Source organism: Klebsiella sp. GB_Kp056 (assembly GCF_040064755.1).
GTDB lineage: Bacteria > Pseudomonadota > Gammaproteobacteria > Enterobacterales > Enterobacteriaceae > Klebsiella > Klebsiella quasipneumoniae.
In genome coordinates, this window is the sequence record NZ_JBEAJA010000053.1 from 165,284 (window position 1) to 342,620 (window position 177,337).

The 177,337-nt window shown below is 56.7% G+C and carries 170 protein-coding genes, 6 pseudogenes and 1 other annotated feature (1 of these 177 only partly in view); of the genes and pseudogenes, 111 read left to right on the forward strand and 65 right to left on the reverse strand.

What is annotated here, in order from left to right:
- The 3 genes in view from ABLV52_RS14450 to ABLV52_RS14460 are tightly spaced (at most 54 nt apart) and all read right to left on the reverse strand, a layout consistent with a single transcriptional unit that may run on beyond the window.
- Positions 1-287, reverse strand: the 5' portion of a protein-coding gene (locus tag ABLV52_RS14450) for a septation protein A (RefSeq protein WP_004203842.1). Its footprint begins 253 nt before the window's first position; the window shows 287 of its 540 coding nt (coding positions 1-287); it begins with the start codon at positions 285-287; its stop codon lies beyond the left edge, outside the window.
- A 54-nt stretch (positions 288-341) separates the two neighbouring features.
- The gene (locus ABLV52_RS14455) at positions 342-1,085 is read right to left on the reverse strand and encodes a YciC family protein (RefSeq protein WP_023289311.1); all 744 of its coding nucleotides are present in this window, start codon (positions 1,083-1,085) and stop codon (positions 342-344) included.
- A gap of 25 nt (positions 1,086-1,110) precedes the next feature.
- A complete protein-coding gene (locus ABLV52_RS14460) occupies positions 1,111-1,524 on the reverse strand; it encodes a YkgJ family cysteine cluster protein (protein WP_023289312.1) in 414 nt (137 codons plus the stop codon).
- Between the two features lie 269 nt (positions 1,525-1,793).
- Here ABLV52_RS14460 and ompW point away from each other — a divergent pair, with 269 nt between their 5' ends.
- Positions 1,794-2,432, forward strand: coding sequence for an outer membrane protein OmpW (gene ompW, locus ABLV52_RS14465; protein ID WP_023289313.1), 639 nt, complete (start codon positions 1,794-1,796; stop codon positions 2,430-2,432).
- 78 nt (positions 2,433-2,510) lie between these two features.
- Here the strand turns inward: ompW and ybiX are convergent, their stop codons facing one another.
- The 3 genes and pseudogenes from ybiX to ABLV52_RS14480 form a co-directional block, all read right to left on the reverse strand.
- On the reverse strand, positions 2,511-3,188 hold the full coding sequence (gene ybiX, locus ABLV52_RS14470; RefSeq protein WP_348890539.1) for a PKHD-type hydroxylase YbiX: 678 nt from the start codon (positions 3,186-3,188) through the stop codon (positions 2,511-2,513).
- Positions 3,189-3,236: 48 nt separating this feature from the next.
- Positions 3,237-5,522 (reverse strand): catecholate siderophore receptor Fiu, encoded by a 2,286-nt coding sequence (locus tag ABLV52_RS14475; RefSeq protein WP_348890540.1) that lies wholly within the window; start codon positions 5,520-5,522, stop codon positions 3,237-3,239.
- A 323-nt stretch (positions 5,523-5,845) separates the two neighbouring features.
- Positions 5,846-6,169 (reverse strand): annotated as a pseudogene (locus tag ABLV52_RS14480) (short-chain dehydrogenase); the annotation flags it as partial.
- Between the two features lie 178 nt (positions 6,170-6,347).
- Here ABLV52_RS14480 and ABLV52_RS14485 point away from each other — a divergent pair.
- A pseudogene (locus ABLV52_RS14485) lies at positions 6,348-6,612 on the forward strand (helix-turn-helix domain-containing protein); the annotation flags it as partial.
- Between the two features lie 47 nt (positions 6,613-6,659).
- On the opposite strand, the gene ABLV52_RS14490 reads toward ABLV52_RS14485, so the two are convergent.
- Positions 6,660-7,568 (reverse strand): LysR family transcriptional regulator, encoded by a 909-nt coding sequence (locus tag ABLV52_RS14490; RefSeq protein ID WP_348890541.1) that lies wholly within the window; start codon positions 7,566-7,568, stop codon positions 6,660-6,662.
- Between the two features lie 127 nt (positions 7,569-7,695).
- Between ABLV52_RS14490 and ABLV52_RS14495 the strand changes: the two genes are divergently transcribed.
- The 3 genes from ABLV52_RS14495 to ABLV52_RS14505 are packed head-to-tail and all read left to right on the forward strand — an operon-like array spanning position 7,696 to position 11,371.
- Positions 7,696-9,006 (forward strand): MFS transporter, encoded by a 1,311-nt coding sequence (locus ABLV52_RS14495; RefSeq protein ID WP_004203856.1) that lies wholly within the window; start codon positions 7,696-7,698, stop codon positions 9,004-9,006.
- A gap of 14 nt (positions 9,007-9,020) precedes the next feature.
- Positions 9,021-10,109 carry a tartrate dehydrogenase gene (locus ABLV52_RS14500; protein WP_004203857.1) on the forward strand — a complete coding sequence of 363 codons (1,089 nt, stop codon included), beginning with the start codon at positions 9,021-9,023 and terminating at the stop codon, positions 10,107-10,109.
- A gap of 2 nt (positions 10,110-10,111) precedes the next feature.
- Positions 10,112-11,371 carry a glycerate kinase gene (locus tag ABLV52_RS14505; protein ID WP_080819743.1) on the forward strand — a complete coding sequence of 420 codons (1,260 nt, stop codon included), beginning with the start codon at positions 10,112-10,114 and terminating at the stop codon, positions 11,369-11,371.
- Positions 11,372-11,587: 216 nt separating this feature from the next.
- Here the strand turns inward: ABLV52_RS14505 and trpA are convergent, their stop codons facing one another.
- Genes trpA through ABLV52_RS14530 form a run of 5 tightly spaced genes read right to left on the reverse strand, consistent with a single transcriptional unit; the run spans position 11,588 to position 18,119 of the window.
- Positions 11,588-12,397, reverse strand: coding sequence for a tryptophan synthase subunit alpha (trpA, locus tag ABLV52_RS14510; protein WP_023289322.1), 810 nt, complete (start codon positions 12,395-12,397; stop codon positions 11,588-11,590).
- Positions 12,397-13,590, reverse strand: coding sequence for a tryptophan synthase subunit beta (gene trpB, locus ABLV52_RS14515; RefSeq protein ID WP_032452535.1), 1,194 nt, complete (start codon positions 13,588-13,590; stop codon positions 12,397-12,399). The genes trpA and trpB overlap by 1 nt, the downstream gene beginning before the upstream one ends.
- Before the next feature lie 9 nt (positions 13,591-13,599).
- Positions 13,600-14,958 (reverse strand): bifunctional indole-3-glycerol-phosphate synthase TrpC/phosphoribosylanthranilate isomerase TrpF, encoded by a 1,359-nt coding sequence (gene trpCF, locus ABLV52_RS14520; RefSeq protein ID WP_023289324.1) that lies wholly within the window; start codon positions 14,956-14,958, stop codon positions 13,600-13,602.
- A 3-nt stretch (positions 14,959-14,961) separates the two neighbouring features.
- A complete protein-coding gene (gene trpD, locus ABLV52_RS14525) occupies positions 14,962-16,557 on the reverse strand; it encodes a bifunctional anthranilate synthase glutamate amidotransferase component TrpG/anthranilate phosphoribosyltransferase TrpD (protein ID WP_348890542.1) in 1,596 nt (531 codons plus the stop codon).
- Positions 16,557-18,119: an anthranilate synthase component 1 gene (locus ABLV52_RS14530; protein ID WP_023289326.1), complete on the reverse strand. Its 1,563-nt coding sequence runs from the start codon at positions 18,117-18,119 to the stop codon at positions 16,557-16,559. The genes trpD and ABLV52_RS14530 overlap by 1 nt, the downstream gene beginning before the upstream one ends.
- Before the next feature lie 33 nt (positions 18,120-18,152).
- Positions 18,153-18,248, reverse strand: a sequence feature (Trp leader region).
- 159 nt (positions 18,249-18,407) lie between these two features.
- Between ABLV52_RS14530 and rnm the strand changes: the two genes are divergently transcribed.
- From rnm to rluB, 4 genes are all read left to right on the forward strand, one after another.
- Positions 18,408-19,271: an RNase AM gene (gene rnm, locus ABLV52_RS14535; RefSeq protein WP_348890543.1), complete on the forward strand. Its 864-nt coding sequence runs from the start codon at positions 18,408-18,410 to the stop codon at positions 19,269-19,271.
- Positions 19,272-19,287: 16 nt separating this feature from the next.
- Positions 19,288-19,908, forward strand: a complete 621-nt coding sequence (locus ABLV52_RS14540; protein ID WP_023289328.1) for an L-threonylcarbamoyladenylate synthase — start codon at positions 19,288-19,290, stop codon at positions 19,906-19,908.
- 81 nt (positions 19,909-19,989) lie between these two features.
- On the forward strand, positions 19,990-20,652 hold the full coding sequence (locus tag ABLV52_RS14545) for a response regulator (RefSeq protein ID WP_023289329.1): 663 nt from the start codon (positions 19,990-19,992) through the stop codon (positions 20,650-20,652).
- A 380-nt stretch (positions 20,653-21,032) separates the two neighbouring features.
- Positions 21,033-21,935: a 23S rRNA pseudouridine(2605) synthase RluB gene (gene rluB, locus ABLV52_RS14550; protein ID WP_023289330.1), complete on the forward strand. Its 903-nt coding sequence runs from the start codon at positions 21,033-21,035 to the stop codon at positions 21,933-21,935.
- Positions 21,936-21,995: 60 nt separating this feature from the next.
- Here rluB and cobO read toward each other — a convergent pair whose 3' ends face one another.
- Together cobO and ABLV52_RS14560 are read right to left on the reverse strand one after the other, a co-directional pair.
- Positions 21,996-22,586: a cob(I)yrinic acid a,c-diamide adenosyltransferase gene (cobO, locus tag ABLV52_RS14555; RefSeq protein WP_023289331.1), complete on the reverse strand. Its 591-nt coding sequence runs from the start codon at positions 22,584-22,586 to the stop codon at positions 21,996-21,998.
- The gene (locus tag ABLV52_RS14560; protein WP_032452539.1) at positions 22,583-23,344 is read right to left on the reverse strand and encodes a YciK family oxidoreductase; all 762 of its coding nucleotides are present in this window, start codon (positions 23,342-23,344) and stop codon (positions 22,583-22,585) included. Before ABLV52_RS14560 ends, cobO begins: the two co-directional genes overlap by 4 nt.
- Positions 23,345-23,599: 255 nt before the next feature.
- Between ABLV52_RS14560 and sohB the strand changes: the two genes are divergently transcribed.
- Entirely contained in the window at positions 23,600-24,646 is a 1,047-nt protein-coding gene (gene sohB / locus ABLV52_RS14565; protein ID WP_032429135.1) for a protease SohB, read from the forward strand.
- A 62-nt stretch (positions 24,647-24,708) separates the two neighbouring features.
- On the opposite strand, the gene ABLV52_RS14570 is transcribed toward sohB, so the two are convergent.
- Positions 24,709-24,960, reverse strand: coding sequence for a YciN family protein (locus tag ABLV52_RS14570; RefSeq protein ID WP_002901761.1), 252 nt, complete (start codon positions 24,958-24,960; stop codon positions 24,709-24,711).
- Between the two features lie 406 nt (positions 24,961-25,366).
- On the opposite strand from ABLV52_RS14570, the gene topA reads away from it, so the two are divergent.
- From topA to acnA, 4 genes are all read left to right on the forward strand, one after another.
- Positions 25,367-27,964, forward strand: a complete 2,598-nt coding sequence (gene topA / locus ABLV52_RS14575; protein WP_023289334.1) for a type I DNA topoisomerase — start codon at positions 25,367-25,369, stop codon at positions 27,962-27,964.
- 343 nt (positions 27,965-28,307) lie between these two features.
- The gene (gene cysB / locus ABLV52_RS14580) at positions 28,308-29,282 is read left to right on the forward strand and encodes an HTH-type transcriptional regulator CysB (RefSeq protein WP_004203875.1); all 975 of its coding nucleotides are present in this window, start codon (positions 28,308-28,310) and stop codon (positions 29,280-29,282) included.
- Positions 29,283-29,527: 245 nt separating this feature from the next.
- Positions 29,528-29,695, forward strand: coding sequence for a YmiA family putative membrane protein (locus ABLV52_RS14585; protein WP_002901776.1), 168 nt, complete (start codon positions 29,528-29,530; stop codon positions 29,693-29,695).
- 389 nt (positions 29,696-30,084) lie between these two features.
- Positions 30,085-32,757 (forward strand): aconitate hydratase AcnA, encoded by a 2,673-nt coding sequence (gene acnA / locus ABLV52_RS14590; protein WP_023289335.1) that lies wholly within the window; start codon positions 30,085-30,087, stop codon positions 32,755-32,757.
- Between the two features lie 47 nt (positions 32,758-32,804).
- On the opposite strand, the gene ribA is transcribed toward acnA, so the two are convergent.
- Positions 32,805-33,407 carry a GTP cyclohydrolase II gene (ribA, locus tag ABLV52_RS14595; protein ID WP_023289336.1) on the reverse strand — a complete coding sequence of 201 codons (603 nt, stop codon included), beginning with the start codon at positions 33,405-33,407 and terminating at the stop codon, positions 32,805-32,807.
- 163 nt (positions 33,408-33,570) lie between these two features.
- Here ribA and pgpB point away from each other — a divergent pair, with 163 nt between their 5' ends.
- From pgpB to yciH, 5 genes are all read left to right on the forward strand, one after another.
- Positions 33,571-34,338: a phosphatidylglycerophosphatase B gene (gene pgpB / locus ABLV52_RS14600; RefSeq protein ID WP_023289337.1), complete on the forward strand. Its 768-nt coding sequence runs from the start codon at positions 33,571-33,573 to the stop codon at positions 34,336-34,338.
- Between the two features lie 135 nt (positions 34,339-34,473).
- Entirely contained in the window at positions 34,474-34,782 is a 309-nt protein-coding gene (locus tag ABLV52_RS14605) for a LapA family protein (RefSeq protein WP_023289338.1), read from the forward strand.
- A gap of 6 nt (positions 34,783-34,788) precedes the next feature.
- Positions 34,789-35,958, forward strand: coding sequence for a lipopolysaccharide assembly protein LapB (lapB, locus tag ABLV52_RS14610; RefSeq protein ID WP_004203879.1), 1,170 nt, complete (start codon positions 34,789-34,791; stop codon positions 35,956-35,958).
- Positions 35,959-36,149: 191 nt separating this feature from the next.
- Positions 36,150-36,887 carry an orotidine-5'-phosphate decarboxylase gene (gene pyrF, locus ABLV52_RS14615; RefSeq protein WP_023289339.1) on the forward strand — a complete coding sequence of 246 codons (738 nt, stop codon included), beginning with the start codon at positions 36,150-36,152 and terminating at the stop codon, positions 36,885-36,887.
- Positions 36,887-37,213, forward strand: a complete 327-nt coding sequence (gene yciH / locus ABLV52_RS14620; protein WP_002901782.1) for a stress response translation initiation inhibitor YciH — start codon at positions 36,887-36,889, stop codon at positions 37,211-37,213. The genes pyrF and yciH overlap by 1 nt, the downstream gene beginning before the upstream one ends.
- A gap of 129 nt (positions 37,214-37,342) precedes the next feature.
- Here the strand turns inward: yciH and osmB are convergent, their stop codons facing one another.
- The 7 genes from osmB to ABLV52_RS14655 form a co-directional block, all read right to left on the reverse strand.
- Positions 37,343-37,561 carry an osmotically-inducible lipoprotein OsmB gene (osmB, locus tag ABLV52_RS14625; RefSeq protein WP_002901783.1) on the reverse strand — a complete coding sequence of 73 codons (219 nt, stop codon included), beginning with the start codon at positions 37,559-37,561 and terminating at the stop codon, positions 37,343-37,345.
- Positions 37,562-37,832: 271 nt separating this feature from the next.
- Entirely contained in the window at positions 37,833-38,582 is a 750-nt protein-coding gene (locus tag ABLV52_RS14630; RefSeq protein WP_023289340.1) for a DNA-binding transcriptional regulator YciT, read from the reverse strand.
- Between the two features lie 73 nt (positions 38,583-38,655).
- Positions 38,656-38,835 (reverse strand): hypothetical protein, encoded by a 180-nt coding sequence (locus ABLV52_RS14635; protein WP_004203883.1) that lies wholly within the window; start codon positions 38,833-38,835, stop codon positions 38,656-38,658.
- 158 nt (positions 38,836-38,993) lie between these two features.
- The gene (locus tag ABLV52_RS14640) at positions 38,994-40,928 is read right to left on the reverse strand and encodes an exoribonuclease II (RefSeq protein ID WP_064154887.1); all 1,935 of its coding nucleotides are present in this window, start codon (positions 40,926-40,928) and stop codon (positions 38,994-38,996) included.
- An 81-nt stretch (positions 40,929-41,009) separates the two neighbouring features.
- The gene (locus ABLV52_RS14645) at positions 41,010-42,167 is read right to left on the reverse strand and encodes a CMD domain-containing protein (RefSeq protein ID WP_348890545.1); all 1,158 of its coding nucleotides are present in this window, start codon (positions 42,165-42,167) and stop codon (positions 41,010-41,012) included.
- 188 nt (positions 42,168-42,355) lie between these two features.
- Complete coding sequence (gene fabI / locus ABLV52_RS14650) at positions 42,356-43,144, reverse strand: enoyl-ACP reductase FabI (RefSeq protein ID WP_023289343.1); 789 nt, start codon at positions 43,142-43,144, stop codon at positions 42,356-42,358.
- 199 nt (positions 43,145-43,343) lie between these two features.
- Positions 43,344-43,886 (reverse strand): HutD family protein, encoded by a 543-nt coding sequence (locus tag ABLV52_RS14655; protein WP_348890547.1) that lies wholly within the window; start codon positions 43,884-43,886, stop codon positions 43,344-43,346.
- Between the two features lie 209 nt (positions 43,887-44,095).
- Here ABLV52_RS14655 and ABLV52_RS14660 point away from each other — a divergent pair, with 209 nt between their 5' ends.
- From ABLV52_RS14660 to hutH, 5 genes are read left to right on the forward strand one after another with little or no spacing between them, the layout of a single operon-like run.
- On the forward strand, positions 44,096-44,941 hold the full coding sequence (locus ABLV52_RS14660; protein ID WP_023289345.1) for a transporter substrate-binding domain-containing protein: 846 nt from the start codon (positions 44,096-44,098) through the stop codon (positions 44,939-44,941).
- Positions 44,942-44,952: 11 nt separating this feature from the next.
- Entirely contained in the window at positions 44,953-45,672 is a 720-nt protein-coding gene (locus ABLV52_RS14665; protein WP_023289346.1) for an ABC transporter permease subunit, read from the forward strand.
- 9 nt (positions 45,673-45,681) lie between these two features.
- Entirely contained in the window at positions 45,682-46,413 is a 732-nt protein-coding gene (locus ABLV52_RS14670) for an ABC transporter permease subunit (protein ID WP_023289347.1), read from the forward strand.
- Position 46,414: 1 nt separating this feature from the next.
- Positions 46,415-47,209 (forward strand): ATP-binding cassette domain-containing protein, encoded by a 795-nt coding sequence (locus ABLV52_RS14675; RefSeq protein ID WP_348890548.1) that lies wholly within the window; start codon positions 46,415-46,417, stop codon positions 47,207-47,209.
- Positions 47,206-48,705 carry a histidine ammonia-lyase gene (gene hutH / locus ABLV52_RS14680; protein ID WP_072420353.1) on the forward strand — a complete coding sequence of 500 codons (1,500 nt, stop codon included), beginning with the start codon at positions 47,206-47,208 and terminating at the stop codon, positions 48,703-48,705. The genes ABLV52_RS14675 and hutH overlap by 4 nt, the downstream gene beginning before the upstream one ends.
- A 29-nt stretch (positions 48,706-48,734) precedes the next feature.
- On the opposite strand, the gene sapF is transcribed toward hutH, so the two are convergent.
- Genes sapF through sapC form a run of 3 tightly spaced genes read right to left on the reverse strand, consistent with a single transcriptional unit; the run spans position 48,735 to position 51,428 of the window.
- Positions 48,735-49,544, reverse strand: a complete 810-nt coding sequence (sapF, locus tag ABLV52_RS14685; RefSeq protein WP_004203898.1) for a putrescine export ABC transporter ATP-binding protein SapF — start codon at positions 49,542-49,544, stop codon at positions 48,735-48,737.
- Position 49,545: 1 nt separating this feature from the next.
- A complete protein-coding gene (gene sapD / locus ABLV52_RS14690) occupies positions 49,546-50,538 on the reverse strand; it encodes a putrescine export ABC transporter ATP-binding protein SapD (protein ID WP_023289349.1) in 993 nt (330 codons plus the stop codon).
- On the reverse strand, positions 50,538-51,428 hold the full coding sequence (gene sapC, locus ABLV52_RS14695; RefSeq protein ID WP_004151901.1) for a putrescine export ABC transporter permease SapC: 891 nt from the start codon (positions 51,426-51,428) through the stop codon (positions 50,538-50,540). Before sapC ends, sapD begins: the two co-directional genes overlap by 1 nt.
- 146 nt (positions 51,429-51,574) lie before the next feature.
- Between sapC and ABLV52_RS14700 the strand changes: the two genes are divergently transcribed.
- On the forward strand, positions 51,575-52,792 hold the full coding sequence (locus tag ABLV52_RS14700; RefSeq protein WP_232647396.1) for a site-specific integrase: 1,218 nt from the start codon (positions 51,575-51,577) through the stop codon (positions 52,790-52,792).
- Positions 52,793-53,012: 220 nt separating this feature from the next.
- Here ABLV52_RS14700 and ABLV52_RS14705 read toward each other — a convergent pair whose 3' ends face one another.
- From ABLV52_RS14705 to ABLV52_RS14745, 9 genes and pseudogenes are all read right to left on the reverse strand, one after another.
- On the reverse strand, positions 53,013-53,252 hold the full coding sequence (locus ABLV52_RS14705) for a DUF4060 family protein (protein ID WP_004892750.1): 240 nt from the start codon (positions 53,250-53,252) through the stop codon (positions 53,013-53,015).
- A gap of 7 nt (positions 53,253-53,259) precedes the next feature.
- A complete protein-coding gene (locus tag ABLV52_RS14710) occupies positions 53,260-53,568 on the reverse strand; it encodes a hypothetical protein (RefSeq protein WP_124990284.1) in 309 nt (102 codons plus the stop codon).
- 146 nt (positions 53,569-53,714) lie between these two features.
- Positions 53,715-54,176, reverse strand: a pseudogene (locus ABLV52_RS14715) (DUF550 domain-containing protein); the annotation flags it as partial.
- Complete coding sequence (locus tag ABLV52_RS14720; protein ID WP_080876426.1) at positions 54,169-54,507, reverse strand: hypothetical protein; 339 nt, start codon at positions 54,505-54,507, stop codon at positions 54,169-54,171. The gene ABLV52_RS14720 and the pseudogene ABLV52_RS14715, both read right to left, overlap by 8 nt.
- Before the next feature lie 34 nt (positions 54,508-54,541).
- Positions 54,542-55,630, reverse strand: coding sequence for a RecT family recombinase (locus ABLV52_RS14725; protein WP_124990288.1), 1,089 nt, complete (start codon positions 55,628-55,630; stop codon positions 54,542-54,544).
- Between the two features lie 12 nt (positions 55,631-55,642).
- Positions 55,643-58,741 carry a RecE family exodeoxyribonuclease gene (locus ABLV52_RS14730; RefSeq protein WP_232647386.1) on the reverse strand — a complete coding sequence of 1,033 codons (3,099 nt, stop codon included), beginning with the start codon at positions 58,739-58,741 and terminating at the stop codon, positions 55,643-55,645.
- 137 nt (positions 58,742-58,878) lie between these two features.
- The gene (locus tag ABLV52_RS14735; protein WP_016946289.1) at positions 58,879-59,034 is read right to left on the reverse strand and encodes a YdaE family protein; all 156 of its coding nucleotides are present in this window, start codon (positions 59,032-59,034) and stop codon (positions 58,879-58,881) included.
- 8 nt (positions 59,035-59,042) lie between these two features.
- Entirely contained in the window at positions 59,043-59,234 is a 192-nt protein-coding gene (locus tag ABLV52_RS14740; protein WP_004179600.1) for a YebW family protein, read from the reverse strand.
- Between the two features lie 392 nt (positions 59,235-59,626).
- Positions 59,627-60,040 (reverse strand): helix-turn-helix domain-containing protein, encoded by a 414-nt coding sequence (locus ABLV52_RS14745; RefSeq protein WP_043875424.1) that lies wholly within the window; start codon positions 60,038-60,040, stop codon positions 59,627-59,629.
- A 111-nt stretch (positions 60,041-60,151) separates the two neighbouring features.
- Between ABLV52_RS14745 and ABLV52_RS14750 the strand changes: the two genes are divergently transcribed.
- The 18 genes from ABLV52_RS14750 (at position 60,152) to ABLV52_RS14835 (ending at position 69,773) form a co-directional block, all read left to right on the forward strand.
- Complete coding sequence (locus ABLV52_RS14750; RefSeq protein WP_023341332.1) at positions 60,152-60,382, forward strand: helix-turn-helix domain-containing protein; 231 nt, start codon at positions 60,152-60,154, stop codon at positions 60,380-60,382.
- A gap of 2 nt (positions 60,383-60,384) precedes the next feature.
- A complete protein-coding gene (locus ABLV52_RS14755) occupies positions 60,385-60,921 on the forward strand; it encodes a toxin YdaT domain-containing protein (protein WP_124990553.1) in 537 nt (178 codons plus the stop codon).
- Positions 60,922-61,265: 344 nt separating this feature from the next.
- Complete coding sequence (locus ABLV52_RS14760; protein ID WP_069376062.1) at positions 61,266-62,183, forward strand: replication protein; 918 nt, start codon at positions 61,266-61,268, stop codon at positions 62,181-62,183.
- Positions 62,180-62,923, forward strand: coding sequence for a replication protein P (locus ABLV52_RS14765; RefSeq protein ID WP_124990551.1), 744 nt, complete (start codon positions 62,180-62,182; stop codon positions 62,921-62,923). Before ABLV52_RS14760 ends, ABLV52_RS14765 begins: the two co-directional genes overlap by 4 nt.
- Positions 62,916-63,251: a DUF977 family protein gene (locus tag ABLV52_RS14770; RefSeq protein WP_050888111.1), complete on the forward strand. Its 336-nt coding sequence runs from the start codon at positions 62,916-62,918 to the stop codon at positions 63,249-63,251. The genes ABLV52_RS14765 and ABLV52_RS14770 overlap by 8 nt, the downstream gene beginning before the upstream one ends.
- Positions 63,244-64,029 (forward strand): ParB/RepB/Spo0J family partition protein, encoded by a 786-nt coding sequence (locus ABLV52_RS14775; RefSeq protein ID WP_047670661.1) that lies wholly within the window; start codon positions 63,244-63,246, stop codon positions 64,027-64,029. Before ABLV52_RS14770 ends, ABLV52_RS14775 begins: the two co-directional genes overlap by 8 nt.
- On the forward strand, positions 64,026-64,229 hold the full coding sequence (locus ABLV52_RS14780) for a hypothetical protein (protein ID WP_020804603.1): 204 nt from the start codon (positions 64,026-64,028) through the stop codon (positions 64,227-64,229). Before ABLV52_RS14775 ends, ABLV52_RS14780 begins: the two co-directional genes overlap by 4 nt.
- Positions 64,222-64,476, forward strand: a complete 255-nt coding sequence (locus ABLV52_RS14785; RefSeq protein ID WP_020804604.1) for a hypothetical protein — start codon at positions 64,222-64,224, stop codon at positions 64,474-64,476. Before ABLV52_RS14780 ends, ABLV52_RS14785 begins: the two co-directional genes overlap by 8 nt.
- On the forward strand, positions 64,473-64,694 hold the full coding sequence (locus ABLV52_RS14790; protein WP_023286281.1) for a hypothetical protein: 222 nt from the start codon (positions 64,473-64,475) through the stop codon (positions 64,692-64,694). The genes ABLV52_RS14785 and ABLV52_RS14790 overlap by 4 nt, the downstream gene beginning before the upstream one ends.
- A gap of 3 nt (positions 64,695-64,697) precedes the next feature.
- Positions 64,698-65,432 carry a DUF551 domain-containing protein gene (locus ABLV52_RS14795; RefSeq protein ID WP_232647382.1) on the forward strand — a complete coding sequence of 245 codons (735 nt, stop codon included), beginning with the start codon at positions 64,698-64,700 and terminating at the stop codon, positions 65,430-65,432.
- Positions 65,429-65,563, forward strand: coding sequence for a hypothetical protein (locus ABLV52_RS14800; protein WP_264757138.1), 135 nt, complete (start codon positions 65,429-65,431; stop codon positions 65,561-65,563). Before ABLV52_RS14795 ends, ABLV52_RS14800 begins: the two co-directional genes overlap by 4 nt.
- Before the next feature lie 313 nt (positions 65,564-65,876).
- Positions 65,877-66,395: a hypothetical protein gene (locus tag ABLV52_RS14805; protein ID WP_080783026.1), complete on the forward strand. Its 519-nt coding sequence runs from the start codon at positions 65,877-65,879 to the stop codon at positions 66,393-66,395.
- Between the two features lie 475 nt (positions 66,396-66,870).
- Positions 66,871-67,104: a DinI family protein gene (locus tag ABLV52_RS14810; RefSeq protein WP_004184503.1), complete on the forward strand. Its 234-nt coding sequence runs from the start codon at positions 66,871-66,873 to the stop codon at positions 67,102-67,104.
- A gap of 410 nt (positions 67,105-67,514) precedes the next feature.
- Positions 67,515-68,114 (forward strand): DUF1367 family protein, encoded by a 600-nt coding sequence (locus ABLV52_RS14815; RefSeq protein WP_124990296.1) that lies wholly within the window; start codon positions 67,515-67,517, stop codon positions 68,112-68,114.
- Positions 68,114-68,320 (forward strand): hypothetical protein, encoded by a 207-nt coding sequence (locus ABLV52_RS14820; RefSeq protein ID WP_071788276.1) that lies wholly within the window; start codon positions 68,114-68,116, stop codon positions 68,318-68,320. Before ABLV52_RS14815 ends, ABLV52_RS14820 begins: the two co-directional genes overlap by 1 nt.
- Positions 68,321-68,322: 2 nt before the next feature.
- Positions 68,323-68,619, forward strand: coding sequence for a DUF1364 domain-containing protein (locus ABLV52_RS14825; RefSeq protein ID WP_032413758.1), 297 nt, complete (start codon positions 68,323-68,325; stop codon positions 68,617-68,619).
- Complete coding sequence (locus ABLV52_RS14830) at positions 68,616-69,398, forward strand: antitermination protein (protein WP_117049317.1); 783 nt, start codon at positions 68,616-68,618, stop codon at positions 69,396-69,398. Before ABLV52_RS14825 ends, ABLV52_RS14830 begins: the two co-directional genes overlap by 4 nt.
- A 237-nt stretch (positions 69,399-69,635) precedes the next feature.
- Positions 69,636-69,773, forward strand: coding sequence for a hypothetical protein (locus ABLV52_RS14835; RefSeq protein WP_158610688.1), 138 nt, complete (start codon positions 69,636-69,638; stop codon positions 69,771-69,773).
- Positions 69,774-70,770: 997 nt separating this feature from the next.
- Here ABLV52_RS14835 and ABLV52_RS14840 read toward each other — a convergent pair.
- Entirely contained in the window at positions 70,771-70,992 is a 222-nt protein-coding gene (locus tag ABLV52_RS14840; RefSeq protein ID WP_306305618.1) for a YnfU family zinc-binding protein, read from the reverse strand.
- A gap of 150 nt (positions 70,993-71,142) precedes the next feature.
- On the opposite strand from ABLV52_RS14840, the gene ABLV52_RS14845 reads away from it, so the two are divergent.
- The 30 genes from ABLV52_RS14845 (at position 71,143) to ABLV52_RS14990 (ending at position 97,068) form a co-directional block, all read left to right on the forward strand.
- Complete coding sequence (locus ABLV52_RS14845; protein WP_024176410.1) at positions 71,143-71,442, forward strand: phage holin family protein; 300 nt, start codon at positions 71,143-71,145, stop codon at positions 71,440-71,442.
- A complete protein-coding gene (locus tag ABLV52_RS14850; protein WP_071003307.1) occupies positions 71,439-71,978 on the forward strand; it encodes a putative peptidoglycan-binding domain-containing protein in 540 nt (179 codons plus the stop codon). Before ABLV52_RS14845 ends, ABLV52_RS14850 begins: the two co-directional genes overlap by 4 nt.
- Complete coding sequence (locus ABLV52_RS14855) at positions 71,975-72,322, forward strand: hypothetical protein (protein ID WP_023279089.1); 348 nt, start codon at positions 71,975-71,977, stop codon at positions 72,320-72,322. The genes ABLV52_RS14850 and ABLV52_RS14855 overlap by 4 nt, the downstream gene beginning before the upstream one ends.
- Positions 72,319-72,594 (forward strand): hypothetical protein, encoded by a 276-nt coding sequence (locus ABLV52_RS14860; protein ID WP_023279088.1) that lies wholly within the window; start codon positions 72,319-72,321, stop codon positions 72,592-72,594. Before ABLV52_RS14855 ends, ABLV52_RS14860 begins: the two co-directional genes overlap by 4 nt.
- Positions 72,545-72,739 carry a hypothetical protein gene (locus ABLV52_RS14865; RefSeq protein WP_124990430.1) on the forward strand — a complete coding sequence of 65 codons (195 nt, stop codon included), beginning with the start codon at positions 72,545-72,547 and terminating at the stop codon, positions 72,737-72,739. Before ABLV52_RS14860 ends, ABLV52_RS14865 begins: the two co-directional genes overlap by 50 nt.
- Positions 72,740-73,550: 811 nt before the next feature.
- A complete protein-coding gene (locus ABLV52_RS14870; RefSeq protein ID WP_004146211.1) occupies positions 73,551-73,787 on the forward strand; it encodes a DUF2560 family protein in 237 nt (78 codons plus the stop codon).
- A gap of 250 nt (positions 73,788-74,037) precedes the next feature.
- Positions 74,038-75,042: a terminase small subunit gene (locus ABLV52_RS14875; protein ID WP_124990298.1), complete on the forward strand. Its 1,005-nt coding sequence runs from the start codon at positions 74,038-74,040 to the stop codon at positions 75,040-75,042.
- Positions 75,020-76,324 carry a terminase family protein gene (locus ABLV52_RS14880; protein WP_115196833.1) on the forward strand — a complete coding sequence of 435 codons (1,305 nt, stop codon included), beginning with the start codon at positions 75,020-75,022 and terminating at the stop codon, positions 76,322-76,324. Before ABLV52_RS14875 ends, ABLV52_RS14880 begins: the two co-directional genes overlap by 23 nt.
- Positions 76,325-76,328: 4 nt before the next feature.
- On the forward strand, positions 76,329-77,753 hold the full coding sequence (locus ABLV52_RS14885) for a DUF4055 domain-containing protein (protein ID WP_124990299.1): 1,425 nt from the start codon (positions 76,329-76,331) through the stop codon (positions 77,751-77,753).
- Positions 77,737-78,849, forward strand: a complete 1,113-nt coding sequence (locus tag ABLV52_RS14890) for a phage minor head protein (protein WP_004146205.1) — start codon at positions 77,737-77,739, stop codon at positions 78,847-78,849. Before ABLV52_RS14885 ends, ABLV52_RS14890 begins: the two co-directional genes overlap by 17 nt.
- 104 nt (positions 78,850-78,953) lie before the next feature.
- Entirely contained in the window at positions 78,954-79,718 is a 765-nt protein-coding gene (locus ABLV52_RS14895; protein WP_012967904.1) for a DUF6651 domain-containing protein, read from the forward strand.
- Positions 79,719-79,805: 87 nt separating this feature from the next.
- The gene (locus ABLV52_RS14900) at positions 79,806-80,942 is read left to right on the forward strand and encodes a P22 phage major capsid protein family protein (RefSeq protein WP_023279082.1); all 1,137 of its coding nucleotides are present in this window, start codon (positions 79,806-79,808) and stop codon (positions 80,940-80,942) included.
- A 39-nt stretch (positions 80,943-80,981) separates the two neighbouring features.
- Positions 80,982-81,194 carry a hypothetical protein gene (locus ABLV52_RS14905; protein WP_023279081.1) on the forward strand — a complete coding sequence of 71 codons (213 nt, stop codon included), beginning with the start codon at positions 80,982-80,984 and terminating at the stop codon, positions 81,192-81,194.
- 3 nt (positions 81,195-81,197) lie between these two features.
- Positions 81,198-81,608 carry a hypothetical protein gene (locus ABLV52_RS14910; protein ID WP_004146200.1) on the forward strand — a complete coding sequence of 137 codons (411 nt, stop codon included), beginning with the start codon at positions 81,198-81,200 and terminating at the stop codon, positions 81,606-81,608.
- Between the two features lies 1 nt (position 81,609).
- The gene (locus tag ABLV52_RS14915) at positions 81,610-81,906 is read left to right on the forward strand and encodes a hypothetical protein (protein ID WP_023279080.1); all 297 of its coding nucleotides are present in this window, start codon (positions 81,610-81,612) and stop codon (positions 81,904-81,906) included.
- Positions 81,878-82,261: a hypothetical protein gene (locus ABLV52_RS14920; RefSeq protein ID WP_023279079.1), complete on the forward strand. Its 384-nt coding sequence runs from the start codon at positions 81,878-81,880 to the stop codon at positions 82,259-82,261. Before ABLV52_RS14915 ends, ABLV52_RS14920 begins: the two co-directional genes overlap by 29 nt.
- A 1-nt stretch (position 82,262) precedes the next feature.
- A complete protein-coding gene (locus tag ABLV52_RS14925; protein WP_012967909.1) occupies positions 82,263-82,814 on the forward strand; it encodes a hypothetical protein in 552 nt (183 codons plus the stop codon).
- On the forward strand, positions 82,811-83,203 hold the full coding sequence (locus ABLV52_RS14930; RefSeq protein WP_023279078.1) for a phage tail terminator-like protein: 393 nt from the start codon (positions 82,811-82,813) through the stop codon (positions 83,201-83,203). Before ABLV52_RS14925 ends, ABLV52_RS14930 begins: the two co-directional genes overlap by 4 nt.
- A 23-nt stretch (positions 83,204-83,226) precedes the next feature.
- Positions 83,227-84,399, forward strand: a complete 1,173-nt coding sequence (locus ABLV52_RS14935) for a phage tail tube protein (RefSeq protein WP_232647379.1) — start codon at positions 83,227-83,229, stop codon at positions 84,397-84,399.
- 52 nt (positions 84,400-84,451) lie between these two features.
- Entirely contained in the window at positions 84,452-84,934 is a 483-nt protein-coding gene (locus ABLV52_RS14940; RefSeq protein WP_100157601.1) for a hypothetical protein, read from the forward strand.
- Between the two features lie 167 nt (positions 84,935-85,101).
- Positions 85,102-85,278: a hypothetical protein gene (locus tag ABLV52_RS14945; protein ID WP_114264685.1), complete on the forward strand. Its 177-nt coding sequence runs from the start codon at positions 85,102-85,104 to the stop codon at positions 85,276-85,278.
- Between the two features lie 76 nt (positions 85,279-85,354).
- Positions 85,355-85,711: a hypothetical protein gene (locus tag ABLV52_RS14950; RefSeq protein ID WP_004217333.1), complete on the forward strand. Its 357-nt coding sequence runs from the start codon at positions 85,355-85,357 to the stop codon at positions 85,709-85,711.
- A gap of 47 nt (positions 85,712-85,758) precedes the next feature.
- The gene (locus ABLV52_RS14955) at positions 85,759-86,190 is read left to right on the forward strand and encodes a zinc ribbon domain-containing protein (protein WP_227542082.1); all 432 of its coding nucleotides are present in this window, start codon (positions 85,759-85,761) and stop codon (positions 86,188-86,190) included.
- A 73-nt stretch (positions 86,191-86,263) separates the two neighbouring features.
- Positions 86,264-88,921 (forward strand): phage tail length tape measure family protein, encoded by a 2,658-nt coding sequence (locus ABLV52_RS14960; RefSeq protein ID WP_232647376.1) that lies wholly within the window; start codon positions 86,264-86,266, stop codon positions 88,919-88,921.
- A complete protein-coding gene (locus ABLV52_RS14965) occupies positions 88,921-89,394 on the forward strand; it encodes a hypothetical protein (protein ID WP_048968368.1) in 474 nt (157 codons plus the stop codon). The genes ABLV52_RS14960 and ABLV52_RS14965 overlap by 1 nt, the downstream gene beginning before the upstream one ends.
- Positions 89,381-89,863: a DUF1833 family protein gene (locus tag ABLV52_RS14970; RefSeq protein WP_124990309.1), complete on the forward strand. Its 483-nt coding sequence runs from the start codon at positions 89,381-89,383 to the stop codon at positions 89,861-89,863. The genes ABLV52_RS14965 and ABLV52_RS14970 overlap by 14 nt, the downstream gene beginning before the upstream one ends.
- 9 nt (positions 89,864-89,872) lie before the next feature.
- Positions 89,873-90,253 carry a hypothetical protein gene (locus ABLV52_RS14975; protein ID WP_023322461.1) on the forward strand — a complete coding sequence of 127 codons (381 nt, stop codon included), beginning with the start codon at positions 89,873-89,875 and terminating at the stop codon, positions 90,251-90,253.
- Entirely contained in the window at positions 90,250-93,318 is a 3,069-nt protein-coding gene (locus ABLV52_RS14980; RefSeq protein ID WP_117132362.1) for a host specificity factor TipJ family phage tail protein, read from the forward strand. Before ABLV52_RS14975 ends, ABLV52_RS14980 begins: the two co-directional genes overlap by 4 nt.
- Before the next feature lie 76 nt (positions 93,319-93,394).
- The gene (locus ABLV52_RS14985; RefSeq protein ID WP_348890550.1) at positions 93,395-95,683 is read left to right on the forward strand and encodes a right-handed parallel beta-helix repeat-containing protein; all 2,289 of its coding nucleotides are present in this window, start codon (positions 93,395-93,397) and stop codon (positions 95,681-95,683) included.
- Positions 95,684-95,685: 2 nt separating this feature from the next.
- Complete coding sequence (locus ABLV52_RS14990; RefSeq protein WP_102095291.1) at positions 95,686-97,068, forward strand: hypothetical protein; 1,383 nt, start codon at positions 95,686-95,688, stop codon at positions 97,066-97,068.
- A 62-nt stretch (positions 97,069-97,130) separates the two neighbouring features.
- Here the strand turns inward: ABLV52_RS14990 and ABLV52_RS14995 are convergent, their stop codons facing one another.
- Genes ABLV52_RS14995 through ABLV52_RS15005 form a run of 3 tightly spaced genes read right to left on the reverse strand, consistent with a single transcriptional unit; the run spans position 97,131 to position 100,656 of the window.
- Positions 97,131-98,429, reverse strand: coding sequence for a BNR-4 repeat-containing protein (locus ABLV52_RS14995; RefSeq protein ID WP_124990315.1), 1,299 nt, complete (start codon positions 98,427-98,429; stop codon positions 97,131-97,133).
- Positions 98,422-99,096, reverse strand: a complete 675-nt coding sequence (locus tag ABLV52_RS15000) for a hypothetical protein (protein ID WP_032412789.1) — start codon at positions 99,094-99,096, stop codon at positions 98,422-98,424. Before ABLV52_RS15000 ends, ABLV52_RS14995 begins: the two co-directional genes overlap by 8 nt.
- Before the next feature lie 12 nt (positions 99,097-99,108).
- The gene (locus ABLV52_RS15005) at positions 99,109-100,656 is read right to left on the reverse strand and encodes a hypothetical protein (RefSeq protein WP_124990313.1); all 1,548 of its coding nucleotides are present in this window, start codon (positions 100,654-100,656) and stop codon (positions 99,109-99,111) included.
- A gap of 90 nt (positions 100,657-100,746) precedes the next feature.
- Between ABLV52_RS15005 and ABLV52_RS15010 the strand changes: the two genes are divergently transcribed.
- Positions 100,747-101,319, forward strand: coding sequence for a recombinase family protein (locus tag ABLV52_RS15010; protein ID WP_050887852.1), 573 nt, complete (start codon positions 100,747-100,749; stop codon positions 101,317-101,319).
- Between the two features lie 431 nt (positions 101,320-101,750).
- Here the strand turns inward: ABLV52_RS15010 and lpxP are convergent, their stop codons facing one another.
- Positions 101,751-102,659, reverse strand: coding sequence for a kdo(2)-lipid IV(A) palmitoleoyltransferase (lpxP, locus tag ABLV52_RS15015; RefSeq protein WP_023279062.1), 909 nt, complete (start codon positions 102,657-102,659; stop codon positions 101,751-101,753).
- 200 nt (positions 102,660-102,859) lie between these two features.
- A complete protein-coding gene (locus tag ABLV52_RS15020; RefSeq protein ID WP_181941403.1) occupies positions 102,860-103,132 on the reverse strand; it encodes a hypothetical protein in 273 nt (90 codons plus the stop codon).
- A gap of 409 nt (positions 103,133-103,541) precedes the next feature.
- Between ABLV52_RS15020 and ABLV52_RS15025 the strand changes: the two genes are divergently transcribed.
- Positions 103,542-103,775, forward strand: coding sequence for a hypothetical protein (locus ABLV52_RS15025; protein WP_004132711.1), 234 nt, complete (start codon positions 103,542-103,544; stop codon positions 103,773-103,775).
- Positions 103,776-103,794: 19 nt separating this feature from the next.
- Here ABLV52_RS15025 and ABLV52_RS15030 read toward each other — a convergent pair whose 3' ends face one another.
- From ABLV52_RS15030 to cspF, 3 genes are all read right to left on the reverse strand, one after another.
- Entirely contained in the window at positions 103,795-112,377 is an 8,583-nt protein-coding gene (locus tag ABLV52_RS15030) for a glucoamylase family protein (protein WP_117074808.1), read from the reverse strand.
- 156 nt (positions 112,378-112,533) lie between these two features.
- The gene (locus ABLV52_RS15035) at positions 112,534-112,704 is read right to left on the reverse strand and encodes a YnfU family zinc-binding protein (RefSeq protein ID WP_306305617.1); all 171 of its coding nucleotides are present in this window, start codon (positions 112,702-112,704) and stop codon (positions 112,534-112,536) included.
- Between the two features lie 75 nt (positions 112,705-112,779).
- Positions 112,780-112,992 carry a cold shock-like protein CspF gene (gene cspF, locus ABLV52_RS15040; protein ID WP_071787615.1) on the reverse strand — a complete coding sequence of 71 codons (213 nt, stop codon included), beginning with the start codon at positions 112,990-112,992 and terminating at the stop codon, positions 112,780-112,782.
- A 280-nt stretch (positions 112,993-113,272) separates the two neighbouring features.
- On the opposite strand from cspF, the gene ABLV52_RS15045 reads away from it, so the two are divergent.
- Positions 113,273-113,491: a cold shock domain-containing protein gene (locus ABLV52_RS15045; protein ID WP_023279058.1), complete on the forward strand. Its 219-nt coding sequence runs from the start codon at positions 113,273-113,275 to the stop codon at positions 113,489-113,491.
- A 362-nt stretch (positions 113,492-113,853) separates the two neighbouring features.
- On the forward strand, positions 113,854-114,081 hold the full coding sequence (locus tag ABLV52_RS15050) for a hypothetical protein (RefSeq protein WP_071787616.1): 228 nt from the start codon (positions 113,854-113,856) through the stop codon (positions 114,079-114,081).
- A gap of 486 nt (positions 114,082-114,567) precedes the next feature.
- Here the strand turns inward: ABLV52_RS15050 and ABLV52_RS15055 are convergent.
- The 4 genes and pseudogenes from ABLV52_RS15055 to ABLV52_RS15070 form a co-directional block, all read right to left on the reverse strand.
- Positions 114,568-115,147 (reverse strand): annotated as a pseudogene (locus ABLV52_RS15055) (SOS response-associated peptidase family protein); the annotation flags it as partial.
- 229 nt (positions 115,148-115,376) lie between these two features.
- On the reverse strand, positions 115,377-116,342 hold the full coding sequence (gene sapB / locus ABLV52_RS15060) for a putrescine export ABC transporter permease SapB (protein WP_017900865.1): 966 nt from the start codon (positions 116,340-116,342) through the stop codon (positions 115,377-115,379).
- Positions 116,339-117,982, reverse strand: a complete 1,644-nt coding sequence (sapA, locus tag ABLV52_RS15065) for an ABC transporter substrate-binding protein SapA (protein WP_032455881.1) — start codon at positions 117,980-117,982, stop codon at positions 116,339-116,341. Before sapA ends, sapB begins: the two co-directional genes overlap by 4 nt.
- 333 nt (positions 117,983-118,315) lie before the next feature.
- Positions 118,316-119,224, reverse strand: coding sequence for an SDR family oxidoreductase (locus ABLV52_RS15070; RefSeq protein WP_162923962.1), 909 nt, complete (start codon positions 119,222-119,224; stop codon positions 118,316-118,318).
- 107 nt (positions 119,225-119,331) lie between these two features.
- On the opposite strand from ABLV52_RS15070, the gene ABLV52_RS15075 reads away from it, so the two are divergent.
- Positions 119,332-120,174, forward strand: a complete 843-nt coding sequence (locus ABLV52_RS15075) for a helix-turn-helix transcriptional regulator (protein ID WP_060591009.1) — start codon at positions 119,332-119,334, stop codon at positions 120,172-120,174.
- Here ABLV52_RS15075 and ABLV52_RS15080 read toward each other — a convergent pair.
- Positions 120,141-122,462: a helix-turn-helix domain-containing protein gene (locus tag ABLV52_RS15080; protein ID WP_348890551.1), complete on the reverse strand. Its 2,322-nt coding sequence runs from the start codon at positions 122,460-122,462 to the stop codon at positions 120,141-120,143. The genes ABLV52_RS15075 and ABLV52_RS15080 overlap by 34 nt on opposite strands.
- Positions 122,463-122,633: 171 nt before the next feature.
- Between ABLV52_RS15080 and ABLV52_RS15085 the strand changes: the two genes are divergently transcribed.
- Positions 122,634-123,803, forward strand: a complete 1,170-nt coding sequence (locus ABLV52_RS15085) for a M20 aminoacylase family protein (RefSeq protein ID WP_117145773.1) — start codon at positions 122,634-122,636, stop codon at positions 123,801-123,803.
- A 25-nt stretch (positions 123,804-123,828) separates the two neighbouring features.
- Positions 123,829-125,220, forward strand: a complete 1,392-nt coding sequence (locus ABLV52_RS15090; protein ID WP_023289355.1) for an MFS transporter — start codon at positions 123,829-123,831, stop codon at positions 125,218-125,220.
- Here the strand turns inward: ABLV52_RS15090 and pspF are convergent.
- Positions 125,211-126,200, reverse strand: a complete 990-nt coding sequence (pspF, locus tag ABLV52_RS15095; RefSeq protein ID WP_348890552.1) for a phage shock protein operon transcriptional activator — start codon at positions 126,198-126,200, stop codon at positions 125,211-125,213. The two genes, ABLV52_RS15090 and pspF, sit on opposite strands and share 10 nt — an antisense overlap.
- 152 nt (positions 126,201-126,352) lie before the next feature.
- On the opposite strand from pspF, the gene pspA reads away from it, so the two are divergent.
- The 6 genes from pspA (at position 126,353) to ABLV52_RS15125 (ending at position 130,465) form a co-directional block, all read left to right on the forward strand.
- Positions 126,353-127,021, forward strand: a complete 669-nt coding sequence (pspA, locus tag ABLV52_RS15100; protein WP_004203910.1) for a phage shock protein PspA — start codon at positions 126,353-126,355, stop codon at positions 127,019-127,021.
- Positions 127,022-127,076: 55 nt separating this feature from the next.
- Positions 127,077-127,301 carry an envelope stress response membrane protein PspB gene (pspB, locus tag ABLV52_RS15105; RefSeq protein WP_023289357.1) on the forward strand — a complete coding sequence of 75 codons (225 nt, stop codon included), beginning with the start codon at positions 127,077-127,079 and terminating at the stop codon, positions 127,299-127,301.
- Entirely contained in the window at positions 127,301-127,660 is a 360-nt protein-coding gene (gene pspC / locus ABLV52_RS15110; protein WP_004203911.1) for an envelope stress response membrane protein PspC, read from the forward strand. The genes pspB and pspC overlap by 1 nt, the downstream gene beginning before the upstream one ends.
- A gap of 28 nt (positions 127,661-127,688) precedes the next feature.
- Complete coding sequence (pspD, locus tag ABLV52_RS15115) at positions 127,689-127,907, forward strand: phage shock protein PspD (protein WP_002901915.1); 219 nt, start codon at positions 127,689-127,691, stop codon at positions 127,905-127,907.
- A gap of 102 nt (positions 127,908-128,009) precedes the next feature.
- Complete coding sequence (locus tag ABLV52_RS15120) at positions 128,010-129,407, forward strand: YcjX family protein (RefSeq protein ID WP_032452561.1); 1,398 nt, start codon at positions 128,010-128,012, stop codon at positions 129,405-129,407.
- Positions 129,404-130,465: a YcjF family protein gene (locus ABLV52_RS15125; protein ID WP_348890553.1), complete on the forward strand. Its 1,062-nt coding sequence runs from the start codon at positions 129,404-129,406 to the stop codon at positions 130,463-130,465. The genes ABLV52_RS15120 and ABLV52_RS15125 overlap by 4 nt, the downstream gene beginning before the upstream one ends.
- Before the next feature lie 99 nt (positions 130,466-130,564).
- On the opposite strand, the gene ABLV52_RS15130 is transcribed toward ABLV52_RS15125, so the two are convergent.
- Positions 130,565-131,434, reverse strand: coding sequence for a LysR substrate-binding domain-containing protein (locus ABLV52_RS15130; RefSeq protein ID WP_223825673.1), 870 nt, complete (start codon positions 131,432-131,434; stop codon positions 130,565-130,567).
- Positions 131,435-131,577: 143 nt separating this feature from the next.
- Between ABLV52_RS15130 and ABLV52_RS15135 the strand changes: the two genes are divergently transcribed.
- The 3 genes from ABLV52_RS15135 (at position 131,578) to ABLV52_RS15145 (ending at position 135,759) form a co-directional block, all read left to right on the forward strand.
- Positions 131,578-132,891 carry a 6-phospho-beta-glucosidase gene (locus tag ABLV52_RS15135; RefSeq protein WP_017900788.1) on the forward strand — a complete coding sequence of 438 codons (1,314 nt, stop codon included), beginning with the start codon at positions 131,578-131,580 and terminating at the stop codon, positions 132,889-132,891.
- Positions 132,892-133,063: 172 nt separating this feature from the next.
- Positions 133,064-134,605: a transcriptional regulator TyrR gene (tyrR, locus tag ABLV52_RS15140; RefSeq protein WP_023289362.1), complete on the forward strand. Its 1,542-nt coding sequence runs from the start codon at positions 133,064-133,066 to the stop codon at positions 134,603-134,605.
- Between the two features lie 101 nt (positions 134,606-134,706).
- Complete coding sequence (locus tag ABLV52_RS15145) at positions 134,707-135,759, forward strand: AbrB family transcriptional regulator (protein ID WP_023289363.1); 1,053 nt, start codon at positions 134,707-134,709, stop codon at positions 135,757-135,759.
- 70 nt (positions 135,760-135,829) lie between these two features.
- On the opposite strand, the gene tpx is transcribed toward ABLV52_RS15145, so the two are convergent.
- Positions 135,830-136,336 carry a thiol peroxidase gene (tpx, locus tag ABLV52_RS15150; protein WP_008805229.1) on the reverse strand — a complete coding sequence of 169 codons (507 nt, stop codon included), beginning with the start codon at positions 136,334-136,336 and terminating at the stop codon, positions 135,830-135,832.
- 102 nt (positions 136,337-136,438) lie between these two features.
- On the opposite strand from tpx, the gene ycjG reads away from it, so the two are divergent.
- On the forward strand, positions 136,439-137,404 hold the full coding sequence (gene ycjG, locus ABLV52_RS15155; protein ID WP_348890554.1) for an L-Ala-D/L-Glu epimerase: 966 nt from the start codon (positions 136,439-136,441) through the stop codon (positions 137,402-137,404).
- Here ycjG and mpaA read toward each other — a convergent pair.
- The gene (gene mpaA / locus ABLV52_RS15160) at positions 137,401-138,108 is read right to left on the reverse strand and encodes a murein tripeptide amidase MpaA (RefSeq protein ID WP_032452569.1); all 708 of its coding nucleotides are present in this window, start codon (positions 138,106-138,108) and stop codon (positions 137,401-137,403) included. The two genes, ycjG and mpaA, sit on opposite strands and share 4 nt — an antisense overlap.
- A gap of 72 nt (positions 138,109-138,180) precedes the next feature.
- Between mpaA and ABLV52_RS15165 the strand changes: the two are divergent.
- Together ABLV52_RS15165 and ABLV52_RS15170 are read left to right on the forward strand one after the other, a co-directional pair.
- A pseudogene (locus ABLV52_RS15165) lies at positions 138,181-138,273 on the forward strand (hypothetical protein); the annotation flags it as partial.
- 21 nt (positions 138,274-138,294) lie between these two features.
- Positions 138,295-139,911, forward strand: coding sequence for a peptide ABC transporter substrate-binding protein (locus ABLV52_RS15170; protein ID WP_048335009.1), 1,617 nt, complete (start codon positions 138,295-138,297; stop codon positions 139,909-139,911).
- Positions 139,912-140,078: 167 nt separating this feature from the next.
- Here ABLV52_RS15170 and ABLV52_RS15175 read toward each other — a convergent pair whose 3' ends face one another.
- Both ABLV52_RS15175 and ABLV52_RS15180 read right to left on the reverse strand, forming a co-directional pair.
- The gene (locus ABLV52_RS15175; protein WP_348890555.1) at positions 140,079-140,465 is read right to left on the reverse strand and encodes a VOC family protein; all 387 of its coding nucleotides are present in this window, start codon (positions 140,463-140,465) and stop codon (positions 140,079-140,081) included.
- A 322-nt stretch (positions 140,466-140,787) separates the two neighbouring features.
- On the reverse strand, positions 140,788-141,672 hold the full coding sequence (locus ABLV52_RS15180; protein ID WP_023289368.1) for a LysR family transcriptional regulator: 885 nt from the start codon (positions 141,670-141,672) through the stop codon (positions 140,788-140,790).
- 171 nt (positions 141,673-141,843) lie between these two features.
- Between ABLV52_RS15180 and ABLV52_RS15185 the strand changes: the two genes are divergently transcribed.
- The 3 genes from ABLV52_RS15185 to ABLV52_RS15195 all read left to right on the forward strand — a co-directional run bounded on the left by ABLV52_RS15185 (position 141,844) and on the right by ABLV52_RS15195 (position 145,202).
- Positions 141,844-142,980 (forward strand): alpha/beta hydrolase, encoded by a 1,137-nt coding sequence (locus tag ABLV52_RS15185; protein WP_348890556.1) that lies wholly within the window; start codon positions 141,844-141,846, stop codon positions 142,978-142,980.
- Between the two features lie 72 nt (positions 142,981-143,052).
- A complete protein-coding gene (locus ABLV52_RS15190) occupies positions 143,053-144,255 on the forward strand; it encodes an MFS transporter (protein WP_348890557.1) in 1,203 nt (400 codons plus the stop codon).
- A 77-nt stretch (positions 144,256-144,332) separates the two neighbouring features.
- Positions 144,333-145,202 (forward strand): aldo/keto reductase, encoded by an 870-nt coding sequence (locus tag ABLV52_RS15195; protein ID WP_023289371.1) that lies wholly within the window; start codon positions 144,333-144,335, stop codon positions 145,200-145,202.
- Between the two features lie 24 nt (positions 145,203-145,226).
- Here the strand turns inward: ABLV52_RS15195 and ABLV52_RS15200 are convergent, their stop codons facing one another.
- The 7 genes from ABLV52_RS15200 to ABLV52_RS15230 are packed head-to-tail and all read right to left on the reverse strand — an operon-like array spanning position 145,227 to position 156,607.
- Positions 145,227-147,425, reverse strand: a complete 2,199-nt coding sequence (locus ABLV52_RS15200) for a glycoside hydrolase family 2 TIM barrel-domain containing protein (RefSeq protein ID WP_348890558.1) — start codon at positions 147,423-147,425, stop codon at positions 145,227-145,229.
- Positions 147,415-150,105 carry a response regulator gene (locus tag ABLV52_RS15205; RefSeq protein ID WP_348890559.1) on the reverse strand — a complete coding sequence of 897 codons (2,691 nt, stop codon included), beginning with the start codon at positions 150,103-150,105 and terminating at the stop codon, positions 147,415-147,417. The genes ABLV52_RS15200 and ABLV52_RS15205 overlap by 11 nt, the downstream gene beginning before the upstream one ends.
- A 2-nt stretch (positions 150,106-150,107) precedes the next feature.
- Positions 150,108-150,542 (reverse strand): hypothetical protein, encoded by a 435-nt coding sequence (locus ABLV52_RS15210; RefSeq protein WP_023289374.1) that lies wholly within the window; start codon positions 150,540-150,542, stop codon positions 150,108-150,110.
- Positions 150,539-151,933, reverse strand: a complete 1,395-nt coding sequence (locus ABLV52_RS15215) for a DUF3131 domain-containing protein (protein ID WP_348890560.1) — start codon at positions 151,931-151,933, stop codon at positions 150,539-150,541. The genes ABLV52_RS15210 and ABLV52_RS15215 overlap by 4 nt, the downstream gene beginning before the upstream one ends.
- Positions 151,918-153,465 carry a DUF3131 domain-containing protein gene (locus ABLV52_RS15220; protein ID WP_348890561.1) on the reverse strand — a complete coding sequence of 516 codons (1,548 nt, stop codon included), beginning with the start codon at positions 153,463-153,465 and terminating at the stop codon, positions 151,918-151,920. The genes ABLV52_RS15215 and ABLV52_RS15220 overlap by 16 nt, the downstream gene beginning before the upstream one ends.
- Positions 153,462-154,793 (reverse strand): DUF3131 domain-containing protein, encoded by a 1,332-nt coding sequence (locus tag ABLV52_RS15225; RefSeq protein WP_264980431.1) that lies wholly within the window; start codon positions 154,791-154,793, stop codon positions 153,462-153,464. The genes ABLV52_RS15220 and ABLV52_RS15225 overlap by 4 nt, the downstream gene beginning before the upstream one ends.
- Positions 154,790-156,607, reverse strand: a complete 1,818-nt coding sequence (locus ABLV52_RS15230; RefSeq protein WP_348890562.1) for a glycosyltransferase — start codon at positions 156,605-156,607, stop codon at positions 154,790-154,792. Before ABLV52_RS15230 ends, ABLV52_RS15225 begins: the two co-directional genes overlap by 4 nt.
- 276 nt (positions 156,608-156,883) lie before the next feature.
- On the opposite strand from ABLV52_RS15230, the gene opgC reads away from it, so the two are divergent.
- From opgC to ABLV52_RS15255, 5 genes are read left to right on the forward strand one after another with little or no spacing between them, the layout of a single operon-like run.
- Entirely contained in the window at positions 156,884-158,101 is a 1,218-nt protein-coding gene (gene opgC / locus ABLV52_RS15235) for an OpgC domain-containing protein (RefSeq protein WP_348890563.1), read from the forward strand.
- Between the two features lie 10 nt (positions 158,102-158,111).
- On the forward strand, positions 158,112-159,011 hold the full coding sequence (locus ABLV52_RS15240) for a hypothetical protein (protein ID WP_044522506.1): 900 nt from the start codon (positions 158,112-158,114) through the stop codon (positions 159,009-159,011).
- An 8-nt stretch (positions 159,012-159,019) separates the two neighbouring features.
- Positions 159,020-160,234: a SpoIIE family protein phosphatase gene (locus ABLV52_RS15245; RefSeq protein WP_060590975.1), complete on the forward strand. Its 1,215-nt coding sequence runs from the start codon at positions 159,020-159,022 to the stop codon at positions 160,232-160,234.
- Positions 160,224-160,562 carry an STAS domain-containing protein gene (locus ABLV52_RS15250; protein WP_023289382.1) on the forward strand — a complete coding sequence of 113 codons (339 nt, stop codon included), beginning with the start codon at positions 160,224-160,226 and terminating at the stop codon, positions 160,560-160,562. The genes ABLV52_RS15245 and ABLV52_RS15250 overlap by 11 nt, the downstream gene beginning before the upstream one ends.
- Before the next feature lie 19 nt (positions 160,563-160,581).
- Complete coding sequence (locus ABLV52_RS15255; protein ID WP_348890573.1) at positions 160,582-161,049, forward strand: ATP-binding protein; 468 nt, start codon at positions 160,582-160,584, stop codon at positions 161,047-161,049.
- A gap of 45 nt (positions 161,050-161,094) precedes the next feature.
- Here ABLV52_RS15255 and ABLV52_RS15260 read toward each other — a convergent pair whose 3' ends face one another.
- Together ABLV52_RS15260 and ABLV52_RS15265 are read right to left on the reverse strand one after the other, a co-directional pair.
- Positions 161,095-161,283, reverse strand: coding sequence for a hypothetical protein (locus ABLV52_RS15260; protein WP_023289384.1), 189 nt, complete (start codon positions 161,281-161,283; stop codon positions 161,095-161,097).
- A gap of 302 nt (positions 161,284-161,585) precedes the next feature.
- A complete protein-coding gene (locus ABLV52_RS15265; RefSeq protein ID WP_348890564.1) occupies positions 161,586-162,500 on the reverse strand; it encodes a LysR family transcriptional regulator in 915 nt (304 codons plus the stop codon).
- A gap of 108 nt (positions 162,501-162,608) precedes the next feature.
- Here ABLV52_RS15265 and ABLV52_RS15270 point away from each other — a divergent pair, with 108 nt between their 5' ends.
- The gene (locus tag ABLV52_RS15270) at positions 162,609-163,370 is read left to right on the forward strand and encodes an SDR family oxidoreductase (RefSeq protein ID WP_032452582.1); all 762 of its coding nucleotides are present in this window, start codon (positions 162,609-162,611) and stop codon (positions 163,368-163,370) included.
- A gap of 142 nt (positions 163,371-163,512) precedes the next feature.
- On the opposite strand, the gene ABLV52_RS15275 is transcribed toward ABLV52_RS15270, so the two are convergent.
- Entirely contained in the window at positions 163,513-164,079 is a 567-nt protein-coding gene (locus tag ABLV52_RS15275) for a DJ-1/PfpI family protein (RefSeq protein ID WP_348890565.1), read from the reverse strand.
- A 600-nt stretch (positions 164,080-164,679) separates the two neighbouring features.
- On the opposite strand from ABLV52_RS15275, the gene tssB reads away from it, so the two are divergent.
- The 10 genes and pseudogenes from tssB to tli1 all read left to right on the forward strand — a co-directional run.
- Positions 164,680-165,171 carry a type VI secretion system contractile sheath small subunit gene (gene tssB / locus ABLV52_RS15280; protein ID WP_023289388.1) on the forward strand — a complete coding sequence of 164 codons (492 nt, stop codon included), beginning with the start codon at positions 164,680-164,682 and terminating at the stop codon, positions 165,169-165,171.
- Between the two features lie 42 nt (positions 165,172-165,213).
- On the forward strand, positions 165,214-166,758 hold the full coding sequence (tssC, locus tag ABLV52_RS15285; protein WP_023289389.1) for a type VI secretion system contractile sheath large subunit: 1,545 nt from the start codon (positions 165,214-165,216) through the stop codon (positions 166,756-166,758).
- Positions 166,759-166,767: 9 nt separating this feature from the next.
- Positions 166,768-168,111, forward strand: coding sequence for a type VI secretion system baseplate subunit TssK (tssK, locus tag ABLV52_RS15290; RefSeq protein ID WP_176221038.1), 1,344 nt, complete (start codon positions 166,768-166,770; stop codon positions 168,109-168,111).
- Positions 168,108-168,797 (forward strand): type VI secretion system protein TssL, short form, encoded by a 690-nt coding sequence (gene tssL, locus ABLV52_RS15295; RefSeq protein WP_023289391.1) that lies wholly within the window; start codon positions 168,108-168,110, stop codon positions 168,795-168,797. Before tssK ends, tssL begins: the two co-directional genes overlap by 4 nt.
- Positions 168,794-170,500: an OmpA family protein gene (locus ABLV52_RS15300; protein WP_348890566.1), complete on the forward strand. Its 1,707-nt coding sequence runs from the start codon at positions 168,794-168,796 to the stop codon at positions 170,498-170,500. The genes tssL and ABLV52_RS15300 overlap by 4 nt, the downstream gene beginning before the upstream one ends.
- 4 nt (positions 170,501-170,504) lie before the next feature.
- Positions 170,505-170,996, forward strand: coding sequence for a type VI secretion system effector Hcp (hcp, locus tag ABLV52_RS15305; protein WP_023289393.1), 492 nt, complete (start codon positions 170,505-170,507; stop codon positions 170,994-170,996).
- A 265-nt stretch (positions 170,997-171,261) separates the two neighbouring features.
- On the forward strand, positions 171,262-173,916 hold the full coding sequence (tssH, locus tag ABLV52_RS15310; RefSeq protein WP_348890567.1) for a type VI secretion system ATPase TssH: 2,655 nt from the start codon (positions 171,262-171,264) through the stop codon (positions 173,914-173,916).
- 1 nt (position 173,917) lies between these two features.
- A complete protein-coding gene (gene vgrG, locus ABLV52_RS15315) occupies positions 173,918-176,287 on the forward strand; it encodes a type VI secretion system tip protein VgrG (RefSeq protein ID WP_348890574.1) in 2,370 nt (789 codons plus the stop codon).
- Positions 176,287-177,066, forward strand: coding sequence for a DUF4123 domain-containing protein (locus ABLV52_RS15320; protein ID WP_048297363.1), 780 nt, complete (start codon positions 176,287-176,289; stop codon positions 177,064-177,066). The genes vgrG and ABLV52_RS15320 overlap by 1 nt, the downstream gene beginning before the upstream one ends.
- Positions 177,067-177,129: 63 nt before the next feature.
- Positions 177,130-177,337: pseudogene (gene tli1 / locus ABLV52_RS15325) on the forward strand (T6SS immunity phospholipase A1-binding lipoprotein Tli1-KP); the annotation flags it as partial.

The window sequence follows — 177,337 nt, forward strand, 5'->3', positions numbered from 1 at the left end:
ATTACCCACTGGCTGAACAGCAGCGCGCCGGCGAACAGCGCATAGATCACCGTCACCTTCCATTTAATAAACTCATCATTGTGGAAGAAGAGCGTTAATCCGCCGAAGACGGCCACCAGCACGAAGGTGATCAGCGCCATTTTTTCGATTTTACGGTAGCGCACCCAGCTGTAGATCAGCACGATGGCGGTCGCCACAATCAGCGCCGTGGTAGCGGCGTAGATATCGTAAAGCTTGTAGAAGGCGAAGAAGACCACCAGCGGTAAAAAATCCAGAAACTGCTTCATACATCGATCCCGTCTGTCAGGACGGACCGGGAAATTCCCCGGTCCAGGTTAAAATTAGCTACGGATAAGCATATACACGCGGAATAAATAGATCAGCAACAGGGCGGAAATCAGGTTGCTGATGGTGTTGATGACCACCGCGCCGACGTTCGGCGTCAGCACGGCAAAGCTGGAAGCGAACAGCAGCAGCAGGGTTTTCGCCACCAGCCAGCCGATAATGGCCGGCGCCACCAGCCGCAAATTGGCCCAGGCCAGACGCATGCTGCTGCGCATGGCGCTGAGGATGCCCATTTTGTCCTGCACCAGCATGATCGGCGCAAAGGCCAGCACAATGGCCAACAGGACGCCGGGCACCAGCACTAACATCATCCCCATCTGCACCAGGAAGGTGGTGAAGAGGATCAACAGCAGCAGCTTCGGCAGCACCGGCGCCGAGGCGCCGATAGCGCGCAGAGCGCTGACGCGATGACCGGCAGAGACCAGCTGGATGAGCAGCAGGACGCCGCCGGCGAGGATCGCATTGCCCACCAGACCCGAGAAGGTCGATGCCGCCGAGGCGCGCAGCAGAACCTGCTGCTGCTCCGGCGTCATATTCTGCACCAGTTCGAACAGGCCTGCGCTACCGGCGAGGTTGTCGCCTTCGCTGAGTATCGACAGCTGCTCGTCGCTGGGTGAAAAGGCATGGCCAAGTACTACCGTAATGAACGCGCACAACAGCGCAATCAGCAAAATGGTAATGAACTGATTACGAAAAAAATTCCCGGTGTCACGGTAGACGGACTTCGCCGTGATAGACATGCATTCTCCTTGAGTGTCGCAGGTGTTAACTAGCCGGCGATTGTACCGCAAATCGTTCCGTCGTAGCACTCTCTGCGCCGGTCAGGGCAGGTATATCTTTGTAAAGAGGCCGCAATGGCGGCAGGCCATAGCGCGCTCGCGCCCGGTTGCAGGCGTCGTTTTCCTCGCCATCTTCCCCGGACATGGCGAATTCGCGACATGGCGAGGGACGGTTTTCATAGATAGTGCAGTGGACGGCGTCGCCGATTTCGCCCGATAGCGCCGCGCAGCGGCCCTGGCGTTGGTTGGTGCCGCTCATGCAGCGCAGGAAAGGGGTTAGCGGCTCGGTCAGCGCGGAGGGCACCAGGCCGCCCGCATCGTCGGCTTCCGCCCAGTAGAAAGAGACACGAAAATACGCACAACAGGCACCGCACGTCATGCACGGGTTGATTTCACTCATAATTACACCTGAAAAAAACGCATCAACACAGATTGTCGGCAGTTAACTTATCCAGCCGCCTCAGCGGCGGCAAGAGGGGCAGAAATAATTTTTTTCGCGAAAAGTGAAAATTGATGTGTGAAGGATTCAGCGTATTGCGATCGGTATCAAAAATTAATCTGGATCAATAAATGTTAAATCTAAGGTTTTAGTGTGATCTAAAACAGATCAAACGTAACTCGTTATAGGTATATTTGGCCGCGCTGAAAAACCATAATGAGGAAGTGGACATGAAGAAGTTAGCAGCGGCGGCATTAATTCTAAGCACTCTTTCCACCGGCAGCGTCTGGGCGCATGAAGCGGGTGAATTTTTCATTCGCGCCGGGACCGCCACCGTCCGACCGACGGAGGGCTCTGACAATGTGTTAGGCAGCCTGGGCGGTTTCAACGTCAGTAACAACACTCAGTTGGGTTTAACCTTTACCTATATGGCGACCGATAACATCGGCGTGGAACTGCTGGCGGCAACGCCGTTCCGCCATAAGGTTGGTACCGGGCCCACCGGCACCATCGCCACCGTCCATCAGTTGCCACCCACCCTGATGGCGCAGTGGTACTTTGGCGATGCGCAAAGCAAGGTGCGCCCTTACGTGGGGGCGGGGATTAACTACACCACCTTCTTTAATGAAGACTTTAACGATAACGGCAAGGCGGCCGGGCTTTCCGATCTGAGCCTGAAGGACTCCTGGGGCGCGGCGGGGCAGGTCGGCCTCGATTACCTGATTAACCGTGACTGGCTGCTGAATATGTCGGTGTGGTACATGGATATCGACACCGATGTGAAATTCAAAGCCGGCGGCGTGGACCAGAAAGTCAGCACCCGCCTGGATCCGTGGGTGTTTATGTTCTCCGCAGGCTATCGGTTCTAACGCCTGCTGCAAACTGGCCAGCGGACGGCCAGTTTGTTGCCTCCTCACTCCTCCCTGCGATACCCCTTCGCCTGCGGATCACACTTCCGTCCACTGGCGCAGCAGGTTGTGATACATATTGAGCAGGGAGAGCACCTCTTCTCCGTCGCCAAAGCGCGTTTTGAGCGACTGGATCGTGCGGTCCAGGTCGTAGAGCATCGCGCGCTGCTTATCGTCGCGGACCATCGACTGGATCCACAGGAAAGAGGCCTGGCGTACGCCGCGGGTGACCGGGGTGACGCAGTGCAGGCTGCTGGCGGGATAGAGCACCAGATGCCCGGCCGGGAGCTTCACCCAATGCTGGCCATAGGTGTCTTCAATGACCAGTTCGCCCCCCTCATAGCTTTCCGGTTCGCAGAGAAACAGCGTCGCCGATAAATCGGTCCGCATCCAGCCCGCTTCGCCGTTCTGACGCACCGCGCCATCGACATGAAAGCCGTAGGTCTCCCCCGGCCCGTAGCGATTAAACAACGGTGCGGAAATCGTCCGCGGCAGCGCGGCGGAAAAAAACTGCGGATGGCCGCGCAGCGCGTCGAGTACGGCGCCCTGCAGACGGGCGTACAGCGGCGTGCGGGTATCGATCTGCTGGTTTTGTTTGACGGTCGCCCCCTGGCTGCCGACGGTAACCCGCCCGTCAACCCATTCGGCCTGCGCCAGCAGGCGGGCATATTCAGCCACCTGGTCCGCCGTTAGCACGTCAGGAATGTGATACATCATTGCGGTGTCCTCTCAAAAAGGTGGGGCGCGATGGCCCCACGTACAGACTCAGAAATGGACGTTCGCCGTCAGCATAAAGGTACGGGGTTCGCCCGGATGATAGCGATAGCCGCTCTTGTTGATGGAAGCCACGTAATCGGTATCAAACAGGTTGTACATATTGAGCTGCAGATCGAGGTTGCTGTTGACCCGATAGCCCAGTTTGGCGTCGGCGACCCAGTAGCCCTCGGTGTGATCCGGGGTACCGACCGCGCCATCGCTGCCCCGGCGCAGGCTTCCGACATAGCGCACGCCGCCGCCGACGGACAAATCGCTGGTGGCCTGATACTGCGTCCACAGCGTAAAGGCATGTTTTGGGGTGTAGGCCAGCGCGGAAGAGCCATCCTGCGCCACATTCTGCCCCTCCGTCACCTTGGCATGCTGCTGGGTGTAGCCGGCGATGATCGTCCAGTCCGGGGTCAGGTTCCCGGTCGCGGAGAGCTCATACCCCTCCACGCGCTTTTTGCCGTATTGCGACCAGGTTCCGTCATCGTTAGCGGCCACTTCGTTTTCAATATCGGTACGGAATAACGCCGCGCTGAGCAGCAGGCGTTTGTCCAGGATCTGCCACTTGGTGCCCAGTTCGCTGGATTTCGCCTTCTGCGGTTTAAAGTCGGTCCGGTTGGCGCTGTTGCCGCTGCCGCTGGCGGCCAGCGCGAAGCTGCTGCCTCCCGGCGGTTGCTGCGAGATGGCATAGTTGACGTAGATATTGCCCTGCTCGGTTAAGCGATACAGCGCCCCGGCCTTCCAGTTAACCAGGTTACCGGATTTGGCGGTATCGACTGTGGTGACCGGGCTGCCGGTCGACTGTCCTGGCGGGCAGGCGACAGCCCCGCGTCCGCTGCCGCCGCAGGCGGTGGCGCTGTCATATTTGGTATGATAATTGTCGAGACGTAGCCCGCCGTTGACCTCAATCCGTTCGGTCAGCGTCAGCGTATCGAAGGCATAAATCCCGAAGGTATCAGTCTGGCCGTTGGCATTCGCTCCGTTTCTGTCCAGCCCGCCAATCGACAGGTTGCTCACCGGATGGTAGAGATTCACCGCCGGGGCGGTCAGGGCGTTGACGCCATAGTTGGTCTGGTTTTCCCGGGTAAACTCCACGCCGGCGCTGACGTCATGGCCTATCGAGCCGGTATTGAAGGTCGAGGTGATATTGGTCTGGTTGGTCAGAATGCGGTTGCTGACATCTTTGGTATTAACCAGCCGTGACCAGCTCCAGGTGTTGACGTCATTGATGTCGGGGGCGGTGATATTGCTCGCGCCGCCCATCACCGCAGTCAGGAGATACTCCTGCTTCACCCGCGACCAGCGGGTGGTATTGCGCACGGTGGTATTGTCCGTCAGATCGTGTTCGAAGCGCAGGGTGCCGCTGTCGGTGGTGGATTTATCGTAATCGGAGTCGGTGCCATAGAAATTGCTGGTATTGACCTTACCGGCGGAATTGAGCGCGGCATACTTCGGCGAAGGCGCCGAATAGCCCGGCAGGCCGACGGTGGGGATCCCGCCATCCGGGGTGTTGTTCTGCCGGACGTGGAGATAGTTCAGATACAGACGGGTGGGCGTATCGAGGCCAAAGGCCAGCGACGGAGCGATGCCGTAGCGCTCGTTCTCAATTTTATCCCGGCCGGCGTCGTGGGTTTTTTCGCCCATCAGGTTGAGGCGAAACGCGGCGTTGTCGCCGAAGGCCTGGTTAAGATCAAGGGTACCCCGGCGCGACCAGGCGCTGCCGATGCTGGCCGAACCGTCGATCCCGGAGTCAAGACGCGGCTGTTTGCTGATCATATTGATCGAGCCGGAGGGGGCGCTGCGGCCATAGTCCGTGCCGGCGGGCCCTTTGATGACTTCCACCTGCTGGGTATTGAAGGTATCCCGCGTCACGCTGCCGATATCGCGAATGCCGTCCACATAAATACTGTTGGAGGTGTCCACGCCGCGCATAAAGATGGCGTCCCCGGTGGTTGAGCTGCCATTCTCCCCGGCGTAAAACGCCCCGACGCCAGGGACGTTCTTGAGGGCGTCAGTCAGGTTGGTGACGCCCTGATCTTTAATGACCTGTTCGGGGATCACGGTGATGGTGCGAGTGGTATCCACCAGCGGTTTATTAAACTTGGGATCGGCGGAGGCCCCGGGAGAATAAAGCGAAGGCGGGGCGGCTTCCACCACCAGCGTCTCTTCATTATTTTTGACTGATTTTTCCGCTGCCATGCCGGTTGCCGGCGCGGCCCCCAGACACAGACCCGTAAACAATGCCAATGAGTTGAAACTGCCAAACGGCAGAGAAGCGTTTTTTTCCATGATAAATGCAGGCTTATTTTTTGTTATTCGCACATATCACGCCGCGCAAAAGCGACGTTATTCGTCGTCTGGCTTGCGCTGACCCGGCGTGACTCTATAAATGATAAAAAGAATAGTTATCATTCGCCTTAATATTTACACAGAAAAGTTGACGTTTAAACTGATTTCTTCACCACCGTTTACAAATTTCATAAATTTTGAACAAAAAAGGCGGGTTAGCTCGGCAAAGGCGGCGGGACAAAGCGGTACATGGCGTGGTGACCTGGGATCAATGACGCCGGGCGGACGCCGGAGGACGCCCGGAGGCAGGCGTCCCGGCGGGCTTACCAGGGCACCGTGCGGCCCTGGTAAGCCAGATACTTCAGTCCCGGGCGCCGCTGCTTGTCGAGCAGGACGTTCACCAGGCGTGGGATGGTCTCTTCGATGGTCAGGGGGATGTCGGCCCCGCCGAGCTCGGTGCGGATCCATCCCGGAGCCATCACTACCAGCGGGTGGGAGGCCGAGGTGGGGCGAGCGGCGAAGCTGCGCATGAACATATTCAGCGCGGCTTTACTTCCGCGGTAGAGCTCCCGCTGGCCGCCGAGATTGTTCGTCAGACTGCCCTGGCCGGAGGACATCACGCCCAGCAGCCCCTGCGGCTTGACCGCCGGCTGCGGCAGCTGATGCGTGAGGTGTGTTGTGAGTAAAAAAAAAGCCCGCACAAGTGCGGGCAAAAATACTGGAAGCAATGTGAGCAATGTCGTACTGAATACCTGAGTTATTTACTCAACTATTCAGTAATGAGAAAGATAATATTTCTCATTTAAGATATCAACCCCATCTTTTGTGCGGGAGCGATTTTTATCCAAGGGTAAAGACCGTGTGCTGCTGGATATCATCAGCGTGATGAACCAGCCGGTGCGCGATGAGCAGATCCTCCAGGCGGCCGGCATCCAGCTGGAACAGATGCTGTTTCCTCTGCTGATGGCGGTAGGGCGTCATGGCCCGGTGGGGGGGTGAGCTGGCGGATCATTTAGGGCGCGATAACACCACCGTCAGTCGCCAGGTGAAGAAACTGGAAGCCCAGGGGCTCGCCTGTAAGCAACCGAACTAAATTCTCGCGTGTTGCCGCCCCGGCGCAACAATCATCTTTTTCCGTCACAAATCACGGATCAGCTCGTCGATGTTGTCGGAAAGTATCTCCAGTAGGGATCGCAAATAGATAGTGTTATTTCCCTGATGCCACATCGCGCTGAGGGGAAGGCCTTCGATATGTTTTTTGGGCGCGAGCTTAAGGTATTTCACGCCGTCCGCATTCATATCTTTATATGACGCAGGCACCAGAGCAATGCCCAGTCCAGCGGCAACAAAACTCAGGATAGTCTGCTTCTCTTCGGCATACTGCGCGATGACAGGCATGCTGCCACCCTCCTTGAAAATATTCATTGTCAGGTCATGGCTGTGACGCCGGGTGCCTCTTTCCGGCACGATAACCGGCTCGTGTCGGAAGTCATCGATACTGACTTCGTCATAACTGACCAGGCGGTGGTTAGCGGGCACGGCGAGCACGCAGGTTTCATTGGCGATAAAACGTGTTGTCAGCGTGGCATCAATATGTTCCGGCGGACGTACAAAGACCACATCCAGCCATCCTGAAATGAGTCGGGGGATAAGTTTGTGAGATTTATCTTCCGTAAGATGAATGTCTGCCTCCGGAAAACGCCTGACGAAAAGATTAAGCAGTTCAGGAAGTAATCCTTTGGCTGCGCTATCGATAGCTCCGATCCGCAACGTCCTTTTCTGCAACAGGCTATTTTTACGGAATCGCTGCCGTAGCGCATCGAAATCAGCAATGACCGTTTTGGCCTCATTTAAAAAGGCGGCACCTTCAGGCGTTAGCGACACATTGCGGGTCGATCGATTCAGTAGTCTTATCCCCAAATCATCTTCCAGCAGTTTGATGAAGCGACTCAGTGACGCAGGCATCATTTCAAGTTTACGGGCAGCACGGCCGAAGTGAAGCTCATCACCCAATACCACAAAGCAACGTAGCTGATTTATATCCATTTTTTCACCAAAACCTGATTATGCAAATTATTTATATAAAGCCATGCCGATGATAAAGCGGTTCAAAACTTCATACTGGGTTTATTACAAAACGATAACAACCCTACATCACTATGGAGCATCCGTCATGAAAAACGACCTCGAAAAGAAGGTGATGCGCAAGGTTACCCTGCGCATTATTCCTTTCATCATGCTGCTGTACTTCATTGCCTTCCTCGACCGTGTCAACATTGGCTTTGCCGCCCTGACCATGAATCAGGATCTGGGTTTTTCACCCACCGTTTTTGGGCTGGGCGCCGGCATCTTCTTCCTGGGGTACTTTCTGTTTGAGGTGCCGTCAAACTTAATTCTCCATAAAGTAGGCGCCCGCATCTGGATTGCCCGCGTCATGATCACCTGGGGCCTGGTCTCTGGCTGCATGGCTTTTGTGCAGGGTACGACGAGCTTCTACATTCTGCGTTTTCTACTCGGTGTAGCGGAAGCCGGTTTCTTCCCGGGAATTATCCTTTATCTCAGTTATTGGTTCCCGGCAGCCAGACGCGCGCAGGTTACCGCCATCTTTATGGCCGCAGCCCCGCTCTCTACAGCATTGGGATCGCCTGTTTCTGCCGCCCTGCTGGAGATGCATGGCTTTCTCGGCTACGCCGGCTGGCAGTGGATGTTTGTGCTGGAAGCCTTGCCAGCGCTGATACTCGGCGTTGTGGTTCTGTTCTTTCTTACCGATCGTCCGGCCAAAGCCAAATGGCTGACTGACGAAGAGCGTGCATGGCTGGAAAACACCATGCAGGCCGAGGAGCTGGCCCGGGCGGCAAAACAGAACCACAGCAGCGCATGGAAAGGACTGGCGGATAAGCGGGTACTGGCTCTGGCGCTGGTCTATTTCGGTACTTCTGCCGGCTTGTACACACTTGGCATCTGGTCCCCGCAAATCATCCGCAGCTTCGGTGCTACCTCACTGGAGATTGGCTTCCTCAACGCCTTCCCGGCGGTCATCGGCGTCATCGCCATGATCCTGTGGGCGCGGCATTCTGACCGCACCAGAGAGCGCAGCTGGCATGTGATTGGTGCCTGCCTGCTGGCAGCAGCCGGTCTGATTTACGCCGGTAACGTCAGCACACTGTTTACCGTGATTGTTGCCTTAACCCTGGTCACCGCAGGCATCAGCGCCTCGAAACCGCCCCTTTGGAGTATGCCTACCGTGTTCCTCAGCGGCCCGGCTGCGGCCGCGGGTATTGCCACGATTAACTCCATCGGCAATCTGGGCGGCTTTGTCGGCCCGATGATGATTGGCGTGATCCGCGAGCAGACCGGTAGCTACACCTGGGGCCTGTACTTTGTCGCCGGACTGCTGGCTATTTCGGCCCTCATTGTCCTGATCCTTTCTGCCAGGGCGGGTAAACCGCAAACGGCAGAACTCACTCATCCTCATACTCATTAACCGGAGAATTTACTATGCGTAACTATAAAATTGCCGCCATACCTGCCGACGGTATTGGTCCTGAAGTCATCTCGGCAGGTGTTGAAGTGCTGCATGCACTGACACGCCACGATCCGCAGCTGAAGTTTGATGTGGAGACCTTTGACTGGGGGTCGGACTATTACAAAAAACATGGCGTGATGATGCCGGAAGAAGGGCTGAACACACTAAAAAAATTTGATGCCATTTACTTCGGCGCGGTGGGCGCACCGGATGTCCCTGACCACATCACACTCTGGGGTCTGCGCCTGCCAATTTGCCAGGGGTTTGACCAGTACGCCAACGTGCGTCCAACCAAAATCCTGCCGGGTGTCACCTCACCGCTGCGCAACCGCGGGCCCGGCGATCTTGACTGGGTGATTGTGCGCGAAAACTCCGAAGGTGAGTATTCCGGTAACGGCGGCCGTGCACACCGTGGCTTACCGGAAGAAGTCGGCACCGAGGTGGCCATCTTCACCCGCGTCGGGGTTACTCGCATTATGCGCTATGCCTTCAGACTGGCGCAGTCTCGTCCACGTAAACTGCTGACCGTGGTGACTAAATCCAACGCCCAGCGCCACGGAATGGTGATGTGGGATGAGATTGCCGCCGAGGTGGCGCAGGAATTCCCGGATGTGCAGTGGGACAAGATGCTGGTCGATGCGATGACGCACCGCATGACGCTGCATCCCCAGACCCTGGATACCATCGTTGCCACCAATTTGCATGCCGATATCCTTTCCGATCTGGCCGGCGCGCTGGCGGGCAGTCTGGGCGTAGCGCCGACCGCCAATATCGATCCGGAACGCCGCTTCCCTTCCATGTTCGAACCTATCCATGGTTCAGCTTTTGATATCACCGGCAAAGGCATTGCTAACCCGATAGCAACCTTCTGGACTGCGGTACAGATGCTTGAACATCTGGGAGAGCGTAACGCCGCGGCGATGATTATGGAAAGTATCGAATATGTTTGTGAGAAAGGCATTCTGACGCCAGATGTCGGTGGAACGGCCAGTACCGCGGACGTCACCCGCGCTGTAGTGGAATTTATTGAAGCCAGAGCAAATATCGCCGAGACCGTATAACCATGATAAATGAACAGCCTGCAGAGATCCTGCAGGATATTTTTCAGCATGCTGTCGACAGCGCCCGAGCCGGGCCTGCGATCCTGTCTAACCTGCCGGAAAAACCGCGTGGCCGCTGCGTGGTAATCGGTGCCGGTAAAGCCTCGGCGGCAATGGCAGCGGCTGTGGATGCAGCCTGGCCGGATGTGGATGTGTCTGGCGTGGTGGTGACGCGTTACGGTTACGCGGTGCCTGCTGGTCGCATCCGCATTATCGAGGCTGCTCATCCGGTATCGGATTCGATGAGCGAAGTTGCCGCAATGCTGATTGTGGAAGCGCTGCGCGGATTGACCTCTGATGACCTGGTGCTGGCGCTCATTTCCGGTGGCGGTTCGGCGTTGATGGCGCTGCCCGCACCAGGATTAATATTGAAAGATAAGCAGGCCATTACCCGCGCGCTACTGCACAGCGGTGCCAATATCAAAGAGATGAATCTGGTACGTCGTCATCTCTCCGCGGTGAAAGGCGGCAAGCTGGCAAGAATGGCGCAACCGGCCCGTATTGTGTCACTGATTATCAGCGATGTGCCGGGGGATAACCCGGCAGATGTGGCATCAGGTCCTACTGTCGCCGATGACAGCACGCCGCTTGATGCGCTTCGGGTACTTCAGCGCTACGGTATTCAGACCCCGGAACCTGTTCATAAACTGCTAAGCCAGCCGGCAGGCCCGGTTGAAAGCGCAGTGAACAGCGAAGTAAAACTCATTGCCACGCCGCAGCTGGCTTTGCAGGCTGCCGCGCTGGCTGCGTGCAGACACGGACTGACGCCGCTTATTCTCGGCGATGCGTTAGAAGGCGAAAGTCGTGAAGTGGCCATTGTTATGGCCGGGATTGCGAAATCCGTGAAGCAATATGGTCATCCGGTTTCCGGTCCGGCAGTGCTATTGTCGGGGGGCGAAACCACCGTGACGGTAAGTCAGGGTCAGCACGGGAAAGGGGGGCGTAATACTGAATTTGCGCTCAGTCTGGCCTGTGCGTTGCAGGGAGAAAGCGGTATATGGGCAATCGCTGGCGACAGTGATGGTATCGACGGAACGGAAGATGCAGCAGGTGCGCTGGTATTCCCGGACACGCTAACACGCGGCAAAATGGGTGGTCTAAATGCGGCTAGTTATCTTGATGCACACGATAGCTATAGCTATTTTCATGCGCTCGATGACCTGGTAATGACCGGCCCAACGTTAACCAACGTCAATGATATACGGGCAATATTGATTGCCTGACCTATCGCTCTCCTGTACCAGGGAGAGCGATATTTTTACTTTCAACATGGTGCAAATCTTCGGTATCCGCCCGCCATCAATTTCCACGTTAAAGCGCATCGCCTGGCGTCAAGGTGTCGATCATCGTTCAGTCTGATGTGCAGGCGTGCAAGATGACGTGGAGGGGGAGAGAACGCGAGGAAATCGCCGCCCGGCGCAAGGCCAGGCGGCTGACGGTCAGGCGGTTTTGGTCGCCGCCTTCAGGCTCTGGACGAAGGCTTTCAGCTCGTCGAGCATGGCCTGCGGCTCATCAAGATGGCGTTCGATGATTTTGACGATGGCGGAACCGGAGATCGCCCCGGCGGCGCCGGCGTCAATGGCGGCGCTCACCTGCTCCGGCGCGGAGATGCCAAAGCCCTGCAGCGGCGGCGCGGCGTGATATTCCGCCAGCTTCTCCACCAGATGGTGCAGCGGCAGCGCAGCGCGATTTTCCGCACCCGTCACCCCGGCGCGCGACAGCAGATAGGTGTAGCCGCGGCCATATGAGGCAATCTGGCGCAGTAAATCGTCATCCGCATTGGGCGGGCAGATGAAAATCGGCGCGATGTTATGGCGCATCGCCGCCTGGCGGAACGGGGCGGACTCTTCCACCGGCACGTCGGCGACCAGCACCGAGTCGACGCCGACGCGGGCGCACTGGGCATAGAACTCATCGATACCCGGGCTGAAGACGAGGTTGGCGTACATCAGCAGGCCGATTGGGATCGTCGGATGCTTCTGGCGGATCGCCGCCAGCATCTCAAAGCACTGCGCCGGGGTCACCCCCGCGGCGAAGGCGCGCAGGGCCGCGCCCTGGATGGTCGGGCCGTCCGCCAGCGGGTCGGAGAAGGGGATCCCCAGCTCAAGGGCATCGGCGCCGCCTTCGATCAACGCATCGATAATTTTCAGCGACTGCTCCGGTCCCGGATCGCCAAGGGTCACAAAGGGGACGAAGGCGCCTTCCTGGCGGTTTTTTAGTTGGGCAAACAGCGTCTCATAGCGTTCCATCAGATTTCCCCTCGCGCTTTCAGGATGTCGTGTACGGTGAAAATGTCTTTATCGCCGCGGCCGGAGAGGTTAACCACCAGCAGCTGCTCTTTTTCCGGGTTTTCGCGCATCATCTTCAGCGCGTGGGCCAGGGCGTGCGAGGACTCCAGCGCCGGGATGATCCCTTCGTGGCGGGAGAGCGCTTTGAACGCGTCCAGCGCTTCGTCGTCGGTGATCGACACATAGTCGGCGCGCCCGGTGCTGTTCAGAAACGCGTGCTGCGGCCCAACGGACGGGAAGTCCAGCCCGGCGGAAATGGAGTAAGATTCCTCGATCTGGCCGTCGGCGGTTTGCATCATCGGCGACTTCATGCCGAAGTAGATCCCAACGCGACCATGCTTCAGCGGCGCGCCGTGCTCCCCGCTTTCGATACCGTGCCCGGCAGGCTCTACGCCGATCAGGCCGACGTGGGTTTCCTCGATAAAATCAGCGAACATGCCGATGGCGTTTGACCCGCCGCCGACGCAGGCGATCACCGCGTCCGGCAGGCGTCCCTCTTTTTCGAGGATCTGCGCTTTGGTCTCTTCGCCAATCATGCGCTGGAATTCACGCACGATGGTTGGGAACGGGTGCGGACCGGCGGCGGTGCCCAGCATATAGTGCGCCTTCTCGTAGCTGCCGGACCAGTCGCGCAGCGCCTCGTTACAGGCATCTTTCAGCGTGGCGGAACCGCTGTGCACCGGGATCACTTCGGCGCCCATCAGGCGCATACGGAAGACGTTCGGCGACTGGCGCTCGACGTCCTTAGCGCCCATGTAGATACGGCATTTCAGGCCGAGCAGGGCGCTGGCCAGCGCTGAGGCGACGCCGTGCTGGCCGGCGCCGGTCTCGGCGATAATTTCGGTTTTGCCCATCCGTTTGGCCAGCAGAGCCTGGCCCAGTACCTGGTTGGTTTTGTGCGCGCCGCCGTGCAGCAGATCTTCGCGTTTCAGGTACAGGGTGGTGCGGGTCCCTTCGGTCAGGTTCCGGCATTTGGTCAGGGCCGTCGGACGACCGGCGTAGTTTTTCAGCAGGTCGGTGAATTCCGCCTGAAAGGCCGGGTCCTTCTGCGCGCTGACAAAGGCTTCTTCCAGCTGGCGCAGGGCGGGCATCAGGATCTGCGGCACATACATGCCGCCGAATTCGCCGAAGTAGGGGTTCAGTAAAGTGCTCATTATTGCTCCTTAATATGCGCGCAGCGTCTGGAAAACGGAGGCCAGCTTGCTGGCGTCTTTAATCCCGGGTTGCGACTCTACGCCTGAATTGAAATCGAGTCCGGCACAGCCGCTTTTGGCCGCTTCCACACAGTTATCGGCGCCGAGGCCGCCGGCCAACATAACGTTGCGCAGATCCTGGCCCTGCAGCAGGCTCCAGTCAAAACGCTGGCCGCTGCCGCCCTGGCCGTTGTCGAGCAGATACTTATCGACATGGCGGAGTGTACGGGCCGGCAAGGTTTCGCCAACGCTCAACGCCTTCCAGATGCGGACGTTATCCGCGAGGGCGTCGCGCAGCGCGTCGATATAGGCCTGGTCTTCATCACCGTGCAGCTGCACGGCGGCCAGCCCCAGGGCCTGGGCGCGGGCGACCACCTCGTCCAGCGGCGCATTGCGGAAGACGCCGACGTACTGCAGCGGCGCGGCGGCGATCACCGCTTTGGCCTGGGCATCATTTACCGCCCGCGGCGAGGTCGGGACGAAGATCAGGCCGCCGTAAATGGCGCCGGACTCCCAGGCCACCTGGGCATCCTGTGGGCGCGTCAGGCCGCACACTTTGTTCTCGCCGAGCAGCACGCGTTTGACCGCCGCTTCCAGATCCGCCTGCTCCATCAGGGCGGAGCCGATCAGGAAGCCGTTGGCGAAGTGGCTCAGCTCACGCACTTCGGCATAGGTATGGATGCCGGATTCGCTGATCACCGTGACATCCGGGCCGAGACGCGCCGCCAGCTGACGGGTGCGGTTAAGGTCAATCGACATATCGCGCAGGTCGCGGTTGTTAATGCCCACCACCTTCGCCTTCAGAGCGATGGCGCGCTCCAGCTCCTCTTCGTTGCTGACTTCGGTCAGCACGCCCATATTCAGGCTGTGAGCCACCGCGGAGAGCTGACGATACTGTTCATCGTCGAGCACCGAGAGCATCAGCAGGCAGGCGTCGGCCTGATAGTAGCGCGCCAGGTAGATCTGGTAAGGGTCGATGGTGAAGTCCTTACACAGGATCGGCTGCGGCGCGACCTTGCTGACGATCGGCAGAAAATCGAAGCTGCCCTGGAAATATTTCTCATCACACAGCACCGAGATCGCCGAGGCGTAGTGTTTGTAGATGCTGGCGATCGCCGCCGGATCGAAATCTTCGCGAATCAACCCCTTCGACGGCGAGGCCTTTTTGCACTCGAGAATAAACGCGGTGCGGGTGCCGGCCAGCGCGTCATAGAAATTGCGCTGCGTCGGGACGACCTCATTCTGAAAACTGGCTAACGGTTGTTGTTGTTTGCGGGCTTCCACCCAAATCGCTTTGTCGGCAACGATTTTTGCTAAAACGGTCTGCATTCTTTACCCTCTTGCCGCTAAGGCGGTCACTCTGTCATAGGCCGCGCCGCTGTGCAGCACATCCAGTACCTGCTGAGCGTTAGCTTTCAGATCTTCATGCCCGTGTAAACGCATCAACATGGCGACGTTGGCGGCGACGGCGGCTTCGTGAGCGGCTTCACCTTTACCTTGTAGCAAGCGCGTCAGAATGTCACGGTTTTCTTCCGGCGTACCGCCCGCCAGCTGCGCCTGATGGTAAGGCGTCAGGCCGAAGTCGTCGGCGTTCAGCTGATAGCTTTTGATTTCTCCGGCATGCAGCTCGGCGACCACCGTGGGCGCATGCAGCGAGACTTCATCCATCCCGCCGCTGTGCACCACGGCCGCGCGCTGATAACCGAGTACGCGCAGGGTTTCCGCAATCGGCAACACCAGCTCCGGGCTGTAGACGCCAATCAGCGCCAGCGGCGGATGCGCCGGGTTGATCAGCGGTCCCAGCACATTAAACAGGGTACGGGTCTTCAACTGCTGACGGACCGGCATCGCGTGGCGGAAACCGGTGTGATACTTGGGCGCGAACAGGAAGCAGACGCCCAGCTCATCGAGCGCCGCGCGGGATTTATCGGCGTTCATATCGAGATTAATGCCGAAGGCCGCCAGCAGGTCGGAAGAGCCTGATTTACTGGAGACGCTGCGGTTGCCGTGCTTCGCCACTTTCAATCCACAGGCGGCGGCGACAAACGCGCTGGCGGTGGAGATATTAATGCTGTTACTGCCGTCGCCACCGGTGCCGACGATGTCGGCAAACAGATAGTCCGGGCGCGGGAACGGCGCGGCGTTTTCCAGTAGCGCGGTGGCGGCGCCGGCAATTTCCTGCGGCTGCTCGCCGCGCACTTTCATGCTGACCAGCGCGGCGGCCAGCTGTTCAGGCTTCACTTCGCCGCGCACCACGGCGGAGAACAGCTGGTGGCTCTCCTGCTGACTCAGGGTTTCCGCCTGGTACAGTTTCTCCAGGATCGGCTGGAGGGTGTTGGTATGCTCCAGCTTCTGCAGCGCCCAGGCCAGAGTCTGCTCCAGCAGTCGCGCGCCCTGGGTGGTGAGGATCGATTCCGGGTGGAACTGGAAGCCGCACACCCGGTCCGCATCGTGACGCACCGCCATCACCATGCCGTTGAAATTGGCGTTAATCGTCAGCCCGGCGGGAATATTGCTGCCGACCAGCGAGTGGTAGCGCGCCACCGGCAGCGGGTTAGCCAGACCGGCAAACATCGCCTGGCCGTCGTGCTCAATGCTGGAGGCTTTGCCATGGAGGATCTCGCCCGCCTGGCCGACATAGCCGCCGTAGGCTTCGACAATGGCCTGGTGGCCGAGGCAGATGCCGATGATCGGCAGCTTGCCCCGCATGCGGGTCAGCAATTCCGGCATGCAGCCGGCTTCGCTTGGCGTACCCGGGCCAGGGGAGAGCATCAGCACCGGGTTGTCCATGGTGCCCAGACGCTCAATCAGCGCCTGCGCCGGAACGGAGTTACGGTAAATCACCACGTTATGGCCGTTGGCGCGCAGCTGGTCTGCCAGGTTATAGGTGAAAGAATCGATATTATCGAGCAGCAGAATGTCAGCCATCAGAAAATCTCCTTCGCGTGATGGGCCTGGGCAATGGCGCGCAGCACCGCGCGGGCTTTATTTCGGGTCTCATCCGCTTCCGACTGGGGAACCGAGTCGAGCACAATGCCGGCTCCGGCCTGGACGGTAGCGATACCCTCCTGCACGTAGGCGGAACGGATGACGATGCAGGTGTCGAGGTCGCCGTGGGCGGTGAAATAGCCCACCGCGCCGCCGTAGCTGCCGCGTCGTTTACCTTCGGCGGCGGCAATCAGCTGCATGGCGCGAACCTTCGGCGCGCCGCTGAGAGTGCCCATGTTCATGCAGGCGCGGTAGGCGTGCAGCACATCAAGATCCTGACGCAGTTCACCCACCACCCGGGAGACCAGATGCATGACAAAGGAGTAACGGTCAACCTTGGTTAAATCGGCGACATAGCGGCTGCCCGGGGTGCAGATGCGGGCCAGATCGTTGCGCGCCAGGTCCACCAGCATCAGGTGCTCGGAAAGCTCTTTGTGATCGGTGCGCATTTCCAGTTCGATACGGCTGTCGAGATCGCGATCCAGCGAACCGTCGGCGCGGCGGCCGCGCGGCCGGGTGCCGGCGATGGGGTAGATCTCAATCTGACGGCTGACGGCATCGTATTTCAGCGAGCTCTCCGGCGAGGCGCCGAACAGGGTGAAATCGTTGTCCTGCATAAAGAACATATACGGGCTGGGGTTACTCTTCTTCAGCACATCATAGGCGGCCAGCGGCGACGGGCAGGGCAGCGAGAAGCGGCGGGAAGGGACCACCTGGAAGATTTCCCCGGCGCGGATCGCGCGCTGCATTTTCCGCACCACCGCGCCGTACTCTTCATCGCTCTGGTCAACGTCGCAGCGCATTTCGGCCACGGTGGTGACCGGCAGCGGCAGCGGCGGCTCGTTCAGCTGCTGGCGCAGCTGGCTCAGGCGCTGCTCCAGGCGCTGTTTTTCACTCTCCAGCGGCGTGAACAGGCTCGCCTGAATGCGGGTATGCTTGGTCTGATGGTCGATGACCAGCAGGGTCTCCGCCAGATAGAAACAGTAGTCCGGGCAGGCGGTGTCGCTCTGCAGCGGCGGCAGATCTTCAAAGCCGGCCACCAGGTCATAGGCGAACAGGCCGCCGAAGAACATCGCTTCACGCTCGTTGGCCGGGACGGTCACCAGCTCCTGCAGGAGACGGAAGGCGTCAAACACTGACAGCGAGCAGAGGCGGGCGTCTTCATCGAGCAGGGAGCTGACCGCCGGGAAGGTCAGGATGCGGCCGTTGGGCTGGCGCTGATTGGCGATCCCGGAGGGCAGCGCGCCGTCCAGCAGCTCCAGCAGCGCGGCGCCGTTGGCGGAGAGGGCCTGAATGGTGACAGTGTCACCGAGGGCAGTGATGCGCAGCGCGCTGTCGACCAGCAGCAGGCTTTTTAAGTCATCTTTGCTGTCGATGTCAGCCGATTCCAGCAGCAGGGTGGCCGGACGGGCGCCGCACAGTTGGTGGAATAACGCCGTCGGGTTCTCCCGGTAGATGGCGTCGCTGGTGAGAAGCTCGAGTGCCGGTTTGGATGTTTGCATTATTGTTCTCGCCTGTTCGTATTATTTTTGTCCAATAAAAAGCCCGCTCATTGGCGGGCCGGGTATCTGTATGCTGAATGCAAAACGCGATCACGCCGCCCGTTATCAGGAGGTGCGCCACCAGCTGTGCAGAGTGATAAAGTGCATTTTCATCGTGATACCCCTTCATGTGAACTTGCGTACTAGTTAACTAGTTCGATGGAATAAAGTCAACCCTTGTTTGCAGATTTTCTCTGCCTGTCGGTATGATAATGCGCTTATTTACGTTGATGTCCAGCAGGAGTCCTTTTGAGCGACAGCCAATACGCAGTGATTTACGATCTGCACAGCCATACCACCGCCTCTGACGGGCGGCTGACTCCGCAGGAACTGGTCCATCGCGCCCATGAGATGCGCGTTGGCACGCTGGCGATCACCGACCATGACAGCGTGGCGGCTATCCCGGCGGCCCGGGAAGAGATTGCCCGCGCCGGATTACCCTTGACCCTGGTGAACGGCGTCGAGATTTCCACCCTCTGGGAGAATCACGAGATTCATATTGTGGGTCTCAATATTGATATTGCGCACCCGGCGATGACCGCCCTGCTGGAGGAGCAGAAAGCGCGGCGCCAGCAGCGCGGCCAGATGATTGCCGAGCGTCTGGAGAAGGCGCGCATCCCCGACGCCTGGGAAGGGGCGCTGCGGCTGGCGGACGGTGGCGCCGTCACCCGCGGCCATTTTGCCCGTTTTCTGGTGGAGGCCGGCCACGCGAAGAACATGGCGGAGGTCTTCAAAAAATACCTTGCCCGCGGGAAAACCGGTTACGTGCCGCCGCAGTGGTGTACAATAAAACAAGCAATTGATGTCATTCATCATTCTGGCGGCAAGGCGGTGATAGCCCATCCCGGACGTTACGATCTTTCCGCCAAGTGGCTGAAGCGGCTGTTGGCCCACTTTAGCGAGCAGGGCGGTGATGCCATGGAAGTGGCCCAGTGCCAGCAGGCGCCCCACGAACGCGCTCAACTGGCCGCCCTGGCCGTGCAGTTTGGTCTTCTGGCGTCGCAGGGATCCGATTTCCATCAACCCTGCGCGTGGATCGAGCTTGGCCGTAAGCTCTGGCTCCCTGCCGGCGTCGAAGGCGTCTGGCACAGCTGGGAAGCGGCCGCCGAATAAAAATTGAGAGGGAAGTATGAGCCAGTTTTTTTATATCCATCCGGATAACCCGCAGGCGCGGTTGATTAACCAGGCGGTGGAGATTGTGCGTAAGGGCGGGGTGATCGTTTATCCTACTGACTCCGGCTACGCGCTGGGCTGCAAAATTGAAGACAAGGGCGCGATGGAGCGGATCTGCCGCATCCGTCAGCTGCCGGACGGCCACAACTTCACCCTGATGTGCCGCGACCTGTCCGAACTGTCAACCTACGCCTTTGTGGACAACGTGGCGTTTCGCCTGATGAAAAACAATACGCCGGGCAACTACACTTTTATCCTCAAAGGAACGAAAGAGGTGCCGCGCCGGCTGCTGCAGGAGAAGCGTAAAACCATTGGTATGCGCGTCCCGTCCAATCCCATCGCTCAGGCGTTGCTTGAGACCTTAGGCGAACCGATGCTCTCCACCTCGCTGATGCTGCCCGGCAGCGACTTTACCGAATCCGACCCGGAAGAGATCAAAGATCGTCTGGAGAAAGTCGTGGACCTCATTATCCACGGCGGCTTCCTTGGACAGCAGCCGACCACGGTTATCGATCTCACTGAAGACGCTCCGGTGGTGCTGCGCGAAGGCGTCGGCGACGTGAGGCCGTTTCTGTAATCTGACGAAAAGTGGGCTGAAGCAACGCTCGAAGGTCAGGAGCCTGTCTGGCTCCTGAAAGTCTCATGGGAGAACCTGGTTATGCTTCATGAGCTGATATCGTTAATCAATGTTGTTATTTGGCCCGCTATTGTTCTGTTTTTTCTATGTCGATTTGGAACTGCAATCAACCGGTTTCTTGAAAACCTCAGCCGCCTTTCCATTAAAGGTCCCGGCTTTGAAGTCGAGACCTTCAATAAAGGGGCTGAGTCTAGTGCCAATCTTGCCGCTGCATTGGCCAGCAAAGGTACCATTGCTAAAGGCGAGGGTAATGTAGAGCAAAGCGTTCTGGATGACGTCAACGTAGTGACTCAGGCTGTAACGCCGAGAGTATTGCGAAGAGCGGGTGATGCCGTCATCTTGTGGGTTGATGACAGACCCAATGGTAATCGCTTTGAACGTCAGTCCATGGAAGCTCTGGGCATAAGGTTTGTTAATGTAGTATCTACCGACGAGGCTCTCGAAAGACTAAAAAATCAGTCGTTTGATGTGATTATTTCCGATATGAAGAGGCCTGGGGATGATCGTGCGGGATATACTCTCCTGGATGAGCTAAGAAGAAAGGGCAAAGACATTCCATACATTATCTATGCGAGCTCCAATGCTGCTCAGCATAAGGAACAAGCAAAACAGCATGGCGCTTTAGACGCGACCAATAATCCACCGGAATTATTTCGCCTGGTCATGGGGGCGTTAAAAAAATAATTATCCATCAAATCCAGAGGATGGCTTCTGCATTCCACCCCTTGCTCAATCCACGCTGGAGGCGGGTTATCTGTAAATTTCCTTTCCCGGATTGATAATCAATGACCCACCAGGTCTTTTCAGGTTCAGGCTGCTCGCAAATCTAAGCGTCCGCGCAAAATCTGTTCCATACTCAAGGCGCAATGCGGCGAACAGAAGCTTTCCCGACGAAGTTAGTGTAGTATGTTCGGCCACGATTACGGGCTCGCGGTGAATGTTTTGCGCATGCCAGCGAGACTTTACGTAAAAAGTATATACGTAACAATGAGTTGTTGATAAAGGCCTCATTGTTTCATAAAGCATACCAGACGCCTGGGAAGGCGACACCTTAAGGAAGCTCAATGAGCGAGAAACTGCAAAAAGTGCTGGCCCGCGCCGGCCACGGCTCCCGCCGTGAAATTGAAGCGAAAATCGAAGCTGGCCGCGTCAGCGTCGATGGCAAAATCGCCACCCTCGGCGACCGTGTGGAAATCGTCCCCGGTTTAAAAATTCGTATCGATGGCCATCTGATCTCGGTGAAAGAGTCCGCCGAGCAGATCTGCCGCGTGCTGGCTTACTACAAGCCGGAAGGCGAACTGTGCACCCGTAACGATCCGGAAGGGCGCCCGACGGTGTTCGATCGTCTGCCTAAACTGCGCGGCGCACGCTGGATTGCCGTTGGTCGTCTGGACGTCAACACCTGCGGCCTGCTGCTGTTCACCACCGACGGCGAACTGGCAAACCGTCTGATGCACCCGAGCCGTGAAGTCGAGCGTGAGTACGCCGTTCGCGTTTTCGGCCAGGTGGATGAAGATAAGCTGCGTCAACTGTCTCGCGGCGTGCAGCTAGAGGATGGTCCGGCGGCGTTTAAAACCATTAAATTCACCGGCGGTGAAGGGATTAACCAGTGGTACAACGTCACCCTGACCGAAGGGCGTAACCGCGAAGTGCGTCGCCTGTGGGAAGCGGTCGGCGTGCAGGTCAGTCGCCTGATCCGCGTGCGCTATGGCGATATTTTGCTGCCGAAAGGCCTGCCGCGCGGCGGCTATACCGAGCTGGACCTGGCGCAGACCAACTACCTGCGCGAGCTGGTGGAACTCACTCCGGAAACCAGCTCTAAGGTCGCCGTTGAAAAAGATCGTCGCCGGTTGAAAGCCAATCAGATCCGCCGGGCGGTGAAGCGCCACAGCCAGAGCAGCGCTAACCCGCGCCAGGGTAATAACAGCAACCGCCGTTCCAGTACCCGCAATAAGACCAACGGTTAATGTTGCGCGTTCCGGTGGTTTTGCGCCGGAACGCGGACTTCCTTCCGCCGTATCCGGCCCTCAGTAGTCAATCCCCATCTGTGCTTTAATGCCGGCATCAAAGGCATGTTTCACCGGGCGCAGCTCGCTGACGGTATCCGCCAGTTCAATAATATCGCGATGACAGCCGCGGCCGGTGATGATCACCGACTGGTGGGCAGGACGCTCACGTAGGGCGCTCAGCACCGCCTCCAGCGGCAGGTAATCGTAGGCCACCATGTAGGTCAGTTCGTCCAGCAGCACCAGATCGAGCTGGTCGTCGGCAAGCATACGGCGGGCATGCTCCCAGACCGCCAGACAGGCGGCGGTATCGCTGTCGCGGTCCTGGGTGTTCCAGGTAAAGCCTGTCGCCATTACCTGGAATTCGACGCCGTGTGGCTCCAGCAGATTACGCTCGCCGTTAGGCCAGGTCCCCTTGATAAACTGGATCACGCCGACTTTTTTGCCGTGGCCGACGGCGCGGGTCGCGGTGCCAAAGGCGGCGGTGGTTTTGCCTTTGCCGTTGCCGGTAAAGACCATCACAATGCCGCGTTCGTCCTGGGCCGCCGCCACCCGGGCGTCAACTTTATCTTTCAGCCGCTGCTGGCGTTCGCGGTAGCGTTCATCACTCATTGGGCAATTCCTGGTTTACGCCCCGGTTGGGCGTCGAAGGTCATTCCCGTCTTGCGACGACTGTCGTCGCCCATCAGCCACAGATAGACGGGCATAATGTCAGCGGGGGTTTTCAGTTTCAGCGGATCTTCCGTCGGGAACGCGCTGGCGCGCATGCCGGTGCGGGTGCCGCCAGGGTTGATGCAGTTTACGCGCAGGTGGCGGCTTTGGTACTCGTCGGCCAGCACCTGCATCATCCCCTCGGTAGCGAATTTGGAGACGGCATAGGCGCCCCAGTTGGCGCGACCCTGACGACCGACGCTGGATGAGGTAAAGACCAGCGAACCTGATTCAGAACGGAGTAATAAAGGAAGAAGCGCCTGGGTCAGCATAAAGGTGCCATTGACGTTCACCTGCATCACCTGCTGCCAGACCTCCGGTTTCTGCTCATCCATCGGGCAGATATCGCCGAGCAGGCCAGCATTGTGCAGCACGCCGTCAAGGCGGGGATAGTGCATGCTGATCTGCTGCGCCAGCTGCTGACACGCCTGCGGCGTGCAGGTTAGCAGGTCGAGAGTAAACCAGCGGGGGGAAATACCGCCCTCGCGTTCAATCTCCTGGGCGACGGCGCGCAGTTTTTCGTCGTTGCGGCCAAGCAGAATCACGCTGGCGCTGTAGCGGGCGTAGGTCAGGGCCGCTTCACGGCCAATTCCGTCGCTGGCCCCGGTGACCAGAATGATGCGATCTTTCAGCAAGTGGCGTTGCGGTTGATAATGCACGGCGACTCCTTTGGCGATCGGCTCTCGATCGCGCTTCATCTTTGGTATCTCACTTTTGCGCTGTTATGCCTGAAAGCGCCCGCCATTGCAATCGGCGAAGCGGAAAGTATTCACAAAATTAATATCTTGCAACGATTTCAGCCTCGCTGAAAAAAAACGGAATCCGCTGCGCAGAGGACACAAAGCACAAAGACTTCTCGCCAAGGGCTGATGTACACTGTGCAGCAACGTCAGTGCTTTACACAAGGTGAAAACGTGGAATTACTTGCTCAATATGGCTTATTTTTAGCCAAGATCGCGACCGTTGTCGTCGCTATCGCGGTGATTGCCGCTATTATCGTCAACCTGGCCCAGCGCAAGAAGCAGCGCGGCGAGCTGCGGGTGACGAATCTTAGCGAGCATTATAAAGAGATGAAGGAGTCGCTGGCGGTGGCCCTGCTGGATGGCCCGCAGCAGAAGCAGTGGCATAAGTCGCAGAAGAAAAAGCAAAAGCAAGAGGCAAAGGCGGCGAAAGCGCGGGCGAAGCTGGGTAACGTGGAGCCGGAAGGCAAGCCGCGCGCCTGGGTGCTGGATTTCAAAGGTAGTATGGATGCCCATGAGGTCACCAGCCTGCGCGAAGAGATCACCGCGGTGCTGGCCGCGGCGAAAGCGCGCGATCAGGTGGTGATTCGTCTGGAAAGCCCCGGCGGGGTGGTGCACGGCTACGGGCTGGCTGCCTCTCAGCTGCAGCGCTTGCGTGACAAACAGATCCCGCTGACGGTGGCGGTCGATAAAGTGGCGGCCAGCGGCGGCTATATGATGGCCTGCGTGGCGAACAAAATTGTCTCGGCGCCGTTTGCGATCCTCGGCTCTATTGGCGTGGTGGCGCAGATCCCAAACCTGCACCGTTTCCTGAAGAACAAAGATATTGATATCGAACTGCACACCGCCGGACAGTACAAACGAACGCTCACTATGCTGGGTGAAAACACTGAAGAAGGACGGCGCAAGTTCCGCGAGGATCTCAATGAGACGCACCATTTGTTCAAGGATTTCGTCCATCGGATGCGCCCGGGCCTTGATATTGAGCAGGTGGCCACTGGCGAGCACTGGTACGGGGTACAGGCGCTGGAAAAAGGGCTGGTGGATGCGGTTGAAACCAGCGATGAGCTGCTGCTGGGATTAATGGAAAGCCACGAGGTGATCGGGGTGCGTTATCAACAGCGTAAGAAAATGCTCGATCGCTTCACCGGTAGCGCGGCGGAGAGTGCCGATCGACTGCTGCTGCGCTGGTGGCAGCGCGGACAGAAGCCGCTGATGTAGATGATAAAACGCGAGGCTCTGCCTCGCGTTCTCGTTTAGAGCGGTCTTAATTTACTCCGGTCTTAATCGACAAGGTGATATTTGTCCGACAGCTCATGGGCGAGGTACTTAAACATATTAAATACCGCTGTACTCTTTGGCGTCGGCAGACCCTGCTCATCAAGATAAAACTCACCGCTAAACACCAGGACATTGTTGCGCTGAACGACGTCGGTGGCTTCGATACCGGCTAACGTATCCTCATGTTCGCGAATAAGTTTGTTGGCTTTTTCGAGCAGCGTCTGGCGATCGATTGGTTGGGTTGTACCTTGCATAACGGACTCCTCTTTTTCTCCGGGCGTAGTTTACGCCGCACGGCGGCGCGGGGCAAATTTTCCATGGACAAAACAGGGGTAATCGTAACCAGTGGAGAAACAGCCGTTTACTGGCGTGATTCGCTTTTGCATGCTAATAAAGTTGCGTAACGAATTTTATCAGGTACAGTGTGACGCTTTCGGCGATCTGGCAACAGATTTGCTTGACATTCGGCCAAAAATTCTTCGTGCTATGTCACCTGACGAAAAAAGGTCAGCAAACTCAAGCGCCTGGTTTTACGGAGTTGAAACAGGTGTTCTGGGTTGATATTCACCGACGGTGCCGCAACATATGAGGCAGTCGCCAGTGGAGGGTGTATGAATGTGCGATGTATTCCTGGATGAATCAAATTAGGTAAAGGTGAATATGGGTAAAGCTCTCGTTATCGTTGAGTCCCCGGCAAAAGCCAAAACGATCAATAAGTATCTGGGTAATGACTACGTGGTGAAATCCAGCGTCGGTCATATCCGCGATTTGCCGACCAGTGGATCAGCTTCCAAAAAGAGCACCGACTCTACCGCCACCAAAGGGGCTAAAAAGCCTAAAAAGGACGAACGTGGTGCTCTGGTTAACCGCATGGGCGTGGACCCATGGCATGACTGGAATGCGCATTATGAAGTACTTCCGGGTAAAGAAAAGGTAGTTTCCGAACTCAAACAGTTGGCGGAAAAAGCTGACCACATCTATCTCGCAACCGACCTTGACCGCGAAGGGGAAGCCATTGCCTGGCACCTGCGGGAAGTCATCGGCGGCGATGAGCAGCGTTACAGCCGCGTGGTGTTCAATGAGATCACCAAAAACGCCATTCGTCAGGCTTTCGAAAAGCCGGGCGAGCTGAATATCGATCGGGTTAACGCCCAGCAGGCGCGTCGCTTTATGGACCGCGTGGTGGGTTATATGGTTTCGCCGCTGCTGTGGAAAAAAATCGCCCGTGGTCTTTCTGCCGGGCGCGTGCAGTCCGTCGCGGTCCGCCTGGTGGTGGAGCGTGAGCGTGAAATCAAAGCGTTCGTCCCGGAAGAGTACTGGGAAGTTGATGCCAGTACCACCACGCCGGGCGGCGACGCGCTGCCGCTGCAGGTGACCCATAAGGATGATAAGCCATTCCGTCCGGTCAGCCGTGATGAGACGATGGCGGCGGTATCGCTGCTGGAAAAAGCCAGCTACAGCGTACTGGAGCGGGAAGACAAGCCGACCAGCAGTAAGCCGGGCGCACCGTTCATCACCTCCACCCTGCAGCAGGCGGCCAGCACCCGTCTCGGCTTCGGTGTGAAAAAGACCATGATGATGGCTCAACGTCTCTATGAGGCGGGGCACATCACCTATATGCGTACCGACTCCACCAACCTGAGTCAGGACGCGCTGAACATGGTTCGCGGTTATATCAGCGATAAGTTTGGTAAAAAATATTTGCCGGAAAGCGCGAATCAGTACGCCAGCAAAGAAAATTCACAAGAAGCGCACGAAGCGATTCGTCCGTCTGATGTGAACGTGCTGGCGGAAACGCTGAAAGATATGGAAGCGGATGCGCAGAAACTGTATCAGCTGATCTGGCGCCAGTTTGTCGCCTGTCAGATGACGCCGGCGCAGTACGACTCCACGACGCTGACCGTGGCGGCGGGCGATTTCAAACTGAAAGCGCGCGGTCGTACCTTACGCTTCGACGGCTGGACCAAAGTGATGCCGGCCCTGCGCAAGGGCGATGAAGACCGGACCCTGCCGCTGGTCAAACAGGGCGACCAGCTGAGCCTGGTCGAGCTGACGCCTGCGCAGCACTTTACCAAGCCGCCGGCGCGCTTCAGCGAAGCCTCGCTGGTTAAAGAGCTGGAAAAACGCGGCATCGGCCGTCCGTCGACCTATGCCTCGATTATCTCCACCATTCAGGATCGTGGTTACGTGCGAGTGGAAAACCGTCGTTTCTACGCGGAGAAAATGGGCGAGATCGTCACCGACCGACTGGAAGAGAACTTCCGCGATCTAATGAACTACGACTTCACCGCGCAGATGGAAGATCGTCTCGATCAGGTGGCTAACCACCAGGCCGAGTGGAAAGAGGTGCTGAACCACTTCTTCGGCGATTTTACCACCCAGCTGGAGACGGCGGAGAAAGATCCGGAAGAGGGCGGCATGCAGCCGAACCCGATGGTGCTTACCAGCATCGACTGCCCGACCTGCGGCCGTAAAATGGGTATCCGTACCGCCAGCACCGGCGTTTTCCTCGGTTGTTCGGGCTATGCCCTGTCGCCGAAAGAGCGCTGCAAAACCACCATTAACCTGGTGCCGGAAAACGAAGTCCTCAACGTGCTGGAAGGCGATGACGCCGAAACTAACGCGCTGCGCGCCAAACGCCGCTGCCAGAAGTGCGGTACGGCGATGGACAGCTACCTTATCGATCCCAAGCGTAAACTGCACGTCTGCGGTAACAACCCGACCTGCGATGGCTATGAGATTGAAGAGGGCGAGTTCCGCATCAAGGGCTATGACGGTCCGGTAGTGGAGTGCGAGAAGTGCGGCTCCGAGATGCACCTGAAGATGGGGCGTTTTGGGAAGTACATGGCTTGTACCAACGACGAGTGTAAGAATACGCGTAAGATCCTGCGCAATGGGGAAGTGGCGCCGCCGAAGGAAGATCCGGTGCCGCTGCCGGAGCTGCCGTGCGAGAAGTCTGACGCCTATTTCGTACTGCGTGACGGGGCCGCGGGCGTCTTCCTGGCGGCCAACACCTTCCCGAAATCACGGGAAACGCGCGCGCCGCTGGTGGAAGAGCTGTACCGCTTCCGCGATCGTCTGCCGGAAAAACTGCGTTATCTCGCCGATGCGCCGCAGCAGGATCCGGAAGGCAATAAGACGCTGGTGCGCTTTAGCCGTAAAACGAAGCAACAGTACGTAGCGTCCGAAAAAGAGGGCAAAGCGACCGGCTGGTCTGCCTTCTTTATCGACGGTAAATGGACGGAAGCTAAAAAGTAACTGACCATTATCAGGCAGGAAAAGGGCGCTTTTCCTGCTCTGGCGGCCGGCAGGGGCCATTGATGCCTCTGCCGTGTCGTTTTCCTTTCTCTCCGCGCTTTTCACCCTCTTATAACCACCTATATTATTTTTCGTTACCGTCTATACAGTGTTGATATAAATGATATAGTGGTTATAGTTAATGCCTTTTTTATTATTAAAACGTCTTATACATCATCGCTTTCAGGATGCGTTGCGGCGCCACTATGGTCAACTGCCGGGAGGCCTGGCCTTCACCGGCGACAAGTTGCCTGAACGTAAAGTGTATTAAGCGGCTTCATTTTACGCGCAAACGGATATCAGCATGAAACTACAACAGCTTCGCTACATCGTTGAGGTGGTTAACCATAACCTGAATGTTTCATCCACCGCCGAAGGGCTTTATACCTCTCAGCCAGGCATCAGTAAGCAGGTGCGTATGCTGGAAGACGAGCTGGGCATCCAAATCTTTGCCCGCAGCGGCAAGCATTTGACTCAGGTGACGCCTGCCGGGCAGGAGATCATCCGTATTGCCCGCGAGGTGTTGTCGAAAGTCGATGCCATCAAATCTGTCGCCGGGGAGCATACCTGGCCGGACAAAGGGTCGCTGTACGTGGCGACCACCCATACCCAGGCGCGCTATGCGTTGCCCGGGGTGATCAAGGGCTTTATTGAACGCTATCCGCGGGTGTCGCTCCATATGCATCAGGGTTCGCCAACCCAGATCGCCGAAGCCGTGTCGAAAGGCAACGCCGACTTCGCCATTGCTACCGAAGCGCTGCATCTGTATGACGACCTGGTGATGCTGCCATGCTATCACTGGAACCGGTCGATCGTGGTGACGCCGGAGCATCCTCTGGCCTCCAGGGGCTCGGTATCAATAGAAGAGCTGGCGCAGTACCCGCTGGTGACCTATACCTTTGGCTTCACCGGCCGCTCCGAACTGGACACCGCGTTTAACCGTGCGGGCCTGACGCCGCGCATTGTCTTTACCGCTACCGATGCCGACGTCATTAAAACCTATGTTCGCCTGGGGTTGGGGGTTGGGGTGATTGCCAGCATGGCGGTAGATCCGGTCTCCGATCCGGACCTGGTGAAGCTGGATGCCAACGGTATTTTCAGCCACAGCACCACTAAAATAGGCTTCCGCCGTAGCACCTTCTTACGAAGCTACATGTATGATTTTATTCAACGTTTTGCACCCCATCTGACCCGGGATGTCGTGGATACCGCAGTGGCGCTACGGTCGAATGAAGATATTGAAGCGATGTTCAAAGATATAAAACTTCCGGAAAAATAACCCCGTTAAAAATAATGGCATTCCGTGTAAGGAGTGCCATTAACTATCATGGCCCTTATTTAACAACTTAAACCTCGAACCAATCACAAAATTAAGAATTTCTGATAACACGTTTTTCATAATGCCCGCCGCGATCAAATAACCGGTCAAATATATTCCATCAGGCCTAAATTCACTGGATTAATCGTTTATCCATAATTAAGATTTATCTGTACCTGATGATTTGAGCAATTGGTGGTGACAATATGATAAGTAATATCGATTACATGAAACTGGCGATGTCATACGAAAATGACAAAACCGAAATCGATCCCGTTCTGCGTAGTCGCGTATGGGGCGTAGTGTTGGTAGGGCTGGCGATGTTCTGGAGCATCATCGCGCTCACCATCTGCAACATCTGGATTGTCAGCTAAAGCTGTAGGTCATCGTTGTAGATACATGTCATTTTTATGACAGTGAAAGGAAACTGTAATATAAAATCAGTGACCGGCAATACAGGGAGAATATATTTTGCCGCGGGATTCATCCAACCTGAAATCAATCACAAGAGCTAATCGGCCAGCAGGTAATGATTAGCTCTTTTTTTGTCCTCGTGTACTAATACAATATCGCTTAAAAGACCTCTCTGCACTATTTTGGTGCTATTTCCTCTGCGCGTAGATAATTCCCTTTTAACCCCTCTCCGTCACATCAGATTTAGCAATTTGGGTTGTTATCAAAGTGTTATGCCCAGCATGTGTTATCTTTAATGGAGACCCTGAGGAGAATCGGGGTATGCCATCCCTGAGATAAAGGAGGAGCTATGTCGTCAACCCTACGAGAAGCCAGTAAGGATACGCTGCAGGTTAACGCGAAAACCTGGCATTACTACAGTCTGCCGCTGGCGGAGAAGCAGCTGGGCGATCTCAGTCGACTGCCCAAGTCGCTGAAGGTGCTGATGGAGAACCTGTTGCGCTGGCAGGACGGTGACTCGGTGACTGAAGAAGATATTCGCGCCCTTGCCGGTTGGCTGCAGCAGGCCCATGCCGACAGGGAGATTGCTTATCGTCCGGCCCGCGTCCTGATGCAGGACTTTACCGGCGTACCGGCGGTGGTGGATCTGGCCGCCATGCGCGAGGCGGTGAAACGCCTGGGCGGCGATACCGCGAAGGTGAACCCGCTGTCGCCGGTCGACCTGGTAATCGACCACTCGGTGACGGTCGACCGCTTCGGCGATGACGAAGCCTTTGAAGACAACGTCCGCCTGGAAATGGAACGTAACCACGAACGCTACGCTTTTCTGCGCTGGGGGCAGCAGGCCTTCAGCCGCTTCAGCGTGGTGCCGCCGGGCACCGGGATTTGCCACCAGGTCAACCTGGAATATCTCGGACGGGCGGTGTGGAGCGAAGAGGTGAATGGGAAGTGGATGGCGTGGCCGGATACCCTGGTGGGTACCGACTCCCATACCACCATGATTAACGGGCTCGGCGTGCTGGGCTGGGGCGTGGGCGGGATTGAAGCGGAAGCCGCCATGCTTGGCCAGCCGGTGTCGATGCTGATCCCCGATGTGGTAGGCTTTAAGCTCAGCGGCAAATTGCGCGAAGGCATTACCGCTACTGACCTGGTCCTGACGGTCACCCAGATGCTGCGCCAGCACGGCGTTGTCGGAAAATTTGTTGAGTTCTACGGTGACGGTCTGGATACCTTACCCCTGGCCGACCGCGCCACCATCGCCAATATGGCGCCAGAGTATGGCGCCACCTGCGGTTTCTTCCCGATCGATGACGTGACGCTCAGCTATATGCGCCTCAGCGGACGTAGCGAAGAACAGGTGGCGCTGGTGGAAGCCTATGCCAAAGCGCAGGGCATGTGGCGCCAGCCGGGCGATGAGCCGGTCTTTACCAGTACCCTGGCGCTGGATATGGGCAGCGTTGAAGCAAGCCTCGCCGGGCCGAAGCGGCCGCAGGATCGCGTGGCGCTCGGCGATGTGCCGAAAGCCTTTGCCGCCAGCGGCGAGCTGGAGGTTAACCACCTTCAGCGTCAGCGCCAGCCGGTGGCGTATACGCTGAACGGGCATCACTATTCGCTGCCGGATGGCGCTGTGGCCATTGCGGCGATCACGTCCTGTACCAACACCTCCAACCCCAGCGTGCTGATGGCCGCCGGCCTGCTGGCGAAAAAAGCCGTCGAACGCGGACTGCAGCCGCAGCCGTGGGTGAAAGCTTCTCTGGCCCCGGGCTCGAAAGTGGTGTCGGATTATCTGGCCCATGCCGGCCTGACGCCTTACCTCGACCAGCTCGGCTTCAATCTGGTGGGGTATGGCTGTACCACCTGTATCGGTAACTCCGGCCCGCTGCCGGAACCTATTGAAGAAGCAATCAAAAAAGGCGACCTCACCGTCGGGGCGGTGCTCTCCGGTAACCGTAACTTCGAAGGGCGTATCCACCCGCTGGTGAAAACCAACTGGCTGGCCTCGCCGCCGCTGGTGGTCGCTTACGCGCTGGCCGGGAACATGAACATCGATCTTACCCGCGAGCCGCTGGGGCAGGGCAGCGACGGCGAGCCGGTCTATCTGAGAGATATCTGGCCGAGCGGGGAGGAGATTGCCCGCGCGGTGGAACAGGTCTCCACGGAGATGTTCCGCAAAGAGTACGCGGAAGTGTTTTCCGGGACAGAGGAGTGGAAGGCGATCAAGGTGGAGGCGTCAGATACCTACGACTGGCAGGAAGATTCGACCTATATTCGCCTGTCGCCGTTCTTTGACGAGATGGGCATTGAGCCGCTGCCGGTGGAGGATATTCACGGCGCGCGGATCCTCGCCATGCTGGGCGATTCAGTGACCACTGACCACATTTCGCCGGCGGGAAGCATCAAAGCCGATAGTCCGGCAGGCCGCTATCTGCAGGAGCATGGGGTTGCCCGGCGCGACTTTAACTCCTACGGCTCCCGTCGCGGTAACCATGAGGTGATGATGCGCGGCACCTTCGCCAATATCCGCATCCGCAACGAAATGGTGCCGGGGGTGGAAGGGGGCATGACCCGCCATCTGCCGGACCGCGAACCGGTGGCGATCTACGATGCAGCGATGCTGTATAAAGCTGAGGGCATACCGCTGGCGGTGATTGCTGGTAAGGAGTATGGCTCAGGTTCCAGTCGCGACTGGGCGGCGAAGGGGCCGCGCCTGCTGGGGATCCGGGTGGTGATCGCCGAGTCCTTCGAACGTATCCACCGCTCCAACCTGATCGGGATGGGTATTCTGCCGCTGGAGTTCCCGCAGGGCGTCACCCGTAAAACGCTACAGTTGACCGGCGAAGAGCGGATTGATGTCAGTAACCTGCAGTCGCTGCAGCCCGGCGCCACGGTGCCAGTGACCCTCACCCGCGCTGACGGCTCGCAGGAGGTGATCGCCTGCCGGTGTCGTATCGACACGGCGACCGAACTCACCTACTACCGCAACGACGGCATTTTGCACTACGTCATTCGCAATATGCTGTAAAACGAAGGGCCAGCATCGCTGGCCCTCTCTTTACGCTGCCGCCGGTATTATTCCGCCGGCTTGCTGTTCAGCAGATGGCCCATCTTGGCGGCTTTGGTGTCCAGATAGTGGGCGTTTTTCGGGTTGCGCCCGACGATCAGCGGAACGCGCTCCACAATGTTAATCCCGGCTTCGCTGAGGATTTCCACTTTTTTCGGGTTGTTGGTTAATAACCGCACTTGCTCAACGTTGAGCAGCTTGAACATATCGGCGCACAGGGTGAAGTCGCGTTCATCGGCGGCGAAGCCAAGCTGATGGTTCGCTTCGACAGTGTCATAACCCTGATCCTGCAGCGCGTAGGCGCGAATCTTATTCAATAAACCAATGTTGCGACCTTCCTGACGATGATAGAGCAGGATCCCCCGGCCTTCTTCGGCGATATGCGACAGGGCCGCCTCCAGCTGAAAGCCGCAATCACAGCGCAGGCTAAACAAGGCATCGCCCGTCAGACATTCTGAATGGACGCGGGCGAGCACCGGCGACTGCCCTGAAATATCGCCGTATACCAGCGCGACATGATCCTGTCCGGTTGCCAGTTCTTCAAAACCCACCATCAGGAAATCGCCCCAGGGGGTTGGCAGTTTGGCTTCTGCCACACGTTTAAGCTGCATGTGATTCTCCAGATTCTGTCAGCACCTGAATGTGCTTTCTGTTTACCGCTATTTTGCCACAACGCCGGGACGTTCTCCTAATCACGAACGGTTAGCCGCGCGGAAAGCGCACAAACGATCTACTTTCCGCTATGATGTTCATCTACAAGGAGAAGGAGAGAAAATGCTGTTGATTGCCCGACGAACCGCTCTCGCGGCGGCGCTGCTGCTGGTCATGCCCCTCACGGTCTGGCTGTCTGGTTGGCTGTGGCAGCCAGGACTGCCGGTGGTATGGCTGAAAAGCCTCTGGTGGGTGACGGAAACGGTGACCCAGCCGTGGGGAATTATCACCCATGTTGTGCTGTGCGCCTGGTTTCTCTGGTGCCTGCGCTTTCGCCTGCGCGCGGCGCTGATCCTGTTCCTCATTCTTGCCGCCGCCATCCTGGTGGGACAGGGGACCAAATCCTGGGTCAAGGCGCGGGTTCAGGAGCCGAGACCGTTTGTCATCTGGCTGGAAAACGCCAGGCAGGTGCCGGTGACGCAATTCTACGCGTTAAAGCGCAAAGAACGCGCTAAACTGGTGCATGAGCAGCTGGCGCAGGCGCAGGACATCCCGCCGTTTTTACGCAAACACTGGCAGAAAGAGACCGGGTTTGCATTCCCGTCAGGCCATACGATGTTCGCCGCCAGCTGGGCGCTGCTCGCTGCCGGGCTGCTGTGGCCGCGTCGGCGCTGGGGCACGATCGCGGTACTGCTGGCGTGGGCGACGGCGGTGATGGGGAGTCGCCTGGCGCTCGGTATGCACTGGCCGCTGGATCTCATCGTCGCTACGCTGATCTCCTGGCTGCTGGTCACGGTGGCCTGCTGGCTGACGCAGCGTCTTTGCGGGCCGCTCTCGCCGCCGGGGGAAGAGGCGCAGGATATTAAAAAACGGATGCCTGAAGCGGAATAATGTTGATTTTAGCGGCATCCGACCGCATATCCTGTCGAGTTGCCGTGCTTTTTCGTTCCACCGCTGCGGCGAAAATGATACTTTATAGGGCTGAAAGCGGGCTTTTTACGCGCAACCCACAGAACGGGAAGTCATGTGAAATATTTACTCATTTTCTTACTGGTGTTAGCAATCTTCGTCATTTCAGTGACGCTGGGGGCGCAGAATGACCAACAGGTCACTTTCAACTATTTGCTCGCTCAGGGTGAATTCCGCATTTCGACGCTGCTGGCGGTGCTGTTCGCTGCGGGCTTTGCCATCGGCTGGCTGATCTGCGGCCTGTTCTGGCTGCGGGTGCGCGTCTCGCTGGCGCGCGCGGAGCGGAAAATTAAGCGCCTTGAGCACCAGATTGCTCCTGTCAGCCCGGCGGCTGTCGAGGCAGGCGTGCCTGCGGTGAAGGAATAACCTCTTATGCTGGAGTTGTTGTTTCTGCTTTTACCCGTTGCCGCCGCCTACGGCTGGTACATGGGGCGCAGAAGTGCACAACAGTCCAAACAGGACGACGCGAGCCGCCTGTCACGGGATTACGTGGCGGGGGTAAACTTTCTGCTTAGCAACCAGCAGGATAAAGCCGTCGATCTGTTCCTTGATATGCTGAAAGAGGATACCGGCACCGTTGAGGCCCACCTGACCCTCGGCAACCTGTTCCGCTCGCGCGGCGAGGTCGACCGCGCGATCCGTATTCACCAGAGTCTGATGGAAAGCGCGTCGCTCACCTACGACCAGCGCCTGCTGGCGGTGCAACAGCTGGGGCGCGACTATATGGCCGCCGGGCTGTATGACCGCGCGGAAGATATGTTCAAACAGCTGGTGGATGAGACCGATTTTCGCCTCGGCGCGCTGCAGCAGCTGCTGCAGATCTACCAGGCGACCAGCGACTGGCAGTCGGCTATCGAGGTGGCTGAACGGCTGGTGAAGCTGGGGAAAGAGAAGCATCGTGGCGAAATCGCCAACTTTTGGTGCGAACTGGCCCTGCAGCAGATGGCGGCCAACGATCTGGATAAGGCGATGGCGCTGTTGAAGAAAGGCGCCGCCGCGGACCGCAACAGCGCCCGGGTTTCGATCATGATGGGCCGGGTGTGGATGGAGAAGGGCGACTACGCCAAAGCGGTGGAGAGCCTCGAGCGGGTTATCGATCAGGATAAAGAGCTGGTGGGTGAGACGCTGGAGATGCTGCAGACCTGCTACCAGCAGCTCGGCAAAGCCGATGAATGGGAAGTTTTCCTGCGCCGCTGTGTGGAGGAGAACGCCGGGGCGACCGCCGAACTGATGCTGGCGCAGATCCTTGAGCAGCGGGAAGGGGTCGAAGCGGCGCAAAACTACGTGACCCGGCAGCTTGAGCGCCACCCGACCATGCGCGTATTCCATAAGCTGATGGACTACCATCTCAACGAAGCGGAAGAAGGGCGGGCGAAAGAAAGCCTTGGGGTGCTGCGAAACATGGTCGGCGAACAGGTGCGCAGCAAACCGCGCTACCGTTGTCAGAAATGCGGCTTTACCGCTCATACTCTCTACTGGCATTGTCCGTCCTGCCGCTCCTGGGCGACCATCAAACCTATTCGCGGCCTCGACGGCCAGTAAGGACAAAAAAAAGAGGCGCTTTAGTTACAACATACTTATCATTTCTTCCCCGTCACCGCCTGCAGCCCCGGCATCGCCATCGGCCGCGCAGGGCAAAACAGCAGCCTGTTATTTTGTTAGCTTCACAGGTAGAATGCTGCCCGTTTACCTTTTTTGCGCCCTCTGGCGCCCATCAACACTAAGGTCTGGTCATGACGTCAACAGCTATCCCATCTTCCCGCGCTGTCACTTCCTCTCCCGTTGTGGTTGCGCTCGACTATGATAATCGCGATAAAGCGCTGGCATTTGTCGACCGCATCGACCCGCGCGACTGCCGCCTGAAGGTGGGCAAAGAGATGTTCACCCTGCTGGGACCGCAGTTTGTCCGCGATCTGCATCAGCGTGGGTTTGAGGTGTTCCTGGACCTTAAGTTTCACGATATTCCCAACACTACCGCCCGCGCGGTGGCGGCCGCTGCCGAGCTTGGCGTATGGATGGTGAATGTCCATGCCTCCGGCGGCGCGCGGATGATGACCGCGGCGCGCGAAGCGCTGCTGCCCTTTGGTCAAGACGCGCCGCTGCTCATCGCCGTCACCGTCCTCACCAGCATGGAGTCCAGCGACCTGCAGGATCTGGGCATTACCTTATCCCCGGCTGACTACGCGGCGAAGCTGGCGGCGCTGACCCAACGCTGCGGCCTCGACGGGGTGGTGTGTTCAGCTCAGGAGGCGGTACGCTTTAAGCAAGAGCTGGGGCAGGCGTTCAAGCTGGTCACCCCGGGTATCCGTCCGCAGGGCAGCGACGCTGGCGATCAGCGGCGGATCATGACTCCCGAGCAGGCTCAGGCGGCAGGGGTGGACTATATGGTTATTGGCCGCCCGGTTACCCAGTCGACCGATCCAGCCGCGACGCTGCGGGCGATCAACGATTCTCTGCGCAAGGGGGCATAATGAGCGATTCCAACAGCCGTCTGGTCTACTCCACCGAAACCGGGCGTATCGACGAGGCGAAACCGGCGCCGGTGCGCCCGAAAGGCGACGGTATTGTGCGGATCCAGCGCCAGACCAGCGGCCGCAAGGGCAAAGGCGTCTGTCTGATTAGCGGAATTGATGCCGACGATGCGGCGCTCACTGCGCTGGCGGCAGAGCTGAAGAAGAAATGCGGCTGCGGCGGCGCGGTGAAAGATGGCGTGATCGAGATCCAGGGCGACAAACGGGATTTACTGAAGTCGCTGCTCGAGGCGAAAGGGATGAAGGTGAAGTTAGCCGGCGGCTAATTGTTATTTCAACCCTAATTAATGGCCTGGTGAAATAACAAGGCCGCGGTGAATGCCGCGGCCTTGAATGTTTTAACGTGCGTAAGTCAATTCGTGTGAATTATTCTTTTATTTCGTCAGATAAATATATTATTTGCCGACCTGGTGACCAATAATACCACCGACTGCTGCGCCACCCAGGGTACCGAGTGCGCTACCGTCAGTTAACACCGCACCGCCGATGGCGCCGGCACCTGCGCCGATAGCAGTGTTACGATCGCGTTTAGACATGTTAGAGCAAGCGCTCAGAGACATTGCTACAGTGACAGCCAGAACAACAGCAGCCATTTTTTTGCTCGTTGAAGTCATCATTTTTTTCTCCTGAATAATCTATTCATGGATTACAGCGCTCCTGTAAGCATAGCCTGATAAAGCAGCTTTAGGGCAACTCCATGAAGTTAGGGTGCGCAGGTATCACGAAAATCACGCAGGTGATAGTCACTTCCTGTTATATCGCTAATAATAATTTTACTTTTTTTAAAATTTAGCGTCAGGTAAAAAGTCTTAATTACCGGCTCGGAATACTCTCAGAGCGTTAACGCGCCCGTCCGACGCTTGGCTGGGACGGGGCGGAGACACATCAGACGTAGGGTACAATATCCACAGTCAGGCCGCTGCGCAGCAACTGCTCACGGCAGTCGTTCGGCAGACGATCGTCGGTGATAACACGATTGAAGCGGCCGGCTGGCCCAAGCGGATAGGGGTGCACCGCGCTGAATTTTGAGCTATCGCTGAGGATAATCGCTTCGCAGTGCTTCTCCAGAACGGCGTTAACCACGTCCGCACGCATCATATCGCGACCGGTAAAGCCGGTTTCCGCCTGCCAGCCATCGATCCCGATAAAGGCTTTACTGAAATGCACCTGCTGGATGAACTGGCGGGTCAGTGGGCCAACCATACTTTCACTGCGTTTCTGGTAAATCCCGCCCAGCAGGATTACCTCTCCCGGCGTCTCTTTCAGCAGATGGGCGATATAGCTGCTGACGGTGATGATGGTGATATCGCCGCGTTCGGCCAGGGTGCGCGCCAGCAGGGCGTTGCTGCTGCCGTTTTCGATAAATACCGTTTCGCCGGCATTCACCAGCGCCGCGGCGCGGCTGGCCAGTTCACGCTTAATGGCGAAATGGGTCATCATGCGGGTTTCGACATCTTCACTGTCCAGTGGGACGGCGTAGCCATGGGTACGGCGCAGATAGCTCTGCTTCTCCAACAGGTTCAGATCCTGACGGATGGTGACCTCTGAAACTCCGGTCATCTTCGCCAGATCGGCGACGCTCATGCGGCCTTTATCGATGACCACTTGCAAAATACTTTGTTGTCGGGCGTTCATAGCAACATCACTGTTAGGGGGCTATACGGCGAGCAACCGGTCAGCATCGCCGGTTGCGGCATGTGGGCGATAATCAGATTTCCCAGGGCGCTTTGGGTGGTTTGTTTTGCTCGGCGTCGTCTGCCGCCAGCGCCAGCAGCTCCGCTTTGAGGATCTCCAGATTATGGATCGCAGAGTGGTAATCACCGGCAACCAGAATATCCAGCACGGTATCGATACGTTGGGCGAGCAGGTGGGCATTCACATCTGACATGGCATTATCCTGGTAACAAAAACGAATGAAATCAATGATGCTAAAAATGGGTGAAAAAGAGAAGCGAAAAAAACGCACAACCTTAATCGGTGCGACGGAAATGGCGGGACAGGGAGGAAAGAAGGAGCGGTTCCCGGAGGAACCGCTGTGATGAGACGTCAGGCAGCCGGACGAGCAATGATGCTACGAGTTTCCATGCGGACTTCAGCGATAGTGACATCGATAACATCGGTCACTTTGTAGACCACTTCTCCCTTAATCTGCACGGTGCCGTTTTCCTGGCTGCAGACCAGTTCGTCGCGCACGGCGTGAAGGAACGGGGCCGGAATAAAGGCGACCGCGCCATTGTCCACCAGACGCACGCGCATCCCGCCGCGGCTGATGTCGATGATCTCCGCCGCAAAGCGGGTATCCGTGCCGGCTTTATCGTTGAGGAAACGGGCATACAGCCAGTCGGCGACATCGCGTTCGGCCATGCGGTTGAGACGACGGCGCTCCGCCATCTGCACGGTGGCTTCATCCTGCGGGCGCGCAATGGTTTCGCCTTTGATGATGGCCTTAAGCAGACGGTGGTTGATCATGTCGCCATACTTACGGATCGGCGAGGTCCAGGTGGCGTAGGCCTCAAGACCGAGACCAAAGTGCGGGCCCGGCTCGGTGCTGATTTCAGCAAACGACTGGAAACGACGTATGCGGCTGTCGAGGAAACCGGTCGGCTGGGCGTCCAGTTCGCGGCGCAGCTTGCAGAAACCTTCCAGGGTGAGCACTTCCGTCGGATCAACGTGTACGTTGTGGGTCTTCAGCAGGGCAGCCAGCTGTTCGGTATTCGCCGGGTCGAAGCCGGTGTGGACGTTATAAACGCCGAAGCCGAGCTTGTCGCGCAGAACGCGGGCGGCACAGATGTTGGCGGCGATCATCGACTCTTCGACAATACGGTTGGCAATACGACGCGGTTCCGCGACGATGTCCAGCACTTCGCCTTTTTCGCCGAGGACGAAACGGTAATCCGGGCGGTCTTTAAACACCAGCGCGTGGGTCTGACGCCATTCGCTGCGACGCTGACACACGTCCTTCAGCAGCGTAATTTGCTGCGCGATCGCCTCGCTGCCCGGCTGCCAGCTGCCGCGGCCTTCCAGCCAGTCAGAGACGTCGTCATAGGCCAGCTTGGCTTTCGATTCGATGGTGGCGGCAAAGAACTCGATGTTGTCTTCAATGGTGCCATCGGCCGCCAGGGTCATCCGGCAGGCCAGCACCGGGCGCACTTCATCGGCACGCAGGGAACACAGGTCGTCTGACAGTTCGCGCGGCAGCATCGGGATGTTGAAGCCCGGCAGATAGTTGGTAAAGGCGCGTACTTTTGCGGCGTTGTCCAGCTTGCTGCCTTCGGCAATCCATGCGGTCGGGTCAGCGATCGCCACCGTCAGCAACAGTTTGCCGTCGGCGCCAGATTCGACATACAGCGCATCGTCCATATCTTCGGTGCTGGCGCTGTCAATGGTGACGAAGTCGAGGGCGGTCAAATCGCGGCGTGTCAGCCCTTCGTCAAGCATCTCGGTGGCGACGCCGTCCGGTGCCTCTTTTTCCAGATTATGGCGCGCCAGCGTCACCCACCACGGGACGAAGTGGTCGTCGCTGAAGGTGATGAACTGGGTCAGCTCCGCGTAAAATCCGCGGTCGCCTTTTAACGGATGACGGCGCATTTCAGCGACGGCCCAGTCACCCTGTTTGAAATCATGCTCAACGCCACGGGCGGCGCGGCAGGGAATGGCGTCTTTCAGCAGCGGATGGTCAGGAACGATAGCGAGGCGATCGTCTTTCTTCTGGACTTTACCGACGAAACGGGTCAGGAAAGGCTCAACCAGCGACTCCGGCTCGGCGCTTTCGCGTTCTTTTTCAGAATGGATCACCGCAACGATACGGTCGCCATGCATCACTTTTTTCATCTGCGGCGGCGGAATGAAGTAGCTCTTCTGAGCGTCCACTTCGAGGAAGCCAAAGCCCTTTTCCGTGCCCTTAACGACCCCTTCCGCGCGCGGCGTTTGGGAATGCAGTTGCTGTTTAAGCTGCGCTAGCAGCGGGTTATCCTGAAACATAATTAGGTATTTTCGTGGCTAAAAGAGCGGCTGACATTTTTACGCGATTATGCCTGTCGCAGCAAGCGCTGTTTCAGCAATTTACGTCTGCTGACGCACATTGCCGAGGGCGATTTTCAGACGATTCATCCAGCCGCACAGCCCGCTCCAGGTTAACAGATCGATCGCCTCTTCCGCTGAGAGTCCATATTCGCCGAGGGGTGTTAACTGGGCGGCGCTAAACCGGTCCGGGGAGCGGGTTAACAACTGTACCGCGGTAACGAGCGCGCGCGACTGAGGATCCTGCCCAAGCCAGCGATGGAGAGCCTGATCGCCCTCCCGTAAATGGCTGGCGAACGCTTCTTCACCGTGCCAGTGGGGGAGCCAGGCGTCAAAACAGGTGGCGCTGCCATTGGTGCGCGCGGTGAGTAAGGCGACCTGCGGGCCAAAGGTATCGTTGCCGCTGAGCTGGCGTAACAGCGTCTCCAGCGGCGCCATCAACTGCGGGTCGCAGGCCAGCAGCGGAGCCAGCGGGCCCAGGCCGGGCAGCGACTGCCAGCTGGCGATGCGCCGCTGGCGCTCGTCATCGGCATACTGCAGATCGGGATCTTCTATGTCGGTTTGCCACTCTCCCGGCGGGATGGCGAACAGGCCGGCGGGCGCCTCCTCTTGCTGCGGCATGCCGGGGATCCAGCGCACCGGGAAGCCCTGCGCCGCCTGCAGCACGGCAATCGCCCGAGCCTGGAAGCCGACGAAACCGATAATCTGGTTGATCAGGATAATATCCCGGCTGGTCAGGCCCACTTCGTCCAGCTGGCTGCGGGAAAGGGCGTTAATGACGGAGGGTGAACCGGCGAGCTGACGAGCGTATTGGGTGATCTGCGCCAGACGACGGTTGCTCTCGCGCGAAGAGTCGGGCCCCGGCAGGGGCGCCAGGCGGGCGGCATAGTGGTTACACAGTCGCTGGACGCCGTAGACCTGGGCGACGGTCAGCGCAGTGCTCAGGCGATCGTAGGCGGTAAAGGTTTGCAGGCGGCTTACCGCCACCTGGTCGGGAAACAGCCGCTCGGCGAGCTGGCGCGCGGGGCGTAGCCAGCCTGTGTGGGCGTGTAGCCAGGCGTCCGGCAGCGTCAGGTCCAGCAAAAAGCGGTCTTCAACATGGGCGGCTTCAGGGACGAGCGGCAGGACATCCACCGGGCAGATTGTTGACTGGGTTTCGTGATACCAGTGGTTTTTGCCATTCACGCGGCGTGGCTCCATGGGCTTTCCTTGTTCGGTATGTGGCGAACCGCCGTTCCGCGGATCGTTTATGCAGAACTATCCTGGCGTAACCCGGAAGCAGGAGAAAATATTGATACGTGCTATCAAATAGCCGATTGGAATAACAAGGAGAGCGCAAGGCCTGGGAAGGGAAAACCCTCCTCACCGGGGCGAGGAGGGGAAGGAACTTATTTCAGTTCCAGCTCGTTCATAGCGGCGATACTGAACCCGCCATCAACGTGAACGACTTCACCGGAGATACCCGCAGACAGGTTGGAGCACAGGAAGGCTGCGCTGTTACCCACGTCTTCAATGGTGACGGTGCGACGGATCGGGGTGACCGCTTCGCAGTGCGCCAGCATTTTACGGAAATCTTTGATACCGGACGCGGCCAGGGTACGGATCGGACCGGCGGAGATAGCGTTGACGCGAACGCCTTCCGGACCCATCGCGTTCGCCATATAGCGCACGTTCGCTTCCAGAGAGGCTTTCGCCAGACCCATCACGTTGTAGTTCGGGATCGCGCGCTCGGCGCCCAGGTAGGAGAGCGTCAGCAGAGCAGAATCCGGGTTCAGCATCGTGCGGCAGGCTTTAGCCATCGCCACGAAGCTGTAGGCACTGATGTCGTGCGCGATTTTGAAACCTTCGCGGGTGACCGCGTTGACGTAGTCGCCGTCTAACTGGTCAGCCGGGGCATAACCGATAGAGTGGACGAAACCATCGAATTTTGGCCAGACTTTTTCCAGCTCGGTGAACAGCGCGGTGATGCTCTCATCTTCAGCAACGTCGCACGGCAGCACAATGTCAGAACCCAGCGCGGCAGCAAACTCTTCAACACGACCTTTCAGTTTTTCATTCTGATAGGTGAATGCCAGTTCCGCGCCTTCGCGGTGCATTGCCTGCGCAATACCGTAGGCGATGGACAGTTTGCTGGCGACGCCAGTGATCAAAATGCGCTTACCGGAAAGAAAACCCATAGCTTTAATCCTTATCGTTATTGCTTATTTTTACTTTAACAATCATAGCGTTAACATTGTCATTTCAAAATAACTCAAATTTAGCCGGGAATTATATCCCACTGACGACCCCTTGTGTCACGATATTTTTCAGCCGGCCCGCGCCGCGCGGGGTAAAAGCCGATCGCGATGGCTCAAGTATACCATTTTTCTCTGCTGACTATTTGAGCGCAATCGCCGCCAGCAGCAGACGCCCATCGGCGCTGAGAGGCCGCAACTCCCCCGGAGCGTCGCCGTGCCAGCAGAGCCCGCTGCCGACGGCGCAGCGCCGTCCGGCCAGATCCCATTCACCCTGCAGCACATAAGCAACCCCGTCAGTGGCCGGTCGCTGCCTGTCGCTCACCACTTCAACCTGCGCGAGGGCTCGCCCGCGCTGGGTCATGACATTGAAGTCCAGTCCAGGCTCAACGATCCCGACGCTGGACAGCGCCCATTCGCCGGGAAACGCCCACGGCTGCCAGCGCGCCAGCGGATGGTCGATCTCCTCCCCGCGCAGCCGTAGCGGTTGCCCCGCCAGCAGGACGATCGTTCGGTCGACGCCGGGAAAAGGGGAGAATGGGCCATCGGCCTGCAGGGTGGCAATGCTCGCGCGCCAGAGAAAAGGCGCATCTACGGAAGGAACGGCGAGAATTTCCCGGGTGGAGCCAGCGCCGTTCTTCCATGGCGTGACGGGCAAGGTAGCGTAATCAAAATAGGTGATCATAGTTTGCTCGGCGGAAGTCGGAAGTGGATAGTATTTGTTACACGCTTGTCTCAATGTTCTTACAAATTATTTACAACAGGGCTCACAAATCCATCATTGAGCGCGTGTGCGGGTTTGTCAATGCTTGTATATACATGAGCAGTCATCTGCGAATTATCTTATCGCCTTGACCAGAGCCATCATGACAAAACGCGATCGGGAGAATGAAAATGCAACAGCGTATTACTTTCCGCCAGGCCTGCCTGGTCACCCTGTTTTCGGGGCTACTGCTGTCTGGTGGCTCAACATACGCTAAAGAGTGGAAATCGATCACCATCGCTACGGAAGGCGGCTATGAACCCTGGAATCTGACGCTTCCCGGCGGGAAACTCAGCGGTTTCGAGCCCGAGCTTATGGCGAATTTATGCCAGCGGATGCAGATCGAATGCAAACTGGTGGTGCAGAACTGGGATGGCATGATTGCCGGACTTAACGCCGGAAAATATGACGTGATCATGGATGCTATCGTCGTCACCCCAGAGCGCTCGAAGGTCGTGGCGTTTACCCAGGCATACGCAGCCACGCCGGCCTCTTTCATTGCGGTAAAAGGGTCGCTGCTACCGCCTTCGCCAGCGGTCAAGCTTCATGATAATGAGAAAGAGATTCAGGCGGCGATTGCGCCGCTGCGCGCGGCGTTGAAAGGGAAAACCATCGGCATCGCGTCCGGCACCGTGTACACGCCGTTTATTGATAAGTATTTCAAGGATATCGCTGACGTCCGGGAATATAACAACTCAGCGGATGCGATCCTCGACCTGCAGGCTGAGCGCATCGACGCGGTGTTTGATGATATTACCTTTGCCAACACCACCCTGTCGCGCCCGGAGAATAGCAATCTGGCATTGAGCGGTCCGCTGATGAGCGGCCCAATCTGGGGAGGCGGTGAGGCGATGGGCGTGCGCCTCGCCGATACCGAACTCAAAGCGAAACTGGATAGCGCCATTCAGGCGGCGCTGGCCGATGGGACGGTAAAAAAATTGAGTGAGAAATGGTTTAAAAGCGACGTGACTCCCTGAGCGAGGCAACCATGCTAAATCTTCTGAGTTTGGGTGAAAACGGGTGGGGGACGCTGATCCTCAGCGCAACGCTGACTACGTTGCTGCTGTCGCTCGCGGCGCTGGCCGTCGGTGCGGGGGTGGGCGGCGTTATCGCCGCCGCGAAGCTGTCCCGCCACGCGCCAGCGCGCTGGTTCGGCGCCGCCTGGTCGGTGGTATTCCGCGGTATCCCTGAATTACTGGTGATCTATCTGTTTTATTTTGGCGGCTCAGGGATGATTTCATGGCTGGGGCGTCTGTTTGGCGCAGACGGCTTTATTGAGGTTCCGCCATTTCTGATTGGCGCTCTGGCGATTGGCTTGATCTCCTCCTCGTATCAGGCGGAAGTCTACCGTGCTGCTCGTCTGGCGCTGATGCCCGGTGAAGTGGAGGCGGCTTCCGCCATTGGCATGCCGCGCTGGCGGATCCTGCAGCGCATCCTGTTGCCGCAGATTGTCCGTTATTCGCTGCCGGGTTTGTCCAACGTCTGGCAAATGAGCCTCAAAGACTCGGCGCTGGTATCGGTGACCGGGATGGTTGAACTGATGCGCGCCAGCCAGATTGCCGCTGGCTCTACCCGCGATTATTTCCTGTTCTATCTCATCGGCGGCGGCTGCTATTTGATCCTGACGCTGCTCTCTAACCGCGCGTTTACCCGGGCGGAGAGCCGTCTGAACCGCGCCTGGCTGCGTCGCAGCGCCGCGCAGGCGTAAGGAGCCCATATGATTATCGATTTTGCCTTTCTCGGTGAGACGTTGTTGAAGCTCGGCGCGGCGCTGCCGGTGACGCTGGGGCTCTTTATCTGCTCTTTTTTGCTCGGCGGCGTGTTGGCTCTTGGCGTTCTGGCGCTGCGAATGAGCCGCTGGCCGCTGGCAAGCGGTTTCGCCAAAGGCTATATCCTGATCTTTCGCGGTTCGCCATTGCTGATCCAGTTGTTTCTCATTTATTACGGGCTGGGTCAGTTTGGGGTGATCCGCCACAGTTTCCTGTGGCCGCTGCTGCGCGAACCCTTTATCTGCGCCGTTCTGGCGCTGGCGCTCTGTACGGCGGCCTATACCGCGGAAATTCTGCGCGGCGGGTTGCTGGCGATACCGCCGGGCCAGATTGAAGCCGGCCAGGCTTGCGGTATGTCGCGCTGGCTGCTGCTGCGGCGGATCATTGCCCCGGTGATGCTGCGCTATGCGCTGCCAGCCTACTCCACGGAGGCCATTTTATTGGTCAAGTCGACGGCGCTGGCAAGCCTGGTGACCGTCTGGGACGTCACGGGGGTGGCCCAACAGATTATTCAGCGTACCTACCGGACGATGGAGGTATTCCTCTGCGCGGCGGCCATCTACCTGCTGCTCAATTTCATCATTGTGCAGCTGTACGCCCTGCTTGAACGGCGTTTAACCCCGCATACCCGGCAAAATCCGGCGACCGTGTCGCTCAAGCCGATAACCAAAGGAGAGTAAGATGCTAGATTCACGTCCGGTGACCTTATCGGTCAGCGATATTCATAAGTCCTTTGGCTCCCTGGATGTTCTGAAGGGGATCACCATCCAGGCGCAGCAGGGCGATGTCATTTCGATCCTCGGGGCCAGCGGCTCCGGTAAAAGTACGCTGCTGCGCTGCATTAACCTGCTGGAAACGCCCGATGCCGGAGTGGTCAGCGTCGGCGGCGAGACGATTGAAATGAAGCATCATGCCCGTGGGCATCGGCTGGCGGCGAACCCCCGGCAGATAGAGCGCCTGCGCTCGCGGCTGGGGATGGTCTTCCAAAGTTTGAACCTCTGGTCGCATATGACGGTTCTGCAGAATGTCATTGAGGGGCCGCATTATGTGCTCAAGCGGGACAAACGGACCTGCATTGAACAGGCTGAGCAGTTGCTGGAGCGAGTGGGGATGTTGAACCGAAAGGATTTCTATCCTGCGCAGCTCTCCGGCGGCCAGCAGCAGCGCGTGGCGATAGCCCGCGCGCTGGCCATGGAGCCGGACGTCATGCTCTTTGATGAACCTACCTCAGCGCTGGATCCCGAACTGGTCGGCGAGGTGCTAAAGGTGATGCGCAGCCTGGCGGAGGAGGGACGGACGATGCTGGTGGTCACCCACGAGCTGGGATTCGCCCGCCATGTTTCCAACCGGGTGGTCTTTATGCACCAGGGGACGATTGACTGCGACGGTGCGCCAGAGGCGCTGTTTGGCAGCCAGGGGTCCGCGCGCTTCAAGCAATTTATCTCCAGCCACCAACAGCCAGGACAGGTCGTATGAAAATGATCCAGTGGGGCGATGCGCCGATACGCTGGCAGGAGGTGGCTTGCGTTGCGCGGGGCGAGGCGACCTTGAGCCTCAGCGACAGCGCCTGGTCGCGTATCGCGCAAGGGCGGGCGATTGTCCAGCATATCGTTAAAGCCGGCCAGGTAGCCTATGGAATCAACACCGGGCTGGGGGCGCTGTGCAATATTACGCTGCCGGAAGCGCAGCTACACCAGCTGTCGCGCAATACGTTGCTCAGCCACGCCTGCGGGGTGGGACCGTTGCTGGAGGTCGCCCCAACCCGGGCAATTATGTGCGCCGCGGTGGCCAATTTCAGCCACGGTAAATCCGGGATCTCCGCCGGGATAGTGCAGCAGCTGTTGGCGTTTTTGCAGCATGGCGTCACCCCTCAGGTGCCCTCCCAGGGGTCAGTTGGCTATTTAACGCATATGGCGCATATTGGCCTGGCCCTGATGGGGGTTGGCGATGTGCTCTGGCAGGGGCGAACGTGGTCAGCGGCAGAGGTCCTGTCGCAGCTAGATCTGCAGCCCATCGCGCCGGGAGCGAAAGAGGGGCTGAGCCTGGTCAACGGTACGCCGTGCATGACCGGTCTGGCCTGTCTGGCGTTAGACGACGCCGAGCGCTTAATGAACTGGGCCGATGTAACCGGCGCGATGAGCTTTGAAGCGCTGCGCGGCCAGCTTGTGGCATTCGATGCCGAGATCCTGGCGCTGAAAGCCAGCCCCGGGATCCAGACCAGCGGCCAGCGGCTGCGTGAGCTGCTGGCGGACAGCCGTCTGCTGGCCGAAAGTGAAGGACTTCGCACCCAGGATGCGCTAAGCCTTCGCTCGATGCCTCAGGTGCATGGCGCCTGCCGCGATCAGTTTAGCCACGCGCAGACGCAGATAAATATCGAACTCAACGCCTGTACTGATAATCCGCTGATCCTGGGAACCGTTGAGCAGTGGCGGGTGGTCTCCCAGGCGCATCCGCACGGCGAATCGGTGGCGATGGCCTGCGATTTGCTGGCCATTGCCATGGCTGAGCTGGGCGCCATCGCTGAACGACGCCTTGACCGGCTGGTGAATCCTCTGGTGAGCGGGTTGCCGGCGTTCCTGGTCGCCCGACCGGGCGTGAATTCAGGCATGATGATTGCCCAGTACGTCGCCGCGTCGTTGTGCGCGGAAAACAAGCAGCTGGCGCAGCCGGCGGTGCTGGATAATTTTGTTACCTCGGGTCTGCAGGAGGATCATTTAAGCCTGGGCACCGGCGCAGCGCTGAAACTGCAGCGCCTGCTGGGCAACCTCTATCAGATCCTGGGCATCGAATATTTACTCGCCGCCCAGGGGCTCGATTTTTACGAGCCGCAGAAGCTGGCGGCGGGCACGCGCCGGGCGCGAGACCTGCTGCGCGAAAGCGTGCCTGGCTGGGAGGACGATCGCTGGCTGGCGCCGGACATCGCCAGCGCGGTGGCCATCCTTAAGCGAACCGCTGGCCACGCGCCGGCGTGAGGTCAGCGGGCGAGGTGAATGAGACGGCGCTATTTGCCGTCTTTGCGCCAGGCGTCGGCGGTGAGAGCCTCACCGAAGTGGCCGGCGATCAGGCGTCGGGTCAGGTCGTGCAACGGTGAGGCCAGCACATCGGCGGTGCTGCCGCGCTCAACCACTTCCCCGTTATGCATCACCAGCACCTGATCGCTGATGTGCTTCATCATTCCCAGGTGCTGGGTGACATAGATGTAAGAGATGCCCTGTTTCTCCTGCAGCTCCAGCATCAGGTTGATGAGCTGGGAACGCATCGACATATCCAGCGAGGCCAGCGCCTCATCGCAGACGATGACCTTCGGGCGCAGGATCAGCGCCCGGGCGAGGCCAAGACGCTGCTTCTGACCCGGGGCCAGCATATGGGGATAGTAGCTGACGTGGTCCGGCAGCAGGCCGACCATGCGCAGGGTATCGATGATCTGTTTCTGCCGCGCTTCGGCGTCGAGGTCGGTATTCAGCCGCAGCGGAAAATCGAGGATCTGCGAGATGCGCTGGCGCGGGTTTAGCGACGTCGACGGATCCTGAAAGATCATGCGAATCTTCTGGCTGCGGTAGGAGTAATCCCCGAAGGTCAGCGGATGGTCATCGATCAGCACCTCGCCGCTGGTGGGCTCCACCATGCCCGCCAGCATCTTCGCGAGGGTGGATTTCCCGGAGCCATTCTCGCCGATAATCGCCAGCGTCTGCCGTTCGCGCAGGGTAAAACTCAGCGGCTTAACCGCCTCCACCGTCTGGCGGTGAAACCAGCCGGTGCGATAGCGAAAGGTCTTACTGAGTTGGCGCACTTCCAGCAATGTTTCGACCATTTCACTCTTTCTCCATGTTCAGCGGGAAATGACAGGCGTACAGGTGATTGCGCGCCCCGGTAAGACGCGGGGTTTCAATACACTCGCGCTGGGCGTACGGGCAGCGCGGCCCCAGCCGACAGCCGATGGGCAGCTGCTCCAGCAGCGGTATCGCCCCCGGCAGGGTGTTGAGACGGCTTTTATGCGGCATGGCGCTGCCAAAATCCGGGATCGCGCGGATTAACGCCTGGGTGTAGGGGTGATGCGGCAGGGTGATCAGCTCTTCGCTGGGCCCGCTCTCCACCGTCTGCCCGCAGTACATGACGTTGATTTTATCCGCCCATTTGCTGAGCATCTGCAGATCGTGGCTGATCAGCAAAATGGTGGTGTTGTTGTTCTGGTTGAGCCGCGTCAGCAGGCGGATAATCTGCGCCTGCGTCGTGGGCTCCATAGCGTTAGTCGGTTCATCGGCGATCAGCAGGCGCGGCTGGTTGGCCAGGGCGATGGCAATCATCACCTTCTGGCACTCGCCTTCGGTCAGCTGATAGGGGAAGCTGCGCATGGCGTCTTTGTGATCTTTAATCCCGACGCGGTGCAACAGCTCGATGGCCCGACGTTTACGCCAGCCCAGCCGCTGCCACCAGCGGCCCTTGTAGGTCCAGCCAGGGATACTCTGGATCAGCTGCTGGCCGATGCGCTCAGAGGGGTCGAGGCACGACTGGGGCTCCTGGAATATCATCGACACGTTGTGGCCGATCAGTTTCCGGCGCTCGCGGTTCGACAGCCGCAGCAGATCGATGTCGTCGAAACGCATGCGGTCGGCCGTGACCCGCCAGTTGTCTTTTGTCACGCCGCAGATAGCTTTGGCGATCAGGCTCTTCCCGGAGCCGGATTCCCCCACCAGGCCACGGATTTCGCCTTCGGTCAGGGTCAGGCTGACGCGGTCGACGGCTTTTACCCAGCCTTCGTTGGTTTTAAATTCGATGGTTAAGTGACGAATATCGAGTAACGGCATTATTCTACCCCGGCAATGATCGCCCGGCGAATACCGTCGCCCAGCAGGTTGACCAGCAGTACGCTGAGCATAATCGCGGCCCCGGGCAGCATCACGGTCCACGGCGCAACATAGATAAGCTCCAGCGCATCGCCCAGCATCGCTCCCCATTCCGGCGAAGGCAGCTGAGCGCCGAGGTCAAGAAAGCCCAGCGCGGCGATATCCAGAATAGCCATCGACAGGGCGCGGGTGATCTCGGTCACCAGGCCGGAGGCGATATTGGGCAGGATGGCGAACAGCAGAATATTCAGCGTCGACGCGCCGTCGAGGCGGGCGGCGATGATGTACTCTTTCTCCAGCTCATCGTGGACCATGCTGTAGACGGAGCGCACCATGCGCGGCAGCAGCGCCAGCCAGACGGCAAACATCGCATGGCTGAGGTGCGGCCCGGCAAAGGCGACGACGATGATCGCCAGCAGCAGCGAGGGGATGGAGAGCAGGGTATCAAGGATATGGTTCATCACCGCCGAGCGCAGGCCGTGGGTCGATCCGGCAATGACGCCCAGCACCAGGCCAAACAGCGTGGCGCCGAGGGTGACGACAAAAGCGCCGCCGACGGTCGGCGCCGCGCCGCTCAGCAGTCGGCTGAGCACATCGCGCCCCAGGTCATCGGTTCCGAGGAAGAAAGAGACTTCCCCATAGCGCGACCACGATGGCGGCAGCAGCTGGTAGCCGAGGAACTGCTGGTCGATGCCGTAGGGGGCGAACCAGCCGCCGAAGACGCAAAGCAGCAGCAGCCCCGCGCAGCCGTACAGGCCGATCATCGCCGTGGTGTCGCCATAGAATTTACGCCATACGGTGCGCAGCGCGCCGGGCGGACGCTTTTCCAGATAAACGCTATCGTAGGGCATATGAATCCGTTTTAAGTTTGTTAGTCATGCTTTAAGTCTTTTCAAAAATCCCGCTAATACCAACACTTTGCCAGCATAGAGTGCTTTAATTTTGTGTGTTCTGCATTGATTTGAAGGTTATCAATTTAAGTAAAATGTGTACACTGATGTGTATATCGTCTTCCGGAGTGTACACATTGCTTACCGACACAAAATTAAGAAAAGCTCTTGGCAAAAAGAGAGACCAGATCGAGGTCATATCGGACGCTCATGGTCTGAATGTCCGGTTGTCTACTTCCGGCAGTATAACATTCTTTTACCGCTACAGATGGAACGGGAAAGCCGCTCAGCTAACGATTGGCGATTATCCCACCACCTCCTTATCTCAAGCTCGCGAACGTAGGCAGCAGTTCAGGGCCTGGTTGACAGAAGGACTCGATCCGAGACGGCAAACAGTTCTGGAGAAACAGAAAAAAGTCGAAGCACTCACCGTTAAAGAGGCTTTCGATTACTGGGAAAAGTATTACTGCATCCCTGAAGGTCTTGTGAAAATCAAGGTTAACCGGCGGGACTTTAATAACCATATAGCGCCTGTGCTGGGGAACATGATTGTTGATCAGACCACTAAAGCGCACTGGCTTAACCTTTTTGATGGCATGGGGCGAAGAGTTGTCACTGGTCAGATGCTGGGGCTGATGCAGCGTACGTTCCGTTTCTGCTCCAATCGAGGGGTAATTAATGTGAACCCAATTGAGAGCCTTAGGCGCTCTGACGTAGGTCTCACAGCATCCGTAAAAGATCGCAGATTGAGTGATGAGGAAATCAAAACAGTTTGGAACATCCTTCCTGAATTGAAGTACAGACAACAGCTGATAATGAAGTTTCTCATCATGACTGGCTGCCGGAGTACAGAGATCAGGACAGCAAGATGGGAGTGGTTCGATTTCCATGAGCAAACGTGGACCATTCCGGCAAGCGATTATAAAACCGGGAAATCGGTCAGAAGGGCACTTCCCGAGGCAGTAGTAAGAATGATGTTAGCAGAGAAGGAAACGTCAGTTTCAAAACATATTGTGACACTGTCACGTTACAGGGGGCCAGAAGATGACAGACCGCCACTACAACCAAACGTCGCTCTGTTTTCTGCTCAGATTATAGCTAAAACAGGCATGAAACCCTGGTCTCTCCATGACCTAAGGCGAACAGTGGCGACACGTCTTTCTGAATTAGGTGCGCCGCCACATGTTGTGGAAAAACTGCTTGGCCATCATATGGCAGGTGTCATGGCACGTTATAACCTGCATGATTATCTGGATGATCAGCGTCACTGGCTTGCTGTTTGGCAGGATCACCTTGAGAAGCTGGTTGGTCAGCCTCTGGTTTGATCCCCACGTTATCTTCCCAGGCCAACAAGTCTGAAAGTCTCCACCTTTTAGGGCTGCCATTTATTTTAGGCTGCGGGAATGGCTGAGCAAAGTAAGAGGGCATCCGGGATGGGGTGCTCCAGAAATAGAGTGTGCTGCGCGATATTTTGTATCTGGACAGAACGTCATCGGTTATCAAAATTTCATCTGATTTATGAGATGTATTAGTCATAAAAACCCCTTAGTTACATTGTCCAGGCAGATGGTGTAGCCGGCGCGCGCAGCTCATGGCTGTGGCCACATAGCTACTTTTTCTGTTTACAACTTCTACAGTGATCTTTGAGCCTTGAACCACCACCGTATAAGTTCTCTTCGTTTTCTGTCGCCCGTAGGCGCCATAAAGCTCAACATGTTTTGCCAGTGCGGCATCACAAGCCTGGCGGCCCAGCGGTGATTGTTTGCTTCGGTTAATCAGTCGCATATTCACCTCACACAAAAACATCAACTGGATCGCCAGCTGCGCGCGCGTTGTCGATCGCCTCCCGGCGGAGGCCGAGAACATAGCCAACGGGATCCCCACTGGACAGAATTGCATTGAGCTCTTTATGGCTGTGCCAGGTTGTCAGGCGCTTTTTAAGCTCGGTGGCGCAGGCGCGCACGTTAGCCCGGGTGGGGCCGGCCATCTTCATGCACAAGCACAAAGTCAGAAGCAGATCCGAATATTCGTCGGCGGCTGCGCGCAATGCTGCCGGGTCGATGCTGGCTTCCAGCTCGGGCAGGCGGTGTTTCAGGCTCATTTGGCACCTCCCTTACGACGAAGAGCCATTCTCAATCTGTTTTTCTCCAGTCTGGCTTTGCGTTGTGCGGGCGTTTCACGTTCGCGAGCGCGCGCATTTGATTCACGATTACGGCGGCGCCTGGCGTTGAGTGATTCGTCTTCGCTTCGTAAATGCATCCGAGGTTCCCCGTCCTTTGGATCAGGCCACTGGCGCGCCTTATTTACCGCGAGCTTATCGATCATCGCCTGGGTAATCTGCTCGTCAGTGATTCCCGCTCTGCGCTGGGCATCCCACATCAGGAACTGCATATCAGCCCATTCGCTGTGGTCGTTAGGTTCCGCGGCAGCTTCAAGCGCTTCTATGCTGAGGTGTTTCAGTGGGCCAGCCGGACCAACATTGCCGAAGGTGGCATGTGACCATTCAGCGTGTTCGCGGCGAACCTGATTGCGAGCAAATGAGAACTCCCCCATCAGCGCTTCCAATGCGATTTCAGTAATACGCAAATACATAGCTGCGCGGAACGGATTGCTGAATTCACCCTCTTTTAAAAACTTCGACATTTCCGCCACGTCATCACGGCACACGGCGATTAATTGCTCATTAGTGAAGGTGGCGATATCAGTCATTCCAGGCCTCCAGCTCGTTCTGAATTTCTTCATCAATAGCTTCGTTGCAGGCAAACGCATCAAGAATGAGCTTTGCGTCTTTGCGATAGTGCTCCCGACGTTCGTCGTACCAGTCTGAGAAATCCGACGACCAACCCTTAATACCAAAATCAGCTCGGGCGTTATCTTCTGCCATTCGTTCAACCATGCAGTTAGCCGTGGTGAGTGCAGCTTCGCGGATATACCCACGCAGATCGCGCTTACGCCAGACAGTGCTAAATTTTGAATCGCAGCGCCCTTTGAACTCAACTTCCCAGCGACGGATACAACGTGCATTCAGTGATTTGCTCATATCGTTACCGGGAGGGCGAACCCTCCCGCCTCCCTTAGCCCACGTATTCCGGTTTCATGTCGTCCAGGGTGATGCGGAACTGGTCATACAGTTCATCACCGAGGTGGCGGCGCGATGAGATCAGGGTGCTTTCTGCCTTCGCGAATAATGCTTCTGCCTCCGGATCCCCCGGGTTAGGGAGTGAATTTATGGCGGCCTCAACTTTGTTTTTCGCATCAACAAGGTAGTAGCGTTTCACTGCCTTACTCTTCAGTTCGGTATACAAAGCAGTACCCAGCAGAGCTTTCTGTGATTCGATGTCTACACGAATTGCTTTGGCCCGATCCACTGAGTCAGCTGTATCAATCCGGTCTCGGAGTTCGTCAGCAACAGAGTCAACGTTAGATGCAGGCTCTTGCGTGCTGGTGGAATCGCCAACGGAGTGTGTTATCTCATTCAGCGTGACTTTTTCTGCCTGCGCCGGGTTAATAACCCTTTCTTCGCGTTCGTCAATTTCATCGGCGGTATAGACCCCGAGGATCACATCCGGGCAGTACAGTCGCGCCCAACGTTTAACGGCGAGATAGGCCAGTTGCTGACGGGGGTCGCTCGCCCACAGTGTAGAGTTGCGGACTTGTGCCTGCGAAAGCATCAGCACAAGCTCGCGAGGTTCTGATTCTCCTTTGAGGGTTGCCCAGGCGCGGACGCCCACGCCAGCTTCATCTTGCAAATCCCAGCCCGGCGCGATGTAGTCGTTACCTTTGCCGCTGGTTTTTTTAATGAAGCGGCCAACGATATTTTCCCATGCACCAAACCATTCAAAATGGATCCGGTCTTTGGTTGGAGCCATGGTGTTAATTACCGCATTCACCAGTTGTGCTTCATAGCCAAGCACACCTGAGTTACCCACGATGAAGGTTTTCTGTGCCACTGCAAACGGATCCATACCCCAACGCGCTGCTTGCATCACTACAGCCATGCACGCATCTGGTTTCCCACGATAATGCTCAGGCACGAAGTTTCCACTATTGGCCATTACTTCCGAGAGCGTGCGCAGGCGGTTGAACAATTCACCGTTCGTCAGGATAGAAACGTTGTCGATCTTCTGGGTCTGGTTTTCAGTATTTGCGACTAAATTGGACATTGTTATTCCCCCTTATGCCTGTACGCGCAGCGCTTCGAGGCGGCGCACATCAAAATCGTTAAGCTCTTCGGTGTAGTCTTCGGTAATCGGCGCCGGCCAGTCGCCAGTGTCGAAACCGTTCGCAATGGCGCGCATAGCTTCGCGGTATTCCAACATGCCGAGTTCCAGTAGTTCTTCGGATGCCTCAATGATGGCGATCCAGTGGTAGTTCTCGTCTTTGTTAACGAATATCCAGAAGAACTGGTCAAGGGCTGCGGTTTCGCAGTACATAGCCGCGCTCAGGTGGTAATCGCGCTCGATGATTTCCCGGTGCAATTTGGCGCGCAGGCCTTCCTGCTTGATGTTCCACATGCTGATGGTTTTCAGGTCCGCACCGATGCGAAGGCCGCCCATGTCTATCTCAAGGTCAGGACGCACACGAACTTCCAGCCCGGTTTCCTCATCAATGCCGAAATAACTCACCTCGACGGCTCGGCTCGGGTGCGTCAACAACTTGCCGGCGGTCGGGTGATTCAACAGTGCTTTCTGAATGGCCAGTGCCGTAGCCAGCTGCTGGCGGGTAACCAGCACTTTTCCTTCAGGGTTCTCGCGCCATGCATCCAGCAGCTCATCGGCAAACACGGCATCCGGTTTAACCGATTTCACGGCCTGAATCAGATCGGCCTTTGTGCCAGAGACTTTCAGGGGCTGCGCCTTCTGTGCTTCCTGAGCAACCATGTCAGGATTAATAATCGCCAGCTGTTCCAACATGGCATCACGGCTGCCGCTGGTTTTAACAGTCGCTGGCAGGGTGGCGTTGTATTCTTTGATGCAGGCTTTCATTGCTGACGCGGTAAAGTTTTTATCGTCACCAACGATTCGCTTGAACTCGTCAGGTAATTCCAGATACGCAATGCCTATTGCATCTTTGTCGCCGCCCAGCGGTACAGGAGCGGGCAGGGTGGCGTTGTGCGCCTCCAACTGCGCCTTGATGTCGTCAGCACTCAACAGCGGCGGAAGCTCGGCGTTGTACTCGTCGATAAATGCGCGGATCGTCGCCGTCGTGGTGAAGGCGCCTTCCGGAATTTCCGGCTCTATACTGAATTCTTTTTCCAGCTGATCAGGCTGCAGCGCCAGTGCATGCACCAGATTGCCCATATCCAGAACAGGAGAGCGCACCTTCTGGATGGTTTTGGATACGTGGCGCGCCTCGAAATACATCAGCGATACCCGCGCATCTTTAACCATCGTGGAGCTGATGCCGTTAGCGGCGTGGTAGACCTCATTTGGCACGCCCTCATATCGACCGGGCTCGAAGAATTCAGGCCATTTTGTTGCTTCCGGCTCTGGCTCATGCTCTTCTTCTGCAGTTGCTGATTGCAGGCCCTTCAAAACTGCCGCGGTAAGGTCAGGGCAGCGCTCAGCAAGAATATCGCGCATGTTCACGGCATCTGCTTGCGGAGCAGTTGCATCAGCGCCTTCGCCTGCTGATACCGCATTATCATTTTCGTCTTCGACCGGCTGAGCCGTTTCCATCTGCACATTGCTGGTGGTTTCCCCGGAATTAGCTGGATGTAATTTTTCTTCTGCAGCGCGCTGGCGCGCCTGGTCCACGATAGAAAGTGCTGGTGCTGGTGATGTCTGGCTATCCACCAGACCATCAATCGAAAAAACACCATTGCCCATGTTTGAAACTTCAGGCTGTTTGGGCTTGGTCAGGTCTTCGGTTATCCACTTCGGATCCGTGGGGTCACTGATACCTTCGACATATTCGCCACGTTCGGCGGCCAGAACCTGATTAGCGTCAGGACGTTTCTTTTGAGCTTCTTTCACCAGTTCGGGGCCAATTACCTGAAAGTCAGTTGGGAGAGTTTCCAGGTCAGGAACACCTTCATCTCCATCGATAGCCTTTTTCACAGCGTCCAAAGTGACGGCGGCAGATGAAACATGACCAGCTTTTTCAAGCGTCTCAGCAGAAGGGGCGTCATGCTTATGTTCGGTCAGGTTCGCATTGATATAGGTCTGCAGACTTACCGGGAAATGGTGAATATCGCTGGTGGCGCCACGAATAAGAGCAAAAATGGCGGCGCGGGAATAATCCAGGATGCCTGCAACCTTGTGCAGCGCTGCAGACCATTCCTTGAACGGACTTTCTTTCTTCTGGACAATCTCTTTGGCCCGGCGGTGAATTGATGCGGGGAAATTGTAGATATCGAAATCCATCGGCATTGTGGCCAGGGCTATTTCTACATCGAGCGTATCAAGGGTATGGGTGTAGTCAGGATTGCGATCAGTTTTATTACCGCCGCCAGCATTCGTACCTGCATCAGTTTTCATAACTGAAGAAATACAGTTACCGGCAGCCCATTCCCTGGTGAGAATGCCGCGGTCGATCGCGTTCGTGGCGAACCACAGCTTAGCAAACTGGATACGCTTACCGAGCTCATGCCGTTTCCCTTCCGGGAAGACTTTTTTATTGGCGCTGGTGAATTTCCAGAGCGCCGGCATATCGTATTTTTTGATTTCAGGGACATTCTCGGCGGCCAGGATCAGGTCCTGGACGGCCGCATTATCAGTGTCCATTTCAAGAGCTGACAGCTCCTGCCGGTGAGGCATGCTGATATGATAAACGTGACGTTCTTCGGCCATGTACTGCGCCAGCAGCTGCGCGCGAAAGGGGAGTTCGGCCACGTTAAAAAGCGCGCTGGAATCGTCCTGGTATTCATCACTACCGAAAGCTTCCACGGTCTCATCTTGTACCGCGTCGACAGTGGTATTGGCATCAACCGGCTCGCCACTAACGGGCTCAGCGGGTACTCCGGCATCATCGATGTGATGATCCGCTGGCGACTGACCTGGCTTCAGAGCCCAGGTGCGACCATCATCACCGAGCTGGTAGCGTTCGCACCATGAGTAATCGAGAACACCTTCCGCCGGCAGGTCATTGAATACCGGGAAATCGGTGCGAATTGGTTTTTGATAGTCTTTGCCGCGGCCTGTTTCGATCCCAGCGTCTTCCAGATCGACGTCCAGCTGCAGAAGGGCGCGCGCCTCTGATTTATTAGTGCGCCAGATTACGGCATCAGCTTTACCCGATTTTTGAGTCGCTTTTATCAGATAAAAATATTCCATGTGATAGCCTCTATTTTGGATGTAGAATCCCCCGGGCCATTGGTAGCGCCCATTCAGGGTGGTCATTGGTTTTGGTAATTTCCGGTGTAACTTTGGTCGGTGGCACCGGACGTACAGCCCGCTTCGGCGGGTTTACGTTAGCCCTCGTGCGCCATCTGGTCGTAAGAGGCGCAACGTTCAGAGCAGTACTCTTTTTCTTTCCGTGCGAGCTGGTTCCCCTGGAGGTACAACAGGGTGCTTACTACTGGTTTTCCCTCGATCGCTTTACGGCAGTAACCGCATTTCTTCTGCATTCTTCCCCCTACATTTGCACCGTGAACCCGGCCGGATGCTCGTCCAGTACACCTTTCAGCGGATAGCATTCAGCTTTCACGTGTTGCTCTTCTGCAGCTGCCTTGCAGTCATTCTCAGTGTCGTAAACCCCGAGCAGGACATCCTGATTACCGCCCGTCAGCATGCTGACGGTGAGAACCAGGGCAAACATCGTGCTCATGAAGGGTCTCCTTTTTGCGCGAGCATGTAGCACACCCGGCGGATGAAAGCTGACAGCGGACTTAAACGAACAGCCTGCTGACGAGCGGGTTTGCGTGCGAAATCATTCATAGAAACAATCCCCTCAGTGCGTTGAAAAACCCGATCCAGATGAAGAGCCCAATTACTGCTGAAATGATCATGGCTCTGATGCCTTGTTTACTCATTTCAACCTCTGCCTTGTCGCCGGCCAGCGGAACGTTTACCACCTGACAACAATGCGTTTGTTGTCGATGTGATAAATGATGCAACATAAAGTTTCGGTTGTAAAGTGAGTATGAAAGTATTTATTTCGTCGGCGGGCAAAAAAAATGGCACCGCAAAGGTGCCATTGGTTGGAGGGGGTTACGTTTTCTATTTTTTTTGATTGTTTATGAGGTCGTAGACGTCGTTCTTAAGCAACTCGATATCGTGCAGGACACCTTTGGTGTGAAGGATAAGACGCAACTTCTCGGACTCAGGAAGTTGGTTAAAGAGCGAGAGTATCATTAGCTCCTTTTCGTCCAGGTCACGATTTGATGATAACGTCTGATCAGGCTTATCATCAGTTTCATCTGAGGGAAGAAAGAACCAGTGCTCTGGTTTTCCTGTTGCTGCAGCAAGCCGCTTTAACCTCTCACCACTCGCAACACTTTTCCCTTTAGCCCAATTTTGCACAGCAGTGTGCGAGAGCATGACCTTCTTGGCTAGATCGGATTTATTCCAGCCATTTTCAGTCATGACTTGTTGAATTCTTTTGGCAAAAACTGGGTAAGTGATCTCATTCATAAGTGCATTTTACAACCTAAGGTTTCACTCAGCACTAAAACAATTTCTTTCGTTTATTGAAACATAAACTTTCGTCATGTATGCTTCTCTCCATCAAACCAAGGAGAGCACATGAACAAAGAGACGCAACAAAAAATCAGTAAGGCAGCATCTCGTGCCTGTATCGGAAAGCACTTTGGCATCAGCGGTCAGGCTGTTGGTAAGTGGATTTACGAGAATGGAGTGCCTCAAAAACGCATCGTCCCACTATGCCGTTTTCTTAACTGGGAAGTAACGCCTCATGAAATTGATCCCGAGGCGTACCCAAACCCAACTGACGGCCTGCCGAAACAGGAAGGCTGAACATGCAAACACTTCCCTCTCAACAAAATACCGGATTCAACACCGGCGTTCTGATAAAGCGAAATCAACAGAGAGAGGCAGATCACGACGCAATTCGTTCTGCCGTTCGCGCCTGGGCTGCAACTGAGGGCCAGGATGTTGTGTCGGCACATATCATCGATGAGTGGCGCCAGCAGGGTGGCGAGGAGATCGCGTTCCCTGATGATATCAGCCGTGCCCGACAGAAGCTTTTTCGCTACCTGGACAACCCTGCCGATTCTGAGCGCTATCGCGAGTACGTTCGCCTTCTTACCCCGGCAATCATGGCCGTTCTTCCGCTGGAGTTCCGACATCGTCTGATGCCTCAGGACGATATTTTGTCGCGCCTGTCTTCGGCCATGAAGGAATGCGCTGAAGCAAAGCAGGCGGTGATGCTGAACGCGCCAGAGCACCAGAAACTGAAGGAAGTGAGCGAGGGGATTGCGTCGCTTTTCAGGCTAATGCCTGAGCAGACAGGAGCGCTGATGACGATCGTGAGCTCAATGCTCGGCGTGATGTAAGCGGGGTATCCATGAATCACATCGAATTTATTGAGAAGAACGTCCGCGAGGAACTTCTTCGCCAGGGCTTCACGCAAGCAGTGGCTCAGGGGGGCATACCAGGCGGTCGATATGTACAAGCGGATGTCACAGGCAAGCCGCAAAGGGGGAATGTTTGACGATGTTATGCGACACGCAAAGTTATGGGCTGAGAAGCAGACCAGCGCAGCTAAACGTCGGGAAGCAAAGCGCAAAGTGCGAAAGGGCGGCGACCAGGCTGGGTTGTTCTGAAAGGGTGAAGACTGTTGTGCGCCAACACAGCCAGTCTTCGGGTGAATTAATTGGGTCAATTCACGGGATGAAGTATGTCAAACACCGCTGAAGTTATCAATTTTCCAATCAAAACCGAACTAACGGGAGGTCGCATGGCCGACCTGTCCAACGGCTACACCAGAATCGCCAATGAGATACAGAAACTCAAGCCGCGGCTGCGTATGTCCGGGCGCGAGTGGCAGTGTCTTGAGGCTATTATCTGGCTTACCTACGGATGGAACAAAAAACAGGATCGGGTGACAAATACCGTCATTTCTGAGTTAACCGGGTTGAGTGATTCTCATGTTTCAGATGCGATAAAGCTACTCGCAGCACGGGGAATTATTTTTAGTCACAAGCATGGTGTGATGAAAACTGTCGGTATAAATACTGAGCTATCCGCCTGGATTTTGGACAAACCGAAAACGGGAAAACTCTTCCCGAAAACGGGAATTTCCTTCCCGGAATCGGGAAAAACCTTCCCGGAAACGGTAGACACCCAAGACTATAACAAAAACAATATTAAAAGATCTTCGTCTCGGAATTCTAAAGAATCCCGAAACGAGGAAACTTTGAAGTTTCTCTCTCGTCATCCAGAAGCGGCCGATGGGATTTATACCCCTGCGGGTAAATCCTGGGGAACAGCTGACGACCTAAAAGCCGCGCGATGGATTTTCGATAAAGCCCTCACCGTGAACGCCTCCCTCTCAGAGCCGAACTGGGTTGAATGGGCGAACACCATCCGCCTGATGCGCCTGCAGGACAAGCGCACTCACTATGAGATCTGCGAACTGTTCAAGTGGGCAAATGAGGACGGTTTCTGGCAGGAAAACATCCTTTGCCCCTCAAAACTACGTAAGCAATGGGATCGTCTCACAACTAAACGCCTGCGCAGCCATGGTCCATCAAGAAACTCATCAGGCGCCAGTGCGCTGGACAACACAGACTGGATCGACGGGGTACTCGAATGAAATCTATCGCAGAAAGCATGCACAACTTCGACCGTGAAAACTTCCAGCGAGTGGCTGCCGGGCTTCCGGAAATACAGGACGAGCAGGCAGTAAAGCGCCAGGCTGCCAAGACTGCGGAGATCTTCAACGAGCTGTTCCGCCAGCTGCTTGCCGTATTCCCGGTGTTGGCCAACAAATCTGTGGAAGACCTCAACGAGATGCGTCGCCAGTGGTTGTTGGCGTTCAAAGAGAACGGGATCACCACAGTTGAGCAGATTAACGCAGGGATGCGGGTTGCGCGCAAACAGGAAAAACCATTCATGCCATCACCGGGACAGTTCGTCGCCTGGTGTCGTTCTGAGGAGGCGGTAACTGTAGGCCTGCCAGATGCGAATGAGCTGGTTGAAATGGTTTACCAGTATTGCCGGACTCGTGGCCAGTATCCAGACGCTGAGTCTTACCCATGGCCTGAGCATGAAACCGAACCGTTAACGCTGAAACATAAAGCCTGCTATTGGCTGGTTACGGGGCTGTATACCGACATGCGTGCAAATGCGCTGAGTGATTCCGAATTGCGCCGTAAAGCCTCTGACGAGCTGCTGCGTATGGTTCGTCGCATTAAAACCGGTGAAGCTATCCCCGAGCCGGTTAAACAGATCCCAAAGCTTGGCGGACGTCCACTGAGTAACGAGCAGGGCTTAAACAAAATCGCGGAAATCCGCGCGAAATTCGGTTTAGGCAGAGGGCGGAATCATGGCTAGAGCATTGTCAGCAGTTGAGCGCAGAGAGTACGTCCGCGCAGTGATTCGGATCACCAGGCATCAGGGGCGACTCACGACCACCGAGGCAATGAAAAAACTGGGGCTGAGCCGCGGTACTGTCCAGCGGTATTTTTCCGAAGCAGAAGCGACTGGCGAGGTTGTCCGGCATGGTCGTTTGGGGCTTTTCCGCGATCAGCGGGCCGTCATCGACTTTGACATGAAGCGTTTTGGCCTGGTGCCGAAAGTTGCTGTTGGGATGAATTACAGCCTGCTTGGCAGTCCTGTTTTTCAGCGAGTTTTAGATGTTCAGGAGGCTATTCATGGCTAAGAATTCAATCGATGTATACGGAGCCAGCGGCAAAACAAACGTGCTCAATTTCGAGCCTGAAAACCTGCACCTGGTCACCGATAAGACCCACCCACTTTACGATGAGCGTGTACACCTGCCGATCGAGGAAGGGATGGTACTGAATATTGCGGAGCTGGGTGTACTGGAGCCGATCATCGTCTGGAAAGACCCTGAAACAGGGCTCACCTGCGTGGTTGTTGGCCGTCAGCGAGTTAAACATACCCTGGAGGCAAATAAACTCCGTCTGAAAGAAGGCAAGGACCCACTGCTTGTTCCAGGAGTCGTTAAGCGCGGATCAGCAAATCAGATGGCTAAATACATGGTCAGCGAAAACGAAATTCGCAGACCCGATACGCCGCTTGGCCGGGCTAAAAAAATGTCAGATGCCCTCGACCGCGGGCTCGATGAGGACGACATTGCGGTGTTGTTTGGCTGCAGCGTTCAGACAGTTCGAGCAACGCTCTCCCTCCTCGATGCTACTCAGGCCGTCAGGGAAGCGGTGGAGGCTGGCACAGTCACCGTTACCCAGGCGCGTCAGCTGGCATCGCTTAAACCCGAAGAGCAGCGGGAGAAAGTCTCTGAAATCGAAGCGGCAACAGCTGGCACAACCGGTCATGAAAAAGCCCGGCGTCAGCGTCAGATCCTCGGTGATGCAAAGCCTCGCCTGAAAACACGCAAAGAAATCACAAAAGCCCTGGAATCTGCCGAGGGTGAGTATGCGAGCGCACTCCGTTGGGTGCTTGGGGAGGCTGTATGACAATCGTAAAAACCCATACCGGCACCGTGATCACCAAAGACGGTCCGAAGGTAAAAAAACTGCACCAGACAGAGCGGATGTGGGTCGTCGGCAAAAACGAGTTTTACCATAAAGAAACCGGGCGCCGTCACTTTGCAGAAAATACGCGCCGCCGGTTGTTGTTGGAAACGATTGAGGCGATAGGTGGTTCACATGACTGAACACGTCGAAAAATACACAAACAAGGCTATAGAAATCATTGCCGACTATATCCAGCGCACTAACAAGAAAAACGAGCAGTTACAGGAAGCGAAGGTGCGCTTGGATAAAAAAATCGCTCTGTTCGCAGACGATGAGAACTGCAACACAAACAGGCTGATGTCCGTATTTTTACCAGCAATGACCAGCCATACCCGAGATGGCTTTTTCGAAGAGATAGCAGCGGCGTTAGAAGGAGCCAACCAATGACTAAGTATGAATTACTCGACTCAAAAATAATGAGCAAAATTGATGCGCACCCTACGCCATTTTCCAGTCTGTACGTCAGGGATGTAGCAGAAGAATGCGTCCGAATTGCAAAGGATGAGAATAAGCCAGAACCTTTCCGCATTCTCGATCGCCGGCTTCAGGCGCTACGTAAAGCGGGAAAAATCCGCAGTACATCCAAGGGCTGGGTGAGGGCTTAACCAATGACCAGTAAATTAACCAAAGAACGCCTCCTGGAAATCGCTGAAGATGGATTCCTGAAGCATGGCGAAAGCAAAGAGTTGGCCCGCATGGCGCTGGCCGAAAAGGCCAGCGAGCCGGTGATATTGTACCGGGAGTGCAATCCCTACAACGGCTTAACCACAGGCTGGCAAGAGCTTACCGAAAACGAGTTCTCATTCCTCAAAGAGAATGCCGGGGAAAATGCAGAGTTCCTCACGCTCTATCGCCACGCGCAGCCAGCGCCGGTAGTGCCTGATGCATACGTGCGCGATGAGCGCGGAAGAATGATGCTTAATGGCGTCTGCGAGCCGAAAATTGGCTTTGGTATAGGCTGGAACGCCTGCCGCGCCGCCATGCTCGACCGACAACTTGTCGACCATGTCGATGAGGAGTCGCTAACCAGCATCAATCCCGCGCCAGCTATGGGTTCGTTGTCAAAAACAGGTGAAGTGCTGCACACCAACTCTCCGGCGCAAGGCGGCAACTCTTCGGTAATTCCTGATACATGGATTCCGGTAAGCGAGCAGATGCCACCAAGTCGTCATGAGGTTTTGGTCGGGCGTTGGTGGGGAGAGAAGCCGCGGTGGTGTTGCAAATGGGCAACGTATAATCCTGGCCACCCTGATGCGCAGAGTAGCGGCTGGTTGATCCCCGGCGGGTCGTGGACGCCCACCCACTGGATGGAGTTGCCAGCCGCCCCGCAGGAGGTGAGGTGATGGACTCTTCCCTGGAATACGCCTGCAAACGCCTGCAGGAACTGGAAAGCCTACTGCTGGTGGATGTGCCTGAAACAGTATGGCCAGCGGAAGTCGGCATGGTCTTCTATCTGAATGGCGGAAGGCAATAATGAAATAAAGATTACTGAAACCATTCGAGATACAGCTCCATGATTACTTTTGGTTGTAGTTTGAACAGGATAACTATCGTTTAAGTCGATTTAATGTGTTGGTTTGGCTAAATGAACAGTATTTTAATGGGGGTGAGCATTTATAATATGCAATCATAGATCTGTGTAACCCTCTGAAATATTTGTATTTATTATTTTTATTGGATGATGAGTGGGGTGTGATAGCAAAAAGATTCATCGATCGATAGAATTTTATTGATCGATGAATCCTTTCAATCTAAACTATGTGTAATGATGTTAGTGGAGATCAATAATGGATAAAAGATACTCAAGTCAGGCCTTCTTTGATTTCCTGTATACCCTTCCTTCTTTGGGGCTGTTGAAGGATGCGACAGCTCGAAACCTCAAAAACTCAGCTTTGCTGTTACTTTCCGCTGTGGATCTCAACAGTGAAGATGACATTCGTGATTTTGATGTCGAACAGTTGATCGACAGATATGTTGAAAATCAAAATTCGAAACCAACTGAGTCAAGTATTCAAAACTATAGAAGCCGTTTTAAGAGCGCAGTTAAAAAATTCGATGAGTACGTATCTGTTGGAACGGTGCTTGACAGGTCTGAAGACGACAATGAATTCGCGGGGTTAGATGCTGTGGAAGAAAAAATTGAAAAGGCTAAATTAGTACCCGACGAGAAAGTAAAAACCTTCAATTTACCAGTGCTACTCCGTCCAGAGACAGGGGCTTTGATTACTATTCAAAACTTACCTACGAACTTTACTGAAGAGGAAGCAGAACGGATCTTATCCATTCTGAAAGCTTACATTCGGTGATAAGAGATTTGAGCCCTTCCTTTGGCGAGAAAGGGCTCAGATTGGGGATGAAAGCACCCGCAATCGGTACTGCATAGACAACAATACCATAGCGGATCCCCATAATTTTATCAAGTTTCAGGGAGGTGCTCTCCTGAGGCGAGGATAACTTATGGCTTTAAAAGAAATTGCAACAAAACCACTACCTGCTGGATTTCGCTGGGTAAAATGTCGATTCCGCCGAGCTCGCGCTAAGGCAGGAACGCCTGATTCAGAGCGACGCGTCCTGGATGCCCATGAGTATGGTTATAAATGTTGGTCCTTCCCCGTAAGGACGAAACCCTAAAATTAAACCCGCTTCGGCGGGTTTTTTATTATGGAAAAACATCAATCTAAACATAAGCATGGTGTTGGTAAAAAGTGCTGCAGAGGGGTTGAACATTTCATGCAACCGGTATACTGTTTATTTATACAGTATCCATGTGAGGTGCTAACCATGAAAGTTGAAGTCACAATTGATAAACATAAAAAACTCCCTGATGGCGCTATACCAGCGCTTGAGCAAGAATTGCTGCGCCGCTTGTCCCAGTCTTATGATGACTGCAAATTAACCATTCGACGCACAAGCAACGATGGACTTAGCGTTTTGGGCGGCGCTGATGGCGATAAAAAACGCGTTGAGCAAATTCTGCAAGAGACATGGGAAAGCGCAGACGACTGGTTTTATTAGTTTAATTGTGATGGTGGCGGCTCTTATCCCAGAGCATCGCATTCGCGTTTCCCTTGATGCTGCTACCCGTTTTTTATGAGTGCGTCTGTATGTCGCTCAGGGGGTAATGTGACAGATGGTATTGACCCAAATCAGCAGGGGAATGTGTGGGCCACCATTACGGACGGATCCGGACATGTGTTGTGCTCATTCCGATTAGCTTTGAATGACCGAATCCTTTTATCGAATATTAATAGTGAAGTATCGGTTAGGAAAATAGCTAAAGATGAACACCTCTGGACAAGAAAATCATTAGTGGAGGTTATTAAGGAAATGAGCTCTAAAAATTGACTATTAACAGCTAGCTACATCATACTTGCAGTGCTGGTCTGAACAACCAGCCACCTGACAGTAATGCGCCACCGGAGAACGTGATGGCGCAGCTTCACTTAATAAAACAATCTCAAGGTATCCTGATCCCCGCGACGCCGGAGACCAGTGATTTTCTGCAATCAAAATGCAAGCTCGGATCCGTTCTGGAAGCCGATTATAAGCTTGTCCGTAATCCGGCGTTTCACCGCCGTTACTTTGCTTTACTCAATCTCGGTTTTGAATATTGGGAACCTACCGGCGGGGCGATTTCGTCTAACGAGCGCAGGCTTATCACAGGTTACGCCAAATACCTTGCTGCATATGGCGGGAGTGAATCGGCGTTACTTGATGCCGCCGGGCAATATCTCGACCGAATAGCCGAGAAGCGATCCGGCTATATCAGTATTTGCAAATCCTTCGATGCTTACCGGGCGTGGGTCATCGTTGAAGCCGGCCACTATGACGCCATACAGCTGCCCGACGGTACACTGAAAAAACATCCTCGCAGCATATCTTTCGCCAGCATGGAAGAATGCGAATTTCAGGAACTGTACAAAGCATCGCTGGATGTTCTCTGGCGGTGGATCCTCTCTCGTTCGTTCAACAGCCTGCAGGAAGCTGAGAACGCCGCAAACCAGCTTTTAAGTTTTGCGGGGTGATGCCGATGAAATACTCATGGTTTCACCATCTCGAATGCACAACGCAGCAGGCCGACGAATTGGTAGCGAGATATCGTCAGCGGGGCGTAAAGGTCGAACGAAGCTTAAACCCTGACTTTATGACATGGACCGTCAGCGTGCAGCTGGTGGAGGACAAAAATCCGCCTCGGCCAGACTCTCGCTGGCGCAACAGGATGTGGGGGTGAGTATGGCGAACCTTCGCAAAGCGGCCCGAGGTCGCGAATGTACAGTGCGGATCCCTGGTTACTGCAACGGCAACCCGGAAACCAGCGTGTTGGCGCATTACCGCCTGGCGGGTACGTGCGGCACAGGATGCAAGCCTGACGATACTCAGGCGGCGATCGCCTGCAACGGGTGCCATGACGTAATCGACGGCAGAACCAAAACCACCGATTTCACCTACGACGAATTGCGCCTGATGCATGCCGAAGGCGTGCTCAGAACTTTGGCTATATGGAAACAAGAGGGGTTACTGAAAGCATGAAACTCGAAGCATCCTTAAAACATTTCAGCCCTCAGGGTATGCACATCAGCGATGACGTGAAAAGCACAACACCAAATCGCCTGACAGGAACAGATGTTATGGCGGCCATCGGTACCACCAGCAGTCGTGCGCGCTTCGGCTTGGCCGCTTTCTTCGGAAAGGTTGGTATCAGCAAAACGGATGAACAGCTCGCAGTTCAGGCGCTGGCGCAGTTTGCCATCAAAAACGCTCCTAAAAATGTCCGCAAAGCCGCTGGTGACAAACTCGGAGGCTGCATGTTGACGCTGGCGCAATTTGCCTTTGCGGAATATTCACGTTCGGCGGCCACCAGCGCAACGTGTCACAGCTGCAGCGGTACTGGGTTTATTTCCCAGCATGAAAATGTAATTAAGCACCCTGGTATTTTCAATGCAGACGGTGTCGAAGTGAAGGCCCCAAAGATTAAAAATGAACTGGTGAAAAGGGTCTGTATAGTGTGCGGAGGAAAGAAAGTGATCCATGCGCGATGCAGGTGTGGTGGTAAAGGTGAGGTGTTAGATCGCAAAACGACCAAAGAACTTGGCGCACCGGTTTTCAAAACATGTGAGCGCTGCTCTGGTAATGGCTTCTCTGTTGTACCCTCAGCGACGGTACACCGCGCCATTCTGAAGCGTCTCCCGGATCTCCATCAGTCTTCGTGGTCACGCAACTGGAAACCGTTCTATGAGGGTCTGGTGGACACGCTGCGTCAGGGTGAGCGACAAGCGGCTGTAGAATTCGAGAAGGCGACAACTTACTAATGTGATTGGCGCAAATGGCGACACTTATTTGCATATTAATGTTGACTTTGCATAAAGGTGTCCTGTACGCTTTCAATCGTGGGATATAACGCCCGTACGAAATCAATCAATGAAGCCCTGCCTATATGGCGGGGTTTTTCTTTTGCTTAAACGTCTCAGGAAAAGGTGCTGCCGTGTGTTCCAGTAGAGCGCTCTTATTGTAATAATGCTGTTTTATGTTGCAAGGAGCGGTGAACTATGGATATTCGCTGGTGGCACTATGTGTTGTTTTTTATTTTGATTGCAGCCTTTTACAATATCGGTCCCGAGGCTATTGGGCGTGGCTTAAGAGAGCTTGGCGGAATCATTGTTGATGGCATGATCCACAAAAACTAGCAAAAACATTGAAATCAAAGGCTCGAACTTGTGGGCCTTTTGCTTTTCTGAACTCAGCGCTTTTGAGTAATGGCGTGCTGCACGACTCATTAACGCCCATGTGCGAGAGCCCTGAACCAGATTGAAGTTACTCAGCAATAAGAAAACTGCATGTCATCATTTGCTTACATCTTATTGACCAGAAAATTAACATGTTGTTAATCTATTCGTGTGGTGAATCCCCCTGTGCGGAGGGGCGGAAACAGCAAGTAATGCGAGTTAAAAAGTCCGCGAGTCACGGAGGCTGTCCAAAGACTCATCGGGAGGCACCCGGCACCATGATGCAATGCTACTAAGCTATTTGGTAGTGGGGTTGCCGTTTCGGCTTCTCCAGCTATGTTTAAAAGGCAGTAACGGACAAACGAGCGCTCTCCTGGTAAATCGGTAGCTCGGACTATTAGGTGCGTTTTCGTTCGTTACTATCTAGAATGCCTACTTTCTGCCCGTTCCTGTGAACGGGCTTTTTTTATTCCTAACCACTTCGATAAATCTAAGAACAATGACTATGCATTCATCTGCCGGTATTCCTTTCCCCGTCAACCGGGAGGAACTCACAGAAGTGAGAAGGGGAGAAGAATGTTATTTTGCGTATGAATCTCAGGCCATGACAACGTATGGCATTGAAGAGACGTTACCGGGATGTTAAGGTTTTATAAGTGGTGAATCCCCCTAGCGGAGGGGCGTAAACAGTTAGAAGCGAATCCTCAGCGCGAGTCACGGTGACTGACCCACGACTCACCGGGAAGCACCCGGCACCACACATACTGCATAACCCCCTAAAGGCCTTCCGTAATGGAAGGCCTTTTCTCTTCCGGATGGCAGAGCGTCAATTTTCAGCCCGTAGGCCTATACCTGTCTTAGAGGTGTTCATCTGGCCACTTTGCCTAATGGGCTTGCTTTTCTAATCTTTACGGGAATTGCAGTGGATGCTTTACCAGAGATTAGGATGGCGTAAAGCCTAAGCGGTGGGGAGTTTTTCTTGAGTGAAAATCTTACTACAGTGAGGGCACATCAGCGCAGAGCCTTTCTGGACTCGGGTGTAACTATGTTCTGATTGGTTGGTGCAGCCAGGGCAGGTACATTTGATGAGGTAGTTGCGATTGTTTTTTGAGTTTTTGCGTTGTTGCATATGATATTTCCTGATGAATGGTCCGCAACCATACACTATCCCCTGGCACATAGCTCGCGTTGAATTCCCTAACCACCTTGTCAAGGTGGTTTTTTCTTTCAGGTACCCGGAATCACCATTGATGAGTATTTCTCCTGCCGGTCCTGATCCTTATCACACACAGCACCCCGTTAACCCGGAGGTGAACCTATGGCAAAGCATATGCAAGACAAAGAAAGCATGGCCGGAATCACCTGGCTGGCTCTGCTGATCATTGCTGGTTGGGGCGGCCTTGTCCGATTCCTGATGGATGTGAAGCAGGGCAAAGCAAAATGGAGCTGGATAAATGCTTTTGCGCAGATTGTGGTTTCGGCTTTTACCGGGGTTATTGGTGGGCTCATCAGCATTGAAGGTGGCCTGAGTATTTACATGATACTGGCCACTGCCGGTATCAGTGGTGCTATGGGTTCCGTAGCGCTCACATATTTCTGGGAACGAATCACTGGAGTGAAAGCACAATGACAGCAGACCAGACTATCGAGGGGATCCTCGGCAAAGAGGGTGGTTATGTCGATCATCCGTCGGATAAAGGCGGGCCGACCCGCTGGGGCATCACCCAAACCACCGCCCGTGCACATGGCTACACCGATGATATGCGAAACCTCCCCAGGGAAACAGCAAAGCAAATCCTGCTGAGCGATTACTGGACCGGCCCCCGGTTCGACCAGGTGGCAAGTTTATCAACGTTACTGGCAGATGAGCTTTGCGACACTGGCGTGAACATGGGGCCATCGGTTGCAAGTAAGTTTTTCCAGCGCTGGCTCACTGCCCTTAACATGCGCGGGAAGTTGTATCCCGATCTGATCCCGGATGGCGCCATTGGCCCCCGAACCATCACTGCGCTTAAGGGATATCTTTCCGCCCGCGGGAAAGAAGGTGAACAGGTTCTGTTGCGTGCGCTGAACTGCAGCCAGGGTGCCAGATACCTCGAACTGGCGGAGGGCCGCGAAGCCAACGAGGATTTTCTCTACGGCTGGGTTAAGGAGCGTGTCCTGTGAAGATGATCATTTTCGCTTTGCTCGTGCTGGTGGCTGTGCTCGTTCTGTTACTTCTGCGCAAATACACCCGGCTGGAGTTCGTTAGCCATGCCAGCCTGCTGCTGAAAACATGGTCTGTAAAGCTGGGGGCTATCGGCGCGCTGGTTGGCGTGTGGGCGCAGTCGTTCCCGGATGCTGCTCTGCACGCCTGGGCGATGCTGCCGCCGGACATTAAAAACATTCTGCCACCAAACATTGTGGCACTGATTAGCCCTGCGCTGGTTGTGCTGGCGGTGCTATCGCAATACGTGCGCCAGCCTTCATTGAAAGATAAAGCCGACGAACTGAAGGAGCCGCAGCAATGAGCTTCGAAATTATTGCTGGGCTGGTGGTCGTCATCCTGGGTGCTATCGCTGGCGCGTTCGGCATTGGTCATGCTCGCGGGGCCAGTAAGGCGAAAGCCAAAGCTGATCAGCAACGTACCGAAGAGAACGCCGCTGCTACTGTCGCCGCGGCAGAACGCCGTGCTGAAGTCACGAAAGGGGCCAGCGATGTACAGGAAGACGTTAAGCGTATGGGCGATGACGATATTGATCGGGAGCTGCGCGAAAAGTTTACCCGCCCCGGTAGTCGTTGACACGGCCTGCAGCTGGGTGCGGATCATCTACCTGACTGACCACGATATCGATGTGTTGGATAATCAGACCAAGCGTGACATCCTGGCGCACAACAAAGCAGTGCAGGCCAATTGCTCGCAGCTCACAGAGAAGGGTTCCAGGTAATTCAGCTACAAACGCAGAACACTTTAGGTACTGAAATTTACATGGCCACATGAACAAAAAATCAGAATACGAGACAACAGAGCGCTGAAAAATGAAAAGTTGGTATCTAAGTCAGGTGCATTAAGGCACTATGGATTTTCAATTCCTTCTATCTAAGAAGCTGCCCATGACAAGAAATTCACTCCCTCAACTTCCGCATGGTTATCGATACGGTGACGAGCACTCTATTCACCCTCATTGTGATGGGGATTATTTAGCTCCGCAGGGATGTGTTATTAAGTCCGTTAACCTTGTAGATGGGGTGGTTATTTATGTGCCCATCCAACGCTATATCAAGCATCTAGATCTTTGGGTTAATGCCGAAGGAACTGTCGAATAAATTGTTAGTTACCGGCCTCGTTCGGGAGAGCTGAGAATTGCCATCAAAAGACCAGCAGAGATGCCTGGTGCTCTGGTTGAATGTTCCGGCAAGTTGAAAATGATTGGTTCAATGAGCTCTTTCGATATTTTAATGCTATCGATAACTTAAATGAAGCTATCATCACGTTATCACTGCCAGCCAACACCAAAACGGCAGTGGTCAGTTAAAAAGCAGAAAAGCCTCTCCCGGGTGGCTCCTGAGAGATTTTAGTTTTCTAACTGGTACCAACCAAAGGTCGCATTTTTATGCGGCCTTTTTTATTGCGCGTAACAAACATCCATAAGGCAACCGTTCTGCTTGTTCACTCGGCAAGAATTAATGCGAATGCATCACAGAGGCCATTTACTGAGTGGCTTCGATAATGCTCCCCACATCGCACAGAGGTAACACATGGCAGAGATCACACCTGCAGAACAGATTCGACTGAATCTGCTTTCCACCCTGAACTACGACACAGCAGCAGCAAAAGAGGCTATTGCGTTCGTCCAGGATAGCCAGCTCAAATATCAGCTCTTCATCCAGCAGTACAGCCGCGTGACAACTGAATCGGAAGTGGTTGCAAGAACCATCAAAGCGGTTCAGGAGGCGACCGAAGCTCTGGCGCTTTTTGATACCGCCGCTGAGTAATCATCACAAATGCCACCTGCGGGTGGCTTTTTTAATGGTTATCGAATAGGGGGAGCCTATGCCGGTATGCACGATTTCAATAGAAGTAAAAAGCCGCTGGTGGCTACCGTTCTACGTCAAGACACTGACTTTATTCTGTCTGATGTTCCAGCGCGAGCCTGATTACGAAAAGATTTCCGCATTTATCGCGAAGTATGGCATCGGCCAGAAAGTGAAGGCGGGACCAGTGCGAAAGAATACGGAGTAATCCATGGCAAAACCGGACTGGGGCGAGCTTCAGCAACGGTTCCTGTCCGATCATGCCGCAACCGGCGTATCACCGAAGGATTGGTGTGAAGCGCAGGGACTGAATTACGCTACTGCCCGCCGATACATCAAGAAACCCACTGCGCAAACTGCGCAAAAACCTGCACAGAAGAAATTGTGCACTGCGCAAAAGGAAAAGTGCGCAGAAGAGCTGGTGGAAGATGATGGACTCACCGATCAACAGCGTTTATTTGTCGCGGAATACCTGAAGGACAACAACGCCACGCAGGCCGCTATCCGTGCCGGGTACAGCAAGAAGACAGCGAATGAGCAGGGAGCAAGGCTGTTAGCAAAAGTTAGTATTGCGCAGGCCATTGCGCAGCAGCAGAAAGCATCCATTGTGCGCACGCTTGGAAGTGCTGATGAAGTGCTTGAGCAGATGTGGCGCCTGGCCACCTTCGACGCCAACCAGCTTTCTCAGTATCGCCGCGGTAGCTGCCGTTACTGCTGGGGCTTTGGTCACCAGTATCAGTGGCGCGATGCCGTAGAGTACGAAGAGAAGCGCCTCGAAGCACTTGAGCGTAAACGTCGGGAACCTTTGGATGATGGGGGATACGGCTACGACCACACTAGCGCACCTAACCCGGAATGTCCTCGCTGCAATGGGGATGGTATCGGCCAGCCTTTCTTCGCTGATACGCGCAAGCTGGCGCCTGATGCAGCGCTTGCCTATTCCGGCGTGAAGCTCGGAAAGAACGGTGTGGAGATAACCGCTATCAGCCGCGAGCGAATGTTCGAGGCGGTGATGAAGCGTCTCGGCCTGGCTGATAGTGAATTCGCCCAGCGCCTGCAGCAGATAGAAATTGAGCGCCGGCAGCTGGAGATCGACAAACTTCGCAAAGAACTGGCCGCTGACCCGGAAGATGACGAACCAACGCCAGTTGCGATCAATATCAACGTAGTCGATGCGCGAGTGAGGGAAGAGGATGGCGATAGCACCGACGCTTAACGTTCCTCAGGCCAAATTCCTTGCGATGCAGTACAAGTTTAAGGCCTATGTCGCCGGCTTCGGTTCTGGCAAAACATGGGTCGGTTGCGGCGGCATCTGCAAAGGAATGTGGGAACACCCAAAAATCAACCAGGGTTACTTTGCGCCAACGTATCCGCAGATTCGTGACATCTTTTATCCCACCGTTGAGGAAGTAGCCAATGACTGGGGGCTGAATGTCAAAATCAACGAGGGGAACAAAGAGGTTCACTTCTACGCCGGGCGCCAGTATCGCGGAACCACGATCTGCCGCTCGATGGAGAAACCACAAACCATCGTTGGTTTTAAAATTGGTAACGCGCTGATTGATGAGCTGGACGTGATGCCCGCGCAAAAGGCGCAATTAGCCTGGCGAAAAATCATCGCGCGTATGCGTTACAAGGTGCCCGGCCTGCGTAACGGAATAGACGTCACCACGACGCCGGAAGGGTTTAAATTCGTTTATCAGCAGTTCGCAAAGGCTGTGCGTGATAAACCCTCTCTCTCAACGCTGTACGGACTGGTTCAGGCCTCGACGTTCGACAACGAAAAGAACTTGCCGGCGGACTACATCCCGTCATTGATGGAGTCATACCCGCCGGAACTGATAAAGGCTTATCTGCGTGGCCAGTTCACCAACCTGACCAGCGGGACGATTTACCATCAGTTCGATCGTAAGCTGAATAACTGCCGGGAAGAGGAGCAGCCCGGCGAGCCTCTGTATATTGGTATGGACTTTAACGTCGGGAAGATGGCCGGGATTGTTCACGTGTTACGTCTGGGGCTTCCGTTTGCGGTGAATGAAATCGTGAAGGCTTACGATACCCCTGACATGATTCGCATCATCAAAGAACGGTTCTGGCTGTACGACGGCAAAGATTATCGCAAGGTGCGTGAAATCTATATCTATCCGGATGCTTCCGGTGATTCTCGTAAATCCAGCAATGCCAGCGCCACTGATATCGCCCAGCTTAAGCAGGCTGGCTTCAATGTGGTTGTTAATGCATCAAACCCACCAGTGAAAGACCGCATCAACGCGATGAATGCCATGTTCTGCAATGGCAACGGCGAACGTCGCTACAAGGTGAACGTACAGCGCTGCCCGGTGTACGCAGAATCGCTCGAACAACAGGTCTGGGCCGAGAACGGTGAGCCGGATAAAACGGCGGATAACGATCACCCTAACGATGCCGGCGGGTATTTCATTGTGAAGCAATTCCCGATCATCAAACCAACCGGAAAAGTCACCCAACTGCGGATGTAAAAACATGCCTGATATTTCAACGCCCAACCTCGACTATAACGATATGGTTGAGGCATGGGATATTAATGATGCGCTGATGGGCGGCACGCTGGAAATGCGCCGGCAGGGCAAGAAGTATCTCCCGAAATGGCCGAACGAAGATCCTGAAAGCTATAAGGAGCGTTTAGCTTCGGCAACGTTACTACCTGCCTATGAAGAGGCCATTAAACAAAACATCGGGCGAGTGTTTGCTGAGCCGACGGTATTGAGTGAGGACTCTCCTGAACAAATACGAGAGTTGTCGCCAGATATTGATATGGAAGGAAACCGGCTCGATGTCTGGGCACAGCAATTTTTCAGCATCGGATTCCAGTATGGTCTGGTACATGCGCTGGTGGACTTCCCGAAAATTGACTCGGAGGCAGTAAAAACTAAAGCCGACGAAAAAGCCGCGGGATCCCGCCCGTATGCCACGATGTTAAATCCTCGCCAGGTCATCGGCTGGAAATCGAAAGTGGTTAAAGGGAAAGTGGTGCTGACCGATCTGCGTATCAGAGAGGTCATCATTATTGATGGCGATGATTACGGGCAAACGAAAGTTGAGCAAATACGCCATATCATGCCGGGCAAGGTTGAAATTTATCGCCGAAATAAAGGTGATAACGGCGAAAGCCAGTGGCAGATTCACGACGAGTGGGAAACCAGTCGCGATGATATTCCCCTGGTGACGCTTTACACGAAACGCACAGGCTTTATGCGCGGTTCACCGCCACTGCTTAATCTCGCCTTACTGAATATCAAGCACTGGCAGAGTCAGAGTGAACAGGACAACATCCTTCATGTCGCTCGCGTGCCGTTGCTGGTGGCTTACGGTCTGGCTGATGGCGAAACGTTGACGATAGGTTCTTCCTCTGCGACTCGTTTCGATGACCGCCAGCGGCAGGGACTGGAATATGTCGAGCATACCGGGGCTGCGATTGAAGCCGGTAAGATTTCCCTTGAAGATCTGGAAAACCAGATGCGTCAGGCCGGCGCAAAACTGCTGCGCGCGGAAAACACCTCAACCAAATCTGATGACCAGACGCATGAAGAGCGCATGCAGGAAAACTCCCCTCTGTATACGATGGCGAGTTCTCTTGAGGACGCCCTCGATAACATTCTGCAGATTATGGCGGAATGGCTGGGCGAGAAAGAGGGCGGCAATGTCGATGTACGCACCGAACTGGATGTTTCAGCCCAGACGTTTGATGCCACAGCTGCAACAGCTGTTCAGTCGCTCCGTCAGGGTGGTGATATACGTCAGGTCGATGCTGTTCGCGTATTGCAGGCGCTGAAATTCATCGACCCGGACGCCAAACCGGAAGAGGTAATCGACGAGTTGCGGAATCAGCAGGTCACGCTGGCCAGCGGACTGAGTAACCCGGGTGGTGCAAATGGCAACGGCGAATGACAAGCTTCAGGATGAATCGATAGCGCATGCGATATGGATAGCGCGGTACAGCACCAGTGTAGCTAACAGGATGATAAAGGTCCTGAATGACAGCGACGCTGAGCTGACTGCTCGGTTGCTGGTGGCGATGGATACCCTGGATGCGGACAGCTTTACCGTCTCGCGACTGGAAGCGCTGCTCAGTAGTGTCAGGGCTCTCAATCGCGAGGCTGTGCAGTCAATGTACGCCGGACTATCTGATGAACTGCAGCAACTCGCTCAGCACGAAGCAGGCTTTCAGCTGAGCCTGTTCCAGTTTGCGATCCCCGATGATGTGTTATCGCTTCACCCGCTGGTGGGTATTTCACCGGATGCAGTGTATGCCGCGGCGATGGCACAGCCATTTCAGGGGCGCCTGCTCAGTGAGTGGGCTGATAACCTTGAAGCCGATCGCATGGCGCGTATCAGCAATACGGTGCGGCAGGGATTTCTGCTGGGTGATACGCATGAGCAGATAGCCCGCAAGGTACGCGGACACGCTAACCGTGGTTATCAGGATGGCGCGTTGCAGATGAGCAGGGCCAACGCCGGCAGCATTGCCAAAACAGCTGTAGGGCATCTTGCGGCAACGGCGCGAAAGAGCTTTGCGGATGCTAACGACGACATCCTGAAGGGGAAACAGTGGTTATCCACTTTGGATAACCGTACATCAAAAGACTGTCGGATTCGCGACCGCCTCAAGTACACACTGGATAACAAGCCGATCGGCCATAAGGTGCCGTATCTGCAGGGACCCGGGAAAATCCATTTCTGCTGTCGCAGCGTCGAAACCTACATCCTGAAATCGTCTGATGAGCTGGGTATTGCTGTAGGGCAAATATCAGATAGCTCACGTGCCAGCATGGACGGGCAGGTGCCTTCGGATACCGATTATCAGGGCTGGTTCTCGCGCCAGTCGTTTACGCGCCAGTCCCAGATCGTTGGCGTAACCCGGGCCCGGCTGATTCGTGACGGCGGCATGTCGCCCGATGACTTCTACAACGACAAGGGCGAATGGCTGACTCTGGAGCAACTGCGTAACCTGGATGCTCAGGCGTTCAGCAACGCCAGACTTTAAAGCTTTTAAGTCCTCAATCAGGCTACCTCCGGGTGGCCTTTTTTATTGCCGTGATCCGGATGGTGAGCGGTGCAACGGTCGGATGACCCCGAAAAGGTAACCACATGAAACTGAAAACAGTCGAAGTTAACGGTAAAAGCTATGCAGAAGTCGATTCCAGCGGTTTACCCGTCTACGTCCACGATGACGGCCAGGAAGTTGGTTTTGATGCTGTGCAGGCCGTTGGGAAAATCTCCTCTCTGAATGGCGAGGCGAAATCTCATCGTGAAGCCAAAGAAGCAGCTGAAGCCAGTCTGGCTAAGTTTGCCAAAATAGGTGATCCGGCGAAGGCACTCGAAGCGCTGGAGATGATGACTAAAATCGACCAGAAAAAACTGATCGACGCAGGTGCTGTTGATCAGGTTAAAGCGGATATCACCAAATCCTTCCAGGCGCAGCTTGATGAAGCTACTCAGCGTGCGACGACCCTTGAAGGCCAGCTTTACCAGGAAATGATCGGCGGCCGGTTCTCTGGCTCGAAATTCATCGCAGATAAAGTAGCAATTCCGGCAGATATGCTTCAGGCGCGGTTCGGTCAGTCCTTCAAAGTCGAGGACGGCAAAGTCGTTGCCTATGATGGCTCTGGCAACAAAATTTATTCCCGCTCGAAGCCGGGCGAACTGGCGGCCTTTGATGAGGCGCTGGAGTTCCTGGTGGAGCAGTACCCACAGAAAGACCACATTCTGAAGGCCAGCGGCAACCAGGGAGGCGGCTCACGGCAGTCTCAGCATTCACTCGGGCAGAAAACGATGAAACGCGATGCGTTTACCAGTTTGAGCCCGACAGATCAGCAATCAACTCTCAAAGACGGTATCACCATCGTCGATTAATTCTTTGCCAGCCGCCGGATGGCTGCTGGTGCCGGAGCTGGATAGCTCAACCAACCCTATATTTTAATCTCCAAGGAATCTATACACATGGCTAATACGCTTACCGGGTTGATCCCGACTATCTTCACGGCTCTGGATACCGTATCTCGCGAACAGGTCGGTTTTATCCCGGCTGTATCGCGCAATGCGAAAGCTGATGCGGCGGCGAAGGACCAGACTGTTACTGCGCCGGTTGCGCCACCGGCAACCACTGTTGATATTACCCCGGGGGCTACTGCGCCAAATGACGGCGACCAGACGATCGGCACCGTTGATGTCAAAATCACCAAATCCAAAATGGCCCCGGTCAAATGGAACGGTGAGGAACAACTGGCACTGGGGCCCGCAGGGACATACAACACCATCCTTGCTGATCAGTTTAAGCAGGCTTTTCGCGCGCTGGCTAATGAGATGGATGCAGATCTCGCTGCTCTGTATTTCGCATCCTCCCGTGCTGTTGGTACGGCCGGCACCGCTCCTTTCGGTATTGCAGGTGATTTGTCGGATGCGGCCAACGCGCGCCAGGTTCTCTCTGACAACGGTTCGCCGACAACTGATCTGCAGATGGTTCTCGGTTCTTCGGCTATCGCTAACCTCCGCGGTAAACAGTCTGTTCTGTTCAAAGTAAACGAATCCGGTACTGATGCGCTTCTGCGCGAAGGTATCGTGGGGCGACTGGAAGGTTTCAATATCCACGAATCCGCGCATGTTAAGAAACGCGCTGCATCTCCGGCTGCCGGATACCTGGTGAATGGAGCAAAAGCCGAAGGCGATATTCTGATTGCGATTGATACCGGCACAGGTGCTTTTGCTGCGGGTGACATTGTTACCTTTGACGGTGACAGCAATAAATACCTTGTTGCTGCCGCGACTACCACAGCCATCACCCTGGCTGCTCCTGGCTTACGTCAGGCGCTGGCCGACAACACCGCAATTACCGCTGGTGGCGCCTACACCGCAAACATGGCGTTTGATCGCAATGCATTCCTGCTTGCATCCCGAACCCCGGCAATGCCGCAGGGCGGCGATACTGCGGATGATGTGATGAACGTTACTGACCCCGTATCTGGCATCACTTACCAGGTAGCACTGTACCGCCAGTATCGCCAGGTGCGTTACGAAGTCGGTTTGTCCTGGGGCGTAGCGGCAGTTAAGTCGGCGCACTCAGCGTTGTTGCTGGGCTGATAAACAGGGGCTTCGGCCCCTTTTTTTAGTGGAGGGCTAATGGCCGGATTAACAAAAGAGCAGCGCGCCCAACGAGCTGCTGAGCAAACTGCGCCTACGCAGGCGGATAACAAAGAACCCGTATCGACCACATCGCAGCTGGTGGCGATGGTTACCGATTTCCCGGCATTCCCGGGGGCGCCCAATACCGCCAACGTTCACCCTGATGAAGTGGAGAACTGGAAGGCGCACGGCTGGAAAGAAATGGAGTGATGCATGATCACTTTCATCACCGTTGAAGACGTCAATTCGATTCTCGGTGCCACCTGGACAGATGAAAGCAAAAAAGCCAAATCTGTGCTGATGGCTAATACCTGGATGAATGGACTTAACCTGAAAATGCCGTGCGATAAGGCAACTCACGAAATCATCATTCCTGACGATGTGAAGCAGGCTGGCGCCTATGCAGCGCTAGCGGCCTCGAATGGTGGCCTTTATCAGCAGAAAACCGATTCTGGTGTGTTGCTGAGTAAGACGGTAGATGCCGATGATGTCAGCGTTTCAAAGACCTTCGCGGAACTCGCTACCAACAGCTCGGCATTGCTTGAGTCTGATCTGCAGCTGGCGCTTGCAATGCTAAAGCCCTATGGCGTTAGTCAGTCTCAGGTACGGCTGGTAAGGGGGTGATATGCAAAACACTGATGTGCATTATGCCGGTGACGGGCTCGGCCCTCGCGATGTGTTTGTGAATGGAAACCCGATCAATTATGTCGTTTACGCAAACCCGGCAAAGGGCGTTGTTGAGTTTGCTCCGCTCCCGCTGAGGGTTAAACGCAACGGCGAAATCTATACCAGGAAACTGCGTGGTAACGTCCTGGTCCTTTTTACTGGCGGAAATGTTTCTAACAATATCCCGCTTCAGCGTTTTGGTGAAAAAGGCATAGAGGAGGTAGACCGTGGGTATCCGCGACGAACTCCAAACTGAAGTCGCCGCAGCATTCGATACCGATCTGCAGGATGCGGTCAACGAGTTCGCCGGAAGCTACACCGTTCGAGGTGCCTGGGATCCGGTGACGGAAACCGGCACTGAAACTCATGTGACTTACTCGGGGCGTGGAGTACTAGCGCGCTATAAAATGCGCCGTATCGATGGCGTTAACATTCTGCATGGTGATGTGAAGCTAACCGCCCTGGTTAACGAGGTGACAGATAAGCCGGCCGTCGGGCATATCATCACCGCGCCGGATCCGATTACGGCTGAGCTTCAGCGCTACGAGGTCATCACCGCTTCTGCTGACTCTGCTGGCGCTGCGTACTCCATTCAACTGCGGAGGGCGTGATATGGCTAAGGGCTGGAACATTGACCCGGCCGCATTCGCCGGGCTGGTGGCCGAAGATGTCAAACTACGCCAGCGGACAATCGCCATTCAACTGCTGAATGAGATTGTTCAACGGTCGCCGGTAGGAAACCCGGAGCTGTGGGCTATCAACGCGACCGCGGTTCAGTACAACAAAGCGGTAGGCGAGTGGAACGAGTCTCTTTATGCCGATCCTGCCAATCTGACAAAGACTGGCCGTCTCAGAAAGAAAGTCCGTGTTAATGACAGCATGGATATCAGGCGCCCGGCTGAGTATCGCGCAGGAACCTTCAGGGCATCGCATTTTGTCAGCATCGGCGAACCTGATCATTCCGTCCCGACCGAACCGGATCCGCGCGGGACAATGACGTTTCTTAATGGCAAAAATATCATTGACCAGGCGCCAGCCTACTCGGTGATTTACATCCAGTCGAACCTGCCTTACTCCGTGCCTCTGGAGAATGGCCACTCAACGCAAGCGCCGACAGGCGTCTATGCCGTCTCGTTTAATGGTGTGATTCAGGCCTACAAATGACCCTTACAGAAATCAGAAATGCTGTCATTTCCCGAATGGCGGCACAGACCGCTATTGCCTCTGATGCGGTGGATTATCCCAATGGTCCGGTATTTGACCCCAGCAACCGCGATATCTGGGCCCGCCTCACCAACATTGCAGGGCAGGCAGGCGCAACCGAGATCGGGGATGGGCCGGTCGTCCACAGGACGGGCTTACTCATCATTCAGCTGTTTGTTCCGGTCGGCTCCGGGACGTTGCTTATCTCCCGAACGGCCGATCAGCTAACGGAGTTATTCGAGTTCAGGACCGATGGAAAGCTGAGTTATTTCGCTGTTTCTGCTGTGCCGGCTGGTGAGACCGATGGCTGGTTACAGCTCAATCTTCAAATTCCTTATCGCGCTCTGTAGCGCACAAAAAACAGGAGGCTCCTGTGAGCTCAGGTGCAAAAGTAGTAGCCGCGTTTATTCGCGAGACAACGCCAGGAATCACGCCAACAGCAGGGGCGTGGAACCTGCTGCGTCGTTCTTCATTTGGTCTGAAACCAACGCAGAACACCAATGATAATGACGAAATCGCTGGTGACCGTATGGCGCAGGGCGTTTCACGCGGCACTGTGGATGTCGGCGGTGATGTCGGTACGCGGTTTCGCTGGAACCAGCATGATGATTTTCTTGCCAGCTGCTTCGGTTCCGAATGGGTAAATAACGTGCTGACGATGGGTAACGGTCGCATTACGTTCTCCGTGGCGACTTTTGCCAGTGATGTGGGGATCGCCCAGATTGCCCGCGGTTGTCAGGTTGGCACCTTCCAGATGGAAATCCCGGCCGATGGTGATATCACTGCAACCATTACATTTGCAGGGCTGGACTGGGAGACGAAGGGGGACGATACCAGCTATTTCACCACGCCAGTGGATTTAGCGGGGGCGCTGCGTTACTCCTTCAAAGAGGTCACCAACATCCGGCTAAATGGTGTTGATGGCGGGACAGGCTTCTGCGTCGACACCTTTAACATTCAGTTCGACAACAATATGCAGACCCAGCGCTGCATCGGTACCGGTTCGGCGTTCGCCGGCGCAAACATTCCGACAACCTTTACCCCGTCAGGTCAAATCACGCTGTCATGGTCAAAAGCTGCCTGGGAGGTTTACAAAAAAACGTTCACCGGCGAAACGGTGCCGTTTAGCTTCACCCTGGAGAATGCTGAAGGCGCCTATACCTTCGATTTCCCGGAAGTGCAGATCTCCGGCGACTGGCCGGATGCGGGGAGCACTGACATTGTTCAGGTTCAGCTGGATATCACCGCGGCCAATACTCCGCCGACGATTACGCGCGTGCCTAAAGTGCCGGCGACGGCAATCAGTGTTGCGCCAGCCACTTCAACTGGCGCCGTGGGTTCTACTGTGACGTTAACCGCCACGCTTACGCCAGCTGATTCAACTGATACCGTCCAGTGGACGTCATCGGATCCGACTATCGCCAGTGTGGTTTCTACCGGGCAGAAAACAGCGAAGGTCACGCGTAACGCAGCCGGTACTGCAACAATAACCGGTAAGGCCCGCACCTTTACGGCAACGTCTGAAATCACCGTTACCGCGCCTTAATTTACCTGGCCCGTTCTGCAGTCATCGCGGAACGGGATTTTTTGGAGTCTTTATGCTGATTATTTCTTCTCAAATTGATTTGAACGGAGAACGCTGGTTTTTCCCTTACAAAAAGCCAGCAGGAAGTAAAAAGAAATTCACGCCGGAAGACGAGGCGCTATTTAAACTCCGTCTGTTGGTGGCCAGTAGCGAGAATCCACAATACCGCTCACGCAATGCGCTGGTGCGGCGCCATATCGACAAAATGGACGCGAGCTACCGGGTCGGTACGGATGCTTTCGATCTCGCCAGTGTGGGCGAGATTGACTCGGTTGATGATCTTCTCATCGACAATTGCGCGCGCTTTCTTCTGAAAGACTGGGAAGGCGTGGGGGAGCTGGTGGATGGTACGGAGACGGCGGTAGCGTATACACCGGAGCGTGGTGTTGCGTTACTGAAGCAAAACCCCTCTCTGTACTGGCTTATTCTGGCTGAGGCGGCGAATATTGCTCAGGGTAAGGAGCAGCAGACTCAGGAAACCGTAAAAAAGCCATAGAGGCCCAAAAGTGGCTAAAGGAATTCGCCGGCGAGCAGGGCGAGAAAGCAAAGTGGCGCAGGGAGAAACTAAATCTCCCGCCCATTCCGGAGCCTGAAATCGATGCAGTCACTGGGGAGATCCTCAACGCTTACGCCATGATATCGCGCGGCAGGAAGTATGCCGGCATGGCCGGAGTGCCGCTCCCTCTATCCCTGAACGATATCGAGCTTTACCTAGCATCGCGCACCATCCTGATCGACCGCATTGAATTTGATGCAGCGATACTGGCCCTTGATGATGCCTGGAGGGATGAGTGGGCAGAGGCACAGAAACGTACAGCAGATAAGAAAGGAAGTAACTGACCTACCATTAATGGTGGTCCATGCTCCTGAAAGTCGATGATAGGATGTTTCCGATTGCAATCAAAGGAAACATATAATGAAAAAAGTCATCGCTTTGGCGCTTGGAGCGCTGTTACTTTCTGGTTGTACAGTACGTGTTGCAGATTTGACTGTGGCGAGTACTAAAAATTACAACCTCAATGGGGGTAAGTTCTACAAAGGGAAACGTGTAACAGCAGAAGATAGCTATCCGGTTATCATCTTCCCTCTTGGCATCCCGAACGTTAAAACAGCCGCTGATCGAGCGATTGAAAAAGATCGCTGTGCAGTTGGTCTGTCTGACGTAGTTGTCACTCAACTTAACCACTCCTTCCTGTTCGGTAAGATTGGTCTGCGTGTTGAGGGTAATCTTGTGATTGACCGCAGCCTGCCGGGTTGTGAGAACGCAAGCTGATTGATAAAGCCACCATCGGGTGGCTTTTTAATTTATGGGGTAGATAAGTGAAGATTATTGGATACTTAGCGATTGTAATAGGGGTGATCTTTGCTGTATCGGCGCTATTTATGGATGTGACAGTAGCGACAAGCGGTGGCTATAGGGTTAACAATCTTGGATTAATGTCATCGCGCCAAAATTACATGATATTTGGAGGTTTCGTAGCCATCGCAGGTATCATTATTGCTCTGGTGGGAGATAAGCTAAAAGCGTCCGGAACTTCAGTCAAATGCCCTTACTGCGCAGAATTAATAAATTCCGAAGCGGTGAAGTGCAAGCATTGCGGGAGTGATGTAACTCCTTCGAAGATAATAGCTAACACTGACAATACTGGAGCTAGTGATAGGCTGGCTGATGTCAATGTAAAGTTAATCGCTGGAATTGCAATTACTGTCTTTGCGGTGATTATCGTAGCAATAATTTTTTACCGCCAATGAAGTAAAGACCCGACAGTTTCAAAAAGTTCCAACCTCGCTTTGGCGGGGTTTTTTATTGCCCGGAGAAAAGCACGTGACAGAACAAACCTCCCGCCTGGCCATTATTATTGACAGTTCTGTGGCAGAAAAGCAGGCTGACAATCTCGCAACTGCACTTGTAAAAATGACGCAGGCAGGTGAACGTGCTGCCACCAGTGCAGGGAAAGTGACAAAGGCCACTGATGAAGAAAAACAGTCCCTTTCTGAACTTTTAGATCGTATCGACCCGGTAAACGCCGCCCTGAACAAACTGGATAAACAACAGCAGGATCTTGCGAAATTCAAATCCAAGGGGATGGTAGATACCGATACATTCGATCTTTATTCAAAGAAAATCGAGGAAACACGAAACAGGCTAACAGGATTTCGCGACGACCTTGGTAAAACCGGCCAATCCGCCGCCCAGACTGCCTATGCCATGCGCATGATCCCGGCTCAGATGACAGATATTGTTGTCGGCTTATCCACCGGTCAGTCTCCGTTTATGGTGCTGATGCAGCAGGGCGGGCAGTTGAAAGATATGTTCGGGGGTATTATTCCTGCAATTAAAGGTGTATCCACCTACGTCATGGGGTTGGTGAATCCATTTACAGTAGCTGCGGGGGCAGTTGGTCTTCTCACTTATGCTGTTTATCAAAATCGGCTGGACATTGAAGCGGCAACAAAAATTGCTACAGAGTCGCTTGGCACTAACGGTGATGCTGCCGAGCGTCTTGCACTTAATATGGTTGCGATATCCGATAAGACGGGGCTGGCGATCGAAGACGTCGGCAATATGTTTATCACTACGAATGACGGTGCCAGCGAGGCAGTAAATAAATTAATTGATGTGGGGTTTAGTTACGATGAAGCACGACAAAAAGTCTCACAATATAAAGATTCGGCTAATTTTACGGCTCTGAATGCTGATATTGATATGCATCGTCGAGAGATCCTGAAAATAGGCGACTCATGGACGGCTGCGGCTATAAAGGTCAAAAATTATTACACAGCAGCCGACAAAGGTAAGCAGAATGTTGCCCTTGGTGGTGCAATAGACCCCACAATGAGATTTATCGGCCAGGCTATCGACCTGCAATCAACGATGAATGCTTTGACCATTCAGGGTAATAAAGCTGTTGCAGAGTCTGTTGACTGGATTAATAAGGAGTATCTGGAGGCAGATAGAGTTGCCGGTGCAGAAGCTCGGTTAAAGGAGGCAAGAGAGCAGTCCAGAAAAATTGCTTTCTCAGGAAATAAAGAAGCCATCGATCAGGCAAATGCGCTAATTGCTGTACGAGAAAAGGAACTTGAGCAGGCTAAAAAGGCTGAACAGCCTAAGACCCACAAAGGAAAAGCCTATACAGAGGACGCGGCAACCCGGCTGCTTGATCAAATAAACCAGCAGACAACTGCCTTGCAGTCCCAGCTGGATGCCAGTGACAAGCTTAACAGCGCAACCCAGGCGCGGGTAAAGTTCGAACAGCAAATTGCTGACCTCAAGTCTAAAACGCAGCTCACAGCCGACCAGAAGTCGATTCTTTCCCGTTCTGATGAAATCCTCCAGGCGTATAAGCAGCAGGAGGCACTGCAAAACTCCGTAAAAACCCTGGATGATTACCGGAAAATGCAGGAACAGGTAAAGACGAAGGATGAGCGGACCAACGATCTGCTTAAAACCCGTCTTGAACTGCTGGAGAAAGCCAAAGCAACCGGGCAACTAAAACCCGGTGAATATGAAAAAACACGGGCAGATATTTATCAAAACACCGATATGCAACTGCCCTCGACGGTTCGTAATGTTGTAGGAAACCTGACACCCACAGGAGGGCGACTCTCTGGAACTTTTGAGGGGATGCAGGGGCAAATCAATGAATATGACCAGGCGCAGCAGGAGCTCCAGCGCTGGCTGGCAGCTCAGGAGGAAGCTTATGCGAAGGCCGGCGAAATAACTGCCGAGGGTGAGGCAAGAATGACGTCGATTCGTCAGCGTGCAGCGGATGCAAATCAGGTCATCGAGGCTCAGAAAAACACCATCATATCTGTGGCCACGCAGTCCTTGTTTGACAGTACCGCCGACATCATGCGAACGGGGTTTGGTGAGCAATCGGCAATCTACAAGGTTGCTTTTGCTGCGAGCAAGGCATTCGCTATCGCTGACTCTATGGTGAAAATCCAGCAGGCTATAGCAAGTGGGGCAGTAAGCGCGCCTTATCCGGCCAACATCATCGCTATGGCCTCAATCGCTGCGCAGACTGCCAGTATCGTCTCAAATATCCAGGCTGTTTCAGGAGTTGGCTTCGCCTCCGGCGGTTACACCGGCCCCGGTAGCAAGTATCAGCCCGCAGGTATTGTTCACAAAGGAGAGTACGTCTTTGACCAGGCGTCAACGAACCGGATCGGCGTGTCTCAGCTTGAGGCACTTCGAAATGGCCAACCGCTAGATGCAACTCTGGGGCGTACAGGGTTTGGTACTGGTATTCAGAACGTTAACAGCGACAACAGCAGCAAGACCACCATCCATGCTCCCATTGAGCAGCATTTCCATACCCCGCCCGGTGTGACACCTGATCAGATGGCTCTCTCCATGGCTCAAACGCAGAAGCGGGCGACAACGGAAGCCCTTGATCAGGTTGCTGCGCAAGTGTTGAGAGGAGATGGGAAAGTTGGTAAGGCAATGCGCAGTAAATATCCAGGCAGAGGGTTAGAGTGATGACTGATATCTACTACCCGCATGACAGTCTTCCGATGCCATTACAGGAAGGATACGGATTCCAGCCTGTAAGCCCGTTAAAACGAACCCAGTTAACCACCGGCCGCGCGCGGCAAAGGCGAGCTTATACGTCCACACCGACGCAAGCCAGCATCACCTGGTTTATGGAAACCGATGCGCAGGGACTGGCGTTTGAGTCCTGGTTCCGTGATGCGTTATCTGACGGGGCTGCATGGTTCATGATGAAGCTGCAGACGCCGGCAGGCATTAAGTTTTACAAATGCCGCTTTACAGATATTTATCAGGGACCGGTACTGGTGGCCCCGATTTACTGGAAGTACACAGCGACGCTTGAATTATGGGAACGCCCCCTTGCTCCTGCCCCATGGGGTAATTACCCGGAATGGATCGTCGGCAGCTCACTGCTGGATATTGCGCTGAATAAGGAGTGGCCGAAGCATGACTCAGATTAAACGCCTCTACGCCAGCAGCGGGCCGGAGGTGGTCATTGAGACGCTGCAGATCACCATTGGTTCTGACGTCCATTATCTGTGCCAGGGCTACGAGGGTATTACGGCAACGACGGAGAACGGCGATACCGTAACGTTTACCGCCTGTGCGATAGACATTGCTCTGCCGGCGCGCAATGCGGACGGTACGCAAGATTTGAAATTTGCCCTGTGCAATATCGATGGTGTTGTGTCCACGGCGATCCGCAATGCCCTGGCTAACAGATTGCCTGCATCGCTGACGTACCGGCGTTATATCTCCACGGATTTAGCGGCCCCTGCGGAAGTGCCGTATACGCTGAAAATCAAGTCTGGTTACTGGACGGCGACAGAGGCGCAGATTACCGCGGGTTATATGAATATCCTTGATACAGCTTGGCCACGTTACCGCTACACGCTACCTGTATTCCCCGGACTGCGTTATATCAGCTAAGGGATCCCAATGTTCAACCCTGATAAATACCGTTCTGTTAAATGGCAGAAGGGCGGTAGAGCCTACCCGCTACTTGACTGCTTCGGCATTGTGAACGAGATACGCCGCGATCTGAATTTACCCGTCTGGCCCGATTTTGCCGGGGTCACCAAAGACGACGGCGGCCTCGACCGGGAAGCGCGCCGGATGATGCTTACCCTTGAGCGCTGCGAACCCTGCGAAGGGGCCGGGGTGGCCTGTTATTCCGGGTCGACTGTCACCCACGTAGGGATCGTGGTCAGTATCGATGGTCTGCTGCATGTGGCGGAATGCAATCCGGGAACGAACGTCACCTTTCTGCCGTTGCCGCGGTTTAAGCGGCGATTTGTCAAAGTGGAGTTCTGGCAATGACCATTCGTTTTTACCCGTCCCGGCTTCCTGGTGAACCACTCGAAACGCATGAGCATGGTGTAACCAGTATTCGCAGCTGGCTGGTGGCAAATGTTGAAGGCTACGAGGATCGGGATGTCCCACCGCTGACCGTTGAGATTGAGGGGTTGTTAATTCCGCCAGGCGAGTGGGCTAAGTGTGTGATTCGCCCTGATAGTGATGTCAGGCTTTATCCGGTTCCCTTCGGGCTGGAGGCCGCCACAATCGCGTGGATCGGCGTCGGTATCTCCGTTGCCGCTGCAGCCTATTCGCTTTTTATGATGAGCAACATCGATAAGGGTGGCTATACCTCATCCACAGGGCGGAGTCTCGACCTGAACCCGGCAAAGGCAAATACGGCAAAACTCGGTGATGCCATTCGTGAGGTGTTTGGCCGGGTGCGTATCTACCCTGATTATGTGGTGCAGCCGGTTACCCGGTTTGATGACGCCGATCCTACGAAAATGCGCGTCCAGATGCTGCTGTGTCTCGGTGTCGGTGATCTGATTTATACCAATGGCGATATCCGGGTAGGCAGCACTCCTGCATCGACGCTGCCTGGTTTCAGCAGCATCCATTACCCGCCAGGCGCGGACGTTTCCGGCGATGAGCGCAGTGAAAATTGGGTCAACAGTACGGAGGTCGGTGGGACATCATCCGGTACAGGGCTGGATATGGCCCAGACGTCGCCGGATGCCGACGATATTATCGCAGACAGCATGACCGTATCCGGTTCGAGCGTAACGTTTACCGGGCTGGATACGGATGATGATGACGATAATGACGAGAACGATAACGCACTGCCGCCCAGCTGGGTCGCTGGCGCCGTGGTCGAACTTAAAGCCCCGGCGAACTACCAGATCACCACGGCGGCCGGATACAGCGTTATCGCAAGCCCACTGCTGACGGAGATCGCGCCGGTAGTAGGTATGCCGGTGACGCTGGGGTTTAACTCTGTCGATTACGATCTGTTTATCGCGTCATATACCCCTGGTCAGGCTGCAGTGCCCGGCACAGGGGGGAGTGCGGCAAAACTCCAGGCCAGTGCGGCCCCGACCACCTACGATTTTTCGACCAGCTCCAGCACGTTCACGATCACCTGGCAGGGGATTACCTACCCGGTGTCGCTGGTGGCTAACTACGTCTCGATGTCGGGGCTGCTGGCGGCAATCACCGAAGGACTCACTGGCTCCGGCCTGGTTGCACAGGACAATGGCGGCACCGTACTGATAACGGAGTCGGCCAGTCCATTCGCGGGTGGGGCGATCACATCTTCTGCGCTGCCTGTAGCTGTTTTCGGTGATGCCCCGGTTTACACCTCCGGCACGGCATCAACCGGCGGTAGCCCGGCGGTAACGGCGAATGTGACGCTTGCCTATAACAGTGCCACGGGAACGGCCTTTTCCGGCATGCCGGAGGGGGTGCAACGGCTTTCACTTGCCCACCGTGGCAACGAATATCAGATCATCTTGGCCGACGGCACAACGGCGACGGTGGCGCGCCTGATTAATGGTGCCGTTGATGAGTCATGGCCGGGATTCACCGCCAGGACGATGATCGACTATGAGGCTACTGGCCTTAACGACACGCTGAGCTGGCTGGGGCCGTTCCTCGTATGCCCTGAGAATGAAGTGGTGGATGCATTCGAGGTGAATTTCTCGTTCCCGAACGGCATCTGTGGTTTTGACAGTAAGGGCAAAAAACGGATCCGCCACGTTGAGTGGGAGATTCAGTATCGCGTCTACGGTTCCGGATCGGGGTGGGTGGGTCACCAGGGCGAGTATGCGCTGAAAAACGTCAACGGGTTAGGTTTCACTGAGCGGATCACCCTCAGCTCTCCGGGGCTGGTAGAGGTTCGCTGCCGTCGGCGCAATGAGCAGGGCTCAAACAACGCCAGGGATTCGATGTACTGGCAGGCACTGCGCGGGCGACTGCTGACGCGCCCTTCATCCTATCCCGGCGTGTCGCTGATGGCAGTGACCGTTGAGACGGGCGGGAAGCTGGCGGCGCAGTCGGACCGCCGCGTAAACGTTGTGTCCACGCGGGCCTACGACTCAGGAACGGCCAGAACCATTTCTGGGGCGCTGCTGCATGTCGGGAACTCGCTGGGACTGGAGATGGATGTCGACACCATCAACGTGCTGGAGTCTGCATACTGGACGCCACGCGGCGAGTATTTCGACTTTGCTACCGGCGACAGTATCTCAGCGCTGGAAATGCTGCAGAAGATAGCCAATGCCGGGAAGTCACGTTTTCTGCTGAGTGATGGCCTGGCGACGGTCAACCGTGAGGGGATTAAGCCCTGGACTGGCGTGATCACTCCGCATGAGATGGTGGAGGAGCTGCAGAGCGGATTTACCGTGCCGTCCGACGATGATTTTGATGGTGTCGACGTGACGTACATCAACGGCGTCACCTGGGCAGAGGAGACTGTTAAATGCCGGACGCCGGACAATCCCACGCCGGTGAAAATCGAGAACTACAAACTTGATGGGGTACTGAATCAGGATCACGCCTACCAGATCGGCATGCGTCGCCTGATGAAATACCTGCAGCAGCGGGTGACATTCCAGACCACTACCGAGCTGGACGCGCTGTGCTACAACCTGGGCGATCGCATTGTGCTCACGGATGATATTCCGGGTAACAACACGATTTCCTGTCTGGTGGAGGCGATGACAACGGCTGGTGGCGTGACAACGTTCACCGTCACGGAGCCGCTGGACTGGTCGTTTGAAAACTCCCGCGCGCTGATCCGCTATCAGGATGGCTCTGCCTCAGGGCTGATGGTGGCGAGCAAGGAGGGTGATTTTCAGCTGTCAGTCCCGCACCTGAGCGAGTTTGATGACCCGATGAAGGTTGACCTGTCGTCGGCAACCATCGAGCCGATCCGCCTGGTGTTCTGCGGCTCAACGCGCCATGTCTACGACGCCATTGTAGAGGAGATCGCCCCGCAGTCAGACGGAACCTGTCAGGTCACCGCTAAAGAATACCTGGAATCGTTCTACCAGTACGACGACGCCACATACCCCGGCGACGCTGCTTAATACCAAAAAAATCCCTTTCAACTTTTCTTTCGCTCAAACCCTCGTTTGGGCGAACGCCTTTTTTGGAGCAAAAAACATGGCCTTTAACCCGGAGCTGGGGAGCTCGTCTCCTGAGGTGCTGCTCGATAATGCCGAGCGCCTGGATAAGCTGGTCAATGGGCCCGCCGCAGATGTTCCCGACCGTGGTGGTGATCCTCTTTATTCATGGCGCCAGATGATGGCTAAGAATGACGAAGTTCGGCAGAACCTGATTCCTCTCAGTAAGCAATATATGACGCTGGCAGCGGCGCAGGCGGATATCGCGAATATCCCTGAGGGGAGCACCACGTATTACCGCAGCCCGGACGACAGCGCGCTCGCAATCGAGGTGATGAACGTTGGCGGGACGCTGCAGCCTACCGGGCGAAAAATGCCTTCTCAGCAGGCTGTAGACCAGATCAGGCAACAGATTAACTACGACTCTGTGCAGATCCTTAAAAGCGCCTATGACGAAGATGGCAATGTTTACCTTCTTCTCGATGAGTTTGGTGAGCTTTTTATTGCGAACCTCGGTCCGGTTTCAGTTCAGGAAAAGTTCAGAAAGCTGGATGCGCTAATTCATAAAGACCGCGCTGCTAACCTGCATGAGTTTCCGGATAAAAATGCAAACGTACCCGCTTTTATTGATGAACTGGGTGATTTGTATATCGCTGGTCTGGCCCCCTTTTCTGTTGCACAAAAAATCAGAGCCATCGAATCTTCAATTGTTAATAACGATGAACATGACATAACGCACCAGTACGATTTCAACGGGCGTCTGATTTCCTTTCAGGATGCTTTTGGGGAGGTGTTTATCCCCGGTCTTGATAAATCAGTTCAGGAGTCGATAAAGGGGATCAGGGAGAACTACCAGCGTGACCGTGCGCCGCATATTCGCCGCCTGACGGATGCGCAGAACCGGGCGCTTGAATTTACTGATGAGGATGGAAGTTATTATCTGAAGGGGTTTGGTGGGAAATCGCTGGAGGAACATTTTAACTCGCTCAAAAAGCGCGTTAACACGCTGTATAAGGCGAAAGCGATTTTTGATGCCTGGCTGGACTTTGGTATTGACTGGAACGGTAACGAATCCATCTCACTGCAGATGCAGACCGCAGTCAACTATGTAAGCAAGTTGCCATATGGTGGCGAAATCGTTTTTCGCCCTGGCGTATATCGCCTGCATACCTATATCACTGCGAAACCTAACGTGACGATCCGCTGCGTTCCAGGCGCGGTATTCATGCCGATGCTGGCGAATGCCGCGTTTTATTACCGTTCGCCGCAGGAAATCTACCTCGAAAACTTTAACCTGATTGATGTCGAGATCGACGGTTCTGAACAACACTCGCCATCCTATGACGTGGGGGCAAAAGGCACATACCTGCAGTATTTCCGTCAGTGTATGTTCCTGCGCTGTAACGTTCACGACACCGGGGCCACCGGTATCGGTAATGATTATCCTGACAGGTCTTTTGTTCTGGACTGCCAGACGGATAACTGCGGACGCCTGGCACCTGACGGCAGCGGCGGTGCTTCCGGTATCGGGATCGGCCTGGGTGCCATGCAGGACGAGCCCTTGATAGTGGCGCGCACCATTAACCGCAACAGCAAAAACTTCGGCATTTTCTTTGAGCAGCAGCGCCTGTCAGGGCCCGGTCAGCCTTACGTATCCCGGCAGATTATCGTATCCGATGCCGTATGTACCGGAAACGGGCATGGGTTTGGCGACTGTGGCGCATCCGGACTGGTGGTGGTCAACGGCCAATTCAATGACAACCTCAAAACCGGAATCAGCATTGATGCAGGAACGCTGGCTAACAACGGTATCGCTCCCCGACCGGGCAAGAACGGGCTGATGCTGAACTGTCAGGCGGAGCGTAACGGGGTGACCGGGCTCCATTATGACTCGACCAAAATTCAGGCCGATGGCGGCTATTCATTCTCCGACATGCACATCAACGATAACGCCCAGGATGCGATTTTAATCGAGGCTGGCGCTAACACCCTGGCGGATGTTCGCTTCGACAATATGGATATCAATAATAACGGTCGTTATCCGGTGAATGTTGCCAGCGGCACCTTTACCGACCTCGACTTCACGAATCTTCGCATGCTGCGAAATGGCGGTGATACCGCGTTTAAGCTGGACGGCAATATCACGCGGGGCTCGATTCATGGCTGTAAGCTGCGTTCGCAGAATGACGCTGCAGCGATTACCGGCGCAGGGACTATCAGCCATTTCGACATCGCCGAAAACCAGTACACCGATACCAACAGCAACCCCATCAATCTCACCGGCACACTGACTAACGTCACCTACGGCCGCAACCCAGGACTGGAGTAATTATGTCTTTAAAAACCGTATCCAATATGATTTATCAGGGTGATATCGCTGACCTGCCGCCGCTGACGGCTCCGATGCCGCGAGGGGGCGTTTACTATGCCGACCTGGTGAACAGCCTCTTTGTCAGCAAGCCGGATTCGAATTTCTCGAAGAACCGTAATTACGCCACGGCCCTCTCTTTCACCCGTACCACGCTGGCATCCTTCATCAGTGCCGCAGGGAATCTCGAATATGCGGCCATCAATACACCACGCATCGATCGCCATCCGGCGACCAGAAAGATTCTGGGTATGCGGGTGGAGAACTCGGCGACGAACTATGCACTGAGTGCACTGGATCAGACCGCCGCGAACTATGTGCCGTCGGGCCTGACGGTATCCGCGCCAGCTGCCGGGTGGTGTACCCTTACCGAAAGCACCATGAATGAAGCGCATGTGCTCATGGATAACCAGAGCACGATTGATCCGACCCTGTATAACGTGGTGTCCCTGTTTGCTAAAGCCGGGTCAGCACAGTACCTGCAGATTCAGGTTTTAGGCGCAGGGGCTCAGGCGTTCGCTAACTTTGACGTACGCAATCAGAAGGTTACCAAAATGGGCCGTCTTGCCGTCAGGGCCAACATCTTCCAGGGTTTCAATGACAGCGCCCGGTGTGTGTTGTGTGTGAAAGGAAGCGGGAATACTGTCGGCTCGGTTAAATACAGCCTGATTAACGATCCGCTGGCAGAGCCGGATGTCGCCTACGTCGGAACAGGGCGGACCATGCAGGTCAGTCTGATGCAGATCGAGAAGAACACCTATCACGCCAGCTCCGCGTTCTTTCCTGATGGCGCGGTAGGTGGCACTGCCAGCGCGAACCGCCAGGCAGACGCCGCCCGTCTGCTGGATATTCCTGCGGGCGTGAAATCAAACTTCTCGGTGTTTGTGAAGGGGATAATGACCCCGGCGGCACTCGGCAATGCTGGCGGCAATATCCTGTTCTCTCTGCTGAATAACACGGCACTGAAATACATTGGTTTCGGTCTGGGCGCGGCTGACAGCTCCAATGCGTTCCAGTCCCTGGCTGCGCATAACATTAACGCCGGTAGCACGCTGGCGGGCATTCCGTTTACAGGGAAAATGTTTTCACAGTATGGCGAATATGCACTGATGATCACCCTGAACAACGGCGTTCTCAAGGTCTATTCCGGTATGACTGATAACCCGGAAACTCTGCTGACCGGATGTCCGGCATTTGATTACGTCATGCTGGGCAGAAACAGCTCGGTTTCTGGTTCTACAGTGTCAAACTCTGGATTCTGGGGAGGCTGGCTGCAGAAAGCCGTACTGTTCGATTCGGCGCTCAGTGACGCGGATATGATTGCGCAGTTTGACCTGCTCGCATAACAGCGGTTTGCCGTAGGAAGAGTTAATTTATCCCCCGGCATTATTCCGGGGGATGATTTTAATTACACCAGAGTCGACAGCAGCACATCAAAACTCGTGAATTGCTGAGCCGGGGAATAATCTTCCGGCACAAAATAGCGATACACCTTAGCCTCAAATGGTGCTGAGACGTAAAGCACATCACCGCCGTTTCCTGGTGCAGACCCCAGGCGCAGAAGTGTGGGGGCGCTGTTGCCGAGTACCGAGTAGACCCATCCAGAACCTGCATTTTCCGCCAGGACAATGACAGCGACAGTATTCCCGGAAGACGTGTATTCCACCGAAAAATACACCCTCTGCTTGCCCCCCTGAACGGTTGCCGCCAGTGCTGCGGAAGTGTTTCCCCTCTCCGGCGGGACATACGCGATCTGCTGTTCGCTCCACGCAGACCCAGCCCATGTCGCAACGTAGACCCCGAACTTACTGAACCAGGTCCCGGAAGGATCATCCACGGTTCTGAAACGGTAAGTGATATGCGACAACCCCTCGCCATCAAACGCAAATTTCGCAGACTGAATCCCCATTTTCAGCCCGTCACTTATCGCCGGGTTTTCACCCGGCTGCAATGGCTTATACGCCAGCTGTCCCTGCGTTACCGGCATTGGGAGGGGCGTGTTATTTATTGTTCTCATCAGTCCATCAGTACCAATGACGCCATATTCTCCGACATGGCGGACGGCAGACGACGGGTAGGCCGACCACTGAAACAGAAGATGGACGCCATCCTCGTTAATGGCTATATCATCCGGGTAAATAGCGCGGTTGGCTGTTTCAGCCACATGCGCATAACGGGTCCATCGCAGCGTGCCGACGTCAAAGCGATAAAGGATACCCCCGCGTTTATTTTCCCCGGTGGTGCTCCGGCTGGCGATCCGCATCAGGCAATATACATCACCATCGGGACCTCTGCCGGTGATCGGGTACGTCCAGACCCAGTCCACATCCGGAAAGTCCAGGGTCGCATCCACCATTTGCGACACGTCGCCAGGGCGCGCGCTGCGAAAGTACCGCAGCAGGTTAACGTGCATCGACGTAAACACGTGGATATATCCCGCACCGTCCACAACCACAGATGGCTGATTATGGCCCACGTCATTGTTAAATTCCGCGACCGTCCCGTCGACGTTCTTACACATTCCCCGCGTGAGAGTACCATCGGCATCACGGCGAACGATTTCGACCTGATGATAACCGGCGGTACCGTACTCTTTACACAGCCCGTAACATTCCACTCCCTGAAAGCTGTCAAGGGGGTGCCACCACCCCGCCTGATTGCTCTCAGATGCCTGGTCTGAAATAACCGAAATCGACAAATCAGCCATTCACCGTTACTCCCAGATAACGCGCCCGTTTAATAAGGCGTTCTGCCACCCGCTCCATTTCACTGTCACTGAGCTTGCGGTCATAGAAAGCCGAACCATAGCCTGCCCATGCTGCTGCCAAGCCTGCCTGATTGGTCCCTCCCATCCAGGTGGCAGTCGTCCCGCTGTTCACCGCCGTGGAGGTGGATTTCTGAATGCCTGAAGCCGTCACAATACCAAACGCATGCCCGGTGCTGTCACCACACAGGAATACGGCGAACGCGCCCGTTGCAGGCGCAGTGATATCCGAAACGCTGGTACCGGCATCCATGACGCGCTGGAGCTTTTTGCTGGCATTCGTGCTGATACGAATATTGCGGTGACGCAGTATCCCTGCATCCGGACCCACGTCGACCAGCACGATAAAGGTGTAAGCATCCGGCGTAAAGGTGCCCAGAGTCAGACGGCTTTCCGTACCCGCTGCCGCTGCGACACCTTTTGCTACCAGCTGAGCAATACCGGACAGCGCAAAGGTACCTCCGAGGCTACCGAAGTTTTTAAGGCGCCGACCAGCCGGCAGCAGATCGCTTTCCAGATTGGCCCAGGCTAGCGGGCCAGTGACCGGCGGAAGATAATTATTTGCGTACGCTGATGCATCGGTGCCAGCGGCCATAATTGCTGTGCCCATAGGGATACTCCTTTACTGTAAGTTAAGTGCGCGCTCAGCCATACGCTGGCGGGAATTGTGATAAACGGCCTGGACCTGTTGCGCAGAAAGCGAATGGTCGAAGTAGATGAATTCAGCGATGTCGAGATTTTTGGTTTTGAACATGGCGTTATCACACCACCCGTTGCCAATGGCGATGTTGCGGCCGGAAAGAATCAGGCGATCTGCATCGGCCTCGCGCAGCATCTGATATTCTTCGCCACCTACGCTGATTGCCTGGTAACGCAGTCCGCTGCCCTCAAGTTTCACCACATGTGAAATGAACAGCCACTGGCCGACAGGAGGCTGTAGTGTCGGATAATGCCGGGACGTTCCCCGGTAACCGGAATTTTTCACACGCAGCCATCGCCGATCATCCCTGTCGGAAAACATCGACAGCTGATTGCCGGTGTAGGTGTCGTCGTCATCCCGAAGTGAATACCCGTTCTGTGTGCCGTAAATCACCACGCAGTCGGTTAACGGGGCCTGTTCAGGTACCCTGACCACCGCGCAGACAGTGTATTCCCCGGCATCGGGGATATCGGTCATCAGCGCGCCGCCCCAGGCGGAGATCGAAATGTAATTGTTATTGAATTCCGGCGCGGCCTGCGGTGTCAGCGTTTTATACCCCACACGGCTTGTATACGACGTGGACTCATAGCCAAACAGCCAGTGCGCTGCTGCGCTGCTCTCCAGTACAGAGGGCACAGGTTCGACGCTACCGCCGCCTCCATTCTTGCTGACCACATCACCATTTAATTTCACGCCTTCGATAACATACCCGAAGGGGTCAACGGTACAGCGTGCCCAGTCCGGCGCGTCAAATATGATGTTATCCCCGGCATACAGCCGCCCCTGCTTATCAACCAGAATCAGCTCGTTCCCGAATTCATCAGGGAAGGAAATAAGCGACTCTGAATCTGACAACTCATTATTTCCGGCAACCAGCGCGCCTCTTTCGGAAAACAGATTCACCGCATAACCGAAATCATCAACCAGCGTCAGTAGCGGCCCTGTTTCTGACTGGATCAGTCTGAGTTTCCTCGTTTCGAAACTATTCTCAGTGATCCGCCCGGCTTCATATCCCCATTCATCGCATAAAGAGAGCATGGTCTGGTCATCGCTGCTGAATATCAGACCTGTTCGGGCCATGACCTCCGCCGTTACCGCCTGGCTGATGGCCGCCACCAGGTCATATGAAGGCATACGGCGCCCGGTAGGCTGCAGCGTCCCGCCAGCGTTCATCACCTCGATTGCGAGCGCGCTGTCGTCCGGGCTACGGTAGTACGTGGTCGAGCCCACCGGAATATTCGCGATATCCGCCTGTGCAGCCTCCAGCGTTTGATACTGCTTACTGAGCGGGATGATGTTTTGCCGAACTTCGTCATTCTTAACCATCATCTGGCGCCAGGTATCGAGCGGTTCGCCTGCGCGGTCGTTAACCGTTCCGGCCGGACCGTTAACCAGCTCGTCAGCGCGTTTGACGTTATCCAGGAATATTTCAGGCGTCGTCGTTCCCAAAGGCGGGTTAAGTTCGGCCATGTTTTTTGCTCCAAAACGGTGTTCGCCAAAACGAGGGTTTGAGCGAATGGCCGCGGCTTTTTACAATCAGCCATTTCAAAGGGTTACAACATGCTGATTGGCTATGCGAGGGTATCCACCGGGGATCAAAACCTCGATTTACAGAAAAACGCTCTGATCCGCGCAGAATGTGAGCTGGTTTTCGAGGATATGGCCAGCGGGAAGAATGCCCGGCGGCCAGGGTTAAAGCGAGCGCTGCGACGGCTCCGCCCGGGTGATGTGCTGGTGGTCTGGAAACTGGATCGGCTTGGCCGCAGCGTGCGCGATCTGATTACGCTCGTATCGGAGCTACAGGCGCGCGGGGTGAATTTCCGCAGTCTTACCGACAGCATCGATACCAGTACGCCAGCAGGCCGTTTCTTCTTTCATGTCATGAGTGCGCTGGCAGAAATGGAACGAGAGTTGATCGTCGAACGTACTCGCGCTGGTTTAGCCGCAGCAAGGGAGCAGGGGAGAATTGGAGGGCGGCGTCGGGTAATGACGACTGATATCGTGGAACATTGCCGCCGGATGCTCGCAAATGGAGCTACCCGACAGCAGGCTGCAGATGTTATTGGGGTTGGGGTAAAGACGATTTACAAATATTTCCCTGTAGCTGGCGTAGGGAATTTTGAGAATCAGTAATCGTCAGGGATGTTGGAGATACCGCCCCACACGATAATCAGGCCAAGTATAGTCATGGCAAATAAGGTTACAGATACGCCTGAGATGATTAAAAATGTCATATAGTTCCTTGAGGTGTGTGTTGTCATTCATTAGACAGCAGGAACTGTAGAAGGTTGTGAGCTTTACAAATTTCTGGCAATCGTTTTTTGGTTAAGTAAACGGCCAATGGCTATATGTAAGAGTTAGTTGGGAACCACCAAGTACTTACTCGGGAACCTCTTGGTAAAGAATTGCAGGGATAATCGGAGATAGTTTGAAGACTACTAAGATATTTCCCCGGAAAACATTGCCTCATCCTTATAAACTTAAGGATTTCAACGTGGTAAAGCCTGCTGCTATTACAAAGTAGTCAGCAAGATAGATTCATGGTACATGACAAGTAGAATGGTTCATTTATATAAAGAGGCTTCGCCTTCAGGACGCGTTTTGAATCTGCGATGCATCCACAGGTATTGCTCAGGGGCTCGGAGAATTTCATGCTCGATGATCTTATTCATATAACCCGCTGCGGCGACCTTGTCTTCCCCTGGATAGCCTGACAACGGATTGCTGATATACATGCGATAACCTTTTTTATCGCTACGTCGAATCATGCTAAGTGTGATCAGTTGTGCACCTGCGAGTTTTGACAGAGCATATGTTCCGTTCGTTGAGGCTGCTTTTTTTACCGAGAAAAAAGGTGCAAAAACGCTTCCCTTAGGCCCATAATCCTGATCTGGTGCAAACCACACGGCTTCACCAGCTTTCAATGCATGAACAAAACCAGATAAATTACGCCGATTAATCATCGCCTTATTTGAACGCATACGCCCTTTTGTCTGTACCCATTCCATTAATAGATTATTGTGTGGGCGATACGTAACCATCATAGGATGGCATAACCCCATTACTCTTCCACACAACTCAAGGGACATAAAATGAATCCCGACAACCATTACCCCTCTGGTCGCACCGGTCAGGTTTTCAAGCCCTTCGACATCAAACCATTTTTTGACTCTCGCATCACTCCAGAACCAGGCCATTCCTGTTTCCATCAGTCCCAGTCCGAGAGAAACAAAGTTTTTCTTGACCATCTGGTTCCGGGCAAACGGTGTCATTCCTGGAAAGCAGAGTTCGATATTTCTAATCGCAATTCCTTCCCGACGTTTCAGAAAGGGTCTGGATATTTTTCCAAGACCAGAGCCCAGAATATGTAAAACCGGGTAAGGAAGCTGAACGAGAAGCCACAGCAGACCCAAACCAGTCCAGGTAAGCCAGTAGCGGGGATGGAGTAAATTATAAGTAAAAGTCTGTGACATAAATTTCCTTAATGCTAATGGAGTTATAACGCAAAAGGGAAACAATGAGGCAATTCGTCTTTAGCGATACATTTTGTTTTAGACAATTTAAACCCATCTAAATTCAGAAAAAATATTTTTGCAATGACTGGCAAAGGATTTAAAGAGTCAGGAATGAATTGTAAGCCAGCAAAGTTATTCTGTTATAAATTCATGTTTTATCATTGATACTCAAGAAATTGTCTTCTGGATTCATCATCATCAAGGTACTCAAAAGAAAGAAGGCGAATTTTGGTATGTTTATAAAACCACTCACAATCGTTTCGTTGAATAATTTCGCCTGGTTTGAAACATATCCCGGATGCCACCCGGATAATGGCATATTTACCATTACTAAACCTGACCCGGTGAATACAGAAAGGTTGGCCAGCCTGCCCGTGACAGCTGTTCGACAGGATATGTCCTTCAATAAAAACAGATTTTTTAGATTTCATTATCATACCCTCGACAACTGCAGTACAGGAGGAACGTTGTCATTTTCCGACATCACTGACGTTAAGTGGCAGAAGCTAATCAGCCGCCGATACACCAGCATTCTGAAGGTCTGAACAACAGTCCGCAGGCAGGGCACTCAAGAACCGCATCTTTTCTTAGCTTACCTGCTTTCTGATCGGCTCTGTGTGCGCATACCGGGCAGGCAACATGAACCGGTCTTTCTTTAAAATATCTGAGCCCTTTTGTATAAGACATAAATGATTCTCTGAGGAATACAGTAATTATTATACGCTTTAATATAAAAATAACTGGCATAAGTTATGTTAAGTTGTGTCTGAATGAGGTTATCAGATATTGAAAATTGAACGTCTCATTTATGGTACACTACCCTTTCGTGAGAAATTTAAGATGAAATCAGAAGACACCCTTGACTGGTATCCGGCACAACTACCGCCTGTGAAAATTATTCTTGGCGAAGCCGTGCTGGCTGTGGGTAAACAGGGCCGACCGATTAATACCCGCACCTTGCTGGAATACCTTCAGGTCATGCAGGACAAACAAAAAAGGCGGGATGACAAAATCGCCATGCAGACTGCGATTGATGTTCTCAGGGATAATCAGCGCATTAACGGCAGACGTTAATGCACCTCCGGGATCAGTGTCAGTTCTGAATGATCTCAACCGTATGGTTTTGTCCATCATCCTTCAGCGGTATTCTGTCATCAGGGAGGAGAACACCATCCAGCGTCACGCAATATTCTGCATCGCCGCGTGAAACACTAATCTGATAATGGCTTTCACCATATTGATATGCCATAGAAAAAGACGACCACTCATCCGGTAACCTGGCATGAACACTAAAGTCAGTGCCGGAACGTTTTATCCCCAGTAATTCCTCGGTAAGTAAACGCCAGGCCCAGCCTGCGGAACCGGTATACCAGCTCCACCCTGCACGTCCGGTATGGGGAGCGACGCTGTAGACATCAGCACTCATGACATAAGGCTCAGCTTTATAAATCCCGACAGAGTCCGCATTCAGGGTATGATTTATAGGGTTGAGCATTGACCAGAGTTGCCAGGCTCGTTCGGCATTCCCCATTCGGACAAAGGCCATTACTGCCCAGATGGCGCCATGCGTATACTGCCCTCCATTTTCCCGCACACCGGGCAGGTACCCCTGTATGTAGCCCGGATTTGGGCCGTGTCCGTCGAAAGGAGGCGTTAACAGTTTGATCAGCCCTCCTTCGTTATCCACAAGGTGCTTATCCAGCGCCTGCATGGCCTTTGCGCACCGTCCCGGGCTCGCGGCGCCGGACAATACAGACCAGCTCTGCGCAATCGCATCAATCCGGCAGTCCTGTGAGGTTTTCGATCCCAGGGCAGTACCATCGTCAAAATACCCGCGCCGGTACCATTCCCCATCCCAGGCGTGGGCTTCGAGATTACTTTGCAGGCGCAGAGCCTGTGAACGGCACATCGCGGCGACGCTTTCATCCAGCCTGCGCTCCGCCAGCGCTGCAAACCGCTGCAAAATGTCGTACAGGAAGAAGCCCAGCCAGACGCTTTCACCTTTGCCTTCGATACCCACCCGGTTCATCCCGTCATTCCAGTCACCAGCCCCCATCAGCGGCAGGCCATGCTCCCCGAAGCGAAGTCCATAGTGAATAGCTTTGACGCAGTGTAACCAGAGTGTCTCTTCGGTGCCGCTGATGACCGGCGTGTCATAGACAGACTCTTCACCAGGCTGAAGCGAGCGTCCCTCCAGATAAGGAATGCGTATTTCCAGTGCATCCATATCCCCCGTCGTTTCAACATAGTGGCAAACAGCAAGCGGCAGCCAAAGATAGTCATCGGAACAGCGGGTACGCACACCGTTGCCGTGTGGCGGGTGCCACCAGTGTTGCACATCCCCCTCGATAAACTGCCGTGATGCACAGAGTATTATCTGTTCACGCATCCGGTCCGGAGCAGCATGGCTCAGAGCCAGCGTATCCTGCAGCTGATCGCGAAAACCAAATGCACCGCCAGACTGATAGTAGCCACTCCGGGCCATAAGACGGCAGGCGACCGTCTGATACAACAGCCAGCCATTAACCAGTAAATTTACGGACGTGTCGGGGGTGTTAACTACGATTTTATCGAGCACATTGTGCCAGTGATTATGAATCCGGTTCAGCTCCTGGCGGACCGTATCCTCGTTCATGTAGCGGGCCAGCGTCTCCTGAGCACAAACATCATTCTCCTCTGTGCCGAGGATAAAAATAAACGTCCTCTGGTCCCCGTCAATTAATGTAACCGCCGATTGCACCGCTCCGCAGGGATCCAGACCGGCCCCCGTCTTACCAGAAAGCTTTTGCAGTTTCATGGCCGAAGGGGCGTGAAGGGAACCATTACGACCAATAAACTCCCGGCGGTCCCCTGTCAGAGAACAGTCATTACCGCTGACGGCAAAAAATGCAGTTCGGCCGCCACCATTATCACCATAAAAGTTATTCGCAAGCACCCCGCAGCCGCCGGGCGTTCTGGCCACATGTGTCACAATGTGAGGGGCTGAGCGCGTTCGTGTTTCTCCGAGCGTCCACTCTACATAGCCTGTGACGGAAAGTTGACGTGTCCGTCCCGAAGAGTTACTGAGTGTCAGGAGCACCAGTTTAACCGGATCCGCTTCGGCAACCAGGACCGTCAACTCGCTGTCTATACCACTCTCACGATGGGCAAAAACGCTGTAGCCAAAACCATGGCGGGTCAGGTAATCACCGTGTCCGCGAACTGGTAAAGCCGTCGGCGACCAGCACTCCCCGCTCTCTTCATCGCGCAGGTAAAATGCCTCACCGCTGCGATCGCTCACCGGATCGTTCTCCCACGGTGTCAACCGGTATTCATGGGCATTCTCATACCAGGTATAGGCCTGCCCTGCCTCTGAGATCACGCTGCCAAAACGGGAATTTGCCAGTATGTTCGACCAGGGAGCCGGTGTAAGCGCATTTTCCCGAAGGACGATCTGATACTCCCGCCCATCCTGAGAAAATCCACCGTACCCATTGAAATGGCATAACTGACTGGTATCAGGGCTCCAGTCCGTATGTTGATTACGCTCGCGCACAGCACGCGGAATGAATGCCCTTGCCGGCGATTTCAGGGTATGAATACGCTGGTTAAGCTGCTCAATAATACCCCCTGCGCGGTCATCAAGATAAAGACAGGCCACGCTCATCAAAAGCAACTTATCCTCAGCAGAGAGATGCTCACCGTTGCGGACAAAAAGCCCGCCCTTTTTATCCAGCAGACTGGCTTCAGACCCGGCATAAATTAACTCCATAATCTGATTTTGTAATCCCTGCTGGTAGCCGCCGGGGCTGTTATTCAGGATAACCAAATCAACATTCAGCCCTTTCTGTCTCCAGTAACGGTGTGCCTGAATCAGTGTGGTCACTGAGGTGATACTTTCCTCGCTGGTTATACTCAGCAGCACTATCGGCAGATCCCCTGAAATTGCCCAGCCCCACAGTCCGGACTGGCCACGCCGGTTGCGGCCGATCGCCTGTCCTTCGGCGCGCAGCTCCTGGACAGGGTAAAGCACAGCGCTGGCGAGACAATTGAACAACGTGGCATCATCTTCACTGGCGTTCATCTGGCGCAATACCACCAGACTGTGAGACCAGGCCAGTTCAAAGACGCGATCGGCGATAGGGTAATCGCGATATTTCTCCAGCAACGCCAGGCTCTGCTGACGGGTCTCGCTGATGCCATAAATGATATCAATCGTAACCGGCTGCCCCGGCTGCAGAATGATGGCGTTGCGAATTGCCAGTATCGGATCCAGCACCGAGCCCGACGTGTTGCTTAGCATCCCTCCCGTCTCTATTGCCTGGGCATTCGCAGGGTTTCTGCCACGTCCAATAAATCTTGCCCTGTCCGTTTCAAACGACACGTTATGTCGGTTATCGCCATGCACCACCATCATGTGAAACAGGCAAGGGCCCGGTTCATCCGGTGAGCGCGGACGCCGGTGGCAAAGAATAGCGTCACGCTCAGGAGCCAGCTCAGTCTGAATAAACAAATTGCTGAATGCCGGGTGTGCCAGATCGCTGGCATCAGGTGCCAGTACCACTTCAGCATAGGTTGTCAGCTCCAGAGAGCGAGGCTTGCGACCACGATGAATCAGTGTGAGCCGTCGCAATTCAACATCATCCTCCGGAGAGATCACCACCTGAGTTTTGACGCTGAGTCCCCCGAAGCTGCGTCTGAATTCTGCCCCCGCATCGGTGAACAACACTTCCTCGTCTTGTCCGCTGGTGTAGCCTGTCGGTTGCCAGGTATTGCTCCACACATCTCCCGTCTGGGTATCGCGGATGTAGCAGAATGCTCCCCAGTTATCACGGGTGGTATCACTGCGCCAGCGCGTTAGTGCAATATCATTCCAGCGACTATAACCACCGCCCCCCGCGGTCAACATCAGATGATAATGGCCGTTGGACAGCAGTTGAATATCCGGGGCGGGAGTATCCACGCTATAGAAAATACGGGGTTCATAGCGGACGGGTTTGACCCTGCCCTCATGAGATTCAAAATGACGGCGCGGACTGTACAGATCGACCGCATCCGGCACGCGCTCCTGTAACAGCAGACTCGCTGACCGGAATACCGTGCTGGACATAAAGCGTTCAGTCATGGGGGCGTCAAGCAGCACATGAGCCAGCGCCTGAAATGCCATACCCTGGTGATGCGCCATCCAGGACTGTACCACCGCATAGAGCTGACCGGTTGCAAGACGTGAGGGGGTATAGTCCAGCGCTTCATAAAAACCGTATTCTCCGCGTGCACCATTTTTTTGCAGCCTGAACAGGTTCTCACAGGCTCTCTGTGGGGAAACCATCAGCGCCAGCAGCGTGGCGTAAGGAGCAACAACCATGTCATCGGCAAGTCCCCTGCGCAGACCGAGCCCCGGTACGCCAAATGCCTGATACTGATAATTATGCTGAACATCAAAAGCATGATAGCCAGACTCTGAAACACCCCATGGTACCCCGCGTTCTTTCCCCCAGTGAATCTGGCGCATAACCGCCGACTGACTCATTTCATCGAGCAGGCTGCCGGGCCAGGTGGGCATCACCAGATTCGGCATCAGATATTCAAACATGGATCCGCTCCATGACATCAGGGCAGTTTCATTATCAATCGTGGTAAACAATCGACCCAGCGCGTACCAGCTTTTAAGAGGCAGCTGATTAGTCGCAATGGCAAGAAAACTGGTCAGGCGGATTTCAGACGGCAGGAGATCGTAGTGGCTCTTGTCAGGCATATTGGTGTCACAGTTATAACCGACGCTGAGCAGACTGGTTGCTTCACTGTACAGAAAGGCGAAATCCATCCGGGCATGCTCATCCAGCCGCTGTTCCAGCTCGGTGATAATATTGAGTCGCATTCGGGCCTGCTCCGCCACTGACGCCGGAGGCGTTCCTGTACCGGTTAATGTCGGACGGGCAAGCTCGCTCAGCGTCGGCAGCTTCTGTTCATTCCAGGATGCAGGCAACCAGCCAAGCAACAGAGACCACTCATGGCAAAGCTGAACCAGTTGATGCTCCAGATGTCCAGCCCAGCGCATCTGAAGAGGAGATCCCTGATGACATGCGCTGGTCAGATGGTTGCACTGGGTGCGCATGCTTTTCAGTTCGCTGAAAAGCGCCTGCGGAGAGAGCGACACCGCGTTCAGGCAATGCTTGCGCAGCAGTCTCAGGCTGTCAGGTGGGTTCTTACCCCACTGTTTTTCCAGAATATCCAGCGTATCGTTCAGTCCTGCCAGTATCTGTTGGTTGCTTAAAACAGGCTGATGACGCATGGCGGACAGGCCTGCACGCAGGGTCAATAAATGCCCGGCCATATTGCCGCTGTCGACGCTGGAGATATAGCGTGGACTTAGGGGGACCAGCGTACGGGTGTCATACCAGTTGTAGAGATGGCCCCGGTAGTGCTCCATTTTATCCAGCGTGTCGAGCGTGAGCGACACGCGCCGGAGCACCTCTCCGCCAGGCAGGTAGCCAAAGTCCCATGCCGTCAGGTTAGCCATAAGTGAAAGACCAATATTGGTAGGAGAAGTTCGGTGTGCCACCGTCGGTTGTGGTATTTCCTGATAATTATCAGGCGGAAGCCAGTTCTCTTTTGCTGTGGCAAATGTTTCAAAAAAAGCCCAGATTTCACGGCTTGTCTGGCGTAACAGCTGTTTTTGTTCCTGATTAGGCGAAAAAACCTTACGCACGGGCTGGCGACTCAGCCAGCTCATCAGCAGCGGTGCCACACACCATACCAAACCGATCGGTAACGCAATCCCCAGCAGCTGTGGGGCAAATTGTCCGGTCAGTATTGTCAGCGCCACGCCACCGGCAACGTTCAGCCACATCGCCTGATAAAAACGTGCAACAGTGGGTCTGGCCTGACTGCTGTCCTGGCTGTGGCTGACCCACTGGCTGAGGTGACGCCTGCTTATCCCCAGTCGCCATAGCGTCACGGCGATCGCTTTCAGCGAATATCCGGCTTCGTGCGGCAGTATCGCAAAATTAAGGCTGATACCTGACAGACGCTTTAGTGCGCCCGCCCCCACCAGTAACAGATGCGGCTTCACGCGGCGACGCAGAGGTTTATGCAGAAGGTCGTGGCTAATGCAGAGGATGGCTGGCAACAGCCATATCAGCAACAGTATGCCCAGCCAGTAAACCGGATTGGGTACCCAAAGCAGAGTGAAGAACAGCAATACCAGTAAGGAGGGGGCGACCAGACTGCGACGTAGATTATCGAGTAATTTCCAGTAAGAAAGCGCGGTCAGCGGATTCCTGACCCGGGTTCCATCGGCTTTTCTGACGCGTGGTTTTAGCCAGTTAAGCAGTTGCCAGTCACCCCGGATCCAGCGTGAACGTCGTGCAACATCCGACAGATAATTATTAGGGTACTGTTCGTACAGTAACACCTCGCTCAGCAGACCCGAACGTGCATAGCATCCTTCAAGCAGATCGTGGCTGAGTACCAGATTTTCCGGGCAGATGTTGGTAGTGGCCTGCATAAAAATATCAACATCGTAAATCCCTTTGCCCACAAACGAGCCTTCCCCAAAGAGATCCTGATAAATATCCGAAGACATCATCGAATAAGGGTTATTGCCCGGTACGCTGCTGCGCAGGGCTGCGTAACGCCCCTGACCGTTGCGTGGTATCTCCTCCGCAAGACCGGGCTGTAAAATACCGAATCCTTTGACAACCCTCTGGCGTACCGGATCATACTCAGGCGTATTCAGCGGATGCGCCATCGTCGCGACGAGTTTGTGTGCCGTATCGCGCGGGAGCACCGTATCGCAGTCCAGGGTAATGACGTATTTTATGTGACCCGGTAAAAGGTGGGCAGGTATCTCTGCAACGCTGACGAATTGCGTTCCGGGATGGCGCAACCAGCTGTTCAGTAACGCCAGTTTTCCCCGCTTGCGTTCATAGCCCATCCACGCTCCTTCCGAGGGGTTCCATTCAGGCTGGCGATGTAACAGATAAAAACGTGGTCGGCCGGAGGGGTAGCGGCGATTAAGCGCCTGCGTATCGGCGATAGCCTGTCTGAGCAGCGCGTGACTTTCCGGTGAGGGTTCATTTTCAGAATCAGCAAAATCGGTGAGCAGCGCGAACCTGAGATTTTCGTTTTCATTCCCCAACCAGCAGACTTCAAGACTGGTGAGGAGCTGGCTGAAACTTTCGTGGCTGGTCAACATGCAGGGAATGACTAACATGGTGGCACTGTCAGCGGGAATACCGGCTGAAAAATCCATCCCCGGCAAGGGGCGAGGAACGCGAAAACGGGTGGTTGCGTCACTGAGTAAATCACTCATTAACTGAGTTAAAGCGATAACCAGAGGTAATATCACCGCGATTAACAACCAACCTGCGCCCTGCATGGCAGTTTCGTGCAATATTGCCGCGGTCGCTGCGGTTGTCAACAACGCCAGGCTGCCAAGCCATGACAGCAGGGTTATTCTGTTGAAACTGTGCCGCAAGCGTATGAGTCTTGAGGTGTCTGCCAGAAGATGTATATCCAGTGCCTGTCGACCTTCGCCGGCGAGATAATAACCAATATGATGTTCCGGTGTATTGGGGGCTTTTTCCTCTGAAAGCGCCAGCACCCTGTCAGCAACCTCAGGCTCGCTGAGCCCACTGTCTCTGGCCAGGACCTCAACTACGTGCCGGTAATAATCCCGGGTATTGAAGTGCATCCGGGGATAGATACCGGCAGGATCATTGCTTAATGCCTGTTCGACGACGCTTATCGTTTCGGCGAAATCAGCCCAGTCCGTTTCACCCAGTAATCGCAGACCTGCGATGCTGTTACTGACAGACAGCTGGCTGGCGGCAAGCTGTTGATTGAAGTTATTTATGAGAATGTCAGTGGTGACTCCCTGTTCCCGAAGGCACTGATCAACCCAGGTAAGAGGTAACGACAGCGCGTTGCCGTGCCCCTGCAGACGCCGCACCAGTTCTGCGACAAACGCGCTGGATAACGGAGGACGGGAGCGCGCCAAATCGGCAACCACCATAATTAAATCACCAGGCGCACTCTCTGCACATTCGAAAATCCTGGTTATCCACGTATCTGCCAGGTTTCTGTCCTGTTGCGCTTTTATCACTTCCATACTGATACGACGAAGATTTTCAATCAGCGCCAGGCGCAGCATTCCCGGTAATGCCCAGATTTCACCTAGTGTCAGCGGCGTCACCTGTTGATAGGCAGCGAGATAGCTGGTCAGACTGGTGGCATCCCAGCGGCCATCACCGTGAGCAATGGCCTCTGATGCGATATGATAAATTCTTGGGCAATTCAGCGGCGACATCAGCGACGGGAGACCTTTACCAAAACTTTTCGGCAAGTGCTGGCGGACGGTACGGATTTGTTCCTCAATCAGATAATAATTGTCCAGCAACCACTCCCCGGCGGGCATGATACTGGTCTTTTTACCTGCATTAAGCTCATAGCAGTTTTGGGTGATAACGGCCTCATTGTCGCCAAGCCGTTTCAGAAGATAATAGGGATGTTTATCCGGTGATACTTTATGGGTCCGCGCCAGCTTCTGACCATAGCGTTCCATCTGGGCAGTCGAAAAGAGCTCTGACCGCGGAGTGCTTTCGCTTGCAGGATCGTTCGCCGAAAACGTTACGTTTTCGGCAGCATTCACCGGAATACGGGAGCGGTTAAACCACGCTCTGGGGTTCATTTTCATAGCATTGCTCTGATGCGACATTAGCGCGCAGGAGCAGTTGCGAAATCAGTTCAGAAACGTTCTCTCAGGATGGGCGTAAGGCATCAGGGATTTAACAGCTGCTGGGATTTAACTTAAGTATAGACGATGGTTCTGTCCACGGTGGATCAGTTGATACTAGCGCCGTGAGATAAACAGGGCTTTACACCGAGGGCAAAGCATGGCCTGATTGCGCCGGATTTTTGCCATCGGTTGAACTGATTTGAAACCACAAACAGTGCAGACAACAGTGGCAGTAGATGCACCGCTGAAGAATTTCATTGCGTAATTGATAATAGACATAACCATTAACCTTTCAATGAATGAACTTCACCGTATCACATATGGTTAAGTTTTAATCTGTTTATTTTGAGACCCTGAAATTCAGGAGAGGTAAATGTTCGCAGCCACAGGCCCTCTGGGACCATTGATCCGACAGAATTCTATGCGGCTTCCTGGGATGAGTAATTCTGATTCGCGGGAGTTAACGGCTGAAATGTGAAGCAGAACGTCTTTTCGTCCATCAGATGGGATGATGAGGCCTTTACCACTGAGAATGTCAAAGCTTTTGACAATGCCTGTCATTTTATGGGACAAATCAATTCCTTATTGAAAACACATAAAGACTATACATTCAAAATAGTATATTGCCACATTTAATTTTCCTGCAGGACTTCTGGATGGCTAAAAAAATAATTTGCTTATATCGATTCCCTGTGCCTTAATGAATCCTGTTAGTTCAATGTACAAACGAACGTTAAACATTTTCTGGTCAGTCCTCATTACTAGGCGCTATCGCTGATATCCCCTCTTTTTGAGTCATACCTTTAATACTATACGTTTACTATTAATACTATCATGTATAACGGGAGTCAGTATGTCTACAAGAATTAAAGGTTTGGTAAAATGGTTTAACGAAGATAAAGGTTTTGGTTTCATTTCACCTCTTGACGGAAGCAAGGATGTCTTCGTCCATTTCTCCGCGCTCCATGGTGAGAATTTCAATACCTTATTTGAAGGGCAGAAAGTTGAGTTCGCCATGCAGAGTGGTGAAAAAGGGCCTGCTGCTACAAACGTAATACTTTGCGATAAATGAAGATTTGTGGGCCTGCGACAACGATGAAGGATTATTCCTGAGTAGACAGGTCCATACATTAAATCAGAGAAAGTCGGTTATTTTTAATATCAGGTCAACATGTTTTTCGCAATTATGAGTGTGCTGACCGATGTGATGAAGTGCAGGGCTGCTGCATGAAAGCATGAAAGCATGAAAGCATGAAAGCATGAAAGCATGAAAGCATGAAAGCAGAAGCTAACTGATTGTTAAATAATAAAATATGTAAGAGTCGAGGCTGCCTTCGAAATCATCACGTCCCTGATTGTATTTTAATGGCATCGTCATTTAACATCACTGATAGAAGAGAGTGACGGGAAAGACTAACAGAATTATGGTGGCATATGATAAAAGTACTCGTTTTCTTTAATACCGAATCCTGTAAAGTCATGACCGTTCCGGAGGGGACATCCTCAATCAGACAGGAATACCCAAACGGTGAAGAAACACATCTACAGATTATGTCTGCAGGCTTTCCTTCATTAACCGGTGATCATGATGTTATTTACGTAGCCTCTGACAGACAGTTAATGTCACAGGAAATTCTCGATGCGTCCCGGAAATATTTATAGCATTTTCGTTATGTTCTCTGCTTCAAATTTAATTGCGTATTTACCCTATTTATCAGAAGCGAACAAAAAATGAGTTAAAATCTTTGTGGCTTGCTAATAGCAGGCCTTTTTTACATGTTCATTTTTAATAATCGTTCTCATATAAGGAAGTCACTCTTTGTGCACTGACAAAATGCAGATATCTTTCTAACCTGATGACTTTGCTGCTGGAATGTTCATCATGCACGACTGAAGCCGCGAGTCATGGGGGGATACCTAAATATTTACCGGGAGGAACCCGGCATCATATTGATACATCCAGACAATGCAGCAAGGGCTTTTTCACCGGATATTCCATTTTCTGACCCAGTAAGTTATTATAGAAAAATTATTATTTATTTCCGCTTTTGGCATTAGGCGCACGTCTGGCTATGTGCATTTGATTGCCTCAATAAATTATTTCCCTGATTTTTCACATTTTTTTACGGCGCGCGTCACTGCATGCTAGATAAATTTGTCTGTGGGCACGGTGCCATCCGCAGCTAACTCCTCTGACTCTTTCCCTCCAATGTCCTGCCTCATCCATTATCTTGCTGCTTCTGGCGACACTACCAGAGGCTGGTGGTCGTGGATATCTATTAGACCTTTTTCTGTTGCTGCGGTGACGATCAGAAAGCCTTCTGTTTCGTCTCCACGTTCAAATGGTGTGCTTCCGATTGCCGCCATGAATATCGGCTGGCCATCGGCGCGATGGATAAAGTAGAGTGGGTTGCTTCTTGTCACCTTCTTTCTTCCATTCGAAGCCCCCATCAGCAAAGCAGATCGCCCGGCCATGTTGCCATAGCGGCTTAAACATCCTGCCGGTGACCACAGTTTCAACACGCGCGTTAATCAGTGGAGCCTTATCCCACCACCCGGGCGCATAACCCCAGAAGACAGGATCGATATGCAATTGTTCGCCGCGTTCGCTCAGAAGCAAAACTTTGGTACCGGGCGCGACGTTATATCGACTAATCGGCGCCGGGTCATATGCAATGTCACGATCGGCATCATCTGCAAGGTAGGACAGATAATCTTCACGGGTCATTGACTGAGAAAAGCGTCAGCACATATCAACCTCCAGTGGTCAGACTGGAAGTATAGAAGGTGTGGAGGAAACGTAGGAAGGGAACTCCGACAGCCATCTAACTGATGACTGTCGGAGATGACGTCAAAAACAATGTGTACAAAATTGTGTATTAAAATCAGGAAAATCGCACAATTGAAAAAATTTAACTCATTGTTTTTAATTGATAAAATTATTTAGTTTGTAGCTGCTATCGTAGGGCATACCATTCCTTATGTTTCAGTGGGTTAGCCATGGCACCGAGAATATCGGAAATCACGTTGACAATAATCACCAGCGCGCCAATCACCATCACTCCGGCGGAGATCGCCGCGTAGTCCTGCTGACGAATGGCGTTGATAAGCCACCGGCCCAGCCCTGGCCAGCTGAACACCATCTCCGTGATCATCGCCAGGGTGAGCATGGTGGAAAACTGCAGGCCGAGGCGCGGGATCACCGGCGGCAGGGCGTTGTGCAGCACGTGGCGCAGTAAAATTTTGCGTCGCGAGACGCCGCGGGTGGCGGCCGCCTTGACGTAGTTGGTGTCATACACCTCGCTGGTGCTGATGCGCATCAGGCGGATCACTTCGGTAGTGGGGGCTACCGCCAGGGTCAGCACCGGCAGCACCATATGCCGGGCGGCGCTGACGATCATCTCATGGCGCCACGGCGAGTCCGAAAGCCAGGCGTCAATCAGCGCGAAACCGGTGACGTTTTTCACCTCATACAGCAGGTCGAAGCGGCCGGAGACCGGTAGCCAGCCGAGGGTCAGGGAGAAGAAGAGGGTCAGGAGCAGCGCCAGCCAGAAGACCGGGATCGAGAAACCGACCAGCGCGACGGCGCTGATCAGGGTATCGGGCCATTTGTTGCGCATCACGCCGGCGATCATCCCCACCGGAATGCCAATCAGCAGGGCAAAGCCGAAGGCGAGGATGCACAGCTCCATGGTCGCCGGGAACACCTCGCGCAGCTGTTCGGAAATCAGCTGGCCGTTAATGCTGGAGACGCCAAAATCCCAGTGCAGCACCCCTTCAAACCAGAACAGCCATGCATTCCACAGGGTCGCGCCCTGCAGCGGGGCATGGGGAGTGAAGTAGCTCAGGCTGAAGCCGACAAAGGTCAGAAAAAAGAGGGTGACCAGCAACAGCAGCAGACGGCGCAGGGTAAAAATAATCATGGTTTTTTCACCTCTTCGGTTTTCTCCCGCGATACGCCAGCGAACGAAGCGTTACCGAAGGGGCTAAGCACCAGGCCTTTCATATCATAGCGATAGGCCTGCAACCGCAGCGATGAGGCCAGCGGCAGGACCGGCAGTTCACGAGCGAGGATCCGCTGGGCCTCTTTGTAAGCGTCCATCCGCGAGGAGAGCTGCTGCGAGAGCAGCGCTTTTTGCAGCACGTCATCAAATTCCCGGTTACACCAGTGGGCAAAGTTGGTTTGCGAGGCGATCGCCGCGCAGCTCAGCAGCGGCCGGAAGAAGCTGTCCGGATCGTTACTGTCCGTCGCCCAGCCGGAGAGCGTCAGGTCATGGTTCATGTCCATCAGCCGCGCCTCCTGGAAGCGCCCCTCCACCGGCATGATGATCACCTTGACGCCAATCTGCGCCATATCCGCCTGGATCAGCTCTGCTGTTTTCAACGGGCTGGGGTTCCACGCCTGCGAGCTGGTGGGAACCCACAGCTTGAGGGTCAGATTTTCCAGCCCCAGGGCCTTCAGGCGGGCGCGGGCTTCCTGGGGATTGTACTCAGTAATTTTAGCGTCGTTATCGTAGGCCCACGAGGCGCGCGGTAGCATGGATGCCGCCGTCTCTGCGGTGCCGTAGTAGATGGACTGCATCAGGCGCTGGTTGTTAATAGCCAGCGCCAGCGCATGCCGCACCTCAGGGTTGTCCAGCGGCGGCTTGGCGGTGTTGAAGGCCAGCCAGGCAATGTTCATCCCCGGACGCAGCGTCAGGCGCAGGCGCGGGTCGTCACGCAGGATCGTCAACTGGCTGGCGGCCGGCCAGGCCAGCACGTCGCATTCGCCGGTCAGCAGTTTCGACAGGCGGCCGGTTCCACCGGAGCCGAGGTCAACCACCACCTGCGGCATCAACGGCTTGCCGCGCCAGTAGCCAGGGTGGCGCTGCAGGCGAACATACTGCCCGGAGCGGTACTCAGACAGCTGGAACGGGCCGGTGCCCACCGGCTGGCGATCGAGCTGTTCCTGACGATCGTCCTGCGTTAAGCGGGCGGCATATTCGGCGGAGGTAATCGACGCATAGTGGGTGGCCAGATGCCAGAGGAATGATGCATCCGGCCGCTTGAGGCGAAACTCCACGGTCTGATTATCGAGCTTGCGGACGCTCTCCACGCTGTCAGCAAACTGCAGGCTGTCGAAGTAGGGGAAGCTGCTGCCGTTGACGTTGTGCCAGGGGTGATCGCGGTTAAAAATGCGGCCAAAGGTGAAAATCACGTCATCGGCGTTGAAATCCCGCGTCGGGGAGAACCATGCCGTGCGTTGAAACGGGACGTGGCGGCGCAGGTGAAAGCGGTAGGTGGCGCCGTTATCGAGGACTTCCCAGCTCTCCGCCAGCTCGGGGACCAGCCGATAGGTATAAGGGTCGACGTCAAGCAGGCGATCGTAGATCTGCGCGGCCAGCGTATCGACGATCAGGCCGCTGCTCACTTTCTGCGGATTAAAGGTATTAACCTGGCCGCTGACGCAATAGACGAAACCGCTGTCGCGAATATCGGCGCGGTCGGGGAGCGCAGGGGCGGCAAAAGCCTGCCCACACAGCAGGGAAACCGCTGCCAGGAGAGATGACAATTTCAGGCGCATATTTTCTGTTTGATTATAGAGTTGAACTCTATCTTATTAAGATTCATAGACATTCACCACCGCCTTCAACAAGCCTGAGGGATAATGCGGTTACCGGGTGCGTATAGTATTCAGTCAATTGATTAAAATAGTCGCGGAACCGAGTCTGTATAATGAAACATGGTAACTTTTTATCGCCGATATCGCCAGTCAGCTCTGTTTGGCCGCGGTTGACCGGACGGTGGAAGCGACGCTAACGCCGGGGATAAATTCAGTATAGCGGGGAGAAAGCAGAGGGTTCGACGGGCGGGTAACCCTACCCGTCGGATGTCATACAGGGGGGGACGTTTTTGTTTATCGTGACAACGTCACTTTTTGATAATCCATATTCCGTAAATCCTCCAGCAGCCCGGGGCCGACCGGCTGCCACTGCAATCGCTCGCGAGTCCATGCCGAGCTGGCGCGCAGGTCAAGGGCGGTAAAGGGGGCAAACCAGCCGAACCAGGCGTCAGCCTGCTCCTCATCCAGCTGGGTCAGCGGCAGATTTAAGCCCCGGGCGATGACTGCGGCAATCTCCCGTAATGCGATCCCCTCTTCAGCCACCGCATGGTAGCGCTCGCCCGCAGCGCCCTGCAGCAGGGCGCTGACGTACAGGCGCGCGACGTCATCGACATGGGCGGCGGACCAGCGGTGGTTCCCCTCGCCGCGCAGGGCCACCGCGCCGCTGGCGACCGCGCGTTCGATATAGCTGGTCAGCAGCCCCTGGCGCACGGTGTCATGCACCTGCGGCAGGCGAACGACCCGGACGTCCACTCCCGCCTCCAGCAGCTGCTGGCCGGCAAGTTCTGAGGCGGTCCGCGGGCTGGGGTGCGCGGCGTTAAAGCACGACTCGCGGGCCGGGGCGCCGCTCCCGTCGTCGCCCATCAGCGTGCCGGAGGTGATGACCAGCGGCCGCGCGCTGCCCCGCAGCGCCTGGCCCATGGTGAGGATCGCCTGGCGGTCTTTCTCGCAGTTGGCGGCAAAGCGGCTGAAGTCGTGGTCGAAAGCGGTATGGATCACCGCGTCGGCGCTCTCGACGCCCGCCAGCAACGAATCCGGGGCGTCCAGCGTGCCGCGGCGCACCTCGACCCCTGCCGCTTCCAGGGCCTGCGCCGTGGCGTCGCTGCGCGCGAGGCCGATAACCTGATGGCCCGACGCCTGCAGCGCCGGAAGAATACGCGAGCCGATAAATCCGCTCGCGCCGGTAAGAAATATACGCATTATGAACCTCCTGGACGGGTTATCAGGCGTATCCTACCCGCGATGTCATACTATAAAAGTAGAGACATTATCGGGGTATAAATTCTAACAGGCAGACTTACAGGCAGATGATGAACACTTCTGACAATCATGCTTTAGGTGATTTTCTCCGCGCCAGGCGCCAGCGTCTCGACCCGGTAACGTTTGGCTTCCCGGCGGGACGCCGGCGCACGCCGGGCCTGCGCCGTGAAGAGGTCGCCCAGCTCGCCAGCATCAGCCCGACCTGGTATACCTGGCTTGAACAGGGGCGCGGCGGGGCGCCTTCCCGCGAGGTGCTGGAGCGGATCGCCCGCGGTCTTCGGCTGACCACCCCGGAGCGCGAACATCTGTTTATACTCGCCTTCGGCCATCCGCCGCAGACCCGTTTGACGATCACAGATGATATGACGCCGCGGCTGCAGCGGGTGCTCGATGCCTTCGCCATTCCGGCGATTATCCGTACCGCCAGCTGGGACGTGATCGCCTGGAACGCGGCGGCGGCCAGGGTGCTGACCGACTACGGCCAGCTGCCGCTGGCGGAGCGCAACGTGCTGCGCCGCCTGTTTACCCGGCCTGAGGCCCGCTGCACCCTGGAGGACTGGCAGACGGTGGGGCAGCTTATCGTTAATGCCTTTCGCGCCGACGTCACGCGGATGGGCGCCACGACGGAAACTGACCAGCTGATCGCGGAGCTCAGCCAGCAGAGTGTCGAGTTCGCCCGTTTCTGGCAAAGCCACGACGTCGCCGGCCACGGCGAGGGATATAAGCGCATTCACCACCCGCAGATGGGCCCGCTCGATCTGGAGTTCACCTCTTTTGCCGTGGAGGGCCGCCCCGATCTGTCGCTGCTGGTTTTCAACCCGGCGACGACGGAGAGCCAGCGCAAAATTCACGGCCTGCTTCAGGCGTCGGGATCCTCATCGGGGGAGTACTGAGGGGTAAATTCGTACAGGGCCAGGGCGTTGCTCTCCAGCGAGTCGACCCGCAGCCAGTGGCCGTCGAGTCGGGCTTCCTCCACGCTGAGCGCCGGACGGGCCTGATGCATCAGCCACTGATAATCTTCGGCGTCGGGGCCGCTGCGGCTGCGAAAGGCGTCCACCAGCGGGAACAGCGCGCCGTGGTGCTGATCGAAGAGGTGCTGTTTGATGCGCCAGCGGCCCTTGAGCCCCTGCAGCCGCACATTGTACGGCTGGCTGAAGCGTTGAATAAAAGCCGCTTCGCTGGAGAGCCAGGGGTTGTAGACCACCGTATTGCGCAGCAGCAGCTGGTAGTGCCCCTGGTGATGGAGCAGCAGCAGGTTTTTGTCGTGAAACAGGATCTCGCCGCGCAGCCGTCGCCAGAGCCACAGCACCCAGTAAACCGGGCGTGGCAGCCCGTGCAGATAGTGCAGCGCCAGGCTGGAGGTATCCAGCTTGCCGTTGGCGCGGGCTTCGCCCTGGAGGCCGGAGTTTAACCAGAAGCCCGCCAGCCAGACCTGGTCCGCGACCCCCAGCAGATTATCCATCAACAGCGCGCCGCGAAAAAAGCGCCCGTTGGTGTCCCGCGTATCGCCGGTCAGCGTATTCCACGAGAGCAGCCATAGCGGCAGGTTAAGCTGCCGTTGACGCAGGGCGCTGTGGATCTGTCGCAGCTTATGCGCCGGATAATGCTCGCTGGAGGCCAGACTGCTGCTGTCCGCCTGAGCCAGATCCAGCCGTTCGTTGGCATCCGCCTGGCAGGCGAGAAAATCGGCTTCCGCCAGCAGCGGCGAGTGGAACAGCGGATCGTCCCCGGGCGCGCTGGCGGCAAAGCGGTGCCAGATCCCCAGCTGCGGCTGCGGCAGCAGACGGTGAAGAACCTCGCGCTGCTGCCGCCAGGCGGCCTGGCGGGCCGCTTCGCTGGCCTGCGGCGACCAGTGCCAGACAAAGCGCCAGCTGCTGAGCGTCGTCGGTGGAAAATGGTTGGCGGCGAGTTGCAGGAAGCGCTGCAGCAGATCGCTGCGGGTGGTGACCCCGGTATGCAGGATCACCTGCCAGCCCATCGCCGCCAGCCAGCTGAAGATCTGCTGCAGGTTGTACCAGCAGGCGTAGCCAGCCATCTGCGGATCGTCCCAGCCGGTGCCGAACAGGCGGCTGCTGAGAAAGGCATCGTTGATATCAATGGCATACACCGGCAGGGCGAGGTGCAACTGCTCCAGTTCGCGGCGCACGTCCTCCCGCAGCAGATCGTCCAGCTCGCGCACGGTCACCACCATCCGGGTATGGCGCAGCACCGCGGCGCGCGCCGGTCGCTGGTGCAGATTGATCTCCCGGGTTTGCGGCGGATTGATCAACAGCGGCTGACTCTCCCGGTCGCGTTGTTCCGGCTCATTAAGGCGGGCGTAGAGCCGGTCCACGGCCACCGGCTGCCAGCGATCGCCCTGCGGCGGGCGCGGTCGGCCCGGCTCCCGGGGGGAACGCTCGCGATACTGGCGCGGCGTCACCCCATGGTGGCGCTTAAACAGATCGCTCATCATCCGCGTGCTGGCGAATCCCTGCTCGCGGGCAATTTGCTGAACGGGTTTGCGGGTGGTTAACAGCTGATCGGCGGCGTGGCGCAGGCGCAGCGCGGTGAGGTACTGAACAAAACTGACGCCAACCTCCTTGTGAAACAGGCGTGACAGCCAGGCCTCGGAGACAAACTCGGCGGCCGCCACCTCCTGTAAAGAGAGACGGCGCTGATAGTTGGCGTCGATCCGCGCCACTACGCTGGCTATCCTCCGGCTCCATTTTTCAGCATCGCGCCGTGGCGTGAAGGCAATGGGCTGGCTGAAGCGCGTGGCCAGCAGCAGCGCTATCTCACTCAGCCAACGGTTGGTCTCCAGCCGGTAATGGCCGGGATGATTGACCAGGCCGCTCACCAGCAGCTGGCGCATCAGGCGGCGCAGGCCGTCATCGGCATCGCGGGTGCGCGGCGATATCTGGTAGTCGACGGCAAAAAAGGCGTTGTCGAGGCGGGCCAACCAGCTGGCGGAGAGGGTGAGGATCATCACCGCGTTGCCCCCGGCGCTGCGCAGGCTCCAGCGACGGTTGCGGTTAACGATCGCCAGCGCGTCGACGGCAAGCTGCTGCGGCGCACCTTCCGCCTCCGCCAGATTTACGCTCCCCTCCAGCACCCACAGCAGCGTCAGCAGATCGCTCTCCGGCTGGCTTAGCTGACGCACATCGCGCACGGTGACGCTAAAGTCGCCTGAATGCTGCTCCACATGGTTCTCCTCTGTAGACAAAAAGCAACCGGTTGTTTTTTGTCATAACCGATATGTATGAAAAACACTCATTCATTTCTCGTCAATATAAAACAAAAAAGCGCGCCTGAAAGCTGTTTCACCCGCATAAACTCGAAAGTGTCGTGCAAACACAACACAGGAATAACAAAAATGACACATCCGTTGCTTGAAGCCTTGCAGGTCAACGAGGCGCAATTTATTGCCTTACGTCGCCAGTTCCACCAGCAGCCGGAGATCGGCTTTGAAGAGCATCAGACCAGCAGCGAGGTCGCCCGACTGCTTGGCGAATGGGGATACGAGGTTCATCGCGGCCTGGCGGGCACCGGGGTGGTGGGTACGCTGCGCGTCGGCCAAGGAAAAAAACGCCTCGGCCTGCGGGCGGATATGGATGCCCTGCCGATGCAGGAGCGGAGCGGGAAGCCGTGGGCAAGCCAGGTTGACGGGCGCTTTCACGGCTGCGGCCATGACGGGCACACCACCACGCTGCTCTACGCGGCTGAATATCTGGCGCGCACCCGCCAGTTTAACGGGACGCTGCAGCTGATTTTCCAGCCCGCGGAAGAGTTGCTGTACGGCGGGCGGGTGATGGTCGAGGACGGTCTGTTTGACCAGTTCCCCTGCGACGCCATCTTCGGCCTGCACAATATGCCGGGTCAGCCGCTGGGTAAAATCGGTCTGCGCGACGGGGCGATGATGGCCTCCTCCGATACGCTGCATATTGAAGTGAAGGGCGTTGGAGGCCACGGCGCGGTACCGGAGCATACGGTGGATGCCACGCTGGTGGCCTGCCATATTACCCTCGCGCTGCAGTCCATCGTCTCGCGCAATATCACCCCGTTTGAGCCAGCGGTCGTGACCGTCGGCAGCATCCAGGCCGGACATGCGCCCAATATCATTAACGATCACGTGTTGATGAAGCTCACGGTGCGCACCCTCAATGAGCAGGTACGCGAGACCGTGCTGCAGCGGATCCATGATATTGCCGTGGCTCAGGCGGAGAGCTTTAACGCCACGGCTACGCTGACCCACGTCAACGGCAGCCCGGTATTACGTAACGATCCGGCGGCCAACGCCATGGTGCGGGAGGTGGCCACAGCGCTGTTTGGCGCAGAGCAGGTGGGCGAGGTGAAGCCGTTTATGGGCAGTGAAGATTTCGCCTTCATGCTGGAGCAGCACCCCCACGGCAGTTATTTCACTATCGGCGCTGGCGACGAGCCGGATCGCTGCATGGTGCATAACCCGGGCTATGACTTCAACGACGCGCTGTTGCTTAGCGGCGCGGCGCTGTGGTGCGGCCTGACGGAACACTATCTGCGTTAATCACCGGAAACGGGAGGGCCATGCAATGAGCACTGTCACCGTAAGCGACACCCCCTATGTCGGCAGCGATCGTCTGCTGGTGGGGATTGTGCTGAGCGTTTTAACCTTCTGGCTGTTTGCCCAGTCGGTGATTAACGTCGTGCCGGCGATGAAAAGCAGTCTTGATATTTCTCTTGAGACCTTAACCCTGGCCGTCAGCCTCAGCGCGCTGTTCAGCGGCTGTTTCGTGGTGGCCAGCGGCGGCCTGGCGGACAAGTTTGGCCGCATGCGAATGACCACCCTCGGGCTGGGGCTGAGCATCGTCGGCAGCGCCATGCTGGTACTGGCCCAGGGGCCGGGGCTGTTCCTCGCCGGCCGGGTGCTGCAGGGGCTGTCGGCGGCGTGCATTATGCCGGCGACGCTGGCGCTGATTAAAACCTGGTACCAGGGGCGCGCGCGTCAGCGGGCGGTCAGCTTCTGGGTCATCGGCTCGTGGGGCGGCAGCGGCCTGTGCTCCTTCGTCGGCGGAGCTATCGCCACCGGCCTGGGCTGGCGCTGGATCTTTGTCTTTTCCATCGCCGTTGCCCTGGCGGCGCTGGCGTTACTGCGCGGCACGCCGGAGAGCCGCAGCGCCAGCGCCAGCCAGCAGAAGCTGGACGTTGGCGGCCTGCTGAGCCTTATCGCCGGGCTGGTGCTGGTGAATCTGTTTATCAGCAAAGGCCACGGCTGGGGCTGGAGCAGTCCGCTGTCGTTGAGCATGCTGGCGGGGGCGCTGATCGCTGGCGCGGTGTTTATTCGCAGCGGGCTGCGCAAAGGCGAGGCGGCGCTGATCGATTTTGCGCTGTTTCGCAACCGGGCGTACGGCGCGGCGGTGCTGTCGAACTTTCTGCTCAACGGGGCGATTGGCACCATGATGATCGCCAGCATCTGGCTGCAGCAGGGGCACCACCTGACGCCGCTGGAGAGTGGAATGATGACCCTCGGCTATCTGGTCACCGTCCTGGCGATGATCCGGGTCGGCGAGAAGCTGCTGCAGCGCTACGGCGCCCGGCTGCCGATGATGGCCGGCCCGGTGCTGACCGCCATCGCCATCGGCCTGATATCCTGCACCTTTCTCGATAAGGCGCTTTATATCGGCGTGGTGTTCGGCAGCAATGTGCTGTTCGGCCTTGGGCTGGGCTGCTACGCCACGCCGTCAACGGATACGGCGGTGGCCAACGCGCCGGAGAACAAAATTGGCGTCGCCTCGGGGATCTACAAGATGGGCAGCTCGCTGGGCGGGGCGATGGGGATTGCCGTGACGGCGTCACTTTTCGCGCTGTTTTTGCCGCTCGGTATGGCCCATGCCGCCCAGTATGCCCTGTGGTTCAACGCCGCCTTATGCCTGGGGGCGATGGCGGTGAGCGCGCTGCTGCTGCCGCGCGCCTCTCATAGCTGATGCTTTTTCAGCAGCGCGCGGAGCTGATGATAGGTTAAACCCAACAGCTCCGCCGCCTGCTTCTGATGATACTTCGCCTGCTGCAGACTCCGCTGCAGCAGGCGTTTTTCCTGCTGTAGCTGAAAATCGCGGAGATCCAGCGGCAGGGCGGGCAGTTCGTCCCCGGACGCGGCCTCCGGCACGGAGACGGCGGTCTGATGGAAAGGGTTGAGGATAATGGCGTCCAGCTCGTGCTCGCTGTCGCCGTGGCGATAGACCGAGCGCTCGACGACGTTCTTCAGTTCACGAATATTTCCCGGCCAGCGGTAGCCGAGCAGCGTGGCGGTGGCTCGTTCGCTGAAGCCGGGAAACAGCGGCAGACCGAGCTCGCGGCACATCTGAATGGCAAACTGGTTGGCGAGCAGCATGATGTCGCTCTGCCGTTCGCGCAGCGGCGGGAGCTGCACCACGTCGAAGGCCAGACGGTCGAGCAGGTCGGCGCGGAAATGGCCTTCCTCCACCATCCGCGGCAGGTCGGCGTTGGTGGCGCATACCAGCCGGACGTTGACCTGCAGCGGCTGGCTGCCGCCCACGCGCTCCAGCTCGCCATATTCAATCACTCTTAACAGCTTCTCCTGCACCAGCATCGGGGCCGTCGCCAGCTCATCGAGAAACAGCGTCCCGCCGTCGGCGCGCTCGAAGCGTCCGGGATGGCGCTTGCTGGCGCCGGTGAAGGCCCCGGCTTCGTGGCCAAACAGCTCCGAATCGAGCAGGTTATCATTCAGCGCCGCGCAGTTCAGCGAGATAAACGGCCCCTGCCAGCGGGCGGAGAGGTAGTGCAGACGGTTGGCGATAAGCTCTTTCCCGGTACCGCGCTCGCCGATGACCAGCACCGGTTTGTCCAGCGGAGCCAGCCGGGAAACCTGTTCCAGCACCTCGAGAAAGCTGTTGGCCTCGCCCAGCAAATTATCCTTGTACTGCGCCATGATGAATTTCGCCATTAAGTAGTGTGATTAACCAGGTGACTGTAGCAATGCCCTACCTGTTTCGCAACCACTCTGTTTAAAATCAATAAGATAAAAAGTTGGCACGCCATTTGTATTAGCTAAGCCACAGGTGAATGCCTGCAACCAGAACTATGAGGACTGAAATTATGGGTATTTTTTCTCGTTTTGCCGACATCGTGAACGCCAACATCAACTCCCTGCTGGAGAAAGCCGAGGACCCGCAAAAGCTGGTGCGTCTGATGATCCAGGAGATGGAAGACACCCTGGTTGAGGTACGTTCCACGTCGGCCCGCGCGCTGGCGGAAAAGAAACAGCTGACCCGTCGTATTGAGCAGGCGGTCGCCCAGCAGGCGGAATGGCAGGAAAAGGCCGAGCTGGCCCTGCGCAAAGAGAAAGAGGATCTGGCCCGGGCGGCGCTGATCGAAAAACAGAAGCTGACCGACCTTATTGCTCAGCTGGACCACGAAGTGCAACTGGTGGATGAAACGCTGGCGCGCATGAAGAAAGAGATTGGCGAGCTGGAGAACAAACTCAGCGAAACCCGCGCCCGTCAGCAGGCGCTGGCGCTGCGTCATCAGGCGGCGAGTTCGTCCCGCGATGTGCGTCGCCAGCTGGACAGCGGTAAACTGGATGAGGCGATGGCGCGCTTTGAATCCTTTGAACGTCGCATCGATCAGATGGAAGCGGAAGCGGAGAGCCACCGCTTCGGCAAGCAGCAGACGCTGGATCAGCAGTTTGCCGAACTGAAAGCGGACGATGAAATCAGCGAGCAGCTGGCGGCGTTGAAAGCCAAAATGAATCAGTCCAACCAGTAAGTACGATTGCGCGGCGCGGCGTTGCGCCGCGGCTCACCCCCTGTAAGGAGTACACATGAGCATGCTTTTTCTCGCCATTCCGTTGACGCTGTTTGTGCTGTTTGTTCTGCCGGTCTGGCTGTGGCTGCACTACAACAATCGCGGCGCCAACGGGACGCTGACGCAAAATGAGCAGCAACGGCTGCTGCAGTTGACCGATGACGCGAAGCGGATGCGCGAGCGCATTCAGGCGCTGGAAGCGATCCTGGATGCCGAACATCCGAACTGGAGAGACAAATAATGGCTGGACTGGATCTGAATAAAAAACTGTGGCGTATCCCGCAGCGCGGGATGGTCAAGGGCGTCTGCGCGGGTATTGCTCAGCATCTTGATGTCCCGGTGAAGCTGGTGCGCCTGATTACCGTGCTGGCGATGATTTTTGGCCTCTTTTTCTTCGTCCTGGTGGCCTACATCATTCTGACCTTCGCCCTGGACCCGATGCCGGACAGTGAACTTTACGGCCACAAAGCGCCGAGCAATGGCGATCTGCTGGCCGCCGTGGATGCCGAACTGGCCTCCGGCGAACAGCGTCTGCGTGAGATGGAACGGTACGTCACCTCCGACACCTTCACGCTGCGCAGCCGCTTTCGTCAGCTGTAAATCCTGTTGTTAACGAGTGAGGCAACGCATGAATAGCAAATGGCAACGCGCCGGGCAGCAGGTTAAGCCCGGCCTGAAAATCGTCGGTAAGCTGGCGCTGCTGACCGCGCTGCGTTATGGCCCGGCGGGCGTTGCCGGCTGGGCGGTCAAATCGGTCGCGCGACGGCCGCTGAAAATGCTGCTGGCGGTGGCGCTGGAGCCGCTGCTCAGCCGGCTGGCCAACCGCGTCACGCGCGGGATGAAATAACGCCGCCGTGGGGAAGGCGCAAAAGGATTAACGTTCTCCTGCTTATCCCCGGCAGATAGCTTATGATGACGAGACACACCTTCAGGGCATAACGGACTGGCGATGAAGCGACTGAAAACTGAATTGAATGCGCTGGTCAACCGCGGGGTTGACCGGCATTTACGGCTGGCGGTGACCGGCCTGAGCCGCAGCGGCAAAACGGCGTTTATCACCGCGCTGGTCAACCAACTGCTGAATATTCACACCGGCGCCCGCCTGCCGCTGCTGAGCGCTGCGCGCGAAGAGCGACTGCTCGGCGTCAAGCGCGTACCGCAGCGGGACTTCGGCATTCCGCGATTCACCTACGATGAAGGGCTGGCCCAGCTGTACGGCCAGCCCCCCATGTGGCCAACCCCGACGCGCGGCGTTAGCGAGATCCGTCTCGCGCTGCGCTACCGTTCCAACGACTCCCTGCTGCGCCATTTTAAAGACACCTCCACGCTGTATCTGGAGATCGTCGACTATCCGGGCGAGTGGCTGCTCGATCTGCCGATGCTGGCGCAGGATTATCTGAGCTGGTCGCGGCAGATGACCGGACTCCTGCAGGGACAGCGTGCGGAGTGGTCGACCCGCTGGCGGCAGTTGTGCGCCGGGCTGGATCCGCTGGCCCCTGCCGACGAGGCTCGGCTGGCCGAGATCGCCGCCGCCTGGACGGATTATCTGCACGCCTGTAAGCGTGAAGGGCTGCACTTTATCCAGCCCGGACGCTTTGTCCTGCCCGGCGAAATGGCCGGCGCGCCGGCACTACAGTTTTTCCCATGGCCTGACGTCGATGCCGTCGGCGAAGCCAAGCTGGCGCAGGCCGATAAACACAGCAACGCCGGCATGCTGCGCGAACGCTACAAGTACTACTGCGAAAAGGTGGTGAAGGGGTTCTACAAAGAGCACTTCCTGCGCTTCGACCGGCAGATTGTGCTGGTGGACTGCCTGCAGCCGCTGAACAGCGGGCCGCAGGCGTTTAACGATATGCGTCTGGCGCTGACCCAGCTGATGCAAAGCTTCCATTACGGGCAGCGCACCTTGTTCCGCCGGCTGTTTTCGCCGGTCATCGACAAGCTGCTGTTCGCCGCCACCAAAGCCGACCACGTCACGGTGGATCAGCACAGCAATATGGTGTCGCTCCTGCAGCAGCTGATCCAGGACGCGTGGCAGAATGCCGCCTTCGAAGGGATCAGTATGGATTGCCTGGGGCTGGCGTCCATTCAGGCGACCCAGAGCGGGCTGATTGAGCTGAACGGCGAGAAAATCCCCGCCCTGCGCGGCAATCGGCTGAGCGACGGCCAGCCGTTGACCATCTATCCCGGCGAGGTGCCGGCGCGCCTGCCGGGGCAGGCCTTCTGGCAGCAGCAGGGATTTCAGTTTGAAAACTTTCGTCCGCAGGTCATGGATGTCGATCGGCCCTTGCCGCACATTCGCCTCGACGCGGCGCTGGAATTTTTGATTGGAGATAAACTGCGATGAGCGAACCGTTAAAACCGCGGATTGATTTTGATGGCCCGCTGCAGGCGGAAAAAACGCCGCCGCTGAAAAGCGCCCGCGCCTTTGACCGACGGGAAGCCGACAGCTTCGCGCCGGCGCTTCTGGTGACCGGCGAAGAGGAAGAGGGGGCGGCAGAGGCGGTGGTGGAATCGGTGCTGCGGCCGAAACGCAGTCTGTGGCGGCGGATGGTCAGCGCTGGCCTGGCGATCTTCGGCGTCAGCGTCGTGGCGCAAGGGGTACAGTGGACCGCCAACGCCTGGCAGACGCAGGACTGGATTGCGCTGGGCGGCTGCGCTGCCGGGGCGCTGATCGTCGGCGCCGGCGTCGGATCGGTGGCCACCGAGTGGCGCCGCCTGTGGCGACTGCGCCAGCGCGCCCACGAACGCGATGAAGCCCGCGATATGCTGCACAGTCACGCGGTCGGCAAAGCGAAATCCTTTTGTGAGAAGCTGGCGCAGCAGGCGGGTCTGGATCAGTCGCATCCGGCGCTGCAGCGCTGGTATGCCGCCATCCACGAAACGCAAAGCGACCGGGAAGTGGTCAGCCTCTATGCCCAGCTGGTGCAGCCGGTGCTCGATGCCCAGGCGCGGCGGGAAATCAGCCGTTCGGCGGCGGAGTCGACGCTGATGATCGCCGTCAGTCCGCTGGCGCTGGTGGATATGGCGTTTATCGCATGGCGCAATCTGCGGCTGATCAACCGAATTGCCACCCTGTACGGCATTGAGCTGGGGTATTACAGCCGCCTGCGTCTGTTTCGCCTGGTGCTGCTGAATATCGCTTTCGCCGGCGCCAGCGAACTGGTGCGCGAGGTGGGCATGGACTGGATGTCGCAGGATCTGGCGGCCCGGCTGTCGGCGCGCGCCGCGCAGGGCATCGGCGCCGGTCTGCTTACCGCCCGCCTTGGTATCAAGGCGATGGAGCTGTGCCGCCCGCTGCCGTGGATCGCCGATGATAAACCGCGGCTCGGCGATTTTCGTCGCGAGCTGATTGGGCAGCTGAAAGAGACCCTGCAGAAAAGCAAAACCAGTCCGGAGAAGTAACCTCCGCTCAGAGACATTGCCGGGCGGCGGTTTGGCCTTGCCCGGCCTGCGAGGTCGAGTCCAGGCTTGCGCACCTGCCGCGCCGTGGGCAATGTCCGGTCATACGCATTCCGCCGCCAGCCACTCGCTGAAGGCGCGAAAGCGCGGGCGCGAGCGGTTCTCCTGCGGACAAATCAGATCATAGCCAAAGGGAGATTCCGCCTCGTCTTCGGACAAGGCTACCAGTCTCCCGGTGGCGAGCAGCGGCTGGATCAGCGTTTTACGTCCCATCACGACCCCGAGTCCATTCAACGCCATCTCAATGGCCAACGAGTGGTTGTTCACCGCGTAATACCGGCCGTCAAAGGGTAACGCCTGTCCGCTTTGCTGGCACCACAGGCGCCATTCGGCAAACTGATCCTGCACGTCGGTGGATTCGCAGGCATGGATCCAGACGATCGCCGCCGCGTCGCCGCCGCTCAGCGGGCGATACTGCCGGCGATACTCCGGAGAGCAGACCGGCAGCAAACTTTCCGCCATCAACCGTTGTTGATAAAGATCGGGATAGCGCGTGGCGCCGTAATAAATCGCGAGGTCCACCCGCTCCTCGTTAAAATCCATCACACCGGCGCGGACGCGAAACTGTAGATTTAGTCCCGGCCACTGGGCCTGGAAGCGGGGCAGGCGCGGCATCAGCCAAAGATGGGCCAGGGTCGGCGCAATACCAATATGCAGCGTGCCGCGCAGATCCTGTTCGCGAATATCCTCAATTTCATCGTTAATCGCCCGCAGCGAATGGCTCAACGTCGTCAGCAGGCGTTTGCCTTCCTCCGTCAGCGCCAGTTTACGCGTCATGCGAATAAACAGGCGAAATCCGATATGCATCTCCAGCTTGCGGATCCGATGGCTGACCGCCCCCTGGGTCAGGTTCATTTCATGCGCGGCGAGGGTAAAACTCAAATGGCGGGCGGTCACCTCAAAGGTCTGCAGCAGCGCAAGGATGCTTTGTTGTTCAAGCACAGGTTGTCTCCCTTATGCATTAATTTGCTTCATGCATAGGCCGATTTAATTCGTTTGTTACGCCAGTTTGGCCGGTTTTAAATAGTTATATCGTAACTAAACCGAGGTATACCATGTCAGGACTCAAAATTGTGGTGATTGGCGGCGGCTCCAGCTACACCCCGGAACTGATTGAAGGTTTGCTTAACCGCTATCACGAGATGCCGGTCGCTTCGCTATGGTTGGTGGACATTGAAGAGGGCAGAGAGAAAGTCGAGATCATCGCCGGACTGGCGCGGCGAATGATCGCCAAAGCCGGGCTGACCATCGAGGTGGTGGCTACCCTGGATCGGGAGAGCGCCCTGCGCGATGCCGATTTCGTCTGCTCGCAGTTTCGCGCCGGCTGCCTTGACGCCCGCATCAGCGATGAACGTATTTCCCTCAAGTATGGCCTGATCGGCCAGGAGACCAACGGCCTTGGGGGCTTCGCCAATGCCTGCCGTACCATTCCCATCGCCCTGGCGATTGCTGCCGATATGGAACGACTCTGCCCTGACGCCTGGCTGCTGAACTTTACCAACCCGTCGGGGATGGTGACCGAAGCGATCCTGCGCCACAGTCGCATCAAAGCCGTCGGCCTGTGTAATGTGCCGGTGATTATGCAAAAAGGGGTGACCACCCTGCTGCAATGCGCTGACGAAAAGGAGGTAGTGATGCAGGTCGCCGGCCTGAACCACTTTATCTTCGTGCGCCAGATCCTGCACAAAGGAAAAGAGTGGCTGCCGGAGGTCATCGCCGAGATCAATGCCGGTCGGGATCCGCTGGTGCCGCGCAACATTCCGCCGTTCCGTTGGCCGTCGCATCTCCTGCAGGGCTTAGGCATGATCCCCTGCGCCTATCTGCGTTATTACTACATGAAGGACGATCTGCTGCGTCAGGAGCTGGCGGAGGCGGGCGGCGAAGGGACCCGTGGCGAAGTGGTTAAGCAACTGGAAAAAACCTTGTTTGAACAGTACAGCGACCCGCACCTCGCGGTTAAACCGAAGGCGCTGGAGGGCCGTGGCGGTCAGTACTATTCCGAGGCGGCCTGCGAGCTGATGAATGCCATCTACAACGACAAGCGCATTATCATGCACGTCAACACGCGCAACAACGGCGCCATCAATGGCCTGCCGGATGACTGTGCGGTGGAGGTCAGCTCGCTGATCACCGCTTCCGGTCCGCTGCCCCTCAACGTGGCGCCGTTCCCTGACGATACCCTGCGTTTGCTGCAGCTGATGAAATCTTTCGAACAGCTGACCATCGAGGCCGCCATCACCGGCAACCGCCATACGGCGTGGCGCGCGCTGGTGCTGAATCCGCTGATTGTCAGCGGGGAGAAGCTCGAACAAGCGTTGGATGACGTGATCGCCCATAACCGCCAGTGGCTGCCTGCCTTCCATGCTTAACCCCCAATTAACCGGCCGGACGGCCGGTTAATTGACCACTGACCGCCTGACTTTACGGCGCAACGCCCATTTTTCCGCCATGCTGTCAATAATTGTTGACAGTTAGCTTCCCGAAAGTCCATTCCTGGCCTATTATTCTCCGGTCATTGGCACTTTTAGGGTGAACACTCCCATGCGTCTTGAAGTCTTTTGTGAAGACCGCCTCGGTCTGACTCGTGAATTGCTCGATTTGCTGGTGCTGCGCGGCATTGATCTGCGTGGTATCGATATTGACCCTATTGGCCGTATCTACCTCAATTTTGCCGAACTGGAGTTCGCCACCTTCAGCAGCCTGATGGCGGAGATCCGCCGTATCGCCGGCGTGACAGACGTGCGCACCGTGCCGTGGATGCCATCCGAGCGTGAACATCTGGCGCTGAGCGCGCTGCTGGTGGCGATGCCGGAGCCGGTGCTGTCGCTGGATACCAAAGGCAGGGTCGAACTGGCCAACCCCGCCAGCTGCCTGCTGTTTGGCCAAAGCCAGGCGAAGCTGCGCAACCATCCGGTGGCGCAACTGATCGACGATTTTAACGTCCAGCGCTGGCTGGAAAGCAGCCCGCAGGAGACGCTGGCGGAGCATGTGGTGGTGAATGGGCAGAACTACCTGCTGGAAGTGACCCCGGTTTATCTGGAAGGGGAGCATAACGAGCGAGTGCTAACCGGCGCCGTGGCGATGCTGCGCTCAACCGTGCGCATGGGACGCCAGCTGCAGACCATGACCAGCCAGGACACCAGCGCCTTCAGCCAGATCCTCGCGGTGGGGCCGAAAATGCGCCACGTGGTGGAGCAAGCGCGTAAGCTGGCGATGCTCAGCGCGCCGCTGCTGATTGTCGGCGACACCGGCACGGGTAAAGATCTGCTGGCGCACGCCTGCCATCTGGCCAGTCCGCGGGCGGGCAAACCCTATCTGGCGCTCAACTGCGGCTCCATTCCTGAGGACGCCGTTGAGAGCGAGCTGTTCGGTGACGCGCTGCAGGGCAAAAAAGGCTTCTTCGAGCAAGCTAACGGCGGCTCGGTGCTGCTGGATGAAATTGGCGAGATGTCGCCGCGAATGCAGACCAAGCTGCTGCGCTTCCTCAACGACGGTACCTTCCGCCGCGTCGGCGAGGATCATGAGGTGCACGTCGATGTGCGGGTGATCTGCGCGACGCAGAAAAACCTGGTCGAGCTGGTGCAGAAAGGGCTGTTCCGGGAAGATCTTTACTATCGCCTCAATGTCCTGACGCTGTATCTGCCGCCGCTGCGCGACTGCCCGCAGGACATTATGCCGCTGACCGAGCTGTTCGTGGCGCGCTTTGCCGATGAGCAGGGGATCCCCCGACCGAAGCTCTCCGCCGATCTCAGTACGGTGCTTACCCGCTACAGCTGGCCCGGCAACGTCCGCCAGCTGAAGAATGCCGTTTATCGCGCGCTAACCCAGCTGGAAGGATTCGAGCTGCGTCCGCAGGATATTTTGCTGCCGGACCACGACGTCGCCTCGCTGCCGGTGGGCGAGGAGGCCATGGAAGGATCGCTGGACGATATTACCCGCCGCTTTGAGCGCTCGGTATTGACTCAGCTCTATCGCAGCTACCCCAGCACCCGTAAGCTGGCGAAGCGGCTGGGGGTGTCGCATACCGCCATCGCCAATAAGCTGCGCGAATATGGTTTGAGTCAGAAAAAGGGCGACGAATAATCGCTGAACGCCGGCGACGCTCGTCGCCGGTATCCCGGCCTGCAAAGCGGGCTAAACCTGTATATACTGGTTTTTTAATCCTTTTTCCGGGGTGGTGCATATTGGCGTCGCGTCGCGCGATCGGGCAATGGCTGACATTGCTGCTGCTCTCAATTCTCTTTTCCTCGCTGCTGTTACGCATTCATCTGCCGGCAGCGCTGCTGCTGGGGCCGCTGATTGCCGGTCTCATTCTGAGCCTCCGCGGGGTGAAGCTGAGGATCCCCCGCGCCTGTTATCTGGCGGCGCAGGCTATCGTCGGCTGTATGATCGCCCGCGCCATTAACCCCTCCGTTTTTGGCGTGCTGTTCAACAACTGGGCGCTGGTGCTGGCGATCCTGTTAACGACCCTGGCGATCAGCGGCCTCACCGGCTGGCTGCTGGTCCGCTACAGCGCGCTGCCGGGCGCCACCGGCGCCTGGGGAAGCTCTCCCGGCGGGGCGTCGGCAATGGTGGTGATGGCTCAGGAGTACGGGGCTGATGTACGCCTGGTGGCGCTGATGCAGTATCTGCGAGTGCTGTTTGTCGTCGGCGCGGCGGCGCTGGTGGTGCGCTATGCCCTGGGCAACGAGGCGCAAACAATGAGCCAGGCTATCGTCTGGTTTCCACCGTTGACCCTTCATTTCCCTTTAACGCTGCTGCTGACAGCGGCGGGCTGCTGGCTGGGCGTGCGGCTGCGCATTCCTTCCGGCGCCATGCTGCTGCCGATGCTGCTCGGCGCGCTGGCCCAGGGGGGCGGCTGGGTGATGCTGGAGCTACCGGAGTGGCTGCTGGCGATGGCCTACGCGGTGCTGGGCTGGACGGTGGGACTGCAGTTTAACAAGGCGGTGTTTCTGTTGGCCCTGAAGACGCTGCCGCAGATTATCGCCTCCATTCTTGGGCTGATCCTGATGTGCGCCCTGATGGCCCTCGGCCTGACCCACATTCTGCAGATGGATTTCATGACCGCCTATCTGGCCACCAGCCCTGGCGGACTCGACACGGTGGCGATTATCGCCGCCGGCACCCGGGCGGATATGTCGTTTATTATGGCGCTTCAGACGCTGCGGCTGTTTACCATCCTGCTGACCGGCCCGGCGATGGCGCGGGCTATTTCCCGCTATGCGCCGCGGCAATAAAAAGCCCCCGCAGAGCGAGGGCTGAGTACATAGCATGTCCGCAGGCGCGATGCCCCCGGGCAGTCTGTTATCAGGCTTTCAGGGCGGCCAGCGCGGCGTCGTAGTCCGGCTCTTCGGTGATTTCGTTCACCAGCTGGCTGTAGACAACCTGATCGTTTTCATCGATAACGACCACCGCGCGAGCGGCCAGGCCTGCCAGCGGACCGGCGGCGATGGCGACGCCGTAGTCAGCGAGGAACGAGGCGCCGCGCAGCGTGGAAAGGGTCACCACGTTGCTCAGGCCTTCCGCGCCGCAGAAGCGGGACTGGGCGAACGGCAGGTCAGCGGAAATGCACAGCACCACGGTGTTGTCCAGTTCAGCGGCCAGCTGGTTGAATTTACGCACTGATGCGGCGCACACGCCGGTATCAATGCTCGGGAAAATATTCAGTACTTTACGTTTGCCGGCGTACTGGCTCAGCGCGACGTCAGAGAGATCTTTGGCGACCAGCGTAAACGGCTGCGCTTTAGCGCCTGCCTGCGGAATGGTGCCCTGAACAGAAACGGGGTTGCCCTGGAAATGCACGGTTTGTGACATGGTTATCTTCCTGTTTACATATAGTTAACGTCGCGAGTAGTGTATGACATCCGCCAGCTACACGGCAAACCCTATTTAACATTTACCAGAGAGGACAAGGGAATGCGCAACGTGCGAGTGTATGAGGAAGCCTGGCCGCTCCACACCCCCTTTGTGATCGCCCGCGGCAGCCGCAGCGAGGCAAAAGTGGTGGTGGTGGAACTGGAAGAGGACGGTGTGAAAGGGGTGGGGGAATGCACCCCGTATCCCCGCTATGGCGAGAGCATCGCTTCGGTCATGGCCCAGGTGATGGCGATCGGCGAGCAGCTGGAGGCGGGACTTACCCGCGAACAGCTGCAGCGGCTGCTACCGGCAGGCGCCGCGCGCAATGCCATTGACTGCGCCCTGTGGGATCTGCAGGCGCGGCGCGAAGGCAAAACCTTGCCCCAGCTGCTGGAGGTGACGTTGCCAAACCGGGTGATCACCGCCCAGACGGTGGTCATTGGCACGGCGGATCAGATGGCGGCCAGCGCCGCGGCGCTGTGGCAGAAGGGCGCTCAGCTGTTGAAGGTGAAGCTTGACGACCGGCTGATCAGCGAGCGGTTAGTCGCTATCCGTCAGGCGGCGCCGGAGGCTACGCTGATTGTCGACGCCAATGAATCCTGGCACAGCGAGGGGCTGGCGGCGCGCTGCCAGCTGCTGGCGGACCTCGGCGTGGCGATGCTTGAGCAGCCGCTCCCTGCCGACGCCGATGCGGCGCTGGAAAATTTCGTCCATCCGCTGCCAATTTGCGCCGACGAGAGCTGCCATACCCGGGAGAGCCTGCCCAGGCTGCGCGGACGCTATGAGATGGTCAATATCAAACTGGACAAAACGGGCGGCCTGACCGAAGCGCTGGCCCTCGCCGAGGAGGCAGAACGACAGGGCTTTGGACGGATGCTGGGCTGTATGCTCTGCACCTCGCGCGGGATCGCCGCCGCGCTACCCCTGGCGCCGCTGGCGCGCTTCGCCGACCTCGACGGCCCGACATGGCTGGCGGTGGACGTCGAGCCGGCGCTGCGGTTCAGCACCGGCGTGCTTCATCTTTAAGCCTGCCAGCGCAGCAGGTCGGTCATCGCCGGCAGGTAACGCTCGGTTGCCTCGTCGGCGGAGACCGGCGGGAACTCAGCGGTGATGCAGGGGAGTCCGATATCAGCGCACCAGCTGCCAAAGGAACCTGGGGTGTCGTAGCCCACGCTGCCGACCAGCGGCAGTGAGAAGGCGTCGGCCAGCCAGTGTCCCAGCGGGCTGTGTCCCGGGTCTTCGATGCAGGCCAGCGGATCGTGAAAGGAGACCACCCACGCCGGATGGATCTGATGGATCAACTGACATAGGGCCTGGGTCTCTCGCTCCGAGCCCGGCTGTTCGCCGGTCAATAACACCACGTCTCGTTCCGTCGCCGCGCTGTTCCAGCGGTACACCGTTTCCCCTTGTCTCCAGTTAGCGGCCGGAAAGTTACGGTTGAGGTCAACGCCGCGGGCGTTGGCGCGCAGCCCGAGCTGACAGCCGTCAGGATTGACCGTCAGCACCACGTGATGGCGGCGCAGCTCCGGCTTCAGGGTGCGCAGGGCGCAGGAGAGGGTCACAATCGACGAATTCTCATCGCCGTGGGTGCCGGCAATAATCAGGCCGCTGCGGCTGTCGGCCATCGGCGCAGGAAACCACAGCAGCGGCGCGCCCAGTTCCGAGCTGCCGTACTGCCGGGTCCCCGGCGGAAAGTCGCCGCGCTGCGGGCGAGGACGTGAAATAGACATAGGGCTTCCTGTGTGTCGTTATTATGTAGTGTTGGCGAAAAGCGTGTTGGAATCAAACCCATTCCCTGAGGCGTGAAATCCGACGGCACATCAATTTTCTATCATATGTTGTTTGCAATTTCAGGTGATGAAACAAATAATTATCGCTCTGTTGGCGGTGTTTTTTCTCATTTTAAAGGGGATCTTATGAAGTATCCTGTCGCTTTGACATGCGGCGCGCTGTGGTTAGCCAGCGTATCTTCTCTGGCCTGGGCGGCGGACGTACCGCCGGGCACGGTACTGGCGAAAAACCAGCTGTTAGTGCGCCATATCAAAGATGAACCCGCCTCGTTAGATCCCGCTAAAGCGGTGGGCCTGCCGGAAATCCAGGTGATCCGCGATCTGTTTGAAGGTTTAGTCAATCAGGATGCGAAAGGCAACCTGATCCCGGGCGTGGCGACCCGCTGGCAGAGCAACGATAACCGCGTCTGGACCTTTACCCTGCGCGATAATGCCCGCTGGTCCGACGGCACGCCGGTCACCGCTGAGGACTTCGTCTATAGCTGGCGGCGTCTGGTGGACCCGAAAACCACCTCGCCGTTCGCCTGGTTTGCCGCGCTGGCGGGGATCGCCAACGCGCAGAACATCATTGACGGCAAAGCCGCGCCGGAGACCCTGGGGGTCACCGCCGTCGACGCCCACACCCTGCGGGTGCAGCTGGATAAGCCGCTGCCGTGGTTCAGCAACCTGACCGCCAGCTTTGCCTTCTACCCGGTACAAAAGGCGAACGTCGACAGCGGGGCAAACTGGACGCGGCCCGGCAGCCTGGTGGGCAATGGCGCCTATGTTCTGAAAGATCGCGTCGTGAATGAAAAGCTGGTAGTGGTGCCCAACACCCACTACTGGGATAACGCCAAAACGGTGATCCAGCAGGTCACCTTTGTGCCGATCAACCAGGAGTCCGCCGCCACCAAACGCTATCTGGCCGGCGATATCGATATCACCGAATCTTTCCCGAAAAATATGTATCAGAAGCTGCTGAAGGATATTCCGGGGCAGGTGTATACCCCGCCGCAGCTGGGCACCTACTATTACGCCTTTAATACCCAAAAAGGGCCGACGGCGGACGAGCGGGTGCGACTGGCGCTGAGTATGACCATCGATCGCCGGGTGATGGCGGAGAAGGTGCTGGGGACCGGGGAAAAACCGGCCTGGCGCTTTACCCCGGACGTAACGGCGGGCTTCACGCCGCAGCCGTCGCAGTTTGAGAGCATGAGTCAGGCCGAGCTTAACGCTCAGGCGAAAGCCCTGTTGGCTGCCGCCGGCTATGGCCCGAATCGCCCGCTGAAGCTGACGCTGCTGTATAACACCTCTGAGAACCACCAGAAGATTGCCATCGCTGTGGCGTCGATGTGGAAGAAGAACCTCGGCGTGGAAGTGAAGCTGCAGAATCAGGAGTGGAAAACCTATATCGACAGCCGCAACACCGGCAATTTCGATGTGATCCGCGCCTCGTGGGTAGGGGATTACAACGAGCCGTCCACCTTCCTGTCGCTGCTGACCTCCACCCACAGCGGAAATATCTCCCGCTTTAACGATCCGGCATACGACAAAATCCTTGCCCAGGCGGCGGTGGAAAATTCAGCCAAAGCGCGTAACGACGATTACAACGCGGCGGAGAAGATCATTATGGTCAAAGCGCCGATTGCGCCGATCTATCAGTACACCAACGGTCGGCTGATTAAGCCGTGGCTGAAAGGCTACCCGATCACCAACCCGGAAGATGTGGCCTATAGCCGTACCATGTATATCGTTAAACACTGATGCGTACTGGCCTCCTGCTCAGGGCAGGTTGCCATTGCTGAAGCCGGAGCTGGCGCGGATTACGGCGCCAGTTTCTCCTGCTCACCTTCTCCTGCCACAGTAGAAAGCATCACTTTTCTGGTAGTATGGCCGACTGAAACCAGGTCTAACCCTCTGAAAGCGAAGCATCAGAAGATCTCATCCGCTGGGTTTTTGTCATGATGCTCAACGTATTCGGCAATCATACCATCCGGATGCTGAACCAGCATGTTCCAGCCGGTTGGCACGATCTTCACCGGGTTGATAATTGTTGCTCCGGTGGAAGGCAGATATTTCTCCCAGGCGGAAATGTCGTTGACCAGGAAAGTGGTCTCGGTAGCGCGAAAAGGCGCCAGGCTCTTATCGGTTCCGCCGATTAACAGCACAGAACCCACCTGCGCCAGTTTGAGGTCGTATTCGGGATAGTCGAAGCGCAACCTCGCCTTCTGCGCGATGAGGTTTTCATAGAACGAAACGGTTTCTTCATAACAGCTCAGCAGCACGCATCGACGGATCAGAATATTGAGGACTTTCATTACGCCTCCTTTGCCATTGACGTAGCGATAGCCTGGCAGTCCTGAGGTGGAATGCAATGCTTAAGCGTTTTAGAGGTATTTAAGAACAGGCGTGGGTAGGCGAAGAAAAAGGGTTTGCGCAGCAGGGAAATATGCGTTGTTTAACTTGTTACGAAGCGGTGCTGTATTATAACTTTATAATCAAATAGGCGAGTCGCAAAATTGATACTGATATAAGATCATTTCCGCCTTGCATGACAATTTGCATAGTTCGGAATTAAGCGAAAGCTCTGAGCTCAGCCCCCTCCGCCAACCGATACCTGCTGCCCGCAGGCAACCTCTGCTACATTCGCAATGTATCAATAACCGCTCTCAGCGCGGGCGACACATTGCGGTGCGGGTAATAGAGAAATGAACCTTCCAGACGCTGGCTATAACGCTGGAGCACCCGGATAAGCGTGCCCTGCGCTAGATCGTCGGTAATCAGTTCTTCCGGGACATAGGCCAGCCCCAGACCGAGCCTGGCCGCTTTGGCTTCCATATAGCTATCGGCGAAAGCCCACTGTCCCTGCGGCGGATGAGTGATTTTTTTGCCATCCACGTTAAGTTCCCAGGCGTAAAGGCTGCCGTCGCCAAACTGATAAGCGATGCAGGGGTGGACGACTAAATCGGCGGGCGTTTGTGGAAAGCCGTAGCGTCGAAAATGTTCCGGTGTACCCACCACCGCCATCTCCATATCGGGAGAAATGCGTACCGCAATCATGCCGCTTCCGACTTCCGGGCCCAGACGTACGCCCGCATCGAATCGCTCCGCAATAATATCGACAAACCGGCTTTCGCTGATCAGTTCCAGTCTGATATCGGGATAGCGTTGTTTAAATACTGCCAGCTTCGGCAGCAGGACTTTATCAATGGCATGCTGGCTGGCATTGATGCGTACCGTACCGGAGGGCGTTTGACGATAGTGGGCCAGCGTGGCGAGTCCCATATCTAAGGCGTCGAAACCGGATTCGACATTGTGATAGAGCTGCTCACCCGCCTGAGTGAGCGACAAACGGCGGGTGGTGCGCACCAGAAGCTGAACGCCCAGGCGCTCTTCAAGTTCACGAACCGCACGGCTGATCCCGGACTGCGCCAGGCCGAGTCGTTGCGCTGCGGCGGTAAAACTGCCTTCCCGCACCACCTGCATAAACAGATAAAGGTCATTATAGTTTTCCCGTTTCGCCATTCTCCCGCCTCGTGATCCGCATGCCATTTAGAACAATATGGTATTAATCTTAGCATTTTTCACCCACTAATCAGCACTATTACTGCTGGCTACACTAAGCCCACGACAACAAAGCGCAGCAGCGTTGTCTACTGGAGATTTGCATTGATCGCGTTTATTTAGGGGGCTTTGATGACGGTTTTCACCAAAAAACTGACAGCCGCGATACCCGCCATGCTGCTTTGCGCCTCATTAAGTGGAGTCACAACGATGAGTTATGCTGATACGACTAACCCGAATACGCCTGTCTCTTTGATTGAAAAATGGGACAAAACATTCCCTGAGAGCGCGAAAGTGGATCATCGTAAGGTGACCTTCCACAACCGCTACGGGATTACTTTAGCAGGAGACCTCTACCTGCCGAAGGATCGCGGCGACCGCAAACTGGCCGCCATTGCCGTTAGCGGTCCTTTCGGCGCGGTAAAAGAGCAATCCAGCGGCCTGTATGCCCAGACGTTGGCCGAGCAGGGGTTTGTCACCCTGGCGTTTGACCCATCCTATACGGGTGAAAGCGGTGGCTACCCACGTCATGTGGCCTCGCCGGACATCAATACCGAGGATTTCAGTGCCGCGGTGGACTTTCTGGGCCTGCAAAAAGAGGTGGATCGCCACCGTATCGGTTTGCTCGGCATTTGCGGATGGGGCGGTATGGCCTTAAACGACGCGGCGATGGATACGCGCGTCAAAGCGGTGGCGACCAGCGTCATGTATGACATGAGCCGCGCGATGGGGCATGGAGTCGGCGATGGCAAAGACCGCTACACGACCGCCGACCGCCGAGCGGTACTGCAGTACCTGAACGCGCAGCGCTGGAAGGATGCGGCAAACGGCACTTTCGCCCCCGGCGGGCATGACATTTATGTTGATGATAAAGGCAACGCCAGCGCTGCCGAGCGTATTTTGCCGGAAACCTTGCCCGCCAATCCCAACCCGGTCCTGAAAGAGTTCTTCGATTATTACCGTATGCCGCGTGGTTTCCATCCGCGTTCGGTTAATTCAACCGGGGCATGGAATGCGACGATGCCGCTGTCGTTTATGAATATGCCGCTGCTGAATTATGCCGGCGAAGTGACTATTCCGACGCTTATCGTGACTGGCGAAAAAGCCCATTCTCGCTATTTTGCCGAAGATGCCTATAAGGCTATTGGCAGCAACGAGAAAGAACTGGTGATTGTCCCTGGCGCAAACCATGTCGATCTTTATGACAACGCCGCAGGCAAAATTCCCTTTAATCAGTTCGAGCAGTTCTTTAAAACCAACCTGAAATAGATCTCCGGTGCCGGAGACATCCCCAACGCCGCCACGCGCCTGCGGGCGGCTTTGTATTGTCGGAGATAAACAATGTCTGCATTAAGTAACACCCGGGCACACTGGAGCGGCGTCCTGGCGATGACGCTCTGCGTATTTGTACTCATTGCCTCAGAATTTATGCCGGTCAGCCTGTTAACGCCCATCGCTGGCGATTTAGGCGTCACCGAGGGATTAGCCGGTCAGGGCATTGCCATTTCAGGCGCGCTGGCGGTGCTGACCAGCCTGACCATTTCTCGCCTTGCGGGAGCACGGGATCGAAAATACCTTCTGTTAGCGCTCACGGCGCTGATGGCGGTCTCGGGAATGATGATTGCCCTGGCGTCCAGCTATCCAGTTTATATGCTGGGCAGGGCGCTCATTGGGATCGTCATCGGCGGCTTCTGGTCTATGTCGGCCGCAACGGCCATTCGCCTGGTGCCGCAACGTCAGGTCCCCCGCGCATTGGCCATCTTTAACGGCGGTAACGCGCTGGCCACCGTTGTGGCAGCGCCGCTGGGCAGCTACCTGGGGGCCACCGTCGGCTGGCGCGGCGCCTTTTTATGTCTCGTCCCGCTGGCGATGGTGGCCTTCGTCTGGCAATGCGTTAGCCTGCCGTCGATGAAAAGCCAGCGCGCACCACAGCCGCAGGGAACCGTGCTGGGTTTGTTCCGCCGCTCGACGGTATTCCTTGGATTGCTGGCCTGTGGGCTGTTTTTTATGGGGCAGTTTACCTTATTTACCTATGTGCGACCGTTTCTGGAGACCGTGACCCGAGTCAGTTCCTCTGGTCTGTCCCTGATATTGCTGGCGATGGGTACCGCCGGTTTTGTCGGCACGCTGCTTATTTCGAGCGCTCTGAACGCCCGGTTTTATCCGACGCTGGTGGCTATCCCTTTGGCCATGGCCGCGATTGCCGGAACGCTTCTGCTGGCCGGACGCCACCCGGGATCAGTCGCCGTACTGTTAAGCCTGTGGGGCCTGCTGGTGACGGCCGCGCCCACCGGCTGGTGGATGTGGATTGCGCGGACGCTGCCCGAGGATGCGGAGGCGGGCGGTGGTCTGATGGTCGCCGTGATCCAGCTATCGATTGCCCTCGGGTCAACGGCAGGCGGCCTGGTGTTTGATAGTCTGGGATGGCGCAGCAATTTTGCACTGAGCGGTCTGTTACTGCTGGCGGCGGCAGGGGCGACTTTTCTGCTCTCTGCCAAAATCAGCTCATCTCAGCGCACGCCGATTAATGAGCTGGATGTATAAGTCAAATCACAAATGACAGGGTAATCACGGCGACGTTTATGGCCTACCATGATGGTTTAACAAGATGAGGGCTGACCATGGAATATTGCGTATTAAGTAACAACCGTAAAATGCCGATGCTGGGTTTTGGCGTTTTTAAGGTGACCGATAAAGCAGAGTGTAAGCGGTCGGTGCTGAACGCCATTCGCACCGGCTACCGCCTCATCGATACCGCCGCCGTCTACGATAATGAAGATGCGGTGGGGGAGGCCGTTCGCGAAGCCATCGCCGAAGGTCTGTGTACCCGCGAGGCGCTATTTATTACCTCCAAACTGTGGGTTCAGGACATGGCCAACGCCGGAATGGCGAAAGCCGGGATTGCCGCGTCCTTAAAAAAATCCGGGCTGGAATACTTCGATCTATATCTGTTGCATCAGGCGATGGGCGATTATTTCAGCGCCTGGCGCGCGCTGGAGGAGGCTTATGAAGCCGGTACCCTGAAAGCGATCGGTGTGTCCAATTTCTATGCCCATGTGTTAGCTAACTTCTGCGAAACCGTCAGAATCAGGCCGATGGTGAATCAGGTCGAACTACATCCTTATTTCGCCCAGCCCGCGGCGCTGGAAACCATGAAGCACTATCACGTTCAGCCGGAAGCCTGGGCGCCGTTAGGCGGTGGCAGACATAATCCGTATGAAGAGGCCATGCTGCAGGAGATTGCCGATGCCCACCAAAAAACCGTTGCTCAGGTGGTCCTGCGCTGGAACGTGCAGCGTGGCGTCACGGTCATTCCTAAATCCACCCGCCAGGAGCGTATTGAAGAGAACTTTGCCATCTGGGATTTCTCGCTCACCGCGCGCGAAATGGCGCAAATTAGCGATCTGGATTTAGGTTACGTTGGCGAAGCAGTGAAACACTTTAACCCTGAATTCGTTCGCGGCTGTCTGGGGGTGAAAATCCACGACTGATCGTGGCTCAGCGTGAAGCCTGCTTCATTTAGCTGCCTGCGCCGCGGCGACGGGTTCGGTATGCTGGTTAGCGCCCACGCGTGTGCCGCGACGGTTGTCGATGCGGTAGTCGACCGTCACGGGCTGCGGGCCGGCAGGGGTGACGGTCAGCTCCCTGATCATCTGGCCGGCGTCCGGTGGCAGGGTCCGGGTAGTTTCCCCCTGAGCGAGCATCTGGCCATTTTGCCTGACCTGCCAGGTCAGGCGACAATCCTCGCAGGTCGTCCAGGTATCGTTAATCGCCCACAGGCGCACCGTCGCCGGGCTGCCCTGACGCCAGCTGGCGGTCACCGGCTCGATGGATGGCAGGATCGGCTGATAGGCGCGCTGCAGGGCATAGTAACCCGCCTTCGGCTGGCGCAGATAATCCACCACCCCCCAGTTGATGGAGGGCCATGTCTCGACAAACATAAAGTGGAACAGGGCGGTCACCGGCTGATAACGTTGGCGGCGATAGCTCTCCGCTGCCAGCGCCACCAGCCTGGCCTGATACGCCTGGGTGTTTTCAATCATCTCCTGAATAGTGTTGCCTCGTGGAATACCGGCAAATTTAAAGGTCTGGAAAGGCTGAAAATTATGGTACTTCCATCGCACCCAGCCGGGGTCGTCGGCGGCGGTGGTTTTCGGCCACAGCAGACGGGCCGGGATAATGGTCTTCAGGGTGGAGAGGCGGGGCAGCGCCTGGGCGCCAAACTCGGAAATAATCCCGGTTTTCGCCGGGGAGAGCAGGTCGCGCAGGGTGCCGAAATACCAGCCCGCCCAGTAGTGCTCTTCAACAGCGGAAAAGCGATGCACGATGCGGGAGGTATCTTCCGCCAGCGCATCGCCCACCCGCTGCGTCAGGGTCTGGTTTAAGGTTTTACGCCAGTCGGGGAAGCGTTTCTCCATCCACGGCGAGTTCCACGGCGGCTCGTTGTGACCGCCCCAGACAATAATCGCCGGCGAATTGCCGAACTGGTCCATCATCGCCCGGGTCTGGCGCACCGCGTTATCGGCAAAGGCGACGCTGTCATCATAACCCCACTGCAGCGGAACATCCTGCCAGATCATCAGCCCCATCTCATCGGCCACCTCATACAGCGCGCGGCCCGCCACGTGACCATGAACGCGGATGGCGTTGGCGTTCATGGCCGTGACTAGCCTGAAATCCCGGCGATATTTTTTCCGCGTCATGGTGCTCAGCCACGGCGAGCCAATATAGTTGCTGCCCTTGATGAACAGCCGTTTGTCATTGATGCGCCAGCCCTGATTGTCCGCCAGCGCTTCCACCTTACGTAATCCGGTGCGGGTGACGGCGGTATCCATGATCCCCCGGTTATCCGCGAGGGTGGCGCGCACCCGGTAGAGGTTAGGTTTGCCAGCACCCACGGGCCACCAGAGCTTTGCTGAGGGCATGGGCAGCGAGACGCGCAGGACGCCTGCGGTGTTCTCCAGGGTGACCGCGAAGGCCTGTTCAAAACGCGGGCCGGAAAAATTGTCCGGGGTGGCCGTCAGGCGCAGCGTGACGGGGCCGGGGGTCACGGCGCGATAGCGGATTTCGGCACGCAGAATGGGGTGCTCCAGCCCCTGTCGCCAGTCCGGGCGCAGGATCACCTCGTCGAGGGTGACGCCGCGGCTCAGATGGAGCTTCACCGGCGCCCAGATCCCCCCGGAATTGGCATCCTGCCCCTGAACCGACCAGGCGCCGCCCGGGCGGGTATCGTGCTGGTTCAGGATCCCTTTCATCAGCGTTTTGTGCAGCGGCCAGATCGTTTGCGGGTCTTCATAGGGGCTGTCGACCCGCACGGCGAGCTGATTATGGCGGCGAACGACCCCGCTGATGTCCACCGGGAAGCGCTGAAAATACCCTTCGTGCCGGGCCAGCGTCTTGCCGTTGAGCGCCACCTCGGCAAAGTAATCGACGCCGTCAAACACCAGGGTGGCCATGGCGTCCGGCGTCAGGCCATGCAGGGTAAACTGATGGCGATACCACAGGGCGCCCTGATGATCGTATCCGGCGCTGTACCAGTTTGCCGGTACCCGCAGCGTGCGCCAGTCGCCATCCGAAGCCTGCGCGCCGTCGAAGGCGCTGTCGTTGGCGTCATGCACCCGCCATTGTCCGGCCAGTGACCAGGTCACCGGCGCTGAGCCGGCGTGCGCCAGCGGCAGGCAAACCACCAGCAGCAGAAGACGTCTAGCGATCACGGGGAGCCTCCTGCATTCTGCGGCGCAGCCACAGGTGGCAACCCGCGATCGCCTCGGCCAGCGTGTCTTGCAGGTCGCCCGGCACGCTCTGGTCGGGCGAGGCTGCCTGGCTCTCCAGTTGCTGGAGCACCCTGGAAAGGTGCTGAAAGCCAAGGGTGGCCGCCTCGCCGCGCAGTTTGTGGGCGGCGCGACGCCACGTCTCCCGGTCATTAGCGTTAATGGCGTGGGTAAGGGCGGCGGCGGCAGCGTCAAGCCCAGCAGCGAAGAGCCCCAGCAGCTCCTCGACCAGCTCAGGATCGCCGGCGCACTGTTTCAGCAGGCGGGCCTCGTCCGGCAGGCCTTCCTCTTCCTCCGGACCGCTATCTTCCGCCGCGCCGACGCGGGCGATGGCCTCCCGTAGCGCCTCCTGGCTCACCGGTTTGGCGATATAGCCGTCAAAGCCCATCGCCAGACAGCGCTCTCTATCGCCCTGCATCGCGTGGGCGGTCATAGCCATCGCGGGCTGGTGCTCCCGGCCGAGCGCCTGCGTCTCTTCGCGCAGCAGGCGGATGGCGGTTTCACCGTCCATCTCCGGCATTTGCAGATCGATCAGCAGGAGATCCCAGCAGTCGGCGCGCCAGCGCGCCAGCGCCTCCCGGCCGTTGTTCACCACCTCGCAGCGGTGGCCAAGCTGTTCCAGCAGCCGTCTGGCGACCTTCTGATTAACCAGATTGTCCTCGGCCAGCAGGATATGCAGCCCGGCCTGCTCCCTGACCGGTTCCGCAACGGGGGCTGGCGCTGTCGCCACCACCGGCGTGGGAACCAGAATGCCGGCGATAACCTGATGCAGTTCGCGCTGCGCCACCGGTTTATGCAGATAGTGAGCAATGCCGATGCGCTTGAGCATATTGGCGTCAAAATGGCGGCTCATGGAGCTGAGCATAATAATCTGGCTTTGCCGGGCCTCGGGCAGGGCGGAAAGCTCCAGCGCCAGGGATACGCCGTCCATATCCGGCATCTGCGCGTCCAGCAGGATCAGCGGCCAGGGCGGCCCTTCGGCGGCTCGGCGTAGCGCCTCGCCGGCGTTGTCCACGCAGCTTGGCATCAGCCCCATCTGGCGAAGCATGGCGTCGAGCAGGCGCAGGTTGGTGCTGTTGTCGTCAACCACCAGCACCCGCTGGTGGTTAAAGTGGCCCAGCGGGGCGCTGTCGGCGGCGGCGTGCAGCGCTGCCAGCGGCAGGGTGAAGGCAAATTCGCTGCCCGCCCCGGGCTGGCTCTCCACCGTCAGCTCGCCGCCCATCAGGCTGACCAGGCGGGCCGAAATGGTTAACCCCAGACCGGTGCCGCCGTAGCGGCGGGTGGTGGAGCTATCGGCCTGGCTGAAAGCCTCGAAGATCGCCTTTTGCTTCTCCGCGGCGATGCCGATGCCGGTATCGCGAATGCGAAAGCGCCAGCGGTTTTCGTCGCCGGCCGGCGCTATCGCCAGCAGAACCTCCCCCTGATGCGTGAACTTCAGCGCATTACCCAACAGGTTGGTCAAGATTTGCCGCAGCCGGGGGCCATCGACGATCAGCACCTCGGGCACCGCTGGGGAGATATCCACCAGCAGCTCAATGCCCTTTTCGCTGGCGGCAGGCATATGCGGGCGGATCAGCGACTGAACAAAGGGGCGGATCTCCAGCGGCTCTTCGTCCACCTGCATCTTGCCCGACTCAATGCGTGAGAAATCAAGAATGTCGTTAATAATGTGCAGCAGCGACTGGGCTGAGCTCATCACCAGCGAAAGGTACTCCCGCTGCTCCGCGGTCAGCGGCGTGTCGAGGCAGAGCTGCGTCATGCCGAGAATGCCGTTCATCGGGGTGCGGATTTCGTGGCTCATATTGGCGAGGAAGGCGCTTTTCGCTTCGTTCGCCTCGCGGGCTTCCTTCGCCGCCTCAATGGCCAGCAGCTCTGCGGCTTTGCGCCGGGTAATATCCTGCAAGGTGCCGATCACCCGCTCTGCCTGCTGCTGCATATTGAGGGTGACGATCTGCCCCGAGAGCAGCATCCAGCGCCAGCCCTGCGTGGGGTGCTGGACGCGAAGTTCACATTCAAAAACTGGCATATGCTCGTTTTGCGAGGCGATCATCGCCTGCTGCAGGGTGGCGCGATCGTCCTCGTGGACCAGATTGAGCATAAAACGCAGTGGAAAGCGCCACTGCGCCCGTGACTGGCCGACCATCGCCAGCAGGGTGTCATTGACCTGCAGGCTGTCGCCGGAGACCTGCCAGTCCCAGATGCCGATCTGGATCGACTCCGCGGTGAATAAAAAGTCGTCGTGAAGCTGGTGACGCGAGCGTCGGGCCTCGTCAAGCTCGGTGATGTCGGTATGCAGGCTGACAATCCCGCCATCCGCCAGCCGCTGATGCTGAACGTAAATCCGGCGGTTGCCCGACTGACGGACCTCGCAGTGGTTCGTCTGGCGGCAGTTGCGGATTATCGCCTCGCGCAGCGTCTGTTGCCGGCCTGGGTCGATGTTATATCCGGCATCGATAAACTTCTCCGCCAGGCTCTCAAGAGAGGCGCCGACGGCGAGCCAGGGCGCGATCGTTGGATAAAACAGCGCCACCTTATCATTCCAGGCCTGCAGTCGTTCACGTTCATCGTAGATCATCACCGCCGAGGGCAGGAGGTTGAGGTCGGTACGGTTAGCGGCATGCATGATTACTGGCCAGCGGTTTGATAGTGGAGCTCCGCCTGGCGGCGCAGATACTCAAGCCCAGGGGCGATGGCCATTGCCCATGCGGTGAGGATCTCCTCATCGCACAGCGGATCGCTGGCGCGGACGGTTTTGAGCATCGCTTCCCGCCAGAGGGCAAAAAAACGCGGCGGCAGACGCAGGCCTTCCTCGCTCTGCGCCCGCGCCAGCCGTTCCAGGAAATCGGGTACAAAGAGGTCGCCGTTGACCGCCAGCATGGCGAAAAAGCTTTTAAAGATCATCTGCTGGCCTTCTTCGCCGGAGCGTTGTGAGAAGTGCTGCTCGGTTTCCGCAGACATATGGATAAAAGTAGTGTAGAAGGCCTCGAAGAAGCGCTGTTTGTCGTGCTCCGGTACGACGCGATTCAGGCTGGCTTCAAAGAGATCGCGATAAAACTTCATGGTGCGCTCCTCATGACCCGTTCGCCCGGCAGGCAGCGGCGGGGCGGGTTAAATTCGTCCGTCGCGCGGCGGGCAAAGTAGCTGTTGTCATCGGCGAGGCCGTTTTTGAACAACGGCCCGGCGTTGTGTTTGTAAAACAGCGCCTCCAGCACCATGGCGTTGGTGGAGAGGGTGAGGGTGGCGTTGACGTCGCCGGTGGCCTCGACCCGACCTTCAAACCAGCCGCGCTGCGGGTCGTTAAGATGGGTAGTGACCGCCATCAGCGCATCGGTATACTCGGTTTCCCACAGCGTCCACAGGACAAAGACTGCTTTGGTGGTCACCTGCGCCAGCCGGGGGTAGTATTTCCCATCGTCCCCGAGCGTATTCCAGGCGTAGCCATTTCCCCAGACGGTGTCTTCCACGTGCCAGGGCGCCTGGGTAAGCGAAAAATCGGCCCGGGCGGTGAGCACCTTATCCTGCGTCCAGCGCGTTTTCTGGCTGAGCCATATCCCTTCCGCCCGGGCGCGCATGGCTTTTTGTACCTCTTCCGACACGCCAGGCGGCTGCCAGCCGAACTCCAGTCCCGGCAGCATGGCGGGCAGAGTGGAGAGCACCACGGGCTGCCAGGTGGTTCGCGGGTCGCGGTCGTCAACGGCGAGGCGGCGCTGATAAATAATCACATGGCGCGCCGGGGGAGAGAGAGCTTTGCCGGCCGGAAATCCCCACAGGCGGAACGCGCTGGCGGCGTATTCACTGTCTCCCAGCCGGAGCTCCTCGCGGATCGTCCGCTGCCCGTTCTGCAGTGAGGCGGACCACAGCTCACCGTCTTTATCGATCACCGGACAGAAGTTCCAGCGCAGGATAATTTTATCAATGTACTCGCCATACTGCGGCGCGCGTTCGGCGGTGAGCCGCAGGGCGAGCATCAGTCGCGCCATATCTTTCGCTGACCAGCCGCTCCCCGCCGGTTTGCCGCTGAAGTCGACAGGGGTCGCCGTCTGAGTGGAGTATAGCCTGCCCGGCGAACCGCCGTCGGTTAGCGTCAGTCGATTGAGGGTGCCGAGCAGGGGCGTCAGGCGGGCGTCGAATTCCGCTTCCTTTACCAGCCCCAGCTCTCTGGCGGCGAGCAGGGCGATAAGGGTGTCGCCCATCTGCCATAGCGTCGCGCGGGGCTGTTTGTCGCTGCCGTTGACGAGGCCGGTATGCGGCTGGGTATTGTTCTCGACGTACCGCCAGGCGATCTGCGCCCACGTCCGCTCCTGCGGCGTCAGGCTGCTGATACGGGCGGTGGTGTGCCAGCCGCCTTTAGTCAGCCAGCGCCACCCCGCGCCTTCGCGACCAAACAGCGACAGGGCGATAAGCAGCAGGACGACGGCGACGGCCAGCCAGCGTGCTATTGTTTTAAGCATTGCGCTGTCACCGGCGGAAGTTTAACGGGCTCGTCAGCCTTGCAGGCGGCGCACTGGCAGGCCTGGCAGGCGGGTTGGATGCGCTGCGTGGTCCCGGTCTGCTCGCACCATGTTTTGACGGCCGGGGTGTTGCTCAGGAACGGGCGATTGCGCGGGCCGTTATTCGGTTCAAAGAGATCCACCAGCTTCTTGTCCCACAGCGACGGGGCGAAATTGCGGTTTTTCGGATTGTCGCTGGAAAACTGCAGCAGTTTGCCCTCTTTTTTAAACAACAGCGCTTCCAGCATGATGCCGTTATTGTTGGCGGTAAATTCATTGATTGGCCCGTCGCCGTTCTCATACAGCCCCTCGTAATAGCCTTTACCCGCTTCGTTCGCGTTTTCAATGGCGTCCAGCAGACGATCGGTATAGGGCGAGTTCCACAGCACCCACATCCCCATCGCCGCTTTGAGCGACACGGCGGCGCTGTTCGGTACGAACTGGCCTTTGTCGGTTATGGTGTTCCAGTTAAAACCATCGCTGAACACCGTGTCATAGACAAAGTACGGAGATTTATCGAGCTGATGCTCGGAGCGGGCGGTGAGGATCCCGGTGATGGCGTAGCGATTCTCCTGGGCCTGATAGACCCGGTCGGCAAAGTTTTTCATCCATGGATGGGAGTACTCGCGCGGGCTGTTGTTCCGGTCAGCAGGATTATCAAAGCCAAACTCCATGCCATACAGCACGTAAGATTCACTGACCACATAGTTATGCTGGCTGGTTTGCCGCGGGTCGCGCGAATCATAGGGGACCAGCACGCAGTAAATCTCCGCCAGCTCGTAGGGCTGCGGCCGGCTGGCCTGACAGGTGTTAAATCCCCACAGCTGAAAGCCCGCCGCGCCGTACTCCTCGTAGCCCAGGCGGCCTTCCTGAACGTATTTTGGCTGGCCGTTTTCCAGATACGCCCCGTACAGCGTGCCGCAGGGATCGACCACATGGCTGAAATCCCACCCCAGCACCACGTTATCGATGCTGTTGCTGTATTCCGGATAGCGCTCCTTGATCACCTTCAGCCAGATCAGCATTCTGCCGATATCCAGCGCCGAATAGCCGATTTCGCCCGGCTTGTTCTGGTAGTTCACCTTCTGTCCACTCACGGTGTTATAGGCTTTGTTGGGCAATTCGTTACGGAATAAATCGAGCTTATTCAGCGTGGCGAGAAACTTCAGCATCCGACGGTCGAACTCCGCCTTATCAATAATCCCCAGCTCACGGGCCGCGGTCATCGCGGCCAGATAGGAGGCGCTGTCCCACATGGTGGTGGAGGGGTATTTGTTCACCGCATTGACCAGCCCGGTGGTGGGCTGAAAGTTGGCGACGAAATATTGCCAGGCGTTTCTGGCGATAGTCATCTCCCTCGGCGTCAGCTCCCCGCTGCGCGGGGCGTATTCCGCAGCCGGCAGACCGGTCGCGGCCTGCGCGCCGGAGAGCGAGAGCCACAGCGCCATGAGTCCGGCCAGCAGGGGAAAACGGGATAAATAGATCAGCTTCATGGCGTTGCTCCTGCTGAGGACGAGGGGAGAGGGGCAGGGCTCAGGCAGGCCAGACACAGCATCTGCCCCCGGGAAATGTAGGCCAGGCTTTCCAGCACGATCGCGTTGGTATCGCCGTCAATAACGTCGTTGACGCTGCGGTTGAGGTTTAACCCGCGCTGCCAGCCCCTGCCCGGGACCTGCAGCGTCTGGACCTGCTGGCGCAGCGCTTCGCTCCAGCTATTACGGAACAGGGCGTACCAGGCAAAGGCGGTGCGGGTGGAGGTGATCGCCGATTGCTCCGGGGCGGCGCTGCGCGGGACGAAGGCGCTCTGCGGCTGCCGGTCCGCCAGCGCGCTGGCATAATCCGGCGCGGGCTCGGCGTAGTCGGTGCTGACCGGCGGCTTGCTGACCCTCAGGCTATGACGGCGCTGCTGGATTTGCATGATGCGCCAGGCGATCTCCGCGCTCTGCGCGTCAAAGCCCAGCTCAAGCCCGGTGAGCAGGTACGGCAGGCTGATCAGCGAAGGCTGCCGACCCCAGGGCGTGCGCAGCCCCTCGTCGGGCACCATGATGCCGTCGATATCGATCATCTGCTGCCCCTGCGGCGGGTTGGTCACCGCCAGCCCCGCGGCGCTGTCGATCAGCCGCAGCGTATGGCTGGCGTACAGCCGGTAGCCAAAGCTGTCCCGCGGTTCATCCGCCGCCAGCGCCCAGTGGTGCAGCGGCGCCGCGGCCTGGCTGGCGGGGCTGTTGCTGATGAGCGCGCCGACCCGCCACTGATTAAACAGATCCCGCACCGCGGCGGCGTGCTGAGGATAGCGCCAGAGCAGCGTTTGCAGGGCGGTGAGCAGGCGTCCCATACCGATGGCGGAGGAGTCCGGGTTGCCGAGGATCTGCAGCGTGTCGGCATGGTACTGAGCGGCGGGCAATCCCTGGGCGTTGAGGGGCAGTTGACCGAGCGTAAACAGGGCGGCGGCAATGCGCTCATCACCTTCGGCGGCGGTCACAATATGCAGCTGCTCTGCGGCGACCACGGCGAAAAGATAGCTGCCGACGCTCCACAGGCTAAGCCAGGGTTCGCCATCGTGCGCGTTGGCCAGACCGTTTGGCTGAGTATTATTCACATAATACTGCCAGGCCACTCGCGCCCAGATCGCCTCGTCAAAGGTCAGCTCGCGCGGGGCAGGGAGCGGCGGAAAATCCTGGCTCAACGTCATCCCACCGCTGCTCTCGACGCGCGCGGGCATCTGTTTTTCCACCCACACGACAATCGCAAAACCCAGCAGGAAGCCAATGAGGATGGTGAGGTAGCTTCGGGCGGGGAGCAGGGCGTCGCGGATCCTCATCGACTTGCCTCCTGCTCTTCGGGGGGCGTCCATATGGCGGCGAAGATCAGCGGCAGCATGGCGGCAATATTCACCGCGCCCCAGAAAATGTTGATGACGTACCCGGAGGGATCGTCAACCTGCCCGCGCGCCACCTGGATGCCGCCCCATAGCAGCCCCGTCAGGGTGAGTATAACGATGGCAATTTGCGGCTTGACGAGATAGAGAAAACGGCCCGTCTGTCGCTCTTTCGGCGTGACGTGAAATTTGATCTGCTCCCCGCGCAAAACGGTGTTTAGCGCCCGCAGATTCATCGAGAAAAAGGAGAGGTAAGAGGCCCGGCCGTCCCAGGCCGAAATACCCCAGGTGCCGAACATAAAGGCCAGTTCGGAGACGATAAAAAAGGGTAAAAAGTGCAGATAGAAAGGGGTAGACCACGCCGACACCGGGGGAATGCCGGTGAAGAGATAGATAATGGGTGAAATCAGGAACACGGTATTCCATACGCAGGCCAGATAGGACCAGAAGGTGGTCGCGTACATCAGCGTTTGCGGCAGCGAGAGTTTAAAGCGGCGGCGGCTGAAAATGTTGTCATGGAACAGGATATCCAGCGAACCGGCGGCGTACTTAAAGCGCTGGATCATCCACGTCAGCATATCCTGCGGCGAGAGCATTTTCGACTCGATCCGCGGGTGCATTACCGAGCGCCAGCGGCGGGCAGCGTCGCCGTGCAGCAGGATGGAGGTATAAATATCTTCCGAGACGTGGAACTTATAGGGCGTCAGTTCAGTATCGAAGGCCACGTGGGGGCGCATGGCCTCCTGCAGCGCTTCCCGCGTTGCCGGATCGCGAATATCCCGCGTATGACGCGCGATCTCGGCGTCAACGCTCCAGACGTAGCTGCGCAGCGCGGCCTGCATCACCGCTTCCCGTCGGTGAACGGAGGCGGCGCCACAGCAGAATGCGGCATTAGCCCAGTTGCGGCGCCGTAAAATCACGTCGTAAAACATGCGCGGATCGTTGAAAAACGGATCGCGACCAATGGTCACCGGACCGACGATTTTCTGCGCCAGCCAGCCCACGCCGTAGCCTGCGCCGCCCGCTTTACGCCGGAGCCAGCGCGCCAGATCCTCCCCTTCCGGGAGATCGAAAAACCATTGCGGGGTCTGCACCCAGGCGACGTCCGGATCGCGAAAATAGCCGAGCGTATTGCTCAGCAGGGTCGGGAAAACGCGGGTATCGGCATCACAGATGATCAGAAAGTCGCCATCGGTATGTTCCAGCCCGTTGCGCAGGTTACCGGCCTTATAGCCGATATTGCTCTGACGGGTGATATAGTTCGCCCCCTCCTGCTCGCAGACCTCCTTCATCTCCGGGCGACGCCCGTCGTCAAGAACATGCACCTTATAGTCGAGCGGACCGGGATAGGTCATCCGCATGGCGTCACGGATCGACAGCCTGACCAGCTCCACATCTTCGGAGTAGGTGGCGATAAACAGATCGACTTTAATCGGCCTCGACTCCACCGCTTCATCCGCTCGCAGACAGTCGTTAATCTCCGTCGGGGGGACGCCTGGCGGAGGATCTTTTTCCTGCCATAAATTAATGGTGAACAGGACTGTGCCAATCCACGCCAGGGTTTCCGCCAGCGCCAGCGGAACGGCATACCATAGGGCGTCGGTATTTAAAGACGCGGTCCAGCGCCAGTAAATATAATTGGCGCCGAGAACCAGGGCGGCCACGGCTAATACCTGCCAGATCATCCTCACCCAGCGCGGGGTGCTGAGCGGCTCAGGCGGTCGACGATGTTCAAAACGGGAAAAATAAAAATCCATAGCAAGGATATCCTGATTCCGCGCTGAGTTTGAATGACTGGTCTGTTATTGATTGGCGGCGTTCTGCAGAACGCACAGGGGCTTATAAATAACAGTAAAGTGAGTGTAGATGGTGGCGTAAAAATTTCAACAGCGCGAAATGATAGTCACCGGGATGACTTAACATAGTGTGATGTGCGCAGGCGGAATTTATAAAATGAGCATTGCAAGATAGCGCATTCTACACTATCTAAATAATTTGTAATAATTGTTGCAGGGTAGACGACAGGATCCCTCATGAGCCAGGTTGTTTCAGCGATTTCGCAAAAAGAAACTGATAAATCAACGGCCTGGCGTTACTCTCTGACCGGGGATCGCGACCTGCGTATCGACTTTATGCGCGGTATTGCTCTCGTGATGATGGTGGTGGCGCATACGGAAGTGATGTCGATATTTAATATTTTCAGCTGGGAACGATTTGGTTTGACCACCGGTGCCGAGGGCTTTGTGATCCTGTCCGGCTTCATGTTAGGGATGCTAAATCGTGTCAGATTACAAAAGGCCGTATTACTGACGGTGAGCTGGGGACTTTATCTTCGCGCCTGGAAAATATATCAGGTTAATATTATTATTATTGTCTCTTTTCTTTTGCTGAGATATTTGCCCTATATTAATGTCTATGAAGTCACTCATTTTACCGACCGCTTTTCCGGGACCAGTTGGTCGCTTTATCCGCTAACCCCACAAATAAAAGAGACGTGGTTTAACATTATCCTTTATCTGCAGATTGGCCCGCATCAGACGCAGATCCTCGGTCTCTATATTTTTTTGTTATTGCTCAGCCCGCTGTTTCTCGGCATGCTGCAAAAGGGTCACGTCTACCCATTACTGGGCGTCTCGCTGCTGATCTACGGCTGCTGGCAACGCTGGCCGGTACGGGTGACGCCCTGCGAATTTGAATTCGCCTTTCCCCTGATGGCCTGGCAATTTATCTTTGTGCTGGGAATGTGCTGCGGCTGGTACAAAGCGGAACTGATCTCTTTCGCCCGCACGCCGCCCGGCAAAGTCGCCGTCGCGGCGCTGGTGTGCGTCGCGCTTATCCTTGCGTTTGTCGCCCAGAATCATACCAATCCTTTTATGCCGCCCGCGCTGCTGATGCACGTGATCCCACCGGCGGAATTTAACGCCTTTTACCATACCTGGGCGGCGAAAAACGGCCTCGGGCCGGTACGGATCCTTAATGATATCAGTCTGATGGTCACTATTTATCTGCTGTTGACCTGGTGCTGGCGCCCCCTGAACTGGCTGGCAGGCTGGTTCCTGATCCCGCTCGGGCAGCGTTCGCTCTACACCTTTATTTTGCATGTTTACATCGTGCTCGCCGTAAGCCAACTGGTCACCTTCGATCTGTGGCGCCAGGCGTGGATAGTGAACACCTTGATCCATGCCGCCGCGCTGGGCGTACTGTGGCTGATGGCCAAATACCGCGTCGCCGCACGCTGGATACCTAACTAAGGAAGGGCAAATGCGGGAGAAATATATGCTGGCCTGCGCGCTATGGTGCGCCATCGCAGGCGCCGAAGGAGCAGAAAAGAACGACGCACAACCGCTGCGTGATAAAAATGGTGAACCGGTGCAGGCCGGGGTGTTTACCAGCCGCTGGGGACGGCTTTTTTCCGGGAATGACAAAGTGTTTTCCGGAGCGCTGAGCTTTAGTTCGGGTTTAAAAGAGCAGTGGATGACCGTCCCCAACAGCTCAGACAGCGCAGAACAGAAGAAAAAATATAATCAGACGCTGAACCTCAGTCTGCAATACTCGCCTTACAGCTTCTGGTTCGCCAACGTGACATCCCGTTTACCAGTGACCGATACCAGCCGCTATACCGCCGATTTTCGCTATAGTTTTGGCTACGACGACTGGCATGCCAACACCGTCAGCCTGGTTTACAGTAACTATGGCGATAACCACTTCTGGACCTCGGGCAGCAAGCGTCACACCTATTTTGAGCAGGGCGCGATTACCCTGGCGTATAAATTTTCGCTGCCGAAGCCCATGGAGCATGCGCTATTGATTAACAAAGGCGATGCCATTATCTGCCAGGTAGGCTACAGCTGGGTGCCGCGCTATTACGATCTGGAGAGCGATGACATCCGCAAAAACAAAAACGTGCTGCTCGGCGGCTGCGGATATACCTTTAAGCAGCATTTTTTTGTGCGCGCTACCGCGTTCTGGTATCCGGACAGTAGCCAGCAGCAGCCGTGGAATGGCGACTACAGTTACAGTTTCGGCTACGCGGGCTATACGCCAGGATCGTTCTCTGTGCAGTATGCCAACTATGCCGGTACCCGCTATCCGGGGCACGACAGCGGCAGCGGCAAGTTTCGTGAAGGCACGATCAGCCTTATCTGGTTCTTGCCGATTTAGGAGGCGCGATGTCGGCACAGCACGTCCTGATTGTTGAAGATTCGCTGGTTTATCGTCGGCTGCTAAGCCGGATGTTGACGCAGTGGGGCTATATCGTCAGTGAGGCGGAAAACGGCGTCGCCGCGCTGGCGATCCTCGAAAACCAGCCCGTCAGCCTGGTGATAAGCGACTGGGAGATGCCAGAGATGAATGGCCTGACGCTATGCCGGGAAGTTCGCCGTCGCCAGTTTGGTCACTACGTTTATCTGATATTGCTTACCGCTCGCGAAGACCCTGGCGATTTAACGCAGGGGTTTGAGGCCGGGGCCGATGATTTTCTCAGCAAACCGGTAGAGCAGAGCGAACTGCGGGCGCGGCTGCACGCCGGGTCGCGGATCCTCTCCCTTGAGGCTGACCTCGCCGCGCGCAATGCGCGGCTGAGCGAAGCGCTGCGACAGATTGAACAGGATCTGGAGCTGGCGGCGCGCATTCAGCAGTCGGTTCTCCCGGCTCATCAGCTGCGTCATCAGGGATTTTTCTCCGACTGGATTTTCCTGCCCTCGGCCTGGGTGTCGGGGGATATTTTTAACGTCTTCCCGTTGGGCGATCGGCTCGGATTTTACTGCGTGGATGTCTCCGGACACGGCGTGGGGGCGGCGATGATGTCGCTCGCCGTCGCCCGCCAGTTTCTGCATGGCAGGGCCGTTGAGCGCTTTCTTTTTACGGCAGACAACCAGCCGGCGTCGCCTGCCGAAGTGGTGGCGATCCTTAATGGTCGTTTTTGCAGTGACGAAACAGAGATTGTCAGCTATTTCACCCTGATCTATGGCGTCATCGACCTGAAGACCGGCGCGGGCAAACTCTGTCAGGCCGGGCATCCCACGCCTTTTATCGTGAGCCCGGACGCAGCCGTCCGTCCGGTCGGCAGCGGCGGGGCGCCGGTGGGGTTGATAGACCATCTCTCGTGGGCAGATGTCAGTTTCTCACTGGCGCCGGGAGAGCGGCTGTGCCTGTTCAGCGACGGCATCACCGAATGTGAAAACCGGAGCGGTGAACAGTTTGGCGAGGCGCGTTTACACGCATGGCTGCAGGACAGCGTGACGCAGCCGCTGCCCGCGCTGCTGCCGCGGTTTGCCCGGCACCTGATCCGCTGGCGCAGTGGCGACGGGCAGGAGACTCAGGCGATGGCCGATGATGTATCACTCTTGATTATTGAACGAACAGGGGACAGTGATGAAAATTGAAACCGAACGGCAGGCCTCGGTGACGATCCTGACGCCGGCGGTGCGTCGGCTGGATGCGTCCGTCGCGGTAGCCTTTAAAGCGGCAATCGCTCAGGAGATAGGCGAAGATCGCACCGATCTGATTGTTGATTTCAGTAAAATCGATTTTATCGACAGCAGCGGTTTGGGAACGCTGGTTTCGCTGATGAAAATGATGAATGGTAAAGGAGAAATGACACTGTGCGCGCTGAACCCCGGCATCCGCAATATGTTTACCCTGACCAGGATGGATCGTATTTTTCGTATTTGCGAGGATCGCACTTCAGCCCTTGCGCAGTTCAATCCGTGATGCGCCCGTGAATAACGTCATGCTGTTTCCTGCCCAACTCAGCTCGCTTTCACCGCTGGCGGCGTGGCTGACTCAACAATTGGCGCCGCTGCCCGTCGGGGAGGAGTGGCGCTTCGCGCTCGATCTTGCCGCCTGTGAGACGGCCACCAATATCATTCGCTATGCGCTGCATGAGGATCGGCAACGCGTTTTTCGTGTCGAATTTTTCGCAGCGGAGGACCGGGTGACGCTGCGCTTTATTGATGCAGGAGAGGTCTTTCCGGCCGAGCGCCTGGCGCTGGCGCGTAGCGATGAGCGCTTCGATGTCGATCCGTTAGCGGAAAGCGGCAGAGGTTTGCGGCTCATTCTGCGCGCGGTGGACTATTTTAATGTGGAAACCCGCGCCGGGGAGAATGTGACGACCCTGATAAAAGCTTTGCCGGATGCCGGCCTTCGCCATTCCACCGACGGTGCGTCAGGTGAAGGACCAGAGGTTGCCCCCAGGTGAATCACCGGGGGGATTTTCCCGCCCGCGTTCACCAGCTTCATCGTCTTATGGCTGTGCCTGAGCGGTGGACAGCGCGCCCAAGTGATAAGGGCGAATAGTATCTAAGGTCATCATGGCCGATTTGCAGAAAATGCATTTCGCACCAAAGGGATTTTTTTCCGTCACGTCAAACTGGGACGTTCTGTACTGGGAGCCATGGCAGCATGGGCATCTAAAATGGATATGTTCAATCATAATGTAAACCTTGTATGGGTAATGTTCTGTTGAAAAGACAATGGTCGTTTTCAGGGAAATTAACGCGGCTGATTTTTGTTAGTGGTAAGCCGGGTATTGGGTCAGACGGAGGGCTTTTTTAACGAGCCAACAGGGATCTGACAGGGCCTGTTTACAGAAAAAGCAAAATACTAACGGGACTGCTCAAAGGAAGGTGGTATCAGGGATAACGCCTGGAGATGAGAACACGTGCTTCGATAATAATTTTTCGTCTGGTAAATCGACTTAATGATTAACGCACGAGCCGCAAATAATAGCAAACGTTATTTTAGCCTTCCGGATGCCTGCTGCGCCAGGGGCGCCTTCATCAGCGCCGTCACCCAGTCGATAAATACCTGTACCCGGGCAGAGAGCTGCCGGCTGCTGGGATAGAGCAGGGAGAGCGGCAGCGGCGCAGGGCGAAAATCAGCCAGCACCTCCGTTAACCCACCGGATGCCAGATCGGCCTCAAGGCGGGAGAAGGGTGCCTGATACAGGCCAAAGCCCAGCCTGGCCGCTTCGGCGCCGACGTCGGCATCGGAAGTCAGCAGCCGACAGGGCAAACTGACCTCGGTCTGGCGGCCATCCAGGGTAAAACTGAGCGGCAAGGTACGGTGCGTACGCGATGAAACAAAACCGATCGTCACGTGTCCCGCCAGCCCGTCAATCGTATGCGGGGTACCGTACCGGGCGAGATAGGCCGGGCTGGCGCAGGTGATCTCCTGCAGCATGGCGAGCGGCCGGCAAATCATCTCGCTATCGGGAAGATGGCCGCCGCGAATGACGCAATCTACCCCTTCGCGGACCAGATCGACGTCGCGCTCGCTTTCGCCAATCTGCAAGGTAATGGCCGGATAGCGGGCGAGAAACTGCGGTAGCGCGGGCAGCAGCAGGGTTCGCGCCAGATTGCCCGCTACGTCCACCCGAAGGGTGCCGGAGATGCTCCCTCCGGCGCTGCGGTTGGCCTCCTCCAGGGCCGCCAGGATGGAGACGCAGCGCTGATAATACAGCGACCCCTCCGCCGTCGGCTGCACGTGCCGGGTGGTGCGCTGCAGCAGGCGCGCCCCAAGGCTGGCCTCCAGCGCCTTAATGGCTGCGGTCGCCACCGGCCGGGAAAAACCCAGATCCGCGGCGGCAGCGCTGAACGAACCCCGTTCGACGATACGCACGAACAGGGTCAGGGTATCCAGTTTATCCATGACATTGTTCCAGCTGGCAAAACAATCCTGTCGCACCATGCGGTCTTATCGTCGGCATTCAGAGGCCTATAATCGCTCATGTTTTCAGCAGAGATAAAAGGGGAAAACATGAACAATAGCGCAAAAATCGCCCTGGTGACAGGCGGCAGCCGTGGCCTGGGCCGCGCGACCGTTGAAGCGCTGGCTCAGCGCGGCGTGAATGTGGTATTGACCTACAACGCGCATTTCGCCGAGGCGACCGATGTGGTCGCGTGGGTTGAAGCCCAGGGCTCGCGGGCGATCGCGCTGCCCTTCAGCGCCGGCGAAACCGACACCTTTGACGGGTTTGTCAGCACCTTTCAGGCGGCCCTGGCGGAGCTGGGGGCCGATCGGTTTCATTACCTGGTCAATAATGCCGGCAATGCCAGCGGCATGGGGTTTCTGAACGCTACCGAAGCGGAGCTCGATGCGCTTTATCGCATCCATGTGAAGGGTGTTTTTTTCCTCAGCCAAAAATTATTGCCGCTGCTGGCCGATGGCGGGCGAATTGTGAATATCTCGTCCGGACTGACCCGTATCGTGATGGCGAATCGGGCGCCCTATGCAGTCATGAAGTCTGCGGTGGAAACCCTGACCCGTTATATGGCGTTTGAGCTGGGCGGCCGCGGGATCACGGTGAACTGCGTGGCGCCGGGCGCCATCGCCACGGATTTCAGCGGCGGGGTGGTGCGGGATAACCCGCAGGTCGCTCAGGCGGTGGCGAACATGACGGCGCTTGGCCGACCGGGGGTGCCAGAGGATATCGGGCCGATGATCGCCTCGCTGTTATCCGATGATCATCGCTGGGTTAATGCCCAGCGCATTGAAGTTTCCGGGGGAATGCGCATCTGAGGCGAGGAGACAATCCGGCCAGCGTTTCGCTGAGCTGAATCAGGTTCGGCGGCAGCGGAAACGGCCGTTCGAAAACCGCCGGGCCGGTAACAAAGAGAGCGCCAGCGCGGCGATAGTCGTTCACTTAGTCAGAGAAAATGCGTTACTCCGCCAGCAGGGCGGCGAATTTCGCCAGCCACTGCGGGTGTGCCGGCCAGGCGGGGGCGGTGACCAGATTGCCGTCAACATGCGCCTGATCGATACCGATATCGGCATAATGCCCGCCGCTCAGGCGCACCTCCGGGGCACAGGCCGGATAGGCGCTGCAGGTCCGCCCCTGCAGAATCCCGGCGGCGGCCAGCAGCTGTGGCCCGTGGCAGACGGCGGCGATAGGTTTACGCGCGGCGTCGAACGCCTGGACCAGTTTAATGACCTGTTCGTTCAGACGCAGATACTCTGGCGCGCGGCCGCCGGGGATCAGTAGCGCGTCGTAATTCTCGGCCTTCACCGCGGCAAAATCGGCGTTCAGGGTGAAGCGGTGCCCCGGCTTTTCGCTGTAGGTCTGGGCTCCGTCAAAATCATGGATCGCCGTCATCACATAGTCGCCGGCGGCTTTATCCGGGCAGACGGCATCGACCTGGTGGCCAATCATCTGCAGTGCCTGAAAAGGGACCATCGTTTCGTAATCTTCAGCGTAATCGCCGACCAGCATCAGGATCTTCTTGCTCATTATTTTTACTCGTTGTGGGAGAAAGGTGTCATAGATATAGCCTGGCGATCCGCAGAATGCGACCTCCTCAGGAGGCCGAAGACGGTGGCGTGCGCATCTTGTAACCGGGTTCATATTTTTTTGGTAACGACAACTTTTTTCGCCATCGCGCTGTGGTCAGTCGCCCAGAAAAATAGGCTCTTCAGCCACTGACGACTGTCTGCGGAGGAACATATCGCTGGGTCCGCGGTCATTCCTCGTCACGTTCGCTGGCCGGTTAGCGCAAACCAGTTGCTGGGAAAAAGGTTGCTCTTGCATGTTTTGCCGCGCGGGTGACGATAAATTGCGTTGCGAGGGGATGATTTAATTCCAGGTGCTGTTATCGCTATGTTTATTCTTATATTTTTCTTTGGGGTGTAATTTGTTTTTATTATTGTTTTAGGTTTTGTATTTATTTATTAAATATTTATCCTGGCGCTAATGGAAAATGAAATCATTCACCTTGTGAGTATATTCAATAAATCTTCTTGTTAAGTTGATCGATAATCTATTTCTGTTTTATTATCCTCAGGATTTTACCGTCAACTCTTCAATAATTATTCCCTGAGGAAAGGAACTGCTATGGCTGATACGTTCCAGAATGAAGTGCCTAAGGCTCGCATTAATCTTAAATTATCTCTCCACACCGGCGGCGTGCAAAAAAAGGTTGAGCTGCCATTAAAGCTACTTACCATTGGCGATTTTAGTCACGGTAAAGAAAACCGGCCATTATCGGAAAGAGAAAAAATTAACGTCAATAAAAATAACTTTAACAGCGTACTTTCGGAATTTAGCCCGGAGGTGAATCTCTCGGTGCCGAATACGCTGGCTGGCAATGGCGAAGAGGAGAACGTCAGGCTGCGTTTTACCGATATCAACGATTTTGAACCGGAGCAGATTGCCCGGCAAATTCCGCAACTCCGCGCCATGCTGGCGATGCGTAATTTATTACGCGATCTCAAATCCAATCTGCTTGATAACGCCACTTTCAGAAAAGAGCTCGAGGCAATTCTGAAAGATCCGGCGCTGTCACAGGAATTACGCGACGAAATGAGTGCGCTTGCTCCGAAATAATGGCGGGGCAAGTCTGTTAATGGAATAACCGGGAAAATGCTAATGTCTGTTACCACAGAAAACAGCCCTGTTCAGGGGCAAACCGCGCTGCAGGAAAACACGGCGAGCGAGGGCGTTTACGCGTCGCTGTTTGAAAAAATCAATCTCGCCCCGGCCTCTCGCCTCGGGAACATCAACGACTTTCTGGACGATGCCGCGCTCTCCGAGGCGCCGGCGGCGGAGCGTCTGACCGCGGCGATGCAGGTGTTTATGGAGCGCATCCGCCAGTCCGGCCAGCGGGTGGAAAAGCTCGATAAAACGCTGATTGACCACCATATCGCTGAACTGGATTTCCAGATAAGCCGCCAGCTGGACGCAGTGATGCACCATCCGGAGTTTCAGCAGGTCGAATCCCTGTGGCGCGGCCTCAAACAGCTGGTGGACAACACCGACTACCGCCAGAACGTGAAAACGGAGATCCTCGACGTCTCAAAGGACGATCTGCGTCAGGACTTTGAGGATGCGCCGGAGCTGATTCAGAGCGGCCTTTACTGGCACACCTACACCGCGGAGTACGACACCCCCGGCGGCGAGCCGATCGGCTCGCTGATCTCGGCCTATGAGTTCGACGCCAGCGCGCAGGACGTGGCGCTGTTGCGCAATATCTCCCGGGTTTCCGCTGCCGCCCACATGCCGTTTATCGGCGCCGTCGGCCCGGCTTTCTTCCTGAAAGAGACCATGGAAGAGGTCGCCGCCATCAAAGATATCGGTAACTACTTCGAACGTGCGGAATATATTCGCTGGAAAGCGTTTCGGGAAACCGACGACGCCCGCTACATCGGCCTGGTCATGCCGCGCGTGCTGGGTCGTCTGCCGTATGGTCCGGACACCGTGCCGGTGCGCAGCTTCAACTATGTCGAGCAGGTGAAGGGGCCGGACCACGAAAAGTATCTCTGGACCAGCGCGGCGTTCTCTTTCGCTTCCAATATGGTGAAGAGCTTTGTCAATAACGGCTGGTGCGTGCAGATCCGCGGCCCGCAGGCCGGCGGCGCGGTGAAAGATCTGCCCATCCATCTGTACGATCTGGGCACCGGCAATCAGGTGAAGATCCCTTCCGAAGTGATGATCCCGGAAACGCGGGAGTTTGAATTCGCCAGCCTGGGCTTCATTCCACTGTCGTACTACAAAAATCGCGATTACGCCTGCTTCTTCTCGGCCAACTCCGCGCAAAAACCGGCGCTGTACGATACCGCCGACGCTACCGCCAACAGCCGCATTAACGCGCGTCTGCCTTATATCTTCCTGCTGTCGCGCATCGCGCACTATCTGAAGATGATCCAGCGCGAGAATATCGGCACCACCAAGGACCGGCGCCTGCTGGAGCTGGAGCTGAACACCTGGGTGCGGAGCCTGGTTACCGAAATGACCGATCCGGGCGACGAGCTGCAGGCCTCCCATCCGCTGCGCGATGCCAGCGTGGTGGTGGAAGATATCGAGGACAACCCGGGCTTCTTCCGCGTGAAGCTGTACGCCGTGCCGCACTTCCAGGTCGAGGGGCTGGACGTCAATCTGTCGCTGGTCAGCCAGATGCCGAAGGCGAAGGCGTAGGGTCGGACGATGATGAAAACCGAACGTCCGTTATGGGGCCGGGGCATTATGGTGTCGCCCCAGCATTTTCAACAGCAGGCTGCGTATGCCGCCTGGGCTGCGGAAGCGATTGCCCGGATGGGCCTCAACCACCCCTGGGGAGTGGTTGAGGCGACCTTCGAACCAGAGATGCTCAAACTGGGCCGCCTGCAGGCTCACAGGCTGCAGGTCCGGTTCCAGGATGGCACGATGATTGATACGGACAATGCCGATGCGCTGCCGCCGGCTTTGTCGCTGGAGGGCGAATCCCGCACGGGAGTGGTGATGCTGGCGCTGCCTCTGATGAAGGCCAATGGCGGCAACTGCCTGAAGCCTGATGATGTGGCCGACAGGCCGGTGCGCTTCCGGCAGCGCTGGCGCGATGTCCGCAACCAGTTCGGGGATGATACCCGGCAGATTGCCGTCATGCAGCCGGAGCTGTCCCTCCGTTTCGCCCATCAGGATAACAGCGATTACCTGACCTGTCCGGTGGTACGCCTGCTGCGGGATTCGCAGGGGGCCTGGCTCATCGACGAGACGTTTCTCCCGCCGCTGCTGCAGATTCAGGGCAGCCGCTGGCTGGCGACGCAGCTTGAACTGCTGCTTACTCAGCTCCGGGCTCGTCTGACGCGCCTGATGGCCATGCGTCGCGAGAGCAATGAACGGATGGCTGATTTTGCCGTGGCCGATGTCTCTCTGTTCTGGTTGCTGAACGCGCTGAACAGCGCTGAGCCGGTGCTGGGTTATTTTCTGCGTTACCGGCAAAGCCCGCCGGAACGCCTCTATCCGGAGCTGGCGCGCCTGGCTGGCTGCCTGCTGACCTTTTCGCTGACCCATCAGGCGAATGCCGTCCCGATCTATCAACATGACCAGCTGAACGCGGTTTTTCCGCCGCTGTTTGATTTACTCAGCGACCTGCTGGAGGCGAGCCTGCCGTCGCGGGTGGTAGCGATTGCCCTGGAGCATGATGCCCGGCTGCACTTCTGGCAGGCGCGTCTGCACGATGCCCGGCTGCGGGAAGGGGCGGATTACTATCTGTCAGTTCGTTCGTCGGTACCGGTCGCTCAGCTGCAGGAACAGTTTCCGCGGCAGTGCAAAGTGGGCAGTCCGGATCATGTCAAAGCCATCGTCAACTCCTCGCGGACTGGGGTGCCCCTGACGCCATTGCGTCATGTGCCGGCGGCGATCCCGCTGCGTCTGGAAAACCAGTATTTCAGCCTCGATGTGTCCCATCCTCTGGCGACGGAAATGCTGCAGAGCGGTACCTGTATGTTCTACGTCCCGGGGATGCTCGGCGAGCCTGAACTTGAACTTTTTGCGGTACTACGAACGTGAATGAACGTCAACGCGGCAACGCCGCGTCCATTGATATCGATGCGCTGCTGCAAAACACCTGGCTGCAGGTTATCAGCCTGCGCCATGGCCCGCAGTTCCGCGATGAGGAGGGGTACACGCTATGGCAGCGGTGTATTGCTGATGTCGAGCGCGTGCAAACTGAGCTGAAGGCGAGCGGGCTTGATGACGTCAGCTGTCAGCATATTCTCACCGCCCAGTGCGCGCTGCTCGATGAAGTCGTGAAAGGGCGCGGCGTGGAGGATGATGCCTGCCTGCAGTGGTATGACATTCCGCTGCAGGGGCATTTTCTCGGCACCATGGACGCCGGCGACACCCTGTGCGAGCGGATGCGCGAGGTTCTGCATGATCCGACGCCCGACCTGGCTGTGGTCACCTGTTTTCAGCGGGTGATGCTGCTGGGTTTTGTTGGCAGCTTTCGCTCCCTCCACGACCCGGAGCGCCTGAAGCTGGTCAACGCGCTCAGTGAACATGTCCCGCCTTTCCGTTGTCCGCAGGGCGCTCCGGTGCTGATAGAGAGCCGCGCCGGACTGGGGATAAGCGGCTGGTTGGCCTCCTGGCCGGTACGTGCAGGGCTGAGCGTGGCGGTGGTCGTGGCTCTGTGGTGGGGATTGAACCACTGGCTCGATCATCTGCTGCTGACCCTGCTGCCGGGGGAGGTGAAATGAGCCCCGCCCAGCAGCGCGGGCTGGCGCTGTGGGCAGGCTTGCTGAGCGCGCTGGTGTGCCTGCTATTTTTGCCGGTTCCCCGCAGGGGGGCGTGGCTCATTCTGCTGGTCACGCTGGCCCTGATTATCGCGATCTGGCGTATTGCCCGTCGTGGTGCCGAACGTCACGTCTCGTCAACCCTGCACGAACTTCCGACGATCGCTTATCGCCAGCCGGTAGTCCTCGTTTGCGGCGATTTGCCGTGTGTCTGGCCGCAGCCGTCCCCGGTGCGGGTCGTCAAACAGGGCTGCTGGATCCGGGTGGAAAAGACGGAGGAGCTGCCGCAGGTTGCGCGCCAGATATTAAGCCAGCGACCGGAGTGGGGGCCTCAGCTGTCGGTGCTGCTCTGCGTCTGCCCGCAGCGGCACGCGCAAAGCGACGCGCTGACCAGCGCCCTGCTGGCCCTGCGCTGGCAAATCAGCCAGCTGCGGCAGCAGACGAGGTATGCCGTACCGCTGGCGCTGCAGGGGCAGGTGGGCAGCGCGATGAGCCCCAGTCTGCTCTGGCAGGCGGCGTTCCCGGGTGAGGCGGTGAAAGTCTGGCAGCCATCCTGCGCCCCCTGTTCTGTGTCGACCTGGTTGAGCGTCGGCGGCGCGGCGGCGCTGCAGCAGCAGGTGTTAATGAACAGCCTGATGGGCTGGTTCGAACGGCACGTCCTTGCCGTGTTAACGGAGGAGAATGCCGACCTGCCACCCTTGACCCCAGCGGCCGTACTTTGGGGGATCGGACCCACCCATGCCGGGAGCCTGGCGTCGTCGGCATGGACGAGGTGGTTATCCCGGCATACCGGCCTGACGCGGGTAGCTGGCTGGCAGCCAGGCGAGACCGACACCCCGGATGCGTCATCCTTGCCGGATTTCATCCTGTCGCAGTTACCGGCGGGACGGGGGCTCACGCCATGGGGCAGGGCCGGGCGCGCGGCGCTCGCTATTTTCACTCTTGCGGCTGTCGCCGCGCTGCTCAGCAGTGGCTGGAACAATCGACAACTGCTGCAGCGCGTGGGCGTCGATATTGCCCGTTATGAGCGGATCGCGATGGATGATTATGGGGCAAAAGCCAGCGCCGTCAGGGTGCTGCGTGAAGATGCCGCGCTGCTGGATAGCTGGGCGCGTAACGGCGTCCCGCTGCGCCTGAGTCTTGGCTTATATCGCGGGGAGCGGATTCGCCTGCCGTTGCTGGAGGCTATTCGCCGCTACGTGCCGCCGCCACCGCCCCCCAGGCCGGTGCAGCGCGTCGCGCCGCACGTCATCCGCCTTGACAGCATGTCGCTGTTCGATACCGGGAAATGGGTACTGAAACCCGGTTCGACAAAGCAGCTGGTCCACTCGCTGGTGGACATTAAGGCCAGGCCCGGGTGGCTGATCGTGGTGGCGGGCCACACCGACAGCGTCGGTGATGAAAAAGCCAACCAGCTATTGTCGCTGAAACGCGCGGAATCGGTCCGCGACTGGATGCGCGATACCGGCGACGTGCCGGATAGCTGCTTTGCCGTTCAGGGCTATGGCGAAAGCCGCCCAATTGCAACAAACGACACGCCGGAAGGCCGGGCGCTGAACCGACGTGTCGAAATCAGTCTGGTGCCGCAGGTCGACGCCTGCCGGTTACCGGACAAACCCTCTGCGTCATCCCAGGATGATGGCGCTTCACTACACAATGGAGAGTAATTCCATGGCAATTCCTGTTTATCTTTGGCTGAAAGACGACGGCGGCGCGGACATTAAAGGGTCTGTCGACGTTCAGGATCGTGAAGGCAGTATCGAAGTGGTGGCCCAGGAGCATAACCTGTACATCCCGACCGATAACAACACCGGCAAACTGACCGGCACGCGGATCCATACGCCTTTCCTGTTCACCAAGGAGATCGACTCCTCCAGCCCCTACCTGTACAAGGCGGTGACCACCGGTCAGACCCTGAAATCCGCCGAGTTCAAGTGGTATCGGATCAACGATGCTGGCCAGGAAGTGGAGTATTTCAACACCACGCTTGAGAACGTCAAGGTGGTGAAAGTGAATCCTCTGATGCACGACATCAAAGACCCTGCCTACGAGAAGCACAACCATCTGGAACAGATCGAGCTGCGCTACGAGAAGATCATCTGGACCTATAAAGACGGCAACATCATTCATTCCGATAGCTGGAACGAACGCGCTACCGCGTAATTGCCCGTCATTCTTCGCGCCGGAGGCGCGTTGGCGGCGTTCGCTCACCCCGGTCGCATCGTTATCTATGCGACCGGGGAGTAAGGAGGGCCATCGCCTGATGCGGACAGCGTTTCTCTGTCCGCCGTTTTTTGCTGAATGCCTGAGATGCGGGTACTCAGCAAAGAAAAACACAATCTGCCTGCCTGACCCTGTGCGCTATGGGTTCCTGTTGGGGAACAGCGACGGGCGGTAGCGTGTCCGGAACCAATAAAGAGAGGATCTCATGGAAAATCCAGCCAGCCTGTTACGCCGTCTTAATCCCTGCTGTGCCCGCGCGATGGAGGGGGCGGCCTCGCTGTGCCAGTCCCGGGCGCACGCTGAGATCCTGCCCGAGCACTGGCTGCTCAAGCTGCTGGAACAGGGGGAAGGCGATCTGACGGTGCTGGCGCGGCGCTACGAATGGGATATGGATGCGCTATGGCAGGATCTGCTTAGCTGGCTGGATAAACAGCCGCGCTCGGTACGTCATCGTCCTCAGCTATCTGGCGCTATCCTGAAGCTGATGCAGGAGGCCTGGCTGATTGCCTCGCTCAGCGGCGAAGCGCTGATCCGCAGTGTTCACCTGTTGATGGCGCTGGTAGCAAAACAGAATCTGATCCAGTGCGATGGCCTGTGGCCGCTGTTAACCCTGGGCCAGAGCCAGCTGGAACGCCTGCGCCCCCTGCTGGATACCCAGTCCGACGAACGTCCGCAAGCGCAGCAGGAGACTGCGCTGGCGCAGCGTCATGGCGGGGACGTGGAGTTTGTGGGGCGTCCTGCGGGCGGGGTACCGAACGCGGATGGTCCCAACCCGGCGCTGCAGAACGCCCTCGACAAATTTACTCTCGACGTCACTGCCAAAGCCAGAGACGGGCAGATTGACCCGGTGTTCGGACGTGACACGGAAATCCGCCAGATGGTGGATATTCTCTCCCGGCGTCGTAAAAACAACCCGATCCTCGTCGGTGAACCGGGTGTGGGCAAGACCGCCCTGGTGGAAGGCCTGGCGCTGCGCATTGCTGAAGGCAACGTCCCCGACGCGCTGAAGCCGGTGTCGGTGCGCACCCTGGACCTCGGATTGCTGCAGGCCGGCGCCGGGGTAAAAGGCGAGTTCGAGCAGCGGCTGAAAAATATCATTGAGGCGGTGCAGCAGTCGCCTGGGCCGGTGCTGCTGTTTATCGACGAGGCGCACACGATTATCGGCGCGGGCAATCAGGCCGGCGGGGCGGATGCCGCCAACCTGTTGAAGCCGGCGCTGGCCCGGGGGGAACTACGGACCATCGCCGCCACCACCTGGCGTGAATACAAGCAGTACTTCGAGCGCGATGCCGCGCTGGATCGCCGCTTTCAGATGGTCAAGGGGGATGAGCCGGACGACGACACCGCCTGCCTGATGCTGCGCGGCCTGAAGCCCCGGTATGCCCACCACCACGGGGTGCATATCACGGATGACGCGGTGCGTGCCGCCGTGACGCTGTCACGACGCTATCTCACCGGCCGCCAGCTGCCGGACAAGGCGGTGGATTTACTCGACACCGCCTCCGCCCGCCTGCGCATGAGCCTTGATACCGTGCCAGAGCCGCTGACCCGCCTGAAGGCGCAGCTCACCGCGCTGGCGATGGAGAAGCAGGCGCTGCTGGAGGATATCGCGCTGGGCAACAGCGCCCACGGCGAACGGCTGGCGTTCATTGAGCAGGAGGAGAACCGCCTTATCCTGGCGCTGGATACCCTCGAAACCCAATATGGTCAGGAGCTGCAGCTGACGGAGGCACTGCGGGCATGTCGTCGCGATATCTCCCGCCAGGGGGAAATCAACGACCTGCAAAACGCGCTTACTGCCGCCCAGCACGGCAATCCGCTGCTCGGGCTGGACGTCGACGTCCGCACCGTGGCGATGGTGATTGCCGACTGGACCGGCGTGCCGCTCTCCTCGCTAATGAAGGATGAGCAGACGGAGCTGCTGAGCCTGGAAGAGAGCCTCGGCAAACGGGTGGTTGGCCAGGAGGCGGCCCTGAGCGCTATTGCCCGGCGCCTGCGCGCCGCGAAAACCGGCCTGACGCCGGAGAATGGTCCGCAGGGGGTGTTCCTGCTGGTCGGGCCGAGCGGCACCGGCAAAACGGAAACGGCGCTCGCCCTCGCCGATGCGCTGTTCGGCGGCGAGAAAGCGCTGATCACCATTAATCTCTCCGAGTACCAGGAACCGCACACCGTCAGCCAGCTGAAGGGTTCTCCGCCGGGCTACGTCGGCTACGGCCAGGGCGGGATCCTGACCGAGGCGGTGCGCAAACGCCCCTACAGCGTGGTGCTGCTCGATGAGGTGGAAAAGGCCCATCGCGATGTGATGAACCTGTTCTACCAGGTCTTCGACCGGGGGGTAATGCGCGACGGCGAGGGGCGTGAAATCGACTTCCGCAACACCGTGATCCTGATGACCGCCAACCTTGGCAGTGACCTGCTAATGCAGCTGCTGGATGAACAGCCTGAAGCCAGCGAATCAGACCTGCACGAGCTGCTGCGCCCGGTGCTGCGCGGTCACTTCCAGCCGGCGCTACTGGCCCGCTTCCAGACGGTGATTTACCGTCCGCTGCCGGCGGCAGCGCTGCGCGCCATTGTCGACATGAAGCTCGGGCAGGTGAGTCAGCGTCTGGCTTGCCATTACGGGATGAACACCACCCTCAGCGAGAGCCTGTTCGACGCGCTGACCGAGGCCTGCCTGCTGCCGGACACCGGCGCCCGCAACGTCGACATTCTGCTCAATCAGCAGATCCTGCCGGCGCTGAGTCAGCAGCTATTGAGCCATATGGCGGCGGGGCATAAACCGAACCATGTGACGCTGGGGTATCACGAAGAAGAAGGCATCGTGATGGCGTTTGACGAGGGGGCAATCGCCGATGAGTAGCGTGAAATCGTTGTTGTTCAGCCACAACCACCATCTGCTTTCGGTGAAGGGATGTGAAGCCGGGCTTGATGTGCTGGCGTTTGAGGGCGATGAAGCCCTGAGCCAGCCGTTCCGCTATCGTATCGAATTCACCAGCGCAGACCATGCCATCAGAAAAGAGATGATGCTGATGAAGGCAGCCTCCCTGACGCTGCAGGCGCCGGTGGCTCAGGGCTTCGGCATCAATGTTCAGCAACCCGTGCGGATGATCCAGGGCGTGGTGACGGGGTTCGAACGGCTCGGCACCTCCAGGGATGAAACGCACTACGCGCTGACCCTCCAGCCGCGCCTGGCGCTGCTTAACCGCTCGCACCAGAACGCCATTTATCAGGACCAGTCCGTTCCGCAGATTGTGGAAAAAATCCTCCGCGAGCGCCACGGCCTGCGCGGTCAGGATTTTCTGTTCTCGCTGACAAAAACGTATCCGCGCCGCGAGCAGGTGATGCAGTACGGTGAGGATGACCTGCGCTTTATCACCCGGCTGCTGGGTGAGGTGGGGATCTGGTTTCGCTTTACCGCCGACACGCGGCTGCACATCGACGTCGCGGAGTTCTGCGACAGTCAGCAGGGCTATGAGAAGGGACTGACGTTGCCTTCGGTCCCGCCGTCCGGGCAGCAGTCGGCCGGGGTGGACGCGGTGTGGGAGATGGCATGCCGCCACCGCGTCGTGGAGCAGCAGGTCAGTACCCGCGACTACAACTACCGCGAGGCGACGGCTGACATGAACGCGCAGGTGGATGTCACCCGCGGGGAGACGACTACCTTTGGTGAGGCTTACCACTGGGGAGATAACTACCAGACCGCCGGGAATGTCCATGACCGCCATCCGGCGCCGGAGACCGGGGCGTTTTACGCCCGGCTTCGCCATGAGCGTTATCTGAACGGCCAGACCCGGATGCAGGCCACCACCAGCTGCCCGACGCTCTGCCCGGGTCAGGTGCTGAAGGTGACCGGCGGAGAGGAGGTGGCCGGAGAGTTTGCTGATGGTGTGCTTATCACGGCGATGCACAGCCACGCCCGGCGCGATGCCGACTTTTCGGTGGAGTTTGCCGGCATACCGGACAGCCCGGACGTCGGCTACCGGCCCGAGCCCGGCGCCCGCCCGGTGATGGCCGGGACGCTGCCGGCCCGCGTGACCAGTACCCGGGAAAACGACACCTACGGGCATATCGACAAACACGGGCGCTACCGGGTGAATATGCTGTTTGACCGGGCGCGCTGGGAAACCGGGTTCGAGAGCCTGTGGGTCCGCCAGTCGCGGCCGTATGCCGGAGACACTTACGGCCTGCACCTGCCGCTGCTGGCGGGGACGGAGGTGGCGATTGGCTTTGAGGACGGTAACCCGGACCGGCCGTATATCGCGGGCGTGCTCCACGATTCGGCGCACGGCGATCACGTCACCATCCGCAATGACAAACGTAACGTCCTGCGCACCCCGGCCAACAACAAAATCCGCCTCGACGATGAGCGTGGGAAAGAGCATATCAAGGTGTCGACGGAGTATGGCGGCAAGAGCCAGCTGAATCTGGGGCACCTGGTGAACAGCGACAGGCAGCCGCGCGGCGAAGGCTTTGAGTTGAGAACCGACAGCTGGGGGGCCATCAGGGCGCAGAAGGGTATTTTTATCAGCGCGGACGGACAGGTGCAGGCCCAGGGGCAGGCGCTGGATATGGAGCCGGCGGTCAGTTTGTTGAAAGGCGCGCTGAATCAGGTCACGGAATGGGGAAGCATTACGCAAACCCATCACAATGTTATCCCAGACCCCGGCCCGTTAAGCGCACTGGCCACAGGCAGCCGCGAGCTTAAACAGCCGACATTGCTGATGTCGGCCCCGCAGGGAATTGCCGCCGTCACACCGGAAACGACCCTCCTGCACAGCGGTAAGGGGCTGTATCTGCAGAGCCTGGGAGAGGTCAACATCACCACGGCACAGCGCTGTTCACTGAATGCCAGCCAGGCTATTTCACTGCTGGCGCAACAGGAGGGAATGCGGCTGGTCTCCGCCAAAGGCCCGCTGGAAGTAGAGTCGCACGGCGATATTCTGTCGCTGACCGCGCTAAAAGATATCACCGTCCAGTCAACTCAGGGGCATCTGCAGTTGACGGCTAAAAATGGCATCACCCTGGGGTGCGGCGGCGCATATATCCGTCTTACCCCGCAGGGAGAAGTACAGATCCACGGACCGGGGGTGATTAGCCTTAAGGGGCAGCACGATTTGCAGGGGCCGGTCAGCGAGGCGTTTCCCTTACCTGATCTACCGGCATCGGTTTGTAAAGAGTGCCTTAAAAAAGCCCAGGCGCTGGCGCAGGGCTTCGTGCCGCGGGAGGCATAATGACCAGACAATGGATTGAGGAGGTCGCCGGAACCTCTCGGGTTTTCGGAACGGATTATCTGCACGTCATTATCGATCAGGCAGGGGTGGATTTTTCCGTTATTCCGGCGCTGAATTCGCTGTCAGTTGAGTGGCAGTCGCTTTTTCATGGACTTCCGGAAGCATTTATCGTCGATGATGCTCCGCTGGTAGCGCGCTTTACGCTTGATGATCTTGAGCAAATGCGCTGGTTACAGGATATCAGCCAGCAACTTGCCAGCCAGGCGCCGCTGCTCCTGTTCTGCACATACTGGCCCTTTTCGGCGCTGGCGAACTGGCTCACGCAGTGCATGGATATTCTGCAGGAAGGGCGCAGCGGAATTTTACGCTTTTACGATACCCGGGTATTTCCGCTGTTGTTTACGCACATTCTCAGTGAAGAGCAGCAAGAGCCATTGATGCGTCCGGCCCTGTTCTGGGCGTGGCAGGATCTTGACGGGCAGGTCAAAGGCATCAAAGGCAGTGGTCTCCCACCGGAACGCGATGAAAAGGCGCCAAAAATAGAACTCAGCGATCGCCAGCTTGAGCATCTGATGTGTATCAGCGATGTCATCGTCCTGTTGTCACACTGTGCTCCGCCTGCGGGCATATTTGATTCAAGACAGTCGCTGTTTTCGGCCTGTTATCAGGGCATGGTGGAGGCGACACGCCAGGGCATTCTTCTGGATGACGCCCGTGAAGACTGGGTAATGAAAAAGTGGCTTGCCGACGTAAAAACCAGTGAGAGACCTTCGGAATGAAAAGTCTGGTCTGGCTGAGTTCATCCCTCTTTTCATTACCCTCAACCCGACAGGGAGAGTCCGATGCAATCTGCATTAATCAGCCCGCTGCTGGCGGGGCTGCTGCTGTTAACCGGCTGCGCACAGCCTGCCGCCCGGGCCGGAGGCGGTGGCGGCGGCACCATTGACGCCATCAACCACACAAAGTGGGCAGTTAATCACTTCAGCGTCAACGGCCAGTCGGGCATCGATTCAATAGGCCCGTTTCAGGGGGGCGGTGGCGGCTGCTGCT

Excerpts from the sequence above, each read along its gene's own strand:
- ABLV52_RS14455 (WP_023289311.1), bottom strand. The coding sequence starts at position 1,085 with ATGTCTATCACGGCGAAGTCCGTCTACCGTGACACCGGGAATTTTTTT.
- ABLV52_RS14460 (WP_023289312.1), bottom strand. The coding sequence starts at position 1,524 with ATGAGTGAAATCAACCCGTGCATGACGTGCGGTGCCTGTTGTGCGTAT.
- ompW (WP_023289313.1), top strand. The coding sequence starts at position 1,794 with ATGAAGAAGTTAGCAGCGGCGGCATTAATTCTAAGCACTCTTTCCACC.
- ybiX (WP_348890539.1), bottom strand. The coding sequence starts at position 3,188 with ATGATGTATCACATTCCTGACGTGCTAACGGCGGACCAGGTGGCTGAA.
- ABLV52_RS14475 (WP_348890540.1), bottom strand. The coding sequence starts at position 5,522 with ATGGAAAAAAACGCTTCTCTGCCGTTTGGCAGTTTCAACTCATTGGCA.
- ABLV52_RS14490 (WP_348890541.1), bottom strand. The coding sequence starts at position 7,568 with ATGGATATAAATCAGCTACGTTGCTTTGTGGTATTGGGTGATGAGCTT.
- ABLV52_RS14495 (WP_004203856.1), top strand. The coding sequence starts at position 7,696 with ATGAAAAACGACCTCGAAAAGAAGGTGATGCGCAAGGTTACCCTGCGC.
- ABLV52_RS14500 (WP_004203857.1), top strand. The coding sequence starts at position 9,021 with ATGCGTAACTATAAAATTGCCGCCATACCTGCCGACGGTATTGGTCCT.
- ABLV52_RS14505 (WP_080819743.1), top strand. The coding sequence starts at position 10,112 with ATGATAAATGAACAGCCTGCAGAGATCCTGCAGGATATTTTTCAGCAT.
- trpA (WP_023289322.1), bottom strand. The coding sequence starts at position 12,397 with ATGGAACGCTATGAGACGCTGTTTGCCCAACTAAAAAACCGCCAGGAA.
- trpB (WP_032452535.1), bottom strand. The coding sequence starts at position 13,590 with ATGAGCACTTTACTGAACCCCTACTTCGGCGAATTCGGCGGCATGTAT.
- trpCF (WP_023289324.1), bottom strand. The coding sequence starts at position 14,958 with ATGCAGACCGTTTTAGCAAAAATCGTTGCCGACAAAGCGATTTGGGTG.
- trpD (WP_348890542.1), bottom strand. The coding sequence starts at position 16,557 with ATGGCTGACATTCTGCTGCTCGATAATATCGATTCTTTCACCTATAAC.
- ABLV52_RS14530 (WP_023289326.1), bottom strand. The coding sequence starts at position 18,119 with ATGCAAACATCCAAACCGGCACTCGAGCTTCTCACCAGCGACGCCATC.
- ABLV52_RS14540 (WP_023289328.1), top strand. The coding sequence starts at position 19,288 with ATGAGCCAGTTTTTTTATATCCATCCGGATAACCCGCAGGCGCGGTTG.
- ABLV52_RS14545 (WP_023289329.1), top strand. The coding sequence starts at position 19,990 with ATGCTTCATGAGCTGATATCGTTAATCAATGTTGTTATTTGGCCCGCT.
- rluB (WP_023289330.1), top strand. The coding sequence starts at position 21,033 with ATGAGCGAGAAACTGCAAAAAGTGCTGGCCCGCGCCGGCCACGGCTCC.
- cobO (WP_023289331.1), bottom strand. The coding sequence starts at position 22,586 with ATGAGTGATGAACGCTACCGCGAACGCCAGCAGCGGCTGAAAGATAAA.
- ABLV52_RS14570 (WP_002901761.1), bottom strand. The coding sequence starts at position 24,960 with ATGCAAGGTACAACCCAACCAATCGATCGCCAGACGCTGCTCGAAAAA.
- topA (WP_023289334.1), top strand. The coding sequence starts at position 25,367 with ATGGGTAAAGCTCTCGTTATCGTTGAGTCCCCGGCAAAAGCCAAAACG.
- cysB (WP_004203875.1), top strand. The coding sequence starts at position 28,308 with ATGAAACTACAACAGCTTCGCTACATCGTTGAGGTGGTTAACCATAAC.
- ABLV52_RS14585 (WP_002901776.1), top strand. The coding sequence starts at position 29,528 with ATGATAAGTAATATCGATTACATGAAACTGGCGATGTCATACGAAAAT.
- acnA (WP_023289335.1), top strand. The coding sequence starts at position 30,085 with ATGTCGTCAACCCTACGAGAAGCCAGTAAGGATACGCTGCAGGTTAAC.
- ribA (WP_023289336.1), bottom strand. The coding sequence starts at position 33,407 with ATGCAGCTTAAACGTGTGGCAGAAGCCAAACTGCCAACCCCCTGGGGC.
- pgpB (WP_023289337.1), top strand. The coding sequence starts at position 33,571 with ATGCTGTTGATTGCCCGACGAACCGCTCTCGCGGCGGCGCTGCTGCTG.
- lapB (WP_004203879.1), top strand. The coding sequence starts at position 34,789 with ATGCTGGAGTTGTTGTTTCTGCTTTTACCCGTTGCCGCCGCCTACGGC.
- pyrF (WP_023289339.1), top strand. The coding sequence starts at position 36,150 with ATGACGTCAACAGCTATCCCATCTTCCCGCGCTGTCACTTCCTCTCCC.
- yciH (WP_002901782.1), top strand. The coding sequence starts at position 36,887 with ATGAGCGATTCCAACAGCCGTCTGGTCTACTCCACCGAAACCGGGCGT.
- osmB (WP_002901783.1), bottom strand. The coding sequence starts at position 37,561 with ATGACTTCAACGAGCAAAAAAATGGCTGCTGTTGTTCTGGCTGTCACT.
- ABLV52_RS14630 (WP_023289340.1), bottom strand. The coding sequence starts at position 38,582 with ATGAACGCCCGACAACAAAGTATTTTGCAAGTGGTCATCGATAAAGGC.
- ABLV52_RS14635 (WP_004203883.1), bottom strand. The coding sequence starts at position 38,835 with ATGTCAGATGTGAATGCCCACCTGCTCGCCCAACGTATCGATACCGTG.
- ABLV52_RS14640 (WP_064154887.1), bottom strand. The coding sequence starts at position 40,928 with ATGTTTCAGGATAACCCGCTGCTAGCGCAGCTTAAACAGCAACTGCAT.
- ABLV52_RS14645 (WP_348890545.1), bottom strand. The coding sequence starts at position 42,167 with ATGGAGCCACGCCGCGTGAATGGCAAAAACCACTGGTATCACGAAACC.
- fabI (WP_023289343.1), bottom strand. The coding sequence starts at position 43,144 with ATGGGTTTTCTTTCCGGTAAGCGCATTTTGATCACTGGCGTCGCCAGC.
- ABLV52_RS14655 (WP_348890547.1), bottom strand. The coding sequence starts at position 43,886 with ATGATCACCTATTTTGATTACGCTACCTTGCCCGTCACGCCATGGAAG.
- ABLV52_RS14660 (WP_023289345.1), top strand. The coding sequence starts at position 44,096 with ATGCAACAGCGTATTACTTTCCGCCAGGCCTGCCTGGTCACCCTGTTT.
- ABLV52_RS14665 (WP_023289346.1), top strand. The coding sequence starts at position 44,953 with ATGCTAAATCTTCTGAGTTTGGGTGAAAACGGGTGGGGGACGCTGATC.
- ABLV52_RS14670 (WP_023289347.1), top strand. The coding sequence starts at position 45,682 with ATGATTATCGATTTTGCCTTTCTCGGTGAGACGTTGTTGAAGCTCGGC.
- ABLV52_RS14675 (WP_348890548.1), top strand. The coding sequence starts at position 46,415 with ATGCTAGATTCACGTCCGGTGACCTTATCGGTCAGCGATATTCATAAG.
- hutH (WP_072420353.1), top strand. The coding sequence starts at position 47,206 with ATGAAAATGATCCAGTGGGGCGATGCGCCGATACGCTGGCAGGAGGTG.
- sapF (WP_004203898.1), bottom strand. The coding sequence starts at position 49,544 with ATGGTCGAAACATTGCTGGAAGTGCGCCAACTCAGTAAGACCTTTCGC.
- sapD (WP_023289349.1), bottom strand. The coding sequence starts at position 50,538 with ATGCCGTTACTCGATATTCGTCACTTAACCATCGAATTTAAAACCAAC.
- sapC (WP_004151901.1), bottom strand. The coding sequence starts at position 51,428 with ATGCCCTACGATAGCGTTTATCTGGAAAAGCGTCCGCCCGGCGCGCTG.
- ABLV52_RS14700 (WP_232647396.1), top strand. The coding sequence starts at position 51,575 with ATGTGTATATCGTCTTCCGGAGTGTACACATTGCTTACCGACACAAAA.
- ABLV52_RS14705 (WP_004892750.1), bottom strand. The coding sequence starts at position 53,252 with ATGCGACTGATTAACCGAAGCAAACAATCACCGCTGGGCCGCCAGGCT.
- ABLV52_RS14710 (WP_124990284.1), bottom strand. The coding sequence starts at position 53,568 with ATGAGCCTGAAACACCGCCTGCCCGAGCTGGAAGCCAGCATCGACCCG.
- ABLV52_RS14720 (WP_080876426.1), bottom strand. The coding sequence starts at position 54,507 with ATGAGCAAATCACTGAATGCACGTTGTATCCGTCGCTGGGAAGTTGAG.
- ABLV52_RS14725 (WP_124990288.1), bottom strand. The coding sequence starts at position 55,630 with ATGTCCAATTTAGTCGCAAATACTGAAAACCAGACCCAGAAGATCGAC.
- ABLV52_RS14730 (WP_232647386.1), bottom strand. The coding sequence starts at position 58,741 with ATGGAATATTTTTATCTGATAAAAGCGACTCAAAAATCGGGTAAAGCT.
- ABLV52_RS14735 (WP_016946289.1), bottom strand. The coding sequence starts at position 59,034 with ATGCAGAAGAAATGCGGTTACTGCCGTAAAGCGATCGAGGGAAAACCA.
- ABLV52_RS14740 (WP_004179600.1), bottom strand. The coding sequence starts at position 59,234 with ATGAGCACGATGTTTGCCCTGGTTCTCACCGTCAGCATGCTGACGGGC.
- ABLV52_RS14745 (WP_043875424.1), bottom strand. The coding sequence starts at position 60,040 with ATGAATGAGATCACTTACCCAGTTTTTGCCAAAAGAATTCAACAAGTC.
- ABLV52_RS14750 (WP_023341332.1), top strand. The coding sequence starts at position 60,152 with ATGAACAAAGAGACGCAACAAAAAATCAGTAAGGCAGCATCTCGTGCC.
- ABLV52_RS14755 (WP_124990553.1), top strand. The coding sequence starts at position 60,385 with ATGCAAACACTTCCCTCTCAACAAAATACCGGATTCAACACCGGCGTT.
- ABLV52_RS14760 (WP_069376062.1), top strand. The coding sequence starts at position 61,266 with ATGTCAAACACCGCTGAAGTTATCAATTTTCCAATCAAAACCGAACTA.
- ABLV52_RS14765 (WP_124990551.1), top strand. The coding sequence starts at position 62,180 with ATGAAATCTATCGCAGAAAGCATGCACAACTTCGACCGTGAAAACTTC.
- ABLV52_RS14770 (WP_050888111.1), top strand. The coding sequence starts at position 62,916 with ATGGCTAGAGCATTGTCAGCAGTTGAGCGCAGAGAGTACGTCCGCGCA.
- ABLV52_RS14775 (WP_047670661.1), top strand. The coding sequence starts at position 63,244 with ATGGCTAAGAATTCAATCGATGTATACGGAGCCAGCGGCAAAACAAAC.
- ABLV52_RS14780 (WP_020804603.1), top strand. The coding sequence starts at position 64,026 with ATGACAATCGTAAAAACCCATACCGGCACCGTGATCACCAAAGACGGT.
- ABLV52_RS14785 (WP_020804604.1), top strand. The coding sequence starts at position 64,222 with ATGACTGAACACGTCGAAAAATACACAAACAAGGCTATAGAAATCATT.
- ABLV52_RS14790 (WP_023286281.1), top strand. The coding sequence starts at position 64,473 with ATGACTAAGTATGAATTACTCGACTCAAAAATAATGAGCAAAATTGAT.
- ABLV52_RS14795 (WP_232647382.1), top strand. The coding sequence starts at position 64,698 with ATGACCAGTAAATTAACCAAAGAACGCCTCCTGGAAATCGCTGAAGAT.
- ABLV52_RS14805 (WP_080783026.1), top strand. The coding sequence starts at position 65,877 with ATGGATAAAAGATACTCAAGTCAGGCCTTCTTTGATTTCCTGTATACC.
- ABLV52_RS14810 (WP_004184503.1), top strand. The coding sequence starts at position 66,871 with ATGAAAGTTGAAGTCACAATTGATAAACATAAAAAACTCCCTGATGGC.
- ABLV52_RS14820 (WP_071788276.1), top strand. The coding sequence starts at position 68,114 with ATGCCGATGAAATACTCATGGTTTCACCATCTCGAATGCACAACGCAG.
- ABLV52_RS14825 (WP_032413758.1), top strand. The coding sequence starts at position 68,323 with ATGGCGAACCTTCGCAAAGCGGCCCGAGGTCGCGAATGTACAGTGCGG.
- ABLV52_RS14830 (WP_117049317.1), top strand. The coding sequence starts at position 68,616 with ATGAAACTCGAAGCATCCTTAAAACATTTCAGCCCTCAGGGTATGCAC.
- ABLV52_RS14835 (WP_158610688.1), top strand. The coding sequence starts at position 69,636 with ATGGATATTCGCTGGTGGCACTATGTGTTGTTTTTTATTTTGATTGCA.
- ABLV52_RS14840 (WP_306305618.1), bottom strand. The coding sequence starts at position 70,992 with ATGTGCCAGGGGATAGTGTATGGTTGCGGACCATTCATCAGGAAATAT.
- ABLV52_RS14845 (WP_024176410.1), top strand. The coding sequence starts at position 71,143 with ATGCAAGACAAAGAAAGCATGGCCGGAATCACCTGGCTGGCTCTGCTG.
- ABLV52_RS14850 (WP_071003307.1), top strand. The coding sequence starts at position 71,439 with ATGACAGCAGACCAGACTATCGAGGGGATCCTCGGCAAAGAGGGTGGT.
- ABLV52_RS14860 (WP_023279088.1), top strand. The coding sequence starts at position 72,319 with ATGAGCTTCGAAATTATTGCTGGGCTGGTGGTCGTCATCCTGGGTGCT.
- ABLV52_RS14870 (WP_004146211.1), top strand. The coding sequence starts at position 73,551 with ATGGCAGAGATCACACCTGCAGAACAGATTCGACTGAATCTGCTTTCC.
- ABLV52_RS14875 (WP_124990298.1), top strand. The coding sequence starts at position 74,038 with ATGGCAAAACCGGACTGGGGCGAGCTTCAGCAACGGTTCCTGTCCGAT.
- ABLV52_RS14880 (WP_115196833.1), top strand. The coding sequence starts at position 75,020 with ATGGCGATAGCACCGACGCTTAACGTTCCTCAGGCCAAATTCCTTGCG.
- ABLV52_RS14885 (WP_124990299.1), top strand. The coding sequence starts at position 76,329 with ATGCCTGATATTTCAACGCCCAACCTCGACTATAACGATATGGTTGAG.
- ABLV52_RS14890 (WP_004146205.1), top strand. The coding sequence starts at position 77,737 with ATGGCAACGGCGAATGACAAGCTTCAGGATGAATCGATAGCGCATGCG.
- ABLV52_RS14895 (WP_012967904.1), top strand. The coding sequence starts at position 78,954 with ATGAAACTGAAAACAGTCGAAGTTAACGGTAAAAGCTATGCAGAAGTC.
- ABLV52_RS14900 (WP_023279082.1), top strand. The coding sequence starts at position 79,806 with ATGGCTAATACGCTTACCGGGTTGATCCCGACTATCTTCACGGCTCTG.
- ABLV52_RS14905 (WP_023279081.1), top strand. The coding sequence starts at position 80,982 with ATGGCCGGATTAACAAAAGAGCAGCGCGCCCAACGAGCTGCTGAGCAA.
- ABLV52_RS14910 (WP_004146200.1), top strand. The coding sequence starts at position 81,198 with ATGATCACTTTCATCACCGTTGAAGACGTCAATTCGATTCTCGGTGCC.
- ABLV52_RS14915 (WP_023279080.1), top strand. The coding sequence starts at position 81,610 with ATGCAAAACACTGATGTGCATTATGCCGGTGACGGGCTCGGCCCTCGC.
- ABLV52_RS14925 (WP_012967909.1), top strand. The coding sequence starts at position 82,263 with ATGGCTAAGGGCTGGAACATTGACCCGGCCGCATTCGCCGGGCTGGTG.
- ABLV52_RS14930 (WP_023279078.1), top strand. The coding sequence starts at position 82,811 with ATGACCCTTACAGAAATCAGAAATGCTGTCATTTCCCGAATGGCGGCA.
- ABLV52_RS14940 (WP_100157601.1), top strand. The coding sequence starts at position 84,452 with ATGCTGATTATTTCTTCTCAAATTGATTTGAACGGAGAACGCTGGTTT.
- ABLV52_RS14945 (WP_114264685.1), top strand. The coding sequence starts at position 85,102 with ATGGCCGGAGTGCCGCTCCCTCTATCCCTGAACGATATCGAGCTTTAC.
- ABLV52_RS14950 (WP_004217333.1), top strand. The coding sequence starts at position 85,355 with ATGAAAAAAGTCATCGCTTTGGCGCTTGGAGCGCTGTTACTTTCTGGT.
- ABLV52_RS14965 (WP_048968368.1), top strand. The coding sequence starts at position 88,921 with ATGACTGATATCTACTACCCGCATGACAGTCTTCCGATGCCATTACAG.
- ABLV52_RS14970 (WP_124990309.1), top strand. The coding sequence starts at position 89,381 with ATGACTCAGATTAAACGCCTCTACGCCAGCAGCGGGCCGGAGGTGGTC.
- ABLV52_RS14975 (WP_023322461.1), top strand. The coding sequence starts at position 89,873 with ATGTTCAACCCTGATAAATACCGTTCTGTTAAATGGCAGAAGGGCGGT.
- ABLV52_RS14980 (WP_117132362.1), top strand. The coding sequence starts at position 90,250 with ATGACCATTCGTTTTTACCCGTCCCGGCTTCCTGGTGAACCACTCGAA.
- ABLV52_RS14985 (WP_348890550.1), top strand. The coding sequence starts at position 93,395 with ATGGCCTTTAACCCGGAGCTGGGGAGCTCGTCTCCTGAGGTGCTGCTC.
- ABLV52_RS14990 (WP_102095291.1), top strand. The coding sequence starts at position 95,686 with ATGTCTTTAAAAACCGTATCCAATATGATTTATCAGGGTGATATCGCT.
- ABLV52_RS14995 (WP_124990315.1), bottom strand. The coding sequence starts at position 98,429 with ATGGCTGATTTGTCGATTTCGGTTATTTCAGACCAGGCATCTGAGAGC.
- ABLV52_RS15000 (WP_032412789.1), bottom strand. The coding sequence starts at position 99,096 with ATGGGCACAGCAATTATGGCCGCTGGCACCGATGCATCAGCGTACGCA.
- ABLV52_RS15005 (WP_124990313.1), bottom strand. The coding sequence starts at position 100,656 with ATGGCCGAACTTAACCCGCCTTTGGGAACGACGACGCCTGAAATATTC.
- ABLV52_RS15010 (WP_050887852.1), top strand. The coding sequence starts at position 100,747 with ATGCTGATTGGCTATGCGAGGGTATCCACCGGGGATCAAAACCTCGAT.
- lpxP (WP_023279062.1), bottom strand. The coding sequence starts at position 102,659 with ATGTCACAGACTTTTACTTATAATTTACTCCATCCCCGCTACTGGCTT.
- ABLV52_RS15020 (WP_181941403.1), bottom strand. The coding sequence starts at position 103,132 with ATGAAATCTAAAAAATCTGTTTTTATTGAAGGACATATCCTGTCGAAC.
- ABLV52_RS15025 (WP_004132711.1), top strand. The coding sequence starts at position 103,542 with ATGAAATCAGAAGACACCCTTGACTGGTATCCGGCACAACTACCGCCT.
- ABLV52_RS15030 (WP_117074808.1), bottom strand. The coding sequence starts at position 112,377 with ATGAAAATGAACCCCAGAGCGTGGTTTAACCGCTCCCGTATTCCGGTG.
- ABLV52_RS15035 (WP_306305617.1), bottom strand. The coding sequence starts at position 112,704 with ATGGTTATGTCTATTATCAATTACGCAATGAAATTCTTCAGCGGTGCA.
- ABLV52_RS15045 (WP_023279058.1), top strand. The coding sequence starts at position 113,273 with ATGTCTACAAGAATTAAAGGTTTGGTAAAATGGTTTAACGAAGATAAA.
- ABLV52_RS15050 (WP_071787616.1), top strand. The coding sequence starts at position 113,854 with ATGATAAAAGTACTCGTTTTCTTTAATACCGAATCCTGTAAAGTCATG.
- sapB (WP_017900865.1), bottom strand. The coding sequence starts at position 116,342 with ATGATTATTTTTACCCTGCGCCGTCTGCTGCTGTTGCTGGTCACCCTC.
- sapA (WP_032455881.1), bottom strand. The coding sequence starts at position 117,982 with ATGCGCCTGAAATTGTCATCTCTCCTGGCAGCGGTTTCCCTGCTGTGT.
- ABLV52_RS15075 (WP_060591009.1), top strand. The coding sequence starts at position 119,332 with ATGAACACTTCTGACAATCATGCTTTAGGTGATTTTCTCCGCGCCAGG.
- ABLV52_RS15085 (WP_117145773.1), top strand. The coding sequence starts at position 122,634 with ATGACACATCCGTTGCTTGAAGCCTTGCAGGTCAACGAGGCGCAATTT.
- ABLV52_RS15090 (WP_023289355.1), top strand. The coding sequence starts at position 123,829 with ATGAGCACTGTCACCGTAAGCGACACCCCCTATGTCGGCAGCGATCGT.
- pspF (WP_348890552.1), bottom strand. The coding sequence starts at position 126,200 with ATGGCGAAATTCATCATGGCGCAGTACAAGGATAATTTGCTGGGCGAG.
- pspA (WP_004203910.1), top strand. The coding sequence starts at position 126,353 with ATGGGTATTTTTTCTCGTTTTGCCGACATCGTGAACGCCAACATCAAC.
- pspB (WP_023289357.1), top strand. The coding sequence starts at position 127,077 with ATGAGCATGCTTTTTCTCGCCATTCCGTTGACGCTGTTTGTGCTGTTT.
- pspC (WP_004203911.1), top strand. The coding sequence starts at position 127,301 with ATGGCTGGACTGGATCTGAATAAAAAACTGTGGCGTATCCCGCAGCGC.
- pspD (WP_002901915.1), top strand. The coding sequence starts at position 127,689 with ATGAATAGCAAATGGCAACGCGCCGGGCAGCAGGTTAAGCCCGGCCTG.
- ABLV52_RS15120 (WP_032452561.1), top strand. The coding sequence starts at position 128,010 with ATGAAGCGACTGAAAACTGAATTGAATGCGCTGGTCAACCGCGGGGTT.
- ABLV52_RS15125 (WP_348890553.1), top strand. The coding sequence starts at position 129,404 with ATGAGCGAACCGTTAAAACCGCGGATTGATTTTGATGGCCCGCTGCAG.
- ABLV52_RS15135 (WP_017900788.1), top strand. The coding sequence starts at position 131,578 with ATGTCAGGACTCAAAATTGTGGTGATTGGCGGCGGCTCCAGCTACACC.
- tyrR (WP_023289362.1), top strand. The coding sequence starts at position 133,064 with ATGCGTCTTGAAGTCTTTTGTGAAGACCGCCTCGGTCTGACTCGTGAA.
- tpx (WP_008805229.1), bottom strand. The coding sequence starts at position 136,336 with ATGTCACAAACCGTGCATTTCCAGGGCAACCCCGTTTCTGTTCAGGGC.
- ycjG (WP_348890554.1), top strand. The coding sequence starts at position 136,439 with ATGCGCAACGTGCGAGTGTATGAGGAAGCCTGGCCGCTCCACACCCCC.
- mpaA (WP_032452569.1), bottom strand. The coding sequence starts at position 138,108 with ATGTCTATTTCACGTCCTCGCCCGCAGCGCGGCGACTTTCCGCCGGGG.
- ABLV52_RS15170 (WP_048335009.1), top strand. The coding sequence starts at position 138,295 with ATGAAGTATCCTGTCGCTTTGACATGCGGCGCGCTGTGGTTAGCCAGC.
- ABLV52_RS15175 (WP_348890555.1), bottom strand. The coding sequence starts at position 140,465 with ATGAAAGTCCTCAATATTCTGATCCGTCGATGCGTGCTGCTGAGCTGT.
- ABLV52_RS15180 (WP_023289368.1), bottom strand. The coding sequence starts at position 141,672 with ATGGCGAAACGGGAAAACTATAATGACCTTTATCTGTTTATGCAGGTG.
- ABLV52_RS15185 (WP_348890556.1), top strand. The coding sequence starts at position 141,844 with ATGACGGTTTTCACCAAAAAACTGACAGCCGCGATACCCGCCATGCTG.
- ABLV52_RS15190 (WP_348890557.1), top strand. The coding sequence starts at position 143,053 with ATGTCTGCATTAAGTAACACCCGGGCACACTGGAGCGGCGTCCTGGCG.
- ABLV52_RS15195 (WP_023289371.1), top strand. The coding sequence starts at position 144,333 with ATGGAATATTGCGTATTAAGTAACAACCGTAAAATGCCGATGCTGGGT.
- ABLV52_RS15205 (WP_348890559.1), bottom strand. The coding sequence starts at position 150,105 with ATGCATGCCGCTAACCGTACCGACCTCAACCTCCTGCCCTCGGCGGTG.
- ABLV52_RS15210 (WP_023289374.1), bottom strand. The coding sequence starts at position 150,542 with ATGAAGTTTTATCGCGATCTCTTTGAAGCCAGCCTGAATCGCGTCGTA.
- ABLV52_RS15215 (WP_348890560.1), bottom strand. The coding sequence starts at position 151,933 with ATGCTTAAAACAATAGCACGCTGGCTGGCCGTCGCCGTCGTCCTGCTG.
- ABLV52_RS15220 (WP_348890561.1), bottom strand. The coding sequence starts at position 153,465 with ATGAAGCTGATCTATTTATCCCGTTTTCCCCTGCTGGCCGGACTCATG.
- ABLV52_RS15225 (WP_264980431.1), bottom strand. The coding sequence starts at position 154,793 with ATGAGGATCCGCGACGCCCTGCTCCCCGCCCGAAGCTACCTCACCATC.
- ABLV52_RS15230 (WP_348890562.1), bottom strand. The coding sequence starts at position 156,607 with ATGGATTTTTATTTTTCCCGTTTTGAACATCGTCGACCGCCTGAGCCG.
- opgC (WP_348890563.1), top strand. The coding sequence starts at position 156,884 with ATGAGCCAGGTTGTTTCAGCGATTTCGCAAAAAGAAACTGATAAATCA.
- ABLV52_RS15240 (WP_044522506.1), top strand. The coding sequence starts at position 158,112 with ATGCGGGAGAAATATATGCTGGCCTGCGCGCTATGGTGCGCCATCGCA.
- ABLV52_RS15245 (WP_060590975.1), top strand. The coding sequence starts at position 159,020 with ATGTCGGCACAGCACGTCCTGATTGTTGAAGATTCGCTGGTTTATCGT.
- ABLV52_RS15250 (WP_023289382.1), top strand. The coding sequence starts at position 160,224 with ATGAAAATTGAAACCGAACGGCAGGCCTCGGTGACGATCCTGACGCCG.
- ABLV52_RS15255 (WP_348890573.1), top strand. The coding sequence starts at position 160,582 with ATGCTGTTTCCTGCCCAACTCAGCTCGCTTTCACCGCTGGCGGCGTGG.
- ABLV52_RS15260 (WP_023289384.1), bottom strand. The coding sequence starts at position 161,283 with ATGATTGAACATATCCATTTTAGATGCCCATGCTGCCATGGCTCCCAG.
- ABLV52_RS15265 (WP_348890564.1), bottom strand. The coding sequence starts at position 162,500 with ATGGATAAACTGGATACCCTGACCCTGTTCGTGCGTATCGTCGAACGG.
- ABLV52_RS15270 (WP_032452582.1), top strand. The coding sequence starts at position 162,609 with ATGAACAATAGCGCAAAAATCGCCCTGGTGACAGGCGGCAGCCGTGGC.
- ABLV52_RS15275 (WP_348890565.1), bottom strand. The coding sequence starts at position 164,079 with ATGAGCAAGAAGATCCTGATGCTGGTCGGCGATTACGCTGAAGATTAC.
- tssB (WP_023289388.1), top strand. The coding sequence starts at position 164,680 with ATGGCTGATACGTTCCAGAATGAAGTGCCTAAGGCTCGCATTAATCTT.
- tssC (WP_023289389.1), top strand. The coding sequence starts at position 165,214 with ATGTCTGTTACCACAGAAAACAGCCCTGTTCAGGGGCAAACCGCGCTG.
- tssK (WP_176221038.1), top strand. The coding sequence starts at position 166,768 with ATGATGAAAACCGAACGTCCGTTATGGGGCCGGGGCATTATGGTGTCG.
- ABLV52_RS15300 (WP_348890566.1), top strand. The coding sequence starts at position 168,794 with ATGAGCCCCGCCCAGCAGCGCGGGCTGGCGCTGTGGGCAGGCTTGCTG.
- hcp (WP_023289393.1), top strand. The coding sequence starts at position 170,505 with ATGGCAATTCCTGTTTATCTTTGGCTGAAAGACGACGGCGGCGCGGAC.
- tssH (WP_348890567.1), top strand. The coding sequence starts at position 171,262 with ATGGAAAATCCAGCCAGCCTGTTACGCCGTCTTAATCCCTGCTGTGCC.
- ABLV52_RS15320 (WP_048297363.1), top strand. The coding sequence starts at position 176,287 with ATGACCAGACAATGGATTGAGGAGGTCGCCGGAACCTCTCGGGTTTTC.